Raw genomic sequence first — 230,686 nt, forward strand, 5'->3', positions numbered from 1 at the left:
ATATTTGTTCCATATGAAATAGGCTCTAATTTTACAAAATTAATATCACCCTCAAATGACGCAAAATATATTATTTATTACATCGCTCAATTGATTGAAGTTTTAATTCTGTTTTTTATTTCTCTTTCTCTCTTTATTGTTGGATCTTTTATAATTTTATTGCATGGTATTGAAAAGCCATATTTATTGAGCTTTATTGCGTCAATATTTTTCCTGACATTTTTTGGCTGGTTTAATTTATTGGTTCGTTGCGTAGGCTTTTTAAGTAGAGAGCATCATGACTTAATGAAAAAAATAAAAAGCGAACAGCCAAAAAGCTTTAAAGAATATCTTGAGCAATAGAATGCGTAACAAGCGACTGTGGTAAAAAATCGGTTGATTCGGCATCAAAATCATTCTTCTCTCTTGCTGGGCAATCTGCCGCCAAGGTCCGCAATTGGCCGAACTGCGAAGTTCGGTCATTTGCTTTACCGCTCTAATTGTCAATTTTAAAGTTATCGTTTTTTATAGATTGATCACATGAGGGTTTTAAATCGCAATCAGAAACAATGTCATGTTGCGGTTCGTTCCTCACCAGCAACCTACAGTAAGTGCCAACGTAGGCTCTTGACCAATATCTAACAATAAAAACCAAATCCAAAACACAGGATGTACTTATGCAAGACAACATTTACGCCGCACCAGAAGCAAACCTTGTCGATACTGAAGCAGGTGCAGTAAACCACGCTTTTTACGTGGTATCGCTGGTGAAATTTTTTACTTTGTTCTTTTTTACGCTGGGCTTGTATGGCGTGTATTGGCATTACAAGAACTGGACGCTATATAAGGCTGCGTACAATGACCACAAACCTATACCGGTTATGCGGGCGATATTTTCAGTGTTTTTTACCCACTCATTATTTTCCGCGATTGACAGGCGCATTACAGATACGGACAAGGATTTCAAATGGAATGCTAGTGCCTGGGCGGCGATAGGGGTAACTGCGCTTGTGGTTTCCAATATTATTGACCGGATTCCTGCAGCGGGCGCCATGGGGGAGCTCTTTGCATTTATGCCAATACCACTAACACTGGTTTATGGACTGGCGCTACTCAAAGCGCAGCGCGCTATTAACGTGAGCTGTAATGACACGCAGGGGAAATCCAACCGGGCGATTACCTGGGCAAATTGCATTTGGATATTTTTGGGCGCAATTCTTTTTACGCTGGCATTACTGGGCGTTTTTCTACCGGGAGATGAAGTTTGATTCTTGGCCGTTCGGGCGGCTCAGGCATTTACCAAGGACAGCAATTGGTGCATATGACACCGCAGCCCAGCCAAGTGGCGCGGCTTATGGAAAACCTGTTTCATTGGCTGGAAACCACCGAGGCGCATCCACTCATTGCATCCAGCGCGCTTCATTACGAGTTTGAATTTATCCACCCGTTTTCCGACGGCAACGGGCATATGGGGCGGCTGTGGCAAACACTGATTCTTAGCCGCTGGCAGCCCCTGCTGGCTTACTTACTGGTAGAAACGCGGATAGCAAAACGGATAAACACCGAAGCCAAAACTCTGGATTTGCTCCGCTCGCGTCCAGATCCAGGCTTGCCTGATGTGACAACCTCTATTGGAAAATCACTAGGTGCGGCAGCCAAGCTTAAAACTGAAGAGCGATTGATATACGGGATCAAAAAAGAATGGCAAATGTGGAGTTTTGCCCTGAAATAACTCGACCTTTACTCCTCCATCAGATCAAGCCAATGCAGCAATACTTAGGCTTTTTTGTTTGCGCTTTAGATAACAGGCTGTAATATTGGCGACGTCAAAAACAACATATCGCTTATTTATATGCGAGAAAAATACTCCAGATGCTAATTACTGGCTGTTAACGAATACAAATTCGGCAACAGTGTTTTGATTTTTCGGCTGTAGCCGTTTCATAAGTGTACCGCTCTATATGAAACTCAGAAAACCCATTAAAAAAAGCAGGCTGTCCTTGTTAATTGATATTTTAATAACCTCTACTCAAATTCGTAGCAACAAAGACATTCTTAACACCGATGCCGCATGGCATCAAGTGACAAAATCCCACTCAAAAATTAGCAAGGAAATACTATGAGTTATTTGAATTGGGCTCGGTATTGGCGCAATTCTCTAGCTGATGCTGATAGTGGTAAAGGTGCTCTGCATAAACGAGACTTAAGCGGATTTCATCTAACCAATCGTGGTATTTTTCCCGCTGGGGCATTGGATCCTGATAGCCCAGTAATGCAAAAATTATTTCAAGATGAAGACAGTAAGACTTTGGCAGTAAAGGTTCATTACCGGCCTGTCGTTTATTATGTAAATAAAGAACACAACAAAGACAATCATGGGTCAGTGCCGCAAGTGCTATCCCCAATATTGTGTCCAATATGGATTAGCCGCACAGGCTTGTTTTTCCCCGCTAACAACCCCTACATCCCAAGAGATGTTATGGATCCTCAAGCAGACGATAAATTTACCGTAGCACAAGTCGCTAAGTTAGATAAATTTCTTACCGCCAATAGCGTTCCCTGCATTTCCGAGGAAGATATTTTATCTGTAGTGCAGTCAAAAGATACAATTGCTACGCAGAGCAAATCCTGGCAGCAATACTATAAATTGGCGCAAGATATTTTTAAGAACATTTGCTCAATTGACAAAATATCAGAGCTATACACGCCATTAGAAAACGGCTTCATTGAAAAAGTGAATGATATAACTGGTGCAACTTTTCATATTTTGAAGCTTTACGATAGTTTGTCTAAATCAACTCACAACCTTTCACTGCTTGATTCATATGCCACAAAATCGGTTACGCAACATGAACCTTGCTTATTATCATCTGAAACCATTAGCGACCGACTCGCTCACTCAAATTCACAATTTCCACTAGCAGAAGCACAGCGCGATGCCTTATCACATGCATTAGCCATGAATGATTCAGACATTTTGGCTGTTAATGGCCCACCAGGAACAGGGAAAACGACTTTTGTTCTATCCGTTGTCGCATCGCTATGGGTTAAAGCTGCTCTTAAAGATGACGACCCACCATTGATAATTGCAGCATCAACAAACAATCAAGCTGTGACCAATGTAATTGATGCATTTGGAAAGGATTTTGATGAAGGTACTGACGAACTAAGTGGACGCTGGCTTCCCGAGGTAACAAGTTACGGTGGTTATTTTTCGTCACAAAAAAAAGAAGGTGATACGGCACAGCGATATCAGACGAGCAAGTTCTACTCAAACCTGGAAAAATTAAAATACCTGGAAGATGCCGAACTTTACTTTTTTGAGAAAGCCAAATCTTCATACGAAGATATCGACTTTAAGAATATTTCCGACGTTAAAGATCATTTACTACTAATGCTTAAGCAGGGCAAGGATACCCTTGACCTTATCCAGACTTGTTGGAGTGAATACTCCCATAAAAAGCATATTACAAAAGAGCTATTGGGAGAATATCCCGAAAAAGCATTAACAACATTAAAACAAAATATTGAGGATATTGAGAAACTACATTCAGTAACCAGTCATAGTTTACTTATGTGGCGAGATTATCTCGCGGAAGAATCTATTTGGCTTTCTATTTTTAGCTGGCTTCCTTTCGTATTAGCCAAAAGGGAGGCCAGGCGTAAAAACTTTATATCCAGTTCACTTTGCTCCACAGCTAATGACTTACAAGTTACGCCAAAAAAACTAGAAAGAGCATTGGAAAACGCTGTTCAATACCAGAAAAAACAGTTAAGCAAACTGAACAACACTTACACAGAATGGCTAGATTGCTATCAGAAACTAATGGAAGCTAAAGATAATTGGCTTTCAAGTATCGGCAGCTTTTTATCCGAACAAAATTCAGTTCCTTCTATTGATGATATCGACCCATGCCTTGATACATCTATACGCTTTAGGATGTTTAGGCTAGCTGTGCATTATTGGGAAGCCAGATGGCTTTTGGCATGCAGAAAAGAAGAGAGAATATTAGAAGAATCAGCAAACAAAACAGGGCTAACAACGGCACGCCCTCGCTGGAGAAGACGAATGATGCTAACGCCATGCATTGTCTCAACATTTCACTCTTTGCCTTCACACATGACATACACGTTGTATGCTGGAAATAGCGATTTTAAAACTGAATATTTAGTCAATGAGATTGATCTACTTATTGTCGATGAAGCGGGGCAAGTTTCACCTGATGTAGCCGGAGCCTCGTTTGCTTTGGCAAAAAAAGCATTAGTTATAGGAGACATTCATCAAATTGAACCAGTGAGGCAATTAAATGCAACCATTGATATTGGCAACCTAAAGCAAACTAAAATAATCACCCATCCTAACGAATATGAAGGGCTGCAAACATCAGGAAGAAGTGTAACGAAAGGAAGCGTTATGCACATCGCGCAAAAAGCAAGTCGTTATCACTACAAAACTGAAGCTGAGCCAGGCATGTTTTTGCAAGAACATCGCCGATGCTATGACGAACTCATCTCCTACTGTAACGAACTATGCTACAACGGCCTATTAATAGCAAAGAGAGGCAATGCAAACACGAGCTCACCCTACCCACCTTTTGGCTATCTTCATATCGATGGTTTTGCGGAATCATTTATGGGGAGCAGAAGAAACAAACTTGAAGCAGAAACTCTGGCATCTTGGCTGGCAAGCAATCGAAAACAAATCGAAAAATATTTTGGCGCCCCCTTAGAAAAAGCGGTGGGCGTTGTTACACCTTTTTCAGCACAAGTAGCAATGATTTCAGATGCCTGTAAAGCTTTTGGTATTGCTGTAGGTAAAGAAGATAGTCAGCTTACAGTAGGAACCATACATTCTTTACAAGGAGCAGAACGAAAGCTCATTATTTTTTCTCAGGTCTACACCAAGCATGCAGATAGTGGATTCATTGATGCGGATACCACTATGCTTAATGTGGCAGTATCAAGAGCCAAGGATAGCTTCCTGGTATTTGGCGATATGGATCTTATTGCTGCAACACATAAATCCAAACCTCGCGGCCTGTTAGGCAAATATCTGTTTTCTCAAGAATCAAATGAATTAAGGTTCAACATAGGAAAACGACCGGATTTATTACAACTCTGTGCTCAGCCAAGGCTACTTAATAATGCGGACGAGCACGATACATTTATGCGGCAACTTCTGGATCAAGTGACAGAGAAAGTCGATATCGTCTCGCCGTGGATCATTTACGATAAGCTAAATACAACAGGTATTCTCGCCAAGTTAAAAGATGCGATTGGCAGAGGAGTATCCGTTACAATCCATACAGACAAACACTTCAACACAACAATTTCTAATCAGCCGGACTCGCAGAAGAAAAAAATATTTGAAAACTGCTGTTTAAATCTAAAAGAACTTGGAGTTAACGTAAACGTAATAGATGGAATTCACAGCAAATTGATATTTGCAGATGATAAATACATGGCAGTCGGATCATTCAACTGGTTTAGCGCCGCAAGAGGAGGTAAATACGCCAACCTTGAAACCTCTTTGATCTATATTGGTGACCTAGCTAAAGAAACAAAAGCTCACCTTGACTTTTTAAACCATAGATCACATCAGAGATATGCTAAAAATCCATAGCAAGCCAAACTCCATACAGCAGGCCTATTGACTAACAAGCAAAGAGTAATATCAATTGACACACTATCAGGAATAACTCATGGGCCTCGATACGGTAGAAACGGTAATCTGGGCAGAACGAGAATTTGGAGTAGATATTCCTGATGTTGATGCTACTGAAATATTAAGCGCAGGGGAATTCTCATCCTACCTTCACGAGAAGCTTTTGCTGAAACAGGATTTCAAGGCTCCATCAGGAGATAAAGTTTTTGCGAGAATCAAAACTTTTTGGTAACGCATTTCGAGTTAATGCCAGAATGGATAACTTGTGATGCTGAGTTCGTTAAAGATCTTGGAATGGGCTAACCAGAGTTATTATGCTGTGTGCGGAGCTACTTGGTGCGCTCCCGCCAGTATCCCGGCTTACGATGGAGGTTCATGACAGCCACTACCACTAGTCGCTCAGCGTTGGCGGAGTAAATCAGCCCGTAGGGAAAGCGCCGGAACAGGGTTCGGCGTAGATTGGCGTCGAGCAATGCCCATGCTGTGGGATATTTCACCGCCCGCTCCAAGGCCAAATTAGCTTCCAGTGCAAACTCAAACCCCAAACCAGGCTCAGAACTTTCGTAATAATCAACTGCGGCCACCAGCTCAGCTTCCGCGTCGGGATGAAATTCAACCCTCATTTATCAAACCGATTCCACAGTTTGCCAAATACTTCTTGCGCGGGAACAACAGTGACCTTGCCTGATTTCAGATCCCGCAAACGCTGTTGCGCCAGTGCAAGCCACTGTTGATCCAGTTCCGCTGAAGGGCCGTTTAAGCTGTGCAGTAAGGAATCCACAAGCAGTGCCCGATCCTCCACTGGCAATTCATTGGCCTCGTCGATGAGTTGTTGCGCGTTCATAAATTCTCCGCCATTAAGTTCACAAGCCACGAAATTCACCGAACTACTATAGGTAGCGTGCCACAAGATAACAAGGTGGGACGTTCGCCTAAGCGGACGGCTGGGTTGTTTTTACCCGAACCTCACTTTTTTCGGTTCGAATAAATTTAGTCGGGCGCGGGGTTGGGCTGTGTGGGGAAGAATGCTTTCAACACCCATTTGGGTGCCAACAATAAGCATCAACAGAATAAGAGACAATGCTATGACTCAACAGAATCTATCCCCCCACGATACGACTGTCACAAACACAACCCGGTTTTCATCGGTCATTGCCCCTGCGTTTAAATTCAGCTTGCTCAGCGCGTGCCTGCTGGGTTTGGTGGCTTGTGGTGGTGGCAAGGGTGACCATGGTGTGCGGGCGGGCTTACCTTCCAACTCATCGGCAGCTTCGGTTGTGCCGTCATCCAGCGCGTCCAGCAGTAGCCTCGCGCCGGATACGGAAGGCCTGACTATGCTCAAAACCGATGGCACCAAATGGGTTAAAGCCAGCGGCAGACAGGTTCACCTTAAGGGAACAAACCTGGGAAACTGGCTGGTACAGGAATTTTGGATGATGGGACAGGGCGGCAATGGTGTGCATGACCAATGTACGCTGGAAGCCGAGCTGACCGACCGTTTTGGTTACGATGAAAAAGAGCGCTTGATTAAACTGTTCCGCGATAACTGGATCAAGGAGCGCGATTGGGATCAACTCAAGGCCTTTGGTTTTAATGTGGTACGCCTGCCGATTTTGTGGAGCGTGATCGAAGACGAGAAGAACCCCAAAACCTTGCGCGATGATGCCTGGCATTACATCGATTGGACGATTGCCGAGGCCAAGAAGCGCGGCATTTATGTGATTCTGGATCTGCACGGCGCACTCGGCGGCCAAACGCCGAATGATCACACCGGCTGCTCCGGTCAAAACCAATATTGGACTAACAGCGAATACCAGGATCGCACCAAGTGGCTGTGGGAGCAGATTGCTACCCGCTACAAAGATGAACCTGTCGTGGCGGCCTATGATCCGCTCAACGAACCCTGGGGTTCGACCCCTGAAGACATGGCCGAGCGAGTGCTGGAGCTGTACGACACCATCCGTGCCATCGACGATAAACACATCATTATGTTGCACAGCCATTACGGCAGCATCGATGTCTATGGCGACCCGGCTGAACAGGGTATGACCAACGTTGCCTTTCAACTCCACCCCTACCCCGGCTTGTTTGGCGATAGACCCAACGACAGCCATTATGATATTCACCGCGACTGGCTCAGATGCGGTCAGGACGGCAAAGGCGGCGTGTGTTTCTGGGATACCAAACTCGACGAACTGCAAACCCCCATGCTGATGGGCGAGTTCCAACCCTGGCAGGGCGCGGGCCTGGAATTGGGCGGCAAAATTGGTCGCGCCACCTACGATACTTTTGCGGGCTACGACTGGGCATCCACCAGTTGGTCCTACAAGCTGGTGACCATTGCCGGTGGGCAAGGCAATGGCCTGTGGGGCATGGTGACCAATGAGGTTAATACCAGCCTGGATACAGGTGTAGGCATGATTACCAAAGCCAGCACCTGGGATTGCAACAACTGGGACTCCAGTTTTGCCGATGCCTGTGCCAAAAAAGCCACCACCATCACTACCGGCGGCACTGAAGACAAAACCTATTATCTGGTGATTAAAACCGGCGCAAACGGCGGCGCCAGCCCGGATGTCACTTTCGATAGCATCAGCCTTAAAAACACCGCAACCAACGAAGAGCTGCTGGCCAACGGCACCTTTGGCGCTACTGGCGGCTGGTCTGAACTGTCCATCAGCGGTTCACTCCATTACAACTACGCCAGTACCGATGCGAGCAAAGCGCCCACCGGTAGCGACGGCGCCTTCTTGCACATTACTCGCCCGAGCGATGTGACAGGTGAAATCAACGGCGCGCTCTACCAGCAAATCACCCTGAAAGGCGGCCAAACCTACAGCTTCAGCGGCGTGTTTAAAGGCAATGGCAGTACCAATACCTGGGCGGAAATCTACCTGATTGAAGATGAACCCGTAGCCGGTAAGGATGTAGTGGACAACGCAGGTAAGGTGGATTTCACCACCGCGCCCATCGAGGACATTGAAGCCCTGTTCACCAGCTATGGCGAAGTCGATTATGACGTGCATGAAGGCCTGGCGCATTGGTTAGTGACCGATGAGCACAACGACGTGTTCGACTACCCGAATCGCCCCACTGGTCTGACGATTAGTGTCAACGGCAGCAATGCATCGCTGAGTTGGGCGGCAACACCGGGCACCGGCATTACCTATAACGTCTACCGCTCCACCTCGGCAGGCAGCAAAGGTACTTTAATCGCCGAAGACCTGACGGTTACCACCTATGCCGACAGCAACCTGAGTGAAGAGGTGACCTATTACTATTCAGTGACCGCGCGCAATAGCATCGCGGAAAGCTATACCAGTGATGCAGTCAATACCCCGGTGCTCTACACACCAGTGCCCGCCAAAATTGAAGCGGAAAACTACACCGCACAAAGTGGTACTCAAACCGAAAACGCGGGTGATACCGGCGGTGGTCAAAACGTGGGTCACTTTGAAGCGGGCGATTTTGTGGAATACAAAATCAAAGTAGCAACAGCGGGCAACTACATCATTGAGTATCGCCTCGCATCGCAAACTGGCAGCACAGGTTTCAATACACTGATTGACGGCGCAATTGTGGACACCCAAACCCTCGCGGCAACCGGCGGCTGGCAAACCTACGTCACCCAAAGTAGTCCTGCTATCGCCTTGCAGCCGGGCAACTACACAATCCGTTTACGTTCTATCGGTAAAGAGTGGAACCTCAACTGGATCAACATTAAAGCGCAATAACTCTCCCCTGCTATGCCCTCCACTGACAGTGAAATCCATCAGTGGAGGGCTTTTTTCACCTGCTCTATCGATTGTCATTTATTGGATGAGAAAACCCCATGAATAAACACCTTAAAAAATTGATCATCGCACTGGCCATTACCGGCGCGAGCAGTGCAGCACATGCTGCAGATAATGCATCCACAACAAAAACACTGAGTGTTTATACCACGGCCAAAGACACCAACCTGCGTTTAAGCCAAGGCGACAGCCTGACACTGCAACCGGCGCAACAAGCACCGGAAACAGACACCGCTATTTTTATCAACCCACAAAAACAGTACCAAACTTTTATGGGTATCGGCGGCGCCATTACTGATGCCAGCGCCGAGACCTACGCCAAACTCAGCAACAAGAAAAAAGCAGAATTACTCAAAGCCTATTACGACAAAAAAGACGGCATAGGCTACAGCCTGTTGCGCACCACCATTCACAGTTCCGACTTTGCCAGCCGCAGCCATACCTATATCAAAGAAGGCGATAAAACATTAAAAACCTTTGATATAGCGCCCGATAAAAAACATCGCATTCCCATGATTAAACAGACAATCAAAGCCGCTGGTGGCGCCATCACCACCTACGCCAGCCCCTGGAGTGCACCGGCGTTTATGAAAGACACCAACAACATGCTGCAAGGCGGAAAATTATTACCCGAATACCGCGACGCCTGGGCCAACTACTACGTGAAATTTATCCAGGCCTATGAAAAGGCCGGCATTCCTATCTGGGGCCTCACGGTACAAAACGAACCTATGGCAAAACAAATCTGGGAATCAATGATTTTTACCGCCGATGAAGAGCGCGACTTCTTAAAAAATTACCTCGGCCCCACACTCAAAAAAGCAGGCATGGGCGATAAAAAAATTATTGTGTGGGATCACAACCGCGACTTAATTGTGCACCGCGCCAACACCATCATGAGCGACCCGGAAGCCGCACAATATGTGTGGGGCATTGGCTTCCACTGGTATGAAACCTGGGCGGGCGGCAAACCTATGTACAACAATGTTGCCGAAGTTGCCAAAGCATATCCCAACGTAAATTTATTGCTCACTGAAGCCACGGTAGAAAAATTTAACGCCGAACGCTATCACTACTGGCCCAACGCCGAACGCTACGGCGATTCGATCATCAACGATTTTAATGCGGGCGCGGTTGCCTGGACGGATTGGAACATTCTGCTCGACCACACCGGCGGCCCCAACCACGTTGGCAATTTTTGTTTCGCACCGATTCATGCAGACACCAACGGCGAATTAATTTACACACCCACTTATTATTATCTGGGTCACTTCTCCAAATTTATCCGCCCGGACGCCAAACGCGTGAGCGCCGCCGCCAGCCGCAGCTCACTGCAAGTCACCGCCTTCATCAACACCGACAACACCCTCGCCACCGTAGTGATGAACAGCAACGACACCCCGGTGAACTACCGCCTCTACATTGGCGACAAGGAAACCAAAGTCACCATCCCTGCACATGCGATGCAGACGTTGGTGTATTAATTTTTACTGCAACACCATGCGCTATAAAAACCCGCTTCGGCGGGTTTTTTATTTGTCGCAAGCAAAGACGGAGCATCGTGAGACAGGCCAAGCCCCTGTGCTAAACTCACCACCAGTCAAGATTACACCCAGAGAATCACAAAGCAATGAAGAAAAAAATCACCGGTGCGCGGCTGAAAGTACAAGCGCGGATTATGTTGGATGATGAGATTGCCTTTGGGCCAGGCAAAGCAGATTTGCTGGATGCGATTGAGGCAACCGGTTCTATCTCGGCAGCGGGCAAGCAGTTGGCGATGAGTTATCGGCGCGCGTGGATGTTAGTGGATAGTATGAACCGCTGTTTTCAGCAGCCGCTGGTAGAAACAGCGACTGGTGGCAGCCATGGTGGTGGTACACGCTTAACGGAAGCCGGGCTTGATGTGCTGAAACGCTATAGACAATTGCAGCAGGACATACAGCAACTTAGCGATAAACATTTCCCGGAATTTCAACCGCGATTGCGTAAAAAACCACTGCCGCCTGCATAAATAATTACACACGACGAATCAGCTCACCATTTTCTACCCACAGGCATTCGTCGGTGAGTTGATGAATTTCACTCAGCGCATGGGTGACATAAATCATCGGGATATTGCACTCGCGATATATACGCAGGAAAAACGGCAATATTTGCTGCTTCAAGCGCTCATCCAACGCCGACAAGGGTTCATCCAACAATAATAATTGCGGCGAATAAAGTACCGCGCGACCCAACGCAACACGCTGCTTTTCACCACCGGATAATTCCACAGGGCGACGCGCTAGTAATGGTGCAATCTCCAACAGTTCAACAATAGTATCCAATGAAAAGCGACGTTGCGCCGGTGCGATATTGTTATAGCCGTAGAGTAAATTATGGCGCACCGATAAATGCGGCAGTAATTGACCATCCTGAAATACCAACCCTATATGCCGCTGGTGCGGCGGTATAAATTGTTTTGTACGGGTATCACACAGGACATTGTTGTTCAGTGTGATCACACCGTCTCGCGGTGTTAACAGGCCTGCAAACAACGCCAGCAATGTACTTTTGCCGCTGCCCGATGCGCCCATAATGCCGGTGATGGGTGCATCCAGTGTTTGATTAACGGCTAAAGAAAAATTGTCGCGCCGGTAGGAAAATTGTAATTCAAGCACGGCGCACTCCCAGCCAACGCTCGGTGCGACGGGTTAGGATATTGCTCAAGAGCAGCGAAAAAAATGCCAACGCCAGACAGATTACAATTAACCGCGCCGCAATCGCATCACCGCCGATTTGATGGGTGGCGGAATAAATCGCCAGCGGCAAAGTGCGGGTTTCACCGGCAATATTGCCTACAAAAGTAATCGTCGCACCAAATTCACCGAGTGAGCGACTGAACACCATCAGTGCGCCAATTAAAATACCGGGCAACATGAGCGGTAAGGTAACCGTAAACCACACCTTAAACGGACTGGAACCGAGTGTACTAGCCGCCTGCTCCAAGCGACGATCTATCATGTGCACCGATAATTTTGCGGCTTGTACCATCAATGGAAACGCAATCACCGCCGCCGCCAACACGGCGCCTTTCCAATTAAACGCAAATTCAATATTGAAATGGGTTTTCAACCACTGACCAACAGCGCCCTGACTACCAAAGGTGACCAACAATAAATAACCCGGCACCGTTGGCGGCAACACCATGGGCATAAATAGCACTGCCTCCAATGCGGGCTTGGCAAAAAAATCCTTGCGCGCTAATAGCCAGCCAAAAAACACGCCAGGCATTAGGCACAAGAGTGTTGCACACAAGCCCACTTGGGCCGAGAGCAACAACACCTCCCACTCTGCATCGGTCAACATAAAATAATTACATCCATACCCAAGACTCCCACCGGCATTTGTCTCTAGCAGTTATTTGCATGAGACTCATTATGGCGATGTTGAAAAACCGTAGCGATTAAAAACAGCGATTGCTTCCGGCGATTGCAAAAATTGCCAAAACGCGGCGGCATCATTGCCTGCAATTTTGGTCAGGGCACCAGGGTATACAATAGGCTGGTGAGCTTGCGCAGGGAATTGCGCAACAACACTGACCTTTTGACTCATTTGCGCATCCGTTTTATAGACTATGCCCAGCGCACACTCGCCGCGCTCCACAAAAGCCAAGGCGGTGCGCACGTCCTCCGTGCCCACCAAACGACTGGCGATAGAATTCCACCACCCATAATAGCCCAAGGCTTGCCTGGCATATTTACCCACCGGCACAGACGCAGGATCACCCGTACACAACTTGCCCTGGAATTGATCGACCAGTGTTTTGTCCGCCGTTAATTCGATAGGCACTGTCGCTGTGCGAGGTGCAATTAATACCAGGCTATTCACCAGCAACTCTTTGCGACTGTCGCTAGCCAATAATTTGCGCTGCGCCAAATAATCCGCCCACTCTTTATCGGCCGAAATAAACACGTCTGCCGGAGCACCATTCTCTATTTGCTTTGCCAGGGTGGATGAACCGGCAAATGCGGTTTTAATGGATATATTGTCGTGCTGCTTTTCGTAGCGCTGCGCCAGTTCAGTGACAACATCGGTCAGGCTGGCCGCGGCATAAACCCTGACCTCTGCACCTTGCACTGCACCAACAAAAAGCAACGCTATCCATAACAGGGTCCATAAGGTTGCCTTTGATGCCCATTGATTGCGAAGCCTGTGTTTACCCATCACCAGCTCACCTCTCACTTAAAAAGTCCTGCCTGATTCGCTATTCATAATTGAATATAACGGCATTTACTGTCAAGGAGGCGATGACAAATGCACAGGATTTATCAATAGAAAGAAAAACCCCGCCGGTTGGCGGGGTTTAGTGTGGAAAGCAACGTTTAGCGAGCAGGCCAGAAAATGGCATCCAGGAAGTGGATAATATCGTTTAAGGGCTCGGGTGCATCGCGATCAAAACAGACTTTCAAAAATTCATTACAGCCATTGTCCAAAAAGGCATGGTTGCGCCCTTCATAAATTTTAAATTCCACTGGCTGACCGGCCGCCTTGAGCGCATCAACATACTGCTGGGATGAAGCCGGTGGTGTTGTGGCATCGGTACTGCCAACATGCACAAATTGCGGCGGCAGTTGGTATTGCGCACGCGTAGGGATGTTATACATGGGCGATACGGCTTTATAAAATTCCGGATTTTTATCTACCGAAATACCATCGCCAAACAAACCGCGCGGTGTTGCATTACCTAACTTCCAGAAAATATTGGATGAGGTTTCAAAACCGTTTTGTGCCGCTTTGTATAAATCGAAAGCGGCGTAACTGATGACTGCCGCTTGCACGCGCAAGCCATCGCGCTTGGCAATTTTTTCAGCGGTTTTTCCTTTGGGTAAATAGGTGGGTTTAAAACCGAGTGTCTTGCCAGCAAAACCATCGGACTCCAGCTTGCGGCTATTTAGCAACACCATGGCACTTAATTGGCCGCCAGCACTATCGCCGGTAATGGCAACACGCGCCGGGTCACCTTTGTAGTTAGCAATATGTTCTTTCATCCACAACAGGCTGCCCATAGCATCTTCCACAATCTGGTTGATGTGAACGCTATTATTGTTATCGCCCAAGAGGCGATAATTCGTATTCACCACCACATATTCACTATTGCCAGCGATATATTCCGACATGGTATTCATGATGGAATTATTGTTAATCAACCAACCGCCGCCGTGGTAAATCACCAATACCGGATAATTTTTCTTGCCGGTTTTAGGAACATAAATATCCAGGGTAAGCGGCATATTATCGGGTTCAGCCCAGGTAATATTTTTATGGGTTTCAAATGCATGTTTCGGCTTCAATGCAGCCGCTTGCGACACCAGGGGTAACAACAGCGCAATAACCACTACACAATAGCGGAATACCGCTGATTTATTATTCGATAACAGACTGTTCATAATCGTTATGTCCATCCGGAAATGTTAAGTAAAAAAATCTCGCGCTACATAGCACAGAGATATTGAGTGTAGAACACTACTGTGGCAATAATCAGATGCAATTTGTCATAAAACCAGACTCTATGCACAATCGCAGCGCACCTTTACAAAAAATAATGATTTATCAACAAAAATAAGCGAATAATAAACCGCCAGATTGATAACAGATAAAAACCCATCCCTTAAAGGAGTTTCCCGATGAAGAAAATCGCCCTGCTCGCCACTGCACTGTTCTTGTCCAGTTGCGCAATAGACAACACAACCACACCTGACAAAAAACACCTCAGTGCCGCCGATAAACAACAATTAATTAATATCACCCAATCGCTGCCCGCCGAACATCAGGCCCGCTATGTGGCACGCAACCCGGTAGAAACGCTGGAATTTTTTGGGATTCGCCCCGGCGATGTGGTGCTGGAAGCACTGCCGGGCGATGGCTGGTACTCTAAAATCCTCATGCCGTATCTGGGTGAGAAAGGCCGCTTGATCGGTGTGGATTACAGCTTGTCCATGTGGCCGGAGTTTGGTGGCTTTGCTACGCCGGAGTTCATCAAGAAACGCGAACAATGGCCAGCACAATGGCGCACTGATGCAAAACGCTGGGGCAGTGCGCAGGTGGATGCCTATACCTTTGCAGATTTGCCCGCTGACCTGACCGGACAGGTTGATGCTGTGTTGTTTATCCGCGCACTGCATAATCTCGCGCGCTTTGATGCCAAGGGCCAGTACCTGCAACAAGCACTGGCAGAGACCTATCGGGTACTTAAACCCAATGGCACAGTGGGCGTTGTGCAACATGCCATGAGCGAATCCAAACCTGACGCCTGGGCCGATGGTAGCCGTGGTTATTTAAAAGAGTCAGATATAGTGTCGGCGATGTTAAAGGCGGGTTTTGAATTGGTAGACAGCAGTGATATCAACAAAAACCCCAAAGACAATCCGCAAGAGAATGACAATGTCTGGCGCCTGCCACCCAACCTGAACGGCACCGATGCACAAAAGCAGCAAAACCAACTGATCGGCGAATCCAACCGCGTGACATTACTCTTCCGGAAAAAATAACCACGATCACATAATATCTATCGCGGCGCGCAAAAAATAATTTTTTTGCGCGCCGCAGCAACTACATCACTGTTGGTAACTCACAATGAATAACAACCATAAAAATCCGTCGACTATATTTCAACATTACTTGCAGCAACTAAAAACGATTGTTCATAAGATAGATATCCATCAACAAGGCAACCCGCAGATACTGAAACACAGCCTACACCCCGATATGCTACCGCTCCTTGCCCAGCTGCGCACCGCGGCCAACTTTTCATTGCGCTGTTGTTGCCCGCTGAGTGGCCGTGAGCGCATCACGTTTGATAATAAGGATGAAACCTTCGCGGGTATTCAATTACAGCTGGATCAAACTATTCAGTACTTACAATCACTTCCGCTAAACGATGCGGCCAGCACAGCAAGTCTGATTGAGGACCAGGCCGGGTTTACTCCATTACAATTACCGGCAGAAGAATATGTTTATCACTATGCACTGCCCAATTTTTTCTTCCACCTGAACATGGCTTACGCCATTGGCCGTGCAGCGGGTGTGCCGCTTAGCAAAGGGGATTTTGATGGCTACCACCAATACCCCGATGGATTTTCATTTGTGTCGCAAGAAGATCAATAGCATAAAAAATCATCTACACAACTCGCACCTTGCGCTGTATCAAATAATTTTCAGTTAGGTTTTTATTTTTTACAGCGCTAAAACTAATTGATATATATCAATTTTTATAATGTGAAATTTCGTAACACTGCCTCTGTGATTTAACAATTGTGTTAACAACAGAGGAAATGCACATGCGTCAATTAGTAATGGCTCTGGTATTAGGTAGCAGTTGTGTAGCAGCGGCAACTCATGCTCACGAAGCAGGTGATTTTTTAGTGCGTGTTGGGGTTGCCCAAGTCGCGCCCGATGCAAGCAGTGGCAGCGTATTAGGTGGTGGCGTGGATGTAGAAGATGCAACCGGGCTGGGCTTTTCCGGCACCTGGTTTGCCACACCCCATATCGGCATTGAAGTGCTGGCCGCGCTGCCCTTTGAGCACGATATTGTGGGGAGCGGCGCACTCAGTGGTGTGGATATTGGCAGCACCAAACACCTGCCGCCCACTGTGTCCCTGCAATATTACCCGCTGGGTGAAGGCAAATTTCAACCCTATGCGGGCATAGGCCTGAACTACACCACCTTTTTTGATACCAAGAGCAGCGCTGCGTTGGATAGCGCGCTGGTAGGCGATACGGATATTTCACTCAAGGATTCAACCGGCGTCGCGCTGCAACTGGGTGCCGATTGGCAACTCAATGACAACTGGTATTTAAATGCCGCTGTGTGGAAAATTGATATAGAAACTACCGCGCGCATTTCAGTGGATGGAACTCAAGCAGCGCGCGTGGATGTCACAATTGATCCGCTGGTATTTATGCTGGGCGCGGCCTATTCGTTTTAAATTGGATATTCCATGGCGTCAGCGATTGACTGCTGACGCGCACTAAATCATTTTGAGCAATTCTTTTAAATCGCTCACGTGGCGACGGCTGATAATGGGCCGCGTCAGGGTATCGGCAAGGCGCACTTGATACTGCCCTTGCCCATTGCGCTCCAAGGCTTCGATATGTTTAATCGACACCAGCGAATTGCGATGTACACGCACAAAGCGCCCGTTAAATTCTTCTTCCAATTCTTTCAAGGTTTCATCGAGCAAATGTTCGCCGCCGCGATGATAGACGGTGACGTATTTTTGATCGGCAAGAAAATAGCGAATATCCTCCAGTGGAATTAATTCCACACCGCGCCGGGTTTTGGCCGTGATGTGGCTACGCTGGTTCTCCCGCGCTGCCGGTTGCTGCACCGCAAGGCGCTGGATTTTGTTGAGCTTTTGCGCCTTTTCCAGCACCTGCAATAATTGCTCGGCTTTGACCGGCTTGAGTAAATAGCCAACAGCATTAGTGCCAAATGCATCCAGCGCATACTGATCGTAAGCGGTGCAAAAAATAACGACCGGTGGATCTTCCAATTGGCTGATATCTTTTGCCAGGCTCAAACCATCGCGACCAGGCATGCGAATATCCAGCAGCACTATATCCGGGTCATGCTCGGTAATGGATGCCAGCGCGGCTTCCGCATTATCGGCCTCAGCCACGACATGAAAGCCATCAATTTTTTCCACCATGCGCAACAAACGCTGCCGCGCCAGGGTTTCATCATCAACAATAAGCAATTCCATACCAGTGATTCCGAATAATTGCGGGTTATCGCTATTGTGTTAACGGGCAAAAAATATAGGTGGTGAATACGCCATTTTCCGCACTGCTGGAAAGGCGTGCCGCTGCACCAAAGTGGGCGGTGAGGCGACGGCGAATATTATCCAATGCCATACGGTTATGACGTTGCGCGGGTTCGCTATTGTGCTGATTTTTTTTCACCAACAAATAGGGGTTGCTAATGACGATGCTTAATTGCTTATCGTTTTGCGAGACTTTAATCGTAATGTTTCCCCCGCGCGGCAGCGGTTCCACGCCGTGGAAAATGGCATTTTCTACCAGCGGCTGCAACATCAAGCTGGGGATTTTTAGCTGCGGGTTGCACTCGCTAATTTGCCAATCCACCTGCAAGCGTTTACCCAGGCGCAACTGCTCTATATCCAAATAGTGTTTGCACAGGCTCAGTTCGCGCTCCAGCGGGATCAAGCTTGGCTCGGCCAGGCTTGCGCGAAATAACTCCGATAAATCCTCCACCACTCGCTCGGCAGTATCCGGATCAGTCGCAATTAAACTGGCGATGGAATTCATACTGTTAAACAAAAAATGCGGGCGAATACGCGACTGTAACGCCTGAATACGCGCGTGCATTTCCGCCTGTTGCTGGTTGCGCAACTGCTGCTGCAAATACAAATAGCGCAATAAAATACCCGCTAAAATCGCAGCGATCACCATATTATTCAGCAGTTGCCAGCCGTTAAATTCAAAGTGATAGTCGTCCACCAGCGCGAGACCGCTGAAGCCATAAATAATCCATTGCCCGGCACTCGACAGCACCAGCGTAATCACCAGTACCAACGCATAACTGGTGCACCCGGCGCGCAGGTGGCTCTGTCGCCCCAACCAAAAACGCAGTCGGCACAAGGCAATCGCACTGAACAGCACCACCCACTGGATCTGCACCGAGATCAGCGCCAGCTTGTCCCAATTAAAATGCTGCAGGCCGGACGAGGCGCTGATCGTCAGCAGTACCGCCAGCAGCTCCGCCACCAGTACCAGTAAAAATACGGACTGGCTGCTGCATAAATCTGCCAGAAAGGGATTGGCAGGCTCGGCAGCGTCAGGTGCAGGCGGCTTGTCCCGGGTGGTCATCATAAATTCTCATTGCTCGACTGAAGAAATGCCTTACCGGCGCAGCGACTTATTTACAGGTCATCTTTTATGGGTCGTTGGGCTATAATGCCCGGCCTGCGGCGGCTTGCCTTGTTAAAGAAGGCCTAGAGGTGAATATAGCCTATGCGCGCCTGCCATCTCTTTCATTATTTCTAGTTTGTGGACACTTCCTCATGAGCCAAAACGATCAGCCCATCAAACCCTGGGGCGGCCGCTTCAGTGAAGCCACCGACGCCTTTGTTGAGCGTTTCACCGCCTCTATCGGTTTTGATTACCGCCTCTATCACCACGATATCAACGGCTCCATCGCCCACGCCACCATGCTCGCCAAAGTCGGTGTGCTGACCGAGGCCGAGCGCGACCAGATCATCACTGGCCTTGAAGAAATTCGTGCAGAGATTGTCGCCGGTAAATTTACCTGGTCCGTCAGCCTTGAAGATGTGCACATGAACATCGAAGCACTGCTCACCCAGCGCATCGGCATCACCGGCAAAAAGCTGCATACCGGACGCTCGCGCAACGATCAAGTGGCCACCGACATTCGCCTCTATTTGCGCGACGAAATCGATGCAATCGCAAAAGAATTGACTCGCTTGCAACAGGGCTTGCTGCAAGTCGCAGAAGCCAATGCCGATACCATCATGCCCGGCTTCACCCATTTGCAAACCGCCCAGCCAGTCACTTTTGGCCATCATTTATTGGCCTGGTTTGAAATGTTGCAGCGCGATTATGGCCGCCTGATGGATTGCCGTAAGCGTGTAAACCAATCGCCTTTGGGCGCCGCTGCACTCGCCGGCACCACCTACCCCATCGACCGCGCTTACACTGCGCAACTGCTGGGTTTTGATGCGCCGACCGAAAACTCACTCGACTCCGTGAGCGACCGCGACTTCGCCATCGAATTCGCTGCCTTCGCCAGTATATTGATGATGCACTTGTCGCGCGCGAGCGAAGAGCTGGTGCTCTGGACTTCATCGCAATTCAGCTTTATCGATTTACCGGATCGCTTCTGCACCGGCTCCTCGATCATGCCGCAAAAGAAAAACCCCGACGTGCCCGAACTGGTACGCGGTAAAACCGGGCGCGTGTATGGCCATTTGACGGCGCTGTTGACGCTGATGAAATCCCAACCTTTGGCCTACAACAAGGACAACCAGGAAGACAAAGAGCCAGTGTTTGATGCCATCGATACAGTGAAAGATTGCCTGCGCGCATTTGCCGATATGGTGCCCGCCATCCAGCCGCGCAAAGAGAAAATGTACGAAGCAGCCAAGCGCGGCTTCTCTACCGCAACGGATCTGGCCGATTATCTGGTTCGTCGCGGTGTGCCTTTCCGCGATGCGCACGAGATTGTCGGCAAGTCAGTCGCCTACGGAGTACAAACCGGTAAAGACCTGTCGGAAATGAGCCTGGCCGAACTGCAGCAGTTCTCCACAGTGATTGAGCAGGATGTGTTTGCAGTGTTGACGCTGGAAGGTTCAGTCGCCGCGCGCAATCACATCGGAGGCACAGCGCCGGCGCAGGTAAAAGCAGCGGTTGAGCGCGCCAAGCACAATATCGCTGCACGCTAAACTACCGCGCGATTATCGCCACACAAAAACGCCGCTTATCGATGATAGGCGGCGTTTTTTTATCCCCTCTCTTTGTCGCCTAAACCCGCTCTTTTTCCGGTATTTGCTGGTATTTGCACCAAAATGAACTAGGCTCTACATCTGGCAGTTTGTTTTTTGTCCAGATGATACCGAGGTGCAAGTTAGGGACATGAGTGAACATTCCCCCCATTCAGGAAGCGCTGAAGCCGCATTGGCAGCCAAGATTAAACTGCTTGAGGCAGAACTCGCCTCGTTGAAACAGCAACAGCAGCAAATGACCGACAGGGATACCCGCCATCAGTATGCGATGGAGGCCACCAACGACGGCTTGTGGGATTGGCACATTCCCAGCGGCAAAATCTATTTCAATCACAGTTACCTGCGCATGCTCGGTTACGACTACGGTGACCTGCCCGCTGACCTGTACACCCTGCGCGAGTATTTTGTCCACCCGGACGATGTGGACGATGTGCTCACCGAATACCAAACCGCGCTGGATAACCGCCGCGAATCGGTGCAATTGCAATACCGCCTGCTACACCGCGACGGCAATAGTATTTGGGTACACGCCAAGGCCAAGTTCTTTGAGCCGGACTCCCAAGGGCGCGCCACTCGCTGCGTGGGTATTAACAGCGACATCAGCGACTTTATTAAAGCGCGTGAAGACCTGCTCGGCGCCAAAGCCCAGGCCGATTTGGCCAATAAAACCAAAAGTGAATTCCTCGCCCGTGTCAGCCACGAAATTCGCACGCCCATGAATGCGATTATCGGCATAGGTTATTTGCTGCACGACACGCCCCTGGATGAACAACAACAGAGTTACCTCACCAGCATTAATTCAGCGGCAGATTCTTTATTACAAATCATCAACCAGTTGCTGGATTTCTCCAAAATTGAAGCGGGCCGCGTCATTCTGGAATACGCCCACTTTGATATTGAACAGCTGTTTGAAAAAATATCGCGCCTGTTTGAAATTAGTGCACTGCACCGCACCGTCAATATTGTGTATGACATCAAGCCTGATGTGCCGCGTTTTTTGCGCGGCGATGCATCGCGCTTGAGCCAAATTCTCGGGCATTTAATTAGCAATGCGTTTCAATATTCCCACACGGATCAAGTGATTGTGCGCGTAGCCAAAACACGTCAAACCCATAAAACCCTATTGCTGGATTTCACGGTGGAAGATAAGGGCGTGGGTATGTCGCCCAAACAACTGGCGACCATCAAAGAGCAACTGGTGTTTAACAAAAACCTGATCTCCACCGATAAAAACACCTACGGCCTGAGTATTTGCAGTCACCTGGTGCATTTAATGCAGGGCAGCTTTGCCATAGAGTCCAGCCCCAACAAGGGCTGCAAAGTCAGCTTCAGCGTGATGTTGGAGCACAGCCATCTGGGTGAAAAAACCCTGCTCAGCCAGCCGCGCTGCCTGAATAATATTCGCGTCCTGATTGTCGATGACAACACCATTGCGCGTACGATTCTTGCCAGCACAGCACGCAGTATTCGTCTGCAAGTGGATGAAGAGGACAACGCATTAGGCGCGATTGAGCGCATCCGCCACGCAGACCAATGCGGCAACCCCTATCATTTTGTATTGCTCGACTATCGCATGCCGAGCATGAACGGCCTGCAGCTCACCGGGCTAATCAAATCGGATTGCCACTTGCAGCAAAAACCCTGGGTATTTTTGATTTCTGCCTATCACCGCGATGAAATATCCAGTGCCGATCCCAACGCCTTGTTGGTTGATGAATTTTTAAGTAAACCGGTCAGCGAGTCGCGCCTGTTTGATGCCATAGGCCAAACAATTGCGCAGGTACAATCGCTGCAAGATATCAGCCCGCCCATGACCAGCGACGGTGACAATCGCGCACTGCTGGAACATACCCGCATTCTTATCGCGGAAGACAATCTGGTTAACCAACAAGTGCTGCGCGGTATTTTGAAAAAGAAAAATATCGCCAGTGTTATTGCAGCCAACGGCATTGAAGCGCTGCAAATACTCGATACAACCGAACAGCCATTTGATGCCATATTGATGGATTTGGAAATGCCGGAGATGGATGGCATAGAAGCCACACGGCAAATTCGCGCGGGTGCGGTAGGCGGTAAATACCCGGCAGCACAGATTCCGATTATTGCCGTTACCGCCCAGGCAATGCGCGGTGACCGCGAACGCTGTCTAGCGGCAGGCATGGATGGTTATTTATCCAAACCGGTAAACCCGGAATTACTTTACACAACACTGGCCGATATTTTACGCGCGCAGGCTGTGACCAATGACCATACACCACGCTGACACTTATGCTTTCTCGCCCCATAGACATTCACGATATAGATGACGGTGTTGACCGCAAACAACTCAGTCAACTCAAGCAGCGTTTTCTCGATTTAAACCAACAGCGTTACGCGCGAACTTGCGCCGCATTGTCCGAGCGCCAACAACAATTTTTACAATTATTGCCGCTGCTATTTCACGTCAATCACCCCATGCTGCCGGGCTATGTCTCTCACAGTACACCCGCCGGTGTTTATCAATTTTCCCCCGATGCCGACCAACTGCGCTACGCCAAAATCCTTGCACGCAGTTTTCATTACCAGCGCGACCTCACCGAAAAAACAAGCCATATCGATGCACTGTTTATTATGGGCAGTATGGGCACCATTGCGCAGAGTGAATCCAGCGATTTGGACGTATGGGTGTGTCACAGCCTGGAAAATACTCACACGCATGTGCATGAGCTGGAACGCAAATGCACCTTGATTAGCCAATGGGCGGCGCAGCAACTGCATTTTGAAGTGCACTTTTTTTTAATGCAGGCACAGGAGTTTGCCAGCCAACGCCATAGCGGGCTCAGCAGCGAAGCAAGTGGCTCGGCACAACACTATTTATTATTGGATGAATTTTATCGCACTGCACTGTGGTTGGCAGGCAAGGTGCCGCTCTGGTGGTTTGTCCCCGCCACGCAAGAGCAGGACTACAATAACTATCGCGACAAACTGCTTGGCCGGCGCTTCCTGAAAGCACAGGATGTAATTGATTTTGGTGGCCTGCCCGACATTCCCGCCAACGAATTTATTGGCGCTGGTGTGTGGCAGCTTTATAAGGCGATTGAATCGCCCTACAAATCGGTTCTGAAATTATTGTTGTTGGAAGTCTATGCCAGTGGCAGTAGCGCCGCGCTGCCGGAAGCGGGCACAACAGACACCAATGTTGATGCCTGTAGCGCAGCGGAACCACTAGCACTGAGTTTAAAGCGCGCTATCTACGCCGGGGAGCCCGACGCCGATTTACTTGACCCCTATGTCATGGTCTACCAGCGCATTGAATACTATTTGCAACAATACCAACAACTACAGCGGCTGGATTTGGTACGCCGCTGTTTTTATTTCAAAGTAAATAAAGCCTTATCGCGCACCAGCCGCCACGGCAAAAAATCCTGGCAGCGGCAATTGCTGGATAAAATGGTCGCAAATTGGAACTGGTCCAATCGCGATTTATTAATGCTGGACAACCGTGCCTATTGGAAAGCGCCGCATGTTATTACCGAACGCGCGCTATTGGTCAATGAGTTGAATCACAGCTATCGCTTATTAAACGCATTAAGCAAACAACATCGCGATGAAATTGCCATCACCAGTGATGAGCTGATGATTCTAGGGCGCAAATTGCACGCCGCCTTTGAGCGCAAAGCGGGCAAAGTGGAATTAATTAACCCCGGTATTTCCCGCGACATTAGTGAAGAGGCACTCTGTTTCCTGCGCGCCACCAAAGACGGCAATGAAACCAGCACAGATGAAAACCTACAGGGTGATGCAACACTCGAAGACCGCGCAACAGACACCAGTTGGCAACTTATTCGCGGCACCCAACAGGATGTGATGCTGCGCTATATTGATGTAGAACCCATTAAACGGTCACGCAGTTTGCTGGAATTATTGCTCTGGTGTCACGCCAACCAGATTCTGGAAAACCACACCAAAATCGACATAGTGGGCAGCGATGTAGAGATCACCCACAGCCAAAAACAGCAACTCATCCAGGCCTTACAGCAATGGTTACCCCTTCCACTCACCATTGGACACGAACAATTTACTCGCCCGGCGCAAATTGAACGGCTGCTGTTGATTATTAATACTGGCGTTGAACCCCAGGTAGAACTCTACAAAAAAGGCATGCAAATGCTGAGCAACCAACGCGACGCCTTGGGCTATAGCGGGCTGCGTGAAAATTTAATCATCAATGCCGATGTTATTCATATTAATTCCTGGGGCGAATTGGTATGCCGTCACTATGCCAAGGATGCACTGGTCAATTGCTTGTTGCATTACTTCCGCTTATTTTCACCGGGTAAACCCCTGAGCTTGCCCGAATTGAGCATTCGCTGTTTTAGCAGTAGCCAAGGCAATAATATTGCACACCGCCTCACCGAATTATGGCGCGACCTGATTGGCTGTTTTTATTCCGGCACTCGCCCGCGCACCAGTCGTTATGTTTTGGAAGTAGGCGATGAATATCTGCTCCTGCAATTTGTGCAACAGTTGCCGCAAATCCAGCGCTTTAAAAGTTATGAGAAATTACTGGAGCGTTTGGAGCAAGCACAGAGCGACTACAGCCCGATTGTGATTGACCGTCACGGGCTGCGCGATAAACCCTTGCGGATCATGTGTGAGACCGCCAAAAAGCGCGCGATTTACCTGTTTTATTATCTGGATGGCAGCGAAGCCAGAATCACAATTATTGATGAGCGAGGCTCTTTGTTTAGCATTAATACGCCTTACCACAACCAACAGACATTATTACGGCCGCTGGTGAATTTCATTAATGCCGCACTACAGCGCCAGTTATTGGATGGTCACCAACCGGTAACACCCAACGAGCCCAAAGATATTTTGATTTATGAACTCACAGGCAATATTAAACAGCATCAAGGCATTGCCGAGGTACGCCAGTTGCAAAAGGATTGGTCGCAATTGCATTTTATTAATATCAAAGCCATTGCCGAAATGGACGGTGAACATCAATTGCGTTACACCATTTTTTGCGATGAGCAGGAATTTTCTGCACTGCGCTATGGCGACAATTTATTTGCTGCGGTTGCCCAGTATATTGTGAGCCGCCGCCAGCGCGGTGAACGCTACCCTTGCTACATTACCGATCTGGACTTATCCCTCTGTCACGACACAATTGCCCAACAAACCGGTGTGCAACTCGGCCATTATTTGCGCTTAAAAGCAGAGCTGGAAACCAGGCTCAACCACGCCTTGGGCCAGATGTAAACCAGCAGCAGTATTACATCTGCAAGGTAAAATCCGTGCGCGCCACTTCTTTGCCGTTTACCTGAATCGCCAACTGATGGACGCCCGCATAATAGCGGCGTGTGGTGATGGGTTTAAAAGAATGCTGCTTGGTAATGGTCAAGACTTCCTTCGGCGCGAGAGTGATATTTTTTAATTTGAACACCTTGGGCGCGACTTTTCCGTTGGATTTCATAAAATAAATAAGGTAGTCCACCACCAAATTTTGCGACTGCTTACCGCCGGTAAGCTGGCAATTAAATGCGAGTGTATCGCCAACGGCGATTTTCTGTTTATCCAGAGTAATATCACTGACCGCCACACTGGGCTTGGGCGCGTATCCCAACAGCGGAAATACTCGCGTATCGCCTGCCTTTACCAAACTGCGCAACGCGTGTTTCACAATCCAATCTGTGTCTTCATGTTTGTCATCCAACCACTGGCGACACAGGGCAATCATCCAATCCGGGTTATCTTTGCTGATGTCATTGAGGTTATTCGCCACAGAGCGGCGCACGTAGAGGCTGTCGTCAGTTTTTAATTTTTCCAAAATAGCCGCGAGCGGTTCCGGGTCGCGAATAAATTGCGGCAGGCGCATGCCCCAAGGCAAACGCGGGCGAGAACCTTCCGATGCCAAACGGCGTACATGCTCGGACGGATGCTCGCACCATTTCAGCAAGGTCTTGTAGGTTAGCGCAGTGTGCTGCTGGATGAAGGGACGAATCGCAAATTCAGCACTGAATAAAGGGGTGAGTTTTTCCAAGGTTTGCAGTGCTTCTTTGGGATGTTGTAATCCGTGCACGGATACATAATCAATTACTGGCCAAGCGGCAAAACCGGCTTTGTTATCGGCGGCACTGCCTCTGTCCCACACTTCGGGCAGGGCCTGCAAATGTTTGCTGAGCGTTGTGAAAGGTAAATCGTAATGGCGATGCAACACCTCAATCAGGTGATGAACCCGCGCTTTTAATTCCAGCGCTTCCAATCCCCGCTCGGCGTCTTTTTGAAAGGCGCGCGCATTAAACTGCGGAATCACCTGCGCCACACTATTGCCTATGCGTTTAATCGCCGCGCGGCCCAAGCCGTCTTTCATTAAGGATTGTTCGGTCATTGCTTCCACCTGCACCTGTTAAATAAGGAACTATTGTTCCATAAAAAACCGGTGCAAGTGAGTTGGCTTTTGTCACCTTATTGCGCGACCCTCAGCCGCGCTGTAGGTGTGTGTTGTTCGCGCGCGGCAAAGGCGACCGGCCTTAATAAGGGCGCTGTCGCTACTGCAGGTTGCAACTCAAAACATTTGCCTTTTGTCGTGGTAAGTTTGACGGATTTTTCATACATCCAGGTTTCAGTAATTAATCCATCGCGCAGGACAAACAGCAACCGCGCACGCAGTGCCAGGCGGCACTGTGTTGCAGGCAAGCCCATAAATTCTTCGTGGTGAATTCCTTCAATACGCAAACACACGACCGCTTCTGATTCACTCGTATGGAGTTGCTCAATTGACCATTCAGGCTCAGCAAAAACATCCAGCAAAAAATTAAAAAAGGCCAGATACTCACCGCGATGGCGCGGGTCAAATTCAGGGAAGCCCCAGCAGCGCACATGCTCCGCCACATAGCGGTCAAAGTGCGGGGCAGAGCCGCTAAATGCCCCCTGCAAAAAATCGCGAATACCGGCATCAAGGTGTTGGTGGTCGGACATGGTGAACTCCTTCCCGCACGGGATGATCAGAAATACAGGCAATCAGAGCCTTACTATAAAGAGCAAGGTCGTCCCTCGATAGCAAATTACTCGTTGATTATTGCCTAAAACTCCAGACTCAAGCGCCGCCCCGTTCTACCGCCCAAGCCGACGCGCTACACTCGGTAGCAATGATTCAATCCGGGAGCGTAACAATGACCACGGCAGAGAAAAGAACGACATCGGGGCCGGATGTTGACGCCATATTGGCGGAAATGGTTGAGCGGACACTGGCCCTGACACCCGAAGAAGGCGTGAATGCCACCGCCTTTGGGCCATTGCAGATATACCGATCCAATCGCACCAGCGAGGCCATCCATGGGCGCTATGAACCCGCACTGTGCATTATTGCGCAGGGGCGCAAGCGTGCCATGCTCTGCGATGAAATTTTTAACTACAGCCCCAGCCACTATCTGGTGGCCGCTGTGGATTTGCCGGTCGTCGGCCAAGTGATTGAAGCGAGTGAAGATAAACCCTACCTGTGCGTGCGCCTGGATCTGACGCCGAAAAAAATCAGCGATCTATTAATGGAAATGGCACCAGCCAATCACCAGCCACCACAAGCGCGCGCGGAAAAAACTACCCGCACCTCGCAACGCGGGCTGTTTGTGAGCCAGGCAAACGGGCATTTATTGGATGCCGTTCTGCGCCTGTTGCGCCTGCTGGATAACCCTGCTGACCTGGCGATGCTCGGGCCGCTGCTTGAACGCGAAATCATCTATCGACTGCTGCAAGATGAGCAGGCCGATGCGCTGCACCAAATCGCACTGGCCGATAGCCATGCGCAAAAAATTGCGGCGGTTATTGCATTGTTGAAACGGGATTTTCAAAAAAGTTGGCGCATTGACGAGCTGGCACAAACGGCTTGCATGAGCAATTCATCGCTGCATACCCACTTTAAAAACATCACCAATATGACGCCGCTGCAATACCAAAAAAACCTGCGTCTGCAAGAAGCGCGACGCTTATTGTTTTCCGAAAACCTGGACGCCGCTACCGCCAGCCACAGGGTTGGTTATGAAAGCCCATCGCAGTTTAATCGCGAATACCACCGTTTATTTGGCTTGCCACCGGTGCGCGATTTGGCACAGCTGCGCGCCACCAAGCAACTGCTGGTAAATGCCTGATGCGTCATAAAAAAGGCTCCGTTGCGGACACTGCTGCCCCAGAGCATGTAGATAAAAGAAAATCCTATTTTTCGAGTTGATACAAAACGGATTTAACCACACCAAGGGGAAATGGCCCACAAGTAATTTTCGGGCCATTTTTATGGGTGCTCGCGAGGCGGCACTACAATTACAGTGCACCTGCCTCATACCTCAGCGCAAGCTCTTTTAATTTTTCCAACAAACCTCCTTCAAGCAACATATTCCTAGGAATATCCCATTGCTGCGGAGGAATTTCAGATATGTAACTCGCACGGCTAGCATTCCAGATATTAAAACCCGGTAAATTTTCTGCGCAGCAATGTGCCATTGCATTAATACCAATAAGCTCACCGTTAAATTCTTTTCGCAGACTACGCTCGAAATCAGAGGCACCTCCTTGATCCTGTGGTTTAAAAAAACCGCTTTCAAAACGATCCACTAACCAAGGAAGCACTTCCAGAGGAAATTCCTTCTGCTCCATATCCCAATGTTTTTTTAGCTTCCGCCAGAAAAGAAAATGAACGACCAGATAGTTACCTTTTATGAACAATCTTACTGTTTCATCAGGGAACATTTCATATTTAATTGAAAACAAAAACATCTCATCCTTCTTAAGATTATCCGGATCAATTAACCCAAGAGGGAACAAAACTGTTTTTTGATTCATTTAAACCACCTCTCTTAACGTTAGCGGTATTGTTTTTACATTTTTCATTTGAGATATGGGAGGTGGATTATTTTCCAATGTCAGTGTTTCCACTACTCCATATCGCGTACTTCCTTCACGGGATTGCGTTAATCCATTTCCAGTAAATTCACTGTTAGCACCAATTTCTGTACGGACATTATGTCTAGCCGAAAATCTTTTTTGATCCGCTAAAGACAGACTACTCTCATAGTCTTGCTGATCCCTCTCATTAAACTCCCTTAATCCAGCCGCATGATAAGCTTCCATATCCCTTGAATACTGCGTCTGATACTCAGGCGTCATCACATCCTTCAATACCGCAAAATCATGCTTACCGCCCAAATATTTTTGGGTCGGCTCCTGCATGTTATCCCATGTCGGGATCAGCGTATTTTGACCAAAAAGATCACCATTTTCACCTCGATCTATAATATGCAGCACATATTCTTTTTCGGGGTCGTAGGGTGTTCCCAAAATATCGGCAATCAACTGGGGATCAGTATCCGCATTTTCTAACTGATCAAAACTTGTTGCCCATACGGGCGCAAGACCACTGTCACGCTGGAAAGCGAGTTTCGCATTAGGGTCAGAATTATTAGTTTGGAAACTAACCAGAAACCGCTCCTGACTCACTTCGTTACTTTTTACTTTCGCCAGCTGTTGCTCGTCAGAGTATTTAGCTTGGTAGCCATTTGAAACCAGCCGCTCACGCGCCTCTTTCAAACCTTGCGCACACTCATCTAAGGTTTGCGGCGGGGCCTTTTTAACCGGAGGCTTTTCAGTATTGCTACCAGCAGAAGAACTATTACTCTCCGGTGCCAAAGGCACCGGCTTATCCGCTGCAGTTGCAGGCAGAAATTCCGTTGCTTTTGCCGGAGGTGCTTTGGGAGGCAGGGGAATTTTATACGCGAGCAATTCGCCTGTGGCGAGTAAATTCAATACTTCGGCCGACGGATTTTGTTTTTGATAGTCGTTATACAGACTTTCGCCTTTTAGATACCCTAAAAATACCTCGCTGCTAATGCCTAATTCATTTAATAATTGTTGGGCGGCATCAGTACTGTTAATCACTTCGGGCATCAGGTCCGTGGCGCAGTGCGGATTTGGTCCCTTGATGATACGCAAACCAATCCCGTGCTTACCTGGTAATGCTCCCACTGTCGTTAATGCCGGTAATTGATAGATCCGTAAATCGCCTCGCAAAACACACTGCGCGACCGCTTGATATATCTCACCCGGATGGCTGCCATGAAAGTAAGATGTCCCCTGCTGGACACTGCCAAGAATTTGCACCCACTGTTGCAGGCCTACCGGTAATCTGGCAACAAGACGAAAAATAGAATAGGAATCGCTGGAGTAGGCTTGTGCGGAAGAGGAGCGAGGTGAGCGTGTGCGACCGGTTAGTTCATAGGCTTGGCCGGTATAATCTTGAATAACAATATTGACCACATTGGCATCCTTGTGTTGTTGATCTTGAAAAACGGTGAACGTGCAGTGTAGGTATTTTGTCTGCTGTGTCCATAGTTAGCAGAATCCTGCACTAAAACTGTGACAGGCTTCCAGTCCAGATAAGCTGTCCCTCGATACCAATATGCTTCCCTAGGGCTCACATCACAATGATTATGCATCTATTGCTGGAATTTGCGTGTCACAGCGCTAAATCAAGTTGGACAGTGCTGCGGATCATAGGAGAGTGAAAAGAATTTTTTTGATAGTGGCGGCGTAAAAAAAGCGAACCTCAAATGAGGCTCGCTTTATAAATAAAACTATTCGGCACCTGTACTTTTACGGTGCCTTTTGATTATTGCGTTGTGACTATTAATGGGTTTTGTAATTAGCCCAGCGCTAATTGAATATTAAAACAGGTGCCGTTTTGCTCATCGGATGTCACCGCCATTTGGCCGCGATGGTGATGGGTAATAATAAAATAGGAATAGGATAAACGCTGTTCAACCGGGCAAGTTTCCGGGTGGCTGTTCATGGCAAAAAAGGGTTGGAAAATATCCAGCTGTTCATCTTCGCTCAGGCATTTGCCGTTGTGCGCCAGCTTGATCCATAGCGAATCATAAAACTCACCTATCTCGATATTAATCCAGGGTTTGTTGTCGTCGTCCCAGGATTTGGCGTTGAGCGCATAAAACGCGTTGCGCATCAGGCGCACAAACACCTGTGCCAGCTCGGCAGGGAAACAGGGAATGTTCGGCAGGTTGGCGGCGTAGTTGCGGCGAATATTAATTTGTTTAAAGGCTAAGCCATCGGCATCTTTAAACAACTGGCTCGCCAGTTCGATACTGTGATCCATAATGGGCGGAACCGCTTCCAGTTGTTTGGTTTCGCGGTGGCTGCTGGCCAGCTCCAATAAGTTTTGGGCGATGGCCGTTGCCTGTTGCGCACTTTGGCGCACTGCTTCCACTTCGCTTAATAAAAACCCTTTCACTTCACCCAAGTCTGCTGCTTCCAATTCCTGGCGGGCGCTGGATACCCGGGCAAAGATACTGTTAATCGGCAGGCTGATGTCGTACACCATGGCCGAGGCCAACTCGCCCATGGCCGATACCTTGTCGCGCTCGGCCAATTTGTTTTCCGCGTTGACTTGCTTGGTCACATCGGAAATCAAAATCACTATACCGGTATCATCTTGCTTATCGAGCGGATACAAGGTGATGTCAAAACTGTACTGACCGGGCTGGGCGTGTTTGATGATCATGGTCTCGCCGGATTCCAGCACCGACAAGACTTGCGCTTGCGTGAGGGTGATGGAGGAGTAGGCCTCCCACAAATTTTTGCCTACCACATCTTTCAAGGGGCGACCGGTCACCTCTTCGGCTTTTTTGTTCCACTGGGTTATTTGCAATTGCTGATTCAAGCCAATCAACATCACCGGCATGGAGTTCACAATGCTGGTGATATAGGCCTCCCGCTCCTGCAACTCCGCCGTACGGTGTGCAACGCGATCTTCCAGTGTGGCTTTGATATCGGTCAGTGCGCGGTTGGAACGCACAGCACGCCAGTGGGCGCGCACCATAAACACCAGCACTATCACCAGGGTCGGAATTAAGATACTGGCCGTTGTATTCGCCACGTATTGCCACTTGGTACTGCCATCTGCCTCGCGGAATACAGAAAAGATATCGGCATAGGTATTACAGCTAAGGCAGGCAAGAGCAACTAGGGCCAAGGGGTGTTTCATGAAATCAGTCTCGTGGAGGCGCGACGGCGACATAGCAGCAGAGAGCTGACTATATCGCCACAGGAAATAGGGAGGGAATTTTACAAGATAGCTCGGGGCAATAGCTATTTATTCGCGTCGTATACGACCAACCAGCCAATAGGCGCCGAATGCCGGAACAGCAAAACCGATCAACAACCAGTAAGCGGCATTACTGGCCCCTGCCACACCACCTACGTAAGATATTCCCGCCGCATTGGACACCAACCCCGCAAGCGCTGCGCCCACGGCCATTGCATAAAGCTGCACACTGGTAATCGCCGAGGACGCCAGATTTTCCTGGGCAGGGTTAGCCAATTGGAGAACGCGGGTTAACAAATGTGGCCAGCACAATCCCACACCAAAACCCGCACCGGTCAGGGCAAGAATGATCAACACTGTCTCCGTGATGGGAGGGAAGTTGCCATTCACCGGCATTAACCAGGCAAGTGCTGCCAGGGAGATAGCCACCAACAGCGGGCCAATTCGCACCAACCTGGCGGCGATTTGTGTATTGCAGCCCGAGCTAAACAGCGATGCCAAGCTCCAGCCCGCCGCCATGGTCGCCGTTATATAACCGGCAATTAAGGGTGAATGGCCGTGAATAATTTGCAGAAAATAAGGCACAAAAATTTCAGGCGAGAGCGCAATCATTAACAGGCCGATACAAATATAAATTTGCCCCAATGGCTGGCGAGCGGAATAGGCGCCATCCGGAAGCAACGGCGCAGACTCGCGCTTGTCGACCCACACCATGACCAATGCCAGACCGATGCCCAACAAAAGTGCAAGCGCTCGCCCACTATTGCTCTCCAATTGCCCCGCCATGGCAATGGCAAGCGCCGAGGCGGTGAGCAATATAATTTGTCGCACCGGGATAAGCTCCGCCGCGCCACTCTTGGGTTGCTCATCACTTAACTTTAGAACGACTACCAGGGTTTGAAACAACAAGACCGGCAACAGTGCCCAAAAGGCAAAACGCCAATGACCTGCCTCAGCAAATATCCCGCCCAGGGCGGGGCCCAGCAAGGTTGCTACACCCCACATACCGCACACCAGTGCAATGGCGCGCGCCCATAACCGCGGCTCAAATAAGGTGCGGATTAAGGCATAGCCCAAGGCGGCAAGAATACCGCCCCCCAAACCTTGCACTGTTCGCCCAAGCAACAGCCAAGGCATGTTGGATGCAGAGGCGCAGAGAATAGAACCCACCGCAAAAATCCCCAATGCCAGCAAATAGGCACGACGCGCGCTAAAGCTGGATAACAGTTTGCTGGTCAAAGCTGAACCGATAATCGATGCAACGATAAAGAGCGTGGTATTCCACGCGTAATAACCCAGCCCGCCAATATCGCTGACGACCGAAGGCAATATGGTCGTCACCAGATAAACATTCGTCGCATGAAGGGCAACGCCACCAGTCACCGCAATCGACTTCAGAAAATTACCATTACGCAGTAAATCGCCCCAGGATGCAGGCACAGTCAACTCAGTATGCAATTCACACCTCGACAAATCAGTACTTGAACCCTATTATCCAAGTATATTTTTGGATAATAGGGTAGCCAGATGAATTACACAACAAAAAACTTGGATAATAATCCTGGCTCAACGACTGAGCGGATTTTGTTCAGGCTCAAATCGAAGGGACCCGCCTCCACGGCTGTACTTGCGCAAGAACTGGAAATGACGGCGGAAGCAGGACGCTTGCAGATACAAAAGCTGCTGGCGGCAGGCTTGATTGAAGGCCAAACAGAATCAAGCAATGGCGCTGGCCGCCCAAAACAACTGTGGCAGCTCACCTCAGCCGGTTATTCCCGCTTCCCCGATTCCCATGCACAACTAGCCGTGCAGTTAATTGCCTCGGTAAATACCCTGTTTGGCACACAGGGCATGGAGCAACTTATCCAGCAGCGGGAAAACGCTATGCGGGCGACCTACATGGAAGCCTGTAACCCGCTGCCGGACATCGAACACAAACTAACCCGACTGGCAGAGCTACGCGAAAACGAAGGGTATATGGCTCGCGTAGAAACCGATGGCGAGGACTGGTTATTAATTGAAGATCATTGCCCGATTTGCGCAGCAGCGACCAGTTGCCAAGCGTTTTGCCGCTCGGAGTTGCAATTATTCCAAACGGTATTAGGGAGCAGGGTAAGCGTAGAACGCGAGGAATATTTACTGTCCATGGGGCGCCGCTGCGTGTATCGGATTCGCTTGATAGAAGAAAATAAAAAAGGGCAAATCAAATAATTTGCCCGTGAAAGCGACCATGAAGCAGTCGAAGAAGAAGGATACTCACAAGTAAAAACGGTGCCGCTAAAAACTCACGCTTGCACTTGCACCAAACCGTCATCCACCCGCACCGGAAATACCGTCAGGGTGTACTCAGGCTTTTCCAAACACTCGCCGGTGCGCAGGTTGTAGTGCTCTTTGTAGAGTGGCGATGCCACGACTACCTCATCACCAATCGAACCGATAATACCGCGCGACAATACATTCGCCTCGCCGATAGGATCGTAGTTACTGATGGCAAAAATTTCATTCAAGCGGCGCGAGCGGAAAATCGCGACCTGCTGATGATTTACAAGCGCACAGACGCCAGTATCCGGCATTAAGTCATCAATCTCGCACACGCTAATCCAGGGTTTTTCACTCATGATTTTTCTCACTAAAAATTGATTCGTAGCGCTATTAACTCCTCCCGTTGAAAAAGGGAGGTTGGGAGGGATTAGAAAAAAGCGAATCCCCCTAGCCCTCTTTTTCAAAGGGGGAGTTGATGCATTAATCCACCAACTCTACAAACTGAATAGAACTATTGCTGCGCTCTTCGGCGGTGGCCGGGCGAATTTGTTCGCGCTCGACGACATACGCCAAATGACTATCGGTAGCATTAGTATTAATAAAATGTTTAAAGCGTTTTTGCAGCGCTTCATTTTCGACAGTGGTTTTCCATTCGCATTGGTATTGGCTGATGTTGTAAGCCATTTGCGCTTCCAGTTCGGCACAGATTGACAACTTATCGTCAATCACCACTTTTTTCAGGTAGGCCAACCCACCCTCCAGATTTTCCAGCCATACGGATGTACGCTGCAAACGGTCAGCGGTGCGGATATAAAACATCATAATGCGGTCGATGTATTGAATGAGCGTGACATCATCCAAGCCAGTGGCAAATAAATCGGCGTGGCGCGGGCGCATGCCGCCATTGCCGCACACGTATAAACTCCAGCCGGTTTCGGTGGCAATCACACCAAAATCCTTGGATTGCGCTTCCGCACATTCGCGTGTGCAACCGGATACGCCAAATTTAATTTTGTGTGGCGCGCGCACGCCCTTGTAGCGATTCTCCAACTCAATGGCCATGCCCACAGAATCCAATACACCGTAGCGACACCAGGTGCTGCCCACGCAGGATTTCACCGTGCGCAGGGATTTACCGTAAGCGTGACCAGTTTCAAAACCGGCATCCACCAACACTTTCCAAATAGCGGGTAATTGATGCAACTGCGCGCCGAATAAATCGATGCGTTGGCCGCCGGTAATTTTGGTATAGAGTTTGTATTCTTTCGCAACCTGACCTAACACGATCAGTTTATCGGGCGTGATTTCACCACCGGCGATACGCGGCACAATGGAATAGGTTCCATCTTTTTGCATATTGCCCAGGAAAATATCGTTGGTGTCTTGCAGGCCGATGTGTTTTTCATCCAACACAAATTCATTCCAGAAAGCCGCCAGAATAGAAGCCACTGCGGGTTTGCAAATCTCGCAGCCCAGGCCATGGCCGTGTTCATCCAACAGATGGTCAAAGGTTTTGATTTTTTTGATGCGTACAATATCCGCCAATTCCTGCCGGGAGTGTGGGAAGTGTTCGCAAATATGATTGCTCACTTCAACGCCCAGTTTTTTCAATTCAGCATCCATGACTTGTTTGGTGAGCGCCGTGCAACCACCACAGCCGGTTGATGCTTTGGTGATGGTTTTGATATCGCCCATCGTGCGCGCACCGTTTTGTACCGAACAGCAAATTGCGCCTTTGCTAACATCGTAGCAGGAGCAAATCATCGCGGTTTCCGGCAGTGCATCCACACCAATCGCCATACCGCTACCATCGACATTTGGCAGAATTAAACTGTTGGGATCATCCGGTAAATCCATGCCATTCACACAGATTTGTTGCAGTGTGCCGTAGGCTTCTACATCGCCCACCAGTACCGCGCCCAATAATTTTTTCTTATCGGCCGATACCACAAGGCGTTTGTAAACTTCGTCCACATCATTGCTATAGGTGTAGCTGAGTGAACCGGGTGTTGCGCCCTGCGCATCGCCAATCGATGCCACATCAACACCGAGTAATTTTAATTTGGTGCTCATATCCGCACCGGTGAATTGTTCGCTGCCGCCAGTGATATGGGACAGCGCCACTTTTGCCATTTGGTAGCCGGGGGCAACCAATCCAAAAATGCGATTGTTCCACAGCGCGCATTCGCCAATGGCATAAATATCGTTTGCCGTGGTTTGGCAGTGGTTGTCCACAATAATGCCACCGCGCTCACCAACACCCAGGCCACATTTGCGTGCAAGTTCATCCTGTGGGCGAATGCCAGCGGAGAACAAAATCATATCGGTTTCCAAATGGCTGCCATCGGCAAAATTCATGCGATAGCGCGCATCTGTGCCTGCGACAATCTCAGTGGTCGCTTTTTGCGTGTGAACTTTTACGCCGATGGCTTCAATTTTACGACGCAATAATTTACCGCCGCCGTCATCCAGTTGCACCGCCATCAAGCGCGGTGCAAATTCCACCACATGGGTTTCAAGGCCTGCGGCTTTCAGTGCGGCGGCCGCTTCCAACCCCAGCAGTCCGCCACCCACCACAACTCCAATTTTACTGACGCTGGCGGAACGGGTAATAGCTTCCAGATCTTCAATGGTGCGATACACCAAACAGTGTTCGCCATTATTACCGGCGATAGGCGGAACAAAAGGGAAGGAGCCCGTCGCGAGAATTAATTTGTCATAGCCTTCGCGTCGCCCGGACGCGGTGATAACTTCTTTATTGTCGATATCCAGATCAACCACTTTATCTTTTAAAATAAATTCAACCTGATGGTCGCGGTAATACGCTTCGCTGGTCAGCATTAAATCATCTGCGGTTGAGCCGGAAAAATATTTGGAGAGCTGCACGCGATCATAAGCCAGGCGCGGCTCCTCCGAAAAAGTAACCACCTGGTATTGATCTGCATCCCCATGATTGACCAGATTGTCGATAAACTTGTGCCCCACCATGCCATTGCCAACGACAACAATACGCTTTTTCATATATGCCTCACGGTCGTGAATTTTTTTACTTGCTAATGTGTGATTCGGCTGCGCTATCAATCAAAAAGATCAAGCCAAAAGGTATTGCGCATCGGCCCCATGTAATTGCACCTGTGCCTGCAATTTTTCTTTCATGCGTACCACCTCGCCAACAATAATTAATGCCGGTGATTTCACCTGTGCGCGAATAACCTCTGCCGGAAAATCGCGGAGGTTGGAGATAATGTCGCGCTGGTCGCTACGGCACCCGTTTTCGATAATGGCAACGGGTGTATCGTCCGCCAAACCACCGGCCAATAATTGGCTGGCAATTTCGTCGGCGCGGGTCAGCCCCATGTAGAACACCAGAGTGTGATTCAGTTGTGCCAGTGCGTTCCAATTCACATCCAAACGTTTTTCGGCGTGCCCTGTTACAAAGGTGCAGCCTTGGGATAAACCGCGATGGGTCAAGGGGATGTCGGCATAGGTACTGCAACCCGATGCCGAGGTAATACCGGGAATAACCTCGGCAACGACACCCGCGCTGCGCAAGGCCAACAATTCTTCGCCGCCGCGACCAAAGACAAAGGGGTCACCACCTTTAAGGCGACAGACATTCAAACCGGCACGTGCTTGCGTCACCAACAATTGATTCAATTCTTCTTGCGGGATGCTGTGCTGGTTTTTTGCTTTGCCAACGTAATAGGCAGGAATATGGCTGGGAAATAGTGCGCGAATATCGGCGCTGACCAAATAGTCGTAAAAAATAATATCGGCAGTATTGATGGCGCGCAGGGCTTTCAGGGTTAGCAATTCCGCATCGCCCGGGCCAGCGCCCACCAACCACACTTTCCCCGCCGCTGATGCGCTGGCACGTCCGCGACTGTCGCCGATTTTTTGCGCGCGCGATGTTTTCAGCATCGCCGAGGGAAGGGTTTCTACACTGGCTTTGAAAAAATTGTTCATTGCACCACCTGCCTGTTGTTTACCAACAGGGAATTGCAAACGCGATGCCACAACCATTTTTTTCTAAAAAAAATTTATTTTCCTTTTTATTTCATGTGCTTATAAAAATCCTTGGCGCACACGCTGATATTTTCACAATCATTTCTCTGGGGAAAAATTTCGCTTTATGTTTTTTATTGGTGCAAATGCGCACCAGATAAATGCAAATTGGCAAAATTTATTTTTAAATAAATGCACCAATTAAAAACAAAGTGATGGTGCACTGCGCACCACAATCAGCCATTATTGGTTTTTTAGGCAAAGAACACCTGGTTTAATCCGTTGCAGCCAAACCAAGTCGGTTAAAAATATCTTCATCTATCGCGTTGCAGAGGTTTAGACTGTTGCTAATCCCCATTTTGGAACAGGGTTTGAATCGCTCAAGGGATAAACTCCTTGAGCAGGACAGGATTGCTCGTTAGAGTTGCAAGCCCATCAGGAACAGCATCTCCCTATGCCTTTAATCGATAGCTTCGGTCGAACCATCAATTACGTGCGCCTGTCAGTCACTGACCGCTGTGACCTGCGCTGCGTTTACTGCATGGCCGAGGAGATGCAATTCTTACCGCGCCGCGAGGTTCTCAGCATTGAGGAACTTGCGCTGCTGGGCGAAACCTTCGTAGCGCTGGGGGTCAGCAAATTGCGTATTACCGGCGGCGAGCCGCTGGTGCGTAAAGGCACCCTGGATTTACTGCAACGCCTCGGCCAATTGGACGGACTGCATGAGCTTTGCCTCACCACTAACGGCACCCACCTGCCGCAGTACGCCAAGGCGATCAGGGACGCTGGCGTCAACCGCATTAACATCAGCCTCGATAGCCTGAACCCCGCGCGCTTTCGCCAACTCACCCGCTTCGGCGATCTACAGCAAGTGCTGGACGGTATTAAAGCTGCACAGGATGCGGGCTTCGAGCGTATCAAACTCAACTGTGTTGCCCTGAAACACTACAACGCCGACGAAGTGCCAGCGCTGGTGCAATTTGCATTGAGTGAAGGGCTGGATATCAGTTTTATCGAAGAGATGCCGCTCGGGCGTATTGATGAACATGGGCGCGCCGCCGAGTTTGTCAGCAGCGATGAATTGCGTAGCGCCATCAGCCAGCATCATTTATTGCAGCCAGTACTCAACCGCAGCGATGCCGACGCAGGACCCGCACGTTACTGGCAAGCACAGGGCTACCAGTCGCGTATTGGTTTTATCTCGCCCCACTCCGACAACTTTTGTGGCAATTGCAACCGTGTGCGCGTCACTGCTACCGGTCGCTTATTGTTGTGTTTGGGACAAGAAAACAGCGTTGATTTACGCGAGGTATTGCGCGCAAGTGAAAATCCGCAGCAAGAAGTGCGCACGCGCATTATCAACGCCATGCAGCACAAACCGGAAAAACATACCTTTGATTTAAATGATGAACCGCAAATTGTGCGGTTCATGAATATGACTGGAGGCTAGTGTGTCATCCCAAAAAGAATTCGAACCCTTAAATATTTGTGTGCTCACCGTATCCGATACCCGCAACCTGGAGACCGATACCTCCGGCCAAAAATTGCAGGATTTGCTAAGCGCCGCCGGCCATCGATTGCATGACCGCAAGCTGGTGATTGACGATATTTACCAAATCCGCGCGGCGCTCTCCAACTGGATTGTCGACCCACTGGCGCAAGTGGTGCTGATTACTGGCGGCACCGGTTTTGCGGGGCGCGATTCTACGGTTGAAGCAGTCACACCGCTGTTTGATAAAACCGTGGTCGGGTTTGGCGAGTTGTTCCGCCAGGTCTCCTATGAAGAGATAGGCACTTCTACTATTCAATCTCGCGCTACCGCTGGCCTTGCCAATCGCACCCTGATTTTTTGCCTGCCCGGCTCCACCGGCGCTTGCACCACTGCCTGGACAAACATCATTGCCGACCAGCTTGATGCTCGCCACCGCCCCTGCAATTTCGTAGGGCAATTGCGCCTCGAAAACCCGTCACCCCAGAGTTAAACGCACCAAATCGCACCACTCTGTGCACCAGCGCGCCCAACCCTGCACCCAAACAGGGAGCGGCGTTGCGCGCGCCACCGGTTCTTTCAAAAAATCCGTCTTATATGGCGCCTGCACCGCCACTGGCAGCCGGTTAAACCAGCTAAATAAGATTAATTGGTTGCGACTGGCAAGCTAATTGCAATTTGTATAAGCCCGACTTGTTTTAGCGCGTTTTGATGTACCTACGAGCATGCATCCATGAAGAACTCCCTGTTGTTAGATACCGCTGTGCCATCGCTCTTGGCCACCATGGATGCCCTAACCCTCGAACCGGATTTCCAATTATTTTTCAAAAAAGCAGCCGCTGCCGTGCGCACCCTGCTGAACGCCGATGGCACCGCTCTGATTTTGCTGGATGAAGAGAGCCAGACCTTTGAATACAAATTGTTTGAAGGCGAACAGCAACATCTATTGAGCGCCTTCAAGGGCTTTCGCTTTACCGCTACCACCGGCGTGGCCGGGCGCGCACTCGCCACCAAGAGCAGTATTTTCACCCGCGACTACGCCAGCGCCCCTGAAGCCATTCCGGAAATGGTCAATGCCGGCCTGCAATCCAACCTGGTGATTCCCCTTATTTCTTCCGACAAGGTGCTGGGGGTTATCGCCTCCTCCTGGTTTAAGCACACCGAAAAAGTCGCCGATTTATCGCCCCAATTGCTCACCCTGGCCGAGCGCATTGCCAGCCAGATCGCCGTAGCCTGCCACCGCGAACAGTTGGAAGCACAACTGCGCTCGCTGGTGACTATCGACCCACTGACCAAGCTGCTCAATCGCCGTGGCATTCTGGATTGCCTTGACCACTGCCTGGAAAACCTGCAGCGCTACAACCGGGGTTTTGCCCTGTTTTTTATTGATGTGGACGGACTGAAAGCCGCCAACGATCACTGGGGCCACGAAACCGGCGATGTGCTGCTGCGCGATGTGGCCCAGCGCATGAGCGATGTGGTGCGCAAAGGTGATCAGATTGGCCGCTTGGGCGGCGATGAATTTTTGATTATTGCGGAGTGCGACGAGACCCATATAGAGCTGCTCGCCAAACGGTTTTTACAAGCCCTGCGCGTGCCCTACGGCATAGGGCGAAAGCGCGGGCGACTGAGCGGTAGCATCGGCGTGGTGCTGGCACCGCAAGACGGCAACGATGAAATCAATCTGATGCGCAAAGCCGATGCCGCCATGTACCTCGCCAAAAGCCAGGGCGGTGATCGTTTCCAGCGCGCCTCGGTGAAAGCCGCGCTGCCGCAGGAACAGCTAATCTCCATCGTGGATGTGGAAGGCGCGCTGGAGCGCAACGAATTGCAATTGTGGTATCAACCCATTTGCCACTTGCACGATTTGTCGCTGGTTGGCTTTGAAGCCTTGCTGCGCTGGTGCAAACCCGATGGCGAAGTCATCAGCGCCGGGCCATTAATTCAGGCCTTTGAATCCGCGCGTGGCGATTTGGAATACCGCATCGGCAATTGGGTATTGCAGGAAGCCGCGCGCCAGATGCTGCTGTGGAGTAAAAGCACCTTCAAGCCGGACATTCATATCAACATTTCGCCGCGCCATTTTTTGCATCCTTCTTTTTTAGTGGAGCTGCAAAACCTGTGCGAACAACAGCAGGGGTTTGGCCAATCGCTGATTATTGAAATTACCGAAACCGCCATGCTGGAAGACCTGGAACGCGCCAAGCGCATTATGCTGCGCTGCCGCGATTTGGGCGCGCGCATGGCGGTGGATGATTTTGGCACTGGCTATGCGTCGCTCACCTACATCAAGCGCCTGCCGCTGGACATCATCAAAATCGACAAGTCCTTTGTCGCCGATTTGCCCGGCAACAAAGTGGATTGGGATATCACCAAAGGCATAGTGTCCATCGCCCATGCACTGGGTTTGACCGTGGTGGCGGAAGGGGCGGAAACCTTTGAACAGATTGGCTGCTTGCGCGAATTGGGCTGCGATCAGGTGCAGGGTTACTTTATCCATCGCCCCATGCCATTTGCCGATGCCAATGGCTGGCTGCAGCACAAAAGCAAACGCTTGCCAGGTGCAGCAAACAGCAAGGTGACGCGCACGTCGGCGGACCATAAATCGGGCACAGCAGGATGCTTCTGCCAATTAAGCGGGTTACAGCAGGCGTTTTTTGACCCGCGCTTCACGCTGGGCAAACAGCAACCGCGCTCGGCCTGAGCCTGAATCCTGCCACCCAAGGGCGGGATTCAGCCAGACGAAAAGGGAGGGAATTAGTAGTGCACTGGCAGTCGCCGCAACATGTCCTGTCGCGCACTGATGAGGTCTTTGTAGGTTTGAATCATAGTGAAATCGACTTTATTGCCGTTCAGCTTTAACTCGGCTAATTGTCGCTCGTAATCGGAAATTTCGCGGATTAATTTATCGCGCATTAAATCAGTGCGATTCACATTGAAATCGGCTTTCAGGTTTTTGCTTTGTCTTCTCATGATTAACACTCCCTAAGCATTCACTCATATTGAGATTCATATCTGCAGCCATGCAGAGTCATTCCGCACGAATACCGCTGCGTTTACCTACCAACACTGCTGTTTGCACAGCAGCCCCACTGTTGAAGCCTAGCGCAGATGCCTTGGGCTAGGGCGACAAAACTTAGAATATTTTCTTCTCGGGTGCCTAGAACCTTGGTTATAAAAAGCCGGGCATAAGCCTGAAAAATACGTTTCAAAACCCTCTCTGTTCAGGGCGCGGCAAGCAGGTCGGCCCACTCAAATCGACTATCGCCCAAGGCGTAAAAATACGGGTTGAGAATATCGTCGCGGCTGTTGTAACGCAGCGGGTTCAATGCGGGTACAGCTTCAACCACGGCACCACCCGCCGCTTCCAATACCGCTTGTGCAGCGGCCGTATCCCATTCAGAGGTTGGCGCAAGGCGCGGATAAAAATCGGCCAGTCCTTCTGCGATTACACAAAACTTGAGCGAGCTGCCCGCATTGCAGGTTTCAATTGGCCCCGGCCAGCGGCGCTCCAGCAGATTGAGTAGTTCGCTGGTCGCCTGGGTGCCATGACGATGACTGAGCAACAGGGTGAGCGGCAACTGCGCGGCGGCGCGGGCCTCTAAGTCCCGCACCCGGATAGCTTGTGGCGAGTGACCCGCCGTATATTTCCAGGCACCGAGGGATTCCGGCTGTTGCGCGGCGAGTACGCCCAGGTAAGTTGTGTCACTGGTGGGCACATGAACCACACCCAATAGTGGCCGCCCCTGCTGTACCAGCGCAATATTGACGGTGAACTGACCATTGCGCGCGATAAACTCTTTGGTACCATCAAGCGGGTCTACCAGCCAGTAGTTGCTCCAGCCTTGGCGTACCGAAAAGTCCGGCAACGCTGCCTCCTCCGAAATAATCGGCACATCCAGCAAACCCGGCAACCCAGCGGCAATCACACGCTGCGCCGCTAAATCAGCAGCCGTCAGTGGCGATTCATCGCCCTTGTGGGTGATGTCATAACTGTCCTCTTGGGCGTAAATTGCCATGATGGCATCACCCGCATGGCGCGCCAGTGCGACCAACTCTGCAATCAGCGCCGGGCTAATGGGATTATTGTTCATCGACAGGTGCCTCCGGTGTCACCACAGGGGAGGTCAGCGGCAACCGTCCCGCCAGCCACTCGCGCGCCAAGAACAGCGCGGCAATACTGCGCCCTTCGCACACATCGGGGCGCATGACCAGAGAGAGCAAATCCGCCAGCGGGAAAGGCACCACCTCAATCGGCTCTGGCTCATCGCCTTCCAGCCGCTCGGCGTATAAATCCCACGCCAACACAATATTAATGCCGTGTTCCATGTAGGCGGGGGATAAATTGATCTTCTTCAGGAACTGCAACTTGCGCGCGCCATAGCCCACCTCCTCCTTAAGCTCACGGTTGGCGGCTTGCAGCAGGTCCTCGCCCGCATCGATCGCCCCTTTGGGCAGGGCGAGGTGGTAATCCTCAATTCCGACCGCATATTCACGCACCAAAAGCACCGTATTTTCATCGAGCAGAGGTACAATAAGCACCGCTCCCGGGCCGCCCGAACAGAGTTTTTCGTAGGTGCGCTGCTCGCCGTTACTAAAGCGCAACTGGATTTCATCGGCGCGGAATAAACGGCTGCGCGCTACAGTGGCGCGCTTGAAAATAGTGGGTTTTGTTGGCATAGGTTTTTTAGATGCAGTGGGTAAATTCGGCTAGAGACAATTTTATGATCAACTGGGACTTAATAGATACAGTCATGCTAGACATGGATGGTACCTTGTTGGATCTTCATTTCGACAATTATTTTTGGTTGGATCACCTGCCGCAACGCTACGCCGAGATCCACAAGGTGGATCTGGCCGAGGCCAACGCCAAGTTAAAAAACCATATCCAGCAATACGAAGGCACACTGCAATGGTATTGCCTGGAGTTTTGGTCCAAGGCGTTAGAAGTGGATATTCGCAGCTTGAAAGAAGAGGTGAAACACAAGATCCAGATCCGCCCCCACGTGGGCGAATTCCTCACCCGCTTGCGCGCACTGGGCAAAAAAGTGCTGCTGGTGACCAATGCACACCCGCAGAGTTTGTCGCTGAAACTGGAGGTCACCCAAATCGACCACTGGCTGGACGTGATTGTGTCCTCCCATCAGTTTAATGAACCCAAGGAATCGCAAAAATTTTGGCAGGAGCTGCAAGCCTTTGAGCATTTTGATCCGGCGCGCACCCTGTTCATCGATGACACTGTGCGCATTCTGGATTCAGCCAAAACCTTTGGCATTAAATATGTGCTGGGCATTCATCAACCGGACAGCAAAATTGCGCGGCGCATGGAACAATACCCGGCCATCCACCACTTTGATGAAATTATGCCGGTAGCGGTTTAATCCATGAGTAAACAAAAACACGATCATGACGACGATGACGATAAAATTCGCATCGATAAATGGCTGTGGGCCGCGCGTTTTTACAAAACCCGCAGCCTCGCCAAACAAGCGATTGACGGCGGCAAGATTCACTGCGATGGCCAGCGGGTAAAACCCAGCAAAGAAGCCGCGATAGGTTTGGAATTAACCATCCGTCAGGACTGGGATGAAAAAACCGTGGTTATCACCGCACTATCCGCACAGCGGCGCGGTGCCCCCGAAGCCATGTTGTTGTACACGGAAACGGAGGCAAGCAAAGCGCTGCGCGAAAAACGCGCGGCAGAACGCAAAGCAGGCCTCGGTAATTTTATTGTGAGTGACCATCGCCCCAACAAAAAAGAACGCCGCCATATTCACCGCTTTCAGCGCATTAATTTATTGGGCGCCGAGGATTAAATTTATATCAGGAGAGCACCATGCAAGGTCGCACATTGTTATTGATGATATTTCTGGGTTGCAGCGCGATGGGTAATGCGGAAGTGTATCGCTGGGTCGACAAGGACGGCAAAGTACACTTCACCGACAAACCGCCAGCAGCCAATGCGGAAGACATTACCAAACAGGTCAGCAAACAAAACCTGGATACCAGCCGCGAAGAATTGAACAAAGTTCAGCAGCTGCATATTCAGGAAACCGAAGCACAGCAGCAGCGCAATGCACAACAAGCGATGAGCGCGGGCGAAGCCTATGCACTGGCAACGCGCTGCGCCGCTGCCAAAAATCGCCTGCGACGCATTAGCGGCAATGTGATTTTTATCGATGACCAGGGCAAGGTTGTCAAAACGACGGAAAAAGAACGGCAAGCCATGGTTGCCGAGTTAACCACTTATATCGACAACCATTGTCCTTAACCATGGCAATGGTTTGTTGCACGCACACGAAAGGTTTTTTATGTCCAGTACAGATTTACTCCACCGCTTTTTATTTGATGACTGCGATATTCGCGGTGAAATCGTAACCCTGGGCGATAGCTATCGCGAAGTGCTTAGTCACAACCCGCAACTACCAGCCATTCATCGCCTGCTCGGTGAATTCCTTGCGGCGGTTAGCCTTTTATCCAGCACCTTGAAGTTCGACGGTAAAATTATTTTACAAGCGCGCGGCGATGGCGCGCTCTCAACCATCATGGCGGAATGCAATCACCACAACAGTGTGCGCGGCATAGTGCGCTTAAATCACGACATCACCTTGAGTGATGAACTGGCACTGCACGGCAACCTGCAACAGTTACTGGGCAATGGTGTGTTGGTGATTACCATTGAGCCGCAGCGCAATGAAAACTTTGGCGGTAAACTCGAACGCCACCAGGGCATAGTGCCGATGGATGCCGACAACCTTGCCGATTGCCTGGAGCGCTATTTTGAGCAGTCAGAACAACTGGGCACCAAAATCTGGTTTGCTGCCGATGAACATACCGTGAGTGGTTTGTTAATTCAGGCACTGCCACAGCAATTAATTACCAACGAAGAAGACAACCGCGATAAATGGGAAACCGTCATCGCACTTGCTGACACCATCAAAGCGGATGAATTGCTGGCACTGGATCACAGCACCGTACTCTACCGTTTATTCAACGAACACCCGCTGCGTTTGTTTGAACCCAAGGCCCTTCACTTTGCTTGCAGTTGCTCACGCGAGCGCAGCGCCAGTGCATTGTTGTCGCTAGGAAAAGAAGAAGTGGAAGAGCTGCTGGTGGAACGTGGCAGCATCGATATCGACTGTCAGTTCTGCAATCAGCACTACCATTTCGCAGCCGATGAAATACGCCAACTGTTAGGTGGTGACGTGCTGCATTAAGTTCATGTCATAAAAAAATCCCGCTGCCGGTGCCATAGGTTTCTCATGGCACCGGCAGCGGGATTTTTTATCTGCAGGCACAGATTTAAATAATCATATCCAACACCAGAACCCCCACTAATCCCACCACGCCGACAATCGTTTCCATTAGCGTCCAGGAACGGAAAGTATCTTTCACACTTAAATTGAAATATTCCTTGTACATCCAAAAACCGGAATCGTTAACGTGTGAACACATCAAACTGCCCGCACCAATCGCCAGCACCATTAAGTTGGGGTCAGCGCCGGTGAGCGGAATAATCGGAGCCACAATACCTGCCGCTGTAAGCCCGGCAACCGTTGCCGAACCCAGCGCAATACGAATCACCGTTGCAATCAACCAGGCCAGAATTAATGGATTGAGCGCGATATGCTTGAGCGACAGCGCCAGTTGTTCACTCACGCCGCTGTCAACCATCACCTGCTTGAGCGCACCGGCACCAGCGACAATTAATAAAATCACCGCAATATCTTTAATCGCATCGCCGTAAATGCCCATAATGCGGCTCATACTCATGCCGCGCCGGATACCCAGCGTATAGGTCGCCAGCGCCAGCGCAATCAGCAATACAATCATGGAGTTGCTGAGCAACTGCACCCAGGACGCCTGGGCAATTGCCGCGGGCAAGAGATAAATCGCCAAACTGGATAGCGCAATCATTAACACCGGTAAGAGCGACGTAAAAAAACTGTTGGCAATACCGGGTAATTCCGCTGTGGGTAAATCCGTCGGTTTAAATGTGGCTAGCGGTACGCTGTGAATATTTTTGAGTGTGGCGGAAAACAGCGGCCCGGCAATAATCATGGTGGGAATCGCCACCAAAATCCCATAGAACAGGGTGGTTCCCATATCAGCACCAAATTGCGGAATCAAGGCAACGGGCGACGGGTGCGGCGGTAAAAAACCGTGAGTCACCGAAAGCGCGGCCAGTAGCGGAATGCCCAAATACACCGCAGGCAATTTGGTTTGGTACATCACCGAAAATACCAAGGGTACCAACAGCACAAAACCCACGTTATAAAACAATGGCAGGCCCACAATAAAGCCGGTGAGCATCAGCGCCCAGGTGATGTATTTTTTTCCACACCAGCGCATCAAGCTGCTACTGATTTGCTGTGCCGCACCGGACTCGGCCACCAGTTTTCCAAACATTGCTCCCACACACAAAATAACCGCAAGGGAGCCAAGAACACCGCCAATGCCGGTTTCAATGGTGCCTGGAATTTTCTCCAACGGAATACCGAGCATAATCGCGGCGGCAATGGATGCCACCAGAAAAGCTAAAAAGGGATTGAGTTTGATGCCCGTGATTAATACCACCAGCAATAAAATCGCAATGACAACAGCAGCTATAGCCATGAGATGTCCTTTTATTGATTATTTTTAGATTTATATGACCGGTTTAAGCAAGCTTCGATAGAAGCTGCTTATTAAAATATCTTAGCTATTACAAACGACGTGCTCTGAATTTACGTCCTTTCAATTTGCCTTGGCTCAATTGCTCTAACGCCACACGAGCGATAGATTTATCCACCGCTACATAGGTTGCATAATCAAACACATCGATCTTGCCAATTTTTTCAAAAGGCAAACCAGCGTCTTTGGTTAAGGCACCAATAATATCGCCGGGGCGCAGTTTATCTTTTTTACCGCCATCGATATTCAATGTCACCATTGTGGTTTCTGGCAGCGATTTCTTATCTGTTGCGGGCAGTGATTCCAAGGTAATCGACTGTTTCATGTAATCTTCAAGGCGATTAATTTTGTGCACTTCTTTTTGCACGACCAAATTTAATGCCAAGCCAGACTCACCCGCACGACCCGTGCGACCAATGCGATGCACATGTACTTCGCTGTCGCGCGCTAAATCCACATTGATTACTGCATCCAAACCTTTTATATCAATACCGCGCGCCGCAACGTCGGTCGCAATTAACACGGAGCAACTTTTATTGGAGAAACGTACCAGAACCTGATCCCGCTCCTTCTGTTCCAAATCGCCGTGCAAGGCCAAGGCATTCACACCTTGCTTACGTAAATAATCGAGCAATTCATCGCAAGCTTGTTTGGTATTGCAAAACGCAATGGAGCTGGTTGGCTGAAATGTGGCAAGCAGGGTCAATACCGCCGGAAATACCTCGTCATCACCGCGCAACTCATAAAAATGTTGCTCAATGTGCGTTTCACTGTGAATGGATTCCACCGCAATCATTTGCGGATCGCGTTGGCAGCGCGCGCTGATTTTTTTGATATCATCCGGGTAAGTCGCCGAAAATAATAATGTCTGGCGCTCGGCATTACAGGCGGCAAGCACTGTATCAATATCCTCAGCAAACCCCATCTCCAACATGCGGTCAGCTTCATCCAGTACCAACTGGTTAATGCTATCGAGTTTTAATGTGCCCTTGGCGATGTGATCCGCAATACGCCCGGGTGTTCCCACCACAATATGCGCACCGCGCTCAAGGGAACCAATTTGCGGGCCAATAGAAACACCGCCGCAAAGCGTTAGCACTTTCACATTGTGAGTCAAGCGCGCGAGGCGGCGAATTTCTTTGGCAACCTGATCCGCTAATTCGCGCGTGGGGCATAACACCAATGCCTGCACGCCAAAAAATCGCACATTTAATTTTTCCAGCAACGCGATACCAAAGGCAGCGGTTTTCCCGCTGCCGGTTTTGGCTTTGGCGATCACATCGCGCCCTGCAAGCACCAGCGGCAAGCTTTGCGCTTGTATCGGCGTCATTTCGCTGTACCCGAGGGATTCAAGGTTAGCCAGCATGTCCGCACTCAGCGGTAAATTGGAAAAAGCAGTAGGATTCACAGAGCTCTCGTTCGGTTGGGCAAGAATGGATTAGTGCAGCAGAATACCAGTAAAATCGCAGCACGTCGCCCTTGGGCCAGTGGCTACTCCCTGGGTAAGCCTAGGGCTAACTCCTTACTATCACAGGATTTTTATGCGTTTTTCCCGGTTTTTTCGCCATACACTGAACAGCCTGTTTGCCTTTGGTGCATTCTTGATATTGCCGGCTCAGGCAGACGATACCCGCGAAACGCTGACGCAAAAAAAATGGGAGCTGGGCTTAGGGGTGGGCGCGGTTGCGGGACCTGACTATCGCGGCTCCGATGAATACCGCAGCTTTATCAGCCCTATTCCCTATTTTATTTATCGCGGCAATTTTATTCATTCGGATCGCGATGGTGTGCGCGGTAATTTTTTACGCACTAATCGCTACGAATTTACACTCAGTGCCAGCGCCGCCATCACCCCGGATACCGATAAAAATACATTGCGTGAGGGCATGCCGGAATTAGGCTCTACGCTGGAATTGGGGCCATCGTTTAACATCAACCTCAGCGGTAAGGATTTTAGCCAGGGCTGGCATTTGCAATTGCCCTGGCGCGCTGTCTTTGCGATTGGTGCCGATGACTCAGGTTATGTGGGTTCCATCATTCAACCACAACTGGTGTATCGCACCACCTTGTCGGATTGGACATTCAGTTATCGCGCGGGCATTACTTATGCCAGCGATGATTATCACGCATATTATTACAGCGTTGCACCGCAATACGTGACAGCAACACGCACAGTGTTTAGCGCCGACGCTGGCTACAGCGGCTGGAATAATAATCTTGCCCTCAGCCGCCGTTTTACTCACCAGGGTTTTACTACCCGCCTCGCATTTTTTATTCGCTACGACAATATTGAACACACCGATATTACCGCAAGCCCGCTAGTGGTGGACAAGCACAGTGTGCGCGGCGGCATTGCCCTTATTTGGGTAATTAAATAATTTTTACTGCCCTCTATAAACGACGCAAAATGCCCAGGGTTTTTAACAGTGGCATAGGTTCAAATAAACCGGATTGCTGCGCCAGTTGCCAAATGTCAAACGGTGGGCGACCACCATCGGCGGGATTGGGAAACACATCGTGAATTGCCAGCAAACCACCGCGCACTATGTGCGGTGCCCAGCAGCGATAATCAGTTAATGCCGCTGCCATGCTGTGTCCACCATCAATAAATACCATGCCCAGGGGCGTCGCCCAATGGCGCGCGGCCAAGGCAGAGGGCGCAACAATCGGCACCACCGTATCTTCCAATTCAGCAAGGGCCAGTGTGCGGCGAAATTCACGGAAGCTATCCATTTTTCCACATTGCGCATCGTACAACTGCGGGTCGTGATACGCCTCACCCAATTGATGCTCCTCCGAACCGCGATGGTGATCCACCGCATAGAGAATCCCATTCGCTTTCTGGCAGGCACGTCCCAAATACACCGTGGATTTTCCGCAATAACTGCCAATTTCCAAACAGGGTCCTAATGACGCGGTTTCAAGTGCGGCCGTGTACAGCGCTGCCCCTTCATCGGCATCCAAAAATCCTTTTACCTTATCGATATCAATGCCCAGCTCAGCGTTTACTTGAGGTTTAGCAATTGGCAGCATAATGTTTCTCACTCATAATCAAGGCTCGCATTCTAACAGACACTGATACACTCATCGACGACACCACTCATGCGCCGCAGCAACACACCTTATCTGATCAAAGCAATTTATAAGCGCATCAACCACTGGTACATCGCCCGTTTTATTGCGCCGCAATTTGATAGTGTGGGGACTATTCCGGAAATAGCCCACCCGCGCAGCCTGGTGATTTTTGGTCGCAATATTCATATCGGGCGCTACGCACAAATTATTTGCGCTAGCGACAACTGCATTCGTTTAACCACTTGGCCCAGCAAGCAGGCCGATGCTGAAATTCGCATTGGCGATTACTGTTTGATCTCGCCCGGTGTGCGCATTTCAGCCGCATACGCTATTCACATTGGCGACAACTGTATGCTGGCCGCAAATGTCACCATTAGCGATAGCGATTGGCACGGCATTTACAACCGTATTCGCCCGTTTCGCTGCACCAAACCGGTTGTGATTGAAAATAATGTCTGGCTGGGAGAACGAGTTACTATCACCAAAGGTGTACACATTGGCGAGAATGCTGTGATAGGTACAGGGGCCGTAGTGACAAAAGATATTCCTGCCAATACAGTCGCGGCAGGCAACCCGGCACGGGTGATTAAAACCATTAATCCCAATCGCCGCATGTTAAAGCGCGAATTATTATTTAAAGATCCCGAACATTATTTTTATAATCAGGATCAGCTGGATAAATTTATGCTGGGCAACAATGGTTGGCTGAATTGGTTGCGCAGTTTACTCAAACCCAATCGCAACGATTAATCACTGCCGGTGATTACCATCAAGGGAAGACGCATGTACAAGGTCATCGCCCCACTGGATACTACAAGCCCACCCAGCAATATATTGACGCATCTGGGCTTTCGCAGTTTTTTGCCTCACCCGCATTTGCAACGCTGGATCCAGTGTTATTGGACCATACAACACCCGCAATTACCGGCGCAGGGTTTTAGCGAAAAGCTGTACCCCGATGGCGGCACCAATATTAATTTTCGTTTTATTGCCAACCAGATTCCGCAAGTCACCTTTAATGCGATACAAACCCTGAATACCATGCACTTTGCAGGAACAATTGACCTGCTCGGTATTCGTTTTCACCCCGGTGGTGCCTTTCAATTGTTTGGGCTGGATATGCCCGGACTGGTTGGCCATTATCATGCAGCGGAAGACTTGGACAAGGATTTCAATAATGCACAGCTTGGCGAATTGCGCGAGCGGTTGGCCGCCACCCATCACATTTCCCTGCGCCTTGGGTTTATCGATGACTGGCTGTTGCAACAAGCAGCGCAGCAATTGGCAACGCTGGGGCCGGTGCAGCAATTGCTGCCGCAGCTATCCCACTCAAGTGACTCCATTGAAGACATGAGCGCGCGAGTCAATATCAGCCGCCGCCAACTGGAGCGACGATTCCAACAAGAAGTTGGCCTGACACTGGTTCACCTGAAGCAGTTACAGCGTGTGCGCCGTGCACGACAACTTATCAGCCTCAACCCGCACTTACCCTTGGTGGATATCGCACAGGAAGCCGGGTTTTACGATCAGGCGCACTTTATTCGCCAATTTCAAAAAGTGCATTTGCTGACGCCGGGCGAGTACCGGGATAAAAAACTGGAAAAAATCCGCAACCTACCATCACAGGAAAACACCACACAATAATTTTCTGAGCAACTATTTTCTGCTCCGGCAAACATGTCGCAAAAATACAATTCCTCGCCGCACCTACCCTTCATGATAACGCCAACACCCAACCTGAGGAGTTCATCATGCAAGAACGTATCGCTTATCAACATGTGTATAAACTGCAACCTGCATTGGCCCAATCGCTGATTGGCTTAGGCGAAGCAGCCGCGGGAAAACTGGAACACTCACTGATCCACTTGGTAAAAATACGTGCATCGCAATTAAATAGCTGTGCCTTTTGCCAACACATGCACGCCAACGAAGCACGCAAGGATGGTGAAAAACAAAGTCGTTTGGATGTACTGCCCGCCTGGAAGGAAGTTCCGATCTTTTCTGCGCGGGAACGGGCAGCCCTCAAATGGACAGAGCAGGTGACCTTGTTGGCGCAACACGAAATTCACGATCAGGATTTCAGCGAACTGAAAAATCACTTCAGTGATGAGGAAATCGTAAACCTCACCGCCGCCATAGTGACCATCAATGCCTGGAACCGTATTGCAGTGAGTTTTCATTTTTTACCGCAGATTAAAGACCTTTAATCCCTTTAGCGCCCATAAAAAACGCCGCGAGATGCGGCGTTTTACCAAACCGGTCGTTTTATTATTCAAGCGCCAGGCGCAGCAATGCAGCCACTGAAATTGCATCGGTAATTTCACCGCGCTTAACCATATCAATAGCTGTTTGCAGCGGCACTTTTTTGCACTCTATATCTTCGGTGGCTTCAAGTTGTTGCTGACCAGCAAATAAGTCGCGCGCTACAAATACCACACAATATTCATCGGTAACGGAATTGGATAAATGCATCGTCATTAATTCTTGCCAGTCGCGCGCTTGCATCCCAACTTCTTCTTCCAACTCGCGCTTGGCGGCAGCGAGTGGGCTTTCACCTTGCGGGCAACCGCCTTCCGGGATTTCCCATGTGTATTGGTTGAGACTGTAGCGACTTTGTTTTACCAGCCAGGTATTGCCGTCATTATCGATAGGCACCACACCGATAGCGATATTTTTAAAATGCACTACGCCATAAATACCATCGGTTCCTGTTGGGGTTATAACCTCGTTGTGTGACACACTGATCCAGGGATTTTCATAGGCGATCCGGGTGCTTTTGGTTTTCCACCCACCCACTTTTTCGTTAACCCAAGGCGCATTGTGTGGTGATTTATCAGATGTATTTTCACTCATAAAAATAACCGCTCATTATTTCAGTCGGGTTTGATGACAAGCTAAGGCCAAGATACGTTTAGTGCAATCGATGCGGATCCAGCTCCACCTGCGTAATACGCGAGCCAAGCATGATGACGCGGCCATAATAGCGATCACCACCAGTCACAGTGAACTCAAAATAGAAGGCGCGCCACAGCGACAACTTGCCCAAATCATTACGCTTGAACCACAGGCGACGCAAATAGACATTTTCATCCAGCAATTGCACCTGCATTTCATCACAGCGTTTTTGTGCAGCGGCGTAAGCACGATCCTTCACCAGCAAGGCGCCGCGCCAGTAATAGATCGCCAGAAAAATCAGAGTCAGCCAGAGAATGGATTGCAAATCAAACATGAACAACGCCGATAAGGGGAAAACAGGAATCCTGCTCACCCTTGAAGAAGAGGAGGGAGAATTACAAAAATACGCTGCCCGAAAGAGCAAGGGGTGATTGATTTCTCAATCACCCCTTTCGGAACTCACTCAACTTAGAGTGGCGTTACGTTTTCTGCTTGTGGACCTTTTTGACCTTGGGTCACTTCGAAAGTCACTTTTTGACCTTCTTTCAAGGTTTTACGGCCGTTGCCGTTAATTGCGCGGAAGTGTACGAATACATCGGCACCGCCTTCACGCTCAATAAAACCATAACCCTTGTCATCGTTGAACCACTTAACAACACCAGAGACTAGATCTGACATAGTTTCCTCATCTTGCATCTAAAACGTCAGCGTAGCTGACCGAACAAAAAAACCGACTTTACTAAAAGCCAGAGTGAAATAGCTTGAAATAAAGCTATTGCTCAGGTCGTGGTACGTCCAAGTGTCTTGAGCAAGCGGTTGTCTTACAAAAGCCTAGTCTTGGTGCGGATCTCAATCTGTAGCAATCCAAAATTAAAGCACTTGGATATGGCGAGTCAAGCGCTTATCGGCGAAATTAGCGATTATCGACACTTTTTGTAATGGTGTGTAACAGGCACACATTTAATCGGGCATTTTGCGATTTATATCGTTATTTTTGCCATTATTTTGTGCAGATTTAGACGCAGCTTTACCCAGGGTTTCGTGCAAAAACAGTGCAACGGGGATCAAACTAAAACCCAATATCATCACCTGCCGTTTAATCGCCTGGAATTCATAACCTTGTTTGGATAATTGATAACACGCAAGCGCCCATGCAGCAGCGGCAAAGTAGCCCCAACGCTGGTGCTTATAGACACCCCAAGCGATCGCCGCTGTTACCGCTGCTAAAAATAAACCATACACATTGCCGAAGGAAATAAAACCGGCAACCGATGCAATTAATACCAACAACAGAAAAACATTTAATACGTTTGCAACAATCAGTATTTTTGACATGAGTAGATCCACAATAGTGTTACTTTTTTACACCAATTAATCAGAACTGGCTTTACCTTTGCCGCGCCAGCTTTGATATTTTTTATGCACGCCGCGAGTAAATGACTGGGAATAATCTTCCAGGACATCTACACCGACTAACACGACAATCACTACCAACGACAATTTGATGGCCACCAGGTTGTAACCTATCGCAATCACAACACCAATGGATGCCAAGGCCCAAATGGTTGCTGCCGAGGTAACGCCCAGCACGAATCCATCTCGCGCCAACATCACACCAGCGCCCAAAAAGCCGATACCGGTAATGACCTGACCAATAATACGCGAGGGGTCGGTGACCACTTTTTCCGGACCGGAAAAATGCGATGCCGCAAATAAAGAGGCGGCAATAAAAATATAGGTGCCCAAGGTGATCAGCGATGAGGTGCGAATCCCCACAGGTTTACCGCGCAACTGGCGCTCCACGCCAATAATGGTGCCGCACAAAATCGCTGTGCCTATGGCGGCCCAATCAAATGGGGCCACCGATAAAATCAGTTCCAGATTCATAACTGCACTCCCTACCAGCGACTCAGGAAACGCCCAGCGCGGTATTAATAATGATTTTTTTGATGGCGCTGATCGAGTTTAGTCGGCGCATACCGGTATTACGCAGCCAATTTACCGCAAGGGAACGACTGCCAAACAGTCGCTTGAAGGCTTCCATCGCCGACATCATGCCGAGGTTGCTGGCAAGGCGCTGGCGCTGGTAACGGCGCAAAATGGAATAGTCCGCCAACGGAATACCACGCTGCAATGCGCGCTCAATTTCCTGCACAAGGGCGATCACATCCAATAAACCCAAATTCACACCCTGACCGGCCAAGGGGTGAATATTGTGTGCAGCATCGCCCACCAAGGCGATGCCCGGTTGAATATAACTGGTGGCGTGACGCTGGCGCAGGGGAATGGCATAACGCTTGTCGCACGCGGTGACGCGCCCAAGCCGCGATTCAAAAGCGGAAGTGATACGTGCACAAAATGCCGCGTCATCGAGCGCGATCAGTTCCTGAGCCAGTTCGTCATCTGCTGACCATACGATGGAACACTGGTGCGCATCGCCTTGGTGCTGCAAAGGTAGAAATGCCAGCGGACCGGTGTGCATAAACCGCTGCCAGGCGGTAAATTCGTGTGGTCGCTCTGTGCGCACGGTGGTGATAATTGCCTGCTGGTCGTAATCCCATTCGCGGGTTGCAAATGCCGCCAACTCGCGCACACGGGATGTCGCGCCATCCGCAGCCATCACTAAAGATGCAGTGATTTCAGCGCCATTATCCAAAGCAATACGCACGCGCGGAAACGCTGGCTCCGCCGGAACAACATCGACAACCGCTGCTGGTTGAATCAGATGAATATTGGGCAAGGCAGACATACGCGCGCGCAATTGATTCACAATCACCGAGTTTTCTACGATATGGCCGAGATGGCGTTGCTGCACATCGGCGCAATCAAATTCGATGGCCGCCGTGCCTTCACCATCCCACACTTTCATTTCGCGATAGGCGCACACACGCTGCGCAACAATCCCATCCCAGCAACCAATATTTGTTAATAAGGATTGCGACGCATGAGTCAGTGCAACAACACGCGGATCAAATTGCTCACCGCTGAACTGTTGTACATGATGATTGCTTTCAATCACAGCAATGCGCAAATGTTGCGCGGCATCGGTTTGTGCAATAGCACAGGCAAGCGATGCACCAACCAAACCGGCGCCGACGATCACCACATCATAATCCGTGTTATTAATTGCCTGATCGTCATTCCCATGCAAGTGGGAATCCATAACTGTATCGCCACCAGGGTTTACAGGATTCTCCTCCGGCAATTTCCAACGAAATTGGCGACCGGCAGTTCCCATGGTCTGGGCAATAAATTGGTTTTTAATAAACGGAATGGATTCCAGACTGAGTAGACCAAGATGACGCAGCGCAATCAAAGGCAGCTGATCATTGGAAAATAAGCGGACTAATTTATCGCTGAATTCAATGGTCAGCTGTTGATCCAACGCTTGTTTGCGAAGATAGGCTTGCAGTACCGATAAATCGCCAGGGGATTGATGCAAGGCAATGGCGTCGCGCAGGGTTTCCACCAGGCAGACACAATCGCGCAGCGCCAAATTAAAGCCCTGCCCCGCTACCGGGTGCAAAAAGTGCGCGGCATTTCCAAGCAATACAATGTGCGAACGAATTTGCTCTTCTGCCAGCACCAATTGCAAAGGGTAAGCAAACCGTTTGGCCACCCGCGTAAAATGGCCCACGCGAAAACCAAAACGCTCCTGCAAACGCACCAGAAATTCAGCATCGTGTAATTTAAGAATTTCATCGGCTTCCGCCGCAGGCAAGGTCCAGACTAAGGCGGATTGCTGCGCATTATTGGATTCACCCAGAGGTAGTAAGGCAACCGGGCCATCGGCAGTAAAACGCTCGTAGGCCACACCACAATGCGGCTCGGAGAATTCGACATTAGTAATAATGGCGGTTTGCCCATAAGCCCGTGTTTGCGTGCCTATGCCCAGCGCGGCACGCAGCGGTGAATCGCCACCATCCGCAATAACTGCCAATGAGGTTTTAATAAAAAAATGTTGCGCGTCGGTTTGAACATTCAACAGCGCACAATCTTGTTGCGGTGTCAGTGCCGTCACGGTGGATGACGTAAAACACTGAATATTCTTTTGTGCCTGTACATGCGCGAGCAACACATTGCCCAGCCACGCATTTTCAATCACATAACCGACAGCATCGAGATTATTTTCTTTTGCATCTATCACACCACCAAGAAAATGACCGCGATCCGATACATGCACCTGCGCAATTGGCGTGATGTGTTGCTGCAATGTTTCCCACAACCCCAACTCGCGCAAAATAGTCGCCGTGCCGTAAGATAAAGCCGTAGAGCGCGCATCAAAACTCGACTGAAAATGCAACTCATCTGCCTGCGCAAACGGCTGGGCTTCAATTAATGCAATGCGTAATTGCGGCTGGCTGGCAGCAAGCAAACTGGCGAGACTGGTGCCCACCATGCCGCCGCCGATAATGGCGACATCACAGTCAAGGGTGTGGGTCATGATATTGACCTGCGTTGAGCGCTCCCAAGCCAAGCCCGGGAGCGCGAGATGTTTTAGGTAACAGCTTACACAGCCATTAATGCTTCAATTTCTGCAACGGTTTTGGGTACGTCTTTGGTGAGCACCTCGTTGCCGTCTTTGGTGATGACAACATCATCTTCAATACGAATACCAATACCGCGCCATTTTTTGGCGACGCGCTCATTGTCGGGGGCGACATAAATACCTGGCTCTACTGTCATCACCATGCCCGGTTCCAGCAATCGCCATTCGCCGCCGACTTTGTAATCGCCTACGTCGTGTACATCCATACCTAACCAGTGCCCGGCGCGGTGCATATAAAATTCTTTGTAGGCTTCGCTTTTAATTAATTCGTTCACATCGCCTTCGAGCAAACCGATGTTTACCAAGCCTTGGGTAATGACACGCACAGTTGCTTCGTGTGGGTCATTCCAGTGATTGCCCGGCTTACATTGGGCAATCGCTTCCAACTGGGCTTGCAAGCAAATTTCATAAAGGGCTTTTTGTTCGGGCGAAAATTTGCCATTTACCGGAAAGGTGCGCGTGATATCTGCGGCGTAATAATCCAACTCACAGCCAGCGTCGATCAGCACCAGATCGCCATTTTTAAGCGGCGCAGAATTTTCAATGTAATGCAAAATGCAGCCATTTTTTCCGCCGCCCACAATAGTGTTGTACGCCGGAAAACGCGCACCGCTTATTTGGAATTCATGCAAAATTTCCGCTTCGAGTTGATATTCCATCACACCGGCTTTACTCGCCTTCATCGCACGCACATGGGCGCGCGCGGAAATCTCACCCGCTTCTTTCATCACCCGCAATTCAGCGGCACTTTTAAATAAACGCAGCTCATTGAGGAAGTGACTTAAATCCAAAAATTCGCCGGGCGGTGTAGCGCCAGAGCGTACTTTAGCGCGAATGGTATTCACCCAATCCATAACGTGCTTGTCAAAATCGGCATCTTTACCCATGGCGTAATACACACGCTGTTTGCCTTCCAATAACCCCGGCAAAATATCGTCGATATCATCGATGGGAAAAGCATCGTCCGCGTCAAATTCGCTGCAGGCACCTTCAGGCCCTGCGCGATAACCATCCCAAATTTCACGCTCGCGATTGCGCTCACGCACAAACAACACAAACTCGCCGTGCTCACGCCCGGGGATTAACACCAATACAGCACTCGGTTCTTCAAAACCGGACAAGTATAAAAAATCACTGTCCTGACGATAGTGGTATTCGGTGTCGCGACTGCGGGTGCGCTCAGGTGCAGCTGGCACTATGGCAATGGAGTTGGGCTCCATCATCGCCATTAGTTGTTTGCGGCGGCGGGCGAATTCGGTTTTGCTGATTCTCATGGACGTTCTCGCAACAATAAAAGTGTTCGCAAAAAATTAATGCAAGGTATCTGAGGCGGGCGCACTGGTAACGGGCGCCGCTAATTCCTTAGCGGCAAATTCCAGGTACAAACTGCTCGCTACAACACGCACATATTCAGTGACTTCCATATAGTCGGCTTCTGCACTCGGCTCATCCTCTTCATCGTCCACCTGGATTTGCACTATGTTGGCGATGTCTTGCAACATTTCGGCAGACTCTTCGCCAATTTCACGCTGCCCCTGATGATCCACGCTGCCAAAACCAGTGAGGAAACCGTGACACCACTCGCCGAGCGCACGGGCGCGCTCACCCAAGGGTGAGTCGTCGTCAGGTAACATCAGTTTGAGGCCAAATTCGCCCTGCAGTTGACCGCAGGTGTTGTGGTACAACTTGCTCAAGGCAATACGTACGGATTCGTCGGGCGCGGCAACAAAATCCAGAAATTCGACAGCATCCAGCAACCAGTTGATCTCGCTCAATTGCGCACCACCGGCCAATTTGCCGCACAACAGTCCATGCAATTCAGAGGGGCTATTCAGGGTTCCAAGGGGCGCCAGCAGGTTGGCAAGGTCGTCAAAATTCAGGGGGCTGAGCAGTTGTTCAGGGGAAGTGTGTTCGGTCATAGTGGCCTCTCGTCGACAGTGATGGAATGCTATCACGATTGCCTGTGGCGCCTCTGCAAACTTTTTATAGAGCAAATCCTGCTATTGATGCAGCTCAACTAAAACCTATTGGTTAATCATTTAATAACAACCAACTTCTCGAATTTACATTAACTTGCGCACCACGATTGACCCCATGCCGGACGCGCAATATAGTGGGCGACCTGCGCTATTTATTGGTTAATTATTATCATGTCTGACGATCTTTTACTCGCCCTTGAAACCAAGCTGGATAAGCTGATTCTGCAGTGCAATCGCCTGCAGCAAGAAAACGCCGAGCTTAAAGCGCGCGAAAACGAATGGCAGCGCGAGCGTGTTCGCTTGATCGAGAAGAATGAACTGGCCCGCAGCCGTGTGGAAGCCATGATCACCCATTTACGTAATCTGGACGCCGAATAAGCGGGGCCACCAATGAGCAACGAAACTGTTTTTGTAAAAATCCTCGATAAAGAATATCAAGTCGCCTGCCCGCGCGAAGAGCGCCAGGCGCTGGTAGAGTCCGCCCAATTGCTGGATGAGCGTATGAAAGCGATTCGTGGCACCGGTGCAGTGATTGGCCTTGAGCGTATTGCGGTGATGGCGGCACTCAACCTGAGTCACGAATTATTGCAAGCCAAAAATGCCAGCCATGCCGGTGGCAGTGCCGCCAGCCAAAGCGATTTGCTGCGGTTGAATGACAAATTGGATCGCGCCTTGAACCACAACGCCGGTTAAAAAACCAGTTTGTATTAAATCTGATCCGATGCTTATTTTCCTCACATTTACCAGCGGCGTTTAAGACGAATATTTCCTAACCGCCGCCACAACCCAAGCATAAATTCATTTGCGGAAGGCCAGTAACCTTGGGTTATACTGGCGCCACGCCCTGGAATGTTTGCAAACCGACAAGTCCTTGAGCCGATTTCCACAAAACTGGTGGTGTCTCGTTGTGTTTGGTGTGCATGTCCGCCTGACGGAAAGCCTTAAAAACCACAGGTACTACCTCCTTGAACCTATGGGTTCAAGGCCAGCTTGGTAGCGGCATTTCGGGGTCTCTTATTTCTTCCCTGCGGTAGTTGAACTGACCGCTCATTATCTAAGGCTGCTTATGGCCGATGCGTTAACTCCCACCGCTGCTGATCAACGCGACTACAAACAACAATTGCGCCATGAACTGCGCGCTCGCCGCCGTGCCTTGACGCCCGCACAACAGCAACACGCCGCCTTATTATTACTGCGCCACCTGATGAAACTGCCGCAATTTATGCGCGCGCACCACATTGCCCTCTATATTGCCAACGATGGCGAAATAGATCCGTCGGTGATTGCGCAGCAACTGTGGAAAATGGAAAAACACACCTATTTACCCACATTGCGCCCCGGTAAAAGTAAGGAATTGTGGTTTGTGGAATTTACGGCCAATACCCTGCTAAGCCCCAATCGCTATGGTATTGCCGAGCCGGATCATCGCCGCGAACACCGCTTGCCTGCGAATTTATTGGATGTGGTACTGATGCCACTGGTGGGGTTTGATAGCCGCGGTGCGCGCTTGGGAATGGGTGGTGGCTTTTACGATACAACCTTCGCGTTCAAGCACAAAAAGCCTGCGGGCAAACCCTATCTGATTGGCTTGGCCCATAGCTGCCAGCAGGTTGATGCGCTGCCTACCGACAGTTGGGATATTCCCCTGTTTGCTATAGCGACAGAGGCGGGTGTGTTGGCGATAGATACATAAATAGATAAAAAAACACCCGAGTTAGACAGTTTCCTGCAGCATTTTCAGCGCCCCAAAAACACAACTCCCGCCGAAGCGGGAGCAGTGGTTTAAAATCCTTCTCACCCAAACAGGGTTAAGCAATTACTCAGACACAGATTCGACAGCAGCTTCGGCAAAGGATACCAAAGCGCCTAGATCCAACAGGGTAATGCAAACTCCTACGCAAAAAATAATCGTTACGGCGGAGAGAACATCAACTTTCATGGTGGTAGCCTTGCGCATTATTGTCTTCAAAGGAACATGGAATTAAAACAGCAGTTTTTATGCCAACCACAATACAGCGATAACGCTGTGGCGCGATCAAATAATAGGCAATTTTTCCGAATAATCAAACAGCTTGAACCTTTAATTTCGCAATAAAGCGCACAAAATTGAGTTTTCACCCCCAAAATCACTACAAAATCGGCAAATGTGCTGGATATCGGTGATAGATCACTGCCCATTTGCAGGGAGCAAGCATCCTTGCTCGACCCAAGTATCAGCGATACACGACCGTTTTCACCTTAGGGGCTGACAGTCACCACACGACTGGTGGTATTGCCCAGGCGAGTCCGCACCATTACCGAGCTTGTTTCGACTATTTCTGCACCGGCGAAGGCCTTCCAGTTTTTGCCACCATCCACACTGTAATCAATGGCCAGGCCGGGTAGCGATGCATTTACCAACAACTGGCCCTTGTCGATAATGGCGCCCGGTGGCGGCAGATAGAAATCGCCACCCAATGCAGCCAGCTTCGGCAACTCCTTGGTGCTTAATTGCAGGGCAAACGCCGCCCATTCTGCTGCGCGAGCGCTGGTATTGGGTTTATCCCCTTCCCAACTGGCTTTGTGCCAGGCGCGCTCCGCCAAGGGAATCAAGCGGGGATAAATCATTTGCTCCAGTTGGGCGGCGGTGCGAATGGTTTCCGTCCAGACCTGCCCTTGCATACCGCGCAAATTCTCCGGTTTTTCCAGTGCAGGCAGGGCGCGACCAACTAGCGCCTCCAGATTTTCAATAGGTGCGCCATTGCGGGTTTTATCGGCATTGGCGTAGAGGTTATCCGGCATAAAACCAAATACCTTGGCAATATCGGTGTAGCGCGCCGCCCAGTAGTAGCCGCGCTCTTCCGGGTTGGCTTCGTGGGGATGGTCAAAATACAAATGGGTTGCGGGCGATAAAATCGGCTCATAACCCGCATTGGCCAGACGGTAGGCGCGATCGGCAACACCCCACTCCCAAATGTTATCCCAGGCATTGGCCAGTACGTGTTTGTTGGCGAACTGGCTGCGGTTGAAGGTGTTGTTCGGGTCGTACATCAAACCATCTTCCCAGCCCGCTATATCCAGGCCGCGCAGGGAGGTAATGGCGGACACTTTGCTCACAAAATAGGGCTTCAAATCCGCCGGGCCAGCAACACCTTGCTCACCTTTGGCAAACAGCGCATTACAAGCTGGCGATGCCGTCCAGGAACCTGCACCCACTTCATCGCCCCCCATGTGGAAGGTCACGAGTTTGGTGCCCGCTTTGCGATACATTTGCTGCAACTCGTAAATCACCTTATCGACAAACGCATAGGTCGATGACAAGCAGACGTTGATGGAGTTGTCGGTATAGTTTTGCACCGTCATGTATTGGGATTTATCCAGCGGATCGGATAACAAATACTGCTCAGCCTCGGCTTTTTTACCGGCCTTGAGCAGTTTGTGATAGCGCGCCTCCATGGATTTCACCGCTGCACGCGCATGGCCGGGCATATCAATTTCCGGCACTACTTCGATATGACGTGCGCTGGCAAATTTAATGATCTCGATAAAGTCGTCTGTAGAGTAATAGCCATTACCCGAACCGGATGCGTGCGGGCCGGTCCCCAATTGGGTGAGCAGGCAATTCTGCTCGGTGAGGTCGAAACAGCGCTTGGCACCAATCTCGGTCAGCTCGGGCAAGCCGGGGATTTCCAGACGCCAGCCTTCATCTTCCGTCAGATGCAAATGCAGCTTGTTAAGCTTGTAGCGCGCCATTTGTTCGATCAAACGCAAAGTCACCGCTTTGCCATGAAAGTTGCGCCCCATGTCGTAGTGCATACCGCGCCAGCTGTAGCGCGGTGCATCGTTTACGCTCAGTTGTGGCAGCGAGTGGCTGCTGGCCGGTTGCGCTGGCAGCAGGCTTAACACGCTTTGGATACCGTAAAACGCACCGGCATTGTCGCTGCCGATAATGGTGATTTTGTCCGCGGCGATGGCGAGGCTATAGGCTTCGGCGGTAGCCAATGAGGCATCCACACGCAATTCAATCACTTTACCGGTGGCTGCCACATGATCAGCGGCAGATGTCAGCGTAATACCGGCAGCTTTTAATTGTTCCACCAGATAATTGGCCTCGCCCGTCAGGCGCCCGGCATAGCGAACTTGCCAACTGCTATCGAGTGTCGCGTTGCCTTTGCGATATTTCACCTCGGCCGGTGTGGGGATAATTTTGGGGCTGGCATCCGCCTTGGCCGCCGCTTGATTCACCGCGAGATTATCCTCATAGCGTGTTGCGGCGGTGGCGATGGGGTAGAGATCAGGAGAGAAGCGCTGTTGCTGCTGCGCGCTGGCGATGGGCGTCACAAAGTTCTGCAGGTTTTCCGTGTCGGTATTGGAAAACACTTCCGGCCTCAAGCCCGGCTGGGTGATAAATGCGCGCGGCATAAAGTCGCTGTAGCTCACCATGCTCGCACTGGCGGTGTAAGGCACCTGGAAGCTGTCGCCACGGGCCAGCCCCTTGAAGTCAGCGGTTGGCGCCAGCTCATGCAAATCGCCTTGCACATGACGCAAGGTCAAGCCTTCGGGTGCAGCATCGAGCTTGCGCACAGAGTGAAAGTAAATGCGCCAATCGCCTTTGCCAGCAGGCAAGGCCACGCTGGAATCGTTACCCAGGGTTAACTGCAGTTCGGGCTTGGCTGCCAGGTTATTAACCACCGCAAAATTCAGTTGGGCCTTATCGGCAAATTCGCCCAGTTGCTGTTGGGTCAAGCCCGCTGCCAATGCGCTGTGAGAAACGCCCAGCGCCAGTGTCAATGCGCCAAAACGCGTCAATAAATGTCGACCTGCAGATTTCATTATGTATGCTCCAGCCTTTTTTAGGTTAGTTGATGGGCCTATGGATTTTTGTGTTAAACCGTACTGACAACGTTGTCCAGATTACACCAAAATTCCCCCGCTGCCAGCTTCTGAACATAAATTAACCCTTTGGAGGATTTATCATCCGTATCGCACCATGGCACAACTGCATGGGCAAGCGGAATTAACCAGGGCGGGACAGGCTGCCAGGCGGAGCTAAGGCCAACAGCCAAAAATGACAAAGGGCACCGCAGTGCCCTTTGTCATTAACCTATTGGAGAGCGGCGATCCGCCCTCAATACCGCTCATCAGCCCAAGAAGAACTTGTAGGCTTCGTTTTTGGTTTCATCCCAATAGGGATAATTCAACTCGTTCAAAAAGACCTTCAGCTCGGCGTATTCTTTTTTAGGCACTTGCATGCCTACCAGTACTCGCGCCGAAGCGGAACCGTGGTTGCGGTAGTGGAACAGGGAAATATTCCAGCGCCCGGCAACTTTGTTTAAGAAGGTCATCAAGGCGCCGGGGCGCTCAGGGAACTCAAAGCGATACAGCACTTCGTCCGTCGCCTGCGGAGCATGGCCGCCCACCAAGTGGCGGATGTGCAACTTGGCCAGCTCATTCTCGGTCATGTCCACCAGGTCATAACCCTGTGCTTTGAGTTCAGCGACCAGATCGGCGCGATCCTTTCCGCCTGCCGCAACCTGTACGCCCACAAAAATCTTGGCGTCCCGGGCATCGGCATAGCGATAGTTGAACTCGGTGATATTGCGTTTACCCAAGGCCTTGCAGAATTCCTTGTAGGCGCCCGGGCGCTCAGGAATGGTCACCGCCAGAATCGCTTCGCGCTGTTCACCAATTTCTGTGCGCTCGCTAATGTAGCGCAGGCGGTCAAAATTAATATTGGCACCGCAGTCAATGGCTACGAAGGTTTGCCCGGTAATGCCGTGCTCAGCCACGTATTTTTTCAACCCGGCAACACTGACCGCGCCCGCCGGTTCGGCAATAGAGCGGGTGTCTTCAAAAATATCTTTGATGCCAGCACAGATTTCGTCGTTAGTGACGGTCATGCATTCATCGACCACTTTACGCAGCACGCGGAAAGTTTCTTCACCAATCTGGGCCACGGCAATACCGTCGGCAAAAATGCCCACTTGCGGCAATACCACGCGCTTTTTCTTGTCCATCGCCGCCATCAGGCAAGCAGACTCTTCCGATTCCACCGCGATAATTTTGGTTTCCGGGCGCAGGTATTTCACGTAAGCGCCAATGCCCGCTGCCAAACCGCCACCGCCGACGGCAATAAATATTGCATCGATCTTACCGGGATACTGGCGCAGGATTTCCATGGCGATGGTGCCTTGGCCTGCGATCACATCCGGGTCATCAAACGGGTGGATGTAGGTCATGCCTTTTTCTTCGACCAGCTTTTTGGCATGGGCCGAGGCTTCGTCGTAGCTGTCGCCGTGCAACACCACTTTGGCACCGCGCGCTTTTACGGCATCGACCTTAATGGCTGGGGTGGTACGCGGCATCACGATGGTCGCCTTGATACCCAGGTGTTGCGACCCCAAGGCAACGCCTTGCGCATGGTTACCTGCCGAGGCGCAAATCACCCCGCGACTGCGCTCCTCTTCGGTGAGCTGCATTAGTTTGTTGTAGGCGCCGCGCAATTTGAATGAAAACACCGGCTGCAAATCTTCGCGCTTGAGTAGCACTTTATTGCCGGTACGGGCAGAGAGCAGGTGAGCTTCGTCGAGCGGCGTTTCTACCGCCAGATCGTAGATGCGGGCGTTGAGGATGCGTTTTATGTAAGTTTCAGGCATGGGAATTCTTGCGTTAGCGAGTGGATAGACGAATCAGAAGAATTAAAAAGTCACCGCAGTGTAAACAATTTAGCCGCTGCTGGCACGGCGAAAATCCGTATAATGCTGCAAGATTTTGACCTCTTTCCAGCAGAGACCACCATGACACAAGACCAACTCAAACAAGCCGTGGCGCGCGCCGCGATTGAATACATCAAACCCAAATTGTTTAGCGACTCCATTATCGGCGTCGGCACCGGTTCTACGGCGAACTTTTTTATCGATTACCTGGGCGAAATCAGCGATCGTTTTGCCGGTGCCGTGGCCAGTTCAGATGCCTCCGCTGCGCGCTTGAAAAAGCTTGGCATTGAGGTACTGGATTGCAATTCCGTGAGCGAGTTGGTGGTGTATGTGGATGGCGCCGATGAGAGCAATGCTTATCTGCACCTGATCAAAGGCGGTGGCGCCGCATTGACGCGCGAAAAAATCGTGCGCGCGGTTTCCAATGAATTTGTGTGTATCGCCGACGAAAGCAAATGGGTCGATGTGTTGGGCAAATTCCCGCTGCCGGTGGAAGTCATCCCCATGGCGCGCTCCTATGTCGCCCGCGAACTGGTCAAGCTGGGCGGCGCACCGGTCTATCGCGAAGGGGTTGTCACCGACAACGGCAATGTGATTCTGGATGTATATAACTTGCAGATTATTGACCCGGTCAACCTGGAGATCACCATCAACCAGATCACCGGCGTAGTCACCAACGGCCTGTTTGCGGCAAAGGGCGCAGATGTGCTGTTGCTGGGCACCAAAGACGGGGTTAAAACGATTTTCCCTCGCTAAACTATATCAAAGCGCGCGGCCACGCTGGCGCGTTTTGTCTCCTATACTTGAAGGACTCCAGTCATTTTGAAGGCCTTCTATCATGCTTAGTTTTTCCAGTATCCAGGGGCGCCTGCTGTTTGCCGTTGGCGCAGGCATCATCTTATTTGTGATGATCAGCGGCATCGCTATTTCACTACTCAGTAACACTATCACCGATTACAACCGCCTGATTGCAGGGTCGGTGGCGCAAGAGCGCAGCATCAACCACATGAACTTCCAATTTAAAACCCAGGTACAAGAGTGGAAAAATGTGCTGCTGCGCGGCAAAGACCCGCAAAAACTCACTCAATACTGGACCCAATTCGAAACACTGCATCGGGATATCCAACAACAAGGCGCCCGCCTGAAAGCAGATTTACAAGGCGAAAGCCGCGCTAAAGTGGAGGCCTTCCTTGCCGCACATGAAACTGCCTTTGGGCGCTACCAAATCGGATTGCAGGACTTCAAAAACGCCGGTTTTGACCCTGCGGCAGGAGACAAGGCTGTCGCAGGTATTGATCGTGAGCCGAGCAAATTACTGGAAGAATCTGCACAATTCATTAGCGCCCAGGTTGCCAGTGATACGGCAACCAATGTCGACGCCAGCAAAAGTGTCTCTTTTTGGGCCAGTGCGCTAATCCTTCTGGGCGGTATTCTGGTGGCTTTTCTGGTGCTGGTGATCCTGCGCAAAAGCCTTATTAGCCCCTTGGCAAATATCAATAATCACCTCGCTGTACTTGCCAGCGGAAACTTTCGCCAGAGCCTGCAGTTCAGTGATGGGGGAGAGTTGGGCAGCCTCGCTAAAAACATTAAGCAAGTGCAACACAGTATTGTGCAAGTCGTCACCACGGTACAAAACTCAATGCAGAAACTGGCCGATGCCTCCAACCAAATAACCCAGAGCGCGTCAGCTGTTGCGCGCTACACCGACCAGGCGCACCACTCTACCGATCAGGTGTCTGCCGCTATCACCGAGATGACCGCAACTGTGCAGGAAGTGGCAAGCAATGCCGGTGGCGCGGCTGATGCTGCACAACATGCCGACCACAATGCGCAGCAGGGCCTGAGCATCATGGGCGGCACACTCGACGCGATCAACCAGTTGAGCCAAGAGACCAATAAGGCTGGCAATGCCATGGCTCAACTTGAGGAGGATACCAACCGCATTGGCAGTGTCCTGGTGGTGATTAAAAATGTAGCCGAGCAAACCAACCTGCTCGCCCTCAACGCTGCGATTGAAGCTGCGCGCGCAGGAGAACAAGGGCGCGGTTTTGCGGTAGTGGCCGACGAGGTACGCTCACTTGCCAAACGCACGCAGGATTCCACAGCGGAGATCCAACAAATTATCGAAGCGGTACAAAAAGGCGCGCTGCATGCAGTAACCGCCATGAAATCCAGCCAAAGTAAAACAGCGGCAACACTGGAAATGGCAGGGCGTGCGGGGCAGTCGATCACCCAAATCACTCAGGCGATTACCGCGATATTAGGCATGAATATGCAAATTGCGACCGCCGCCGAGGAGCAAAGCTATACCGCCGAAGAGATCAACAAAAATATTATTCGCCTTGTAAATCTGATTGAGAGCCTGAATCAGGATGCACGCATGTCTGAGCAAATAGCACTACGATTGGATGACACCACCAAAGATCTGGAAAATCAAATCGCACACTTTGCCGTCTAGGAATCGTACCCATAAAAAAACCGACCGGGTTTGTAGCCCGGTCGGTTTTTTTATGGGCGGAATTTAGCGGCGACGCAGACGGCTTAAGCCGATCAACCCCAAACCACTCATCAGCAAAATAAGGATGGATGGCTCAGTTACCTCGGTGGTTGGCGGTGTGTAGCTCCAACTGCCTTTGTGGATTTCACCATTGCCCACATAAGACCTGGCCGCAACCGCGCCATCCAGATTGGATTTAGTGTCAATAGTGGCGTTCAGTGCAAGAATGGAACCATACCAGGAATCGCCAAAGTTCAAGGTGGTCGCCTCGTAGAAATTCCACAGCACATTGTTGAAGTTGTTGCGGAAGCTCTCGGTGCCATTCTTGGTATTACCGGCGGTAAAACTGGTGCCGGAAACATTAATGACAACATTCAGCGCCGTGGCAAAATCCATATCCAGGCTCCACTGGGGGCCAGCCAATTCATCAGCGGTGATGTTAAACACGACCAAATCAGTTGCGCTGCCGGTGTAGCTGAACTTCTTGTTGTTCATATCACCAATCAATGCCGTGTTATCCGATGTGCTCAACCCTTTGTAGTAAGCGGATTCCGCTTGCAACTGGGATAATAAAACTGCCCTTTCTGCCGTTAATGAATTATCGGTTACTTTTTTCACGCAGCCGTCAGGCGTCAACCCGGCGCCGTTACAAATATTGGTCGGACCGGAAAAGTTGCCTTGGTAGGCGAGATAACCGCGATCGATATGGGTGCCGTTATTGCTTTTAAAGTTACCGACAACCTTGACCGTATCGGCGGTGGAATTAGCCGGTTCCTTTTGCGCAAAAATAGAGGCGTTAACAACGTCGCCACCAATAAAGGCCTTGCCTTCAATGTGGCCGCTGCCGCCAGACACATTCAAATCGCCAAACAGAATCAGATTGTAGTCGTTCAATGGGCCAGCGCTGGCGAGCGATGAGAGGCTTCCAACAAGAGCGATAGCCAGAAATTTGGAGTAAAAAGCCATATAAAACCCTTTTGTAGTAATGTCGGACTCTAGAACTGACTCCGGTAAAGCACATTCCATGCCCGTTTTATTTTTCCCTTTAGCATCAATAATTCACCCATTTTTGTGTGATGCACCTCACAATAAGCTGTCAATTTTACCGACACCCATAAATTGACAGCGAAAGACAATATGTTGACGATAGCGCCACGCAATCACTTATCGCCCTGCGACCTATGCAGTAGAGCACCTGTCACCACCCACCTCGATTGCAAATAAAGGTTGAGCTGCCACGCACTTTTGCCTAGCCTTGGCAGCCTGTTTCACTCCCGCGCGATTCCGTTATGGATTTTTCCTTTCCCGCCATCGGCATAGTTCACTCCTGCTTTAAGGAGAAATTTGGCATACCGCGCCAACCGGGCTTGGCGCCACTGGCCAGGGCTGAAATAGAACTGCTGCCACCTTATGATGATCCGGACGCGTTTGATGGCCTGGAAGGCACCAGTCACCTGTGGATTCAGTTTGTGTTTCACGCCAACAAGTCCACCAATAAACGCGATAGCTGGAAACCCAAAGTCAAACCGCCACGTTTAGGCGGCAACAAAAGCCTGGGAGTTTTTGCCACCCGCTCCCCTACTCGTCCGGCGCCTATCGGCCTATCGGTAGTGCGTTATGAGGGACTGCAACAGCGCGACGGAAAATTGTTTGTTGCCATCAGCGGGGTGGATCTGCTGGAGGGCACGCCGGTATTGGATATCAAACCCTATGTGCCCTATGTGGATTGCGTAACCCATGCCCACAACCATTTTGCCGCCCAGCCACCGGCGGCGATTGCGGTGGAGATACCGGCAGACCTTGCAGCTATCTGTTGCGATTACCAGCAAACAACAGGCATTGATCTCGCGGGCTTAATCACCCAGGTATTGCAACAAGATCCACGCCCTCAGTACCAACAACCAGAGCCTGAGCGAGTGTATGGCATGAAACTGCTGGATCTGGATGTGCGTTGGCGCTACCGCACCGACTGCCACCCCCATCGAATTCACTTATCCGCCCTCTTACCGGGCGATATTGTTTAAACCACCGAGGAACACACTATGAACTTTGCTCGCACTTGCTTGTTATTAATGCCACTGAGCCTTGTCGCCTGTAACGCCACCCTGCCACAAATGGCCGAGACAGGTGCCGCAGTGGCCAGCGCTGCGGGTTATAACAACCAGGCACAACTCATTCGCGGCATCAAGGAAGCACTGGAGCTGGGCAGCAGCCGCGCCGCCAGCAGCCTGTCAGCCACGGGCGGCTATGCCAATAGTTCGCTCTATCGCATCGAGTTACCGGCAAACTTGCAGCCAATCGCTGGCACTTTGCGCCAAATGGGACTGGGTAGCCAACTGGATCGCGTAGAAGGATTAATGAACCAGGGCGCGGAAAAAGCTGCCGTGGAGGCTCAGGCAGTGTTTATCGATGCCGTACGCAATATGAGCGTCACCGACGCACTGGGCATTATTCGCGGCTCCAACACCGCCGCCACCGATTACTTCCGCACCCAAACCGAAGCCAGCTTGCGCCAGCGTTATCTGCCCATCATCAAGCAAAACTTGCAGCAAATCGGCTTCTATAACCAGTATCAGCAGTTGCTGGGCACTTACAACATGCTGCCACTGGCCAACAAGCCCAGCCTGGACCTTGAGCAGCATGTACTGACCATGGCGCTCGATGGCCTGTTCAAACAAGTCGCTGTGGAGGAGCAACTCATCCGCAAAGATCCGGTAGGGCGCGGCAGCCAGATTATTGGCTCGGTGTTTAACGCCACCAAATAATGGCAATCACTTCCGTATTGCCCTGAATATTCCCGTCAAAAACACCCGGTGGCCGCTGTGCCACCTTCGGTTTTAAGTGGCGCAGTGGTATGATGCGCGCCTTTTTCAGCCTGTCGGCACCTGCAACCGACCCTTTCGTCTCCCGTTTGATGCCCTAGCTCCGCGAGACGCGCTGCACGCCTTTCTCACTTTAAAACTTTAGGAGTTGTTCCCATGAGCAAGACCTCGTTAGACAAAAGCAAGATCAAGTTTCTGCTGCTGGAAGGCGTGCACCAATCGGCGGTGGATACCCTCAATGAGCAGGGCTACACCAATATCGAGTACCTGAAAACCGCGCTGGGCGAGGATGAGCTGATCGCGAAGATTCAGGATGCTCACTTCGTCGGCCTGCGTTCGCGCACCCAACTGACCCGCCGCGTATTTGAAAATGCGCCCAAGCTGATCGCCGCTGGCTGTTTCTGCATTGGCACCAATCAGGTGGATTTGAAAGCAGCGCAAGAACACGGCGTGGCAGTATTCAATGCGCCCTACTCCAACACTCGCTCGGTGGCCGAACTGGTTATCGCCGAAGCGATTTTGTTGCTGCGCAATATTCCACAAAAAAATGCGGTCTGCCATCGCGGCGGTTGGGATAAATCCGCTGTGGGTTCTTTTGAAATTCGCGGCAAAACCCTGGGCCTGATTGGCTACGGCTCCATCGGCAGCCAAACCTCGGTGCTGGCGGAATCGCTGGGCATGAACGTGCAGTTCTACGATGTCATCACCAAACTGCCACTGGGCAATGCCACCCAAATTCGCAACCTGGATGACCTGCTCGCCACGTCTGACATCATCAGCCTGCACGTACCTGAAACCCAATCCACACAAATGATGATTGGCGCACGCGAAATTGGCTTGATGAAAAAAGGCGCCATCCTGATCAACGCCTCACGCGGGACTGTTGTTAACATCGATGCTCTGGCCGATGCGATTAAAGCAGGCAACCTGTCCGGCGCTGCCATCGACGTATTCCCCGAAGAACCCAAGGCAAATGGCGATGAATTCATCAGCCCCTTGCGCGGCTTGGACAATGTCATCCTGACCCCGCACATCGGTGGTTCCACCATGGAAGCGCAGGCAAACATTGGTATCGAAGTGGCCGAAAAACTGATCAAATACTCAGACAACGGCACCACCACCAGCTCGGTCAACTTCCCCGAAGTTGCCTTGCCAGGTCACCCGGACGCACATCGCTTGTTGCACGTGCACGCCAACGTTCCCGGCGTGCTCTCCAAGATCAACAAGATTTTCTCCGACAACCACATCAATATCGCCTCGCAATATCTGCAAACTAACGACAAGGTTGGCTACGTAGTGGTGGATATCAACTCCCCCTACGACGAAGTGGCACTGGAGCAACTGAAAAATATTGAAGGCACCATCCGCTGCAGAGTACTGTTTTAATTGCAGCGCCGCGGTGATTGGATTAGGTAATCACCGCATAAAAAAACGCCGCCCCCATGGCAATGGGTGCGGCGTTTTTTTATGGCTTGAAATTATCAGGCGTTACGGCGTTTCAACCAAACCGCAGCGGCTTCAACACCCACCACGAGCAACACACCCGCCAATGCCCAGACTATGGCGAGCACAATAGTGGGCTCATTACCGGTAACTGCCATGTAATTCAGTGGATTTAAATTTTCCTGTTGCAATGCAACAGTGCGGCCATGACTGTCTTGTGTGGTTAATAAGGCGTGCTTCCAAGGCCAGGTAACACTCAGAGAGCCAATTAAAAAACCAATTAATACAGCAAGTGTCTGAGAGTGGTAACTGTTCAATAGCCAGAGCAAAAATCGTGAAAACACAATGAGACCTGTCACACAACCCGCCCCAAACCAGAGTAATTTACCAATTTCCAAGTGGTGGATTGCCTGTAGGAAAACAGGATACAAACCTACCAACAATAAAATAAAACTACCGGAGATACCGGGCAGAATCATCGCGCAAATAGCAACAAAGCCACCGAGAAATAAAATCCAGCCATGGCCCGGCAGTTGCGCTGGCGCCATGTAGGAAATGGCAAGAATAAATAACACACCCAACACCAAGCCAATAAACTCCACTACGCCCCAACCACGCTGTGCACGCACCAATAAATAAATAGATGCCGCCACCAAACCGGAGAAAAACGCCCAGACCAAAATCGGATAGCTATCCATTGCCAACAACACAATGGCGGCAAAGGTTTTCAAGCTAATTAAAATCCCGCCAAATAAAGCCACCAAAAAATTGCCGTTGATGTATTGCCAGGTTTTTACAATGCCATCGCGCTTTAGCATGAGCAATACGGCCGGAGTGCAGCGCTTCAATGAACTGAGCCATTCATCATAAATGCCAGTAATAAATGCAATAGTGCCGCCCGATACACCGGGCACAACGTCAGCAGCGCCCATACACAAGCCTTTAAGCAAAATCAGCAGGTAATCCTTGATGCTGCGATTCGGTTGATGCAGCGCTATTTCCTTGGGATCGGGAGTCGTCATGAGTGAATCTCGCGTCTATTAGGTGAAGTTGATAAATGAAAAGTGCCGCGAGTGTGCCTGAAAGGAATGGAGAGCGACAAGTTAATCATCAAAAAAATGACGCTGAATTTCCGTAAAAACCGCGATGCGGTAACAGGGCAATTCGTTGACCAGCTGATGCCCGGCCGCAGGAATAAATACCATTTGTGCACGCGGTAACTGACGCTGAATTAGCTGGGTGTTATAGCGCCACATTACTGTCTGGTCGTCGGTACCCTGTACCACCAAGAGCCGGGAATCACGCACCGGAAAGTGCAAAAATTGACTATGCCAAGCTTTCATCGCCCCCACCCAGCGCACGGACAAGCGCTTGGACTGCAAACAATCTTGCCCATCAATAAAACGAATGAATTGTGCATCGTGGGAACTGCGCGAGCGACCGCGCGGTAGGTGTTTTACCCATTTATGCAACAGCAGGTATAACCAGCGCCCCAAGCCCCAGCCTTTCGGCAAAATCAGCGGTGCACACAGGGCTGTGCGCTCAAATAACACCGGGTAGCGCCAGAGGTGATTGAGCAATACCGACCCACCCGTACTCTGCCCCAGCGCAAACAAGGGCGCAGGCAGCAGCGGATGCGCCGCTTCAAGCACCTGCTGCAATACATCGGCGTAGTGGTCAAATGAATCAATCGCGGCACGCTCACCGCTGCTCAGGCCATGACCAGGCAAATCAAAGGCCAATACCGCCAAGCCCTGCGCCAAACCAAAGGCAATAGCATGATTAAAAATGCCCAGATGATCGTAATAACCGTGCACAATCACCAGTGTTCCGCGTGGATTCGGCGGCAGCCAGTAATGTGTGGCAATAGCAAACCCGGCGGCTTGCACCCGGCCAAAACCGTGACAGAGTTGTGCATCCTGCGCGGCAAAATTAATGCGGTAGTAATTGAGATAATTTTGCACTGCCTCGCTTTTAGCCCACAGACCGTCGCTTGACGGCGCAAAGACCAGTGCGGGCATCTGTTGCATCAGAGCCTCAGCATCTGCCCAGGTAAACACAAGCTCGGCGGATAAACACTCACCGGCGTCATCAGGCGGGGAATTCTGTGGCATAGGTAAAGTCACTCGCAAAAAGGAAAAGCGGGTAAATGGCTGCGACACTGGCGCCAAAGTTCCACTATAATTCAGCTCCCGATGGGAAATAACCCCAATCAACTATTAAAAAACCTATAACAACGACAACCCCGGGCTAGAACTCTATGCAGAAATATATCTTTAACATCCACGATGTTGTGCTCTTTATGACCGTCGCGGAGTGTTTCCTGCTCGTTATTTTTCAGGCAATCCTTCCGGTCAAAAACCAGCTCGCTAACCGCTTGCTGAGTGTTTTCTTATTGTCCATCGCCGTCAGCTCCGCCTGCATTTTGGTGCTGTGGAATGAAAACGTCAGGCTATTTCCACTCTTTGACGAAACCTTGCTGCCCTATTTCCTGGTAATTACCCAGCTCCTGAAAGGGCCTATGTTATTGCTGTACGTGACGGCGCTCACACAAGATTCCTTCAGCCTGAATCGCCGCCATTGGCTACATGCCATTCCTATCGCGATTGCGCTGCTCTGGCTGCTGGTATTCCATATCAATGGTTCGGATTTAAGCTTTAAAACACTTCACCAGCAACAATTGGCCAATGCCGTGTGGCATTTCATCAAAGTGATGCCGTTCTTTTACGGGCTGATGGCCTTCAACAAAGTACGTTTGTATCTGATTAGCCTGCAGGATCAATACTCCACCTTTTCCTCAACCGAACCCAGTTGGCTCAAAACACTCAGCCTGGGTTTTTTAATCACCTGGACGTTTTCCATTCTGGTGCATGTGGTTGCCAACACCATTGATTCACCGCGCATTTCTGATGTGATCGGCATTACCGAAAACTACATTGTGTTTATTCTGATCAACGCCTTGTTTATCAACAGTGTGGTGCACACCCACAAATTGCTCACCACCAAACCGGAGTTGAGCAAGGATATTAAAGTGGATGAAAAACTCACTGATTCAGCGATTCAAAAAGTCCAACAAGGCATGGAAACCCAGAAGCTGTTTCTGAAGCAAAACCTGAATATTGAAGAATTTTCCAAGCGGATTAATTTGCCCGTGAAAGAAGTTTCTGCCGTTATCAACAAACATTACGGCACCAACTTTTTTGAATTTATGAACAGCTATCGCGTAGAGGAAGCCAAGCGTTTGTTGGGTGATAACCAACATGCCGAAATGACCGTGATGGATGTATTGCTGCATGCGGGTTTTAACAGCAAGTCGGCCTTCCATCGCTTTTTCAATCGATTGGTTGGCATGTCACCCACCGAATACCGCAAGCAACAACTGCAAAAAGAAAAAGCGGGCTGAGTGATGTCATCAGGGCAAGGCCTGTATGCGCCCCGAATCCAGTTCCAGTAAAAAATGATCGCTCGGCGCATCGCCAGAAAATTGCACAAGGATGTGCAGCAATTGCGCCAACTGCTGTTGATACTGATTGCGGTGCGGATCAACTGGCGAGCCCTCTGCCGCGCTCGCTTGGGTCGCCAACAAAAATTGTTGCGCGAGCAGTGCATAGTGAACCATGCGTTGCGAATTTATATCCCTTAATGCCAACTGATCGGCGCTCCACAGGCGATAAAAATCCACGCTCATGTCTTCCCCGCTCCATGCGGCAAAGTCTTTTAAACTCAGGCCGTTACGACGCGCAATCGCTGCAGCCCGCTCACGCGCCATACGCCATGCCTGTTGTTGCGCATAGCCCTGACTTTCTCCAAGGCTCTCCCCTTGAATGGCAGTACCCATTTGTTCAAGGCTGAATGTGGCGGGCAATTGCGACATCACCAATAACTGCTCACCATTGACTTGCATGAGTAAATCGCGAATCTCCGCTGGCCAGTCCTGAGGTAAAAATCGCAAGCGCGCCAATTCACGCAAATGCCATTCCGTAAATTGATGATAATTTCTCGCCTGCAAAATCTGTTTATTCCAAATATCCGGCGCATCATGGCGCTGCAAATATTCCCACTCTGCGCGGTAATGAGGGAACAGTTCGTCATACCGAGGAACATCCTTTAATACAATGGTTTCCACTTCAATTTTATTATCCGGTTTAACGCTGAGGATTTTGTAAGCGGGCATGTAAGCGGCTAACGAAGGCGCCTGAATATTAAATAGTACTTTGCCATTTTCTCCGCGATAAACACCGGTATCGTTGATGTGCATATGACCGGCAACATGGATTTGTAATCCTGTCTCCGCCAATAATCGACTGGTCTCTGTACGCGGGTTACGATTCAGTTGGAACTTTTGCTCGCCCATTAATTGCGCTATATCATCCGCCGCGCCATCGTAAAATTCCTGCATGGGAAAGTGCGAAAATGCAATCAGGGTTTTACCTTGTGCCCGCGCACGCTGCACAACATCCGTAATCCAGCTAAGCAAATGTGGCTTATGGGTAATGACCTTGTTGTAACCTGCATCGCTGGAACCTGAAAAATTATCTGCGTCCCACGACTGACCATTGCCGCCCTGTTTCGGCTGGTACACATTCGCATCAATTGCCAATAGCCACAGGCCTGGCGCAGGTTCTACTAAATAACTGGTGTCAGTCACCCAATAACAATCGCTGTAATGCGGCTGCTTGTATTTTCCGCCGGCGCCTTGATGACAAATTTCATACTGCCGCCGATCAAACGAAGCCGCTTGACGTGCAGTATAAAAATCATAAGTCGATGCGCCTCCGGATGAGAGCTGACGACTGTAAGGCGTTTCAAAATAGAGATAATTCGCCTTAGGGTAAAAACCGTGCTCGCCCAACAATTCCATCAGGGGTTGGTAACCCAACTCCTGCACCTCATCGCTGCAAATCACCGTTTTTCCTTGCCATTTTTTGGTCGATTTTGCTTTACATAAGGGATGCAGCAAACTGAACACCGGCTGCTCTTTTCCACCTTCGCCCAAATAATCCGGTTTACCCGCCGGGTGAGAAACCGGCTTGGTCGGGTCGTGATTACCGGGCGCTACAAAAAACTCTATGCCATGTTCGCGATGATATTTATCCAATATCTTTTTTAACCCCCGCACATGCAAAGGTTGGCCGTCATCACTAAAATCACCGGGCAATGCAACATATTTTATTTTCTTGCTAACCACATCATCCAAGGCAGCGAGCAATGCAAAATAGTTTTCATTAAACAAGCGCGTGGACTGTAACTGCGCACGCATAGAGCGAATGCTGGCGTATTGCATTCCTTGCGCTGTCGCTGTTGGCAAGCCGGTAAAGGCCTCGTCATCAAACTGACCGTAGATATCGTGAAAATGAATGTCCGGCATAAACGCAATGCGCATAGATTCCGGCGGTGCACTGCTGGGCATTAGCGATTGACAGCCAGATAACACACACAAAATAGCGATTGAGAGAAACCAGGGTAATAACTTCATAGAGATAACACACTAACCAGGCAGGGAAACTGCACAAAAATTCGTCGATATTTTATGCAATGGATAAAGATGTAAACCGGAAGCCTACAGAAAAGTGACTACAACTTGATGACATTTAGCTCACTGCAAAAAACCAATCGTTAATTACTGTTAATTTGACCTTTTGCCATAGAACCGCAATAAAAATGAAACGCACAGTGTTTACCGTGCCGTCGCGTTTCTAATTCCTGTTCAGGAAACAAAGATGGATTTTTCTCTTTTTATGAGAGCTAGAAATGGTTGACCGTTGTTTTTCTAACTGTGATAAATGAGAGGAAATCAAATATGAAAAACGGTAAAAAAATTCCGCTGCGCTCCAACAAAACCCTACTGAGCAGCGTCTTGGGGAAAATGATTGTAGGTGCCACATTAACCGCCGCTGCCACACATGGTATGGCACAGGACGCCAGCTTACTGGAAGAAGTCGTAGTAACCGGCAGCTATGCTAAAAGCCTGGAAAAAGCGATTGATATTAAACGCACTACCACCGGTTTTTCTGATTCTATCGTCGCTACCGACATTGCTGATTTCCCGGAACAAAACCTCGCGGAAGCGCTGCAACGTATGCCCGGCGTCACCATTGAACGCAATAAGGGTTTGGGCAGTAAAGTAAATGTACGCAGCCTGCCCAGCGAGTTCACCTATGTGTCTATTAATAATTTATCCACCGCATCTGGTAGCGGCGGGCGCGATGTTGAATTTGATATTTTCGCATCGGAAATTATTCAAAGCGTCACGGTAAAAAAATCGCCCACAGCAGCAGATGAAGAAGGTGGAATCGCCGGTTCTGTATTGATTTCAACGGCGCGCCCCTTTGATTATAACGAGGCAAAATTTGTAGTGTCTGCTGAAGGGGCACATAACTCTATCTCGGAAGAAATTGACCCTAAAGTATCCTTCCTTGCCAGCAATACTTTCGGTGATTTCGGCGCACTGGTTTCGGTATCGGTAGCAGAACGCACTAACAGAACCGACTCTAACTCCGGCATTAATTTCCGTCCGCTTTCACGCTGGACTGAAAAAACCGGATCATCCAAATGGCAGGCTGATCAAACCCTCGCCGTACTGGAACGCGATACCGGCATTGTGATTGATGATCGATTCGATAAAGACATCACCAATCGCATTGTATTTCATGACAAAATTGGTGATCGCGCCTACTTAAATGAGCAAGAAAAATGGGGCGCAACCGCAGCATTCCAATATCAACCAAGTGACACCTTTAGCCTGGCGTTTGATGCAATGTTGGGTGGCTACGACAATACCGAAGATGAATATGACGCAGCGGCTTACACCGCTTCCAGCATCAGTGCATTGGAAACGATTCACGACTACGACAGCACAACACTGGCCGAACACGGCATAGTGGTATTGCGCGATGTTTCCTACGCTGCCACACAACATGAATTTTTAAGCAAAGAAAATGTACATAAAACTGATTTCACCCAATACAGTTTAAATATGGATTGGGAACTGGAAGGCTGGTTTATTGAAGGCCTTGTCGGATATTCAGGTGCCGAAAAAACCTCCGACACCAGCAATTTGAAACACGTTGCCTACGCGCCCTCGCGCAGCCGTTACACCAGCACCGGTGGCGAAACTGTGGTGAGCGCAAACCCCGCTAGTTTTGATATGTATAATTCGCCGGATAAATATTTATTCGATTCCTATGAAGTCAATCTTGAAGAAATTCAGGATGACAAATACGCGGCACAACTGGATTTTATCAAGCCACTGGAATTGAACGCATTCAGCGCCCTGAATCAAGTGCAATTTGGCGCGCGCTATACCGACAAATCCAAAGAGCGCAATCGCGGCACCAATACCGTAAGAGGCCCTAAAGCAGGCGACAGCTCATGGCGTAATGTGCGTACATTGCAAGATAGCGAGCTGACGTTAATTTCGGATCTGGTTCCGGGTGGGGCCTATTTGTCGCAATCATCCAACAGCCCAACCTGGTCACAAGTTTCCAACAGCTACGCACGCAACACCTTCCGCTATGACGGTTTCAGTGTTGACTTTGCCGATAGTGAATATTATCGCGTCGATGAAGAAGTATTGAGCCTCTATGCCATGGCCGATTTCAAATTCGATGTAGCAACAATGCCTACAACAATTAATGCTGGTGTGCGCTCGGTAGATACCAGTGTTCTGTCATTTGGTTATCACCAAGTACAAAATTCCGATGGCTCTACTGGCTACACACCCACCCCCATCTCCAAAGAAGGTAATTACAGCGATGTATTGCCCAGCGTCAATATGAGCATGGAATTGCGCGACGGTTTGTTATTGCGCGCCGCCGCTTCTGAAACTTTAATTCGCCCGGCATTGGGCGACATAGCCTACAAGCGCACGGTAAGCCTCAACGATTTTAAATACCGCGATGGCAACCCTGACCTTAAACCCACTTATGCTGACCAATGGGAATTGGGCCTGGAATGGTATGTAGGTGATGGTGCACTCTTTGCCGCATCCTACTTTGAGAAAAAAATTGAAGGTGTTGTACGCGAATCGCTGACCGGTGTAGTAAAAGATGTGACCAAATACAATGCCAATGGCACTATCGATGGCGTGTATGATTTTGAAATTTATCAAAAGGTTAATGCGGAAGGGGATTACGATGTATCCGGTGTGGAATTAATTGCACAATTCCCGCTGAATATGGTGCACAAATCGCTGGATGGTTTTGGCATCAACGCCAACTTCACCATGCTCGACAATTCGCTCACCGGCGAATCGGATTTAGGTATTCCCACACCACCCGAAGGCCTCGCGGATGAAACCTATAACCTGACCTTCTATTACGAAAATGCAATATTCGATGCACGAATTTCCTATAACTACAAAGACAAGTACGTAGAATACATTTCAAGCGATATGTACCCGGTCTACCGCAAAGCTTATGGCCAAACCGATATCTCATTGGGCTACCAAGTGACTGATGCTATTAAAGTGGTACTGGAAGGAATTAATATTACCGACGAGGAAACCAGTGCTTACACTATAGATCCATCATTCCCATCCATGTACGAGTTTTCCGGTCGTCGCATTAGCTTGGGTGTAAGAGCAGATTTTTAATTGGTAAAAGCACTTATAGTAAACAGGTAAAAATAAAAAAGGATGCTCCGTGAGGGGCATCCTTTTTTATTAACACTTAATGCTTCACCGGAATTATCCACTGGTCGTTTTCCAGATCTACGCTGCCGCCCATGAGCTGTACCACAACCTTATCCACTATGGCGATACCCTTATCGGCCATATTATCGAAGGTATCTATTCCGTTGTTAGGAAAATTTTTGCGGGTGCGATGAATATTGAAGCGGTTGGAAAATGATTGATTGAATACTTTTTCGATCTGCTCCTTGCCCTGCATAAACCCTAATAAGCCACCCCAGGTAGCGGTTGGGTTGTCGGAGTCCCACCCAGTGAGCGCACCGATTTTAATCGTTTCTTTTAAATCACCTTCGCCATAAAACAAGCTGACCAAACTGGCCGCGAAATTAATGCCGGCAGCAAAACAACCATTGCAATATAAATTTCTGCCGGTGAGATCATAACCATCGCGTTGATGTTGTTGGTAACGAATATAAAGTGTATCGCGCGTTTTTTCCCAGGGCACATCGGCAAGGTACATATCCTTGACCAAATCGTACATAGCCGCTGGGTATTGCTGCGCGGGTAATTGTTGGCGCGCCTGTTCTGCCATCCACATAATTTGCGCTTTTAGCGGCAAGGTTTTATCGACAGCAGAGGCCAATGAATAAAGCGTGATGTAAAAATTGGCGATGTCGATTGCCTCTTTGTCGGCAACCGTTCGCACGGGTAAGTCACTCATCTTCAATGCAACATCCGGGCGTGCCGGTGCAAAAAAGCCAAATATTTCCGTGGTGAGCTGTGCATCAATCATATCGTAATGCGGATTTAAAGCTTTGCTTCCGGTCAAAGGCGGCAAAGTGCCCGCCTGCATTAAATCAAAGGCTTTTTGATTGGATACCCACAGAAAGTTTTCGTAATTGCCCTCAGGGTCACGACCGAATGGCGTCGGTTCCAAAGGGGAATAAATATGTTTGAGCCAACCATCGCGAATTTGCTCGGGTGTCAGCATAACCGACGGACTGTTTTTTAATAATTCCTGATAAATATATTCAATGTCGGTGTCATCGTCCGCGCCCCAGATGCCTTCTGGCCCAATAGTCACAAAATCAATAGTTGCCGACAAATCACTTGGGACACCTTGCCCCCAGATACTCGGTTGATCCGGCTTTCCCCAGTCATGACGGGTATAAAATTCGCCGGTTTTTAATTCGCCAATGTTACCGATCTTATCCATTTCCGTTACCAGTCCAGTCCAGTTGGCAATGCACTGTCCCAACCAAAAACCATAGAGTGAATCGCGATAGCTACTGCGCGACAAATAAATCACTTCACCTGACTGCTCCTTGCTCATATTTTTTTGTGAATTAGTCGTACTGCTGTGAACACTACAGCCCGATATAAAACCTTGCACCAAACATATGATCGTCACAATCAGATAACGCATAGACTTCGCTCTGTGTTGGAGTTTTAAATTGGTCTTAGCCATAAAAAAAATAAACTCCGGACCAGCCGGAGTTTATTTGCTTACCCGTTTACTTATTCAAGAACAATACGGACATTATCAAATGACACATCCATCGCAGCACCTTGCGGCTCAATAACAAACAGATTTAATAACTGCTGTGGATTGGCTTTATCGGCTTGCGACGTGTAGTGGTTGCCATTATTGATAAGATCAGCAACGCGGACACGGTACTCTTGCCAATCGGTATTAGCGCTCGGCGTGATTTCCACATCACTGACCTTGGGCCAACCACTATCCATTTTAATCAACAAATAGGCGCCCGTGTTATAACTGCTGATTTTATAATCAAATACTAACTCCGCATTTAACCAATCGCTAATGTCGCGAGCGCCAGCGGTATTGCTGAAAAACGCATTACCTTCGCCTCCGGCTGTTTTCACCACACGAAATACATTGCCGCGATCTGTTTCAGCGACGGATGATGTGCTGACCAAACCATTCGGATTGTAACTTTGAATATTCAATTCAGCATTCGGGGCATCGTCATAAATACTATAGTCCCCAGATGCGACGAAACGAATATTGTCAAACACTATGTCGATTGCACCCGTTGGTTCCATAACAAACATATTGGTAATTGCATTGAGTGCGGCAGCACCGGGACAACAGGAGTTGGAGTTGCCGTTGTCAATAAGATCGGCAATAGCAATACGGTATTCGGTCCAAACACCATCGGCTGGTAAGGGCACCTTAACATCACTCACATTTGGCCAACCGCTGTCCATTTTGATTAATAACTCGGTGTCTACCGCCTTGCTGTTCACTTTGAAATTGAATACCAACTCACCATTTGCGGACCAGTGACTCAAATCAACAGGGGCATTGACCACATTGAAAAAGACATTGCCTTGCGCGCCGGTTTTTACCACGTTAAATACTTTGCCGTGATCAACTTCATCGACTTCTGATGCCGTAATCTGCCCTGCAGGATTAAAGGATTGCACTTGTAAACCAGCAGCCAAGCTATTGTCATACAGTGTAAATGATGGCAATGAAGCAAACTCATCGACACCACTGCTGGCACTGCCCTCAATGCGAATGTTGTCAAAGGACACATCCATCGCATCGGTTGGATCAACGACAAAGGTGTTGACGATGGAGGCCAGTATTGCCTTGCCCGGCTCAATAGAATTGCCATCTGCAATCAAATCCGCCAGGGTGATGCGGAACTCTTTCCATTCACCATTGTTTGCTACCGGTACCACCACATCGCTCACTTTCGGCCAACCACTGTCAATTTTTACCAACAGATTAGCGCCGCTGGCTTTGCTGTTGACTTTGACATCGAATATTAATTCGCTGTCAGTAGACCAGTTACGCATGTCGGTTGGATCGCCCGCCACCTTGAAATAAACATTTCCAGTGGTGCCGGTTTTGACTATGTTGAGCACCTTACCGCGCCCGGCTTCATCCACTTCCGAGTAGCTGATTTGACCCGCAGCAGTCGTGTAGGAATCAAAACGTAAACCGGCTGCCAATTCATCGTCATACATTACAAACAATGGTGGACCGGGTAACTCTACGGCGCCGATGATGGGACGCTCGTTACCTTCGACAAGCGTGGCATCTTCGCCAATAGTGGCACAGCCCTTACCGTCTGCTGGCGATACACTGCATTGATACACACGCACATAATCCACTTGCAGGGTTTGTGGGAAGACCGATTCATCAACGCCTTTGTTGTTGACGTTACCTGCCCAATTACCACCAACAGCAAGGTTCATCAATAAATGGAACTGGGAAAAACGATCAAAGGGAGCTCCTAAGGGTGCATCAGTTAAAACGCCATCCACCTTATACTGGCCGTACCAGCCAGTGTCACGTTGGGTGGCAAAGTGGACACCATCAACATACCAACGAATTTCTCCCTCTTCCCATTCAACAGCGTATTCATGGAAATCATCCGCAGGGTTGGCATTGTTCGGCAATAAATACGCAGCACCAGATTGGACATTGTCCGGCCAGTTACGACCATAATGCAAAGTACCATGCACTGCGGCTTCCGGCGCACCACCATCAGTAACCGTTTTTAAATTGACCGCTTCCATAATGTCAATTTCACCGCTGGATGCCCAGGTGCCGTAAGGCGAATCAGTCGGCAGCATCCATATAGCAGGCCAGGTTCCCTGACCAAAGGGCAGTTTTGCGCGAATTTCAAAACGCCCGAAGGTCCACTCTTGGATATTTTTGGTGCGCAACCGCGCAGAGGTATAAGGCAAGGTCTTGGTGCTGGAACCATCGCCCTCGGGTGAATCAGGGCCAGTAAAATCTTCGCGTTTCGCGACGATATTTAACACACCATCCGCGACAAATGAGTTATCCGGGCGATTGGTGTAACACTGCTGCTCATTATTACCGCCACCCCAGCAATTTTGCTCATAGCTCCATTTACTGGTATCGATGCTAGTGCCATCGAACTCATCGCTCCACACCAGTTCCCAACCATTGCTACTCGCTGCAGATGAGCTTGCAGGCGCTGACGAACTGGCAGGTGTCGAACTGCTGGATTCGGTAACACTGCTAGAGGACTCCACCACTGCGCTGGTATCGCTGCTGGAGGCATCTGCTGAACTACTGCTGGACGATTCCACAACAGCACTCGTCGCCACACTGGACGATGAGCTGGCAGGCTTGCTGCCACCGCTGGAACCGCCACAACCAATCAGGCTCACCAGTGCCAGCGTCAGAGACGCTTGCACGAGTGGCCGGGCGAGCATTTTTTGATGAATTTTCATTTTCTACCTCGTTGTTATTGTTAGGTTTTATTATCTATAGCGCTGGATCAAACTCTGTTTTAACCGGTACTGCGCGCGTCTACAGCACCGGCAGGGACACTCGGGTTATTCGGGGCACGCGGGTGCTTTGGCATTTTTATCGATGCGCAGGTTGTACAGACTCATATCCAATGTGCCGCTGGTGCTCAGCGTGAAAGGAGTCAGTACCATGTCCAGCTTCACGCGTTTTTGCGCAAAGCACTCAAGGGCGATGGTGATGGACGTCCACTCACCCGGTGCTGCCGCGTTCAGGGATGGGGTCAGCGCAATATCACCGCCACAATCACTGCCGCAGAACATGCCGAGGCGAACATCGGCGCTGGGTTTGCTATCCACTTTCACATCGAATACCAAGGCTCCACCGGCATAGGCACTCAGGTCGTTGCGCTCGGTAGCTACAAAACTCACACTGGCATTGGCTGAACCGTCCCACTGCAAGCGGCGCGCATCTTCCTGCACCTTGTAGTCAAGAGAGGAAACCGTCACAGCGCCCAAGGTGCCGCTACTGGTAGTCACCGGAGCCATGTTGTTGAGGTGATCCAACAACACCAATTGCCAGGGATTCATAACCCGCTGATTGAAAATGGGCAGACTGTCGGGTGTGGCGCTCGCGGCAAGTTGACCAGCGGTTTCATCCAGCAGTGCGGTTTCGGTTTTATCGCCATAGCGCAGGCCAAAACCATAGGGGAATTGAGGCTGATAATCCGCATCGCCAACGTTGAGTGGAGTTTGGGTTGGGGACGATGGCCAGGAGAAGGGCAAGGTGCCTTTCAGGTCAATGTTCACCGAGCCATCGGCTTTTGCGAGTACCACATCGGCCACGCCCACGCCTTCAGAACCCGGAAGCCACACCACGGCAAAGGCATCGGAGGCATTGATAAACTCATTCGTCCACAGCGGACGACCGGTGATAAACAGCGAAACCACCTTGATGCCATCGGCTTTTAATTTTTTCAGCAGCGCCAGATTGGTTGAGTCTTTGTAAGCCAGTTGATTCACATCGCCCTGCATTTCCGCGTAAGGGTCTTCACCGAATACCACAAATGCTACGTCGGGTTTTTGCTGATAGGAACCATCCACACTCAGCGCAACCGAGCCACCCGCGGCGGTCACTGCATCAGCAATACCTTTATAGATAGAAGAGCCACCGGGGAAGTCCGCGTTGGTATTGCCTGTGCCCTGCCAGGTAATACTCCAGCCACCGGATTGTTTGCCAATATCGTCGGCACCATCGCCCGCCACCAAAATCTTAGCGCTGGGCTTAACCGGCAATACTTGCTGATTATTTTTCAGTAACACGATGGATTCACGCACCGCCTGACGGGCAATAGCGCGATGCTCAGGCGCACCTATCACTTCGCGCTTGCCGGCCAATTCACGGCTGGATGGCACACCTTTTTCAAACAAACCCGCACGCAACTTCACACGCAGAATACGCGCAACGGCGTCGTCCAATCGCGCCATGGAAATTTCGCCGCTTTTCACTTGCGCCAGGGTGTTGTGATACAACTCCTTCCAGTTGGCATCGGGCGCCATAAAAATATCCAGCCCGGCATTGATCGCCTCCGCACAACTTACCGGCGTGCAACCAGAGACAAACGCGTGACCATTCCAATCGCCAACCACAAAACCATCAAACCCCATAGTGTGTTTGAGCTGATCGGTCAGCAGATATTTGTGTCCGTGCAATTTCACATCCTGCCAACTATTGAACGACGCCATCACCGTTTGCGCGCCTGCTGCCAGTGCCGTTTCATAACCTGCATTGTGGATACGCACCAACTCTTCTTCGCTGATCGCTGCGTTACCGCGATCCACACCACCCAAGGTGCCGCCATCGGCTAAAAAGTGTTTTGCCGTTGCAACCACATGGCGCTCACTCAAAAAGCCATCGCCTGCGGCGCCCTGCAAACCTTTTACCATCACACCGCCATAGGCTCTGACGACAGCCGGATCTTCAGAATAGGATTCATAAGTGCGCCCCCAACGGTCATCGCGCACCACAGCAAGCGTCGGCGCAAAACTCCAATCAATCCCTGTCACCGCAATTTCAGCAGCGGTAGCGGCACCGATTTGCTGAATCAATTCCGGGTTACGCGCAGCCCCCAAACCAATATTGTGCGGGAACAGCGTCGCACCAATAATGTTGTTGTGACCATGAACCGCATCGGTTCCCCACATCACAGGGATAGCAATACGCCCACCTTCAGTGCTCATGGATGCCGTATAAAATGCATCCGCCAAGGCCAACCAATCCTCCACCGTCGCGTGCTTATTTTCATCAGGAAAAGAACCGCCGCCATTTAACACAGCGCCAACGGAATATTGCGTGACATCCTGTGGGGTCACATGGCGCAATTCGGGCTGAATCAACTGTCCCACTTTCTGTTCCAGCGACAACTGACTCAATAATTCGGTAATTTTTGCTTCGATTGCCGGGTCTTTTTTCACTGCGCTCTCAATGCGCGGCCACAGGGATTTCTCAGGAGACAACTGCGCCTCAACATTGCTTGCAGCCGCACTCGTTTCATGTGAAGGCTTTTCACAACCACTCAAAGCGACCAGAACCGCAAGGCTGCAAGCAACCGCCGTCAGCGGTTTATAGAAATTGGACATAGATGACCTCTCTGAAAAATCAATATTCTTGTAGTTATTACCACCGCTGATGGATGGCATGCTCAACAGTGTCGATAACGAAAAAAGCCCCCGTTTTCTGCAAGACTGGAGAATGCGGGGGCTAAGCAAGGAGAGTTAACAGGCGCAGGAATGAAGCATCACCCACCACACCGGTTAACACCCAAGGGGACCTGACATCACCCAGGGGTTCATAGCCAATGAGAAAACCATCAGCAAAACATTTACGAGGCTCAACCACGGGCACATCGCTCATGCTTACGGGATGAAGAGTGGCAGCTAAGAAAAAAACTGTCGTCCCACTTTCGCGTTGAGCGGAACGTGGTGCAAAAACAAACAATAGTGGGGCGTTCGCCTGCACACTCTTTTTTTGCACACTATTTACTCGCACTATCCCATCTTCATCGCACGTCAAAAGTGGGACAGCCACCACAGGAAAAGATCGTTAAGCTGTATTTCGCTTGGGAAAGTAAACAACACCCAGTAATCGCACTGATACAAGGAAATGCAGATCATGACGCGCCCCTACACACTGGCTTTATTGGCCGTAATCGCCCTTGTTGTTGGCATTCAGGTTATTCAATGGCCGGATTCCAAACCCCGCACAACAATTGCCACCTCACCTCAGGCGCTGCCAATCCATACCCTTGAGCAGCCCAGTGAAATCGCACAATTACAGCAACACATCCAACAACTCGAAACTGAAAACCTGCAGCTTAAGCAGCAAGTACGCAGGCTCTTATCCATGCAGCCCACGCCAGATGCAACTACCGCCAGCAATGCCACCAAGAGCACACAGCTAGCGCAACTGGAAAGCCTGGAAATGGAAAAACAACAGCGCAAAGCCAGGGACGTTATTAATTGGGTTATGCAATCCCAACATGCCGATAGCAACTTTGATTTAAATAATGCGCTGCTACGCCGTTTTGAACAGGAACACAGGGACCCCACTTGGGCCGAACAACAAGAAGGCTATTACCGACAACTTTTTAGTGAACGAACAGATCTGCAAGGTATTGCATTGCGCGATGCCCAATGCCGCAGCACCCAATGTGAAATCACTATTGGTATTGTCAACGTCGAACAGTCAGACCAATTTTTTCAAACAATCAGCAGCGCATTGGCGGCCAATGGTCAACCAGTCGCCATTATGATCGCGGCCGATGCGCGAAGTGGCACAAGTAAATTATATATAAGCAACAGCGAAAACAGCTTTGATTTCAACTAGGCATGCAGCCTTAAAAATCATTAAAGCTCTCGCGACTTTTTCATTGAAAAAGTCCAATAGCGGGCTTGGTAATAAATAAAGAAGGACGCTTTATTAAACAGGTGATGTGACGATCATCGCCGTGAACACCGGCAGGAGCCAGTGATTTCACACGAACTATAAATTTAAATAAATTGGAGCTTTTATGAAATTTTCTAAGGCATTAGCAGGTTTTAGTTTCTTGGTTTTAGGCTGTGTAGCAATCAATGCAAGCGCCCAAACACCAGCATGCACCTGGAGCGGTATTAGTGGAAATAGCCATGGCAACTACTCCTATGTAACATTCGGTTGTAAAACCAGTAGCAATGTTACTGTAGCAACACGTGTAGATACGCTTCTCTCCGGCCAAGTTCAAAGCTGTGGAGCTGTCAGTATTTCTGCCGGATACCAGAATACTAATATCAAACAAGGCTCCACTTACCCATCATTATGTAATGACATTATCATTGCATCGGGCACTCCACCGAGCTCATCAAGCACATCAAGCTCCTCATCAGCTTCAAATCAGTGCAACACTGGCTATTCTCAAGTTTTCCAAACTGGACCGGGTGTAATTCCAGCATTCAATCCGAGCTCTTGTGGCCCACAACCGCAATGCAAACATAGCGTAACGCCACTGGATCAACACTCTTATCCACGATTAAAATATACTTGTCTTTAATCAAGACACTGCCTCTCTGATGAGAGGCAGTTAAGCAATTCACAAGCATGTGCAGTCATTACATATTACTGGCTTTGCAATAGCTCTCAAGAAAATCGCTGTGGCTCGGCAACTGCTTAACCAGGTTCTGAGCAGACATTTTTATACCATATAAAAATGCTGCAAGCTCTTCATCACTCATCATGTCAACAATTTGATGGTACTGTTTCGGCATAATGCCTTGCCCCAACAAGACCTGAACCCAGTTATTTTCTCCAAAAAGCTCTCCGGGAACCTTAAAAATTTTCCCTGACTCTCTGAACAGTTCCAGCTTGTGTTTAAGAGAGTCCGGCACGGTCATATTGCGGCAATAGCGCCAAAAAGGTGTGTCCGTTCTTTGTGTTGTGTTGTAGTGCAGAATAATAAAATCCCTGACATTGTTAGTTTCAATTTTGGTTTGCGCATTGAATTCATCAATATCAAATTGCTGAATTCCACCAGAGGGGAACAAGCTCACTAAACGTAAAATACCTTGCTGGACAAGATGGATACTGGTTGATTCAAGAGGTTCAATAAAACCACTGGCAAGCCCCAATGCAACACAATTTTTATTCCAGTGTTTTAAGCGCTGGCCCGAACGGAATTTGATGACTCTCGGCTCAAAGAATGGATCGCCATCCACATTTTGTAATAATGTTTTCTTTGCATCATCATCACTTAAATAACGACTGCAATATACCAACCCTGATCCTTCCCGATGCTGCAAGGGGATACGCCATTGCCAACCAAAATCCCGTGCAATTGCACGGGTGTAGGGAACCGGCGGCCCAACCAGTGTGGTCTGAACTGCAACGGCCCTGTCGCAAGGAAGCCAATGCGACCAATCCTCATAACCTGTATGTAAAGTTTGCTCAATTAATAAAGCTGCAAAACCAGAACAATCAATAAATAAATCGCCCTCGATAAGCTGCCCGGATGCAAGGCTAACCGACTCGATAAATCCTGTATCCGCATTAGTCGTCACATGGGTTATCTTGCCTTCAGCGCGTTTGACGCCACTATTTTCAGCAATCTTTCGTAAAAACTTTGCATATAACGCAGCATCAAAATGGTACGCATAATTGACTTGGTAATTGTGACCATCCCTTGATCTGGGCAATATGGCAAATTTACCGGCTCTTGCGGCTAAATGCTCAACACAATAATCACCATAACCATCACCTATGCCATTGCGTAAGCCTTTAAGCCAGCAATGCCAAAAACCAGCGGCCCAATGATCCTTACCCGTTTTACCAAAAGCGTGGATGTATTTATCATCCTGCTCTTTCCAATGCTCAAAAGAGATTCCCAATTTAATCGTGCCCTGACAGGCCGACATAAATTCCTGCTCTTTTATACCTAACAAACCGTGAAAATTGATAAGTGGCGGCACGGTTGCTTCACCCACTCCGACAGTGCTAATTTCATCAGATTCAACGAGTGAGATATCCAGAGTCTTACCGAGGATTTTTGATAGGGCAGCTGCAGTCATCCAACCAGCAGTACCACCGCCGACAATAACAACCTTATGTATTGCATTGGCTTTCATATCTCCCCCTTCAACATCTGCCAGTCTGAAAACTCACGTGATAAAATGCACAACGCAACCATGGGCTGCAACAAAGCCGTCGTAATTATCCTGTCACCCTATCACTTATCTATCGATTGCAATCTCTTATTTTTTTCATCAATTAATGTACGAATGTTAGAGTGCGAGGCAACCACCATATAAATCGCTTGCAAATAACCCTGGTTATGCAGCCTTTCCAGCACATCCCCCTTCAGTGCACCAAGCTTATCTTCATTGATTGTATAGAAGCCTTGCAGTTGATTATTGGATCCGTCGTTCAACTGAATATCCAGTGAAAAAGATTCCAACAAATCAAACTCCAGCAGCATATTGATAAAACCTTCACTATGTTCATAACCATAATGAATGGCCTCCAACACAGAGGCGACACGCTCCAGATAGCTGGTATTTCCACCATGTGGCATAAATAGCAACTCACCCTCAGTTTCATTGACGCGAGGGTTATCCATGTCGATATGAATAACCATTTGCTTTTTTGCAACACCTTCTTCCTGAAATTGCTGGAAGCCAATAAGGAAAGGATGACGCTCGATGGTGAGAGGGATATAGCGTGCATCCCAACCTCTATCAGTCAAAAAAAGGTTTTCTTTTTCTTTAAAACCCAAAAGGGCAATTGGATAAAAGCTTCCTGTTTTATTGTTTTTATGAAAGAAAATGGGGTAATAAGATTGAATATTTCTAAACTCAAGCGGAAAAGTTGCAGCAAACATAACATTATCGCCATACTTTTCCGATCTATCGATTATTACCCGCACATTTTTATGGGCAATATTATTTAACAAGACATGGTTACTCATATTATTTCCAACATCAGGTTTTTTATTTTTTTAAGAGTAAAAAAGCCGCTGTAAAACAGCGGCTTCAACATACAAAAAAATATAGTGTTTTAATAACAACTTAGAAGCTATAACGAACACCAATATTGTAACGCGGACCTAACTGGGTCATGTTCATAAGCTGCAGTTTGGTACGAGCGTGCGAACGTGTATATTCATCCGTCACATTTATACCTTCAGCAAAAACTGTCAAGTTATCGTTAATATCATAACTTACGTTAATATCAACCTGACCGTAGTCTTCAACATAAACAGGGTTAGGATTTCCAGTACCATGTCCGGTGCCAGCCAGGAATGTATCGCGCCAGTTATAGGCGATACGAATCTGCAGACCATCTTTGTCGTAGAAACCAACCAAGTTAGCGGTATCACTGAGACCGAGAAGGGCGAATTGCTCATCCAAACTCAGGTTGTCATAGGCGATATCACCATCCACCATAGTGTAGTTAGCAATTGCACCAAAACCACTCTCACCAAACACATGCTGAACCGCAAATTCCCAACCATCAATTGATGCTTCTTTCTCGTTTGATTTAACGGTTACGTTAAATTCCAACAAATCATCTTCTGGTAAGGCGAGAATGTTAGTTCCATCAACACCTGGACCACCTTGTTGAATAATCCAGGCGCGGATGTCGCTCACGCTAGCACCACTACCCAAAGCTGCCACTGCTGCTCTGTAGCGAGGACCCGATGTCGGATTGCGCAAACCGTAGAAATTTTCGCGGATTTGACGAGTACCAATGAAGTTCTGTACATCCTTTTTAAAGTAACCAACAGACAAGTAGCTGGCATCATTGTAATACCACTCGGCAGACAGGTCGTAGTTGGTAGACTCATAAGGCAGCAGACCTGCATCGCCTCGGCTACCATTACCGCCATTAAAGCCAGCCTGACCGCCTAAACTGGCACCAGCTTGAATATCGTTGTAGCCTGGACGAGCAATAGTCTCACTCGCAGATGCACGCAAAATTACATCATCCACTACTTCAAAGCTAACATCCAAGCTCGGCAACATATGAGAGTATTTGCCTGTATCACTCACATACTCGCGATCAACAGAGGATTGCAGAGAAATCTCGTTGTCGGAAACCCACTTAACGATATCAAATGTATTTGCTGCCGATGTTGAAGTGACTTCAGTGGACTCATAACGAAAACCAAGAACTGTATTCAACGCACGACCGGCGATATCTACGCTCTTGTTAAACTGTATATAGGCGCTTTCACTTTCTTCTTTGGTGAAACGGTCAGTACCATTTTTATAATCGGTAGATGGGCAGAACCAATCGCCACAATCGCCAGGAGCAGTCGAGCCCGCATCAGCACCGTACAACTGCTGCGCACGCTTTCTCACATCTTCAAAATTGAACAAGTAAGTTTGGTTGACAGTGCGCGGATCATTACTACCGGGCAAATCAAATTCGCTTGCTACGCCCGATGAATGCCAGTAACTGCTGTCAAAATCACCTGCCTGCCCTACACCGCCCCACGTATCACGTTGGACATTGGCAAACCGACCCGTATTCTCCACCGTGGTAGAGGCAACGCCCAGATTGATAGTGAAGTCATTATCAAGTTCCAATGTACCTTTTAATTGATACTGATCGATTTCTGACAGGGTATAGCTATTGCGGAATGAGCTTCCAGAAATACGAATATCTTCAGGGTTAACAGAGGTTTCACCATTTGACAGCGCAATTTGAAGAACAGGGAACTTGTCAGTAAAAAAAGCTGACGACTTACCGCGAACAGCAGCAGTGGTGCCTATGACGTTGTGGCTGCCATTCTTGCCATCAGGACGGGACTCAGCTTCAGACTGGTGTGCATCAAACTCCAAGGTCAAACGGTCAGTAGCCGCCCACTCAACATTTAAACCAAGGGATTTATTTTCATTAATGCGGGAATAAGCACCAGCTCCCATTGCATAGTCACTAGCCACATTTTCTTCCGCATACATAAGCGGCGATGCTATAGGGCCGTCAGTCCATACAGTACTAATACCGGTAAAGTTGTTATTCCAGCCAAACCATGCTGACAAGTCGTTGTACTGCTGGGAGAAGTCCTGCTTTGAATAGGTGTAATCCAATGTGGTGGTTACCGTTTCAACAGGGCGATATTGTAGAGCCAACTGACCATTGGTACGGGTACGTTGCACTTCGTTGAAATCGTATTTCAACTGCTGCGGAATAGAATAAATTTCATCTGCACTGGTAGGTCTATTGACTTGGTTGGCATTAGTTGGGATGGCACCCCATGCAGCGCCAGCTTGACCCCAGTCACCGTCATAAAGAGCATTGCCGGGGCTGGAATACCAACCCGCACCTGTGCTTGCGGTTTTACTACCACTTTCACGCTCTTGATAAGAGGCAGACAAAGACACACCAAAGGTGTCATCGGCAAAGGTATTGGAGTAAATACCCGACAATTCAGGCGTAATGTCTTCGCCCTTGTCAGTAGATTGATCCATTACACCTTTTACACCAAAACTGGCTTTCAGGCCCGGATTGTCAAAAGGACGACTGGTCAACACGTTAATAGTCGCACCAATACCGCCACTGGTAACGCTGGCACGACCGGTTTTGTAGACTTCTACTCCGCTGATACCTTCAGAGGCGATGTTAGAGAAATCAAAAGAGCGCGAAGCAGCTGCAGTCGTATCCTCAATGCCGGATGCCGGCATTTGACGACCATTCAGGGTCACCAGGTTGTAGTCCGGGCCAAAACCACGCACTGTTACACGGGCACCTTCACCGTTGGCGCGATCGATAGATACACCTGTAATACGCTGCAGGGATTCTGCCAAGTTGGTATCGGGGAACTTACCTATGTCTTCTGCGGAGATGGCATCAACAACACCTTGCGCTTCACGCTTGATATCCATCGAACGCTGCAAGCTGCCCTTAATGCCGGTAACAACCACTTCTTCCATCACACCTTCTTGTGCGAAGGCGAATCCGCTGACACCCATCATTGCCGATGCAACGGCCGTAGCAACCAACTTTTTCTTAAAACTGACCGATTGATTCGTCGTTAGTGTTTTACTCATGGAGAACTCCATCTATTTTATTGGTATCGATTGGCTGTGCAGTCCAGACGGCGCCTCTCAACGCCGGGTTGATGCCTGGGTCACAACTCGTTTTCTAGCCAGTTCATCATCATGATTAGGCGCCAAGGTGTCGTCCCACCTTCAAAAAAGGTAAAACCTGACGCAGTTCACTTTCAATTAAACTCAATGAGACGCCATAAAATCTTTTAATTTCATAAACTTAAGTCAAAAAGCATCGCAAAAGAATGCTGTGTACTTTCTTCCCAAGGCCAAAAGTGGAACGCGAAAAAACAGAAGTGAGATGCCAAAAAGACATAAGTGAGAAGGTAAAACGCAAAAAGCGGCACACTAAAATGATGTTTTTATCGGCAAAGCGGGCAAAAACAACCCAAGTGAACGCCTGCTGGATAATGTAACTGGCGCCATAGAAGGCCAGAACACCCCAAAAAGACCATCAAGATGGCAGCAAAATTTGTATATCAGAGAAAAGTGGGGCGCCGACCAGAATTCATGCCCATAAAAAAAGCGACCCGCAGGTCGCTTTTTTTATGGGCAAAGTGCGCTGGATTAACCCTTGGCACGCTCTTCCAGAATCGCTACCGCGGGCAGTACTTTGCCTTCCACAAACTCGAGGAACGCACCGCCACCGGTTGATACGTAGGAGATTTTATCGGCCAAATGCCACTTGTCGATCGCCGCCAGGGTATCGCCACCACCGGCGACAGAGAAGGCATCGCTCTCGGCAATGGCACGGGAAATGGTTTCCGTACCCTGGGCGAAGGCATCAAACTCAAACACGCCACAAGGGCCGTTCCAGAGAACGGTTTTGGCGTTTTTGATGATCTCGGCTACACGCGCTGCGGTTTCCGGGCCGTAGTCGATAATCTCTTCATCGGCTTCAATTTCATTGGCTTTCTTGGCCACGGCTACAGAGTTGTGGTTCCACTCTTTAAAGCCTTCTTTGGTGACGCGCACATCGGTGGCGTAAACCACTTCGGTTGTTTTGCACAGACGCTGGGCTTCAGGAATCAGGTCTTTCTCGTAGAGTGAGTTGCCCACTTCATTGCCAGCCGCGGCGACGAAAGTGTTGGAGATACCGCCACCCACCACCAGAATATCGGCGATTTTGGACAGTGCATCCAGTACGCTCAACTTGGTGGATACTTTGGAACCGCCAACAATAGCCACTAATGGGCGCGCAGGCTTATCCAATACTTTTGCCAGTGCCTCCAATTCAGCAGCCAGCAAGGGGCCAGCACAGGCGATAGGGGCAAACTTGGCTACGCCGTGGGTTGAGGCTTGCGCGCGGTGCGCGGTGCCGAATGCATCCATCACGAATACATCGCACAGGGCCGCCATTTTTTTGGACAGTTCGTCGGTATTTTTGCCTTCGCCCACATTGAAGCGTACGTTTTCCAACAACACCAAATCGCCTTGGTCAGAAAAGCCATCCACCCAATCTTTTACCAGTGGCACAGCGCGGCCGAGCTTTTCGCTCAGGTATTTGGCTACAGGCGCCAGCGAGGCGGCCTCGTCATACACACCTTCATCCGGGCGACCAAGGTGCGACATCACCATGACTTTAGCGCCAGCCGCCAGTGCTGCTTGAATAGTAGGGATAGAAGCATCAATACGCACGGCGCTGGTAATGCGTCCATCTTCCAGTGGCACGTTCAGATCCTGACGAATCAATACACGTTTGCCAGCGAGATCCTGATCTTTCATCAATTTAACAGTCATGCTTTTACTCCAGAGTAATTAGGATAATAAATTCAAATATCTAAAATTTGAGTTTTAAAGTATATCTAGTCCAATTTTATCGGCAATTTTGTACGCTAATGTTTCAAAATCTCTTTTCGCATCTTGCACAGCCCCAGCATGGCTGCCAATTGCTCCATCAGCTGAAGTTAATTTAAAAATTGGTTTGCGCCTTTCTTGAGCCATGGGGATTAAGCTGCGATAGTGTTTTATTGTACCCAAACAATATGGATCATCTTCTTGTTTAATCTTTTCATGGTCTGATAGATTAAGTATAAACTCCCGATACACACTTGGAATTCTATTAACCCATTTATCATAAGCCTGTACTGGTCGATCAAGACGGACGCTGTGTTGCTGACAGAGATAACCAACAGACTCCATCTTGCCTTGTGGCAAATTAAATTTCGGATGTTGACTAGAGTCAGCAGACTCATGCCAATTAACTAACCTTTTGTTCCATTGTTTTTTCCAAGTTCTCAAAGTAGGCCCAAGGTTTTTCAAACCCTGAAGAGAAAACAAGTCAGCCCCCAGAGGAATAACGACATAATCGGTAGCCAATAATACCGAGCGATTTATAGCTCCAAGATTTGGGCCTATATCTACTAATATTATTTCTGCATCTACTTTTTTTGCAGCCATTTGCATTACTTGCCAAAACGAACTTAGGATCCTCATTGGGCGATATAAATTATTATCTCCCAGACTATCTGGCCACTGGCTCGAAAGAGCATCTTCATAACTGGATAGATTTATATCGCCAGGAATTAAATATAAGTTAGTACTGATTTTTTTTAATATTGGGTCAAGTATATCCCCTACCGCAGTTAGAGGTTTTACACACTCATAAATTGAGCTTCCCGGCTCTTTTCGCTCCCACAAATCCTCTATTGTACTTTCATCTAAGAAAGCGGCGGTTAAATTCGACTGGGGATCCAAATCAGCAGCAACAACGCGAACACCAAGTAAAGAATATATCCACGCCAAATGATATATCAGTGAAGTTTTTCCAACTCCCCCCTTGTTATTAAAGAAAGTTAAAACTGGAGTAGTCATGACTTACCTCTAATCACGCAAGATACGAAACCTTGATTAACTTCATATGCGAGCTCTGGATTTCCATTTTTTTGAAGCTCACGTGTGGCTGTAGCTATACCTCGCCCAAATGCCTGGATAAAACCAAATGTTTTCAGGGCATCACCAATATTAGGATTGCGATAATCCGTAACACCTGGACGCCCAAAATTATCTACAGTGACATTTCCGTATGGACCACCAGGGCTAGTAATTTCGATACGATCATTAAACCAATAAAATCTCACGGGCGAGTTGGTGCTTTCATAGGTACGATGCAAGACCGCGTTATAAAGGATTTGCTGAATTGATGCTGGCGGATATGGCAAAGTGGCTATATGTGTTGCTGCCGACACTATATCTATCGCTACTCTGTTGTGTGCATTCAACTTTTCTTCAGCTTTGCGCAACATATCAACGAAGGCCCCACCAATCTCTTCAGCATCAATCACTGGATCAGCAAGTTCAACACCATCAATGCGTAAAAACTGAATATAAGCACCAGGCAAAAAATCTTGCGGTGTTTTCCCTAATGCTAGAACCCCCATTACAGTTGGCGTTGTATCATCAGGAGATACAATCATTTTGCAAGATGCCAATCGCTCCTCATAGGTTCTGCCATTAGCTTCCAATATGTCTTCGGCAAATGCTGCAGGTAAATATTCGTTCAAAAAAATATTTTTTGAAAGATCGGTAATTTTTGCAGTGGGAACCGGATAAAGGTCAAAAGGTAAATTTTTATACCGCCTTTTTTCGTTAAGGATACGCTCCTCCTGTTCATTTGCTATTGAACGCCTAGGTCCAGTACGAATCCAGATTCGTCCTTCATATTTTACTGGGGGCATATCTGATGGCATCACCGTAACGACAGCCATATCAGCACCGTTAAGATTACGCTTTTCAACCGACATAACAGGCATCGGCAAAATATTTCCATCCGACTTAATATCAGACAATGATAGTAAGAGTTGATCAGTTATTTCGATGCCTGATGGTTCGCCATTATCTTTCGCACCAATAAATAAAACCCCTACATCACGATGATCAGGTAAATCATTAGCAAAGGCACAGATAGCTTGACGGGCTTTTTTTGGGACATCGCCTTTAAAAGATTCCTTACGCTCAACATTATCAGCCTCCAATGAGACCAATAAAGCCAACAGTTCCTGATCAGAAAGTCTTTTCATAAGGCAAAATATATCCAGTTAAAAGAGAACACCACAAATTAAACACAGCCTGACCATAGCAAAAGCAGTAAAAAATAAAAAGCCAAAACAAAACACCCGACTCGCGCCGGGTGTTTGTGTTGCATTTACCTGCTTAGTCTTCCAACAACTCTTCAACCGTACTGACGATATTGTCGACAGTGAAGCCGAAGTGTTCGAGCAGTTTGTTGCCTGGAGCTGATTCACCGAAGGTGGTCATGCCCACAATACGGCCATCAAAACCAACGTACTTGTACCAGAAGTCTACATGGGCCGTTTCTACCGCCACACGCGCCGATACACTGCTCGGCAATACCGACTCTTTATAAGCCGCATCTTGCTGATCAAACACACTCGTGGATGGCATAGATACCACACGCACATTTTTACCTTTGGCTTTCAGCGCTTCAGCCGCTTTCACGGTCACGCCAACTTCCGAACCGGTAGAGATCAGGATTGCATCCGGCTCGCCCACGGAATCAACCAACACATAACCGCCTTTGGCGATGTTGGCGACTTGCTCAGGGGTACGCGCGAAGAAATCCAGGTTCTGACGGCTGAATACCAGTGCGGCTGGGCCATCTTTACGCTCAACAGCCGCTTTCCAGGCAACCACAGATTCGGTGCTGTCCGCCGGGCGCCAGGTTTCCAGGTTTGGCGTCAGACGCAGGCTGCCCAACACTTCGATGGGTTGGTGAGTCGGGCCGTCTTCGCCTTGGCCGATGGAATCGTGGGTGTACACAAACACATTGCGCAATTTCATCAGCGCCGACATACGCACCGCGTTAGCCGCGTATTGCTGGAACATCAGGAAGGTAGCGCCGTAGGGAATAAAACCACCGTGGGCTGACACGCCGTTCATGATCGCGCTCATACCAAATTCGCGCACACCGTAATACACATAGTTACCGCTCGCATCGCCTGCTTCTACGCCTTTGGATTTTTTAACCAGGGTCAGGTTAGAACCGGCCAAGTCAGCGGAACCACCGAGGATTTCTGGCAACCACTCAACAAATGCCGCGATAGTATTTTGTGAGGCTTTACGGCTGGCGATTTTCTCGCCTTTGGTTTGGGTTTCAGCGATCAGCGCTTCGGCTTTTGCGGCGAAGTCGGCAGGCAAGTCGCCCTTGATTACACGACGCTCAAATTCAGCGGCCAATTCAGGATGAGCCGCTTTATAAGCAGCAAATTTTTCGCCCCAGGATTTCTCTGCCGCTGCGCCTTTGGCTTTTGCATCCCAACCTTCGTAAACATCGGCAGGAACCACAAATGGCTCGTATTCCCAGTTCAGGGTTTTACGCACCAATGCCACTTCTTCCAAACCGAGTGGTGAGCCGTGGCAATCGTGTGAGGCTTGTTTGTTCGGTGAACCGAAACCAATGATGGTTTTGGTAACGATGAGAGTTGGCTTGCTAGTTTCAGCGCGCGCCGCTTCGATAGCTGCTTTAATAGCTGCCGCATCGTGGCCATCAACCGCTGGGATTACATGCCAGCCGTAGGCTTCAAAACGCTTGGGCGTATCATCGGTAAACCAACCTTCAACATGGCCGTCGATAGAAATACCGTTGTCATCGTAGAAGGCGATGAGTTTGCCGAGACCCAAGGTGCCCGCCAGTGAACAAGCTTCATGGGAAACGCCTTCCATCATGCAGCCATCGCCCAGGAAGCAGTAGGTGAAGTGATCAACTACGTCATGGCCGTCGCGATTAAATTGTGCCGCGAGTACTTTTTCCGCCAGCGCAAAACCAACGGCGTTAGCAATACCCTGACCCAATGGACCAGTGGTGGTTTCAACACCCGGGGTGTAACCGCGCTCAGGGTGACCGGGGGTATTGGAGTGCAATTGACGGAATTGTTGCAGGTCTTCAATAGAAACCGCGTAGCCGCTCAGGTGCAACAAGGAATAAATCAGCATGGAGCCGTGGCCGTTGGACAATACAAAACGGTCGCGATCAGCCCATTCAGGGTTCTGTGGGTTGTGTTTTAAAAAGTCATTCCAGAGAACTTCGGCGATATCCGCCATGCCCATAGGGGCGCCCGGGTGGCCTGAGTTGGCTTTTTGTACCGCATCCATCGAGAGGACACGGATTGCATTGGCAAGATGTTGGCGAGTTGGCATGAAACTCAAGGCTCCTTACGTTATAAGTTGATTGCTGTTGTAGGTGGGCGCCGCTGCCTGAGCCGACAAGTTCGAGTCAGGCACGCCCTGGGGTTGCAAAGCACTAATGGGCAAATGCCACTTATTTACAGGCCTCTGATGGGCTTTTGTGTCGTTGGGTTCCAGCCGCCGTCGCTGGGAGCAAGCTCTTAGGGAGAAAACAAAAGCCCGCTGACAAAATGGGGGAGCATTTTCGCCCAGCACGGGCTGCCCGTAAAGGAATAACCGAGTCCATAGGCATAATTAATCGATAAAAACCGCGTCAAAGATCGAAAAAGCCACTGATTCGATCAAATCGAACTAAAATCGACTAAAACCTATATCAAAATATTTTGATATAGGTTTTTCGGGCTGCTAGACTGCATAGCACTTATCCCCTACTGGTCAAACCATGAACCAATCCCTGCACAACACGGCGGATGCACTGCCAGTGCTGACCGATGTGGTCGAACTGGATACACCGCTCAGCCCGCTCGCCAACCTGCTCAAAGCAGCGGGCGACCCATTGCGCCTGGAGATTCTACGTGTATTGAGCCAGGACTCCTTCGGGGTATTGGAACTGTGCCGGATTTTTGCGATTAAACAGTCAGGCATGAGCCATCACCTGAAAGTGCTCACCAACGCAGGGCTACTCAGTTCGCGCCGCGAGGCCAATTCGATTTTTTATCGCCGCGCCTATTTAGCACCGGATCACGCCCTCGCCGCGCTACAACAACAGCTATTTGCGACGGTGGATACCCTCCCGATTGCCGAACATTTACGCGCCCCCATCCGCGAGTTGCAGCAGGAACGCAGTTTGGCCGCACAAGCTTTTTTTAGCGAAAACGCCGATAAATTTCGCGCCCAGCAGGATTTGATTGCCAGCTACCCCGTCTACGCCGAACAGATGACACAACTGCTCAATAACACTCCGCTGCGCGACAAAAACCTCGCACTGGAAGTTGGCCCGGGTGAGGGTGAATTTCTGGCAGTACTCGCACAGCAATTCAATCACGTCATCGCCCTGGATAACGCCGCCAATATGCTCGACAAAGCGCGCGCCTATGCCAGCGAAAACCAACTGCGCAATATTGAATTTATTCATGGCGATACGCGCAGCTTGCCCCACCACAAGGTGCTCGCCGATTGCATACTGGTGAATATGGTGCTGCACCACACCCCATCGCCCGCCGATATTTTTCAGGATTTAAGCAATGCACTCGCCCCCGGCGGCGCACTGCTGATCTGCGATCTCTGTCGCCACGAACAAGCCTGGGCACGTGAGGCTTGCGGCGATTTATGGCAGGGCTTTGAACCGCAGGATTTTTCACGCTGGGCGCAGGCAGCCACACTCGATGAAGGCCAGAGTGTGTATTTTGCGTTGCGCAACGGCTTCCAGATTCAATTGCGCCAATTTTTTAAACCGACTAATTACTGATTTTTATTTGCAAGGAAAAAACCATGTCCGAATATTCTGTTTTTACCTCTGAATCTGTTTCCGAAGGTCATCCTGATAAATTAGCGGATCAGATTTCTGATGCCGTGCTCGATGCCATTTTAAAAGACGATCCCAATGCGCGCGTGGCGGTAGAGACGCTGGTAAAAACCGGCATGGCTATTGTCGCCGGTGAAGTGCGTACCTCCACCTATGTCGATCTGGAAGATTTGATTCGCCAAGTCATTCTGGATATTGGCTACAACTCCAGCGATGTCGGTTTTGATGGCGCCAGCTGTGCGGTATTAAATGCAATTGGCAAACAATCTGCGGACATCGCCATGGGTGTAGATGAAGCCGACGATAAAGATTTGGGCGCAGGCGACCAAGGCTTGATGTTTGGTTATGCCACCAATGAAACAGCGGTATTAATGCCTGCTCCGATTTTTTATGCGCACCGTTTGGTAGAAAAACAAGCACAGTTGCGCAAGAGCGGCGAATTACCCTGGCTGCGCCCCGATGCAAAAAGTCAGGTAACGCTGCGCTATGAAAACGGCAAACCAGTAGCCATCGACGCGGTGGTTTTGTCTACCCAACACAGCCCTAGCGTAAAACAAACAGAAATCCGTGAAGCAGTGCGCGAATTAATTATCAAAAACGTATTGCCTGCTGAGTGGCTGCACAAAGATACGCAATACCACATCAATCCCACCGGCCAATTTATTATTGGCGGCCCGGTTGGCGACTGTGGATTGACTGGCCGCAAAATTATTGTCGACACCTACGGTGGTATGGCTCGTCACGGCGGTGGCGCCTTCTCCGGTAAAGACCCATCAAAAGTAGACCGCTCGGCAGCTTATGCTGGCCGCTATGTAGCAAAAAATATTGTTGCTGCCGGCTTGGCAGATCGACTGGAAATTCAAGTGAGTTACGCCATTGGTGTTGCTGAACCCACCTCCATTTCAATCAACACCTTTGGTACCGGAAAAATTTCCGACGCCGAGATTATCAATTTAATTCGCGAACATTTTGATCTGCGCCCTCGCGGCCTGATCCAAATGCTGGATTTAAAACGCCCGATTTATCGCCAGACGGCTGCCTATGGTCACTTCGGTCGCGAACTGCCGGATTTCACTTGGGAGAAAACCGATAAAGCAGATGCACTAAAGAAAGCGCTTTAACACATTTTTAAATCCCCCAGCCCCCTTTTGCAAAGGGAGGGTTGGGGAGGGATTAAAACTTCAAAATAGGAAACCAAATTATGAGCTTCACCGACTACAAAGTTGCCGATATGTCCCTCGCGAACTGGGGCCGCAAAGAAATTGAAATCGCCGAAGGTGAAATGCCCGCATTGATGGCACTGCGTCGTAAATATGCCGCGAGTAAACCACTGGCCGATGCAAAAATTATCGGCTGTATTCACATGACCATTCAAACCGCTGTATTGATTGAAACCCTGGTAGATTTGGGTGCAGAAGTGCGCTGGTCATCGTGCAATATTTTCTCGACGCAAGATCACGCTGCAGCGGCTATCGCAGCGGCAGGTATTCCAGTATTCGCGTGGAAAGGCGAAACCGAAGAGGAATTCTGGTGGTGTATCGAGCAAACTATTAACAAAGATGGTAAGCCTTGGGATGCCAACATGATTCTCGATGACGGTGGCGATGTTACCCAAGTCGTGCACGAGAAATATCCGCACATGCTCGACAAAATCCACGGCATTTCGGAAGAGACCACCACCGGTGTTCACCGCTTGCTCGATATGTTGAAAAAAGGCCAATTAAAAGTGCCCGCCATTAACGTGAACGACGCGGTTACCAAAAGCAAAAACGACAACAAATACGGTTGCCGTCACAGTTTGAGCGATGCCATCAAACGCGGCACCGACCATTTGCTGATGGGCAAAAAAGCATTGGTTGTCGGTTACGGCGATGTAGGTAAAGGCTCGGCCGCGTCACTGCGCCAGGAAGGAATGATTGTAAAAATTACTGAAATCGATCCTATCTGTGCAATGCAAGCCTGCATGGATGGATTCGAGGTCGTATCTCCTTACAATAACGGCATCAATACCGGTAAATTTGAAGACATCAACCACGCCGTACTTGGTACTACCGATTTGGTTGTCACCACCACCGGCAACGTTAACGTGTGCGACTCAGCCATGCTGCGCGCGTTAAAACGCAATGCCGTTGTGTGTAATATCGGCCACTTTGACAGCGAAATTGACACCGCGTTTATGCGCAAAAACTGGGAGTGGGAAGAGATCAAACCCCAGGTACATAAAGTGTATCGCGACAAAGCCACCAATGATCATTTGATCATCTTGTCGGAAGGTCGCCTGGTGAATTTAGGTAACGCCACCGGCCACCCATCACGCATTATGGATGGCTCTTTTGCCAACCAGGTGCTGGCACAGATCTATTTGTACGAACGCAAATTTGCCGACCTGCCTGCCGAGCAAAAAGCCGAACACTTGTACGTACGTGTACTGCCGAAAAAACTCGACGAAGAAGTGGCTAAAGACATGGTGGAAGGTTTTGGTGGCGTTATTACCAAACTCACCGCGCAACAAGCTGAATATATCGGTGTAGACGTAGACGGCCCATTTAAGCCGGAAGCTTATAAGTATTAATTTATTAACTGCATTAATCCCTGCCGCCTCCCTTTTTAGAAGGGAGCACTGCAGGCGGGGATTAACGCTTTTTGAGAAGTGAACATGAACGACTCACAACCGCGCTTAAGTTTTGAATTCTTTCCGCCTAAAACGCCGGAAGGCAAAGAAAAACTGATTAAAGTACGCGATCAATTAAATGAATTTGCCCCTGACTTTTTTTCTGTCACTTATGGCGCTGGCGGCTCAACCCGCGACAATACCAAAGGCATAGTCACACAATTTAAAGCGGATGGCATAAGCATTGCTCCGCACTTGTCATTTGGTGGCGACGATGAAGTTACCATCAAATCATTAATTCAAGAATACAAAGATGCCGGCGTTGATCGTATTGTGGCCCTGCGCGGCGACATGCCCTCCGGTGTCGGCGGCGCTTATCAGTTGGTTTACGCCAATGAGCTGGTAGCTTTTATCCGCAACCACTTTGGCGAACATTTCCATTTGGAAGTAGCGGCCTATCCGGAAATCCATCCGCAAGCCAAAAGCTACAGCGACGATGTTCGCTACCTGAAAGGCAAGTTTGATGCGGGTGCCAACAGCGCCATCACCCAATACTTTTTTAACCCTGATTCGTATTTTTATTTTATCGATCAGTGTCAAAAAGCAGGAATTACCCAGCCGATTTACCCCGGCATTATGCCCATCATCAACTACAAAAATCTGACTCGCTTTTCTGATGTATGCGGCGCAGACATTCCACGCTGGTTGCGTAAAGCGCTGGAAAATTACGGCGATGATGAAGCGAGCTTAAAAGCCTTTGGGGTAGAGTTAGTCACAGACCTGTGCGATACATTACTGGAAAACGGCGCGCCGGGTTTGCATTTTTACACCATGAACCAAACCGAACCCACGGCAGAAATTGTGCGCAACCTGGGTTTAATCCCCACCGATGACTAAATAGCTGGCATATAGAAAACCATCGCAATAAAAAAGGGCGCATCACCTGCGCCCTTTTTTATTGAAGCAATTTTACGGCGATCAGTTTAATGATCCCTTGTCATCGTCAAAAGGTAAGGCTTCCGTCACAGGGGGAGTTTCAACCGGCGCCGGTGCGATCACCTCGGGCGCAATCGTCTCTACCACTGGCGCAGCAACCTCACGCTGTGGCGCAGGCTCTTCAACGACGACCGGTGCTGGTACTACGTCCGTTTTCACTGGCGCAACCTCTGCTTTTTTAGCGGCTGGCTTTTTGGGTGCTGCTTTTGCTTTTTTTACAGCAGGTGCTTTTGCGGCTTTTTCTTCGGTTTTCGCTTCAGCAACAACTGGCGCTACTTTCGCGGCTTTGGCAGGTTTAGCTGGTTTTTCTGCTGGGGCCGCTTTTTTTGCCTTGGCCGATTTGTCGGCTTTAGCGGCTTTTACCTCAGCAACCGGCGCCTCTTTTACGGCTTTCACTTTTTTTGCTTTGGCAGCTGGTTTGGCATCAGTTTTTGCTGCCTTTTTCTCTTTTTTGGCCTTGCCCTTACCTTTGGTTGCGGCAGCCAGTTCTTTGGCAACTTCTTTTGCCGCGGCCTGTGCTGCACTCAACCCAGCCAATGCATCCTGCGCCACCGCCAATGTTTTGCCTGCATCAGCCTGATCTTTTTTGGCTTGCGCCAAACGCGCCTTGGCTGCAGCCGTCGCTACACCTTTTGCTGAAATATCAGCAATTTTTTTCTTGGCGCTTGCCAGTGCTTTTTGTCCAGCAGCAACAGCCTTTTGCGCCGCAGCCAGTTCTTGCGCACGCGCTTTATCCAATGCTGCACTGATTTTAGCGATCTGTTGTTCCAAGTCGGCAACGGAAATTTTGGTTTTTGAAGAGGCGGCCATAAACAATACCTGTGTGAAAAAAGCGTTGGGAATATGCAGTGAGGGTGCATCATAGACTAGCGGATGCAATGGAGCGAATTGTAGCTGTGCCCCGGCAAAAAGTGTATGCCCCTCCTTAGGATAAGCATCAACTCCCAGCCCGGAACTTTACTGAAACACTGCAGTCAGAGCTGACTCGGCAAAGCCCGGTAGATACGCTTCCTGCGCAAATGTGTAGTAGCTCAGGGTTTAAGGCTATTGGCCGTCGCAAACCGCGCTAAAAACGCGCACATTTGGCCAAACTTGGTATACCATTGGCGCCTGTTCTGGTGCTGCACAGGCTGTCGGCTAGGAAGAAATGGGCAACGCCCATCTCATACAGACAACAAATACAAATCAATGATTACAAAATAAGGTGCATTATGTTTAACAAACGTTTATTGGTTGTTGGCTTGATGGCTGCTACTGCAGGCTTGATTGGCTGTAATAAAGAAGAGACAAAATCGGTTGATGACAGCGCCAAGCTGACTACCTTGGAACAAAAAGCCAACTACATTATTGGCCAAAACCTGGGTAAGAATCTGCAGAACGGTGGTTTGGCAATCGAGCCGGACTCATTGGCATTGGCATTGGCTGATGTGCGTGATGGCAAAGAATCTCGTATCAGCGAAGAAGACATGCAAAAGATCATGCAAGAAGTTCAGCAAAAAGCCATGGCTAAGCAAGAAGAAGAACAAAAGAAGCTGAGCGAAAAAAATATTGCTGAAGGCAAAAAATTCCTCGATGAAAACAAAGCGAAGGAAGGTGTAACCACCACCGAAAGCGGCTTGCAATACAAAGTGATCAGCGAAGGCAAAGGTGCCAAGCCAAAAGCCACTGACATTGTGACTGTTCACTACACCGGCAAACTGATCGATGGCACAGAATTCGACAGCTCAGTAAAAAATGGCCAACCCGCTACTTTCCCATTGGATGGCGTAATTCCTGGCTGGACCGAAGCGCTGCAATTGATGCCACAAGGTTCCAAGTGGGAAATCGTTATCCCTTCAGAATTGGCTTATGGTGCTGGTGGTCAAGGTCCAATCCCACCATCGTCTACGCTGATTTTCGAAGTTGAACTGCTTGAGATCAAAGCACCTGAAGCAGCTGCAGAATAAGGTCGACGGGAGCAATCCCGTCACCCATAAAAAAACCCGCTATTGCGGGTTTTTTTATGGGTAAACGAAACGCAAACGCTGCTTAGTTCACCAGATCTTTATGCGATGTGTGCAGTACCGAAATAAGGCGGTCTTCTGCACTGAAACGCACTTCCAGAGCTTCGCCCAGCAGCGATAAATCGTTGGTCAATGAACTCAGGTCATCGGTTTCCAGGTACTTGTCATTGAAGTCGAGCAGTTTTTCTGTGGTTGTATCAACAACATCATAGAGTTTGCCCGCTTCCTGCAGCGCGTCTGCATCATCAAACTCGCGCCCTTCTTTGATCAACTGATCGTAAACTTCAAAGTGGCCAGCAGATACATAATCCACCAGAATCTGGCAAAAACTGCGCAATTTCTCACCGCGCTGCAAGTCGCTCAGGTCTTGATCCAACCCACTTAATGCACAGTATTGCACCAACATTTGCTGACGCTCTTCCAACCAGCGGTCAATAATTTCACTCACACCGCCCCAGCGTTCTTTGGCACTTTTGCAATTTTCTAACATCAGTTATTCCTATCTATTTTCGAAGGCGGTTTGCTTGACGCGGGATACGCCAAACAGCCTGCCGGTTCAAGCACACGACGGTAAATTCCGTTGGTCACAATAGGCGATCTCACGCATCAGGGCAAGACTATGCACGGCTTTATGCCCATGCACGGCGCGTAGAGCGCAGCGTCTGGTATAAATTGACGCCAGCGAGGGCGATAAATGCCATCAATGTCCAGGCGGCGAGGCTCAGGCCAAGAATCTTATCCACATGAGCACAGTTCCCATCACCCTGTAACAGCAATTTCAGGGCATCCATAAAGGGGAAAACTTCAAACATATAGGCAAGGCCGGGGCCGCAGGCTGGCACCTGATCTTCTGGCAGGCTCTGTAACCATAATTGGCGACCGGCAAAACAAGCGCCCAAAATGGCACTCAGGATACCGGCAATCGCATAGGCGCGACGCCCGCGATCCGCCGGGTTATGGATAGCCGCAATCAATGCCAATAACCCCGTTAACACAACAAACCCGCGCTGGGTGATACAGAGTGAACAGGGCACCATTTTCATCACATGCTCCATATAGGCAGCAGCCAGCATCATGGCAGTACAAATAATAAATATCAGCAGATTGGTTTGACGCACACTGGGAGACATGAACAATCCTTAGGTAACGAAGTTAACGGGATGGTAGCCGTATTATTGATATAGAAATAATGATGGCTATGGTAAGCAATTATGCGCGCACAGAGCCAGTCATTTAGCCAAGTGGAGGGATTATTCCACGCAGGCTTGATACAGTTGGGCAACTGAATAGACTATGCTTTGAGGCAATTGCCACCCATGCCGGTGTGGCACCCTGATTTGAGCAACGCCCGTTGCGAAAGTTCACCATGGGAGACTGTATGAAACGCGGTAAGTTTGAACCGGTGCGCAACCTGATTCGCCGAACGCTGCCAAGCCGTTGGGCTGTAGCACTGTGCGCTACGCTGGCACTGCCTGCACTGGCGTCAGGCGGTGGTCATAAAGGCGCCGCAGAGGGTATTAACTATATTCCCATTACCCCACCGCTGGTGGTGAACTACGGTGGCCCGGGCAAGTCGCGCTATATTAAAGCGGAATTGTCGATTCGCAGTGAAAATGCGACGGATGCCAATACAGTGACCCATCACCTGCCGCTGATCCGCGACAAGCTGGTCAGTATTTTAAGCGCACAGACAGATGAAATAGTCAGTAGCGCCGAGGGTAAAGAGTATTTGCGAACCTATGCCTTGGCGGAAATTAACAAAGCGCTGCTGCAAGTCCAAGGACTAGCAACGGCAGAGACCTCCGCTACGACCAGCGCAACCGCCTCGACCACACCGGCAGCCGAACCAGCACCAACCGTCACAACTACGGCCACAGCGACCGCGCTGCCGGTTGTAACCCCCGTAAAAGGCCCGGCGTCTGATCTGTATTTCAATAACTTTGTGGTGCAAAAGTAGTCATGACCACAGATTGCCGCGCAGCGGCCCAGATTATGTCGAACAGCCGCAACCGCGATACTGGGCGTAATAGTTTTCCAGATACTGATCAAAACTGAGTTGTTGATCTGCCTCCAGCAGAGCCTGCGCTTGCAGGGATGAGGCACTCATTTGCGCAAACACCGCCTGTTGGTCTGCAGCCAGCGGGCGATCAGCGAAATAGGCACGCTGTTGTTCGGCCAGCGCCAGGGTATGGGCGTAAAAGCTCTGGCCTGCCGCCGTCATATCGCGCAATACCCGCGCGGAAGGCGTTAATTCCGGATCGGCGAGTTTAGCCTGTTGCAGCGCCAGCGCTTGCTGGTGTGCTGAGCCGCCTTTGGCCTGATCCAACAAGTCGGCGGCCGCCATACTGCCCTGCAGGATTTCCGCCGCCCACTCACGCATCGACACCTCCTGATCGCCCCGCTGCAAACACAAGGCAGGATCGCGCCCGCTATTCACTATGCGCTTCTGGTTCTCCTGCCCCTGATAAAACTCGCGCTCGTCAGTCTGCGGGCTATCGCTCAGCAAGCAATAGAGCAGGAACGCGTCCATCACTTGCATTTGTGTTTTGGTGATACCCAAGGGCTCATAAGGATTCAAATCCACGCAGCGTACTTCTACATATTCCACACCGCGCAAACGCAGTGCCTGCAACGCCGTTTCGCCACGCCCCGTGGTGCGCTTGGGGCGAATACTGGAGTAAAACTCGTTTTCGATTTGCAGCAAGCTGGAGTTGAGCTGCTGGTAATTGCCCTGCCCATCCTTCACGCCAATCTGCTCATAGGCGTGATAACTCTGGGTGATGCCACCACAGAGGGTAGCCAGGTAATCATTCAGGTTGTTGTAATTCACCACCAGACTTTTTTGTGCATCGCTCTGATACCCCAAGTCGCCCATGCGCAGCGAGGTGGCATAGGGCAGATACATGGTTTGCTCTGCCGCGGGAAAAGGCTGTAGCTTGTGCGCACGATTTTTCACAAAGCAGGAACAGACTGCGGGCGAGGCGCCAAACAAATAAATCAGCAGCCAGAAGTTGCGGCGAAAATTGCGGATCAACCCAAAGTAGCGCTCGGTTTTAAAATCCTGCAGCGATTGTTGATTGCCAGCTTGCTGTTGCAGTGCACGCCAAAAATCATCGGGCAAACTGAAGTTGTAGTGAATACCCGCAATAGTTTGCATGGAGCGGCCATAGCGATGCCCTAACCCCACACGATACACGGTTTTCATCCGCCCGGAATTGGAAGTGCCGTAACGGGCCACTGGGATCTCTTCATCCTTCCCTAAAGTGCAAGGCATGCTCGCAGGCCAGAGTCGTTCGCCACTGGCTGCCAGATGTTGGTAAGTAAAGCGATGAATATCATCCAACTGCGCCAGCAAGGGATCGACATCATCAAACGGCTCGGTGATAAATTCCAGCAGTGCTTCGCTGTAATCAGTTGTGACATGCGGGTGGGTTAAGGCTGAGCCCAGCGCAAGCGGATGGTCAGTCTGCGCCAAGGTCCCCTGTGGCGTAACACGCAGACTCTCTTTTTCCAAACCGCGCAAAATACCACGCAAGCTGGCATTGGCCGAGGGCTCGGCAAAAGCGCGGAGCAGTTCACTGGATAAACCATGACGTTGTGACAATTCGAAATCCTTGGGCGACAAGCGCAAGCACAGATAAGAAAACCGCCGCAGCGGTAGGTTATGGAAGTTTAGAACACGCAGACGCTGTCAACACAGCATCTAACCAGACGAGTTACCCTTGGGATGGCTCCACAGGCGCCGTTACAGACTGATCAGCATGCACTTCCGCCGATTCGGCCTCAAGCGTGGCCAACAGATCTTTACCTACCTTCGGTAGGGGTTCCGGCAGTATTTCCGGGTCAATCAGCGGCAGCCCCTTCTCGTTCACCGAACAAGTCACCACCTTGATGCGCTGGGTATAGTCTTTGGAGCTGGCCTCTACCATCTGGTTAATCGCTTCATCTTTGTGCGGCGTTTTGTACAGAGCGTTCAAATCGCGACCATCCAACCAGTTGTTTTGTTTGCCGAGAAAGAGTTTTTCCTGATTTTGCAGAATAAATATTTCGCTCATAACCTGGGGCCATCCGAAAGAGGTGAAGGCAGAATAAGTCGCGAATGTTGGGGTGATGAGGGAGAAGTTCAAGGGTTGGATGCAGCAATAGGCTCACAGGGATACGCTTAAAAAAAAGCAGCCACCCTTGTGAGGTGACTGCCAGCGGGAGAAATCAGGATGAAAGGGGTAGTTTTATCCTGATTTGGTTCAGAGACTTAAGCTTCGTTACTTGGCTTACCAATAGTGGCAAGAATACCGCCATCCACATACACGATTTGACCGGTAACGAAATCGCTCGCCTTGGAGGCCAGGAAAATAGTCGCGCCCTGCAAATCGTCGGGGTCACCCCATTTGCCTGCCGGGGTACGGCTGATAATAAAATCGTTGAACGGATGACCATCGACGCGAATTGGTTCAGTCTGGCTGGTGGCAAAATAACCTGGGCCAATACCATTTACTTGAACATTGTATTTCGCCCATTCGGTCGCCATGTTTTTGGTGAGCATTTTCAAACCACCTTTGGCCGCCGCGTAGGCACCCACTGAATTGCGACCCAGCTCGCTCATCATTGAACAGATGTTGATAATTTTTCCCTGACGGCGCTCAACCATTTTGCGCGCAACCGGGCGAGTCATGGTAAACACGCCGGTCAAATCAATTTTGATGACTTCTTCAAAGTCTTCCAGCGTCATTTCCAGCAATGGAGTGCGTTTAATAATGCCGGCATTGTTAATCAGAATATCAATCGGGCCGTGATCCTTTTCGATTTGATCAACAGCGGCGACGACTTGAGCCTCATCAGTTACATTAAATTTGTAACCATAAGCCTTAAAACCTTTTGCGCGATATTCATTCACCGCGTTGTCGATTTTTTCCTGCGATGAGTTGCCATTGATAATCAAGGTGGCGCCGGCACTTGCCAAGCCGCTTGCCATGGCCATACCCAAACCGTGAGTTGCACCGGTAACTACCGCAACTTTTCCGGTTAAATCAAATAGTGGATGAGTCATAGTTAATCTCTGTCGATAGCAGTTGAAGCTAATAGCAATTCTTGTCGCTAGAAAACCCCGCAGTCACCCCTGGCGCTACGGGAGTACACATTATTTCAGGTCGCTGGGCTTGTGGAAGTCCATATCGGTGTAGTCCATATTTTCACCAGCCATTCCCCAGATAAAGGTGTAGTTAGCGGTACCAACACCAGAGTGCATTGACCAAGGTGGCGACACCACCGCCTGCTCATTACCCACCCAAATATGACGGGTCTCTTCCGCTGGCCCCATGAAATGGCAAACAGCGTGAGTGTCTGGAATGTTGAAATAAAAATAAGCTTCCATCCGACGGCTATGGGTGTGCATTGGCATAGTGTTCCAAATGCTGCCGGGTTTTAATTCAGTCATGCCCATTTGCAATTGGCAGGTATCCAATACAGTGCTGATCATCAACTGATAAATATCGCGCTCGTTGCAGGTATCACCTGCTCCCATGTGCAACACCTTACTGTTTTCCTTGTTCACTTTTTTAGTGGGATAGGTTTGGTGCGCCGGAGTGGAGTTCAAATAAAATTTTGCAGGGTTATTGCTGTCATCACTGCTGAAAATAACCTCTTTTGCACCGCGACCGATGTACAGCGCCTCTTTGGTACCTATCTCAAATATTTCACCGTCAACCGAGACTTTACCGCTGCCGCCGATATTAATTGCGCCCAATTCGCGGCGCGCCAAAAAGAATTCGGACTTAAGCTGGTCATAGGTCTCCAAGACTACGGGCGTGCTAACCGGCATAACACCGCCCACCATCAAACGCTCATAATGGGTATAGGTGAACTCCACTTGATCCGCCGTAAAAATAGTCTGAACCAAAAAATGCTTGCGCAGTTTTTCAGTATCGTAATGCTTGTAGTCGTCCAGATGGACGGCAAAACGTTCTTCTAACACTTTCATAATAAAACCTTTTGTCTCTCAGCTGCTGCGCTATGCACAACACAGGTTGATGGTAATCCACTCTATAGAAGCAAGGCGCTTACCCGTAGTAAATGCATACAAGCAAGCGCAGATGATTATTATTGTTTGAGTAATTTATACATTTCGACACCGGCAAAAATAAACGGTCCATTGCCTTTGGCATCGTTGGAAAAAATACGCTCGGTCATGTAGTAATCGTAACTGCCGTCACGTCCAAATCCCAAACCAGCCACCAAACACTGATCTGTCATACTGATCTTGCCATCTTTATGAACCGTGACAAACTCGTTGATCAACCCTTGATAAGCCTTGATCGCCACATCGCGATAGGACTCAGGCAAATAGCCTTTATTGACCGCTTTTGCATAGAAATAAGTAAACATCGCGCTGCCACTGGATTCGCGATAGTTGGCTATAGCGCCCGGCTTATCCAGAATTTGCCACCAGGTACCCGTCTCGGCATCCTGATAGCGTACTAAATCAGCCGCTAATTCCTGTGCGATATCAATCATTGTCTTGCGCAATTCAGTTTCTGACTCCGGCAGATAATCCAACACATCCACCAAGGCCATAGCGTACCAGCCTAAACCACGCAGCCAGTATTGCGAGGCCTGACCAGTTTCTTTATTTGCCCAAGGTGCTTTTTTGGATTCGTCCCACGCGTGGTAATACAAACCGGTATCGGGATTACGCAATTGCTCGCGAGCGATAACAAATTCATGAACGGCCTCTTTGAAACTTTCATGCTGCTGTTCACCAGTTTCATACAATGCGGCGTATTGTGCGAGGAACGGCATCCCCATATAAACGCCATCCAACCACAACTGATTGGGGTAAGTAGAACGATGCCAAAAGGCACCACCGCTAGTGCGTGGATGACGCTTTAAATTTTCACGCAAAAAATCAACCGCTTTGCGGTATTTTTCTTCACCGGTGCGCTGCTCCAACACCATTACAACATCACCCGGCTTGGTCAGGTCGATGCTAAACAATTCCGGCTCAAAGGTATGGATGTGTCCGTCGTCGGCAATAAAACTGCCCGTTACCTTTTCTGCTGCATCAACATAACGTGCGTCGGGACTCACCTCGTTCAGCGCCTGCAATGCCATGATTTGCAAGCCCACTACATCGTACTCAAATTTGGATGGACGGCGACGATTTTCATCCCAACCCTGGTAATGATAATTGAGGGTTTTACGATCAAGCTCGGAGTCAGCCAATGCCTTGGTCCAGTTCAAGGCAACATCAGCGGTCAGCGGTTTCTTTTTCGCTTCTGCACTCAATGTGGATTCAAAACGCACACGCGGCTCTTTGGTTAAGCGCAGCACTTCGCGATCAAGGTAGGCCTTAAACTCTGCTTCCGTTTTAACACCATCCAACTCATGTTCCCATGCTGCCAGAAAGTAATACTCCAACTGACCGCCCTTATCCTTCATCACAGACACATAAGAGGTTTCATCTTCAGTTTGCTGGGCACGATCATCGCGGCGGAAAATAATTGCCATTCCCAAATGATCGTTTTCACCGCTCAAACTTTGCTTGCCCCAACTGGCAACATAAGTCCACGCGTAACCACTGATGTCTTGATTACCTTGCAGTAAACTAGTGCCGGGATGCTTGACCAAGCCAATTGCCATATTGGGCAGGCGCTCGGTTTTACTCAGGTTCACTTTCACTAAACGGCTTCCCGCATTCATCGCAAAATGCGCGGTCATATCAAGCTTTTGATTGTTCACTTGCCAGCCGTTGTAATTAATTTTAAAGCCGGAATAAATATCGCCATTATTGGTGAGGGTGGCGGAGCGACTTTCGGTTTGGGATACCAGCTCAACACTTTTACCATTCCAAAAACCAAAGCCGCCCATGCCGAGCGACTTGCCCACTTTTAATACATCCACACCCCAATCTTCATTGTGATGATAGGATTCATAACCATCCAAGCCAACATTTTGTAAAACTACATCGCTGACTCTTTTACCAAAAATATCAAAACCGTTACGCCAATCCAGATAAATGCGATACGCGACTTTATCGGACTCTATACCCGGGCCTTCATAGCGAATCCAATAGGAGTGATCGGTATATTGTGGCGGTGGATTTACGCTATCCACATTTTTAAACGTACCACCTTCATAAACCTTGCCGTTCCACTCCCCACCTTCTTTGATGGAAATTTCAGCCTGGGTTTGTTTTTTCAGCGCAGGCTTTACGATTGCAGGATCGGTTGAGATAACAAAATTTTTACGCTCTGCAGGAGCGAAATCAGAAACAAATAACAAGCCATCCAGTGCACCATCGCCATCGGTATCGACACTTTGCGATGCTTGAACTTGATCACCTACCAATACAGCCAGTTTGGCTGCATCGTTTGAATCTATGCCTAAATCATAAAACGAAAAATAAACAGGTTCTTGCTGCAAGGAAAAATCATTGGCATTGCTGATTTCAGCAGTAGCCACCTGATATTGACCCTGGGTAGCGGGTGCAGGGGCTGCGGCACTGGTTTGTTGTTCACTGGCTTTTTCGGGGGAGCAACCGGTGATTGCTACCAAAAGAAGTCCGCCGTAAATAAGCTTGCGGGATGCGATGCTGTTTAACAATAAACTCACGTGTTTCACCTCTTAATCGCTTAAGACCCAATCACAGATTGAGCATTACCTCTGCGCACAAACGCGCTGTAAAAAAATCGCACATCCTAAATAATCAAATAGGGATGCCAGCAAGCTGGCATCCCTGTTGGCTTTAACAACAACTACATATTAAAACTTATATTGCGCACCAACGTAGTACTGGCGGCCAGTTTGGTGATAGTAAGACAGGCGCTCATTGCTACCCATGTTACCAACCCACTGATCATCAGCTTCGTCAGTTAAATTCAAAGCTTCGAAAGTCACCTTCCAATTATCATTGATGGTGTAGTTGATCGTAGCATCGATATTCAAAGTGCCGTTTGTGCCCTCTTCATAGTTTCCATTTCGGCCAACTGCGGTAGTGAGATAATCACTTCTGCTAACAAGCGATACACGCCCACCAAAGTTGTCTTGCTCATAATAGAGAGTTGCGGCATAAGTCTCGTCAGACAGGTTAACCAATGGGCTAGTACGCTCAACTAAGCGAGTTGTCGCATTTAAATAATCAAGATCAGAATCTACGGAAGTATAGGAAACAATCGCACCAAAGTTAGACCAAAAACCAGGCAAGAAAGTAAATGGTTGCTGGTAACTCACTTCATAACCAGTTAAATCGCCGCCTGGGCTATTCACTTGAGTACTGTAACCCCAATCAGCATCAGCAGTACAACTTGTATTGCTGCCACATGCAGCAATCATTGTATCCAGAGACAAACCTAACTCAGCCATCAGATTGGTGTAGGTAGTACTCAAGCGAGCAGTCTGAGCAAAACTTTCTATCTCTTTTTGGAATAGAGTTACACCGATGCTTGCACCTTCAGCAAAGTACCACTCAAAACCCAAGTCATAGCTTTTTGCTTTCGTTGGCTCAAGATAAGGGTTACCACTACTTACAGTGAACGCATTACCCGAAACAGATACGTTTGTACTTGGAGCTAATGCCCCCAAACCTGCACGAGCAATACCTTCTGATGCCGCAAAGCGAACAAGAAAATCTTCTATGGGCTCTACAACAATATTAAGAGATGGCAAAGTGTCTGAGTAACTATGATCAACAGACAATCGAGTGCCAGCATTATCATAGCCAGCGGCGGTCTGGTCAGTTTCAAAACGTCTTACACCTATATCACCACGAACAGGTACGCCGGCTAATTCAAAATTGAAATCAGCTTGAACGTAAACACCAGTGGTTGTTTCATTGATGTCATAGATAGCGGCATACTGTTTCGTTAATGGCGCATCAAAAAGATTATTCGCTGACATGATTAATGCTCTATTTGGGATAAGCCAGTTACGACCATCACCCAGACCTGAATCATATTCAACAATATAATCGGCATTCGATTGAATATTTACACCTTGAGTACCTTCGTTGATTCGACTTTCAGTTGTACTGAAATTGAAGTCCTTATAATCAACACCGGCTTTGAGCTTAATGGACTCTGTGGCATCAAACTCGAATGCAAGAGTACCTGCATCGTTTTCATTGATTGTTGCCTGTGGACGCTGTCTGATACTGCTGGTAACCCATGAAGATTTGTTGTATGCACTATCACCAAAGGTCAACACAGGACTATCGTAATCACGATAGTCATAAGTAAAGTCCTGACCATTTGCGATCATAATAACGGTATTTTGAATAGGATTATCATAATCAGATTTGGTTGTGCCAATCATTGCTTTAGCACGGAAACGATCAGTAAAGTCTTGTTTCAATGTTACTGTTGTTTGCGAGAAGTCAGTTGACATCTCATCAAAACGATTTTCGGACCACAAACGAGCGTTATCAATGTCAGCATAGACAAGATTACCATTAGCGATTTCATAATCTCTAACGATCATATTCATCGTTGGATTTGCCGCATTACTGCCAATAGTACCGTTAAGAACGGTTGAGAAAAATGTCTCTTCGCGAGTTGCATCGAATTTTGCAAACAAGGAGTCAACACTAATCTCCGTAGAATCAGTTGGCCTGAACTGTAATGACAGGCTTGCACCTAGGCGCTCCAGCTCATGTTTGTATGAATCGTAACGAGGAAGACGTGGGTGAAATGCAGTGTTAATTTCATCGCTCGCAGCAATAACCACTGGAGTTGCATCACTGCTTAATTGGCGACGATTAAAACGATCACCCGCCGCATTTGACCAGCGCCCGGTACTTGTACCATCATCTTGAACTTGGCGCTCAGAGTAAGATAAAGAAAACAGTGCGCCAAACTTTCCATCAGCAAAAATGTTGCTTACCAGAAATGCAGCACTGGGATCTGTTTTTTCTGAAAGATCGTTATAGCCTAACGAACTAGAAGCTGTTAACACAAAGCCATCATAATCAAAAGGCTGCGCTGCTTTCAGATCAACAGTTGCTCCCAAAGACCCCTCTTGCACTTCAGCGCTATTTGTTTTGCGTACAGTCAAAGAGCTAAACAAATCAGAAGAAAAGGTATTAAAGTCAAAACCGCGCCCACGATTATTACCACCTACCGCATCTGTACCACCAGTAGTGGCAACAGTTTCCATACCATTCAAACGAACAGTCGTAAAGGTTGGACCTAAGCCACGAACGGTAATACCACGCCCTTCACCACCAGAGCGCTGAATAGCAACACCCGGAACACGCTGCAACGATTCCGCAAGGTTGTTATCTGGAAACTCAGCAATATCTGATGCGACAATTGCATCAACAAAACCAGATGAGTTCTTTTTGATATTAAGCGCGTTATTCAAACTCTCACGGAAGCTGCCAGTTACAACAACCTCTTCCAACGTACTGTCATCTTGCGCATAGGTAGACACAGGCACCACACAAGCTGCCATGGCCAACACAAGTGGATTAAACGTAAACTTTCTCATAGCTATTCCCCATCTTTTATTGTGATTAAATACATTGAGCTAGCGGAGCTGTGTCAACGCATTTTTATGGTTTCTGCGCTGACGGTTTTCACAAACATCACAGACCGTTACGCCATAAAAGCAATACATCTGTTTTTATTTGTAATTCTTTCATCAACTGGATTAACCCTAGTTGATACAAGGCCACTTTGATTAATTCAGTTAAAAAAAGTGGCCATTTAGTTGTTTATAGTTAATTTTGTTGTATCAAAAACAATACAAATTACTTCACGCTGTAAAAGCGCTATCACACTTTAAACGGAACGCCTTTAATCGTGACATTAGTGGCTGAGAAGTCTTCCAGCTGCTCCAACAATCCAACATCCTGCACTTGTTTAAAGTGACAATTGGTAAGGTGCAGGTTTTGAATCGGCGAGCGTTTGTAACCACGCACCTGAAAGACATGTTTGGCGTTTTCGCAGTGCAAATCACGAATATCGATATTGCGCACCGTGGGTGTAAACTTACCGGCATCGCCCTCTTCGTAGTCAAAGTCGATAACAATGGCGGTTGTCACTTCACCAATCGTGATATCACGCAAGAAGAAATTTTCGATCACACCGCCACGCACGGAATTGGTTTTAATGCGAATGCCGCGATCCAGATCCGGGCTGCTCATTTCACAATGCTCGACAAAAACATTGCGCACACCGCCAGAAATTTCGCTGCCAATCACCACACCACCGTGACCTTCACGCATTTTGCAGTGACTGATCACTACATTTTCCGTTGGTACATTCAAACGACGACCATCGGCATTGCGCCCGGATTTAATAGCGATGCAGTCATCACCCGTGTCAAACAGACAATTTTTGATCACAACGTTTTTGCAGGATTCAGGGTCACAACCATCGGAGTTGGGGCCATGGCTAACACAGCTAACACCATCAACAGTGACGTTTTCACACAGCACCGGATTGAGTAGCCAGAAAGGCGCGTTGGTAATGGTCACGCCTTCAATCAATACATTTTTACAGGCGTAGGGCTGGATGAAGGGTGGACGTAAATTGGCGCCATCGGCATAGATACGCTCGGCAACCGGCACACCATTTTCCATATCCGCCATCAACTTATCGCGTGCGGCATCCTGGGTTGGAAAACCAGGCACACTCCAGTCGGTGCCGCCCTTCCAGGCGCCACCTTTCCAGGGCCACCAGGTAGTGCGATTTGCCTGACCATCCAACACACCTTTACCCGTAATGGCGATATTGGTTTGGCCGTAGGCATAAATGAGCGGCGAATAACCCATTAACTCCATGCCTTCCCAGCGGGTAAACACCGCAGGTAAGTAGGCATTAGGGTCTGTAATGAAGAGAACCCGCGCACCTTCAGCAATGTGCAGGTTGATGTTGGACAAGAGGTGAATGGGACCGGTCAGGTAGTCACCATCGGCGATGAGCACTTTGCCGCCACCGGCATCGTGGCACGCCTGAATGGCGGCCGCAAACGCCTTGCTATTGTCGTGCTTACCATCGGCTTTGGCGCCAAAGCGACGAACATCGAAGGTACGCTCAGGGAATTCGGGAACCTGCACTTGCTGGCGAATCTCTTCCGCCTTGCGCCAGGCGTCGGCAGAGAAAGCGGCGGGAGCCTTGCGGCTGCTGCAAGCAGATAAACTGGTTAAGGTCGCTGATCCGGCCAAACCTGCGAGGGTTAAACCGAGAAACGTGCGACGATTAGGCTGTTGAAGGCAATAGTCAGTCACTGATGTTGGCTCTCGTGTTGTCTGCCACTGCTGTAGCTTTTTATGAATGTTCGGTGCATTTATCCAGCACAGAGGTGCCAAAGAGATACACATCCTCATATAGAGTGAAAAACATTCTGGATGTCATGTTGGATAAATGCAACCTGCGCTCCCAAAAAATTCCCCAAAAATCCTTTTTTGAGTATTTTTTTCCCACCTTGCCATATGTATACGTTTACATTTAATAAGCAATTGATTTGTAAACGTATACATACAAACATCGATAAAAATAATTTAAGAAAATTTTAATTTCCCAAAAAGATAAATCATCCTAATTTTTTGAAATTTAGTGACAAATTGTCACTTATTAAACAAGTGCATTTTGTGTAACAGGCTAAAATGACCTTTGCCTCCAAATGAAATCGGTTACATTGCGGTTTTTTGCCATTTTCGATGGGTTGTGGAGTGAATTTTTCCAGCGTAGATTTGATCCCGGTATTGACCGAATACCATTGCCGATTTTGAGGCGCCGCAAGGCGCCTTTTTTTTCAGGGCTGAAAAAGTGAGGCGACGCAAGCTGCCAATACGCGAGAAGTTCAGGTGCGAACTACACTTCTATAAGGCATAGCAGACCAAGGCTCGCCCGCACTGCCACAGGTAGTGAATATAATCAGCGCACTTACCCTGGGTGCACATCCCGTGTATCCGTCTGAGTGCACCACCTTCCATCGGTTAACCCATTTAGAGAGAGATCAGCGTGAATAGCATTATTGTGTTGCATGACAGTGATAACGTCGGAATTTGCAAGGTAGCGCTGCCCGCTGGTGTTTTGTTCGTAGAGAAGGATGTCACATTGCTTAATGACATCCCCGCCATGCACAAAGTGGCAATACGCCCTATTACCCAAGGTGAGGCCATCCTGAAATATGGCCAGACCATCGGCTTTGCCAGCCGCGACATAGCCGCTGGCGAGCATGTCCATGTACACAATTGTGTAATGGGCGAGTGGGAAAAAGATTACGGCTTCAGCAAAGAAGCCAAAGCCACCAACTTTGTTCCCCTTGAACAGCGCGCGACCTTTCAGGGCTACAAACGCCCCAATGGCAAGGTCGGTACACGCAATTATGTGGGCATTCTCACCACGGTTAACTGCTCGGCCACTGTCGCTAAAGCGATTGCCCAGCATTTCACCTTCTCCGGCGAGCTGGATAAGTACCCAAACATCGATGGCGTAGTAGCCATGACTCACGACAGCGGCTGTGGCATGCGCTCCGACGGTGAAGGCTACGAGACACTGCGTCGCACATTTAACGGCTATGCGCGTCACCCGAACTTTGGTGGCGTCATGATGGTTGGCCTGGGCTGCGAAACCATGCAAATCCAGCGCGTAATGGAAGAGTGCGGCCTGGCCGATTCCAAAACCTTTACCGCCTTTACTATCCAGGATGTTGGCGGCACTCGCATTGCTATTGAAAAAGGCATTGAAACGCTGCGCGCCATGCTGCCACTGGTCAATGAGTGCCAGCGCGAAACCGTACCAGCCAGCGAATTGGTGATTGGCCTGCAATGTGGCGGGTCAGACGCACTGTCCGGCGTAACCGCTAACCCATCGCTTGGTATTGCGGGCGATATTCTGGTGCGCCATGGCGGCACAGTGATTTTGTCGGAGACGCCGGAAATTTTTGGCGCCGAGCATTTATTGACTCGCCGCGCGCAATCACCGGAAATCGCGCAAAAGTTGTTGGATCGTATTGAGTGGTGGAAAGATTACACTGCACGCAATGATTTTGAATTGAATAACAATCCATCTCCCGGTAACAAAGCGGGTGGATTGACCACCATTATTGAAAAATCCCTCGGTGCTCAAGCCAAGAGTGGCTCCACCAATTTAACGGATGTTTTCCTCTACGGCGAAGAAATTACTACCAAGGGTTTTGTGTTTATGGATAGCCCGGGTTACGACCCGGTATCCGCTACAGGTCAGGTTGCATCCGGCGCACAAATTTTGTGTTTCACCACCGGTCGCGGCTCGGCATTTGGTTGCAAACCTGCCCCCAGTATCAAGCTGGCCACCAACAGTAAAATCTATACCCATATGAATGAGGATATGGATTTGAACTGCGGCAAAGTGATTGATGGTGAATTGACGCTGGAGCAATCCGGACAAGAAATTTTTGAAGAAATTCTCGCGGTTGCCTCCGGCAAAAAAACCAAAAGCGAATTGCTTGGCTATGGCGACAATGAATTTATCCCCTGGAAAATCGGGGCGGTGGTTTAAAGAATACATTCCCCCTTTGCAAAAAGGGGGGATTCCCGCCCTTAAAAAAACAATAACCGGAAACATCCGGCCACTACTAGAAAGCAAATGACGGTGCCTGCAAAGGCGTTACCACAAAACAGGCACATCAATAACCCATTGATGGATTCTGTGCTGCCAAACATTTGCCATCACCAACGAGACGACAACAATGAAAATAGTCATCACCAAAGAGAGACGCGCGCACGAACGCCGTGTTGCCGCAACCCCTGACACCGTAAAAAAATTTATCGCCCTGGGTTTTGATGTGGCAGTTGAACAGGATGCAGGTATTAACAGCCGCATCAGCAACCAAGCCTATCAAGACGCAGGCGCCACCATCAGTGCAGATATTGTCAGCCTGCTTGGCAGCGCCGATATCCTCTTAAAAGTACAGCGCCCACTGCTTGCCGGTGAAGGCGAGATTAACGAACTCGCCTTGATGAAACGCGGCGCACTGCTGATCGCCATGCTCTCGCCCTACGCCGAACCCAGCGCGATTCAGCAATATGCCGATGCCGGTATCACTGCGCTCACGCTGGAATTTGTACCGCGCATTACCCGTGCGCAATCCATGGACGTACTCAGCTCACAATCCAACCTCGCCGGTTATCGCGCGGTATTGGAAGCCATCAATGTCTATGACCGCGCTATGCCAATGATGATGACCGCGGCGGGAACTATTGCACCGGCGCGCGTGATGGTACTCGGTGCCGGTGTTGCCGGTTTGCAGGCCATCGCCACGGCCAAACGCCTGGGCGCTATTGTGTCAGCGACCGATGTGCGCGCCGCTTCCAAAGAACAAGTGGAAAGCCTCGGCGGAAAATTTGTGATGGTGGAGAGCGACGAAGTAAAAAATGCGGAAACCGCCGGTGGTTACGCCAAAGAAATGAGCGATGACTACAAACGTCGCCAAGCTGAATTGGTTGCCGAGACCTTAAAAAAACAAGACATCGCCATTTGCACCGCATTAATTCCCGGTCGTAAAGCACCGACACTGATTAATGATGAGATGGTACACAGCATGCGCCCGGGCTCAGTCATTGTCGATCTCGCCGCAGAACAAGGCGGCAACTGCACCCTGACCAAACCGGGTGAAGTGGTAGAAATTAACGGCGTGACAATTATCGGCCTATTTAATATTCCCAGCCGCTTATCGGCTGATGCCAGTGCGCTCTACGCCAAAAATATTTTGAATTTTGTAACCCCCATGATCGACGCGGATAAACAATTCACCGTGAATTGGCAGGATGAAATTATTGCCGCCACTGTGCTCACGCGCGACGGAAATATTGTTCACCCCAACTTCAAACCAACCAGTGCGGCGTAACGGGAGATCATCATGGAAGCCAATTTTGTTTCGCAGTTATCGATTTTTGTGCTCGCTATTTTTGTCGGCTACTACGTGGTGTGGAGTGTGACTCCTGCCCTGCACACCCCGCTCATGGCAGTGACCAATGCCATTTCCAGCGTGATTATTGTAGGTGCATTAATTGCTGTGGGGCCGGAAGGCATGAGCCTGTCAAAAGTGTTGGGCTTTTGCGCCATGGTATTAGCAGCTATTAATATTTTTGGTGGATTTACCGTCACCCACCGCATGCTCGCTATGTATAAAAAGAAAAATAAAGCAGGGGAGAAATAATTATGTCGAACATCAATGAGAACCTGACATCACTCGCTTATCTGGTTGCTGCCGTGCTGTTTATTATGGCACTGCGCGGTTTGTCCTCGCCGGAAACATCGCGTAAGGGCAACCTGTTTGGCATGCTGGGTATGCTAATCGCCGTAGTCACTACCGTACTCAGCCCTGCAGTTACTTCCTATGGCTGGATTATTATTGCACTCGCTATTGGTGCGGTCATTGGTATTTTTATCGCGCGCAAGATTGCCATGACGGCCATGCCACAACTGGTCGCTGCATTTCACAGCCTGGTGGGTATGGCGGCGGTATTGGTTGCTGGTGCAGCGTTTAGCAACCCGGAAGCCTTTGGTATTGTGAATACAGCAGGCGAGATTTTTATCGCTAGCAAAATTGAAATGGGCTTGGGTGTAGTCATTGGTGCAATCACTTTTTCCGGCTCAGTGATTGCTTTTACCAAGCTGCAAGGTTTGGTATCAGGCAAGCCCATTGTATTTGCCGGCCAACATTTTATTAATGCGATTCTCGGTGCAGCCATTCTCGGTTTGATCGGTTATTTCTGCGTTGATCAATCCCCCTGGGTATTCTGGGGCATGACGGCGCTGGCCTTTGTGATTGGTGTATTGCTGATTATTCCTATCGGCGGAGCGGATATGCCCGTGGTCGTGTCCATGCTTAACTCCTACTCCGGCTGGGCCGCTGCAGGCATTGGTTTTACTCTGCACAACGATGCATTAATTGTCACTGGTGCACTAGTCGGCTCGTCAGGCGCCATTCTCTCCTATATCATGTGCAAAGGCATGAACCGCTCGTTCTTTAATGTGATTCTTGGTGGTTTTGGTGCAGATACCTCTGCAGCAGCTGGCGCCGATAGCGCAGAAGAGCGCCCGGTAAAACGAGGCAGTGCCGAAGATGCTGCCTTTATCATGAAAAATGCAGGGTCAGTGATTATTGTTCCCGGTTACGGCATGGCAGTTGCCCAGGCACAGCATGCGCTACGTGAAATGTGTGAGGAATTGAAAAAAGCCGGTGTCAAAATCAGTTACGCCATTCATCCGGTTGCAGGGCGTATGCCCGGCCACATGAACGTGTTACTGGCGGAAGCCAATGTCCCTTATGACGAAGTATTTGAGCTGGAAGACATCAACAATGAGTTCCAGACAGCCGATGTTGCTTTTGTTATTGGCGCGAACGATGTTACCAACCCTGCCGCCAAAACCAATCCGCAAAGCCCAATTTTTGGTATGCCGATTTTGGAAGTGGAAAAAGCGCGCACGGTATTGTTTGTGAAGCGCTCCATGGCCTCCGGTTATTCAGGTGTAGAAAACGAATTATTCCACCGCGACAACACCATGATGTTGTTTGGTGATGCCAAGAAAATGGTAGAAACGATTGTTAAAAATATTGTGTAAGCCCTTGCTGAGTGCCCTTGTGGCACTCTTTTTTATGCAGCGCTAAGCAGATAGTTGATTATGAAAATTGAACACTTTGCACTGAACGTAAAAGACCCTATCGCCATGGCGGCCTGGTATGTAGCGCATATGGGCTTGAACATTGTGCGCAAACAGGATGGCGGCGCCAACACCCATTTTTTGGGCGATGACAGTGGCGATGTAATGTTGGAAATTTACAACAACCCGCCCGATCAAGTGCCTGATTATGCCAACATGAGTCCACTACTGGTGCACTTGGCATTTGTGTGCGACAACCCGGAAGAAAAACGTGCGGAACTGGAAGCGGTAGGTGCGAGCTTTGCAGAAGAAGTTCGCATTCAAGATGGATCACATTTGGTGATGATGCGCGACCCTTGGGGTCTGTCGATCCAATTGTGTAAGCGCGGCAAAAAAATGTTGCGCTGCCAGCAGTAAAAAAGTGTGATGTTTATACCTGCGTTGCGCGAGATTTACTCGCGCAACGCAACAGGGCCTAAGCGCCAAGTTCTTTATCAAAAATAGCCTTATCTATAATTGCACCGCGATGGCGAATAATAATGCCGGCACAGCGAATACCTTGCTTGGCAGAATCCACCAGCGATTTACCTTGCAAGCGCCCTGCTAAATAGCCAGCGTTAAACGTATCGCCTGCTCCTGTCGTATCAATGACACCCTGCACCGGTGGAACCGGTACGCGCAATTCCTCGTCAGGGGTAATGATGATCGCATCATCAGCACCGCGCTTTAGCACCAGCTCGCTGAGCTTGTAAGCGGCATAACGTTTTTTGCAGCCCTCAACAGAATCGTCCCCCCAAAGCAATTGCTCGTCATCAAGCGTCAAGAGTGCGATATCGGTGTACTGCATGATGGACAACATCGCTTGCTGTGCTTCAGCTTTATCGCGCCACAAGCGCGGACGGTAGTTGCTGTCAAATGCCACTATCACATCTTGCTGACGCAACTTATGCAAACTGTTGTACAAAAACTCGCGCGACTTTTCACCGATAATCGCCAGGGTAATACCACTCAGGTAAACGCAATTGCAATGCACTAACTTTTGGCAGAGTTGATCGGCAGCCTCTTGGGAGGAAAACAATTCACGCGCGGGCGCTTCTTTACGCCAGTAAAAAAATTCGCGTTCGCCATCGGGAGTGTTGCGAATAATGTATAAACCCGGCGAGCGACCCGGCAGTTGTTTAATCAACCCGGTGCCAATATTTTCGCCCGCCATGCGCTGCATGATTTGCGTACTGTAGGGGTCTTCTCCCAACTGGGTAACGTAATCGGTGGTTAACCCCAAGCGCGCCATATACACCGACGTGTTGTAGGTATCACCCGCAAAAGATAAGGCCATGATTTCGCGGCCATTACTGTCGGCAGTAGGAAATGGAGCCAGCTCCACCATGACTTCGCCAATTGCTGCTATGTGTGCCATTTTGATAATTCCAGAGTTATTGGAGACGAATGAAAAACGGTAGCGTTAAATTTTTTACGCAATAATATTCAGAAAAAGAATATTTTTATCGAAACAGAATGAGTTCAAAATATATCACTCTTACTCGCGTAAAAACACACATTTATTTGCCAGCGATTTTGCGCGGCGAAGATGATTAACATTTCTATTACATCAACTGATTGGATTTTCACAATGAATCGTTTGAACAAAAACCTGATTACCGAATTGCCTGCCGATGTTGCACTGCCGCGTTATAACCGCGATCAATTAACAGCAGGTATAGTGCACTTGGGAATAGGCGCATTTCATCGCGCACACCAGGCATTTTATACCGAGGCGGTGCTCAATCAATTTGGCGGTAACTGGGGCATTGTGGGAAGCAGCCTGCGCTCTGCCAGCGTGCGCGATCAATTGGTTCCGCAAGACTGCCTCTACACATTGGTAGAGCGCTCTGGTGAAGGTGAAAAACTGCAATTGATTGGCGCGGTACTGGATACATTGGTTGGCCCGGAAAATCCGGCAGCATTGGTCGCACAAATGGCCGACACCAATATTAAAATTGTTTCGCTCACCATTACTGAAAAAGGTTATTGCCACGACCCCGCCACCGGTAATTTGAATCTCAATCACCCGGATATTATTCACGACTTACAAAATCTGGATAAACCCGTATCTGCAATTGGTTTTTTAGTCGCCGCCCTGCAACAACGTTTTAACAATAACCAAAAAGCCTTTACTTTATTAAGCTGCGACAACCTGCCAAATAATGGTGAAGTATTGGAAAAAGTGGTTTCGCAATTTGCAGAAAAAGTATCTCCCGAATTTGCGCAGTGGATTAAAGCAAATGCTACCTTTCCCTGCACTATGATTGACCGTATTGTACCTGCCACTACCGATGATGATCGCCGCGATATAGAAGCGCGCCTCGGCTTGCGCGATGAAGGCATGGTTGTGTGCGAACCCTTTTCACAATGGGTAGTGGAAGATAAATTTGCCGATGGCCGCCCTGAATGGGACAAGGTTGGCGTGCTTCTGGTAGAAGACGTACGTGTGTTTGAAAAAATCAAATTGCGTTTACTAAACGGCGCGCACTCCACCATGGCTTACACCGGATACCTCTCCGGTTTTGATTATATTAGCGAAGTCATGGAGCAACCTGCATTTGTCAATTTGGTAAAAACTTACATGGCACGCGAAGCAGGTGAAACGGTTACTGCTCCTGCCGGTTTTGATATTGAAGCTTATAAGCAACAATTGCGTGATCGTTTCTCTAACAAAGCACTTAAACACCGCACTTGGCAAATCGCGATGGATGGCTCACAAAAATTACCGCAACGCTTATTGGAAACCTTGCGCGAGCAATTAGCAGGCAATGGTCATATCGATATTTTATGTTTGGGCGTTGCCGCCTGGATTCGTTATGTCTCGGGCGTAGATGAAAAAGGCAATGCAATTGAAGTGTCTGACCCGCTGGCATCTGAACTGCGCGCCGCTTGCGATGCAAACCAGGGCAACCCTGCAGCGATGGTGAAAGCCGTAGTCAGCATCCAAAAAGTATTTGGTACGGATTTAATTGATGAAAGCCGCTTTATTGCCACCACCACGCAATGGCTGGAGCGTTTTTATGCCAAAGGTGTACTGGCCTCGGTACAAGAGTATTTTCAGTAAATCCTGCAGTCATTCACTCCCGTTGCGATCAGTCATGCAGCGGGAGTGACATGATTATTTTTCTAATCGGCATTATCAGGATCTCACATGCTGTTGCGTGCACAATTACTATTACTGTTGTCGTTATTCATCGCCGGTTGCGCTACTCCCCTCTCATCAACCTATGACGCCCGGGTTGATCCTGCAGTAAAGATGAATGCGCATAATTTTCCTACGATTCAAGCTGCCCTCAACGCCGCACCGGTTAATGCCCAAAAACCCTATCGCATTTTTATTGCGCCAGGCGACTATTACGAAAAACTGATCATCGACAAACCCAACATTCATTTGTACGGTGCCGGCGCAACTAAAACCCGCATCCATTACGATGCCTATGCCGGGCAAGAGTACTCTGCCGGAAAAATCTGGGGCACCGCAGGCTCGGCCACACTGACACTACGTGCGCCCGGCATCGCATTGCATCAATTAACCGTAGAAAATTCATTTGATTTTTTGCATAACGATTCACTGCAACCCGATGCTACTGAGCGAGTCGGTAACACCCAAGCAGTCGCCTTGCTGTTAGATAGTGGCAGCGATACTTTTTTTGCACGCGATATAGCACTGCTCGGCTATCAAGACACCTTATATGTAAATAGTGGACGCAGCTGGTTTGATCGCAGCCTGATTGCTGGCAATGTGGATTATATTTTTGGTAAGGGTAATGCGTTGTTTACCCATTCAGAAATTAAAACACTGGAACGCGGCCGTGCCAATTTTCCCCACGGTTATATCACTGCGCCCTCGACTCAGATAAGTGATGAGTACGGGCTAACGTTTATTCATTGCAAGCTCACTCGCGCTGAATCGGTTCCCGACAATTCCGTCCCCCTCGGCCGCCCCTGGCACCCTACCACTCAGTTTGCTGATGGTCGCTACGCCGATCCCAATGCAATGGGCAAAGCCGTATTCATTAATACCTGGATGGACGCACACATCACCCGTGACGGTTGGTATTCCATGAATGGCACCGCAAAAGACGGAACCAAAATTGCTTTCTTACCAGAGGATGCACGCTTTTTTGAATACAGCAGCCGTGGGCCTGGTGCGGTGATTAATAGCAGTCGTCGTCAGTTAACCAGTGATGATGTAAAAAAATATACACGCGAAACCATTCTAGGTGATTGGGCGATTAAGTAATCAACTCATTTTTCGTAGTGTTTTCATTTTTATATAACCGGATATTTTTACCTGTCACAAAAAAAATATCCGGCAAGCCTTATGTAATCAAATCGTCATAATCACTACCTAGATTGCGAAGTGTATTCACCAATCTGTATTTGCTTATGAAAATCTCCTCCCGTTTGATGCTCGGCGCCATGTTATTAACGGGCCTGGCCGTGCTACTTGCCGCGGGAACCACGGGCTGGCTCGCATTAACAGAATCCAACCGTGCGCTCTCGCAAAACCTTGAACATCAATTCCAATCGCTGGCTACCAGCCGCGCGCAAGCTATTACCACCCAGTTTTCCAATTACCGTGAATTGCTGTTATCACTCTCCCATGGACGCATGACCCAGGAAGCAGTCTATGGTTTTGTGCGGCCTTTTGCATCTTATCGCTATGAAGTCACGGCGCGTACTACGGAAGAATTGCGCAGCGAATTGGCCGACTGGTATGAAAATACTTATGCGCCCTATCACCTGCAACAGAGTAAAGGAGATGCGCTGGATACGCGCCCATGGCTGGAGAAATTCTCTCAGGAAGCGCTGTTAATCCAGCATTATTATTTGCAAAAAAATACCCAGTCGTTAGCGCAACTGGCACTCATGGAGGATGCTAATGACGCAACGATTTACGGGCAGCAACATCGTCGTTATCACAGCAGTTTTCGCGATTTAAGCCAGCGTTTTGGTTTCAGCGATTTATTACTGATTGATGCACAAAGCCAAACGGTTATTTATTCAGTACAAAAAAGTCCACTGCTCGGCAGCTCGCTCAACGATGGCCCGTTTAGCCAATCGTCACTGGCAGAGCTGAGCGCGCAATTGCGCACTGCACCTCGCGATAAGGTATTGTTCTCGCGTTTTTATACCAACCCGGCGCGTTTTAATCAGCAAGTGGCCTACATGGGCTTGCCGGTTTTTCACGATGTGCAAAGCCCGAACAGCGCGGTAGGTTTTTTAGTGGTTGAAATTCCGTCGACTACACTGACTGACATAGTGAACGCCGGACAGCACTGGCAAGCATTGGGCTTGGGTTTGAGTGGCGATGTGTACCTGACTGATCAGGACGGGCAATTGCTCACCGAACTGCGCCCCATGCTGGAAGAACCGGCCGTATTTTTACCGCAATTAAAAACACTTATCGACAGCAATCAATTTGACACCATCAATCGCTTGCAACAAACCCGTGGAATTTTTTCACCCAAGACCCAAGCAGTAACCCGTGCACTGGCGGGCGAGACCGGTAGCGGTATGACGGAGGATTATCTGGCGCGCCGGGTGCTGAGCAGTTGGCAACCTGTGATGGTAGGAGATCAGCATTTTGCACTCGTGGCGCAACAAAATCCCGATGAAGTATTTGCCCCTCTGGCGAACCTGCGCAATACACTTTGGCGCAGTATTGCCCTGGCCATTTTTCTTTTAACGGCAATCGCCGCGTTGGTTGCCTATGCATTTGCCCAACATATTGGCAAACCACTGGAGCAATTAGCGCGTGCGATTCAACAGTCAGCACAGGAAAAAAACCTTGCTGTCGAATTTCCTGATCAACGCAAGGATGAGCTGGGCGATATTGGCCGCTCGCTGAATTTTTTATTTCACGAATTAAACAACGCACTGGTTCAAGTCAACAGCTCCAGCCAGCAAAGCTTGCAAGGCGCACTGGATAATGTTGCTACGGCACGCCAGTGCCGCGATGAGGCTAGGCGCCAACGTCAGGATATGAATCATGTCGGCGCTGAAACCGATGTGGTGGTGCAATCGCTCGCACAGATGACAGAGCAGTTACAACTCGTCAGTCACAAGGTGGATCACGCTTCTACCCTGGCGAGCGAAGGCAGGCTGCGCGTGCAATCAGCCACACAGCAAATGCAAACACTTGCCGAGCAGGTAACACACTCCTGCTCCACCCTGACGGAGTTGCGTAGCGCAACCGACAATATAGGTTCCGTGCTGGACACCATTCAAAGCGTAGCGGAACAGACCAATTTACTGGCCTTGAATGCGGCGATTGAAGCGGCACGCGCAGGAGAACAGGGACGCGGTTTTGCAGTGGTGGCAGAAGAGGTGCGACGCTTGTCATTTGATACACAAACAGCAACCGGTGAAATTAAAAAAATGATTGATCAGTTGCGCAACTCTGTCACCCACATTTCCAATGGGCTCACTGCCGAACAGGAAACAGCACAACGCTGTTTATTGGAAACCCGTGCGACGCAATCTTCGCTGCTGGATATAGAAGGCGCTGTGGCCGATGCAAGGGGGATTGCCCAGACCATCAACAACAGCGCACAAGAAGAAAGCCAGCGCGCACAGGCTATGCGCGGCCGCTTGATTCATCTCATTACGGGGATTAACGAAACCGATATTGCCATCACCCGTTTGGCGGAAAGTGCGGAACAACAAAATGCACTGGCCAATCGCGTGATGGCGGCGACAAACGTCGTACGCTTTGAACTGCGTCGCTAATCAGCGACGCAAATAACTCAGGCACTCATCCACTTCATCAGCAGAACCAAGAATCACCGCGACCCGTTCATGTAACTGTTGCGGTTGGATATCCAAAATTCGCTGACTTTCGCTCCAGGCTTTACCGCCTGCATTTTCAATCAGCAACGCCATGGGATTGGCTTCATACAGCAAACGCAATTTGGCGGGTTGCTTAGGGTTGCGCGAATCTGATGGGTATAAAAATATACCGCTGCGCGTTAACACGCGATGCACATCGCCCACCATGGCCGCGTTCCAGCGCATGTTAAAACGCTTTTGTCGTGGGCCAGTTTCACCGAGCACCAAATCATCAATATAAGCGCGCATGTCTTCGCTCCAGAAGCGCGCATTGCTGGTATTAATAGCAAATTCTTGCGTCTGTGGAGCGAGCTGGATCAGATCAGCGGTGAGCAAAAAATTGCCCTGGGTGGAATCCAGCGTAAAGCAACGAGTACCTTTACCTGTGGTAATGGCGAGCAAAGTGGATGGTCCATAGAGCACATAACCGGCGCACACTTGTTGGCTGCCTGCTTGCTGGAACTGCAATTCACTGCCGTGCGGAATTAAATCCTGCGAGCGATAAATACTGAAAATAGTACCTATTTGCCCGTTGATATCGATATTCGATGAGCCATCGAGAGGATCAAAAGCAACCAGGTATTGACCGGTGCTGGTGCCCGCAACAACAGTGTCCTCCTCTTCCGAGGCGATAGCTGCTACTGCCGGACACGCCAGCAATAAATCTTTTAGCAATTGATTGGAAATAATATCCAGATGTTTTTGGGTCTCGCCCTGGATGTTTTCATCCTGGGTTGAACCCAATACACCAGCCAATGCGCCCTGGCGCACACGGAATGCAATTTCTTTACTCGCATCGACGATGGTTCCAATGACCTGGATCAGGTCATCGGCCACCTGGTCGCTGCGCAATACACTGAATAAATTTTTCATGCTGTGACTCGTTAATAAACGGTGTGCATTTATCGATAGCGATTGATGCAATTTAAATCGGCAAAGGATTGCTCCAACCGCTTTACCATTACCTCTTCGCTTTGACGCAGCCAAACGCGCGGATCATAGAATTTTTTGTTGGGCTTATCGTCGCCTTCCGGGTTGCCAATCTGGCCCTGCAAATAGGCTTCATTGGTTTTGTAATAATCCATAGTACCTTGCCAGAAAGCCCATTGGGTATCTGTGTCTATGTTCATTTTGATTACGCCATAACTAATTGCTTCGGCAATCTCACTGGCAGCAGAACCCGAGCCACCGTGGAATACAAAATTCAAACTGTTATGCGGCAAACCAAATTTTTCGCTCACGTAAGTTTGTGAGTTTTTCAAAATGGAAGGCGTGAGCTGCACGTTGCCGGGCTTGTATACGCCGTGCACATTGCCAAAGGAGGCGGCAATGGTAAATTTTTCGCTGATAGCGCTGAGTTTTTCGTAGGCATAGGCCACATCTTCCGGCTGGGTATAGAGCGCGGAATTGTCCAGGTTGGTATTGTCTACGCCGTCTTCCTCACCACCGGTACAGCCCAACTCAATTTCCAGGGTGACATCGATTTTTTTCATGCGCGCCAGATACTCGGCTGAAATTTCAATGTTTTCCTGCAGCGATTCTTCCGACAGGTCGATCATGTGCGAACTGAATAAGGGCTTACCGGTTTGTGCAAAGTGGGCTTCACTCGCCGCTAACAAACCATCGATCCAGGGCAATAATTTTTTAGCCGCGTGATCGGTGTGCAAAATAACGGGCACACCATAGGCTTCCGCAACCGCGTGAATATATTTGGCGGCGGCGATGGAGCCTAAAATAGAACTGCCCTGTCCATCGAGCTTGATGCTTTTACCCAGGAAAAATGCTGATCCACCTTGGGACAACTGCACAATCACCGGCGAATTCACATTACGCGCAGCTTCCAGTGTGGCGTTAATCGTATTGGTGTTGCAGACGTTGACCGCCGGGTAGGCAAAACCGCCCGCTTTGGCGACAGCAAATAATTGATTGAGAGCATCGCCGGTAGCGACGCCGGGAGCAACAAGACTGGCAAGATTGTTCATCACAAATTCCCGAAATTAGCCCGCGAGGGGTGTGGTTGATTGTGGATGACCGAAACTGCCGCCGATTCTATTTTCTTGTTTTTCTTCTGAATGTTTTTGTTAAACAATTTTTAGTATGTTGCCCGGGCTTATTGTCGGCCCGGGGTAAAACTTTTCTGCTTTAGTGCGTTTCCGCTAATTCCGATGCCTGCTCACAGATGGCCACAAAGTGGCCTGGGTCCAGGCTTGCGCCGCCCACTAACAGGCCGTCGATGTCCGGTTGTTGCAGCAGCTCGCTGGCATTGGCTTTGGTCACGCTGCCGCCGTACAAAATGCGTACACGGTTGGCGGTGTCCTGATCGAACAGGCGCGTGACTTCAGCGCGAATGTATTGATGCACCTGTTGCGCAATGGCTGGCGTAGCGGCCAGGCCGGTGCCAATCGCCCACACAGGTTCATAGGCGATGCACAAATCCTTACCGGCCAGATCCAACCCACCCAGACCTTCGCTGAGCTGCTTGTAGAGCACTTGCTCGGTGATATTGGCTTCGCGCTCTTCACGATTCTCGCCCACACACAACACCGGCAACAAACCGTGATTGAGTGCAGTGTTCACTTTGATTTTGCAGCCTTCGTTGTTCTCTGCAAACATGGCGCGGCGTTCAGAGTGGCCGATCAGGCAGAGCGAACAGCCCGCTTGTTTCAGCATCTGTGCCGAGGTCTCACCGGTGTAGGCACCCGATTCGTAGCGGCTGACGTTCTGGCTGCCGATTTGCAATTCGGAGTACTGCAAGAAAGTCATCATGTCGCGCATGTACAGATAGGGTGGGCAGATCGCAATTTGTGCTGCAAAGTGTTTGCCAATAAAAGACGCGACCGACGTGCAGATAAGATCGAGGCCGCCATTGAGCTTCCAATTGGCGATCACGATTGGTTTACGTTGTTTCATAGTGGTAATCCGGAAAAAGACCAGTGCCCGGCTGAGGGCGATACGGCGCGATAGCGACCTGACACTATCAGGCGCTATCCATAAGGAAAATGCTACACAGCGGAATGAAATCGAGCAAGCCGAGAAAGGAGATATTTTGTTCAAAAAGCCATTTATTTGGACTTTTAATCCTAAATAAATGCAATTTTTGTGTGTAAACGTTTCAAATCATTACCATTAAAAAATGTAACCGTTTACATTTTGTCGTATTTATTCACCTTCGCCAGCAGGTTCAGCATGGTCGGGATCGTAAATCGCAAAACGGTTTTTGCCGCTGCGCTTCACCTGGTACATCGCCTGGTCGGCGTGTTTGCGCAGGCTCAAGGGATTGTCGCCATGTTCGGGGTAGAGGGCGATGCCAATACTCATTCCCACTATCTCCAGCACGCCAGGCTGGACTTCGATGGGCACTTGTTGGGCATCGAGGATTTTTTGGGCGATGCGCTGCACCATCTGCAAGTTGCCTGCGTGATTGAGCAGCAGCAAAAACTCGTCGCCGCCAATGCGCGCCACTACATCGGAGTCACGCACCAGCTTGCGCAACCGCTGGGCGATGGCAATAAGCACCTTGTCGCCCGCATCATGGCCATAGGTATCGTTGATAAATTTGAAGCGATCCAGATCGATCAACAACACCGCAAAACGGTTTTCCCCCGGGCCGCGCTGCCGGATCAGCTCCATGAATGCATTTTCTACCGACTGGCGATTACTCAGGCCGGTCAGTACATCAGTCTCCGCCAGCTCACGCGAGCGCTGCTCGGCGTATTTACGCTCGGTCACATCGTACATCACCCCTTCCACGGTCGCCGACTGCTCTGTGTTGCCGGCGGGCGAAAAAATACAGTGTACCCAGCGTTCGCGCCCTGCCTCCCCTCGCTGCAGGAGGCGCAGGTCAGTTGAGTGCGGACGTCCGGTCACTCGCGCCAGTTGGATTAAGGAGGCGGCGGCGATAGCATCCAGAAACACGGCGTTGATCAGGTCGGTGTGCGGTTCGTCGAGTCCGGGTTCACTCAAGCCGGTCAGGCGGAAGAAGGCGGCATTGGCGGTGATTAACTGGCTGCCATCGCGCACCAGAAAAATACCCGCACTACTGTCCTCAAAAATGCCGCGAAAGCGCGTCTCCAACTGTTCAACACGGCGGCGCAACTGTCGCTCCTCTTCCAGCATGACTTCAACGGTATGCAAGAGTGCGTTGATATCGCCAGTCAGCTGGCCAATTTCATCGCCGTTATGCCGGCCAGCCACCTGGATGCGCCCACCATCGCCGGGGGTGATGCAATGCAAACGGCCAGAGAGCTGCGCCAGCGGGCGAGTCATCAACCAATAGACCAGAATCAACACCAGCAGCGCCACCACTGCCGCCTGGGCGGCAAGGCCTATCGCAGTCGCCATGGCGGAGTCCCGCGCGCGCAATTCAATCAGCGCGTTGTTGGGCATAACCACCAGCTCGCCAACAACCTCCTGCTCGTCAAAGGGGTCAATTAACGTCAAAGTAACTGGCGTACGACGTGCGGTTTTAGTCAATGCTCCCTGCTGCCCAATTACGTCCTTACCTGCTGTAATTATGGCGCTGGTCACTATGTCATTTTGGGCAAGGCCATCCACCACTTGCTGGGCCAGTTCGCGATTGCCGACATAGGCAGCGATGCCTGCGGTGGTACGCACCGTTTCCAACAGCTGATGTACCGAGCGCTCACTGTCGCGAAATGACTGCAGGTAGCTGCGCTGGTAAAAATACTGGGAGGACAAAACCACCACCAGCAGCGCCGCCAGCGCCACACTCAGGGAGACTTTGATGTGCAAACTCTTGATATTCATCAGCCGCCAGGTAGCTCCATAACCGCCTTGACTGTTGTCGGTAAGGCTTGGGTTTTCACATAGGCAATTGCCGTGGGGTCCTGGGCCACAGCAGCAATAATGGATTGGGCATCGGGGAATTGTTTGGGTGGCGACATGCGCCCGGCGAACACCAGGGTCGCCCAGTAGGCATCTACCTGCGCTTCATTTTTACCGGTGAGGGATTTATAAAATGCAGCGCGCAAGGGCACACCAGCCACCCAATCAAAGGTGCGCGCCGGGGCACCATCGGGAAAGGCGGAAACACGCCCCATGAATAAGTCGACCACCTGCTTTTGCTGCAGTTGGGCGTTGGGATTACTGGCATGCACAATCACCAGAATCTCTGCTCGCAGTGCCGGGCCAGTCAGCAACAGCACCATTATCAGGGCGAGTTTGGCCATTAGAACAAGATATCCCAGGTAAGGCTGGTCACTCTGGCCTGCTGGCGAGTGGTAATAGGTACCCTCGGATCAGTCCGCAGCCATAAGTTAGTGCCGTTAACATCAATGCGAAACTCCTCAACCTGCAACTTGAGCGCCATTTTGGCCGCAAAATCCCAGCGCACACCGGCCCCAACACTGGATTGGTTAATGCGAACACCGTTCAAGCTCGCCTCGGTGATTTGCGCCAACTGCGCCGCATACGCAGTCCAAGGATCGGGCAAGCCGGTAGGCACTTCTACCTCCACCTGCCGACTGCGCGGTGTCGCGCGCCCCGTCAAGGCATAGAGGGAAAACTGATCAAACCGACGACCAATGCTGAGGTAGGCACGATCACTTTGGGGAACAACACCTATCTCGCTGTGCACACTGCTGTATTCCGCCTGCACCCACCAGGTGTTGTTGTCATAGCTGATGCCAAAATCGTGATAGCTGAAATGCCGTTTGTAGGTAGCTGCCATATCGGCCAACGCGGCGGCCTCGGGCCAATAGGGCGCAAAGGAATCCAGCCCTATTACCAGACTTCCGGTCGCATCGTTGTTGATCTTGAGATCGGCATAGGTGTAGCGTAGTTTCCAGTGGTCGCGCTCGGCAATCAGGCTGAGGCCACCGGCGTTAAAGTCGAGGCGGCTGTGAGCCTCGGAACGCACCCCCACGGGAAATTTCTGATCGTGATTGCCATAAAACCCGCGCAGGGTCAGGGTTGTGCCGTTCAAGTCGATGCGTTTGGCGAGATCCACCCCATCGATATGAAAAATGGATAACAAGCCATAAAAGTCATGGGGCGGGCGAGCCCAAGGATAGGCGTAACCCACCTGGCGATAGTCGGAGAGCATAAAAATATCGGCGCCCATACGCCCCAAGCGCAAATCGACACCATCAAATGGCCGGTAGCGAACAAAAGCCCACTCTAACGACTCTTCAATACCGCTATTGAAGCGCTCCTTGGCAACCAGTTGTACCGTAGTCTCTATTTGATGGTTCCAGCGTCCATCCCATTGGGCACCGATCAGGCTGTCATTTTTCCATTCGATGGAGCCGTCGTAGGAACCATCGTCCTGGGAGACGTCGCGGCGAAATACCAGCGCCTCATTGGTGTTGGCGACCAATCCCAGCGTAGCAAAACCGGAAAAGCGGTGTTCGACGTTGGCGCAGGCCAGCGCCGGAGCCAGCAACCCACAGACGGATACAAACGAGAGCAGGGCGAGACGGAACATGACCAGAACCTGTTAGGCCATTACTGGCAAATGCAGAGAGAATGACCTGAGTATAGCCAGCCAAACGCTGGCTGCATGATTGCAATGCGAGGGTTACATCTGGGCGATATATTTGGATAGCGCTTCAAATTTCTCGGCATCATTGTCCACAAAACGGATAACGATTTTCACCACATTGGTATCCGGGCGACTCTCGCCCGCCTGAATGCTGTGCACATAGCCGTTCACCCGCGCCAGGCTGCTGCCATCGCCGGTTTCGATATCCACCACAGCCTGCTCGAACAAGCCGGGCAAATTATCGGCGCGCTGCATTAAACCACTCATTAATTGCAGCGACATTTCACGAATCACCACGCCAAAAAGACGATTGTTCGCAAAACGCAATTGCGCTTTACCCTTGACCGTTTTGGCCGGAGCAGGGGCAGGCGCGGCTGTCGGTTTGGCACCCAGTGCACTGGCACTGCTATTGGCAAAGGGGTTGGCCACTGGCGCGGCCGCCGGCTTGGCACCACCGGTGAGTACATCCACCGAGGCAAAGGCAATGCCCTGAGTGGTCGCGCTGCGGGCGCTGGCCTCGGGGGCTTTGCCTGCCAGTTTGAGTTGTTTGAAGACCTTTTTAAGCAGCTCCTCGGCAGAAAAGGGTTTGGAGAGATAATCCGACACCCCCAACTGGATCGCTTTGACTATGTGACTGCGGTCGCCGCGACTGGAAATCATAATAAAGGGCACCGCGCCTGCATTGGGCATGGCACGCACCGCCGTCAGCAGTTCAGCGCCCGTCATGTTGGGCATTTCCCAATCCGAGAGAATCAGGTCTACCGATTGATTTTTCAGTTGTGCCAAGGCGCGAGTGCCGTCTGGTGCATCCAGAATTTCCACTCCGGGGATCTTATCCCGCAACTGTTTCTTGATCATGTCGCGAATAAAGGTGGCATCGTCCACCACCAAAATACGTATTGCCATTGCCCTCTCCCAAGCGATATGTCACTAGAGACTAGACTATGTTTGGCGGGGCTGCTGACAAAAAGAGGTATGCAGGACAACGACTTAAGCGCGAGCGCGGCGCGGCATCAGGGGGATAATGCTGGGGTCTTCTTCGGGGGAATAGTTGGCACTGGAGGCATCGATGGCAATACGCACCCAGTGGCGCAATTCATCGGGCTCATCGAGCAGGCTGTCGTGCAGTTGGTAAAAGTCGGATTGCACTGTCACGCCGCGCGGCTGCAGCGAGTGCATCCCCTGCTGCTCATAGAGCGAGCGGGAGCAATCATCGGCGCGGAAATAGAGGCGATCATTCACGATCAGCGCAAATTGAACCCCATGATGGTAAACCGCCGCCCCATTAAAAATGCGGCGATAAGCTACCTCTGCCACGCGCGACAGGCTGGCAATGACATGGTCAAGGTAGGCGTTACTCAGGCTCATGGAGACGATGTCCTATCGTGTTTTTTGGCAGCATCCAGCGGTAAAGTGATGCCAAGTTCCACAGGTTTTTGGCATCGGCAGAGCATAGTTTAATTTTTGACGCCAGAAAACGCTTAATTGCTCAAAATCGTATAAAAATCGTGCGCCCCCGCCAGCGCAGGCTATAGCAGCTCGGCGCGGGTAAACACCCACTCTGTGGGCGAGGACATCGCCTTGTTGTAGGCATAGCCTGCCGTATCAAACCCTTTGATCTGCTCCACCTGGGTCAACTGGTTTTGCACTATATACGCACTCATCATGCCGCGCGCTTTTTTGGCAAAAAAGCTGATGATTTTGTATTTGCCGTTTTTCTGATCCTTGAACACTGGCGTAATCACGTCGGCATGCAGTTTTTTGGGATTCACCGCGCTCCAGTATTCGGTGGAGGCGAGGTTCACCAGCACTCGCTCGCGCTGACGTTCCAACTCGGCATTGAGCTGATCGGTGATGATATCGCCCCAAAAGTGATAGAGGTTTTTACCGCGCGGGTTGGCAAAACCGGTGCCCATTTCCAGGCGATACGGCTGGATCAAATCCAGCGGGCGCAGCAAGCCATAGAGACCACTGAGGATTCGCAGGTGCTGCTGGGCAAACTCAAAGTCACTGGCGCTGTAGGTCTCTGCAGCCATGCCGGTGTAAACATCGCCCTTGAACGCAACAACGGCCTGTTTGGCATTGTGCGGGGTAAAGGGCGGTTGCCACTCCAGAAACCGCTGGGCGTTGAGCTGGCCCAGTTTTTCGCTGATGGACATGAGCTGGGACACCTGCGCAGGCGGCAGGCGACGCAGGTCGTTAATCAGCAGTTGAGCCTGATCCAGAAATTGTGGCTGGGTATGGATGGCCGTGGGTGATGGGGTTTCAAAATCCAGGGTTTTCGCCGGGGATATGACATGCAGCATAGAGTGAACTCGTAACAACTAAAGACGCAGCAAAAGGCTATTCGGGTTTGAGCAGATCCAGCCACCAGTTAAGCGGTGTCTGACCGTCGGTGGGGTCATAGACATTGCCGTACATCCACGCGCTTTGGCCGTCGCGCCCGACAAACTCGTTGAGGATATTTTCAATCGCACTGAACCCGCAGCTCACATGAATGGAGTAGACCAGCATACGCGGGGTTTCGCGATCCAGTTCACCGCCCAGTTTTTCCAGCTCGGGGGTGAGGAGGTCGGCGATGGCTTGGATATCGCTGCGGCTAAATACCCGGATACTCAGGTTGCCGCTGCGCTGTACCAGGTCGAATTCCCGTGTATCGCTGAGCATTTTCACCACATCACCACTGGCGAGGCCTTTGGCAAACGCGGGTGACTGTACCAGTTGGAAATTGCCATCTTCCAGCTCACGCACATGGAGTTGCTCGACGATGGGCTTGCCATCCGCGCCCACTCCTGCAAAAAGTTCTATCACTTGTAACGCTTTCATCGACACCTGTTCACCTTGCATTTAGATCTTATCGTCAAAATAGTTGTGGCATTATACTCACCTCTGTCACAAGGAGTCCCACTATGAAACTGTTCTCGCACTTACTCGGCCTGATCGCCTTCACCACGCTCTTAACGGGCTGTGTGGTCAATCCGGTCACAGGCAAAAGCCAACTGTCGATTATGTCTCCCGAACAGGAGATCGCCACCGGCACCCAAAACTACGGCCCCGGCCAACAGGCACAGGGTGGCCAATACGTCGTAGATCCGGGACTGACAGCCTATGTACAGCAAGTAGGCAAGAAATTGGCCGCCGTGAGCGACCGCCCCAACCTGCCCTATGAATTCGTGGTACTGAATAATGATGTGCCCAACGCTTGGGCTATGCCCGGCGGCAAATTGGCCATTAACCGCGGCCTGCTGGTGTATCTGGAAGATGAAGCCCAATTAGCGGCCGTACTGGGCCACGAAATTGTGCACGCCGCCGCGCGCCACGGTGCACAACAACAAACCCAGAATGTATTGATGGGCGCCGGGGTATTGCTCGCGGGTGTGGCCATCGCCGAGAAAAAACCGGAATACGGCGTGCTCGGCATGGGTGCTCTGGCCGTGGGTTCCCAGGCATGGCAAGCCAAATATGGCCGCAGCCACGAGCTGGAATCTGATGAAGTCGGCATGAAGTACATGGCCAAAGCCGGATACGACGCGCAAGCGGCCGTGGAATTGCAGGAGATTTTTGTGAAGCTCTCCGAGGGTCGCAACAGCGGCTTCATTGAAGGCCTGTTTGCCAGTCACCCGCCGTCACAAGCGCGGGTAGAAGCCAATCGCAAACACGCTGCCCAATACCCTGGCGGTGTGCGCAACAAAGCACAATTCCAGCGCGCCATGGCGCAGGTAAACAAAGACAAAAAAGCCTACGAGAATTACCAAAAAGCGCAAAAGCTGGCCGGCGAGAAAAAATACATCGACGCCATGAGCTATGTTGAGCAATCCATCCAACAACAGCCCAAGGAAAACCTGTTCTGGGAGATGAAAGGCCAGCTGTTATTGCAACAGAAAAAAGACAACGACGCCGTGGTTGCGTTGGATCGCGCCATTCAGGCCAACCCGCAATATTTCAAACCCTATGTGTTCCGTGGCATCGCCTACAAGCAACTGGGTAAAAACGATATGGCGGAAAAAGACCTGACCACCAGCCAGCGTTATTTGCCAACCCAAATAGCAACTTACTATCTGGGTGAAGTGGCACTCGCCAAAGGCAACCGCACCCAAGCCGCGCAGTATTTCCAGCAGGCAGCCGAAGGCGGCGGTGAAATTGGCGAAGCGGCAAAAGGGCAGCTGGGGAAATTGCAATAATTTGTTGAATCCTTGCAGATAATGTCTGCAAAAAATGACGGCGGCGATAACGGCTTTGCGTATAATCGCCGCCTCATTATTCCAATAACGATAACCACCACACCATGAACCACTCAGCTACCGCTGCCACCCCGCACAGAATTGTCACCCTGCTCGACACCATCGCCGAGATTACCGGCACCACAACGGCTTGGCTCACTGGCCTGATGGTCATCATCGCTTCCGTCGTCGTGGGTTTGCGCCATCTGTTTAATATTGGCTCCATTGGTCTGCAAGAGTCGGTGACTTATATGCACGCCGCCGTCTTTATGCTGGGTGCGGCCTATACCCTGAAAAACGATGGCCATGTGCGCGTGGATATACTGCACAAGAAAATGTCGCCATCAACTCGCGCCTGGGTCGAGGTACTGGGCAGTTTATTGTTCACCTTGCCGGTGATGGTATTGATTGGCTGGGGCAGCCTGGAATTCGTGCGCGAGAGTTGGCGCATCCATGAAGGCTCGACCGATTCTGGCGGTATCGGTGGCGTCTATTTACTTAAAACCTTGCTGCCAGTGATGGCGGTGAGCCTGAGCTTGCAGGCGATTGCCGAACTGCTGCGCAATCTGCTGGCGCTGATGAACCTGGCTCCTTTCCCGTCAGCATCCGCCGCGGAGGATTCATCATGCTGATCGAATTAATCCCGCTGCTGATGTTTGCCGCCATCTGCCTCTTTTTAATGTTCGGCTACCCGGTTGCCTTCACCCTCGCGGGCGTTGCCCTGGCATTTGCCGGGCTGGGTATTCTGGGCGGCGTGTTTGATCCCAATTTATTAAAAAGTTTTCCCGCGCGCCTCTACGGCATCATGAATAACTACACCCTGGTGGCGGTGCCGCTGTTTGTGTTTATGGGCGGCATTTTGGAAAAGTCGCGCCTCGCTGAAGACCTGCTGGCCAATATGTCCAAAGCCTGCGGGCGCCTGCCCGGCGGTCTGGGCATTTCGGTAGTGCTGGTTGGCTCCATGCTCGCGGCCAGCACCGGCATTGTGGGCGCCACTGTGGTGACCATGGGGCTGATGTCGCTGCCGCTCATGCTCAAGCGCGGCTATGCCCCCAGTTTTGCCTGCGGCACCATTTGCGCGACCGGCACGCTGGGGCAAATTATCCCGCCCTCCATCGTGCTGGTATTGCTCGGCGATGTACTTTCCAGCGCCTATCAACAAGCGCAATTAAAAATGGGCATCTTCAACCCCAAAACCATTTCCGTGGGCGATTTATTTATCGCCGCCATGCTGCCCGGTTTGGCGCTGGTGTTGCTGTATATCCTCTATGTATTTTTCACCGCGTGGCTGCGTCCCAACATTATTCCGCGCGTTGAAATTAACGATGATGACAAGGTATCTCTCTGGCGCTTATTCGCCAGCTTGCTACCGGTGTTGCTGTTAATCAGCCTGCTGCTCGGCTCGATTTTAATTGGCGCTGCCACCCCCACCGAAGCGGCCGGTGTCGGCGCACTCGGAGCCTGTATTCTGGCATTGTGTAAAAAACAATTGAGCTGGGCGCGCCTGCGCGATGTCTCTCGCTCCACCACACAAATCAGCGCCATGATTTTTATGATCCTGATCGGCGCCTCTTTATTTTCACTGGTGTTTCGCGGCTTTGGCGGCGAAGAGTTGGTGCATCAGTTTTTCAGCAGTTTGCCCGGCGGCGTTTACACCGCCATTGCGCTGGTGATGCTGGCGATGTTTATCCTCGGTTTTATTCTCGACTTTATTGAAATTATTTTTGTAGTAGTGCCGATTGTGGCACCGGTACTGCTCGCTATGGGTGTCGATCCCATTTGGCTCGGCATTATGATCGCCGTCAATTTGCAAACCTCATTCCTCACACCGCCTTTTGGTTTTGCTTTGTTTTACCTGCGCGGCGTGGCCCCTGCCAGCATTAAAACCAGCGAAATCTATCGCGGCGTACTGCCCTTTATCGGCCTGCAACTCGCCTTGCTCTGCATCATGGCGCTCTGGCCCAGCCTCGTAACCTGGCTACCGTCACAGCTTTAATAACCCTCACATTTTTTAACAGCTCCCGCCACATTCCCTGTGCCACTATAAGGTTTCACAGGGAGTGTGACCCGCCTCCCAGAGCTATCAATCCAATAAGTGTTTTAAGCGCCAAGCCGCTAGAATTCACCGCGTTTCCCGCCATCAGATTTAGTCGCCGTTGCTGCACTAAACAGGGATTTTTTACATCCATTACAAGGAGATTTTTATGTTATCGATTATTCGTTTAACCGCTGCCATGGCAGCACTCAGCCTCGCAGCCTGCGGTGGCGGAGGCGGTAGCGACAAGCCCGCCAGTAGCTCGTCCGCAACCAGCCAAGCGCTATCCAGCAGCTCATCCTCCCCTCAGGCCTCGTCCAGTTCGACTACTTCAAGCGCACTGTCATCATCCAGCAGTTCATCTGCCGCGAATCTGGTCACGGTAAAAATCAACGGCACCATCAATGGTTTTGATGAATCGGGCCAGAGCACCACTTTGGATAAATCACAGGTCAACGTCGAATTGGTGCTGCTCGATGCCAATGAGCAACCGCTAGCCAACGCTGCCCCTATCGCCAGCGACTACAACAACTCCACCGAACTGCGTTTCAGTGCCGACCTGAGCGCCACTGGTGCCACCAGCCTTGCGCTGTATATCAGTGCCCCGGGGCACACCAGTTATGCACGCAAGTTGCCACCGGAAAGCAAAATCAATGTGGATGCAAAACTGCAAGCCGTACCGGTACAAACCGTTGTTCCCGGCACGGCGACCACCGCCTCCGGCGTCAGCCTGGATGGCTTTAACATTCAGGTCAGCGGCAACGATGAACAGCAAAGTAACGGTCTGTTGATCAACATCCCGCAATCGCTATTGCCCGAGGATACCAGCTCACTGGAAGTGGCCGTGCGCACCTTTGACCCCAACGAACCCAACGATGCCGAGTTTTTCCCCGGCGCCTATGCGGACTCGGATGGCAATGAACTCGCCTCCGTCGGTTTTAACTTTGCCGAGATCAAAACCAGCGCCAACGAACCTGTCGCCGTCGCCATGCGCAAGGCGCGCCAACAAAAGCTGGCCAAACTGGGCGGCGCCCAAAAGACCCTTGCGGAAGAGCCTGTCACTATCAATTACCAAATCCCGCCGCAGAGCTGCAGACTGCTCGAAAGCCTCGGTGACAGCGCGCCAGACATGGCAGGTTTCCAGGTGCCGGTTTACACCTACAACAGCAGTGCAGGCCTGTGGGATTTGATCGGTCAGGGCACCCTGTACAACGCAGCAGGCCAGCAAGTGCCCGCCACCCAAACCCTATTTAATTGCGATAGCGCCACCTTCACCCTGGAAATTCTGGTAACCAATGAAATCTTCCAGCGCGAGTGGTGGAACCTGGATTACCCACTGGCCTTTAACCAACCCACTGATTATTGCGCCCGGGTGCAGCTGAAAAATACCGAGGGACAAGTGCTCAGCGGTATTAACGGTTATGTCATGGACAACGACGACACCTTTAACTTCGCCTCCACCCTGTTCACCAGCGGCGAGGATGGCACCGCCCATATCCGCATCGCCCAATCGAGCCTGAACCCGGACCTGGACGCCGAGGTCTTTTTCTTCAGCAATAGCGATTTTGGCTATGTCACCCACCCGATCACCCTGTCGAGCAACTGCATCAACCCGCCGCTACAAGTTATCGAATTGAGCCGCCCGCAGCTTTGTGAGGTCAGTGGCAAGTTCCTCTACGAAAACGGCCAGCCAGTCACCCGCAACCTGGTTTATGGCCTTAGCAGCCAGACAGCAAACGCGGTCTATGGGTTTGATTTCACCTACAGCAATGCACAGGGCAATTACCGCCTGAATTTACCCTGTGGTGGCCACTACGACATCTACAACTTCGCCTCCATCCTCTCCAACACTCAGGCGCAATGGCAGCAGACACGTATCGACGGCAACCTTGATGCCGATGAGCAGAGTGACGATGGTGCACAGGTGGTGATGAAAACCCAAACCATCAAGCACAGTGCACCACTGATCATGGGCAGCTATGACCCTGCCAGCAAGCAACTGATCCTGATGGCTTACGGCAACTACGACGCCTTCCCCATGGATGCCACCATCACCATCAAACGTCTGGAGAGCGGCGCGGTAGTGGATACCATCACCACCCGCATTAATGTCGATGCCCAATCAGACGACGAGGAACGGCCTTTCTACTTCATGGGCACCCAAACCTTCACCCGGGACTTGCCGGCAGATAGCTACCTTCCCGTGAGCGTCAACCTGGTCGATGGTTTGGGTAAAACCTGGAACGATGTCAACGGCATGATTTACATCATCACCGAACCGGACTAACTCTCTCTTATCACCAACGGCTCCTTCGGGAGCCGTTTTTGTGTGGAGACTGGCTATACTGCAAGCTCCAAGCCGGAGAAAAATGCGATGCAGTCCTTTGCCAGTGAGCCCAGCGGCACACTCACCCTACAAACCATTACCATGCCCGCCGATACCAATCCTTTTGGCGATATTTTTGGCGGCTGGGTAATGGCGCAAATGGATATCGCCGGTGCCATCCACGCCAATGAAATCTCCCACGGCCGCGTGGCGACTGTCGCCGTTGGCAGCATGGTGTTTATGCGCCCGGTGCCCGTTGGCGCCATCATCAGTTGCTACACCAGCACCCTGCGTATCGGCAACACCTCCATCCGCGTCAAGGTGGAGGTCTGGATCAAGGATTTCCTCACCCACCAGATACTGCAAGTCACCCAAGGTGAATATGTGTATGTGGCAATCGACCAGCAGGGACACAAACGCCCGGTGCTACAACACACGCAGAAATCCGATTAAATATCCCGAAATTTGAATGATAAAGAACTAAAAATCTGATCTATTGTCCTAACAGGAATAGGCTCCATCATCACCAAAGCATCATAACCAGTTGATGTATATAGACTTTTATATGTAAACCCGAATTTACACAGCGCTATAGCCAATAGTTAGCGCAGCAGAGCTAGACTAGGCATTACTGTAATTATTCAGGCTTACTGTTATCTTGGTAAAAAGCACACCCCAGAGGCAATTATGCTCAAGGATTCTTCTGCCGGTTACGGCCTTATTTCAATCATCATTCACTGGTTCAGCGCCCTGCTGATCCTGTTTTTGTTTGGCCTGGGTATTTACATGACCGGGCTGGGTTACTACGACGACTGGTATCACAAAGGCCCGGCACTGCACATCAGCTTGGGGCTCATAGTGCTGCTGTTGATGCTAGTGCGCGTCACCTGGCGCATCCTCAACCCCACACCGACCGCATTGGGCAATCAACGCGTGCAACTCCTCGGTGCCACGCTGGTCAAATGGGGACTTTATCTGGCCATTTTTGTGGTGCTGGTCAGCGGTTACCTGATCACTACTGCCGAGGGAAAACCGGCGAGCCTCTTCGATTGGATTTATTTCCCCTCATTTGCCACCCTCAGTGCCCAGCAGGTCGACCTCGCCGGTGAATTACATGAATATGTGGCCTGGGGCATTATTGGTCTGGTGGTACTGCATGTTGCCGGCGCACTGGTGCATCACTTTGTTGTGCGCGACCGCACGCTGGTGCGCATGCTCAAGCCGGTGAAAAAATAATGTTATGCAATACTCTGTACCTAAACTGTTTATCCATTATTGTTCGACAATCGTTTAACCCTAAAGGAGTTTCACAATGTTAAAAAAATCTCTGCTCGCCCTCGCTGTTTCCAGCATTGGCATTATGAGTTTGCCGACTCTGGCAAACACCTATGAAATTGATACCAAAGGCGCCCACGCCTCTATCAATTTTGCCGTTAAACACCTGGGCTACAGCTGGCTGACCGGTCGCTTCGACACCTTCTCCGGCCAGTTCACCTACGACCCAGCCAAACCGGAAGCCAGCACCGTGAATGTCACCATCGACACCACCAGTGTGAACTCCAACCACGCCGAGCGCGACAAACACCTGCGCAGCCCCGATTTCCTCAACGTAGAAAAATTCCCCAAAGCGACGTTTGTGAGCACCAAAATTGTATTGGACGATGACAATGACGAGTTCAATATTGTGGGCGACCTGACCCTCAATGGCGTGACCAAAAGCATCACCATTGAAGTGGATAAAGTAGGCGAAGGCAAAGATCCATGGGGCGGCTACCGCGCAGGCTTTGAAGGCGAAACCGAAATCAATATGAAAGATTTCAACATCAAAATGGATTTAGGCCCAGCTTCACAAACCGTAAAACTGGAACTGCATGTAGAAGGGATTAAAAAATAATTTAACGCAAATTATTTTTTCCTTTCGTGCGTCAAACGCACCATAAAAAAGAGGCCATAGCGGCCTCTTTTTTATGGCATCCGGTTCAGAGAGTATTACTCCTCCACACATCCCTTCTCGCCATCCGGCAACTTTTCCAACCGAATATTGGTGATGCTCAGGGTAAGCTTACCATCAGTAGCAATGCTGAAAGGACCGCTGATTTTGCTTAGGTCAAAGTTATCCCCTTTAAAGCAGTTCAAAGGTAGCGGCAGGCTGAACCATTCACCTTTGGGCATTTTTTTGATCAAGCCATTAATAGGCAAATCGGCGCGGCAAGGGTAGCCACAATCCAAACCGATGGTGACATTTTTGTCTGGCTTCACATCCACACGCATATCAATAGTAAGTGAGGCTGCGTCTTTGAATTTGGATAAATCAATCGGCCTGCCGGACAATGAGAAATTGCCTTGCAGTTTTTTACGCGATGCCCAAGTAATTTGAATCGCATCGCCCTTGCCTTTGAAATTTGTGGGTGCGACAATGACTTTCCCACCCGCCGACTGCCCTTCGCGCCCCTGCAAAGGCGTGTACCAATTAGTGGCGTCACCCACGGCGATACTGCGGCTAATCAGTTCACCTTTCACCAGATAAAAATAATTAGGATTCAGTTCTTGCGCCTGTGCAGCTGCCGATAACAACCCAGTGCCGGACAGCAGAAGCAAGCATTTTATAATGCGGGAGTAACCCATGATTGAGGCCTCGTTAGAAAATTATTATGGGGGCAAACAGCGGCTCAATAGCCAAGCAACCGCTGCGCACAATATTTATCCGCCGGGGAATTATGTCAATGGTTGCGCATGATTCTTGTGCTTCAATCTGACAGCCGCTGTTGGCCCAGCATCGCCCAAGTCTGTCATGACATGGCGGGTAGCACTTGTGAAGCCGGTGGATATAAAAACCCGTGCCTCGTGCTAAGCTTTTGCACCATCGATACACATTGGTCGCGCCAACGGACAGGAAAAACTACGCCTGCTCTTGCCCGATCATGAACAACATAAATGAGGGTGCATTGCACAAATGTTATGAAGCTTAATCTGTTGCTTGGCGTCCTGGCGCTCTCACTGAGTTTGGTATCTTGCGGCGGCTCGTCAGCAGGCGATGAAGCTGTATCCAGCAACGGAAGTAGCAACTCGACTAAGTCGAGCACATCGACGCTCAGTACCTCATCTGTCAGCAGTTCATCCATTGCCAGCAGTGATGCACAATCAAGCGCACTTCCCCTCAGCTCATCCTTTGCTTTATCCAGCAGCATTTCATCCGCGATATCAAGCACATCAATGGCGAACAGCAGCGAAGGCAATTCAAACAATCATTTTGTTGCTGTGCATTTACGCAGTGAAATAAACCGTGTGCAGCCCATGACCGGGATCGTATTCTGGAGCGATAATCTCAGCGCGTTAACCGCATTGGGCAATAGCGTGCAGTTGGAATTTTCCTACCTGCGTTATCGCGATGTAGTTACCACCCTTGGCACTTACAACTGGAATCTGGTTGACCAAAAACTGGCTCAAGCAGCAGCGCGCGGACGGCAAATGATTTTTCGTTTCCGCGATACCTATCCGGGAGTCACCGCCAGCTCTATCCCCAATAATCTGCCGTCCACTATCAGCAAGGTAGAAGGCAAAAACACCTTTATTCCCGATTGGTCATCAACAGAACTACAGGCATTTCTTCTCGATTTTTTTACCCGTTTCGCGGAGCGCTACGACCATGATCCGCGCCTTGCCTTTATACAGCTCGGCTTTGGCTCCTATGCCGAATATCACCTTTATGATGGTAACCCGACTCTCGGTCAAAACTTCCCCGGCAAACCGTTTCAAACAACATTCCTCAATCATGTCGCCAGCTTATTCTCACTCACACCATGGTCCATATCGATAGATGCTGCCAGCCCGGACTATTCTCCCTTTTCATCCTCAACGACATTAAAGAATCTGGCATTCGGATTGTTTGATGACTCCTTCATGCATGAAAATCACTCGCGAAATGACAGCGAATATAATCGTGCCTCCTGGATTTTTTTCGGTGCAAACCGCTACCAACAAAGCCCAGCAGGCGGTGAATTCAGCTACTACACCGACTATGACCAAGCCCATGTACTTGATCCTGATGGAGCACACAATAAATCGTTTGAAGCATTTGCCTGGCAGTATCACATCACTTACATGATCGGGAACGATCAATTCAATTATCAGCCCCAAACACGAATCAAAACCGCCGCCATGGCAACAGGCTACGCCTTTCGCGTGAGCAGCCTGGAAAGCAACGGCAAAACGGTGCGCCTCAGTATTCGCAACGAAGGCATAGCCCCTTTGTACTACGATGCTTACCCCACCATTAACAACCAACGCGCCACGCAAAGCCTGAAAGGTTTATTACCCGATAGCACTCGCGATATAGAAATCACCCTTGATGAACACAACCCGCAAGATATTGAATTAACAATTGAAAGCGATCGATTAGTACCAGGGCAAATTATTCAGTTTAATGTGGATTTATAATCTTCCAACATCGAAAAGCATTTATTTTGGATAAGAAAAAGCCCTGACATGCAGGGCTTTTTCAACGCGATGAAGCAAGCAAAAAACTATTTGATGTTTTGAATCTGTTTTGCAAGTAATTTTAAAAAATCATTAAAAATCAAAAGAGTATGAATGCTTCCCTTTGTCAAAAAGGTTTAGTGTCACCGACTATGTCACCATGAGGCCTATGCCTTACTCCTTCGCTGCAATAAAAATCTTATGTTTTTTCTGCTTCAAAAATATCTTTTATTTGGGAGTTTTTTTCGGATTTATCTTCAATTCTCTTTGGCCAGATTATTGAGTTTAGTAACATTTTTTTGAATAAAATATGGCACACAGTTTAGTAATCCTTTTAAATCAATGGTTTGCATTTTACTTTGCTGTTGTTGCGTGATTTGCAATTCTGTCTCTGTCGCCTCTCAAACAAATTAATGATCAGAATATTCGCGTAGGTGCTTATCCATTGTTTTGATAAGCGCCCAAGAGTCAGAGCAGGAGTGTAGTGGGACTATCGGTAGTGATCTAGTAACTAACGGCTAAACGTGGCGCATAAATTTTAATTTAGATAAATGCGCCTTCCAAGGAGAGATTTGGTAATCCGTATGCGGTGTGTAACTGTGCGCCAGTTACTGGACAAAAATAGGTTCCTGAGTATAGTTGCCGCCGTTTTTAGTTAGTCCTCAAAAGTTCATTTTAGCTTGTCTGGGATTTTGTACTTCTATCTCTGAAAAGGAAACAACATGGGATCGTTATTCATTTCCAGGAAAATGCTGTCTGCATTTTTCTTTCTTGTTATTTATCTTATTTCATCAGTTGCTATCGCCTCAGTGGATACTGGTGTTGCCTGGCTCAAATCCAAGCAAGGTGCCCAAGGTGAATTTTATTCACCACAAACCCAATCCAACCCCCAACTTTCCACATTGGAAAGCCTTTCAACGCTGGTCTTTTTAAATAAAACGACGGGTGTCAATTTGGTCGCGGCAAATGAGTTCGTTGCTCCATCGCCCATCAATTACAGCACAGAGCATTTGGCAAAAACCATTCTCATAAAGCATGGGTTGGGTGCAGCATATGCCCCGGAATTATCGTCGTTGGCACAGCGCCAAATGCCTTACTCCGGCTTTGGCTACGGCGTGGGTTATGAAGCTGATCCGCTAAGTACAGCACTTGCACTTGAAGTTGTAGCAAAAGTGGGTTCTGAGAATCCTGGAATTGGTTATGCCATTCAATATTTGCTGGAGACTCAAAAATCCGACGGTAGTTGGTCGCTGGAAAACAATACCTCCAACATCACTCTGACTGCGCAAGTCATGAAAGCGGTATGGGGATTCAGAAATACTTATGCCGTTAGCAGTGCGTTACAGAAAGCCAATAATTATTTGTTAGCGCAACGTGTTTCAGGTGGGCTTTGGCCTGAACTCAATACCAGTGCCCATGCATTAATTGTGTTATTAAATTACACCAATGATCGTTCGGGATTGACTGCCAGTGTTAATGCATTGGCCTCTGCCCAATTAAACGATGGCAGTTTTAACGGGGATGTTTATACAACGGCACTCGCATTGTATGCGTTGCATCTGGCCTCATTACCGGCACCTGATGAAATCACATTGTCGGGTAAATTAATTGATGGACAAAGTGGCAATCCTTTGGTGGGTGCCACTGTAGAAATCACGGGTGTTTCTTCAGAATCCCAATTGACGAATTCAGCAGGTGTATTTGCTTTCAAAAACCTGGCGGCGGGCAGTTATTTTATTAAAGCAACTTCACAAGGTTATGGTTCCATAACCTTAACGACATTGGTTTTCAAAGGTTCCAAGCCAGATTTGGGAGTATTGAAATTAACAAAGCTGGCTGTCGATCCTGTGACGGGCACTCCTGTCACTACAGGTACAGTACGTGGTGTTGTGACGGATCGTCGAACAAGCTCACCCGTTTCCGGTGCTGTGGTGGGTATTCCTTCACTGGGATTAACTGCTACGACAGATGCCAATGGTGCTTACCAAATAAGTAATGTCGCCGCAGGTAATCTATCGCTGATTGTTGCCAAGTCAGGTTATGCTGATGTGTCTACTACAGCAAAATTAACAGCACAACAAACATTGTTATTTTCTCCATCCTTGCAAGAGTCTGTCGCGTTGGGTGTGAGTGTTAACGGTGTAATTTCTGAATATGGTACAGACACACCTCTTGTCGGAGCCAAAATAGATATTTTAAAAGAGGGGGTGGTGGTTGCTTCAGCACTCAGTGATGCTGCGGGTCAGTATGTAATACAAGGGATAACAGCAGCGGATATTGAAATTGAAGTTGCCTTAACTGAATATCATCCCGTTTCAGCGTCTGCCAAACCGAAAGATGGTAACAGGCTTGAATTCTCACCCAAGCTAACACTAATTTCCCAGCCACCTGTGCTCACGACTGGCGGAATCATCGGCACGGTAGTTGATTCTGTAACTGGTCGAGGTATTGAATCTGTTGCTGTTGCCGTGACTTATGATACCGGTGCAGCCATCAATCTCGTTACAGGTATCGATGGCGAGTTCTCGATAAGTGATATGGAATCGGGAAGGATTACTATTGAATTGATCAAGGCCGGTTATCAATCCATGCAAGCACAATTCAATACCGAAAGTGGCTTGATTCAGGATCTTGGCAGCATCCAATTTAATCCGGTATCGGCTGTAACATCCGGCAAACTTTTTGGATATGTAACGGATGTACGTACCTCACAGCCAATAAGTGCAGCTATCGTTTCAGTTAAAAACACAGTAACCAACCAGTTGCTTGAAGTTGTCAGCGGTAGTGATGGGACATTTAATTTCCCTGTCGTACCTGCGGGGACGCAGGCCATCACGGTTAAAGCAACCGGATACACACAAGTTGATTTCGCCTCCATTATTTCAGCGGGTGATGAAATTGATTTGGGTAATGTATTGATGCGCAAACTGGGCATTGATGCTTTGATTCCGGATGTTGCCGTACTCGCTATTGATAGCTCGGCGTTGGTGTCTGATGTCGCCAGTTTTACCGCATCAGGTACTATCGGTGTAACCCTCATTAACAGGGGTAATGCGAGTGTTGAAATTCCTTTCACCATTTATGCGTTTGAAGATTTAAATAACAATGGTACTTACGATGCCGCTGATACATTGTTGGGGCAGGTATCACCTGTAATTAACCAGTCATCGCCGTTGGCTGTTGATGGGACGATCAGCACATCAATTACTGTGTCAGGCACACTTTCTTTCCGTGATGCACCGATCAGTATTTTGCTGGATGCAACCAATGTGCTGGTTGAGTTATCCGAAGCGAATAATTTAAGTTCCACCGCCGGTTTGTGTAGCAATCAGCAAAAGCCCAATGTGGATTTGGCATTGTGTATGGACTCATCGGGAAGCGTCAGTGCCGCTGATTTCAAATTGCAATTGGAGGGGACTGCGCAAGCGATTGAAAATGTAGTTCCGCGTGATGGTACTGTGCGTATTTCCGCTTTGCAGTTTGACAGTTCTGCAAAAGTTGAGCTGAACCCAACGATTATTGAAGAAGATAATGTTCAGGTGATTGCCGATAAAATCCGGGCGATCAGAAAAAGCGGTGGTGGCACATCCATTCATGCCTGTATTGATAGTGCAACAACCTTAATAACCAAAGCATTACCGGCGAGTTCCATGCAAATCATCGATGTGTCCACTGATGGTCAATCGACTCAAACCCTTGCTGTTGCAGCATCGAATCGTGCCAAAACAGCAGGCGTCGATGTATTGAATTCGATTGGTGTAGGAACGGGAATCAGTACTGCATTGTTGAATGCGATTGTATTTCCACAGCCGGTTGGTGGTGACCGTGGATTTGTGTTGACGGTAAAAAATTACCAGGAATACATGAATGGAATCACCAACAAAATTCAACGCGAAACCAAAATTGCTGATCTTACCTTAGGTGGAGCTAAGCTGATTGATCATGGCTTTGGTGCTAATCCCGATGCAACAGTGAAAATCGGTAACGCAGGGGCAACGACGATTACGGAATCGATTACGGTGAGTGTTTATGATGCACAACCTGAGTCCGGCGGCCAATTGATTGCCTCTCAAGTGATCGAGGCTGATTTACCCTCTGGTGGTCATCTGGATGTGACTTTCACCACTATTGATCCTGCGAAATTCGCCACAGGAAAAATGGTGGTTGTCGCTAAATTATCGGGTGATTTCCCCGAGTGTAATAGCAACAATAATCGTCAGGAAATTCCTGTCGCGTCCAAGCGTGGCGATATTGAATTATCGCTCAATGCCAATACGTTTGGCCCGAATGTGGGTGTTCACTTCTCAAACGTTGTCACCAACGTAGGAGCGCTGAATGGTCATTACTCGGTGTCTTTAGTGATTAAAGATAATGCAGGTATTGAAGTTCATTCGTTTGCTGTGAGTGATATCAACAATTTACAGCCTAATACTTCCGTTAATCTGCCTAATCAATGGAACACGAGCTTAACGGCTGCCGGGCATTATTCAGCTACAGCATCCTTGTTTGATGCGCAGGGTGTATTGCTGGATAGCGATACAGAAGCGTTTGTTATTTCCGAGTTGGATGGCAATGGTGATCCGTTGGGTCGTGTTTCGCCCTTCACCGATAAACTCCAATACCATATCGATGATCGGGTTGTAGTGGGTTATTCCATTGAGAATATCACCAGAACTCACACAATCAATAATCCAATCGTGTCATTAATCGTAAGCTCACCAACCGGTGCAACGGTTTATGAAAATACCATTCCCTATTCATCGTTACTGCCAGAGCAATTGTTGCAATGGCAACAAAGTTTTGATTTGAGCAGAGCAGCGGTTGGTACCTATCAGGTTATTGCAACACTCAAGGACGCCAGTGATGTTGTGTATGGTGTAGGTGTCAGCACATTTATTGTGGATAGCAATCCTGAGTTAGCGTTGCGTGGTAACGTCACTGTGACGTTTGCAGAAATTGATTCTGGTGGTGAGCAGCAATGTGATTTCACCGTGATTAATGCCAGCAGTTCATTGCTTCAAAACCAGAATATTCGCTACAGCGTTGTTAATGTGGATAGTCAGTTGGTTAAATCCGATGAAACAAGCGTGTTGAATTTTGGTGTAGAAGAGCAAATACCACACAGTAAAAACTTCGCAACACCTGGTTTCTCGGCTGGTACTTATGCGTGTGTGCTCGAAGTCCTCCGTGGCTCTGAGGCTATTGTTTTGGCTACGGCAACTTTCACAGTTAAAGAATCATCCATTCAATTAGCCGGTGATATTGATGTGGGTGAAAAAGCTCGCCTGCTGGTCTTGATGGATGCTTCATCAACTGAGCGTACTTATCTGGAAAACTTGCTCACCCAAGCCGGTTGGTTCTACACCATCGTTGATAACGCCGCTGCGTTTGCAACGGAATTAAATCAAGGTGGTTATGGCGTTTACGCATTGCTCAGCGAAAAAGTCACGCTGGATCAGGCCACACAACACCTGCTGGATATTAACGTGGCAGCCGGTGATGGTTTAATCGTGGCAGGTGCAACAGATCGTCACCAAATGCTTGAACAAGCACTGGGCATTAAAGCTCGCGCTAATGAAGCCTATGCAAAAGGTATCACCGTCCAGGAAGGTGCTCTGGGTTATCCATGGGAGCGTGCATTCAATAAATCAGCGCGTGTGCTGAACTTCACTGCGAATGGCGCAACGGTAATCGGTGAGTATCGCAACAACTTACCGGGTGCTGATACCCAAACGGTTCTCGGTGCTTTAGGTGCGGCGGGTCGTTACGGTAATTTCGCGTGGGACAACTTCACGTCATTGTCATCGACCATAGAAGGTCGCATCGCTGTTGGCGGTAGCCTCAGCCTGCAAAATTTCAGTGTGGGCGATAAGCTTGATCTGAATAAACTGCATGATGTTGTTACTGTCGGTGGTAGTGTCACCTTCCCATCAGGTCGCATTTATTACGGTAATTTAATTGCCGGTGGCAGCGTAGCCGGTGTGGGTGATGCAGTGCGTTTTGGTATGGCGCAGGGTGCTGTCATCCAGGGTAATGCAACCATGCCAATTAATTTCACTGGTGAGCGTGAATACCTGCAAGAACTTTCAACCAATCTTGCGAATTTGCCAGCGAATGGCACTGTGCAAATGCAATGGGGTGGATTGGAATTGAAAGGCGATTGCAGCAGCAATTCACAAGTGTTCAATGTGAACGGTGCAGACCTCGGTATTGCTCACACCTTTGCCGTGAGTTGTATTCCTGCTGGTGCTACTGTGGTATTCAACGTGTCTGGTCAGAATGTCAGCATTAAGAGTATGGGAATGCAATCGCTCAGCACCATTCGCAATAAAGTGCTGTTCAACTTCCCGCAAGCGACTTCATTGAAAATGACATCGGTTGGAATTGAAGGCAGCATCCTCGCACCATTTGCCCAGGTTGATCAGCCTGCCGGTCGTATCGATGGTCAAGTGATTGTGAAATCCTGGTATTCCACTACCAACGGCTATATGTCGATTCATAACCGTTTCTTTGGTGGTGATTTGTCGGCAGCCGTTGGGCAAGCCAGTAAAAATGCGTTGTCGATCCATCAGTACGAGCAAGGCAAATCGGTATTTGCTGGTTTCGATCTGTTAGCACAAGCGCTAGCGTTGGGCGCAGGTAATGAAAATCCATTTGCCCAGTTGTTGTTGTCGGCATTGGAGCATGTAAACCCTGTACCGATAACCGCCAGAGCTGGAAAAACCATTCCGGTTGCTGTGACCTACGAAAACATCGGCGCTCAGGCAGTAACAGGCCAGGTGAAGTTATCACTGAGTAATAACATCAGTGTTATCAATGCCGGTAATTTCAGCCCTGTTGCCAACAGCACTGACTGGGTATTGCCGCTCAATCTGGGCACGAGTGCAAGCCAACACCAGCTTATCTATGTGAAGTTGCCTGCAAGCGGCAGCAGTGGCATCCAGTTGCAATTACAAACTGGCACCGCACCTGATTGGGCGACCCGGCTTGAAAAAACGCTGGCGTTATCCCCGCAGTAAATCTCACTTCACCAGCTCTGTTAAGCAGGGCTGGTGAATAACGTATTTTCTTTTTTTGAATATTGTTAACAGCAGGATCAAAGGTAAGCACTATGACCCAAGGAAATTTCATAACATCAGGAACTGATGCCATCACTATGGACAGTTTTCGTGGTGGCTTTTTTGCACGCGCAATTGCGTTACTGACTTTATTCTTTTTTACGTTTGTGTTTTACGCGAACCCGGCCGCCGCAGCGGTTGCCAACGAACTCAATAAGGAAGACCAGCGCGAAGCAGCATTGGAAGCGGCGATAGAAACTACGCCGGAGAAAAAATTGAGCAATCGTTTGGCAAAACTACGCGATAAAATCGTATTGGAATTGCCACAAGCCATTGAACAGCGCGATGCAGAACAGAATTGGTTCCAAAAAGCCTTTGCCAGTGTTTTTGGTGATGGCCCGGTGACTGCCGATGAACTCGCTGAATTACAAACATTGAGTGCGAGCATTGATGCAGCCTACCAAGAAGCCATTACTGATTTTGAAAACGAAGCGGCACAATTTGAACAAGATGTAGTAGCCGCAGGCAATACTCTTTCACCAGAGGTAAAACAATTAATCCAGTCACGTCATGCCGAAGCACTGGAACACATCAAAAGCCTCTACGTGCAAACCCAACAACAATTAACAGCCTTGATCAACGCCCAATCTGCCAGCGCACAAGAACAAGCATTGGAGCAATTAAACCAATCCCTGGAGCAAGAGCAATTCAAACCGACGCACACACCGGCGACACCCGACAGTTTGCCGTGGAAAGCACCTGATGAATCGGTACGTGAGCCGGTTGATAATCCGCATGATTTACAAGCCAACCTGGGCATTAACCCCTACGCTAAATACGCACAGCTTGCACAAGCAGGGGACACCGATCCAGGTCTGATTGCACAGGCAATGGCGAATGCGGCCAATGCAGAATTACAAGCGGCGCTAACCGGAAATATCGAAATCCAATTAACACCGGAAATCAAAGCGCTCGCGGCTGAGCTCAATAACAATAGCATCGAAATTTACACCTGGGTTCATAACAACATTCGTTACATACCCAGCCACGGTTCTATCCAGGGTGCTCAACATACCCTTGAAACTAAACAAGGTAACGCGATTGATACCGCGAGCTTATTGATTGCATTACTGCGTGCAGCGAACATCCCTGCGCGTTATGCCTACGGCACGGTAGAAATCCCCGCAGAAAAAGTCATGAACTGGGTTGGTGGTGCGCAAACGCCAGAAGCGGCGCAAGCGATTCTCGGTATGGGTGGCGTACCCACTATCGGATTGCTGGAAGGTGGAAAGATTGCCCAATTCAAACTGGAGCATGTTTGGGTAGAGGCTTATGTCGATTATTTCCCCAGCCGAGGGATGAAAGAACAGGTCGGTGATAGCTGGATTCCAATGGATGCGAGTTTCAAACAATATGATTTCACTGAAGGCATGGACTTAAAAGATCAAGTGCCATTCGATGTAGAAACATTAGCCAATACCATCCAGACCAAATCGATTGTGAATGAAACCGAAGGTTGGGTACAAAATGTGCCGCAAGCCGATATCGAGGCTCAACTTGAGAATTTTCAAAATCAATTGAAAACCTACATTGAAAACCAGAACCCCGATTCAACGGTTGGTGAAGTATTAGGTTTGCAAAAAATTAAAATCCTGCCTGCGCGCCCATTAGCCGCTGGCTTGCCTTACAACCGCATTATCACCAGCCAAACTTTCAATGAAGTACCGAATAACCTTCGCCATAAATTCAAATACACCTTGGCAACAGAAAATTATGGCTATGCGGATATAGCGTTTATTTCTATTACAGAACCGATAGCTAAACTTGCAGGTAAAACCCTTGCGTTAAGTTTCAAGCCAGCAACAAAAGCCGATGAAGATATTATTGCCAGCCGTTTGCCCGCACCGGAAGCAGACGGTTCTATCGACCCTGCCAAACTTCCTAAAACTTTACCGGGTTATTTAATCAGCTTGACGGCAGAATTCACGATTAATGGTGAAACCATCAAAGCTGGTGCCGCAGGAAAAATGGGCGGCGAGCTTTACGAAGAGATGGGCGTGTGGAGTCCTAAGGATGGCTGGGAAACCAGCATCAATCATCCAGTAGCAGGAAGCTACCGAGCTATTGGTCTTAATTTACAAGGAATTAACCCTGAACAAGCTGCGCGAATGCAGCTAGAGGTTAATCAAACTGCAATCAAGTTAGGCAGTGCGGACTCCGTACAACTGGCATCACTTACGAAGCATCAAACGTCAGGTAGCTTGCTGCAAGCAACTGTACTGTCCTATTTTGCAATGAACGACATGCTGGATCGTGTGAACGGTGATAGTTCAAACATGCTGATCTATCGCTTACCAAGTTATGGCACATTTAGCACCGCAATTAATACACAATACTGGTTCGGCTTGCCTCGAAATGTAGAGTTTGGAGGGATGAGTATGGACATTGATCATTTGAAGCAGCACCATGTTGCAAAAAATAATGATAAAAAAGCATCTTCGAGTTTTAGTCAAAGTATTGGTGCTCGCATGAGTGCTCTTGAGCATTGGGTTCCAGAGCAAATGTTTTCCACAGAGAACGAAACTGCTCACGGCATTAGCGCAGCAAAGGCATTGGCTATTGCAAATAGTCAAGGACAAAAAATATGGACTATCACAAAGGATAATGTTTCATTGGCGCTAAGTAGAATTAATCTGGGGGCTGACGCAGAAGCAGATATACGTAATGCTGTGAATGCTGGAAAAATTGCGACCGCACATGAATCCAGATTGAACTTTAATGGATGGATCGGTGAAGGTTACACGCTTATTGATCCTGACACTGGCGCCGGAGCATACATGATTTCTGGCGGTGGAAATGGTAGTGCGCTAACCATAACATTAGGGGCCGCCAGTGCATATTTGGACGGTTTAACAAGATTTAAGGATCACTGGTTTAACGCCGGGAATGCCCCGTTATACGCCAAAGTTAGTGGTATATTGACTTTTGTTAGTGCAATTTATTCAGTAGTGGATACATTGGCCAATCCAAACTTATCTGTGGGTGAAAAAATTCGCGATATTATTATTAATATCGGCTCTGCCATCGCTATGATAGGAATTTCACAAGCCGTAATGGCCAATTTAGCTTTGGCTGCCGCAAACCCAATTCTTCTAGGCATTTTTCTTGCGACAATTGCGATTACTCTGTCCTTATTAATTTTGAATCTTCAAGCTGAGATGGCGTCCAATGTAAGAAGAAATAATCTTGTCAGAATGAGCAGGTACGTATAAATGCAAATGATATCAAAAGGATACTTTTTTCTAAGTAGTATTCTTGTTCTTGTGGGGGGGGTGATTGGGTGGTATTTAGCTAAATATTCACTGCCTCTTCTATTTCCTGAGGGTATTGACTCGGTAAATTTTCTGTACATATTTTTTGGCTATGGGATTCCCTTAGCACTATTAAATATTGCGGAAGTAAAATATCTTTGGCGAAGGCTATTGAGTGCCAACATTGATATTCTCGGTGTCTCAGTCGGAATTATCATCGGCGTCTTATTTTTTTACAGGCTAGAAGGCTGGTAAGTATCTTGCCTGAGCTTGATGATATTTTTTGTCGCTGAATCATAATGGTAATTGAGTGGATAAATCTGCTTCTTTTGTTTTTGGTTTGGTGGCTCTTATTTTGGGAGCTACTGAGTTTTTTGGGGTTCGGCTTTTACTTTGAGTTTGAAAAATCCCGCTAATTTAATCGATAAGGTTAAATCGAAGACTGGCAAAGAGACAGGCAAATGTGGCATTTATTTCAGGATTATCAAAATACACCGCCGCACATTGAATCCTTGTATTTGGGAGCTGCTATAATTTCGTCGTATTTACTTGCGCTTTATTCGTGCAAACGACGCCATTTAGATACAAAAAAGTGGCCGATAGTGGCAACTTGCTTTGGTGTCATGGTGGCATTCTTGTTTGGAATGATTAAATTTACATTCGCTTCTACAGTCGCTATTTCTTTCATATCAACATGGTTAATGGTTGGAAAAATAGACAAAATGGGACTTTAATCCGATTGCTTTTATCAGAAAAACCACAGTTCACAATACTGTGGTTTTTTATTGTATGGTTGGCGACCTTAATATGTGCTTTCAAATCTTTAGTTTTGGGTTATATAGAAGATCGACTAGCATCGTATGTAGTAAGTAAAGGATGTTAAAAATGAAAAAATGTTGGAATTGTGGTGCTTCAATAAGTTTGATTACTAGGATAAAACTCAATCCTGATGCGAGTGTACTGATGCCTTGCAAATCATGTGGGGTTGAGCTGCTAGAAAAGGATAAATTCTATAGTCATGTTATTGTTACTGGCATTATTTCGGCATCCTGTTATTAACTAAAGACTTCATGCTAGAGGGGGAAGTCGAAAAGATTGTCCTGGTATTTACAATTACGCTCGCATATTACTATTTTCGATTACCTTTACGTCGGTAATATTTATTGCTGTTTAGTGCTACGCTTACGCTGATAATTGTTATTTGGCCAGTCACGGCTGCGGGATTAGTGATTCCGGCAGCTGTTTTTAAGTAAGCGCCTAATCAATTCCATATTTATAATTTGTAAGATCAAATTGCCGCACAAAGCTCAAGAATGCTGAGCTATCGTTTACCGAGTTACAGTACTTTCAGTACCAATATACAAACACAATATTGGTTTGGACTACCAATAAATGTGAATTTTGGTGGTTTATCAATGGATATTGGCCACATGAAGCGGCATCGTGTGAGTAAAACTAATAATAAAGAAGAATCGATTCTGTTTAGTCAAGGTATTTGAATGAGTGTTATGGAACATTTTGTTCCAGAGAAAATGTTTTCTACAGAAACTGAAAGAGCGCAAGGTATTAGTGCGGTAAAAGCGTTAGCTATTGCAAGCCAGCAAGGCCAGAAAATTTGGACAATTAGCAAATCCAATGTGAATCTTGCATTAAGTAGAATTAACATTAGCGCAGATGCAAAAAATGATATTCGTAATGCAGTAAATGCTGTAAAAATTGCTACTGTCCACGAAGCTCGGATTAATTTTAATGGATGGGTTGGCGAAGGATATACGTTAATTGATCCAAAAACAGGCGCTGGCGTCTACATGATTTCTGGTGGGAAAAATGGTGGATTTGTTGATGATTTGCTATTTTGGGGGAATTTATTAGCATTTGGAGCCTTAATAGCTGCTGCATTGTTCTTTTTGAGTGGATGGCTTTTGGTCGCAGTGTTAATAGGAGAGGCAATAAATTTCGCAAGTTGGGTCTATGGAATGTCTACGGCAACAACGCAGACTGAGTATAGGAATAACTCATTTTTAGGTTTTGTTAGTGCCTTCATCTCATATTTCCCTTGGGTGGCATGGATGGGATACGAGGGGATTGCTTGGGCATTTCTGGTAAGTGTAATTGCAGGTGCTGCGGGGTTTTTATAAGTGAAGAAATATACTGCTATATTATCAGTGTTGCCCTTTATATATTTTATTTATGCAGCGCATATATTTTCTAATAATATTCTTGGTATTGAAAATTTATGGGTCGTTTGGGCATTTATTTACTATCTGATCTTTTCGGCAGGTATTAATTTTACCGCTAATATATCTAGCGATAATTTTAAAGGTCTGAATCATGGAGCTGTCGGTGTTCAATTGTTTATTGCTATAACCTTTGTGCTTTGGGAAATGGACTTTAAATCAATCATTACTCCATGGTTATTTTTTCTTGTTTTGTTTTTTTACAAAAAAGAGTTTTTTATCATATGGAGAGTGATTGGTTTTCCATCTCACAAGGGGTTCCAGAAAGGTCTGGAAGAAAAAACGATCAGTTCTGACCAAGGCGTTAATATAGCCATATTTTACATTATTGTGTTTGTTGCATCTTACTTGTCTCATGTTGTGCCCCGGCTTTTTATGGGGCATTAACATCCAAATGACCTCCGTGCAAATTAAATAATTTACACGGAGGGGAATAAGAAAAATTATTTACTCATCTGCAAGTGTTTTTGATGATGGCCCGGTGACTGCCGATGAACTCGCTAAAGCAAATCATCCACTTACTTTAGCTGTGGCGTTCCGTTCTGATCTAATGATTTTAGCTGCTGATCGTTCATCAAAGAGTCTCCGAAAAATGGTGTGCTCTTTGAATATGGGTAAATTCTTTGTTTCGTCAATAGTTCTTATGTAAACATCCATGTCATCAATTGTGTCACTTCCAAAATGAAACTCAGCGATACAATGTAAAACTGAGCTTATATAGAATTTTGCATAACTGACTGAATTATAAAATATTTATATATTTTTGAGTCTTCGCGAAATTTTGAGAAACATCATTCAATATTCTGAATTTGCTCTCTCATCTGCTCAATCAATACCTTCAATTCCACCGCCGCTTGCGTCGTATCGCTTACGATGCTTTTGGAAGAGAGGGTATTCGCTTCGCGATTCAATTCCTGCATTAAAAAATCCAGACGGCGACCCAGTGAATCGGTTTGTTTGAGGCTGCGTTTGACCTCAATAACGTGAGTGTCCAGGCGATCCAATTCTTCATCCACATCTGCTTTTTGCGCAAGCAGGACAATTTCCTGTTCCAAGCGCTCAGGGTCTAATTCCACTTGCAGGGCGGCGAGTTTGGCTTGCAGTTTTTCGCGCTGCGCGGCGAGGATTTCCGGCATGCGCGCGCGCACTTTTACCACCTGTGCTGAGACGCTATCCAAACGGCTCAGGATCAATTGCTCCAGCTCAGCACCTTCACGCGAGCGGTGTTCGATCAGCCCCTCTAATGCGCTGTCGAATAATGCCAGCGCGGCAGTGTGCATCGCATCGCGATCCAACTCTTGTTTTTGGATAACCCCTGGCCAGCGCAAAATTTCCAGCGCATTGACCGGTGCGGCAACAGCACCCAGTAAACCGTTAATTTGCTGGGCAGCCGTGGTGAGCTGGGCGACTTTGGCGAGGTTCACCCCCAATTCGTTTTCACCTTCCTGCTCCCAATGGACATTCAGGCTCGCCTCCACTTTGCCCCGCTGCAGGGCTTTGCGCATGGCGTCGCGCAGGTGCGGCTCTATTTCGCGGAAATCCTCCGGCAGGCGAAAATTCGGCTCCAGGTAGCGATGGTTAACGCTGCGGATTTCCCAAACCAGGGTTCCCCAGGCAAATTTGGCTTCGCGACGTGCGAACCCGGTCATACTGCGTGGCATAGTCATTCCTCAGAAGGCGCGGGTCGGGCGATCAATGCTGGTCTTGTCGGCCCTTGAGCTGGTAGAGTTCCCGCGTAAATTAATTGTCATAACCGATGCAGGATCTTATCACAGCTCCCTGCTTTACCTTTTAAGTTCCCTTTCGCAGTAAGGATCAAGCCATGCAACGCCCCAGCGGTCGCTCACCCGACCAATTACGCCCTGTTCGTATCACCCGCCATTACACCAAACATGCCGAAGGCTCAGTGCTAGTGGAATTTGGCGATACCAAAGTGATTTGTACCGCCAGCGTGGTCAATTCGGTTCCTCCCTTTTTACGTGGCCAGGGGCAAGGGTGGCTCACTGCTGAATATGGCATGTTGCCACGCTCTACCGGCACCCGGATGGATCGCGAAGCAGCACGTGGCAAGCAGCAAGGGCGCACCGTGGAAATCCAGCGTTTGATTGGCCGCTCATTGCGCGCAGCGGTGGATTTAACCGCCCTGGGTGAGAACACCATCCATATCGATTGCGACGTTATTCAAGCCGATGGCGGCACCCGCACAGCATCCATTACCGGCGCCTGGGTCGCATTGGCCGATGCCATCAATCATTTGAAAGCAACCGGCAAAGTGAATGGCGAACCGCTCAAGCGCGGCATAGCCTCTATTTCGGTCGGGATTTACCAAGGCGTACCCGTAGTGGATTTGGATTACCCTGAGGACTCCTCTGCCGATACCGATATGAACCTGGTGCTTGGCGATGACGGCGGCATTATTGAAATCCAGGGCACCGCCGAAGCCGAGCCATTCAGCGAGGCTGAATTTGCAGCTATGTTAAGTTTGGGCAAAAAAGCCATTGCCGAGCTACATAAGCTGCAAAAACAAGCACTTGGCGAAGGCTGATCGCCACTCATCAAAAGGGGCGCTCTGTGCGCTCCTTTTTTTATGAAAAAACAATTGAACATTCCCCTGAAAGGAGTTTCATACTTGAAGGGATATAACACGGAGGATCTTTTATGAATCAACAACCCATGGGCATGCCGGAACTCTTCTCCCAACTGGGCTTGGATAACGACTACGCGGATATCGCACAGTTTATTCAACACCACCCCTTGCCTGACAACATACGCCTCGCCGACGCGAGTTTTTGGACGCCCTCACAGCGCGCTTTTTTACGCGAAAGCTGGCAGCAGGATTCAGACTGGTGCGACCTGGTTGACCAGTTGGATCAAATGTTGCGCAAAACGCCTGTAAAGCACTGAACCACAGTATCAATTGCGCCGCGATTGACGCCCGCTTGGTCCAGATAGCGGCGCAGGTTCTCGCCTCTACATCCGCCAGCCATCGCGGCGGATGTAGTTGCGTTGCCCTGTTCCAGCCACTGCTGCGTCACCCGTTGCAAGCGCATTTGTAATTCTCTCTCGGCTGCCAATTCCGCTTGCTGGATATGCTTGCGCACCGCCTCGACAGCAGCGTCCTGTGTGCCAAATTCGGCTTTCATCCGCCGCCGCAGGTGGCGCAGCGGCACTACATAATGCTGGTCCCAGCCGCGAATACGGCGTTGAGCTTCGTGCAGATGAGCATCGTCCAGCGCCAGCCCTTTGCATTCCAGCCATACACACCAAAGCAATAAATTCACATTGATGCCCTGCTCATCCTGCAAGCGTAGGCAAGTGTCGGCCACCTCAGGTTGGGCATAGAGTGCGAGGGAAAAATCCCACAGGGAATCGAGTTGGTTTGGCGAGAGCATTGCAGAATCCGCTAGCAGGGGTTTAGGGCAAGTCTGCTAGAATGCGCGCCATGATTCAATTACAAAACGTCTCCGTTCAGCGCGGCACCAAATTCCTGTTGGATGGTGCTGACCTCACTATCTACCCTGGCCAGAAAGTCGGTTTAATCGGCGCCAATGGCACAGGCAAATCCACCTTATTCCAACTTTTGTTGGGCCAACTGCAAAGTGATACCGGTTCGCTGGATATTCCCAAGCAGTGGCGCGTCGCCCATATGGCACAGGAAGTTGGCCATACCAGCCGAAGCGCGCTGGATTACGTGCTTGATGGCGACAGCGAACTGCGCCGTCTGGAGCGCGCCATCGCCACTGCCCTGCAAGACCCGGAACACAATGGCGAGCAGTTGGCGCATTTGTATAGCGATATGGAAAATATCCATGCCTATACCGCACCATCGCGCGCGCAGCAGTTGCTCAATGGTTTGGGATTTGCCCCCGGTGATGACCAGCGCCCGGTGAGTGATTTTTCCGGTGGTTGGCGCATCCGTTTAAACCTTGCGCAAGCGCTGATGTGCCCGTCTGATTTGTTGTTGCTGGATGAACCAACGAACCACTTGGACCTTGACGCCACCCTGTGGTTGGAAGAGTGGCTCAAACGCTACGCCGGTACTTTGATTATCATTTCGCACGACCGCGATTTTCTCGACAATATTGTCGATCGCATTGTGAATATCGAAAAACAAAAGCTCGATAACTACAGTGGTAACTATTCTGCGTTTGAACGTCAGCGTGCGGAAAAACTCGCACAGCAACAAGCGAGTTTTGAGAAGCAGCAAGAGCGCATCGCCCACGTCGAAAGTTATATTCGCCGCTTCCGTGCCCAAGCGACCAAAGCCCGTCAAGCGCAGAGCCGGATCAAAGAATTGGAGCGCATGGAAAAAATTGCGCCCGCCCATATCGATTCGCCGTTTACTTTCACGTTTAAATGCCACGACAAAATGTCAGTGCCGCTGGTGCATATCGCACGCGCCGACATAGGTTATAAAAGCGGTGATCAGGGCAACAAAGTTATTCTGAATAAAGTCGAGCTGAGCATTCGCGCCGAAACGCGAATTGGTTTGCTCGGCCCTAACGGCGCGGGTAAATCCAGTTTGGTAAAAACCCTCGCCGGTTCGCTGCCGCTGCTGAGCGGCGATCGCACTAACGGCGAGCATTTCAAGCTGGGTTATTTTGCCCAGCATCAACTGGAAGCATTGGATATTAATGCCTCCGCCGCGCTGCATATCCAGCGGTTAGCACCTATGGCGCGCGAGCAGGAAATTCGTGATTTCCTCGGCAGTTTTGATTTTCATGGCGACCGCGCGTTTGAGCCTATCACCCATTTTTCTGGCGGTGAAAAGGCGCGTTTGGCGCTGGCGATTATCGCCTGGGAAAAACCTAATGTCTTATTGCTCGACGAACCCACCAACCATTTGGATTTGGAAATGCGCCACGCACTCACCATGGCGCTGCAGGAATTTGAAGGCGCCGTGATTGTGGTCTCCCATGATCGTCATTTACTGCGCAACACCGTCAATGAATTCTGGCTGGTTGCCGATGGCAAAGTCGAAGAGTTTGACGGTGATCTGGAGGATTATTACCAGTGGATGCAACAGCAAAAAACCACGGCAGCTTCCGCCGACAAAGAAAAAATAATCACTGCTGATAGTGGCGACAAGGTTGATAAAAAAGCCCAACGCCAACAATCAGCGGCGCAGCGCGCGCAGCTAAAACCGCTCACCAATAAATTAAAAAATCTGGAAAGCCAGTTGGAAAAGCTGCAAAAACGCTTGGGCGACATTGAAACCCAATTAAGCGATAGCAGCATTTATGAAGAGAAAAACAAAACCACAATGCAGGAGCTGATTGCCGAGCAGGGCAAACTGCAGAGCCAATTGGAAGAGACGGAAGAAAACTGGCTGATGATCAGCGAAGAGCTGGAAGCCGCCAATCAGTGATAGGAATGAATACCGGTGTGAACTAGCGGCCTAGAAAAAATCTAGGCCGCGCGGTACTGCTTTAGCACATCGGAGACCTTCGGCTCGGATGCTTGAATAAATTCAATAAATTCACCAACACCCACTTCGGCATCAGTGCGGCTATCAAATGGGCCTATGTCCACACCTTCGCGGGTGGTGTAGTACCAATAGCCCTCTTTCTGTACATATCGACCGTGGCGGGTAGGGACGCTGCCCTGTTCGCCTGCTCTATTTGCGGTAGCCATATTGATTCCTCGCTGCGCTTCCACTCTATGATTTCCTTGTTGCGGGCTGAACATTAATCACCCAAGGTGATTATAGACAGCAACAGGAACAGATCGCTAGATTTAGTTGCTCTGCCAGAATGCTGTTTTTAGAAGATTCCGGTGTTAATCCTTTGACGTTTTACTCATCAATTTCCGCCAATTCCGGCCTATAACCAAAGGGGTCAACCGGCGCCCAAGTCGACGGCCATAGACTCGCGGGTGGTGCCAGACAATAAGTTGTAGATACCACCTTGACGGCACGAGGCGTGGCAGAAGTCATCAGCCGGGATGCCTTTACCAGTGTGACCTTGTAGCGAGAGAGCAATTCGGGCAGTTGCTCCAATACCTGTAGCGTTTCCGGATAGGGATGGCCAATCGCGAGGGCAGAACCCTGCTGCTGGGCCTTTTTCAATGCAACAACCAATTGCTGGTAGATGACTGTAGTGTCTCTTTTATCGTCCAGAAATACATCCCGTTTGCGGCTGGGCAGGCCGATGTGTTGAGCCTGGATTAATGCCTGGGTTTGGGCACTGGTGCGACTATCTACAAAATAAAGTTGGCGCTGCTGCAATTCGGCCATCAACCACCCCATAGGCGCAGACTCTTCCGTGAGCTGACTACCCATATGGTTATTTACCCCTTTGACATGGGGAACATTGGCCAGATTCTGGCGTAACACCCGGAGAAATTCTGCTTTTGACATACCACTGCGCAAGCCGCCACGCCCCAGAGGGTAGTCATGGTGGTTGCTCATCGGCGCGTGCAACATAACTTCCTTGCCTTGCTGATAAGCATATTCGGCCAGCTCTTGACCATGAGGCGTAAAGGGGAGCACAGCGACGGTAATATCACCCGCTAAATTCAGGGTTCGCTGACCCAGGCGCAAGTTGTAGCCCAGATCGTCGATGATGATTGCCAGCTGCGCCATCTCATGGGATGGCTTGGCGGCGGGTGAAGCGGGGTGAAAATCACTGGCGCTGCACAAGGCTGCCAGCGCGCTGAGCGCACCCACTAGCCAGCGGCACAGGACTATGGCCTTTGGCTTATCCATGGGAGCAATTAATGTGGTGACTGATCGTCAAGGTTGGGCTGCAACACTATGTCCGGGGCGATTTCCGGCGTCGGCTCCTGGCTGCTGGCCAAGGGCGAACTTTGCAGGAAAATATTCAAACCTTTTAACAGGTTGAGCGCTTCGTGGAGTTGGTTGTCCTCCTGCAACAGCTCGGCACTGGTGATGCGACGGGTAGCGCGATCTTTACTGGTGCTCTCTTTACCGCCTTTGGTATTGCCCAAATGACGCGCCAGATCAGCTTCGGTAACCCCTGGGTTTTGGGCGATAGCCGCGACTTGCACACGCTCGACCTCCACATCCGGCTCAATGCCCTGAGCCTGGATCGAGCGGCCATTGGGTGTGTAATAGAGCGCCGTGGTGAGCTTTACCGCACGGTCATTGCTGATCGGAATCACCGATTGCACCGAGCCTTTGCCAAAACTGCGAGTTCCCATAATGATGGCGCGTTTGTGATCCTGCAGAGCACCCGCCACAATTTCCGAGGCAGAGGCGGAACCGTCATTAATCAGCACCACCAGTGGCAAGCCGTTGGTAATGTCGCCCGCATCCGCGTTATAGCTGATGTTGCTGTTTTCGAGGCGCCCCTGGGTATAGACCACCTGGCCACCATCGAGGAAGGCATCCACCACCTCGACAGACGCTTGCAACACGCCGCCAGGGTTGTTGCGCAAATCGAGTATGACACCGCGGGTTTCCGGGTTCTTTTTTAACTGGTCACGGATTTTCTTGCTCATTTCCTTGCCCGTATCTATTTGGAATTGGGCGATACGGATATAGAAGTAATCCTGCTCCAGCAGGCGGGTGCGCACACTCTGCACCTTGATAATGTCGCGCAGCAGTTTGAAGTCGATGGGTTGATCAACGCCATCGCGCATCACGGTAATTTTGATCGGGCTATTTTTGGGGCCGCGCATCAGGTTTACGGCCTTGTTCAGATCCATGCCTTTTACCGGCTTGTCATCGATGCGCACCACAACATCGCCCGCCATAATGCCGGCATTGGCCGAGGGGCTGCCATCGATAGGGGTAACGACTTTGACGTAGCCGTCATCAATACTCACTTCCAAACCAACACCGCCAAATTCACCGGATGTACTGGCCTGCAGGTCGGCAAAGGCTTCTTTGTCCAGGTAGGCGGAGTGAGGATCGAGCTCGGCAATCATGCCTTTTATGGCGTATTCAAGCAGTTGCGCGTCGCTGATCTCATCGACATAGCCACTGCGCACATGATCGTACACACGGGTGAAGGTGCGCAGTTCTTCCAGAGGCAGTAGGCCACTTTCTTTGGTGGTAGGTTTTTCATCCGCCAGCGCCACGGCAGGAAGCAGGACCAACAAGCCGATAAGGGACGAGCGGAGGTTACCGTGAAACTGGAAAAAAGCCGCGCAAAACATGAGATCTCCGATGGCTGAACAAGCCAAAATCTATCCTGAATCGGGGTGCACACTAAGCCAAAACTGCCGGAAATGACAGCCACCCGCTAAAAAATAACACTGCAGCGCTAACCGCGCGCCAGCCACGCTCCGGGGTCAATGGGGCGCCCCTGATGGCGAATTTCAAAATACAAACCGGTTGTGGCCTGACCGCCGGAATTGCCGACATTGGCGATGGCCTCACCGGCGCGCACCGGTTCACCGGCTTTTTTTAGCAGGCTTTGGTTGTGCGCATAAAGGCTGAGGTAACCCTCGCCATGATCGACAATAACCAGCAACCCATGCCCACCAAAATAATCGGCAAACACCACGCGCCCATGATGGACGGCAATCACCTGATTGCCCATAGGCGCGGCAATATAAGCGCCGCTCCAGTTAATCTGCCCGGCAATACGCGGGCTGCCAAAGCGATGAATCAGGCTACCTTGGGTTGGCCAGGGCAAACGGCCTTTGCGTTGGGAAAACTTTTCGCCGCCCGCCGGCAAGGGCACATAGGCTGGCGAATTCATCGCACCGCTCGTCGCCACTCGCTGGGTTACTCGCTCCAACAAGGCCTGTAGGCGGCGGCGATCCTCACTCAGTTGTTTGAGTTGTTGGTTTTTGTCTTTGAATTGATCATTGACCTTGGCCAGAGCTTGCTGGCGCTCGTTCTGGCGACTTTTCATCTGTTGGCGCTGCTCGTCCAACTGCGCTTGCATAGCACCTAATTCAAGCGTTTTTTTTTCTATCTCCGGTGTTAGTGCATCAATACGGGTGATAGTTTCCATAAAGCGCTGCATTTTGCCATTGTGCGCTTCCATAAAATAACTGTGGTATTTCATGATGCGCGAGAGCTGATCGGGCGATTCCTGATTGAGCAAGACTTTAACCTCGCTCTGCTCACCCAATTTATGGGCGGCGCGCATCTGCTCAGCGATTTGTCCCTGCTGCTTTTTTTTTGCCTGCTCCAGTTGGCTGCGCTCATTTTTTAGCTGATTCAATTCATTGTTTTGCTGTTTGAGTTCTTTGTTGATCTCATTGGCTTTTTGCTGCAGCTTGTTAATTTCCTCTTCGGATTTTTGCAGCTCTTTTTGCAGTGTGGAACGTGTACCTTGCACCTGCTGCAATTCTTTTTGCAGGGCTTCTATCTCTTTTTGCAGCTTGGCCATCTCGGCCTTTTCATCCGCATAAGCCGTGGCCGCAAACAGGACAACCGAACAAAGCAAGCTGTTGAGTGCGAGAGTTTTGGTGAATGCAAAAAATCGACTCATGGTAGTGATATCAATAAAGGTGAAAAAGAAAACGGCCGGTGCAGGGCACCAGCCGCTTTGTGCCGCCCGATTACGCCAGGGTAATCAAATTGCGGCCAGTCATTTCTTGGGGTTGCGGCAAGCCCATCAAGTACAGCATGGTAGGTGCAACATCCGCCAGTGAGCCGCCAGGAGCAATGGTGCCTTTGCGGTAGCTGTGGAAAATAAACGGCACCGGCAGAGTGGAGTGCTGGGTGTGGGGCTGCCCCGTTTCCTCGTCGAACATTTCCTCCACGTTGCCGTGGTCGGCAGTAATCAGCGCTTCGCCGCCCACCTTGTCTACCGCTTCCAGTACACGACCAACACAAGCATCTACTGCTTCAACGGCTTTGGTTGCCGCTTCCATAATGCCCGAGTGACCAACCATATCGCAGTTGGCGTAGTTGCAAATAATCGCGTCATATTTGCCGGATTCAATCGCCTCCACCAATTTATCAGTCACTATGGGCGCATTCATTTCCGGTTGCAGGTCATAGGTAGCCACTTGGGGTGATGGCACCAGAATACGGTCTTCCCCTTCGTAAACCACTTCGTTGCCGCTGTTGAAGAAGAAGGTTACGTGGGCATATTTTTCTGTTTCGGCGATGCGCAATTGGGTTTTTCCCAACTGGGCGATGTAATCGCCAAATGAATTGGTCAGGTCTTCCGGCGGGAAGGCGATGGGTGCCTTGATGCTGGAGGCGTATTCGGTGGTTTGCACAAAATGCGCAATGGCCGGGTGCAATTCACGTTCAAAACCGGTGAAGTCTTCGCTGATCAGGGCATTGGTAATTTCGCGCGCGCGGTCCGGGCGGAAGTTCATGAAAATTACCGAGTCGCCATCATTGATAGTCGCCACTTCTTCATCTTCGCCGCAGATCACGGTCGCCTTCACAAATTCGTCGTTTTCACCGCGCTCGTAGGCCGCTTTCAGGCCATCGACTGCCGTGAGTGCATCAAATTCTGCATCGCCAGTGACCATCACATCGTAAGCAGCTTTCACGCGATCCCAGCGGTTGTCGCGGTCGAGCGCAAAGTAACGGCCAACAATAGAGGCGACACGCCCGGCACCCAATGCCTTGAACAAATCCTGCGCCTTTTGCAGGGATTTTTCGGCGCTGCGTGGCGCGGTATCGCGACCATCGAGGAAGGCGTGCAGGTAAACCTGTTTTGCGCCGCGCTCTACGGCCATTTTCATCATGGCGTAGATGTGGTCTTCGTGGCTGTGTACGCCGCCTTCCGAGAGCAGGCCGAGAATATGCACGGCCTTGCCACTTTCGATTGCGGAATCAATCGCCTTGACGTACACCGGGTTGGTAAAGAAATCGCCATCGCTAATGGCCTTGTTGATGCGAGTGAAGTTTTGGTAGACCACGCGGCCAGCGCCGAGGGTCATGTGGCCCACTTCGCTGTTACCCATTTGGCCCTCAGGCAAACCCACCGCCATACCCGAGGTCTCGATCAGGCTTTTGGGATCATTGGCCCAAAGTTTATCGAACACCGGTTTGTGCGCTGCCGCAATCGCGTTGTATTTGGTTTTTTCGGAATAGCCAAAGCCATCGAGGATTAACAGAACTACAGGTTTTTTAGCGCTCATAAATCGTTTCCAGGGTCGGATGAACATGAATCGGGACAAATCGCTATAGCCGTTGGGGCCACAGCGGCGAATCAGGTGCGCAGGTTGCCGGGCGGCAAGCGCGATAATGGCTCGTATTCTAACGGGTTGAGCGCGCTAACTCTATGTAAAAAGGTGCTATTAACCGCTTACAATCTGGCTATAGGCGGCATAAACCCTCATTCCGGGCCTGAATGCCGCCGTCAATCGCGGCGACCAATCGTGTATACTCCGGCGCCTTGTTGTCGCCAACCATAAAACTGCTGGCGGCGCGTATTGAAAACCCCTTTATACGCCCCCACCTATCGGGTCGGACCCAACCAAAAGAAGGCAAAGTACCGTGGATTTTTTTGTATTTGTTTCACATGAGTGGCTTCTGGTCACCACCCTGATTGTATTGATTTACATCTATGTATGGCGCGATCGCATCAAAAGTGGACGCCCGGTGTCACCCCATGAAGTAACCCGTTTGGTCAATGAGGGCAATGCGGTACTGGTCGACCTGCGCGATAGCGCCGAGTTCAAAGCGGGCCACATTGTGGGAGCGATCAATGTTCCCTACGCCAAGCTCACCAAAGAATCTACCGAGGTGGCGAGCTACAAGGATAAAACCATTATCCTCATCGACAAACTGGGTCAACACGCCGGTGCTGTTGGCCGCTTTCTGGGCAAGGAAGGGTTTGACGTACGCCGTTTGGGCGGCGGTATTGCCGAATGGCAAGCGCAAAATTTACCGCTGGTAAAAGGCAAGTAATGCCTGTGCCATTGGCCGTTTGATTTAGCTGAATTTTTGGAGTTTTTATGGCCCACGTGATTATGTATACCACCGCTGTCTGCCCCTATTGCGTTAATGCAAAAAAGCTACTGGCGCAAAAAGGCGTGGCAGTGGAAGAAATTCGCGTGGACACCCAGCCGCAATTGCGTCAGGAAATGATGGACAAAAGCGGTCAGCGCACAGTGCCGCAGATCTGGATCGGCGAACATCACGTCGGCGGTTTTACCGATCTCTGGGCGCTGGATAAAGCGGGCAAATTAGACGCACTGCTGGCGCAACCCTGATTCGCCAGCGGTCGCTGCTGTACCAACAATCACTCATCTATTTAATACCACCAAGTCGAGTTCATTATGTCTGAAAATAATCAACAAACTGCTGCAGCAGAAGGTGCCAAGGGCCCGGTATTCGCTATTCAACGTATCTACTTGAAAGATATTTCGTTTGAAACGCCCATGGGCCCGGAAGCGTTTACCAAGGCTTACAAGCCTAATATCCAACAGGATTTAAACATCCAGGCCAATCCGGTGGAAGACGGCCTGTATGAAGTGGTTCTGCTGCTCACCATTACTGCACGCCTGGAAGACCGCGCAGTATTCCTGGTGGAAGTAAAACAAGCGGGCTTGTTCGCTATTTCCGGTATCGAAGGCCCTGCTGTCACGCAATTGATTAACACCGCCTGCCCGCAAATTTTGTTCCCCTACGCACGCGAAGCGGTAGATGGCATTCTCGGTCGCGGCAGCTTCCCCCCCTTAATGCTGCCTCCTATCAATTTTGATGCAGTATTCGTACAAGCCATCAGCGCCGCGCAACAACAGGCGCAGCAAGCTCAACAAGCCAAGGGCGAAACAACAGAAACCCTGAACTAATCAGGCATCCGGTTTTGCGCTGAAAGGCAATCACGTCGGTGATTGCCTTTTTTATTGCGCCGCGTTTTAGCTATCACCTTGTTTTGTCGCTTTGTGAGTGTAATCTACGTCAAGTCTCGCATAATCACTGCAGTTGATGATGAACGGTAAATCGCTATGTTTAACTTATCCTCAAGCCCCGACGCGGGTGCCAGCCATATCGCCGCACTGGATTTAGGCTCCAACAGTTTTCACATGATTGTCGCGCGCTGGGATAACGGCCAACTCACGCTGCTTGATCGTTTGCGCGAGCCAGTGCGCCTCGGTTTTGGTTTGCAAGCCGATGGCAGCTTAAGCAAAGACGCGCGTGAACGTGCACTCGCCTGCCTTGAGCGTTTTGGCGAATGCCTGCGCGCTTATCCCTCGCGCAGTGTGCGCATTGTGGGCACTAAAACCTTGCGCAGCATTAGCGATGCCGGTGAGTTTCTCGCCGCCGCCGAAGCGCGCTTGGGGCACCCGGTGGAAATTATTTCCGGCGATGAAGAAGCGCGATTAATTTATCTGGGCGTAGCCCATTGCATTGCGCCGGATAAAGGCAATCGCATTGTGATGGACATTGGCGGCGGTAGCACCGAAGTCATTCTGGGTTCCGGCATGACGCCTTCGCTGAAAGAAAGTTTAAACATGGGTTGTGTCGCTATCACCAAACAATTTTTTAATGATGGCAAGGTCACAGAGAAATCCATCACCAAAGCACTCATTGCTTGCTTGCAAGAATTACAGCCAGTGAAAGATGAATTTATCGAACGCGGCTGGCAAGAAGTATTGGGCGCGTCGGGCAGCATCAAAGCCGTTGCCAAAGTGTGTGAGACTAACGGCTGGAGTGACGGTGCTATTAGCGCCACATCACTTGATAAAATTATTGCGCGCTATTTGGATGCCGGCAAACTCGATATCGACATGCCCGGATTATCCGATGATCGCAAGCCGGTTTTTTTAGGCGGCGCCATTGTGTTGCGTGCGTTGTTTGAAGCGCTGCAACTAAAAAGCATGATCGCCGCCGACTGGGCGCTGCGCGAAGGTTTATTGTTCGACCAAAAAGGCAGACTGGAAAATCACGATATTCGCCAAGCCAGCGTAGATGCACTCGCGCTGCGTTTTCATGTGAATATGGAAAAGGCAACAGCGGTAGAAAAAACTGCACTCAACTTATTAACGCAGGTCGCACAAAAATGGCAGCTCACGGCGCGCGATGCCAGAAAATTATTGGGCTGGGCGGCGCGCCTATACCAAGTGGGATTGGATATTGCGCACAATGATTATCACAAACACTCCGCTTACATTGTGCAACATGTTGATCTCGCTGGTTGCTCACGGGCGGAGCAAACTCAACTCTCCGCCTTAGTCCTCGCACATCGCAAACGATTTCCGGCTAAAAATTTCCCGCTCGACAATACTGACCTGGTGCGCCTCGCCATTTTATTGCGCCTCGCCGCCATTTTTCATCGCGGCCGCATAAAAGATGGCTTGCCCAACATTTCACTCACCGCCGATGGCAAAAAAATTAAATTATCACTGCCTCATCACTGGATTCAAAGCCACCCCTTAACCCAAGCGGACCTGGACACTGAACAGCGGCATTTGGGGGATATTGGTTATGAATTGATGGTGAGCGGCAATTAGCATGCAAACATCCCCTTCCAACAGCGGTTATTTTTTTGCCGCTGGCGCTGTGTTGATTTGGTCTGGTTTTGTGTTGGTGGCCCGGATGGGTGGAACCAGTGAATTGAATGCGTTTGATATTACCGCGTTGCGTTTTGGTGTTGCCTCATTGGTGTTACTGCCTTTGTGGCTATTCTGGAAACGCGTTCCACTTTTTAATAAAACCATGTTGTCGTTAGCACTAACCGGTGGCATAGGTTATTCAACAGTTGTGTATTTTGCGTTTAAGCATGCACCCGCCGCCCATGGTGCCGTGCTTATTTCAGGGCTACTGCCGTTTTTTGTGCCCTTGATGGCATTTATATTGTTACACGAACCACTGCGACGCAATTTGCGTATAGCGCTGCCAATTATTGCGCTGGGTATTATTTGCCTTGGTGTGGATATTTTTTCGCGCAGCGAAAATACCTTGCCCGGCGATCTGTTGTTAATTACGTCATCGCTTATTTGGGCGCTCTATACCATTCTGGCCAAACGCTCCGGTTTTGGGGCGTGGGAAACAGCCATTGGCAGTGCGCTTTTATCTGCGCTGATATTTTTGCCGGTTTATATTTTATGGCTACCCAAAGCGATTCTCTTGGCACCGGTTAAGGATATTGTGCTGCAAGGAATTTATCAGGGGCTGATAGTGGCGGTGATTGCGATGCTGTTTTATATGGCGGCAATGACGCGGCTTGGACCAGCCAGAACCGGCGCGTGCATGGCGTTGGTTCCGGCGCTGGCAGGCATTGGCGCATCACTGGTATTAGGTGAAGATTTAAATGGATGGTTGGTGTCCGGTTTATTGGCAACCAGTACCGGTGCATGGTTAGGCGCGAGATAGCCACCTATAAAAAAACCGGCAGCGCCGGTTTTTTTTATGGTGCAGGTGCTGCCTATGAATTAAAAATTCAGGCGCAAACCCAAACCAATTTCTGAGGCTTCTGTTCCCAAACCAACATCTGCTGTTGCTGCAACATTGCGTGCAAACCAGTAGGCAATGCCGCCACTTAATACAGTGTTGCCATCAAATGCGGTGTGATGCGCGAGTTGCACTTTGGCTTCTACTTGTTGGTTGATAAAACCACGCAGACCTACAGCCGCAATTAAACCTGAATCGCTGTCGCCGTGATCGATATCAATATTTTCCACACTCAGTGCGCCGTACAAACTGGAATCTGCACCAAACAAGGTGTGGTAACCAATACCAACACTGATCGCGTTGGAGCCACAGCGATCATCACTTAAATCACTGTAGGAACCCAGCGCAAAAAAATCGCTGTTCAATTCCAGACTGCCGCTCAAACGCAGACCATCGGCATTGCTACTGCAGTTATCTACATCCTGATTAACAAATTGAATACCGGCGTAGTTGTAACTGATCGGTGAATTTGCCAATGCATTTACGGCTGAATAAACCGGCAGCGGCGATAACCATGCTCATCTTTTTCAGTGATGATTTCATAAAAAACTCTCCAGTAAGGTCTTCAAGGGTGATACTAATCTGCGCAAATGAACAATTGCTGAATGTGTATTTACCGACATTTTGTGGTGACATTATCTGATGGTTTTTTTAACCGGACAGTGCGCTGGGTCTCGTAAGATGACACATTTTTCATCTTATTAAGTCCATGCGCACGCAGTGACGTTTTTTTGCTCAATAACCGATTTGCGGAGTACCCAGATCTTCAGTCAATGGTGTAGCGCACACTTGTAAAATGCGGCGACCTTCCATGCTTTTAATTTGAAATTCATAACCCGCGAGCAGGATTTGCTCATCCACCACAGGCACATGTTGCAATTGCTCCAGCAATAATCCGGCGAGAGTAAAATAATCGCCGTCGCCGCGTTCCAATTTAATCTGCAACAACTCTTCCACTTGATCGAGTGAAATACTGCCATCCAGCCACCAGCGGTTGTCGCGGGCGACAGCGAGCGGCTGGTCGTTGGTATCAGCCAATTCACCGGCAATGGCGGCGAGCAGGTCGCCGGTGGTGACCAGGCCTTTAATACTGCCGTATTCGTCTATCACAATGGCCAGAGGCAAAGGCTCCTGTCGCAGCATTTCCAGCACTTTAAGTGCGCTGGTGCCTTCGGGCACCGCGAGTGGCGAGAGCGCGAGCTTGGCCAGATCGAGTGGTTGGTTGTCGAGCGCGGCGGTGAGCAGGTCGCGGCTTTGTACAACGCCGAGCAGGTTGTCCAGTTCATCGCGCGCCACCAGCAGCCGGGTTTGCGGAGTGGTTTTCAGGGTCTCCAACAATTCGGTGGGACTGGCATTGGCATCAACCCAGACAATATCAGGGCGCGGGGTCATCAGTGATTGCACCGGGCGATCAGACAACTGCAGCACACTGCGAATCATGTTGCGCTCACTGTGCTCAAAGGCTTCATCTTCACCGCGATGGGCAGTCATACCGGCAATGTCATCGCCCACTTCGTCAGCGTCACCACGACCACCCAGCAACTTGAGAACGGCCTCGGCCGTGCGATCGCGCAGTGGGCGCTCACCAATCAGGTGACGGGTGCGGTTGGAGCGCGCCAATTGATTGAATACTTCAATGAGCACCGAGAAGGCGATAGCGCCGTAGAGGTAGCCTTTGGGGATATGGAAACCGGCGCCTTCGGCCACCAGGCTGAAACCAATCATCAGCAGGAAGCCCAGGCAGAGCATGACCACCGTAGGGTGGCGGTTGACGAAGTCGGTGAGCGCCTTGCTCGCCACGATCATAATCATCATGGCGATAATGACCGCAATCATCATGACTTCCACATGCTCCACCATGCCGACGGCGGTGATGACTGCATCGAGCGAGAAGACAGCATCCAATACGATAATTTGCGCTACCACCGCCCAGAAGGCGGCGTGTACCTGGCTTTTGCGCTGGGTGATCACCTTGCCTTCAAGGCGTTCGTGGATTTCGACCGTGGCTTTAAACAGTAGGAATATACCGCCCAGCAGCAAAATCAAATCGCGCCCGGAGAGGGATTTATCAAAAATACTGAACAGCGGCTCGGTAAGGGTCACCAGCCAGGAAATGCCCAGCAATAGCAGCAAGCGCATAATCAGCGCCAACCCAAGGCCGATAACCCGCGCCTTATCCCGCTGATGCGGCGGCAGCTTGTTGGCGAGAATCGCAATGAAGATCAGGTTGTCGATCCCCAGTACAATTTCCAAAATGACCAGTGTTAAGAGTCCCAGCCAGGCGCCGGGATCAGCCATCCATTCCACGTTTAGAACCTCAGAATTAAAACATTCGCTCAATGACCAGCAGGGCGGTTTTAAAAATCACCCAGGCCAAGCCACCCAGCAACACCCAACTTGCAATACCGATACCAATACCGGCCAATACACAAACACCATCGCTCTCAATCAATCCCAGGGCTATAAACAATATGCCCAATGCGGGCATCAGGTTTCCCAAGGGAATGGGCAGCACCAGCAAGAATGCCAACAGCGCACAGAAGGCTCCCAACCATCGTTCGGCATTGCCGGCCGAGAGGAAGGCTATGCGCGGTTTCATCAGCCGCTCTATGCGGCGCAACCAGGGCACCACTTTATTAATCAGGGCATTGAAATCGGCGGTGGTGAGTGAACTGTCGGCAATCCAGCGAGGTAAATACACACGTTGGTGCCCCATGGCCATTTGCACCGCCACAAACAACATGGGTAAGCCGGTAATGGTGGAAACGCCGGGAATACCCAAAATGGGCAGCGAATTGGGAAGGGCAAAAATCAGCAGGATGAAACCAAAGGAGCGCTGACCAAGCGACTCGGTGATATCGCGAACCCGTACGCGCTCAGCGTTGAAATTCGCAGCAAAGTCCAATAACAAGGAGGATAAACTGACACTTGAATGACGCGGGGCAGGCAACCCAGGGTCGGGTTCAGGCAAAGACATTGAGTGACCAATAGTAACTAAAGTGGGCCGATTCTACTGTAGTCGCGTGACACTGACTAGCGAGCATATTTGTCGTTGCGTAACTTTACCGATAAGGTTGATGATGCGCGCCCTATTACCCCTTAAGGCCCGTCGTGCTGACGTTTGGAGAGCCACGTGGAGAGACCGGTGGAAAGCCCTGTACAGATTCGTTTTATCAGCACCATTCATGATCTGGATGCCACTCGCTGGAACCAGCTCTGCCCGGCCGATTACCCCTTTGTACGCCATGAGTTTCTGGCGGCGCTGGAAGACAGCGGCTGTATTACTGCCCGCACTGGCTGGCAAGCCCATCACCTGGTGATAGAGCAGGCGGGGACAGTAATCGCAGCGATGCCGGGGTATATCAAAACCCATTCCTATGGTGAGTATGTGTTCGACTGGGCCTGGGCGGATGCCTATCGTCGCCACGGGTTGGATTACTATCCCAAGTGGATCAATGCCATCCCCTTTACCCCCTGCCGGGGGCCACGCCTGCTGGTATCAGCCGACCATAATCCGGCGGACTTGCTGCCCGCCATATTGACCGCATTGGGCGCAGAATCCACAAAGCAGGGTTATTCCGGCTGGCATTGCCTGTTTCCCGATGAACCGCTCAGTAAGCAGTTACACACCTTGGGGGCCATGCAGCGCCTTGGTTGCCAGTTTCATTGGTTTAATCACGGCTATGCGTGCTTCGAGGATTTTGTCGCCGCCATGAGTTCGCGCAAGCGCAAGAATATCCTCAAGGAGCGCCGACAGGTACATGAACAGGGGTTTGTATTTCAGGTGAAAACCGGCCATCAACTCACGGCGGATGATTGGGCGATATTTTATGCGCTCTATCGCACTACCTACCTGAAACGCAGCGGCCACAACGGCTATTTATCGGCCGCATTTTTCCAGCAAATAGGGGCGACGCTGCCTGAAAACCTGGTGCTGATTTGCGCCAGTAAACGCGATGACGGGGATGAGCGAGTGATTGCCGCTTCGCTCTTTGTGCGCGATGACACCACACTCTACGGCCGCTACTGGGGCTGCTTTGAGGAATACCAATTCCTGCATTTTGAAACCTGCTATTACCAAGGCATTGATTTTGCGATCGCCAATGGGTTGCAGCGTTTTGATGGTGGTGCCCAAGGGGAGCACAAAATTGCACGCGGTTTTGAGCCGGTATTGACCTACTCCAACCACTGGATTCAAGAACCCGGTTTTCGGGCGGCGATCCAGCAATTTCTGGTACAGGAAGCAGAAGGCGTGCGCCAGTACGCAAATGAAGCGGCCAGCCTGCTGCCGTTTAAAACCATAGTGAGCGAGTAATATGTTTCTACTGCCGGCTATGGCAGTAGAAACACAATGAAATCTTTCGCAGTTAATGCAGCAGCATTCATTCGCCAGCGCATCTAGGCAACTGATATAACTACAGTTTTTTGCACGCCATCTTCTGTAACCTCAATCGAGGAAGAATAGGCAGTGCCCAGTTTTTGGGCGCTGAGAATAGCGTCAATGTCTATGCCACGGCCGGCCAGCTCGCTAATTGCAGATGCAGGTAACAGTTGGGTGAGTACACTTACCGCGAATGCGGGAACACCAAAACTGCTTTCCAGCGTTCCGGCAACGAATTTCTCGATTTTGATTTTTGACATGACATACACCTCTATCAACAGCTGGCCTTACCCACTGCAAAGTGGATACCCTGGAGAAAAATTTGCGGATTTACCAAGAGACCAGAGTTTGTAAGTTGTTGTTTTACAGCGCAAACAATTATCCGTAAAAAAAACAACTCACAAACTGCTGCTGAGCGAGTGAATTACACTTTAAAACTATCAATCTGCTTTTTCAGTTCGCCAGTTTCATTAATTAACTGACTGCCACTGTGGTTCACCACTTGCGCGTTCTCTACCACATTTTCTGACAAACCGTGGATAGCGGTAATGTTTTTACTCACCTCGTTGGCGACAGAACTCTGCTGATGGGAGGCGCTGGCGATTTGGTGGTTCATGTCATTAATGGTGCCGATATTGGCGCGGATCTTATCCAGGGCTTCACCCACTTTTGAAGCAGTATCGATGGTTTCACGCGCAGAGACAGTGCTGGTATTCATGGCCTGATGGGCTTCGTCGGCGGCGCGCTGTAACTGCACAATAATCGATTCAATTTCCTCGGTGGATGAGCGTGTTTTTTGCGCCAGCGAGCGCACCTCATCGGCCACTACCGCAAACCCGCGCCCCTGCTCACCAGCCCGCGCCGCTTCAATCGCAGCATTCAACGCAAGCAGGTTGGTTTGTTCGGCGATAGTGCGAATCACCTCCATCACAGAGCCAATATTCACGGAGTTATTTTTTAACACCTGGATTTTCTGCGCCGTGGATTCGATTTGTCCGGTCAGGCGATTCACATTTTCCAGCGACAGGCTAACAATAGCATTGCCTTCTTCTGCCAAAATACTGGTGGCATTGGTGTGCTCGGCAGTTTCACCGGCGTGGCGGGCAATCTCAGTGGCCGATGCCGACAGCTCCTCCACCGCCGTGGCCACCAATTCAATTTCACGCAGCTGTTGCGAGGTAGAGTTCACCGTGCTTTCAGTAGCGCGGCTCATGGTATTGACGTTGACCCGCACCTTGTCATTTACCTGTACCACGTTGCGGATAATGTCGGCGATGTGCTCCATCACCCGGTTAAAGTTGTGCGCCAAGGCGGCGATTTCATTGCCGCTGTCAGTAGGCAAGCGGCGGGTCAGGTCGCCACCACCGTCGGCGATAGTGGACAGCGAGCGGGTGACTTCATCCACCGGCGCCAGCACCAGGCTGCGAATCAGCACATACACCGTAATCAAACTGGCGGCGAGCAACGCCAGCACCGTCAATAAGCTGGTTTTACGCTGATCGCTCAGGGCATCGGTCATAGATTGGGTGCTGAAAGCAATGTCATAACTGCCAATAGTATTGCCGCCATACACAATGGGAATGGCTTGGCGGACGATTTGGCCTTCGCCGCGATCTTCATCAGCAGCCGCGGCCAAGGCTTTGCCGCGATGATCCACAACATTCACCGAGGTGATCAGGGAGGTATTTACCAGCGATTTGGCAATGGCCTCAATTTGCTGGAAGTCGTAGGCAAACACGGCCTCCAGAATCGAGCTGTTGGCCAGCTCTACCATGGCAGCGGTTTCGGCATCCAGCTTGTGCCGGAGCTCGTTAGCTGCAATCTGATAATTGGTAAAGGCGACCAATGAGGCAATAGCGGTCATAACCAAAAACAGGAATGTCATTAATTTTGTCAGTAAGGATTTTTGAACCATGGTTCCCCCTGGAGCACCACACACATCGTAGTTATTGTTTAGCAATTATTGTTGTAACAGCATATTCACTATGGCGGCCAGTGGGCACCAATCTTGAGCACTAATCACACAGACAAGATTGCGCTCGGCAAGCCATAGATTTGCATTGCCTTGTGAGTATAGACACAGCCCATGGAAGCTGCGCAAGGGGAAAGGGTTAAATCCAGAAAATGATTAAGGCGCCAAGGGGATGGCGCCTGCGGAAAGGATCATACGCGATGTAGATCAGTCGTCGCCGTCGCCATCCGGGTCATTACCACCGGCCATGCCCAGCTCTTTGAGCTTGCGGGTCAGGGTGTTGCGCCCCCAACCGAGCAGGTTAGCGGCATCGCGCTTACGCCCAGCGGTGTATTTGAGCGCTGTTTCTATCAAGGCACGCTCAAAGGTTGGTACAGCTTCGCTGAGCAGTTGGTGCTGGCCGCGCGCCAGTGCCTGATCAGCCCAGTGACGCAAGGCTTTTTCCCAGTCATCCGCCGGTGTAGAGACTTCTTTGTTATCGAGCAATTCTGGCGGCAAGTCCTCGATGTGCACTTCACGCCCAGAGGCCATGACCGTAATCCAGCGGCAGGTGTTTTCCAACTGGCGCACGTTACCCGGCCATTGCAGGGTGCAGAAATATTCTTCGGTTTCCGGCAGCAACACTTTCGGGTCGACATTCAATTCGGTCGCCGCTTTGTGCAGGAAGAAACGCGCCAGCTTGGGAATGTCTTCGCGACGGTTGGCGAGTTTGGGGATATGGATGCGGATCACGTTGAGGCGATGGAACAAGTCCTCGCGGAAGCGATTGTCCGCCACCAGCGTTTCCAGATTCTGGTGGGTAGCGGCGATGATACGCACATCCACCTTCACCGGCGTATGGCCGCCCACGCGATAAAACTCACCATCAGCCAATACGCGCAATAAGCGGGTTTGGGTTTCCGCGGGCATATCACCAATTTCATCGAGGAACAGCGAGCCACCGTTGGCCTGCTCAAAACGCCCCTGGCGCTGTGCGGCAGCGCCGGTAAATGCCCCTTTTTCATGGCCAAACAGCTCGGATTCCATCAAATCCTTGGGAATCGCCGCCATGTTCAAGGCGATAAAAGGCGCATTGCGGCGCGGACTGTGGCGATGCAGCGCGCGCGCCACCAGCTCTTTACCGGTACCTGACTGACCGTTGATCAACACCGTAATGTTGGATTGCGACAAGCGGCCAATTGCGCGAAATACTTCCTGCATGGCCGGCGCTTCGCCGATGATTTCGGTATTGGTATCCAGCGCCGCCTCGGCACCGTGATCGGTTTTTTGCTCCTGGGCGTGAGCCAGCGCGCGCTGGGTTACAGCGACTGCATCGTCCACATCAAAGGGTTTGGGCAAGTACTCAAAAGCACCGCCCTGATAGGCCGCCACCGCACTGTCCAGGTCTGAGTGGGCAGTCATGATGATGATGGGAATCTGCGGATGAGTCGCATGCAGGTTGCCCAGCAGCGTCAGGCCGTCGGTACCGGGCATGCGAATATCGCTGATGATGGCATCAGGCGCATCGCGATTGAGTTGGCTCATGGCGCTATCGACCGACTCGAACAGGCGCGTCTCTATATGCGCCTGCTGCAGGGCTTTTTCCAGCACCCAGCGAATCGAGCGATCGTCATCGATAATCCAGACTTTATTAGACTTCTGCATGGTGTGTTTCCATTGGTAAGTAGAGCGAGAAGCGGGTATTGCCCGGCTCGCTATGGCACTCGATGAGGCCATGGTGCTGATGAATGAGATGTTGCGAAATGGTCAACCCCAAACCTGTACCCTCGGCACGGCCGGAGATCATGGGGTAGAAAATGTTCTCGATCATGTGCTCGGGAATTCCCGGGCCGTTGTCGATAATATCGATGCGGCAGATCAAGCCGTGGTGCTTGCGGCCAATGGTGTACTGGCGTTGGATACGGGTGCGCAGTTGAATCACACCGTTATCCACCTGCGCCTCGGTCAACGCCTGCATGGCGTTGCGCACTATGTTGAGCAGCGCCTGAATCAGCATTTCCTTGTCGCCCAGCAACTCGGGAATACTGGGGTCATAGTCGCGCACTATATTAATGGCATCGCGACCTTCGGCTTTGATGATGGTGGCTACCCGCTCAATCGCCTCGTGGATATTGAGCGATTGCCACTGCGGCAACTGGTTGGGGCCGAGCATGCGATCCACCAGATTGCGCAGGCGATCAGCCTCATCGATGATGATGCTGGTGTATTCGGTCAAACCGCTGTTTGGCAGTTCGCGCGCCAATAATTGCGCCGCGCCGCGAATCCCGCCCAGCGGGTTTTTAATTTCGTGGGCCATACCGCGAATCAGGTTGCGGCTGGTCTCGTGGGACGAGGTGAGCATCTCCTCGCGACTGATACGCAACAGGCGATCAATGGGCTGGATCTCGATAATCAAGCCATCGTGATTGCCAAAGGGAGTCACTGTGTAGTCCACCGTTACCGAGCCGCCGCTCAGCAAGCGCCATTCGGCATGGCGCTTGGTGTAATGGTTGGCTTGGGTCGCCGCCATTTTGAGCTGGCGATCTGTCTCGTCGGACTCGTAAAAGAAATAGGTGATAGGTTCGCCGGTGTTGCTTTCGCAACTCATGGCCAGCAGCGCCTCGGCGGCCGGATTCATATGGCAAATCAACAAATCCACATCCACCAAAATAATGGCGGTACTGAGGCTATCCAAAATGGGTTTGTAGACGTTGTGCGAGTTCACCAGCGCTTGCTCTCCTGAACGCCCTGACAATGGGCACCTTGGCTACTGCAAAAACCAAACCAAGTTAGCAATCGGCGTGATCCCGCGAATTTAGCCCCAAAAACTATCCATTATGGTGAATAGTGGGGCAAGCATAGCACCAAAATAGTGCATCTATTTTGGCGTGGGCTTTGGCGGGGCATTCTTTTTAACAACGGTGCGAATTACATTAACAATCACCGGGGGAGAGATGCCCAATGATTGCCCATTCGCATCAATTGCCTCAACCACCAGGGTGTGTGTGCCACGAGGCACATCCTTCACAATAATATTGCTCATGGTGGTCTCTTCCAGCAGCTCGCCGTTCATGAAATACACCAGCAAATGCCCCTCCTCCAGAGAAGGCTGCAACACTGCGGCAATGGCCAAATCGCGCTGACCTACGGGAATAGTGACATCGGAGCGGGGGCTGATAATGTCAATTTTGTACTCGACCCGAGCCGGGCGCGAGTCAAACGACGAGGCGGGAGAGGAATCAGGCAACGGCTGGGCACCGGGCACTGTATTTAGCCCGCGCAGCTCCACTTTTTCGGCATTTTCCGTTTTGGGCTTATCGGTATAAACCGTTCGCCCATCTTTATCGACGGTTTTGTAAATCTCCGCCACGGCCAGCGGGGCAAGCAGTAGTAACAAAAGCCAGAAGGCGCGCATTGCTCTCTCCCTTTCGATTGATTTGCCCTAGGTTACTCGCGCAGCGCCCAAAGAAAAAGCCCGCCCCCTTGCGGGTGCGGGCTTTTTCACAGATTGCCAGCGCCGGGCGCCAGCAGATCCAGGTGACTTACACGCAGCTCTTAAACACTGTAATAGAGTTCGAATTCTACTGGGTGCGGAGTCATGTTGATGCGTTGGATCTCTTCTTTCTTCAAAGTGATGTAAGCATCGATGAAGTCTTTAGAGAATACACCGCCAGCCAACAGGAACTCATGGTCAGCTTCCAGAGATGCCAAAGCCTCTTCCAGAGATGAACACACTTGTGGGATTTCTGCTTCTTCTTCCGGCTCCAGATCGTACAGATCTTTGGTCGCTGCTTCACCTGGGTGAATCTTGTTCAGAACACCGTCGATACCGGCCATCAGCAATGACGCGAAGCACAGGTATGGGTTAGCAGTTGGATCAGGGAAACGGGTTTCGATACGCTTGGCTTTTTCACCAACAGTGTAAGGAATACGGATAGAAGCAGAACGGTTACGTGCAGAGTAAGCCAGCATTACTGGCGCTTCGAAGCCTGGAACCAAACGCTTGTAAGAGTTGGTAGACGCGTTACAGAAAGCGTTCAATGCTTTAGCGTGCTTGATGATACCGCCAACGTAGTACAGAGCGGTTTCGCTCAGACCAGCGTAAGCGTCGCCAGCGAATTGGTTTTTGCCGTTCTTGGAGAAAGACTGGTGAACGTGCATACCTGAACCGTTATCACCGATCAAAGGCTTCGGCATAAAGGTAGCGGTTTTACCGTATTGGTGAGCCACGTTGTGTACACAGTACTTGAGGATCTGCACTTCGTCCGCTTTCTTAACCAGAGTGTTAGCGCCTACGCCGATTTCACATTGGCCAGCGTTAGCAACTTCGTGGTGATGGATTTCGATTTCCAGGCCCATAGCTTCCATGGCGTTACACATAGCGCCACGGATGTCGTGCAGTGAGTCCACCGGCGCAACGGGGAAGTAACCGCCTTTTACGCGTGGAGCGTGGCCGTGTTTACCTTCAACGTCGTCACCTGATGACCATGCTGCTTCTTCAGATTTGATTTTGTAGAAAGCGCCGCCCATTGAGCTGTGGAAGTGAACGCTGTCGAAGATGAAGAATTCTGGCTCTGGACCAAACAATGCTACGTCGCCCAGACCGGTAGACTTCAGGTACTCTTCAGCGCGCAGGCCGATAGAGCGTGGGTCGCGGTCGTAACCTTGCATGGTAGCTGGTTCAACGATGTTACAACGAACGTTGATGGTTGCTTCGTCGTAGAAAGGATCCAGAACAGCCGTTGAATCGTCTGGCATCAGGATCATGTCTGAGTCGTTAATGCCTTTCCAACCCGCGATAGAAGAACCGTCGAACATTTTACCGTCAACGAAGAAACTGTCGTTTACAACGTGTGAAGGGAAAGTTACGTGCTGCTCTTTACCTTTGAAGTCGGTGAAGCGCAAATCAATCCAGCGAGCTTCGTGTTCTTTGATCAGGTCTAAAGTCTTAGACATTGAATGCCTCCAAGTGTTATAGCCCGAAGGCTACGGATTATGAAAAGTTATAACTACCAGGGTAACCGGCCAGAGACCATTTACCTGAAAATTTTCCCCACTTCATCCGACTCGCGACTCATTTAGGGGAGCGTGGCAAGACTAGGGTGTCAGAAAAGGGGCAAAATATATGCCATTTAAATAAAATAGCAACAGACCTTTAAAAATAAGGCTCTCGGGGCGATTACGCACTACAAATAAGCTGCAAATGCACCAAAATGGGACTCAATTTTTAAATTATGCACCATTAAAATGCACAAGAAGGACGCTCGGGGCTGTGCGCGCATCTTAGCACCAAGAATGCCTCTTGGCTTGCCACTGAACCGGCTTTATGTTGCACCAAATCGTGTCGCCTAACACCGCACCTGCACCAGTCACGTCGCCCGGTAGAGTGCGTGTTTTTGTGCGCCAAAATGCGATAGTGAATATTTATGGACTTTATCTCGCCGCGCGAAATGATCCGCTGTAGGCTGCGCCGCGTTTGAACCTGGGTTCAGCTTCAAGGGTTCGTTGCTTCCAACAAGACCTGAAACAATATCCAAAACAATAAAAGGGCAGTTATGCACACAATGACAACGACAGAAATCTTCCTGATTGCCATGGTAATCATTTTTACGGTGCCTTATTTGATTTGGCGCCTGGGCCGTACGGACTATTGGGCACCGCTGGTCGTGGTGCAAATTATTATGGGCATAGTGCTGGGGCCGGGGGTTTTGGGCAAAGCCTTCCCCGAGTACTACACCTTTGTGTTCACACCTGATGTCATCAAGTCGCTCAACGGTATCGCCTGGTGGGCGGTGATGATTTTTGTGTGGATCGCCGGTATCGAGCTCGACCTGAAAAAAGCCTGGGCCTACAAGCGCGAAAGCAGTATCACCGCCGGACTGGCGCTGGGCACACCACTGCTATTTGGCTGCGGCGCGGCGGTGGCGATGATGGCCTTTAGCGATGGCTGGATTGGCGCCCAGGGGATGACCTGGCAATTTGTTTTGGGCGTAGGCATGGCCTGTGCAGTAACAGCCTTACCCATTCTGATTCTTTTTATGGAGAAGATGGAAATCCTGCGCCAGCCCATTGGCCAGCGTATTTTGCGCTATGCGAGCCTTGATGACATCGCCATTTGGGGCGTATTGGCGTTAATCCTGCTGGATTGGGAGCGAGTGGGTCGCCAGGGCATGTTCCTGCTGGGCTTTGCCTTACTCGCTTATGTGTTCCGCAAACTGATGGTCGCCATTCAGGAGAAGGATCGCTGGTATGCCGGGTTCATCTGGCTCGCGGCCTGCGGCTTGGCGGCGGATTGGGCAGGGTTGCACTACATGGTGGGCGCCTTCCTGGCCGGCGCGGTGATGGATGCGGAGTGGTTTAACCAAGAGAATATGGACAAGCTGCGCCACTTTGTCCTGATGATTATTATGCCGGTATTCTTCCTCAGTACCGGTCTGCGCACCAACTGGGATGTAGGCGGTACCGCCGTGTTTGTCGCCGCCGCCATACTGCTGGTGGCCTCAGTGGCGGGTAAGCTGGCAGGTGTTCATGCCGCCGGTAAAATCCTCAAATGGGAAAAAGGCGAGGCTTCCATTATTGGCTGGTTGCTGCAAACCAAGGCGCTGATCATGATCATATTCGCCAATGTGTTGCTCGATAAGCAAATTATCACCAACGAAACCTTCACCGCCCTGCTCATTATGGCCGTCGCCAGTACCATGCTGACGGTGCCGGTAGTGTCGCCCAAACTGCAAAAGATGAAAGCGATGATCCTGCGTTCCAAATAGCGCACCGCGCACCTGTAAACTCACCTGCGTAAAAAAGCCCCCGCCACTGCACAGTGACGGGGGCTTTTTGTAGGCACTCAACACGCCTGGATGCTAAATCACAAAGCGCGCAACCAAGGTATTGAGATCCGTTGCCAAACGCGCCAGTTCGTAAGTCGCTGCGCTGGTTTGATTTGCCCCGGCGGCCGATTGGGTAGAGAGGTCGCTGATGTTCACAATGTTGCGATCCACCTCCCGCGCCACCGCTGCCTGCTCTTCTGAAGCACTGGCGATTAACAGGTTGCGCTCGCCGATTTGCCCGGCTTTCTGGTAAATCTGCTCCAGCGCGCCACCCGCCTGCTCGGCCACCGTGAGGGTTTTTCCGGCGTGTTCGACACTGCCTTTCATGGATTCCACCGCCGCTGCCGTACCGCCTTGCACCTTGCTAATCATCTGTTCAATTTCCTGGGTGGATACCTGGGTGCGATGTGCCAGTGCGCGCACTTCATCCGCTACCACCGCAAACCCGCGACCAGCTTCACCGGCACGCGCCGCTTCAATCGCTGCGTTCAAGGCGAGTAAATTGGTCTGCTCGGCGATGGCGCGAATCACATCCAACACCTTGCCGATATCTTTGGATTGTTCAGCCAAACCACCAATCAATGCCGAGGTACGGCCAAACTCTTCGGTCATGGATTTCAATGCCGCTACCGTATGATTCACCTTATCCCGACCATCATGTGCCAGGCGGGACGACTCATTCGATTCTTCCGCTGTACTCACGGCGTTGCGCGCCACTTCATCCACCGCCGCGCTCATTTCTGTCACGGCCGATGCCGCTTGCTGGATTTCATCGTTCTGCCGCTGCAGGTTGCGTGAGGACTCTTCGGCGACTGAACTCAACTCTTCACCTGCCGACGCCAGTTGCACCGAGGAATTGCCAATCTGGGTGATAGTAGAACGTAGGTTGTCTTGCATTAACGCCAGTGACGCGAGCAAGCGCGCGGGTTCATCATTACCTTCAAAGCGAATTTTCTGGGTGAGGTTGCCACTGGCAATAGTCTCGGTCGCGGTTACTGCTTCGTTTAAAGGGCTGACAATACTGCGCGAGACAATTATCGCTAAACCCGCTGCAATCACCAGAGCAACGCCGAGAGCAATGAGTACCAGTAATTTACTGCTCGCATAAGCCGCCTCGGATTGTTGTGCAGCGTTACTCGCCCCTTGCTCGTTAAAGTCATTAAGACTCAAGAGTAGTTTGGCTATTTCATCAGCCAGAGGCAGTTGCTCCTCATCCAAAATAGTTTTGGCACCATCAATGTCTCCGCTTTTGACTGCATCACCAATGCGCCCAGAAACGACCATATAACGATCTTTGGTATCTCTCATACGAGAGAACAGTTCACGCTCTTCACTACTTGAAATCAGGCTCTCATACCTTGCTTGATGCTGTTCAATTTCCACCTTCAACTCATTCAACTTGGCCTGAGTACGCGCCAACGCCTCAGGCTCGGGACTTAACACCTGGCGCAACGAAAAGACCCGATAGCGCATAATATTCAGATTCATAGCCGCCAGGGCTTCGATTGAGGGCAACCAATTATCGATAATGGCTTTGTTGTCGCTGTCCATGGCTGCCATTTGCTTCAGCGAAAACCCGCCCAACAGCATGATAAGCAACGCCAGCAGGCCAAACCCTAATGCCAAACGGGGGCCAATTTTCATATTCCTGAACATATTTTCATTCTCCAGAGAGCGGTGTTTTATTTAGGCGAAAAAGGCTAACTAAAAAAGTATCGACCAGAATGCTGAAAGGTAAAGAAAGAAAACTGACAAATGACATTGATCGTTGAGATAAAAGAAAGCCCCACGCGCACAGGCGCGGGGGCTTAACAAGAGTAGAACGTACGACCGCGCCGTTTAGATCACAAAGCGAGTAACCAAGCTGTTGAGATCAATAGCCAAACGCGCCAACTCATTGGTCGCCGCGCTGGTCTGGTTAGCACCGGCTGCCGACTGGGTAGAGAGGTCGCTGATATTCACAATATTGCGATCCACCTCCCGCGCTACTGCGGCCTGCTCTTCGGACGCACTGGCGATCAGCAAATTACTTTCGCTGATTTCGCCAGCTTTGGTGTAGATGCCATCCAATGCCTGACCAGCCTCCTCAGCGACAGTCAGCGCTTGCTGGGCCTGCTCCACACTGCTGCGCATAGAGCCGACGGCCGCATTGGTTCCGCCCTGGATTGTGCTGATCATCTGCTCGATTTCCTGGGTCGAGACCTGGGTGCGATGCGCCAGGGCTCGCACTTCATCCGCCACTACCGCAAAACCGCGCCCGGCCTCGCCGGCGCGCGCCGCTTCAATCGCCGCATTCAGGGCAAGCAGATTAGTCTGTTCGGCAATGGCACGAATCACATCCAGCACTTTGCCAATATCTTTGGATTGCTCCGCCAACCCGACAATTTGTTGCGAGGTGCGTGTGAATTCCTCGGTCATAGTGCGCAGCGAACTGACCGTGTGCTTCACCCGGTCACGCCCTTCATGGGCCAAGCGCGCCGAGGCATTGGAGGCTTCCGCCGTCGCGGACGCATTGCGCGCAACCTCATCCACAGCCGCACTCATCTCGGTGATGGCAGAAGCCGCCTGCTGGATTTCACCATTCTGGCGCTGAAGCGTGCGCGATGAGTCCTCGGCCACCGAACTCATCTCCTCACTGGCCGAGGCAAGCTGCACGGAGGAATTGCTGATTTGGGTGATAGCGCTGCGCAGGTTGTCCTGCATCATCGCCAGGGAAGAGAGTAACTGCGCCGGTTCGTCGCGGCCTTCCAGGTGGATCTCCTGGGTGAGATTACCGGCGGCGATGGTTTCCGTGGATTGCACCGCTTCGGCAAGCGGAGTAGTAATACTGCGCGTCACGACCAGCGCCAAACCTGTAGTCAACGCCAATGCCAGGACTATGGCTGCAATCACCATGTTCTTACTGCGGTCAAATGTCGCTTCTGCGGCCAATGATGCAGTAGTGGCACCTTTTTCAAGCTCATTCCCCAACTCTACTAGCTGCTGGGATATGGCATCAGATAAAGGACGCTGCTGCTGTTCCAAAATGGTCTTGGCTCGCTCAATATCATCCGTTTTTACAGCATCAAGAATTTGCCGTGTTAACGCGACATATTGCTTATTATCAACCAACAAAGCTTCAACAAGCTCTCGCATCTTACCTTGGGGAATATGCTGAAGTACGCGCGCCTGATCCTTTTCTATATCAGCCAGCAACTCATTCAACTTAAGCTCGGTATTGTTGATTGCTGTGGGATTTGTATAAATCACCAAGCGAAGGGTATTTACCCTATAACGCATAATGCTCAAATTTAAACTGCCAATGGCATCCAGGGCAGGCACCCAGGTACCAGCAATTTCTTCCGCTTTTTTATTCATGACTCCCATTGTGGTGCTGGAAAACAAACCTAACCCGAGCACAATCAGCGCGAGCAAACCAAAACCACAGGACAAGCGTGTACTGATCCTCATATTTCTTAACATAGCGTCATAACTCCATATTTAATTGAATGCCGAGCACAAAGGCTTCGACGTACGTATTGACCGCTGTTGCAGACTTGAGGGGGTTCGATACAGCCGGAGCCAGATCCAAACCAGGCATCTCACGGAGTGTGGATAGCTCTATTTTTAGGTAAATGGTGTTGGTAATTCGGATGCGCCTTGGCACAAAAATCATCAACGCCCAAAAAAACCTTAGTGCAAATAGTTATCATCAAACCTAAAAAGTTATTAAAAGTTCTAAAAATCGCACATGAAAAATATATTTGGTTATTAATAATTCAGTAGAAGGGTGTAAATCCCTCTATCCGGGGCTGATCGAGAAGAAGAACGCGTGACAGATAGGGAAGGAATGGCGAAAACCGTCATTTTTTTGCGATACGCAAGCGATGGGGGAATTCCTTGCTTTATAATCGCCGCCTTTTTATCCAACCCGCTTCTGCTGCACGGCATTTACCGGCGGCGGCTGAATTTCCTTAGGCGCGCTCATGCATTTTGTTGTCAAAGTTTTCCCTGAAATCACTATCAAAAGTCCACCGGTGCGCAAGCGCTTTATCAAACAGTTGCGCGATAACCTGCGCCTGCTGTTGGCGAATATCGGGGTGGTGATTGATGTACAGCGTGATTGGGAAAAAATCGAGATTCGCAGCCCCGGCGCCGATGCCAAAGTCACCGCGCAAGTGGCCGATGTGCTGGCGCGCACGCCGGGTATCGCTAACTTTGTGTTGATCCACGAGTACCCGCTGGGCGATCTGGAATCGATTTTCCAGCACACCCTGCGCCATTGGCGTGAGCCGCTGGCCGGTAAGACCTTCTGTGTGCGTATCAGGCGAGTAGGTCAACACAGCTTCAGTTCGGTGGAGGCGGAGAAGTACGTGGGCGGCGGCCTGTTGCAACACTCAGACGCCAAAGGTGTGGTGCTGCAAAAGCCGGAAATCACCGTCTCGCTGGAAATCAAAGGCGAGCGCTTATGGGTGGTCGCCAGTAAAACCCAGGGGTTGGGCGGCTATCCCCTCGGTGCACAGGATCCGGTGCTGTCGCTCATTTCCGGCGGTTTTGATTCCACCGTGTCCACCTATCTCTGTATCAAACGCGGCCTGCGCGCCCACTACTGCTTTTTTAACCTTGGCGGCCGCGCCCATGAAATCGGCGTGAAGGAAGTGGCCTACTATCTGTGGAATAAATACGGCGCCTCGCACCGGGTCAAGTTTGTCACTGTGCCGTTTGAAGAGGTGCTGAAGGAGATCCTGGAAAAGGTCGATAACGCCTACATGGGTGTGGTACTCAAGCGCATGATGTTGCGCGCTGCCGAAAAGGTGGCGGAATCACTGGAAATCCCCGCGCTCGTGACCGGCGAAAGCGTAGCCCAGGTAGCCAGCCAGACCCTGATTAACCTCAACGTGATTGATCGCGCTATAGAGACGGTGGTGCTGCGCCCGCTGGTGACTATGGACAAGGGCGATATCATCGACCTGTCGCGCAAAATCGGCACCGAGAGCTTTGCCGCCAGCATGCCGGAATACTGCGGGGTGATTTCGGTCAACCCGACCATCAAAGCCAAGCTGCCACGGGTGGTGCATGAGGAAGGCAAGTTTGATATGGCGATTCTGGAGCGCGCGATTGACGAGCGCCGCGCGCAGAATATCGACGAAATTGTCGAAGAGCTGGATGCCGACCTGAGCGTGCCCCTGGTGGGTGAAGTTATCGCCGGACAGGTGGTGATTGATATTCGCCACCCGGACGAACAGGAAGCCAATCCCCTTGCACTTGAAGGCGTGGAAGTCCGCGTCATTCCCTTCTATTCACTGAATAACCAATTCCCGCAGTTGGATAGCAGCGTCCAGTATTTCCTCTACTGCCAGAAAGGGGTGATGAGTCAATTACACGCCGCCAACCTCAAGGATGCAGGCCATTTGAATGTGGGTGTTTATCGCCCCGAACCGCGTAGTGCCTGCGCTATTTCATGATGGACGCGCTCCCCACAGCGCGAAGGGAACGAATCGTCGAGTTTGATTATCTGCGCGGCATTTCCATCGCGCTGATTGCGCTCTTTATGCACAGGCCAGAATCCAATACCAACTTTTTGCAGTGTCTCATTTATTTCACGCCGTTTTACTTATTGGGTATTTTATTTTCACAGTACAGGATTCAACTTCAGCAGTGGCATTGGCCATTATTGATAATCAGCCTTTGCGTTTTTATTGTGGTATTTTTGGTGCAGCTTTACGGGTCGGCAATAATCGCTAGCGTACTTCGCAAACACCTAACTTCAACCAACCGTCTTTTAATTGACTAACAATTAACATCCATTAACTGAGAATAATTTATGAAATGGACTTGGTTATATAAATATGGAGCTCCCGCCGGTTTTTACCGTTTGGCATCCGCATGGCTTCCTTATATGTACGCAGTGTCATTCGTTTTATTGTTCATTGGAACCGTCTGGGGATTAGGCTTTTCGCCCGTCGATTCCAAACAAGGGAACAGTTACCGGATTTTATATATTCACGCCCCAGTCGCACATATTGCAGAAGTCGCTTACGTGTTAATGGCACTGATGGGCGCCACAGGATTAATTTGGAAAACAAAACTTTCTTTTATGATGATGAAAGTCTCAGCATCTTTAGGTGCTGCTTTTACTTTCGCCGCATTAGTGACAGGTTCAATTTGGGGAAAACCAACATGGGGGACTTGGTGGGTGTGGGATGCAAGAATTACATCTATGCTGATATTGCTGTTTCTTTTTTTAGGTGTTTACGCATTGCAGAATGCCTACAAAAATAGCGATTCCGGCAACAAAGCCGCAGCCATTTTAGCTCTGGTAGGTGTGATCAATGTGATCATCATCAAAAAGTCTGTTGAATGGTGGAACACCTTGCACCAACCTGCATCCATCATGAAAGGCGCGATCGATCCATCAATGCTAGTGCCTTTACTCATCAATATCTTGGGCATGTATATTTTGTACTTGAGCCTGTTGTTTGCTTGGACACAAATAGAAATTTTACGTCAGGAACGTAAAAAGCAATGGGTGAAAGAATTATCACTCGATAAATAAAAACCAGGATATAGATTGCACTTAGACCCAATTCTCCACGCGCAGTCCATCTACTCGCACAAATTCTTTTTCATTATTGGTTACCAGCACCCAATCTTGAGAGCGGGCATGGGCTGCAAGCCACAAGTCATTATTGCCGATGATCTGGCCAGACTTTTGTAGCCGTGCACGGATGTCTCCATAGTGCTCGGTCACGCCGTCACCAAGCTCTTCAACATTCATCAGGCTGGCTAGTTCATCAATAACAGCCATAGCCTGATCTTTTGTATGACTTTTCTCAGCACCGAAGCGCAACTCGCCCAAAGTGATAACTGACATCGCCAATTCATTTGCAGAATGCTGTGCGAAGCGTGCACGTACAGAGGCGGGATTATATTTAGCGATATAAATACAGATATTCGTATCGAGCAGATAGCGTATTGTCATAATGAGTCCCTTTTAAAAATCGTCCCTTTCCTGAGGAGGCAAATCATCCCGACCTTGTGCCATAAAATCGGTTGGGAGTCGGGTAAGTGTGTCAAAGATAACGCCGGCATTGGGGTTCACCGCACGCAAGATAATTTCATCGCCACGCCGGAAAATTTCAACCTGGTCAACATCAAAACGAAACTCTTTGGGGAGCCTTACTGCCTGGCTATTACCGGATTGAAAAACACGAGCAAGTGTCATGACTATTCCTCCATTGTGTAATCACATGAAGTATATACATGAAGTATTTATGTCGCCAGCTTAAATTTTCACCAATTAGCCACTCTTAGTCATATCCGTGTAATGACAACCTAGGTATAATGCGCGCCCTTTTTACGCTTTCATTTTGCCTTCCATCAGGCGCCCACCCAAGAGTATTTCCATAGTGACAGACAATTCAGCAATCGAAAAACTGCGTAACATCGCTATTATCGCCCACGTTGACCACGGTAAAACCTCTATGGTTGACCAGTTGTTGCGTCAATCCGGCACCCTGGATCGCCGCGATGACAGCGCCGATTTGATCATGGACAGCAACGATCAGGAACGCGAACGCGGTATTACCATCCTGGCAAAAAACACCGCGATCAAGTGGAATGACTACCGTATCAATATCGTGGATACCCCCGGCCACGCCGACTTCGGCGGTGAAGTAGAACGTGTGTTGTCGATGGTTGACTCGGTATTGCTGATTGTGGACGCCGTTGGCGGCCCTATGCCACAAACCCGCTTTGTAACCTCTAAAGCGTTTGAACAAGGCTTGAATCCGATTGTGGTGATCAACAAGATCGACCGTCCGGGCGCACGCCCTGAGTGGGTGGTGGATCAAGTGTTCGACCTGTTCGACCGTTTGGGCGCGACTGAAGAGCAACTCGACTTCCCGATCATTTACGCCTCAGCCTTGAATGGTGTTGCAGGTCTGGATCCGGACAATATCGCGGAAGACATGACTCCGCTGTTCCAAATGATCGTGGACAAAGTAAAGCCGCCTAAAGTTGACCTCGACGGCCCTTTCCAAATGCAAATTTCAGCGCTGGACTACAGCAGCTACGTGGGCGTTATCGGTATTGGCCGTATCACTCGCGGCAGCCTGTCGCCCAACCAGCAAATCGTTGTGGTTGACCACGAAGGCAATACCCGTAAAGCCAAAGTATTGCAGGTGATGGGTTACCACGGTTTGCAACGTATCGAAACAGACAAAGCCTACGCGGGCGACATAGTATGTATTACCGGTGTTGATAAGCTTGGCATTTCTGACACCCTGTGCAGCCCGGATTGCATCGAAGCCCTGCCAGCCCTGTCGATTGACGAGCCAACCGTAAGCATGACCTTCCAGGTAAACGACTCGCCCTTCGCCGGTAAAGAAGGCAAGTACGTTACCAGCCGTAATATCAAAGACCGCTTGGAACAAGAGCTGATTGCCAACGTGGCACTGCGCGTGCAACAAGGCGATTCACCGGATAAGTTTATTGTGTCCGGTCGCGGTGAATTGCACCTGTCGGTACTGATTGAAAACATGCGCCGCGAAGGCTATGAGTTGGGCGTATCGCGCCCCGAAGTGGTCCAGAAAATCGTTGACGGTGTAATACACGAGCCCTTCGAGCAAGTGGTCATTGACGTAGAAGAACATCACCAGGGTTCTGTGATGGAAGAGCTTGGCCTGCGCAAAGGCGAGTTGACCAACATGGAGCCGGATGGCAAAGGCCGTATCAAGCTGGAATTCCTCTGCCCATCGCGCGGGTTGATCGGTTTCCGTGGCCAGTTCCTGACCATGACTTCCGGTTCCGGCATCATGACCTCCATTTTTGACCATTACGGTCCAGTCAAAGAAGGTGAAGTGGCCAAGCGTCAAAACGGCGTGCTGGTATCCATGGTGAAAGGTAAAACCCTCGCCTATGGTTTGCACCCACTGCAAGACCGCGGTCGTTTGTTCCTCGGTGCCGGTGTAGAAGTTTACGAAGGTCAGATCGTGGGTATTCACTCGCGCTCCAACGACTTGGTAGTAAACCCAACCAAAGCCAAACAATTAACCAACGTTCGTGCGTCCGGTACTGACGATGCGCTGACCCTGTCACCGCCAATCCGTCACACCCTGGAGCAAGCGCTGGAATTTATTGAAGATGACGAGCTGGTAGAAGTAACGCCACAAAGCATCCGCGTGCGCAAAAAACTGCTCACCGAAAACGAGCGTAAGCGCGGCAAAAAAGCCTAACAATTACTACTCTGTATAATCGTTAAATAAAAAAATCCCCAGAGTGAAAACGATGGGGATTTTTTTTTTGATTCAACGCACAAACTCTCAGGGTGCTCCGGTAGAAGGCTTCTGCCGGAGTGCCCAAGCACCAACGACATTTTCACAATGGATATTTATTTTATTATTTCCCTGCTCGCACTCGGTGCCTTCACCGGTTTTTTTGCGGGCTTATTTGGCATAGGCGGCGGGGGCATTATGGTACCGATGCTAACGCTGTTATTTGCACAGCAACAATTTCCCGCTGAACATGTGGTACATATGGCGCTGGCAACTTCCATGGCCGCGATTGTGCCAACCGCGATTGCCAGCTTGCGCGCGCATCACAAACACAAAGCAGTGCGGTGGGCGGTCGTAATAAAAATTACGCCAGGAATTTTACTTGGCACTTTTGCCGGTACATTTTTGGCGAGTTATTTATCGGCCACACCGCTGGCCATTTTCTTCTCGTGTTTTATGGCCCTGGTTGCCCTGCAGATGGTGTTTAATCGCAAACCACCGGCAACAGGCACGCTGCCGGGCACCATTGCGCTCAGTGCGACGGGTTCGGGAATCGGCGCGATTTCGGCGCTGGTCGCCATTGGCGGCGGCACACTCACCGTGCCATTTTTAGTCTGGTGCAATGTGGCCTTGCCGGTGGCAATTGGCACCTCTGCAGCGGTGGGTTTGCCTATCGCCCTCTCAGGTGCAGTGGGTTATGCGATCAATGGATTGCACGTCGCCAACTTACCGGCGCACAGCCTCGGTTATATTTTTTGGCCCGCCGTGCTCGCGATGGCGGCAGTCAGTTTTCTCACGGCGCCGCTGGGCGCAAAACTCGCCCATCGCTTGCCGGTTGCACTGCTTAAAAAATTATTTGCGCTGTTGCTGGTAGGCTTATCGCTGCAAATGTTGGTGAGCGTTCTGGGGTGATGCTGATGCGCGCGCAAACTGCCGCGCGCATCAGTGAATAGGCAGGTTTAGTGCTTTGACTTTATTAATTCCACCAGCGCATGGATGTGATCGGTGCGATCATTTAATGCGGGAATATAGGCGTACTTTTCGCCGCCCGCTTCCATAAAGGCATGGCGATTTTCCACCGCCAATTCCTCCAGGGTTTCCAGACAATCGGCGCTAAAGGCGGGCGATATAATTGCAATATTGTTGATGCCGTCTTTAGGCAATTGCTCCAGTGTTTCATCGGTATAAGGCTTTAGCCACTCTTCGCGACCAAAGCGCGATTGGAAACTGGTGAGACAAGTATTTTTATCCAACCCCAAGCGTTCCTGTACCAGGCGCGTGGTTTTTTGGCACAGGCAAAAATAGGGATCGCCCGAGGTTAAATAACGCTTGGGCATGCCGTGATAGGAAAAAATAATTTTTTGCGGCAATCCGTTTTGGTCGATGTGCTCGCGCACCGAATTGGCCAGCGCTTCAATGTACAGCGGCTCATCGCAATAGTTATTAATAAAATGCAACTCAGGCACCCAGCGCCAGGTTTTTAATTCCTTGGCGACAGCATCGAAGGTAGAACCGGTGGTAGGGCCAGCGTATTGGGGGTACAAGGGCAGCACAATAATCTGGCGCACGCCTTCCTGCTGTAATTCGCGCAGCGCGCCAGCAATAGAGGGATTGCCGTAGCGCATACCGAGTTTCACGCTGTAACCATCGCCCAGTTGCTCCTGAATCGCTGCCTGCTGCTGTTTGCTAATCGCCATGAGCGGCGAGCCTTCACTGGTCCACACACTTTTATAAAGCGCGGCCGATTTTCGGGGGCGCACGCGCAAAATAATGCCGTGCAAAATCAGCAGCCAAATGACACGCGGCACTTCAATCACACGCGGGTCAGCCAGAAACTCGGCGAGGTAGCGCCGCAGTGCCGGGGTGGTTGGTGCATCGGGCGTGCCTAAATTGGCCAGCAGCACACCCACTTTTGCTCGGGGTTTATTGGCTGCGTGAAAAACCGGGTCTATGTCGTAATGCAGAGCGGTATATCGGCTCATTGGGTATCTCCGTAAGGCTTGTGCTGCCTGAAAGCGGCACAACATACTCGCTCGTGGGCGGGAAATCCAGCGAGGTAATGGTTGATCGCAGCGGGATTGGCTGACGTAATTACAGGTGTTACAACAAGGTGCGATCCGGAAATACGCACGCCATACACCACCACTGATTGAGGTTTGCCATTTATGTCATTGCCCCTGCCCACGGCTAGCGCCCAGCTTTTTTACGATGGCCGCTGCCCCTTGTGCGCAAGGGAGATGGCGTTTTTACGTAAGCACGCACGCGCTGGATTAACGCTGGTGGATATTCATTCCCTGGGCTGCATTAACGATGCAGAGCGCGAACAGCTACTGCGCGATTTGCATTTGTTGCAGCCGGATGGCCGCTGGCAATTGGGTGTGGAGGCTAATGTTACCGCCTGGTCATTCACGCCCGTGGGTTTCTTGTGGAAACCGCTGCGCTGGAAAATCTGGTCGGGTGTGGTGGATCGTATGTATCGCCGTTGGGCCGATAAGCGTTATTGTAAAAACTACGCCTGTGCCCTCGATAATCCCCATTGAACCATTGAGTTATTGAATCGAGAGCTATTGTGATGAGCAGCGAACGCGCATTAATTTTCAGTTTCAGCGATTGCACCCACTACGTTGCCGGCATTACACAAGAGCCGGAAGGTTCAAGTAATGCGGCGCAATTGCTTAAAAATACAGATGGAAAAGTGGCCAAATTTCCCAGCGTTTTTCGCGCCCAACAGGCGCTGAAACAACTGGGTTACACCAAGGGCTGGCTGGTGATGCAATCGCCCTACGATGAAATGATCGGCAATGAAGCGGCACAGAAAACAGAATTGCCCATGCCTTTTGATCTGCAAGATTAACAGCGCTGTGCAGTGACTCAAGGATTCAAAAAATCGCCGCTGTCAATCACCGCCAAACCGTCACTGGCGCGCTGGTAGGCATAGACCCATGCCGATACCACATTACCCGAGTGAGTAATAACGTCAATTTTGATGCGCTGGTATTCCTGTTCCGGCAGGGCGGGATAGGTACATTCTTCGTAGGCATCCAACCGCGCTAATTGCTCCGCCGAAGCCAGTCGGTATATTTCCCCCAGCACCTTACCGGCCTGCGCATCCAATACCAGCGCGGGGTAATAGCTGACCCGGAATAGAGTGCCGTTGATGGTTGCTTTATCAATAAATTCGGCGTCGGCCAGATAGGTTTGATGTGCGCCCGTGGAACAGCCGCGCCGCAAGGTACCATAGACAAAAATCATTTCACCCGGCATAGCAATCTTCGCGTGTCATCACTCAGCCCCGATAAAAAAACACCCGCCGTAGCGGGAGTTTTTGGTAAAAACGAAAAACATTATTTAGGCGAGAGCTGATAAATTTTTGCTTTACTTTCATCGCTCACCACATAGATCAAACCATCCGGCCCCTGCACTACCGAGCGGAAACGCTGGCCGAGTTCTTTTTTCAGCAAGCGCTCTTCGCCAGTGATCTTGTCGCCATCCAGCGTCAAGCGCACCAGGGTTTGCTCACGCAGGCTGGCGAGCAGAATATTATTTTTCCACTGGGGGAATTTATCGCCGGTGTAAAAAATAAAACCGGCAGTCGCGATAGAGGGAACCCATTTATAAACAGGCTGCTCCATCCCCTCTTTGTGTGTGCCTTCGCCAATCTTGCCGCCGCCGTAGTTTTCACCGTAGGTGATCACCGGCCAGCCGTAATTTTTACCCGCTTCATCAATATTTAATTCATCGCCACCCTGAGGGCCGTGCTCGCCAGTCCACAACTTTTTGGTGATGGGATTTATTGCAGCGCCTTGCATATTGCGATGCCCGTAAGACCAAATTTCTGGCAGCGCGCCAGCGGTTTTTACATAGGGGTTATCGGTGGGCACAGTGCCATCGGCATTGATGCGCACCACTTTGCCTTGATGGTTATCCAATGTTTGCGCCTTGTCTTTTTGGCTGTAGCGATCACCCAAGGTAATAAACAAGGTGCCGTCCGGCGCCCACACTAGGCGCGAACCAAAGTGCGCACTGGAATCGATTTTGGGTTGCTGGCTGAACACGCGGGTGACCTTTTCCAACTTATCGCCGGCGAGGGTTGCATAGCTCACCGCCGTGCTGTTACCGCCCGTGCCCGGTTCGGAATAGCTGAAATAAATGCGCTTGCTGGTGGCAAAATCAGGAGCCAGAACCACATCCAGCAAACCGCCCTGACCATGGGCATAAATGTCAGGCAAACCCGCCAACGGAGCGCCCACCGTGCCGTCCGCACCCACAATACGCATGCGCCCGGCACGCTCGGTAACCAGCATGCGGCTATCGGGCAGGAACGCCATGCCCCACAGGTTTTGCAAACCTTCCGCCACGGTTTTCACTTGAATCGTTCCGGTTTCGGTCTTGACTTCCAGGGTTTTGGCGTCGACCAGTGGGCTTAAGGCCAGGCAGGCCAGTAAGCTGAGCTTACGCAGTGGGGTAAGTAATGTCATAGCAGTCTCCTGAATCAATTTGAGTCAGGGTAACAAGCGGGGTGGTGGGCAGCAAATCAAGCTTTGTTAAGCCCCGTGAACTAGACCCGGCGCACAGAAAAGATTCGGGTTTAACAGGGGGATGTGCTACCTTTATGAAAATCTAATCCCGGTGTGAATGCCCCGAACACTGACCCGAACAAGGCGAGTTTATGCAGATTTTTTATCCCGAGATCAAACCCTACCAACGTCACCAGATCGCTGTAGAAGCCCCCCACGAATTGTATGTCGATGAATCCGGCAACCCCGATGGTATCCCCGTATTGTTTGTGCACGGCGGCCCGGGCGCCGGTTGCGGAAAATATGATCGCCGTTTTTTTGATCCGGAAGTTTATCGCATTGTCTTGTTTGATCAGCGCGGTGCGGGCCGCTCGCGCCCACACGCCGAATTGAACAACAACACCACGCAAAAACTGGTGGAAGATATCGAAGTCATTCGCACCACCCTGGGAATTGATAAATGGGTGTTATTTGGTGGTTCCTGGGGCTCAACACTCAGCTTGGTCTATGCCCAAACCTATCCTGAGCGGGTGATGGGGCTCATTTTGCGCGGGATTTTCCTCTGCCGCCGCGAGGATTTACTCTGGTTTTACCAGGAGGGCGCAAGCCGTTTATTCCCCGATTTCTGGGACGATTTTATCGCGCAAATTCCCGAGGCAGAGCGCGGCGATATGATCTCCGCTTACTATCGCCAACTGATTGGCGAGAACCAGATTCAACAAATGTCTGCCGCCAAAACCTGGGCCGGCTGGGAAGGGCGCACCGCCACACTCAAACCCTGCCAGGACGTAGTCGACTCCTTCACCGAACCGCACCGCGCGCTGTCGCTCGCGCGCATTGAAGCGCATTATTTCATGAATAATGCCTTTTTGGAGGACAACCAGATTCTGCGCGATGCCCATAAACTCGCCGGCATTCCCGGCATGATTGTGCATGGCCGCTACGATGTGATTTGCCCGCTGGACAACGCCTATGCGCTGCACAAAGCCTGGCCGGGTTCAGAGTTGCAAATTATCCGCGAAGCGGGCCACGCGTCACGGGAGCCGGGCATTGTGGATGCACTGATCCGCGCGACCGATGATCTCGCCAAAAAAATCCTGCAAACCAGCGATCGCCTCGCATGATTGTGGCGCTTGCCGCTTCACCGCTAACGGAGCCTCATGGCTCCGTTATTTTTAGTGGCTCATCCATGTTATCCAACACCGATTCACCCCAGTTACAGATGGACACTGCATGTTAGGTTTATTGCAACGAGTCAGCACAGCATCCGTCACCGTCGACAATGCGATTGTCGGCAAGATAGATCAGGGAATATTGCTGCTGCTCGGCATTCAAAAAAATGACACGACGGAAACAGCCGATAAACTTATCGATAAAATCCTCGCCTATCGCCTGTTTTCCGATGAAAACCACAAAATGAATTACAACCTGCAGCAAATCGCGGGTGGCATTTTAGTGGTATCGCAATTTACCCTCGCGGCAGATACCAACAAAGGCCTGCGCCCCAGTTTTTCCTCGGCGGCGCCACCAGCACAGGCCAAGGAACTTTATGATTATCTTGTCGAACAGCTGCGCCGCAAGCATCCGATTGTTGAAACAGGAATATTTGCTGCCGATATGAAAGTCGCCCTCGTTAACGATGGCCCGGTCACTTTTATGTTAGAAATGCAGTAGCGCAGCATCACCCCACTCTTATTAACCACTGATTACTCACTTTTACTGGAGAAGACTATGGAATTTCCTAATGATGACGATGGCGGTCTGTTGCAAATGTTGCATGAACACGGCATCGATTTAACCGCGCCGATGGATTTGGAATTTGGCGTGCACTGCCCCGATGAAGCCACCGCTTTGCAAATAGAAACGGCACTACAAGCAGCAGGCTACAAAGCTCATGCGCTCTACGATGAAGGTGACCTGGAAGAAGGTGAAGTCATGACCGCAGAGAACGAAGAGTCATGGCCTTTCTGGGCGGTAGTGGTGTTTATTAATATGGTGCCGGAATACCATGAAATACAACGCATCCAGGCACACTTGAATGAATTAGCTGGCCCGCTCGGTGGTAAATCTGATGGTTGGGGCGCGGTGATTGAATAAACGCTGTTTAGTCATTTGCTAGCCACTGTTTAATCAGCATTTCCACTCGTTCCAAATCGTACTGGCGCAACGCCGTTGACAAGTGTTGATGGCGCTGTTTTCCCAGTTGTTCAAGCGTCAACTCCGCCATGATTCGTTTGCAACTTCCCATATCACCACTGGCCGCTGCGGCAGCAAAATCCTGCAGCCGGGAATGAATGGGCAATAAATCCGGCGGCGGGAATTCCGTCAACGCATGTGATGATGGTGCCGCCTGATGATTGTCGCCCTCAAAACGCGCAGCCGTAAATTGACGCAATGCATTAAAAATATCATCGAAGGCATAGGGCTTGCCGATAAATTCCTGAAAGCCTTGCGCCAAATAATAAGTGCGTTCATGTTCAAGGCTGGAAGCGGAGACGGCTACAATCGGAGTGGTTTGATAATTCGGGCGTTGGCGTAACTGGCGAAACATTTCCAACCCATTCATGCCCGGCATGCGAATGTCGGTAAAAATAATATCGAAATGGTGTGCATGACACATGGCCAAACCTTCTCGACCATCGTGAGCGGCGTAAGTATCGCAGCCAATTTGTTGCAGTAAATCCACCAAAATTTCACAGCTGGCAAAATCGTCTTCCACCACCAATGCGGTTATATGACAGTCTTCCGCCATACGCGTCACCTGAGCACCGGTATCGCGCAGGTCTATGGCAATATTTTCACTCAACAGTGGCAGGCGCAAATGTGCGAGGGTGCCTTGGCCCAGCACGCTGGAAAGTTGCAAGCTGCCACCCATGCCCTGTGCCAAATGGCGCGATAGGGTTAGCCCCAAACCGGTACCGCCAACATCTTCGCCCGCTTGCCCTTGTTTAAACGCGGCAAATAATTCTGCCAACTCCGCTTCGGAAATTCCCGGGCCAGTATCGCCAATCACAAATTCCACTTCGCCTTGCAAATTGGCCACATACAAACTGACACTGCCTTGCGGCGTAAATTTAATGGCGTTACCCAATAAATTTAATAATATCTGCCCGATTTTTTGGCGATCCCCTTTGACTATATAGGGGTTGGGCAAATCCACCTGGGTAATGAGTTGCAAACCTTTGGTTGCAGCGCGCTCGGCCATAATGGTTTGGATGTCGGCCACTTCCTGATGCAAATCAAAATACTCTTTGCGCAGGTTGAGCACACCGGATTCAATTTTGGAAAGATCCAATACATCGTTAATCAGCCCCAGCAATCGTTGGCTGGATACCAAAATCAATTGCAATCGTTCGCGCTGACTGCCAGTGAAATGTTCGTCGCGCATTAACAGTTGGGTGTAACCCAACACCGCATTGAGCGGCGTGCGAATTTCATGGCTCATATTGGCGAGGAAACGGCTCTTGGCGCGCGTCGCTTCCTCCGCCGCTTCTTTCGCGAATGAGAGTTGGCGCTCGGCATCTTTTTGCGCTGAAATATCGCGCCCAATACCCAGAATGCCCACTACCTCACCCGCATCATCGTGCAGGGCAACTTTGATGGTATCGAGTAAATAGCGGTGTTCATTATTGATGGTAATCAGTTGTTCGTAACGGTGAGCCGAGTCGCTGCTGAGCGTGGCCTGATCATTTTGTTGAAAGAGCGCCGCCAATTCCGGGCTGACCAATTGCTCTTCACTTTTACCGATAATTTCCTGCTCCGTTAATGCCAGCATCTCTGCAAATGCTTTGTTGCAACTGATGTAGACACCTTGCAAATTTTTGAACCACACCGGGTCGGGAATATTATCGAGCAGGCTGCGCAAGTGTTGTTCGCGCGCGCGCAGTGCTTGTTGCGATTCCTGTAATTGCTCCTGCGCCTGCTGCCGCTGCACCACTTCATTGAGCAACCAATCATTCGCCTTGCGCAACGCCTGAGTGTGCGAAAGCACTTCCTCTTCCAGTTTGCGTTGATTTTGGCTGAGCAAATCATCGTGCTTTTGGCGCGTGCGAATATAGGCCGACAACAAACCAATCATGGTCAGGCCAATAGCCAGTGCGGAGAATTGCAACCAACTGGGTTGATACCAGGGCCGCTCACTGAGTTTTGCCCCCAGCGTCATTTCGTGCGCGGCCTTGGCCAGTCGTTGCGCTTCCGAGTGCTCGATATAACCGAGCGCCGAGACCAGGAAAAATACCAGCCCCACACCCACACACAGCAATAAAAACGCCTGCGCCTGGGCATTGTGTCGCACACGGGGAATGACCAGCCACGCAAAGAGTGCAGTAAAGGTGAGCATGCCAATGCTGTCACCCATCCACCAAAAGGCCCAGGCTTTGCCCAGTTCATCATCGGGCACTAGCCCGATGTAGGAAAAGGTAGAAACACCCACCGAGGGTGCAATCAACGCGCATAGAAACACACTGACAATAAACACCAGCGTGCGCGGTAAATTGACCAACAGGTTGCGATTCAAAATCCCGTCGTTAATGCGCGCGATGATGATGGCTTGCAGCAACATGGCACCGCTGACCAGCGTACCGGCGAGAAAGGTAGTGAAGCTGATACCAAAGGCAGGGTATAGATGGATACTGAAGTTGGTTGCAAACGCGCCGATAAATAACCCCGGGGCGATACGCAACCCGAAGATCAACAAACCAAACAGCGCAAAGCCCGCAGCAGGCCAAATCAGCGACACTTGCGAGTTCAGTGAGCTCCACACCAAACCGCATTGGGCAAGCGCCAGATAACCCACAGCAAACAACAGGTTTAACACGGGCAATTTCGCCAGCAGATAGATTTTTTTACGGTCACTCATAACCACGGGCGGCATTCCCTGCGTGAATTAGGTGGTTTGCTGAACCGGGCTCAGCAGCAATTTTTGCAGCGACTGGTAATTCAGGGCTTGGGGGCGATGGTGATGGTAGCCCTGTCCCCAACGCACACCCAGCGCATACAATTTTTGGGCGACGGCCTCGGTTTCCACAAATTCGGCAATCACTTCTTTATTGAGTGAGGCCGCCATTTCCACAATTGATTTCACCATTGCATAGTGCGAGGCATCGCTGTCCATATCGCGTACAAAAATACCGTCGATTTTAATTTTGTCGAACGCCATTTGGTGCAGATACGCGTAGGAAGCAAAGCCGCTGCCAAAATCATCCAGCGCAAAATGTGCGCCGAATTCACGCAGCTGCTGCATAAATTGACGGGCGGATTCCACATTCACAATGGCTTGGGTTTCAGTGATTTCAAAACAGAATTTTTGCGGCGGTAAATTGAATTGCTGGAAGCTATTGATAATGAATTGTGCAAACTGGGTTTCGCGAATCGAAAAGGCGGAGATATTGATCGACACCATATCGATTTGATCCAGCAAATCCGGATGCTGGGCAAACAGCGAGAGCGTGGCCTGGAGCATCCACTTGTCCAGCTCGGGAATTAAATGCAAGCGCTCGGCGGGGCCAATAAATTCACCCGGCGAAATCATGCGCTGGTGCTCCGCATCCCACAAGCGCATTAATACTTCCAACCTATAGCGCGGCGCTTCGTCATCGCGCGTTGCGGGAAAGTATTCGATCATCTGAAAATAAGCGCGGAAGGATTGGTTGTGAATCGCATCCACCAGACGCGAAGCCCAATTGATATTTTCCTTGTGTAAATTACTGCGCTTGGCCGCTTCTTCGTAACTGAAAATACCACCGCGCGCTTCTTGTTTGGCTACAAAAATCACTTCATCGGCCGCGAGCATCACTTGATCGTAGCTCACCATGGTGCGCGTCAACGGCACAGTGGCGATGGACGCAGCCAATTTGAATTGGCGATCCTCCCACTGGAAATTAAATTCCTGCAACTGCGCCAAAATTGATCGCGCAAGCGCATCCCCTTTGTCGCCTTCATCGCAGTAGGTAACCACCGCAAAACGATCGCCACCAAGACGGGCAAAAAAATCATCGCGTCGTAACAAGCCGCTGATAGCATCGGCAAATTGGCGCAGCAGTTCATCGCCGGCAATGCAACCGCAGCTTTGATTGATCAAGCGAAAACGATCTATGTCGATCATTAAAAAGCTGGCGTTGATATTCTGAACCTGGATACGTGCCAGCAGTTCGGAGACAAAGGATTCAAGGGCGTTGCGGTTGTGGAGGCGGGTAACAAAATCGTGGGTGGCGAGGTAATTGAGGCGGTCTTGCATGTAGCGCCGTTCATTTATTTCCTCGCGTAGCTGACGGTTGGCGATGGTCAGTTCGGAGGTCCGTTCGCGCACCTTGGTTTCCAGCTCGCGATTAAAGGACTTTAACTCGGCGAGCATTGCCTGCCGCTCCAGTTGATGGCGCACTCGTGCGCGCACTTCGTCGGCATTGATGGGTTTGGTAATGTAGTCGGCACCACCTACGCGAAAGCCCTGACTGATATCGTCGGTGCGCGCGGTGACAAAAATAATGGGGATTTCGGTGGTGGTGATATCGCCTTTCAGGCGAGTGCAGACATCAAAGCCATTGATGTCGGGCATCATGACATCGAGCAGGATCAAATCGGGCAAGCGGCGCGCGGCCAGTTCCAATGCGCGCTCACCGGAGGTGGCGACAATCAGTTGGCAATCCAAATCCTCCAGAATGCCACTGAGGACATCCAGATTCTCGGGAGTATCATCCACTAACAGAATACGCGTCGCGCTCGACATAACAATGAAATCCTTCGCTATCGCTATTGTTGATATTTGATAATAACAGAAGGAATCAGAATAGCTACGCGGTGATTATGAAGTTTTGTTTAGCATTCCAGACTTGGCGCCGAAGGATGTTATATAGGCGCGAGCCTGCGTGTGCACAGCAAATGCGTGTCTGCCATACAGGTTATACCTTGATACGAGTTAAGGCTGGGACTGGATCTGTGTGACGCTATTTTCTAAACCACAGCGCCAACAAACCAATCGCGATCAATGCCACACCGGCGGGCGAGAGATCCGTCGCCAGCCAATCCCGCAATACCGCAGAGCCTTGGGTATCGCGATAAAGGAAATAACCCGCCGCACCAAATGCCACTAGCGCAATCAGCTTACGGCGTCCGCGATGCTGTTGCACATTACGCCGGCTTACATCCTGTTCGAGTGCATCGAGCTTCTGGCTGATCAGCGGCAGTTGTTGCAAGCTGTTGAAAATCAAATCCGGTACTTGTGGGAATTTTTCCATCCATTCCGGTGCGTAACGTTTGAGTTCGCCCCACAGGGATTTGGGATGAAAGCGATTTTTTAACCAGCGCTCCAAAAATGGATGGGCGGTAACCCATAAATCCAGGTCCGGGTACAACTGGCGGCCAAGGCCTTCTATATTGAGCAAGGTTTTTTGTAGCAACACCAATTGCGGCTGCACTTCCATATCAAAGCGGCGCGCTGTGCGGAATAAACTGAGCAACACATTGGCAAAGGAAATTTCCTTGAGCGGTTTTTCAAAAATAGGCTCACACACGGTGCGAATTGCTGCTTCCAACTCTTCCACCCGCACAGTCTTTGGCACCCAGCCGCTTTGTACGTGCAGCTCGGCCACCAAACGATAATCGCGGCGAAACATGGCAAGCAGGTTACGCGCCAGATAATACTGATCTTCACGGGTGAGCGAGCCGACAATCGCCATATCCACCGCAATATATTGCGGAAGTTGCGGATTTTTCGTGGCGACAAAAATATTGCCGGGGTGCATGTCCGCATGGAAAAAATTGTGCTCGAACACCTGGGTGAAGAAAATCTCCACGCCGCGCTCGGCAAGTTTTTTCATGTCGGTATGTTGCGCGGCCAGGGCATTGATATCCGTCACGGGAATACCGTAGATGCGTTCCATGACCAACACATTGCTGCGGGTGTAATCCCAATAAATTTCCGGCACATACAGCAGGGGGGAATGTAAAAAGTTGCGGCGCAATTGCGATGCATTGGCGGCCTCGCGCTGCAGATCCAGCTCATCAAAAATGGTAGTGCGGTAGTCCTCTACAATTTCCACCGGGTGCAAGCGTTTGCCATCGAGGGTATTTTTTTCCACCCAGCGGGCGACCAATAACAGCAACTCGATGTCCTGATCAATCACCCGTTCAATACCGGGGCGCACCACTTTGATCACCACCTCGCGCCCATCCTTTAAGACCGCCGTGTGTACCTGGGCAACCGATGCAGAGGCCAAGGGGGCTTTGTCATAACTGGCAAAAATAGTATCGACACTGGCACCGAGTGAGGTTTCTACAATGCGCTGGAATTCCTCATTGGCAAAGGGGACCACATTGTCTTGCAGGTGGTTGAGTTCGAGCACTATGTCGCTGGGCACCAAATCCGGCCGGGTCGATAACAACTGGCCAAATTTTACAAAAATCGGACCCAGATCTTCGCAGGCGCGGCGCAGGCATTCGCCGCGTGTCATTTTGGGTACTGGAAAGAACTTGAACAACGCCAGCAGCACGCGCGCGCCAAAAGGGATATTGGCGGGCAGCAATTGATCCAGACGATAACGCGCAAATACGCGCAGGATTTTTAATAAACGCAGAAAGACCATTACAAGCACAATTCTCTTTTTGTTCTACCGTAGGTTGGGGTGAGGAACGAACCCCAACATGACTTATTCGCACAACACGACGAATTCCTTTCGTAAAGGCGAATGGGATTGGATTTTTTAGCAATTTTTCGGCGTTACTCTGTTGGGGTTCGTTCCTCACCCCAACCTACGGTTTTCGCTCCGTAATGAGTTTTTCAACACGCGCCGCCGCGCGATCCACCGCCAAGCGCAGGTCATCTACTTGCTGGTAAAAGTCGTCCAATTCGGGCTTGGCGGGCAGGGCTTTTAATTCTTCGGTGAGGAATTCGCTGGTCAGGCGTCGGGCGCTGCTGGCACGCTCATTCACCCAGCCGACTTGGGCGCGAATCAGTTGCGCGGTTTGGTGGCCAATCAGATCACCGGTGAATTGACTGAGCATTTCCTCCCAGTCGATATCGAGGTTTTTTACCAGCCGCTGCCATTCGGCGAGCAGGCTTAAATCGCCCATCACCGTGACGCCGCTGTGTTTGAGGTTATGGATTTCGGTGCGGCTCAATTGCGCCAGCGCGAGCAGTGAACCGCTGATGCGGGTATCGACATCGCCGTCCCAGTTACCCATCAAGCGCAACTCGTCGTCCATCGGCATGACAAATACCGTCAGCACAGGGGCAGTGATGTGCACTGCCAGTATTTTGCCTTCCAGAGGGGCAAGGCCAAGGCGCGTGGCGGGGTCATAGCGCAGCGTGGCGTTGAGCATTTTCTCGGCGCTGGCGAGTGCGGCGGTACCCAGCATGCCGGCCATCAGGGTTTGATTCCCTTGTGCAACGCAACAATTCCGCCGGTCATATTGTGGAATTCGGTGCGTACAAAACCGGCATTGTCCATCATGTCTTTCAAGGTTTGCTGATCCGGGTGCATGCGGATGGATTCGGCGAGGTAGCGATAGCTTTCGGCATCGTTAGTCACCAGCTTGCCCATGAACGGCAGGACTTTAAATGAATAGGTGTCGTAAATTTTGCTGAGGATTTCACTTTGCGGCTTGGAGAACTCCAGCACCAGCAGGCGCCCACCCGGCTTAAGTACCCGCTGCATGGAGCGCAGGGCGAGGTCTTTGTCAGTCACATTGCGCAGACCAAAAGCGATAGTGATGCAATCGAAGGTGTTATCGGGAAATGGCAGGTATTGCGCGTCGCATTGGGCGAAGTTGATATTGCCCGCAATACCGCGATCCGTCAGGCGGTCGCGGCCCACACCGAGCATTGAAGCGTTGATGTCAGCGAGGATCACCTGCCCGCTGGCGCCCACTAACTTGGCAAACTGGTAGCTTAAATCGCCGGTGCCACCGGCAATATCCAACACTTTGTGACCAGCACGCACGCCCGATGCTTCAATGGTGAAGCGCTTCCACAGCCGGTGGATGCCGCCGGACATCAGGTCGTTCATGACATCGTACTTAGCCGCGACCGAGTGGAATACCTCGGCGACGCGCTCCGCCTTTTCTTCGACGGGAACTTGTTGAAAGCCAAAGTGAGTGGTTTTTTTCTCGTTCATAGCGGGTTCCAAAACGGTCGCCCCAGCGGGCGGGATGGCTGCATTGTACTGGCATTAAGCGCGGTGGGCGAGGCCATATCGCGCGGGAAAAAAGTGATAGTGTTTCTGTCATCCCTGCGTAAAATTGCCCCCTGCATCCATTCTGCAACGATTTACCAGAAGCAAGGATTACCCCATGCGCATGTTTTTATCTGCGGCATTCTTTATGAGCGCCATTGCCCTCAGCGCCAGCTTGCCCAGCCCGGCGGCGGCCAATAGCCTCAAGCCATTTACTACTGACGGCTGCTCCCTGTGGATTGATGGCACGCCCGAACAGCCCCACCTCTGGCGCCACTGTTGCGTTGCCCATGACCTCGCCTACTGGCAAGGCGGCACCAAGGCCGACCGCCAACAGGCCGATGCCGATATTCTCGCCTGTGTAAAACAAGCCCAGGGGCCGGGCATGGCCCAGTATATGTACGCCAACGTGCGCTGGGGCGGCAGCCCTTATTGGATGTCCAGCTACCGCTGGGGTTATGGCTGGAATTATCTCGATGGCATTTGGCCGCGCGGTTACAAACTCCCCACAGCAGAAGAGCAGGCACAGATTGCTGCACAACTGCCCGCCGCACAGGCACTCATGGCGCGCGATATCGAACTTTATCCAGCCAGCAAGGACAAAGAGCCTACACCTGCACCGGCGAATTAATTGGATTCGATTAGCCTTGCTAACGATTTATGGGTGTTTGAATCCATTCAAGTGCTTTACAATTGCCGGCGCAGTTGTACCGGGTCAACCCAGGTGTAAACCGGGCAATGCGCGGCCAAATGGCTCCAACTCCTTTCCGGTTTTCCTCGGTCTCCCCTCAAGCAGACTGGCCGGACGGTGCGCCACGCAACCAGCCTTATGTCATGACGCTGTGTTATGACATAAACAAGCACCACCCAGAGGCGTCTCGCCAGCAAGTGAAATTCCAGCCTTATACCTTTTTATGGAGACTCCATGAAATTTCGCTTTCCCATCGTCATCATCGACGAAGACTTTCGCTCCGAGAACACCTCGGGTTTAGGCATACGCGCACTCGCGGAGGCCATTCAAAATGAAAGCTGGGAGGTAGTTGGTGTTACCAGCTACGGTGACCTGTCGCAATTTGCGCAGCAGCAATCGCGCGCCTCTGCATTTATTTTGTCCATTGATGACGAAGAATTTGGCGCAGGCTCTCTGGAAGAGACCGACCACGCGCTCAAATCCCTGCGCGCCTTTGTGCAGGAGATTCGCAACAAAAACGCCGACATCCCGATTTATCTCTACGGCGAAACCCGCACCTCACGCCATATCCCCAACGATATTTTGCGCGAGCTGCACGGCTTCATTCACATGTTTGAAGACACCCCGGAATTTGTGGCACGCCACATTATCCGCGAAGCCAAATCCTACCTTGATGGTTTGGCACCACCGTTTTTCCGCGCACTGGTACATTACGCGCAGGACGGCTCCTATTCCTGGCACTGCCCTGGCCACTCCGGCGGCGTGGCCTTTTTGAAATCACCCATCGGCCAAATGTTCCACCAATTCTTTGGTGAAAATATGCTGCGCGCCGACGTGTGCAACGCGGTAGAAGAACTCGGCCAATTGCTCGACCACACCGGTCCTATCGCCGCGTCCGAGCGCAATGCCGCACGCATCTTTAATGCAGATCACTGCTACTTCGTCACTAACGGTACGTCCACCTCCAACAAAATGGTGTGGCACTCAACCGTAGCGCCGGGCGATATAGTTGTTGTTGACCGTAACTGCCATAAATCGATTTTGCACTCGATTATTATGTGCGGCGCAATCCCCGTATTCCTGATGCCAACGCGCAATAACCTCGGCATTATCGGACCGATTCCGCTGGAAGAATTCACGCCTGAAAGCATCGCCCGCAAGATCGAAGCAAACCCCTTTGCGCGCGAAGCCGTAAACAAGAAACCGCGCATTCTCACCATTACCCAATCGACTTACGATGGTGTGCTCTACAACGTAGAGACGCTGAAAAATATGCTCGACGGTAAAATCGATACGCTGCATTTCGACGAAGCCTGGCTGCCGCATGCGACTTTCCATGAGTTCTACAAAGATATGCACGCGATTGGCAAAGATCGTCCGCGCGCAAAAGAGTCGATGATTTTCTCTACTCAATCCACACACAAATTGCTCGCCGGTTTATCACAAGCGTCGCAAGTGTTGGTGCGCGAATCCGAGAAAGTAAAACTCGATCAGGATGCATTCAATGAAGCCTATTTGATGCACACTTCCACCTCACCGCAATATTCGATCATCGCGTCATGCGATATCGCCGCTGCGATGATGGAAGCACCCGGCGGTCACGCACTGGTAGAAGAATCGATTTTTGAAGCGCTGGATTTCCGCCGCGCCATGAAAAAAGTGGACGAAGAGTGGGGCCAGGATTGGTGGTTCCAGGTGTGGGGGCCAGAAGAATTTGCCGAAGAAGGCATTGGCACCCGCGAAGACTGGGTACTGCGTAGCGACGACAATTGGCACGGCTTCGGCAAACTCGCGCCGAATTTCAACATGCTCGACCCGATCAAAGCCACCATCGTCAACCCGGGTTTGTCGGTGAATGGTCAATTCAGCGATACCGGCATCCCTGCATCGATCGTCACTAAATATCTGGCAGAGAACGGCGTAATCATCGAGAAGTGCGGCCTCTACTCCTTCTTTATTATGTTCACCATCGGCATCACCAAAGGCCGCTGGAATACTCTCGTAGCCGCGCTGCAACAATTTAAAGACGACTACGACAAGAACCAGCCAATGTGGCGCATCATGCCGGAATTTGCGCAAGCCAATCCACGCTACGAGCGCATGGGTCTGCGCGATCTTTGCCAGCAAATTCACGACTTCTACAAAGCCTACGACGTTGCACGCTTGACCACCGAAATGTATTTGTCCGATATGCAACCGGCGATGAAGCCATCTGATGCCTTTGCAAAAATGGCGCACCGCGAAATCGAACGCGTGCCTATCAACGAATTGGAAGGCCGCATCACCTCGATTTTGTTAACACCCTATCCGCCAGGAATTCCGCTGTTGATTCCAGGCGAGCGTTTTAATAAAACCATCGTCGATTATTTGAAATTCGCGCGCGACTTCAACGAGAAGTTCCCCGGCTTTGAAACTGATGTACACGGTTTGGTAAAACGCGAAGTGGATGGCAAAAAAGATTATTTTGTTGATTGCGTAAAACAATAAAGCTGCCGTTCATGCACCAGATGTTATAAATTCAAAAGCCACCTCATGCGAATGCGGTGGCTTTTTTGTAGCCATTTTTTCAATTAATTTCAACGTAAGCTGTTCCAAAAATTAGTAAATAACAATCTGAACGTAAACCACCATGCATAAATGGCATAGGCAGATTGACTGCCTCTGTCATCAAGTAATCCGTGAGCGACTTCGTTACGAAGATTCGGGCCTAGCGGGTCACAAAATAATGCCTTTAGCTCAAACACCAAATCTTCGTCAAATAATTGTTTTACATCAGGAATATTTTTGCGCGCGTTGTTTTATTTTCGTTATTGGCTTTTTCGGCTGCCTTGCGGAAATATTCAGCCATTAATGGATAGTCAGTTGCGGCTAACCCTTCCAGCAGAATTGTGTCGGCGCATTCAGAAAAGTCTTGAATCGTAAAAACCTGATCTCCATCATTTGAATTAATATTATCCACCGTAACTCCTTATTATTTCAGGTAAGATGTAATTAGCACGATCACATATTGAACTCCGATTCAATCTGCTGTCCATTTAGTTTTTGTTTTAGCTCCGTGAACAATCCCGTAACTGTATTTATCAAAAATCCTTCAAATTTTTCTTTTCCCAACGTGCGATCATAAACATCCGTCGGGAGGAAGCGCTTCATTTCATTTTTAAAATCGCTGCCTGTGACAATGCCCGGAAGTTTATTAATCATCAGCTCGAGCATGCCTGAATAATCAGTCAAACGATAATCGGCAATTTTTCGCTGAACTAATTCCTGTTGAACAACAGCACCTTGCTGCTTCAGCCATGACAAATCCCAAATATCCCGGTGGCGCACGTATCTTTGTGTGGCGGGCAGCGAAATCAATTTATCGGCCATCACTTCATCCAGAGTTTCTGTAAAAATCAGAGTGTCTTCATAGCCGTCAGGTAGAAAGTTGTAATTAACTCTGAGCGGCACAGCTTCTTTTGTGTAAGCGGGAATATTGGCAACTTCAAGCTTGATGCGCTGCCTTGGTACATCTTTGCGATCTGGTGCAGTGATTACGGATATCTGCCACTTATCGATGTTCAGCTCGGCGTATTCCGCATCTTCTTTTAAACTTGCCGGTTCTTTAACCCTGACCTCAAGGCCGTATCGTTTGCCGATGTAATCCTGCAGGCAGTCTTTCATCTCAATGAGCCTGGCGGATGAAAAATCCTTGCCGCCAGCGAAATCCAGATCCTCACTAAAGCGGTTACCACCACGACACAGGCGCAGCGAGGTACCGCCCTGAAATACCAGGTTGTCCAAAAGTCCTTTTTCTTCCAGACAAAACAAAATGTCATAGTGCAGCAATTCTTTTTCAATGACGGGACGCATGTGCGTGACCTTATTGTCCTGCATGGCTTTGTTTACCAGTTGGGCAAAATCATCTTCAGTGATTTTCATAAACTACTTGCTCCTCAACTAAATGCGTATTGCGACCAACCCGCTTTAGGTCCCGATAGGCTGCGACCTTATTCGCCAGTTTCAGCGGGCGACCTACGTCGAACCGATTATTGATGATATCGACAACCGGCCGTTTGGTATGGGTAAACTCGATAGTACCAAAGGGGGTGTTGTATTCACCTTTGCGCCCAGTAGTCATCACGGTCAATCGGTCAATCGGGATTTGGGATATTGCCCCATATTCAGAGAGAGCCGACTCCAGGCTGATGTAGTTATATTCACCACGACGAATGGTCTTGGCGATTTGTTCGAGGGTATTGCTGCCCTTATGTTGGGAAAATGCATACAGATAAATGCCTTTTGCAACATTCATTAAAAGTCCTTGCTGCACAAGTCGCTTTAATCCGGCCTGCAAAGCGCGAGGACTGTCCTCTGGAAAGACCTTGGTTAAATCCCTATAGGTAAAAATGTACCGACCCTCTTTGTCGCAGGCTGCAAAGCGTTGAATGGCGGCTGTTTGGTTCATAAACACTCGCTAAGTAGACAAATAAACAACATATAAATGACGTTTTTGTCTATATAATAAGCCCAACAAGTAGACATAAACAACACACATAAGTGACATATTCGCATACTTAAGCGTCAACTGCTTGATGCAGTCAAATAAGTGTCTGATGGCGCAATTATGCCGACCACGCCATAATCGCCAAACTTTTCCAAAGTACTTGTAACAGAAAAACATAGGCAGAAATGATTGCGAATGACTCAAGCATATAAATGACTGTCGTTTATACACATTAATCACAACCAAACAGGGAATTATTATGCGCGCTCATTGGTATTCATGGTGTGCCATCGCATTGTTGGGGCTATTGCTTAGTGCCTGCGATAACTCGACCACAGAAGAAAAAACACCGCCCGCGGCGACAGCTCAGGCTATAGCGCCAGAATGGGAAGCGCATATCGCGGATTACCCCAAGCGCTGGATTGCGGCTGAAGCGCCCATGTACATTCGTTTCACCCATCCGGTGATTAGCGAAGCGGAAGTGAACACCGCGTTTAACCCCAAACAAATATCACTGGACACCAAAACGCCAGTGAACCTCAGCTTCACCTCTACCACCGAATTGCGCATTCAACCCGTTGAGCGGTTGCCAAACGATACGAAAATCCGCATCCGCTTGAGTGCTAATGGCCTTGAAGGTATTGAGCAGTCGCTCGACGATTTTGAATTTACCGTGCGCACTATCAAGCAGGATTTTGATTTGCGTGTAAACAGCTTAAGCGCGGAAAAAAACGATGGAGAGCTGATGCGGCTCAGTGGTGTGATTACCACTGCTGATACCATTGCGCTGAATGATGTGAAAAAAATCCTGCGCATTCAGGTGAATGACCAACTTATTACCGATGCAATCTGGACCCAGGAGCTGGATAACAAAACCCATTCGTTTTTGATTACCGGCATCATGCGCGGTGAAACCACCGGAACCATTCATCTGGAATGGGATGGCAAAGCAATTGGTTCGGAGGATAAGGGTTCGCGTGATTTGGAAATTCCTGCGCAAAAAACCTTTCAAATTACCGGCGTACAGGTGATTCGCGAACCCAATACCGCCGTTGAAATACAATTTTCCGAGGAACTCGACAGCACCCAAAATCTCAGCGGTTTAGTGACACTCGCCGGTAAAACAGTCAATGCCGTGATTGATGGCAGCGTATTGCGTTATACACCGGAAAAACTCGATTCAGGCGAATTGGATTTGGTGGTCAGCGGCAGCGTCAATAGCATAAATGCCAAAAGCCTCGGCAGTGATTATCAACAAAAAATTGTATTTGAACTGGTTAAACCGCTGGTGCGCTTTGTGGGCAACAGCAGTATTTTGCCACCGGCCAGCCAAATTTCCGTTCCCTTTGAAGCGGCGGGTGTGGATTCTGTGCAAGTCATTGCGTTTAAAGTCTTCGCCAATAACATCGGCCAGTACTTACAAGACTACCAACTCACGGCAGCGGCAGCCGCAACCGATACTGGCCGTTATTTATGGCGCAAAACCTACCAGCTGCCAGAAATTCCCCGCGCCGGTGCCCAGCGTTTTAATCTGGACTTATCCGAATTGATGGCGCAACACCCCGATGGTTTGATTCGCCTGGAATTGCGTATTGATCGCAGCAATTCCATTTACACCTGTGAACAGGCGCGTCCTACGGAACCCGTGAGTAAAATGCCGGAGGATTCCGATGGTGAAAATTATTACGATCGCGTGGAAGAGCCGGCTTGGTATCAGCAATATTATCAATCACAGGGTTATTACAATTACAGCGAGCGCAATAATCCCTGTGACGACACTTACTATTATTACGGCGATGATATTTCATCAGCGCGCAATTTTATTGTGTCCAATATCGGCCTGCTCGCCAAACGCGGTAGCGACAACCAGTTACACATTGTCAGCACCGAATTAAATTCCGCCAAACCACTGAGCGGCACAGAGATTACCGCTTACAACTATCAGCAACAGCCCATTGGCAGCGGCACCACCGACAATTACGGCATGCTGCAATTAACCACCGATGGCGTACCCTTTTATATTCAAGCCGCGCACAATAAACAGCGCGGTTATTTGCGCCTGCGCAGCAGTGAAGCACTGCCCACCAATCAGTTTGATGTGAGTGGCGAACATATCAAAGGCGGTTTAAAAGGTTTTCTCTACGGCGAGCGCGATGTATGGCGCCCGGGCGATGATATTTTCCTCAGCTTTATACTGGAAGATAAAACACAACAGCTTCCACCCAAGCATCCGGTAACGCTGGATTTATTTGATCCCAGCGGTAAAAAAGTGTTGAGCCAAACCAACGTACAACCCGTCAATAATTTTTATACCTTTGCATTAAAAACCGAGGAGACAGATCCTACCGGCAATTACCGTGCAGTGGTGCATGTGGGCAATCGTTATTTTGACAAAATTATCAAAGTCGAAATGGTGGTGCCCAATCGCCTGAAAGTGGACTTAACACCCGCCGAAACGCCGTTGCGCTTGCACAATATGCCTACGCAAGTGTCGCTCTTTGCCCAGTGGTTACAGGGTGCTACCGCCAAAAATTTAAAAGCCGATTCGGAATTAAAACTCACTACACGGGAATCGGTATTTGCAGGGTTTGAACAATTCACCTTTGATGACCCGGTGCGCAGTTTTGCTGGCAGCGCCCAAAAAGTGTTTGATGACAAAGTGGATGACAGCGGTCACGCCAGCTTTCCGGTTAATGTCAGTTTGTCCGCACCACCGCCCGGCAAACTCACCGCGACATTTGTGACCCGCGTGTTTGAAGAGAGCGGTAATTTCAGCACGATTTTACGCCCCTATGAATTACTGCCGTTTGATCATTGGGTAGGTATTAATATTCCCAAAGGCAATGGCTATATGGATGCAATCAGCCGCGATGCCGATCATCCGGTATTAATTCAAACCCTGAATGCACAAGGCAAAGCGGAGGCCGCGCGCAAAGTGGATTTACAGGTGTATGAAATCGGCTGGCGCTGGTGGTGGGATGAAAACAATGAAAACCTCGCCGAATATTTTGCTAATAGCAGTCATCGCCCAGTGCACAGTGAAACCTTGGTGAGCGATGCCAATGGTCGTATTAATTGGACTTTGGCAAAAAATAAATATGAATGGGGCCGTCATATTATTCGCGTATGCGATAGCAGCACACCAGACGCACAAGCACATTGTGCGGGCAAGGTGGTGTATTTGGGCTGGAGCTATGATTCATCAGCCAGTGCGGATTCCGCTACCCAATTAATGCTCTCCGCCGATAAAGAAAAATATAAACCGGGTGATGTTGCCAAAATACGTTTGCCTAACGCGCGCGAAGGCCGCGTATTGCTCAGTATTGAAAATGGTACACGCGTATTGGAATCGCGCTGGCTGGATTTGCAAGCCGGTCAAACTGAGATAGAGATTCCCATTACCTCGGCCATGGCGCCAAACGTCTATGCGCAGGTCGCGCTCTTGTTGCCACATCAGGAACGTGTTGCTGATGCGCCTATGCGTTTGTACGGCATAGTGCCACTGCTGGTGGAAGACCCAGCAACCCGCTTGCAACCGCAATTGGATGTCGCTGAAAAAGTTCGCCCTGAAACCGAATTTAGTATCAAGGTCAGCGAACAACATCAGCGCGCTATGACTTATACCTTAGCAATGGTGGATGAAGGTTTACTCGGCCTCACCAATTTCCACGCACCGGATGCGCACGATTATTTTTACAAACGCGAAGCCTTGGGCGTGCGCACCTGGGATTTATTCGATCAAGTCGTCGGTGGTTATGGTGCATCGCTGGAGCGCGTGTTGGCGATTGGTGGTTCGGATGCCGCGCTGGAAGCCGAGCGCAA

At 49.9% G+C, this 230,686-nt stretch carries 190 protein-coding genes and 1 other RNA gene (2 of these 191 only partly in view); 89 read left to right on the forward strand and 102 right to left on the reverse strand.

The annotated features are described in order from the left end of the window. From B0D95_RS12525 to B0D95_RS12545, 5 genes are all read left to right on the forward strand, one after another. Positions 1-342, forward strand: the 3' portion of a protein-coding gene (locus B0D95_RS12525; RefSeq protein ID WP_078044202.1) for a hypothetical protein. The gene continues 174 nt to the left of window position 1, outside the view; 342 of the gene's 516 nt are visible here — the last part of the coding sequence; the start codon falls outside the window, past its left edge; its stop codon occupies positions 340-342. 314 nt (positions 343-656) lie between these two features. Beyond that, on the forward strand, positions 657-1,247 hold the full coding sequence (locus B0D95_RS12530; protein ID WP_078044203.1) for a hypothetical protein: 591 nt from the start codon (positions 657-659) through the stop codon (positions 1,245-1,247). Next, on the forward strand, positions 1,244-1,711 hold the full coding sequence (locus B0D95_RS12535) for a Fic family protein (protein ID WP_246841598.1): 468 nt from the start codon (positions 1,244-1,246) through the stop codon (positions 1,709-1,711). Before B0D95_RS12530 ends, B0D95_RS12535 begins: the two co-directional genes overlap by 4 nt. Positions 1,712-2,098: 387 nt before the next feature. Further along, positions 2,099-5,602 carry an AAA domain-containing protein gene (locus B0D95_RS12540; RefSeq protein WP_078044204.1) on the forward strand — a complete coding sequence of 1,168 codons (3,504 nt, stop codon included), beginning with the start codon at positions 2,099-2,101 and terminating at the stop codon, positions 5,600-5,602. Between the two features lie 79 nt (positions 5,603-5,681). Continuing rightward, the gene (locus B0D95_RS12545; RefSeq protein WP_078044205.1) at positions 5,682-5,876 is read left to right on the forward strand and encodes a hypothetical protein; all 195 of its coding nucleotides are present in this window, start codon (positions 5,682-5,684) and stop codon (positions 5,874-5,876) included. 97 nt (positions 5,877-5,973) lie between these two features. On the opposite strand, the gene B0D95_RS20850 is transcribed toward B0D95_RS12545, so the two are convergent. Next, positions 5,974-6,267, reverse strand: a complete 294-nt coding sequence (locus tag B0D95_RS20850) for a plasmid stabilization protein (RefSeq protein WP_078044206.1) — start codon at positions 6,265-6,267, stop codon at positions 5,974-5,976. After that, positions 6,264-6,488 carry an addiction module protein gene (locus B0D95_RS12555; RefSeq protein WP_078044207.1) on the reverse strand — a complete coding sequence of 75 codons (225 nt, stop codon included), beginning with the start codon at positions 6,486-6,488 and terminating at the stop codon, positions 6,264-6,266. Before B0D95_RS12555 ends, B0D95_RS20850 begins: the two co-directional genes overlap by 4 nt. 241 nt (positions 6,489-6,729) lie before the next feature. Between B0D95_RS12555 and B0D95_RS12560 the strand changes: the two genes are divergently transcribed. The 3 genes from B0D95_RS12560 to B0D95_RS12570 all read left to right on the forward strand — a co-directional run bounded on the left by B0D95_RS12560 (position 6,730) and on the right by B0D95_RS12570 (position 11,449). Further along, positions 6,730-9,378 carry a cellulase family glycosylhydrolase gene (locus B0D95_RS12560; RefSeq protein WP_246841599.1) on the forward strand — a complete coding sequence of 883 codons (2,649 nt, stop codon included), beginning with the start codon at positions 6,730-6,732 and terminating at the stop codon, positions 9,376-9,378. A gap of 98 nt (positions 9,379-9,476) precedes the next feature. Then, on the forward strand, positions 9,477-10,922 hold the full coding sequence (locus tag B0D95_RS12565) for a glycoside hydrolase family 30 beta sandwich domain-containing protein (protein ID WP_078044208.1): 1,446 nt from the start codon (positions 9,477-9,479) through the stop codon (positions 10,920-10,922). 146 nt (positions 10,923-11,068) lie between these two features. Beyond that, positions 11,069-11,449 carry a winged helix-turn-helix domain-containing protein gene (locus B0D95_RS12570; RefSeq protein WP_078044209.1) on the forward strand — a complete coding sequence of 127 codons (381 nt, stop codon included), beginning with the start codon at positions 11,069-11,071 and terminating at the stop codon, positions 11,447-11,449. A 4-nt stretch (positions 11,450-11,453) separates the two neighbouring features. Here B0D95_RS12570 and B0D95_RS12575 read toward each other — a convergent pair whose 3' ends face one another. From B0D95_RS12575 to B0D95_RS12590, 4 genes are all read right to left on the reverse strand, one after another. Further along, positions 11,454-12,098, reverse strand: a complete 645-nt coding sequence (locus B0D95_RS12575) for an ATP-binding cassette domain-containing protein (RefSeq protein ID WP_078044210.1) — start codon at positions 12,096-12,098, stop codon at positions 11,454-11,456. Further along, positions 12,091-12,786 carry a molybdate ABC transporter permease subunit gene (modB, locus tag B0D95_RS12580; protein ID WP_078044211.1) on the reverse strand — a complete coding sequence of 232 codons (696 nt, stop codon included), beginning with the start codon at positions 12,784-12,786 and terminating at the stop codon, positions 12,091-12,093. Before modB ends, B0D95_RS12575 begins: the two co-directional genes overlap by 8 nt. Before the next feature lie 69 nt (positions 12,787-12,855). Continuing rightward, positions 12,856-13,644, reverse strand: a complete 789-nt coding sequence (modA, locus tag B0D95_RS12585; RefSeq protein WP_078044212.1) for a molybdate ABC transporter substrate-binding protein — start codon at positions 13,642-13,644, stop codon at positions 12,856-12,858. A gap of 158 nt (positions 13,645-13,802) precedes the next feature. Further along, positions 13,803-14,867 carry an alpha/beta hydrolase gene (locus B0D95_RS12590; RefSeq protein ID WP_078044213.1) on the reverse strand — a complete coding sequence of 355 codons (1,065 nt, stop codon included), beginning with the start codon at positions 14,865-14,867 and terminating at the stop codon, positions 13,803-13,805. A gap of 237 nt (positions 14,868-15,104) precedes the next feature. Here B0D95_RS12590 and B0D95_RS12595 point away from each other — a divergent pair, with 237 nt between their 5' ends. The 3 genes from B0D95_RS12595 (at position 15,105) to B0D95_RS12605 (ending at position 17,405) form a co-directional block, all read left to right on the forward strand. Next, positions 15,105-15,968, forward strand: coding sequence for a class I SAM-dependent methyltransferase (locus B0D95_RS12595; protein WP_078044214.1), 864 nt, complete (start codon positions 15,105-15,107; stop codon positions 15,966-15,968). Positions 15,969-16,053: 85 nt separating this feature from the next. Further along, positions 16,054-16,584 carry a DUF1993 domain-containing protein gene (locus B0D95_RS12600; protein WP_078044215.1) on the forward strand — a complete coding sequence of 177 codons (531 nt, stop codon included), beginning with the start codon at positions 16,054-16,056 and terminating at the stop codon, positions 16,582-16,584. Between the two features lie 173 nt (positions 16,585-16,757). Continuing rightward, positions 16,758-17,405, forward strand: a complete 648-nt coding sequence (locus B0D95_RS12605; protein WP_078044216.1) for an OmpW family protein — start codon at positions 16,758-16,760, stop codon at positions 17,403-17,405. A gap of 42 nt (positions 17,406-17,447) precedes the next feature. Here the strand turns inward: B0D95_RS12605 and B0D95_RS12610 are convergent, their stop codons facing one another. Together B0D95_RS12610 and B0D95_RS12615 are read right to left on the reverse strand one after the other, a co-directional pair. Next, positions 17,448-18,182, reverse strand: coding sequence for a LytTR family DNA-binding domain-containing protein (locus B0D95_RS12610; RefSeq protein ID WP_078044217.1), 735 nt, complete (start codon positions 18,180-18,182; stop codon positions 17,448-17,450). A gap of 31 nt (positions 18,183-18,213) precedes the next feature. After that, positions 18,214-19,311 carry a sensor histidine kinase gene (locus tag B0D95_RS12615; RefSeq protein WP_078044218.1) on the reverse strand — a complete coding sequence of 366 codons (1,098 nt, stop codon included), beginning with the start codon at positions 19,309-19,311 and terminating at the stop codon, positions 18,214-18,216. A 191-nt stretch (positions 19,312-19,502) separates the two neighbouring features. Here B0D95_RS12615 and argH point away from each other — a divergent pair, with 191 nt between their 5' ends. The 3 genes from argH to B0D95_RS12630 all read left to right on the forward strand — a co-directional run bounded on the left by argH (position 19,503) and on the right by B0D95_RS12630 (position 26,204). Then, a complete protein-coding gene (gene argH, locus B0D95_RS12620; RefSeq protein ID WP_078044219.1) occupies positions 19,503-20,900 on the forward strand; it encodes an argininosuccinate lyase in 1,398 nt (465 codons plus the stop codon). 190 nt (positions 20,901-21,090) lie between these two features. Further along, positions 21,091-23,223: a PAS domain-containing hybrid sensor histidine kinase/response regulator gene (locus tag B0D95_RS12625; protein WP_078044220.1), complete on the forward strand. Its 2,133-nt coding sequence runs from the start codon at positions 21,091-21,093 to the stop codon at positions 23,221-23,223. A gap of 5 nt (positions 23,224-23,228) precedes the next feature. Next, on the forward strand, positions 23,229-26,204 hold the full coding sequence (locus B0D95_RS12630) for a class I adenylate cyclase (protein WP_078044221.1): 2,976 nt from the start codon (positions 23,229-23,231) through the stop codon (positions 26,202-26,204). Positions 26,205-26,217: 13 nt separating this feature from the next. Here B0D95_RS12630 and B0D95_RS12635 read toward each other — a convergent pair whose 3' ends face one another. Together B0D95_RS12635 and B0D95_RS12640 are read right to left on the reverse strand one after the other, a co-directional pair. After that, positions 26,218-27,333 carry a hypothetical protein gene (locus tag B0D95_RS12635; RefSeq protein WP_078044222.1) on the reverse strand — a complete coding sequence of 372 codons (1,116 nt, stop codon included), beginning with the start codon at positions 27,331-27,333 and terminating at the stop codon, positions 26,218-26,220. 77 nt (positions 27,334-27,410) lie between these two features. After that, positions 27,411-27,923 carry an ester cyclase gene (locus tag B0D95_RS12640; RefSeq protein WP_078044223.1) on the reverse strand — a complete coding sequence of 171 codons (513 nt, stop codon included), beginning with the start codon at positions 27,921-27,923 and terminating at the stop codon, positions 27,411-27,413. 194 nt (positions 27,924-28,117) lie between these two features. On the opposite strand from B0D95_RS12640, the gene B0D95_RS12645 reads away from it, so the two are divergent. Then, the gene (locus tag B0D95_RS12645) at positions 28,118-29,089 is read left to right on the forward strand and encodes an AraC family transcriptional regulator (RefSeq protein WP_078044224.1); all 972 of its coding nucleotides are present in this window, start codon (positions 28,118-28,120) and stop codon (positions 29,087-29,089) included. Positions 29,090-29,258: 169 nt separating this feature from the next. Here B0D95_RS12645 and B0D95_RS12650 read toward each other — a convergent pair whose 3' ends face one another. From B0D95_RS12650 to B0D95_RS12665, 4 genes are all read right to left on the reverse strand, one after another. After that, positions 29,259-29,777, reverse strand: a complete 519-nt coding sequence (locus B0D95_RS12650) for a hypothetical protein (RefSeq protein ID WP_078044225.1) — start codon at positions 29,775-29,777, stop codon at positions 29,259-29,261. Continuing rightward, positions 29,778-31,247: a hypothetical protein gene (locus B0D95_RS20655; protein WP_210403621.1), complete on the reverse strand. Its 1,470-nt coding sequence runs from the start codon at positions 31,245-31,247 to the stop codon at positions 29,778-29,780. A gap of 385 nt (positions 31,248-31,632) precedes the next feature. Continuing rightward, positions 31,633-32,988 (reverse strand): PAS domain S-box protein, encoded by a 1,356-nt coding sequence (locus B0D95_RS12660; RefSeq protein ID WP_078044226.1) that lies wholly within the window; start codon positions 32,986-32,988, stop codon positions 31,633-31,635. 108 nt (positions 32,989-33,096) lie between these two features. Further along, entirely contained in the window at positions 33,097-34,506 is a 1,410-nt protein-coding gene (locus B0D95_RS12665) for an MFS transporter (protein ID WP_149867910.1), read from the reverse strand. Between the two features lie 69 nt (positions 34,507-34,575). On the opposite strand from B0D95_RS12665, the gene B0D95_RS12670 reads away from it, so the two are divergent. Then, positions 34,576-35,259 (forward strand): metalloregulator ArsR/SmtB family transcription factor, encoded by a 684-nt coding sequence (locus B0D95_RS12670; RefSeq protein ID WP_078044228.1) that lies wholly within the window; start codon positions 34,576-34,578, stop codon positions 35,257-35,259. Between the two features lie 74 nt (positions 35,260-35,333). On the opposite strand, the gene nirD is transcribed toward B0D95_RS12670, so the two are convergent. The 3 genes from nirD to cobA form a co-directional block, all read right to left on the reverse strand. After that, positions 35,334-35,666: a nitrite reductase small subunit NirD gene (gene nirD, locus B0D95_RS12675; protein ID WP_078044229.1), complete on the reverse strand. Its 333-nt coding sequence runs from the start codon at positions 35,664-35,666 to the stop codon at positions 35,334-35,336. 124 nt (positions 35,667-35,790) lie between these two features. After that, entirely contained in the window at positions 35,791-38,331 is a 2,541-nt protein-coding gene (gene nirB, locus B0D95_RS12680) for a nitrite reductase large subunit NirB (RefSeq protein WP_078044230.1), read from the reverse strand. A gap of 69 nt (positions 38,332-38,400) precedes the next feature. Further along, positions 38,401-39,276, reverse strand: a complete 876-nt coding sequence (gene cobA / locus B0D95_RS12685) for a uroporphyrinogen-III C-methyltransferase (RefSeq protein WP_246841600.1) — start codon at positions 39,274-39,276, stop codon at positions 38,401-38,403. 493 nt (positions 39,277-39,769) lie between these two features. On the opposite strand from cobA, the gene moaA reads away from it, so the two are divergent. From moaA to B0D95_RS12700, 3 genes are all read left to right on the forward strand, one after another. Beyond that, entirely contained in the window at positions 39,770-40,765 is a 996-nt protein-coding gene (gene moaA / locus B0D95_RS12690; protein ID WP_078044232.1) for a GTP 3',8-cyclase MoaA, read from the forward strand. A 1-nt stretch (position 40,766) separates the two neighbouring features. Then, positions 40,767-41,297: a molybdenum cofactor biosynthesis protein B gene (gene moaB / locus B0D95_RS12695; RefSeq protein ID WP_078044233.1), complete on the forward strand. Its 531-nt coding sequence runs from the start codon at positions 40,767-40,769 to the stop codon at positions 41,295-41,297. Between the two features lie 240 nt (positions 41,298-41,537). Then, the gene (locus B0D95_RS12700; RefSeq protein ID WP_168172449.1) at positions 41,538-43,508 is read left to right on the forward strand and encodes a bifunctional diguanylate cyclase/phosphodiesterase; all 1,971 of its coding nucleotides are present in this window, start codon (positions 41,538-41,540) and stop codon (positions 43,506-43,508) included. 53 nt (positions 43,509-43,561) lie between these two features. Here B0D95_RS12700 and B0D95_RS12705 read toward each other — a convergent pair whose 3' ends face one another. The 3 genes from B0D95_RS12705 to nudE form a co-directional block, all read right to left on the reverse strand. Further along, complete coding sequence (locus tag B0D95_RS12705) at positions 43,562-43,777, reverse strand: hypothetical protein (RefSeq protein WP_168172450.1); 216 nt, start codon at positions 43,775-43,777, stop codon at positions 43,562-43,564. Between the two features lie 251 nt (positions 43,778-44,028). Next, a complete protein-coding gene (gene cysQ, locus B0D95_RS12710) occupies positions 44,029-44,898 on the reverse strand; it encodes a 3'(2'),5'-bisphosphate nucleotidase CysQ (protein ID WP_078044234.1) in 870 nt (289 codons plus the stop codon). Next, the gene (gene nudE / locus B0D95_RS12715; RefSeq protein ID WP_078044235.1) at positions 44,888-45,484 is read right to left on the reverse strand and encodes an ADP compounds hydrolase NudE; all 597 of its coding nucleotides are present in this window, start codon (positions 45,482-45,484) and stop codon (positions 44,888-44,890) included. Before nudE ends, cysQ begins: the two co-directional genes overlap by 11 nt. 44 nt (positions 45,485-45,528) lie before the next feature. Between nudE and yrfG the strand changes: the two genes are divergently transcribed. From yrfG to hslO, 4 genes are read left to right on the forward strand one after another with little or no spacing between them, the layout of a single operon-like run. Next, positions 45,529-46,185 (forward strand): GMP/IMP nucleotidase, encoded by a 657-nt coding sequence (gene yrfG / locus B0D95_RS12720; RefSeq protein ID WP_078044236.1) that lies wholly within the window; start codon positions 45,529-45,531, stop codon positions 46,183-46,185. 3 nt (positions 46,186-46,188) lie between these two features. Further along, positions 46,189-46,620: an RNA-binding S4 domain-containing protein gene (locus tag B0D95_RS12725; protein ID WP_078044237.1), complete on the forward strand. Its 432-nt coding sequence runs from the start codon at positions 46,189-46,191 to the stop codon at positions 46,618-46,620. 20 nt (positions 46,621-46,640) lie between these two features. Next, a complete protein-coding gene (locus tag B0D95_RS12730) occupies positions 46,641-47,075 on the forward strand; it encodes a DUF4124 domain-containing protein (protein WP_078044238.1) in 435 nt (144 codons plus the stop codon). 40 nt (positions 47,076-47,115) lie between these two features. After that, positions 47,116-48,021 carry an Hsp33 family molecular chaperone HslO gene (gene hslO, locus B0D95_RS12735; RefSeq protein ID WP_078044239.1) on the forward strand — a complete coding sequence of 302 codons (906 nt, stop codon included), beginning with the start codon at positions 47,116-47,118 and terminating at the stop codon, positions 48,019-48,021. An 85-nt stretch (positions 48,022-48,106) separates the two neighbouring features. Here the strand turns inward: hslO and B0D95_RS12740 are convergent, their stop codons facing one another. After that, positions 48,107-49,420, reverse strand: coding sequence for a gluconate:H+ symporter (locus B0D95_RS12740; RefSeq protein WP_078044240.1), 1,314 nt, complete (start codon positions 49,418-49,420; stop codon positions 48,107-48,109). 88 nt (positions 49,421-49,508) lie between these two features. Further along, positions 49,509-50,885, reverse strand: a complete 1,377-nt coding sequence (gene dbpA, locus B0D95_RS12745; protein WP_078044241.1) for an ATP-dependent RNA helicase DbpA — start codon at positions 50,883-50,885, stop codon at positions 49,509-49,511. 133 nt (positions 50,886-51,018) lie between these two features. Here dbpA and B0D95_RS12750 point away from each other — a divergent pair, with 133 nt between their 5' ends. Further along, positions 51,019-51,855, forward strand: a complete 837-nt coding sequence (locus B0D95_RS12750) for a MipA/OmpV family protein (protein ID WP_078044242.1) — start codon at positions 51,019-51,021, stop codon at positions 51,853-51,855. A gap of 13 nt (positions 51,856-51,868) precedes the next feature. Here B0D95_RS12750 and B0D95_RS12755 read toward each other — a convergent pair whose 3' ends face one another. Further along, positions 51,869-52,510, reverse strand: coding sequence for a class I SAM-dependent methyltransferase (locus B0D95_RS12755; RefSeq protein ID WP_078044243.1), 642 nt, complete (start codon positions 52,508-52,510; stop codon positions 51,869-51,871). A gap of 69 nt (positions 52,511-52,579) precedes the next feature. Here B0D95_RS12755 and B0D95_RS12760 point away from each other — a divergent pair, with 69 nt between their 5' ends. The 3 genes from B0D95_RS12760 (at position 52,580) to B0D95_RS12770 (ending at position 54,759) form a co-directional block, all read left to right on the forward strand. Beyond that, on the forward strand, positions 52,580-53,302 hold the full coding sequence (locus B0D95_RS12760) for an acyltransferase (protein ID WP_078044244.1): 723 nt from the start codon (positions 52,580-52,582) through the stop codon (positions 53,300-53,302). 33 nt (positions 53,303-53,335) lie between these two features. Next, entirely contained in the window at positions 53,336-54,196 is an 861-nt protein-coding gene (locus B0D95_RS12765) for a helix-turn-helix domain-containing protein (RefSeq protein WP_078044245.1), read from the forward strand. Between the two features lie 107 nt (positions 54,197-54,303). Next, positions 54,304-54,759, forward strand: coding sequence for a carboxymuconolactone decarboxylase family protein (locus B0D95_RS12770; RefSeq protein ID WP_078044246.1), 456 nt, complete (start codon positions 54,304-54,306; stop codon positions 54,757-54,759). A gap of 61 nt (positions 54,760-54,820) precedes the next feature. Here the strand turns inward: B0D95_RS12770 and B0D95_RS12775 are convergent, their stop codons facing one another. The 8 genes from B0D95_RS12775 to B0D95_RS12810 all read right to left on the reverse strand — a co-directional run bounded on the left by B0D95_RS12775 (position 54,821) and on the right by B0D95_RS12810 (position 61,915). Continuing rightward, positions 54,821-55,405 carry an NUDIX hydrolase gene (locus B0D95_RS12775; RefSeq protein ID WP_078044247.1) on the reverse strand — a complete coding sequence of 195 codons (585 nt, stop codon included), beginning with the start codon at positions 55,403-55,405 and terminating at the stop codon, positions 54,821-54,823. Positions 55,406-55,463: 58 nt separating this feature from the next. Continuing rightward, a complete protein-coding gene (locus B0D95_RS12780; RefSeq protein WP_078044248.1) occupies positions 55,464-55,781 on the reverse strand; it encodes a DUF3301 domain-containing protein in 318 nt (105 codons plus the stop codon). Positions 55,782-55,915: 134 nt separating this feature from the next. Beyond that, positions 55,916-56,125, reverse strand: a complete 210-nt coding sequence (locus tag B0D95_RS12785) for a cold-shock protein (RefSeq protein WP_039912329.1) — start codon at positions 56,123-56,125, stop codon at positions 55,916-55,918. Positions 56,126-56,407: 282 nt separating this feature from the next. Beyond that, positions 56,408-56,782: a hypothetical protein gene (locus B0D95_RS12790; RefSeq protein WP_078044249.1), complete on the reverse strand. Its 375-nt coding sequence runs from the start codon at positions 56,780-56,782 to the stop codon at positions 56,408-56,410. Between the two features lie 36 nt (positions 56,783-56,818). Next, a complete protein-coding gene (locus tag B0D95_RS12795) occupies positions 56,819-57,334 on the reverse strand; it encodes an MgtC/SapB family protein (protein WP_078044250.1) in 516 nt (171 codons plus the stop codon). Positions 57,335-57,356: 22 nt separating this feature from the next. Continuing rightward, positions 57,357-59,891 carry a 2-octaprenyl-6-methoxyphenyl hydroxylase gene (gene ubiH / locus B0D95_RS12800; RefSeq protein ID WP_078044251.1) on the reverse strand — a complete coding sequence of 845 codons (2,535 nt, stop codon included), beginning with the start codon at positions 59,889-59,891 and terminating at the stop codon, positions 57,357-57,359. A 65-nt stretch (positions 59,892-59,956) separates the two neighbouring features. Further along, positions 59,957-61,270, reverse strand: a complete 1,314-nt coding sequence (gene pepP / locus B0D95_RS12805; protein WP_078044252.1) for a Xaa-Pro aminopeptidase — start codon at positions 61,268-61,270, stop codon at positions 59,957-59,959. Between the two features lie 36 nt (positions 61,271-61,306). Continuing rightward, complete coding sequence (locus B0D95_RS12810; protein ID WP_078044253.1) at positions 61,307-61,915, reverse strand: UPF0149 family protein; 609 nt, start codon at positions 61,913-61,915, stop codon at positions 61,307-61,309. Positions 61,916-62,146: 231 nt separating this feature from the next. Here B0D95_RS12810 and B0D95_RS12815 point away from each other — a divergent pair, with 231 nt between their 5' ends. The 4 genes from B0D95_RS12815 (at position 62,147) to B0D95_RS12830 (ending at position 63,668) form a co-directional block, all read left to right on the forward strand. Continuing rightward, positions 62,147-62,353 carry a TIGR02449 family protein gene (locus B0D95_RS12815; protein WP_078044255.1) on the forward strand — a complete coding sequence of 69 codons (207 nt, stop codon included), beginning with the start codon at positions 62,147-62,149 and terminating at the stop codon, positions 62,351-62,353. A 12-nt stretch (positions 62,354-62,365) separates the two neighbouring features. After that, positions 62,366-62,668, forward strand: a complete 303-nt coding sequence (locus tag B0D95_RS12820; RefSeq protein ID WP_078044256.1) for a cell division protein ZapA — start codon at positions 62,366-62,368, stop codon at positions 62,666-62,668. Positions 62,669-62,813: 145 nt separating this feature from the next. After that, positions 62,814-62,990, forward strand: a non-coding RNA gene (gene ssrS / locus B0D95_RS12825) — 6S RNA. Positions 62,991-63,041: 51 nt separating this feature from the next. After that, entirely contained in the window at positions 63,042-63,668 is a 627-nt protein-coding gene (locus B0D95_RS12830; RefSeq protein ID WP_078044257.1) for a 5-formyltetrahydrofolate cyclo-ligase, read from the forward strand. Positions 63,669-63,791: 123 nt separating this feature from the next. Here B0D95_RS12830 and B0D95_RS21005 read toward each other — a convergent pair whose 3' ends face one another. The 3 genes from B0D95_RS21005 to ilvA form a co-directional block, all read right to left on the reverse strand. Continuing rightward, positions 63,792-63,914 carry a hypothetical protein gene (locus B0D95_RS21005; RefSeq protein ID WP_256386829.1) on the reverse strand — a complete coding sequence of 41 codons (123 nt, stop codon included), beginning with the start codon at positions 63,912-63,914 and terminating at the stop codon, positions 63,792-63,794. Between the two features lie 299 nt (positions 63,915-64,213). Then, complete coding sequence (locus B0D95_RS12840) at positions 64,214-66,787, reverse strand: family 20 glycosylhydrolase (RefSeq protein WP_078044259.1); 2,574 nt, start codon at positions 66,785-66,787, stop codon at positions 64,214-64,216. 308 nt (positions 66,788-67,095) lie between these two features. After that, the gene (gene ilvA / locus B0D95_RS12845; protein ID WP_078044260.1) at positions 67,096-68,610 is read right to left on the reverse strand and encodes a threonine ammonia-lyase, biosynthetic; all 1,515 of its coding nucleotides are present in this window, start codon (positions 68,608-68,610) and stop codon (positions 67,096-67,098) included. Between the two features lie 141 nt (positions 68,611-68,751). On the opposite strand from ilvA, the gene rpiA reads away from it, so the two are divergent. Next, complete coding sequence (gene rpiA / locus B0D95_RS12850; RefSeq protein WP_078045754.1) at positions 68,752-69,426, forward strand: ribose-5-phosphate isomerase RpiA; 675 nt, start codon at positions 68,752-68,754, stop codon at positions 69,424-69,426. 82 nt (positions 69,427-69,508) lie between these two features. Further along, a complete protein-coding gene (locus B0D95_RS12855) occupies positions 69,509-71,128 on the forward strand; it encodes a methyl-accepting chemotaxis protein (RefSeq protein WP_078044261.1) in 1,620 nt (539 codons plus the stop codon). 63 nt (positions 71,129-71,191) lie between these two features. Here the strand turns inward: B0D95_RS12855 and B0D95_RS12860 are convergent, their stop codons facing one another. Next, complete coding sequence (locus B0D95_RS12860) at positions 71,192-72,133, reverse strand: choice-of-anchor A family protein (RefSeq protein ID WP_168172451.1); 942 nt, start codon at positions 72,131-72,133, stop codon at positions 71,192-71,194. Positions 72,134-72,456: 323 nt separating this feature from the next. Here B0D95_RS12860 and tsaA point away from each other — a divergent pair, with 323 nt between their 5' ends. The 3 genes from tsaA (at position 72,457) to serA (ending at position 75,375) form a co-directional block, all read left to right on the forward strand. Then, the gene (gene tsaA / locus B0D95_RS12865) at positions 72,457-73,191 is read left to right on the forward strand and encodes a tRNA (N6-threonylcarbamoyladenosine(37)-N6)-methyltransferase TrmO (RefSeq protein WP_078044263.1); all 735 of its coding nucleotides are present in this window, start codon (positions 72,457-72,459) and stop codon (positions 73,189-73,191) included. Positions 73,192-73,209: 18 nt separating this feature from the next. Further along, positions 73,210-73,932, forward strand: coding sequence for a DUF4197 domain-containing protein (locus tag B0D95_RS12870; RefSeq protein ID WP_078044264.1), 723 nt, complete (start codon positions 73,210-73,212; stop codon positions 73,930-73,932). Positions 73,933-74,145: 213 nt separating this feature from the next. Continuing rightward, positions 74,146-75,375 (forward strand): phosphoglycerate dehydrogenase, encoded by a 1,230-nt coding sequence (serA, locus tag B0D95_RS12875; protein ID WP_078044265.1) that lies wholly within the window; start codon positions 74,146-74,148, stop codon positions 75,373-75,375. 95 nt (positions 75,376-75,470) lie between these two features. On the opposite strand, the gene B0D95_RS12880 is transcribed toward serA, so the two are convergent. After that, positions 75,471-76,454, reverse strand: coding sequence for a DUF368 domain-containing protein (locus tag B0D95_RS12880; protein WP_078044266.1), 984 nt, complete (start codon positions 76,452-76,454; stop codon positions 75,471-75,473). Between the two features lie 81 nt (positions 76,455-76,535). Next, on the reverse strand, positions 76,536-77,546 hold the full coding sequence (locus B0D95_RS12885; protein ID WP_078045755.1) for an alpha/beta hydrolase: 1,011 nt from the start codon (positions 77,544-77,546) through the stop codon (positions 76,536-76,538). Positions 77,547-77,692: 146 nt separating this feature from the next. On the opposite strand from B0D95_RS12885, the gene B0D95_RS12890 reads away from it, so the two are divergent. Then, the gene (locus tag B0D95_RS12890) at positions 77,693-78,835 is read left to right on the forward strand and encodes an AraC family transcriptional regulator (protein WP_078044267.1); all 1,143 of its coding nucleotides are present in this window, start codon (positions 77,693-77,695) and stop codon (positions 78,833-78,835) included. 9 nt (positions 78,836-78,844) lie between these two features. On the opposite strand, the gene B0D95_RS12895 is transcribed toward B0D95_RS12890, so the two are convergent. Further along, positions 78,845-80,908 (reverse strand): metallophosphoesterase, encoded by a 2,064-nt coding sequence (locus B0D95_RS12895; RefSeq protein ID WP_149867911.1) that lies wholly within the window; start codon positions 80,906-80,908, stop codon positions 78,845-78,847. A 324-nt stretch (positions 80,909-81,232) separates the two neighbouring features. On the opposite strand from B0D95_RS12895, the gene B0D95_RS12900 reads away from it, so the two are divergent. Next, entirely contained in the window at positions 81,233-84,025 is a 2,793-nt protein-coding gene (locus tag B0D95_RS12900; protein WP_078044269.1) for a TonB-dependent receptor, read from the forward strand. Between the two features lie 76 nt (positions 84,026-84,101). Here the strand turns inward: B0D95_RS12900 and B0D95_RS12905 are convergent, their stop codons facing one another. The 3 genes from B0D95_RS12905 to B0D95_RS12915 all read right to left on the reverse strand — a co-directional run bounded on the left by B0D95_RS12905 (position 84,102) and on the right by B0D95_RS12915 (position 90,958). After that, positions 84,102-85,487, reverse strand: a complete 1,386-nt coding sequence (locus B0D95_RS12905) for an ADP-ribosylglycohydrolase family protein (RefSeq protein ID WP_078044270.1) — start codon at positions 85,485-85,487, stop codon at positions 84,102-84,104. 92 nt (positions 85,488-85,579) lie between these two features. Next, on the reverse strand, positions 85,580-88,303 hold the full coding sequence (locus tag B0D95_RS12910) for a glycoside hydrolase family 16 protein (protein WP_210403622.1): 2,724 nt from the start codon (positions 88,301-88,303) through the stop codon (positions 85,580-85,582). 105 nt (positions 88,304-88,408) lie between these two features. Further along, positions 88,409-90,958 (reverse strand): exo 1,3/1,4-beta-D-glucan glucohydrolase, encoded by a 2,550-nt coding sequence (locus tag B0D95_RS12915; RefSeq protein ID WP_078044271.1) that lies wholly within the window; start codon positions 90,956-90,958, stop codon positions 88,409-88,411. A gap of 532 nt (positions 90,959-91,490) precedes the next feature. Here B0D95_RS12915 and B0D95_RS12925 point away from each other — a divergent pair. Further along, on the forward strand, positions 91,491-92,204 hold the full coding sequence (locus tag B0D95_RS12925) for a hypothetical protein (RefSeq protein WP_078044273.1): 714 nt from the start codon (positions 91,491-91,493) through the stop codon (positions 92,202-92,204). 184 nt (positions 92,205-92,388) lie between these two features. Then, on the forward strand, positions 92,389-92,904 hold the full coding sequence (locus tag B0D95_RS20445; RefSeq protein WP_149867912.1) for a hypothetical protein: 516 nt from the start codon (positions 92,389-92,391) through the stop codon (positions 92,902-92,904). Positions 92,905-92,962: 58 nt separating this feature from the next. Here the strand turns inward: B0D95_RS20445 and B0D95_RS12930 are convergent, their stop codons facing one another. The 7 genes from B0D95_RS12930 to tkt form a co-directional block, all read right to left on the reverse strand. Beyond that, positions 92,963-94,471, reverse strand: a complete 1,509-nt coding sequence (locus B0D95_RS12930) for a tryptophan halogenase family protein (protein ID WP_078044274.1) — start codon at positions 94,469-94,471, stop codon at positions 92,963-92,965. Positions 94,472-94,572: 101 nt separating this feature from the next. Then, positions 94,573-95,310 carry a SapC family protein gene (locus B0D95_RS12935; protein WP_078044275.1) on the reverse strand — a complete coding sequence of 246 codons (738 nt, stop codon included), beginning with the start codon at positions 95,308-95,310 and terminating at the stop codon, positions 94,573-94,575. A gap of 100 nt (positions 95,311-95,410) precedes the next feature. After that, complete coding sequence (locus tag B0D95_RS12940) at positions 95,411-98,398, reverse strand: TonB-dependent receptor (protein ID WP_246841601.1); 2,988 nt, start codon at positions 98,396-98,398, stop codon at positions 95,411-95,413. Positions 98,399-98,965: 567 nt separating this feature from the next. Then, on the reverse strand, positions 98,966-100,138 hold the full coding sequence (locus B0D95_RS12945) for a phosphoglycerate kinase (RefSeq protein ID WP_078044277.1): 1,173 nt from the start codon (positions 100,136-100,138) through the stop codon (positions 98,966-98,968). Between the two features lie 54 nt (positions 100,139-100,192). Then, entirely contained in the window at positions 100,193-101,212 is a 1,020-nt protein-coding gene (locus tag B0D95_RS12950; RefSeq protein WP_078044278.1) for a ParA family protein, read from the reverse strand. Further along, complete coding sequence (locus B0D95_RS12955) at positions 101,209-102,417, reverse strand: ATP-binding protein (protein ID WP_078044279.1); 1,209 nt, start codon at positions 102,415-102,417, stop codon at positions 101,209-101,211. Before B0D95_RS12955 ends, B0D95_RS12950 begins: the two co-directional genes overlap by 4 nt. A gap of 133 nt (positions 102,418-102,550) precedes the next feature. Further along, positions 102,551-104,554, reverse strand: coding sequence for a transketolase (gene tkt, locus B0D95_RS12960; RefSeq protein ID WP_078044280.1), 2,004 nt, complete (start codon positions 104,552-104,554; stop codon positions 102,551-102,553). Positions 104,555-104,984: 430 nt separating this feature from the next. On the opposite strand from tkt, the gene B0D95_RS12965 reads away from it, so the two are divergent. The 4 genes from B0D95_RS12965 (at position 104,985) to metF (ending at position 109,575) form a co-directional block, all read left to right on the forward strand. Further along, positions 104,985-106,010: a metalloregulator ArsR/SmtB family transcription factor gene (locus B0D95_RS12965; protein ID WP_078044281.1), complete on the forward strand. Its 1,026-nt coding sequence runs from the start codon at positions 104,985-104,987 to the stop codon at positions 106,008-106,010. Positions 106,011-106,033: 23 nt separating this feature from the next. After that, entirely contained in the window at positions 106,034-107,188 is a 1,155-nt protein-coding gene (metK, locus tag B0D95_RS12970; protein WP_078044282.1) for a methionine adenosyltransferase, read from the forward strand. Positions 107,189-107,268: 80 nt separating this feature from the next. Then, positions 107,269-108,639, forward strand: a complete 1,371-nt coding sequence (ahcY, locus tag B0D95_RS12975; protein ID WP_078044283.1) for an adenosylhomocysteinase — start codon at positions 107,269-107,271, stop codon at positions 108,637-108,639. 84 nt (positions 108,640-108,723) lie between these two features. Then, positions 108,724-109,575 carry a methylenetetrahydrofolate reductase [NAD(P)H] gene (gene metF, locus B0D95_RS12980; RefSeq protein ID WP_078044284.1) on the forward strand — a complete coding sequence of 284 codons (852 nt, stop codon included), beginning with the start codon at positions 108,724-108,726 and terminating at the stop codon, positions 109,573-109,575. Positions 109,576-109,656: 81 nt separating this feature from the next. Here the strand turns inward: metF and B0D95_RS12985 are convergent, their stop codons facing one another. Beyond that, positions 109,657-110,484, reverse strand: coding sequence for a hypothetical protein (locus B0D95_RS12985; protein ID WP_210403623.1), 828 nt, complete (start codon positions 110,482-110,484; stop codon positions 109,657-109,659). A gap of 401 nt (positions 110,485-110,885) precedes the next feature. On the opposite strand from B0D95_RS12985, the gene B0D95_RS12990 reads away from it, so the two are divergent. Continuing rightward, positions 110,886-111,620, forward strand: coding sequence for an FKBP-type peptidyl-prolyl cis-trans isomerase (locus B0D95_RS12990; protein WP_078044285.1), 735 nt, complete (start codon positions 110,886-110,888; stop codon positions 111,618-111,620). Positions 111,621-111,702: 82 nt separating this feature from the next. Here B0D95_RS12990 and B0D95_RS12995 read toward each other — a convergent pair whose 3' ends face one another. After that, on the reverse strand, positions 111,703-112,167 hold the full coding sequence (locus B0D95_RS12995; protein ID WP_078044286.1) for an Rsd/AlgQ family anti-sigma factor: 465 nt from the start codon (positions 112,165-112,167) through the stop codon (positions 111,703-111,705). 139 nt (positions 112,168-112,306) lie between these two features. After that, positions 112,307-112,807: a disulfide bond formation protein B gene (locus B0D95_RS13000; protein ID WP_078044287.1), complete on the reverse strand. Its 501-nt coding sequence runs from the start codon at positions 112,805-112,807 to the stop codon at positions 112,307-112,309. A 248-nt stretch (positions 112,808-113,055) separates the two neighbouring features. Here B0D95_RS13000 and B0D95_RS13005 point away from each other — a divergent pair, with 248 nt between their 5' ends. Continuing rightward, positions 113,056-113,634, forward strand: coding sequence for a flagellar basal body-associated FliL family protein (locus tag B0D95_RS13005; protein ID WP_078044288.1), 579 nt, complete (start codon positions 113,056-113,058; stop codon positions 113,632-113,634). A gap of 33 nt (positions 113,635-113,667) precedes the next feature. On the opposite strand, the gene gshA is transcribed toward B0D95_RS13005, so the two are convergent. The 7 genes from gshA to B0D95_RS13040 form a co-directional block, all read right to left on the reverse strand. Continuing rightward, positions 113,668-115,281 (reverse strand): glutamate--cysteine ligase, encoded by a 1,614-nt coding sequence (gshA, locus tag B0D95_RS13010; protein ID WP_246841602.1) that lies wholly within the window; start codon positions 115,279-115,281, stop codon positions 113,668-113,670. 112 nt (positions 115,282-115,393) lie between these two features. After that, complete coding sequence (locus B0D95_RS13015; RefSeq protein ID WP_078044289.1) at positions 115,394-115,732, reverse strand: hypothetical protein; 339 nt, start codon at positions 115,730-115,732, stop codon at positions 115,394-115,396. 197 nt (positions 115,733-115,929) lie between these two features. Continuing rightward, complete coding sequence (locus B0D95_RS13020) at positions 115,930-116,724, reverse strand: gluconate 5-dehydrogenase (protein WP_078044290.1); 795 nt, start codon at positions 116,722-116,724, stop codon at positions 115,930-115,932. Between the two features lie 90 nt (positions 116,725-116,814). Next, positions 116,815-117,654, reverse strand: coding sequence for a 5-dehydro-4-deoxy-D-glucuronate isomerase (kduI, locus tag B0D95_RS13025; protein WP_078044291.1), 840 nt, complete (start codon positions 117,652-117,654; stop codon positions 116,815-116,817). Positions 117,655-117,773: 119 nt separating this feature from the next. Then, entirely contained in the window at positions 117,774-120,284 is a 2,511-nt protein-coding gene (locus tag B0D95_RS13030; RefSeq protein ID WP_246841603.1) for a glycoside hydrolase family 88 protein, read from the reverse strand. 150 nt (positions 120,285-120,434) lie between these two features. Continuing rightward, positions 120,435-123,155 (reverse strand): TonB-dependent receptor, encoded by a 2,721-nt coding sequence (locus tag B0D95_RS13035; protein WP_078044293.1) that lies wholly within the window; start codon positions 123,153-123,155, stop codon positions 120,435-120,437. A gap of 286 nt (positions 123,156-123,441) precedes the next feature. After that, on the reverse strand, positions 123,442-124,992 hold the full coding sequence (locus tag B0D95_RS13040) for a glycoside hydrolase family 28 protein (RefSeq protein WP_078044294.1): 1,551 nt from the start codon (positions 124,990-124,992) through the stop codon (positions 123,442-123,444). A 643-nt stretch (positions 124,993-125,635) separates the two neighbouring features. Here B0D95_RS13040 and B0D95_RS13045 point away from each other — a divergent pair. The 5 genes from B0D95_RS13045 (at position 125,636) to B0D95_RS13065 (ending at position 130,681) form a co-directional block, all read left to right on the forward strand. Further along, positions 125,636-127,156, forward strand: a complete 1,521-nt coding sequence (locus B0D95_RS13045; protein WP_078044295.1) for a UxaA family hydrolase — start codon at positions 125,636-125,638, stop codon at positions 127,154-127,156. Positions 127,157-127,346: 190 nt separating this feature from the next. Beyond that, complete coding sequence (locus B0D95_RS13050; protein ID WP_078044296.1) at positions 127,347-128,504, forward strand: Re/Si-specific NAD(P)(+) transhydrogenase subunit alpha; 1,158 nt, start codon at positions 127,347-127,349, stop codon at positions 128,502-128,504. Between the two features lie 12 nt (positions 128,505-128,516). Continuing rightward, a complete protein-coding gene (locus B0D95_RS13055; protein ID WP_078044297.1) occupies positions 128,517-128,816 on the forward strand; it encodes an NAD(P) transhydrogenase subunit alpha in 300 nt (99 codons plus the stop codon). 2 nt (positions 128,817-128,818) lie between these two features. Continuing rightward, on the forward strand, positions 128,819-130,225 hold the full coding sequence (locus B0D95_RS13060; protein ID WP_078044298.1) for an NAD(P)(+) transhydrogenase (Re/Si-specific) subunit beta: 1,407 nt from the start codon (positions 128,819-128,821) through the stop codon (positions 130,223-130,225). 60 nt (positions 130,226-130,285) lie between these two features. Continuing rightward, a complete protein-coding gene (locus tag B0D95_RS13065) occupies positions 130,286-130,681 on the forward strand; it encodes a VOC family protein (protein ID WP_078044299.1) in 396 nt (131 codons plus the stop codon). 58 nt (positions 130,682-130,739) lie between these two features. On the opposite strand, the gene B0D95_RS13070 is transcribed toward B0D95_RS13065, so the two are convergent. Then, the gene (locus tag B0D95_RS13070) at positions 130,740-131,681 is read right to left on the reverse strand and encodes a sugar kinase (protein WP_078044300.1); all 942 of its coding nucleotides are present in this window, start codon (positions 131,679-131,681) and stop codon (positions 130,740-130,742) included. A gap of 213 nt (positions 131,682-131,894) precedes the next feature. On the opposite strand from B0D95_RS13070, the gene B0D95_RS13075 reads away from it, so the two are divergent. From B0D95_RS13075 to B0D95_RS13085, 3 genes are all read left to right on the forward strand, one after another. After that, positions 131,895-133,370, forward strand: a complete 1,476-nt coding sequence (locus B0D95_RS13075; RefSeq protein ID WP_078044301.1) for a mannitol dehydrogenase family protein — start codon at positions 131,895-131,897, stop codon at positions 133,368-133,370. A gap of 87 nt (positions 133,371-133,457) precedes the next feature. After that, entirely contained in the window at positions 133,458-134,549 is a 1,092-nt protein-coding gene (locus tag B0D95_RS13080; RefSeq protein ID WP_078044302.1) for a pectinesterase family protein, read from the forward strand. Between the two features lie 146 nt (positions 134,550-134,695). Further along, the gene (locus B0D95_RS13085; RefSeq protein WP_078044303.1) at positions 134,696-137,041 is read left to right on the forward strand and encodes a methyl-accepting chemotaxis protein; all 2,346 of its coding nucleotides are present in this window, start codon (positions 134,696-134,698) and stop codon (positions 137,039-137,041) included. Here the strand turns inward: B0D95_RS13085 and B0D95_RS13090 are convergent, their stop codons facing one another. The 10 genes from B0D95_RS13090 to B0D95_RS13135 form a co-directional block, all read right to left on the reverse strand. Continuing rightward, entirely contained in the window at positions 137,042-138,013 is a 972-nt protein-coding gene (locus tag B0D95_RS13090; RefSeq protein ID WP_078044304.1) for a class 1 fructose-bisphosphatase, read from the reverse strand. It abuts the gene before it with no gap. A gap of 29 nt (positions 138,014-138,042) precedes the next feature. Beyond that, positions 138,043-139,122: a class II fructose-bisphosphate aldolase gene (fbaA, locus tag B0D95_RS13095; protein WP_078044305.1), complete on the reverse strand. Its 1,080-nt coding sequence runs from the start codon at positions 139,120-139,122 to the stop codon at positions 138,043-138,045. Between the two features lie 160 nt (positions 139,123-139,282). Continuing rightward, on the reverse strand, positions 139,283-140,050 hold the full coding sequence (gene tpiA, locus B0D95_RS13100; RefSeq protein ID WP_078044306.1) for a triose-phosphate isomerase: 768 nt from the start codon (positions 140,048-140,050) through the stop codon (positions 139,283-139,285). Positions 140,051-140,299: 249 nt separating this feature from the next. Continuing rightward, complete coding sequence (locus tag B0D95_RS13105; RefSeq protein WP_078044307.1) at positions 140,300-141,907, reverse strand: sensor domain-containing diguanylate cyclase; 1,608 nt, start codon at positions 141,905-141,907, stop codon at positions 140,300-140,302. After that, entirely contained in the window at positions 141,907-142,329 is a 423-nt protein-coding gene (locus tag B0D95_RS13110; RefSeq protein ID WP_078044308.1) for a hypothetical protein, read from the reverse strand. Before B0D95_RS13110 ends, B0D95_RS13105 begins: the two co-directional genes overlap by 1 nt. Beyond that, positions 142,329-143,585, reverse strand: a complete 1,257-nt coding sequence (locus B0D95_RS13115; protein WP_246841604.1) for a hypothetical protein — start codon at positions 143,583-143,585, stop codon at positions 142,329-142,331. Before B0D95_RS13115 ends, B0D95_RS13110 begins: the two co-directional genes overlap by 1 nt. Positions 143,586-143,678: 93 nt before the next feature. Continuing rightward, positions 143,679-144,548, reverse strand: coding sequence for a response regulator (locus B0D95_RS13120; RefSeq protein ID WP_078044309.1), 870 nt, complete (start codon positions 144,546-144,548; stop codon positions 143,679-143,681). Between the two features lie 84 nt (positions 144,549-144,632). After that, positions 144,633-145,010, reverse strand: a complete 378-nt coding sequence (locus B0D95_RS13125; RefSeq protein ID WP_078044310.1) for a TfoX/Sxy family protein — start codon at positions 145,008-145,010, stop codon at positions 144,633-144,635. Positions 145,011-145,171: 161 nt separating this feature from the next. Continuing rightward, complete coding sequence (yaaA, locus tag B0D95_RS13130; protein ID WP_078044311.1) at positions 145,172-145,948, reverse strand: peroxide stress protein YaaA; 777 nt, start codon at positions 145,946-145,948, stop codon at positions 145,172-145,174. A 37-nt stretch (positions 145,949-145,985) separates the two neighbouring features. Then, positions 145,986-146,474 (reverse strand): DUF4265 domain-containing protein, encoded by a 489-nt coding sequence (locus B0D95_RS13135; protein ID WP_078045759.1) that lies wholly within the window; start codon positions 146,472-146,474, stop codon positions 145,986-145,988. Positions 146,475-146,551: 77 nt separating this feature from the next. Here B0D95_RS13135 and B0D95_RS13140 point away from each other — a divergent pair, with 77 nt between their 5' ends. The 7 genes from B0D95_RS13140 to B0D95_RS13170 all read left to right on the forward strand — a co-directional run bounded on the left by B0D95_RS13140 (position 146,552) and on the right by B0D95_RS13170 (position 154,117). Then, positions 146,552-147,823, forward strand: coding sequence for a M48 family metalloprotease (locus tag B0D95_RS13140; RefSeq protein ID WP_078044312.1), 1,272 nt, complete (start codon positions 146,552-146,554; stop codon positions 147,821-147,823). Between the two features lie 104 nt (positions 147,824-147,927). Continuing rightward, a complete protein-coding gene (locus B0D95_RS13145) occupies positions 147,928-148,494 on the forward strand; it encodes a TRAP transporter small permease subunit (RefSeq protein ID WP_078044313.1) in 567 nt (188 codons plus the stop codon). Next, positions 148,488-149,858: a TRAP transporter large permease subunit gene (locus B0D95_RS13150; protein WP_170941650.1), complete on the forward strand. Its 1,371-nt coding sequence runs from the start codon at positions 148,488-148,490 to the stop codon at positions 149,856-149,858. The genes B0D95_RS13145 and B0D95_RS13150 overlap by 7 nt, the downstream gene beginning before the upstream one ends. A gap of 208 nt (positions 149,859-150,066) precedes the next feature. Next, complete coding sequence (locus B0D95_RS13155) at positions 150,067-152,184, forward strand: hypothetical protein (protein ID WP_078044314.1); 2,118 nt, start codon at positions 150,067-150,069, stop codon at positions 152,182-152,184. Positions 152,185-152,271: 87 nt separating this feature from the next. Next, positions 152,272-152,676: an acyl-CoA thioesterase gene (locus B0D95_RS13160; RefSeq protein WP_078044315.1), complete on the forward strand. Its 405-nt coding sequence runs from the start codon at positions 152,272-152,274 to the stop codon at positions 152,674-152,676. A gap of 234 nt (positions 152,677-152,910) precedes the next feature. Further along, positions 152,911-153,459, forward strand: coding sequence for a cytochrome b (locus tag B0D95_RS13165; protein ID WP_078044316.1), 549 nt, complete (start codon positions 152,911-152,913; stop codon positions 153,457-153,459). Between the two features lie 76 nt (positions 153,460-153,535). Then, positions 153,536-154,117 carry a YceI family protein gene (locus B0D95_RS13170; RefSeq protein ID WP_078044317.1) on the forward strand — a complete coding sequence of 194 codons (582 nt, stop codon included), beginning with the start codon at positions 153,536-153,538 and terminating at the stop codon, positions 154,115-154,117. 95 nt (positions 154,118-154,212) lie between these two features. On the opposite strand, the gene B0D95_RS13175 is transcribed toward B0D95_RS13170, so the two are convergent. After that, entirely contained in the window at positions 154,213-154,848 is a 636-nt protein-coding gene (locus B0D95_RS13175; RefSeq protein WP_078044318.1) for a putative glycoside hydrolase, read from the reverse strand. A 333-nt stretch (positions 154,849-155,181) separates the two neighbouring features. Here B0D95_RS13175 and B0D95_RS13185 point away from each other — a divergent pair, with 333 nt between their 5' ends. The 6 genes from B0D95_RS13185 to B0D95_RS13220 all read left to right on the forward strand — a co-directional run bounded on the left by B0D95_RS13185 (position 155,182) and on the right by B0D95_RS13220 (position 169,692). After that, positions 155,182-156,660 (forward strand): DUF4832 domain-containing protein, encoded by a 1,479-nt coding sequence (locus B0D95_RS13185; protein ID WP_149867913.1) that lies wholly within the window; start codon positions 155,182-155,184, stop codon positions 156,658-156,660. 761 nt (positions 156,661-157,421) lie between these two features. Continuing rightward, a complete protein-coding gene (locus B0D95_RS13190) occupies positions 157,422-163,718 on the forward strand; it encodes a choice-of-anchor A family protein (protein ID WP_078044321.1) in 6,297 nt (2,098 codons plus the stop codon). Between the two features lie 92 nt (positions 163,719-163,810). Further along, on the forward strand, positions 163,811-167,029 hold the full coding sequence (locus B0D95_RS13195) for a transglutaminase family protein (RefSeq protein ID WP_149867914.1): 3,219 nt from the start codon (positions 163,811-163,813) through the stop codon (positions 167,027-167,029). Further along, entirely contained in the window at positions 167,030-167,323 is a 294-nt protein-coding gene (locus B0D95_RS13200) for a hypothetical protein (protein ID WP_078044323.1), read from the forward strand. 1,244 nt (positions 167,324-168,567) lie between these two features. Continuing rightward, positions 168,568-169,206: a hypothetical protein gene (locus B0D95_RS13215; protein WP_078044326.1), complete on the forward strand. Its 639-nt coding sequence runs from the start codon at positions 168,568-168,570 to the stop codon at positions 169,204-169,206. Then, a complete protein-coding gene (locus B0D95_RS13220; RefSeq protein WP_078044327.1) occupies positions 169,207-169,692 on the forward strand; it encodes a hypothetical protein in 486 nt (161 codons plus the stop codon). Between the two features lie 404 nt (positions 169,693-170,096). On the opposite strand, the gene B0D95_RS13225 is transcribed toward B0D95_RS13220, so the two are convergent. Further along, positions 170,097-170,966, reverse strand: a complete 870-nt coding sequence (locus B0D95_RS13225; RefSeq protein ID WP_078044328.1) for a YicC/YloC family endoribonuclease — start codon at positions 170,964-170,966, stop codon at positions 170,097-170,099. A 161-nt stretch (positions 170,967-171,127) separates the two neighbouring features. Between B0D95_RS13225 and rph the strand changes: the two genes are divergently transcribed. Together rph and B0D95_RS13235 are read left to right on the forward strand one after the other, a co-directional pair. Beyond that, positions 171,128-171,850 (forward strand): ribonuclease PH, encoded by a 723-nt coding sequence (gene rph / locus B0D95_RS13230; protein ID WP_078044329.1) that lies wholly within the window; start codon positions 171,128-171,130, stop codon positions 171,848-171,850. A 113-nt stretch (positions 171,851-171,963) separates the two neighbouring features. Next, positions 171,964-172,209 (forward strand): DUF2789 domain-containing protein, encoded by a 246-nt coding sequence (locus tag B0D95_RS13235; protein WP_078044330.1) that lies wholly within the window; start codon positions 171,964-171,966, stop codon positions 172,207-172,209. Here B0D95_RS13235 and B0D95_RS13240 read toward each other — a convergent pair. Further along, entirely contained in the window at positions 172,176-172,697 is a 522-nt protein-coding gene (locus B0D95_RS13240) for a TIGR02444 family protein (RefSeq protein WP_078044331.1), read from the reverse strand. The two genes, B0D95_RS13235 and B0D95_RS13240, sit on opposite strands and share 34 nt — an antisense overlap. 50 nt (positions 172,698-172,747) lie before the next feature. On the opposite strand from B0D95_RS13240, the gene B0D95_RS13245 reads away from it, so the two are divergent. Next, entirely contained in the window at positions 172,748-174,673 is a 1,926-nt protein-coding gene (locus B0D95_RS13245; RefSeq protein ID WP_078045761.1) for an ATP-binding cassette domain-containing protein, read from the forward strand. Between the two features lie 41 nt (positions 174,674-174,714). Here B0D95_RS13245 and B0D95_RS13250 read toward each other — a convergent pair whose 3' ends face one another. The 5 genes from B0D95_RS13250 to gpmI form a co-directional block, all read right to left on the reverse strand. Then, complete coding sequence (locus B0D95_RS13250; RefSeq protein WP_078044332.1) at positions 174,715-174,939, reverse strand: DUF6316 family protein; 225 nt, start codon at positions 174,937-174,939, stop codon at positions 174,715-174,717. 160 nt (positions 174,940-175,099) lie between these two features. After that, positions 175,100-176,011 carry a divergent polysaccharide deacetylase family protein gene (locus B0D95_RS13255; protein WP_078044333.1) on the reverse strand — a complete coding sequence of 304 codons (912 nt, stop codon included), beginning with the start codon at positions 176,009-176,011 and terminating at the stop codon, positions 175,100-175,102. 8 nt (positions 176,012-176,019) lie between these two features. Then, positions 176,020-177,426, reverse strand: a complete 1,407-nt coding sequence (locus B0D95_RS13260) for a S41 family peptidase (protein ID WP_078044334.1) — start codon at positions 177,424-177,426, stop codon at positions 176,020-176,022. A gap of 107 nt (positions 177,427-177,533) precedes the next feature. Continuing rightward, complete coding sequence (locus B0D95_RS13265) at positions 177,534-178,715, reverse strand: murein hydrolase activator EnvC (RefSeq protein ID WP_246841605.1); 1,182 nt, start codon at positions 178,713-178,715, stop codon at positions 177,534-177,536. Positions 178,716-178,785: 70 nt separating this feature from the next. Then, positions 178,786-180,330: a 2,3-bisphosphoglycerate-independent phosphoglycerate mutase gene (gene gpmI, locus B0D95_RS13270; protein WP_078044336.1), complete on the reverse strand. Its 1,545-nt coding sequence runs from the start codon at positions 180,328-180,330 to the stop codon at positions 178,786-178,788. 358 nt (positions 180,331-180,688) lie between these two features. Between gpmI and B0D95_RS13275 the strand changes: the two genes are divergently transcribed. The 5 genes from B0D95_RS13275 (at position 180,689) to B0D95_RS13295 (ending at position 184,513) form a co-directional block, all read left to right on the forward strand. Further along, positions 180,689-181,102 (forward strand): rhodanese-like domain-containing protein, encoded by a 414-nt coding sequence (locus tag B0D95_RS13275; RefSeq protein ID WP_078044337.1) that lies wholly within the window; start codon positions 180,689-180,691, stop codon positions 181,100-181,102. Between the two features lie 47 nt (positions 181,103-181,149). Then, positions 181,150-181,407, forward strand: coding sequence for a glutaredoxin 3 (grxC, locus tag B0D95_RS13280; RefSeq protein ID WP_078044338.1), 258 nt, complete (start codon positions 181,150-181,152; stop codon positions 181,405-181,407). Between the two features lie 66 nt (positions 181,408-181,473). Then, a complete protein-coding gene (gene secB, locus B0D95_RS13285; protein WP_078044339.1) occupies positions 181,474-181,989 on the forward strand; it encodes a protein-export chaperone SecB in 516 nt (171 codons plus the stop codon). 156 nt (positions 181,990-182,145) lie between these two features. Then, entirely contained in the window at positions 182,146-183,651 is a 1,506-nt protein-coding gene (locus B0D95_RS13290; protein WP_078044340.1) for a Ppx/GppA phosphatase family protein, read from the forward strand. Position 183,652: 1 nt separating this feature from the next. Further along, positions 183,653-184,513, forward strand: coding sequence for a DMT family transporter (locus tag B0D95_RS13295; RefSeq protein WP_078044341.1), 861 nt, complete (start codon positions 183,653-183,655; stop codon positions 184,511-184,513). A 59-nt stretch (positions 184,514-184,572) separates the two neighbouring features. On the opposite strand, the gene B0D95_RS13300 is transcribed toward B0D95_RS13295, so the two are convergent. The 3 genes from B0D95_RS13300 to B0D95_RS13310 form a co-directional block, all read right to left on the reverse strand. Then, positions 184,573-185,067: a hypothetical protein gene (locus B0D95_RS13300; RefSeq protein WP_078044342.1), complete on the reverse strand. Its 495-nt coding sequence runs from the start codon at positions 185,065-185,067 to the stop codon at positions 184,573-184,575. Positions 185,068-185,326: 259 nt separating this feature from the next. Then, positions 185,327-186,889, reverse strand: a complete 1,563-nt coding sequence (locus B0D95_RS13305) for a TerC family protein (RefSeq protein ID WP_246841606.1) — start codon at positions 186,887-186,889, stop codon at positions 185,327-185,329. A 25-nt stretch (positions 186,890-186,914) separates the two neighbouring features. Further along, positions 186,915-187,568 (reverse strand): exopolysaccharide biosynthesis protein, encoded by a 654-nt coding sequence (locus tag B0D95_RS13310; RefSeq protein ID WP_244904572.1) that lies wholly within the window; start codon positions 187,566-187,568, stop codon positions 186,915-186,917. A gap of 168 nt (positions 187,569-187,736) precedes the next feature. Here B0D95_RS13310 and B0D95_RS13315 point away from each other — a divergent pair, with 168 nt between their 5' ends. Next, the gene (locus B0D95_RS13315; RefSeq protein WP_168172452.1) at positions 187,737-188,906 is read left to right on the forward strand and encodes a GNAT family N-acetyltransferase; all 1,170 of its coding nucleotides are present in this window, start codon (positions 187,737-187,739) and stop codon (positions 188,904-188,906) included. A gap of 83 nt (positions 188,907-188,989) precedes the next feature. Here the strand turns inward: B0D95_RS13315 and B0D95_RS13320 are convergent, their stop codons facing one another. The 6 genes from B0D95_RS13320 to glnA all read right to left on the reverse strand — a co-directional run bounded on the left by B0D95_RS13320 (position 188,990) and on the right by glnA (position 195,879). After that, positions 188,990-189,232: a hypothetical protein gene (locus B0D95_RS13320; RefSeq protein WP_078044345.1), complete on the reverse strand. Its 243-nt coding sequence runs from the start codon at positions 189,230-189,232 to the stop codon at positions 188,990-188,992. Positions 189,233-189,396: 164 nt separating this feature from the next. Beyond that, on the reverse strand, positions 189,397-190,887 hold the full coding sequence (locus tag B0D95_RS13325; protein WP_078044346.1) for a methyl-accepting chemotaxis protein: 1,491 nt from the start codon (positions 190,885-190,887) through the stop codon (positions 189,397-189,399). 264 nt (positions 190,888-191,151) lie between these two features. After that, a complete protein-coding gene (gene ntrC / locus B0D95_RS13330) occupies positions 191,152-192,588 on the reverse strand; it encodes a nitrogen regulation protein NR(I) (protein WP_078044347.1) in 1,437 nt (478 codons plus the stop codon). Beyond that, entirely contained in the window at positions 192,575-193,648 is a 1,074-nt protein-coding gene (glnL, locus tag B0D95_RS13335) for a nitrogen regulation protein NR(II) (protein WP_078044348.1), read from the reverse strand. Before glnL ends, ntrC begins: the two co-directional genes overlap by 14 nt. A 153-nt stretch (positions 193,649-193,801) precedes the next feature. Next, a complete protein-coding gene (locus B0D95_RS13340; protein ID WP_078044349.1) occupies positions 193,802-194,338 on the reverse strand; it encodes a DUF4124 domain-containing protein in 537 nt (178 codons plus the stop codon). Between the two features lie 140 nt (positions 194,339-194,478). After that, the gene (gene glnA / locus B0D95_RS13345) at positions 194,479-195,879 is read right to left on the reverse strand and encodes a type I glutamate--ammonia ligase (protein ID WP_078044350.1); all 1,401 of its coding nucleotides are present in this window, start codon (positions 195,877-195,879) and stop codon (positions 194,479-194,481) included. Positions 195,880-196,478: 599 nt separating this feature from the next. On the opposite strand from glnA, the gene B0D95_RS13350 reads away from it, so the two are divergent. Then, positions 196,479-197,690: a cation:proton antiporter gene (locus B0D95_RS13350; protein WP_078044351.1), complete on the forward strand. Its 1,212-nt coding sequence runs from the start codon at positions 196,479-196,481 to the stop codon at positions 197,688-197,690. Positions 197,691-197,783: 93 nt separating this feature from the next. Here the strand turns inward: B0D95_RS13350 and B0D95_RS13355 are convergent, their stop codons facing one another. Beyond that, complete coding sequence (locus B0D95_RS13355; RefSeq protein ID WP_141229402.1) at positions 197,784-199,394, reverse strand: methyl-accepting chemotaxis protein; 1,611 nt, start codon at positions 199,392-199,394, stop codon at positions 197,784-197,786. 195 nt (positions 199,395-199,589) lie between these two features. Next, the gene (locus B0D95_RS13360; RefSeq protein WP_078044353.1) at positions 199,590-201,212 is read right to left on the reverse strand and encodes a methyl-accepting chemotaxis protein; all 1,623 of its coding nucleotides are present in this window, start codon (positions 201,210-201,212) and stop codon (positions 199,590-199,592) included. Positions 201,213-201,715: 503 nt separating this feature from the next. Between B0D95_RS13360 and thiI the strand changes: the two genes are divergently transcribed. Both thiI and ccmC read left to right on the forward strand, forming a co-directional pair. After that, on the forward strand, positions 201,716-203,194 hold the full coding sequence (gene thiI, locus B0D95_RS13370; RefSeq protein WP_078044355.1) for a tRNA uracil 4-sulfurtransferase ThiI: 1,479 nt from the start codon (positions 201,716-201,718) through the stop codon (positions 203,192-203,194). Between the two features lie 359 nt (positions 203,195-203,553). Further along, positions 203,554-204,285: a heme ABC transporter permease CcmC gene (gene ccmC, locus B0D95_RS13380; RefSeq protein WP_078044357.1), complete on the forward strand. Its 732-nt coding sequence runs from the start codon at positions 203,554-203,556 to the stop codon at positions 204,283-204,285. 21 nt (positions 204,286-204,306) lie between these two features. Here the strand turns inward: ccmC and B0D95_RS13385 are convergent, their stop codons facing one another. Continuing rightward, positions 204,307-204,711: a type II toxin-antitoxin system VapC family toxin gene (locus B0D95_RS13385; RefSeq protein WP_078044358.1), complete on the reverse strand. Its 405-nt coding sequence runs from the start codon at positions 204,709-204,711 to the stop codon at positions 204,307-204,309. 12 nt (positions 204,712-204,723) lie between these two features. Beyond that, positions 204,724-204,954: an antitoxin gene (locus B0D95_RS13390; protein ID WP_078044359.1), complete on the reverse strand. Its 231-nt coding sequence runs from the start codon at positions 204,952-204,954 to the stop codon at positions 204,724-204,726. A gap of 259 nt (positions 204,955-205,213) precedes the next feature. Between B0D95_RS13390 and typA the strand changes: the two genes are divergently transcribed. Together typA and B0D95_RS13400 are read left to right on the forward strand one after the other, a co-directional pair. Next, the gene (typA, locus tag B0D95_RS13395) at positions 205,214-206,965 is read left to right on the forward strand and encodes a translational GTPase TypA (protein ID WP_244904622.1); all 1,752 of its coding nucleotides are present in this window, start codon (positions 205,214-205,216) and stop codon (positions 206,963-206,965) included. A gap of 147 nt (positions 206,966-207,112) precedes the next feature. Then, the gene (locus B0D95_RS13400) at positions 207,113-207,916 is read left to right on the forward strand and encodes a sulfite exporter TauE/SafE family protein (RefSeq protein ID WP_078044361.1); all 804 of its coding nucleotides are present in this window, start codon (positions 207,113-207,115) and stop codon (positions 207,914-207,916) included. 47 nt (positions 207,917-207,963) lie between these two features. Here B0D95_RS13400 and hemH read toward each other — a convergent pair whose 3' ends face one another. Next, entirely contained in the window at positions 207,964-208,986 is a 1,023-nt protein-coding gene (gene hemH / locus B0D95_RS13405) for a ferrochelatase (RefSeq protein WP_078044362.1), read from the reverse strand. Between the two features lie 183 nt (positions 208,987-209,169). Between hemH and B0D95_RS13410 the strand changes: the two genes are divergently transcribed. Beyond that, complete coding sequence (locus tag B0D95_RS13410) at positions 209,170-209,544, forward strand: thiol-disulfide oxidoreductase DCC family protein (RefSeq protein WP_078044363.1); 375 nt, start codon at positions 209,170-209,172, stop codon at positions 209,542-209,544. Positions 209,545-209,576: 32 nt separating this feature from the next. After that, positions 209,577-209,858: a DUF6482 family protein gene (locus B0D95_RS13415; protein ID WP_078044364.1), complete on the forward strand. Its 282-nt coding sequence runs from the start codon at positions 209,577-209,579 to the stop codon at positions 209,856-209,858. 17 nt (positions 209,859-209,875) lie between these two features. Here the strand turns inward: B0D95_RS13415 and B0D95_RS13420 are convergent, their stop codons facing one another. Both B0D95_RS13420 and B0D95_RS13425 read right to left on the reverse strand, forming a co-directional pair. Next, positions 209,876-210,256 carry a gamma-glutamylcyclotransferase gene (locus B0D95_RS13420; protein WP_168172453.1) on the reverse strand — a complete coding sequence of 127 codons (381 nt, stop codon included), beginning with the start codon at positions 210,254-210,256 and terminating at the stop codon, positions 209,876-209,878. 92 nt (positions 210,257-210,348) lie between these two features. Beyond that, the gene (locus B0D95_RS13425; RefSeq protein WP_078044366.1) at positions 210,349-211,482 is read right to left on the reverse strand and encodes a PQQ-dependent sugar dehydrogenase; all 1,134 of its coding nucleotides are present in this window, start codon (positions 211,480-211,482) and stop codon (positions 210,349-210,351) included. 191 nt (positions 211,483-211,673) lie between these two features. Between B0D95_RS13425 and pip the strand changes: the two genes are divergently transcribed. From pip to B0D95_RS13440, 3 genes are all read left to right on the forward strand, one after another. Then, complete coding sequence (gene pip / locus B0D95_RS13430) at positions 211,674-212,645, forward strand: prolyl aminopeptidase (RefSeq protein WP_078044367.1); 972 nt, start codon at positions 211,674-211,676, stop codon at positions 212,643-212,645. 109 nt (positions 212,646-212,754) lie between these two features. Beyond that, the gene (dtd, locus tag B0D95_RS13435) at positions 212,755-213,195 is read left to right on the forward strand and encodes a D-aminoacyl-tRNA deacylase (protein ID WP_078044368.1); all 441 of its coding nucleotides are present in this window, start codon (positions 212,755-212,757) and stop codon (positions 213,193-213,195) included. Positions 213,196-213,252: 57 nt separating this feature from the next. Continuing rightward, positions 213,253-213,618 (forward strand): ribonuclease E inhibitor RraB, encoded by a 366-nt coding sequence (locus B0D95_RS13440; RefSeq protein ID WP_078044369.1) that lies wholly within the window; start codon positions 213,253-213,255, stop codon positions 213,616-213,618. 7 nt (positions 213,619-213,625) lie between these two features. Here the strand turns inward: B0D95_RS13440 and B0D95_RS13445 are convergent, their stop codons facing one another. The 5 genes from B0D95_RS13445 to ubiE all read right to left on the reverse strand — a co-directional run bounded on the left by B0D95_RS13445 (position 213,626) and on the right by ubiE (position 221,630). After that, positions 213,626-216,379: a response regulator gene (locus B0D95_RS13445; RefSeq protein ID WP_168172454.1), complete on the reverse strand. Its 2,754-nt coding sequence runs from the start codon at positions 216,377-216,379 to the stop codon at positions 213,626-213,628. Positions 216,380-216,406: 27 nt separating this feature from the next. Then, positions 216,407-218,245, reverse strand: coding sequence for a bifunctional diguanylate cyclase/phosphodiesterase (locus B0D95_RS13450; RefSeq protein ID WP_078044371.1), 1,839 nt, complete (start codon positions 218,243-218,245; stop codon positions 216,407-216,409). Between the two features lie 217 nt (positions 218,246-218,462). Beyond that, on the reverse strand, positions 218,463-220,100 hold the full coding sequence (gene ubiB, locus B0D95_RS13455; RefSeq protein ID WP_078044372.1) for a ubiquinone biosynthesis regulatory protein kinase UbiB: 1,638 nt from the start codon (positions 220,098-220,100) through the stop codon (positions 218,463-218,465). 166 nt (positions 220,101-220,266) lie between these two features. Next, a complete protein-coding gene (locus tag B0D95_RS13460) occupies positions 220,267-220,881 on the reverse strand; it encodes an SCP2 domain-containing protein (RefSeq protein ID WP_078044373.1) in 615 nt (204 codons plus the stop codon). Continuing rightward, positions 220,881-221,630 carry a bifunctional demethylmenaquinone methyltransferase/2-methoxy-6-polyprenyl-1,4-benzoquinol methylase UbiE gene (ubiE, locus tag B0D95_RS13465; protein ID WP_078044374.1) on the reverse strand — a complete coding sequence of 250 codons (750 nt, stop codon included), beginning with the start codon at positions 221,628-221,630 and terminating at the stop codon, positions 220,881-220,883. Before ubiE ends, B0D95_RS13460 begins: the two co-directional genes overlap by 1 nt. A gap of 175 nt (positions 221,631-221,805) precedes the next feature. On the opposite strand from ubiE, the gene B0D95_RS13470 reads away from it, so the two are divergent. Further along, the gene (locus B0D95_RS13470) at positions 221,806-222,318 is read left to right on the forward strand and encodes a helicase (protein WP_149867915.1); all 513 of its coding nucleotides are present in this window, start codon (positions 221,806-221,808) and stop codon (positions 222,316-222,318) included. A 294-nt stretch (positions 222,319-222,612) separates the two neighbouring features. Then, on the forward strand, positions 222,613-224,865 hold the full coding sequence (locus B0D95_RS13475) for an arginine/lysine/ornithine decarboxylase (RefSeq protein ID WP_078044375.1): 2,253 nt from the start codon (positions 222,613-222,615) through the stop codon (positions 224,863-224,865). Between the two features lie 89 nt (positions 224,866-224,954). Here B0D95_RS13475 and B0D95_RS21130 read toward each other — a convergent pair whose 3' ends face one another. The 4 genes from B0D95_RS21130 to abiEi are packed head-to-tail and all read right to left on the reverse strand — an operon-like array spanning position 224,955 to position 226,825. Continuing rightward, complete coding sequence (locus B0D95_RS21130) at positions 224,955-225,122, reverse strand: DUF4209 domain-containing protein (RefSeq protein WP_210403624.1); 168 nt, start codon at positions 225,120-225,122, stop codon at positions 224,955-224,957. A gap of 23 nt (positions 225,123-225,145) precedes the next feature. Then, positions 225,146-225,337: a hypothetical protein gene (locus tag B0D95_RS13485; RefSeq protein ID WP_078044377.1), complete on the reverse strand. Its 192-nt coding sequence runs from the start codon at positions 225,335-225,337 to the stop codon at positions 225,146-225,148. 41 nt (positions 225,338-225,378) lie between these two features. Continuing rightward, complete coding sequence (locus B0D95_RS13490) at positions 225,379-226,299, reverse strand: nucleotidyl transferase AbiEii/AbiGii toxin family protein (protein ID WP_078044378.1); 921 nt, start codon at positions 226,297-226,299, stop codon at positions 225,379-225,381. Then, positions 226,286-226,825, reverse strand: a complete 540-nt coding sequence (gene abiEi, locus B0D95_RS13495; protein WP_078044379.1) for a type IV toxin-antitoxin system AbiEi family antitoxin — start codon at positions 226,823-226,825, stop codon at positions 226,286-226,288. Before abiEi ends, B0D95_RS13490 begins: the two co-directional genes overlap by 14 nt. 298 nt (positions 226,826-227,123) lie before the next feature. Between abiEi and B0D95_RS13500 the strand changes: the two genes are divergently transcribed. Then, positions 227,124-230,686: the 5' portion of an alpha-2-macroglobulin gene (locus B0D95_RS13500; protein WP_078044380.1), read on the forward strand. The gene runs 2,098 nt beyond the window's last position; only the first 3,563 of its 5,661 coding nucleotides appear in the window; it begins with the start codon at positions 227,124-227,126; the stop codon falls past the right edge of the window.

It is taken from the genome of Cellvibrio sp. PSBB023, assembly GCF_002007605.1.
Classification (GTDB): Bacteria; Pseudomonadota; Gammaproteobacteria; order Pseudomonadales; family Cellvibrionaceae; genus Cellvibrio.

Excerpts from the sequence above, each read along its gene's own strand:
- B0D95_RS13425 (WP_078044366.1), bottom strand. The coding sequence starts at position 211,482 with ATGACATTACTTACCCCACTGCGTAAGCTCAGCTTACTGGCCTGCCTG.
- B0D95_RS12775 (WP_078044247.1), bottom strand. The coding sequence starts at position 55,405 with ATGAGTGAAAATACATCTGATAAATCACCACACAATGCGCCTTGGGTT.
- tkt (WP_078044280.1), bottom strand. The coding sequence starts at position 104,554 with ATGCCAACTCGCCAACATCTTGCCAATGCAATCCGTGTCCTCTCGATG.
- B0D95_RS13070 (WP_078044300.1), bottom strand. The coding sequence starts at position 131,681 with ATGGCACACATAGCAGCAATTGGCGAAGTCATGGTGGAGCTGGCTCCA.
- B0D95_RS12785 (WP_039912329.1), bottom strand. The coding sequence starts at position 56,125 with ATGTCAGATCTAGTCTCTGGTGTTGTTAAGTGGTTCAACGATGACAAG.
- B0D95_RS12990 (WP_078044285.1), top strand. The coding sequence starts at position 110,886 with ATGTTTAACAAACGTTTATTGGTTGTTGGCTTGATGGCTGCTACTGCA.
- B0D95_RS13460 (WP_078044373.1), bottom strand. The coding sequence starts at position 220,881 with ATGGCCGGCATGCTGGGTACCGCCGCACTCGCCAGCGCCGAGAAAATG.
- B0D95_RS12935 (WP_078044275.1), bottom strand. The coding sequence starts at position 95,310 with ATGAGTAACCATGTCTTGTTAAATAATATTGCCCATAAAAATGTGCGG.
- B0D95_RS12755 (WP_078044243.1), bottom strand. The coding sequence starts at position 52,510 with ATGCTGCCAATTGCTAAACCTCAAGTAAACGCTGAGCTGGGCATTGAT.
- B0D95_RS12625 (WP_078044220.1), top strand. The coding sequence starts at position 21,091 with ATGAGTGAACATTCCCCCCATTCAGGAAGCGCTGAAGCCGCATTGGCA.
- B0D95_RS12660 (WP_078044226.1), bottom strand. The coding sequence starts at position 32,988 with ATGAAACACCCCTTGGCCCTAGTTGCTCTTGCCTGCCTTAGCTGTAAT.
- B0D95_RS12635 (WP_078044222.1), bottom strand. The coding sequence starts at position 27,333 with ATGACCGAACAATCCTTAATGAAAGACGGCTTGGGCCGCGCGGCGATT.
- abiEi (WP_078044379.1), bottom strand. The coding sequence starts at position 226,825 with ATGAACCAAACAGCCGCCATTCAACGCTTTGCAGCCTGCGACAAAGAG.
- B0D95_RS13245 (WP_078045761.1), top strand. The coding sequence starts at position 172,748 with ATGATTCAATTACAAAACGTCTCCGTTCAGCGCGGCACCAAATTCCTG.
- glnA (WP_078044350.1), bottom strand. The coding sequence starts at position 195,879 with ATGTCTAAGACTTTAGACCTGATCAAAGAACACGAAGCTCGCTGGATT.
- B0D95_RS13400 (WP_078044361.1), top strand. The coding sequence starts at position 207,113 with ATGGATATTTATTTTATTATTTCCCTGCTCGCACTCGGTGCCTTCACC.
- B0D95_RS13085 (WP_078044303.1), top strand. The coding sequence starts at position 134,696 with ATGAAAATCTCCTCCCGTTTGATGCTCGGCGCCATGTTATTAACGGGC.
- yrfG (WP_078044236.1), top strand. The coding sequence starts at position 45,529 with ATGATCAACTGGGACTTAATAGATACAGTCATGCTAGACATGGATGGT.
- B0D95_RS20850 (WP_078044206.1), bottom strand. The coding sequence starts at position 6,267 with ATGAGGGTTGAATTTCATCCCGACGCGGAAGCTGAGCTGGTGGCCGCA.
- B0D95_RS13195 (WP_149867914.1), top strand. The coding sequence starts at position 163,811 with ATGACCCAAGGAAATTTCATAACATCAGGAACTGATGCCATCACTATG.
- hslO (WP_078044239.1), top strand. The coding sequence starts at position 47,116 with ATGTCCAGTACAGATTTACTCCACCGCTTTTTATTTGATGACTGCGAT.
- B0D95_RS13000 (WP_078044287.1), bottom strand. The coding sequence starts at position 112,807 with ATGTCTCCCAGTGTGCGTCAAACCAATCTGCTGATATTTATTATTTGT.
- B0D95_RS13290 (WP_078044340.1), top strand. The coding sequence starts at position 182,146 with ATGTTTAACTTATCCTCAAGCCCCGACGCGGGTGCCAGCCATATCGCC.
- yaaA (WP_078044311.1), bottom strand. The coding sequence starts at position 145,948 with ATGCTGCATGTCATATCCCCGGCGAAAACCCTGGATTTTGAAACCCCA.
- typA (WP_244904622.1), top strand. The coding sequence starts at position 205,214 with ATGGTTGACCAGTTGTTGCGTCAATCCGGCACCCTGGATCGCCGCGAT.
- B0D95_RS13320 (WP_078044345.1), bottom strand. The coding sequence starts at position 189,232 with ATGTCAAAAATCAAAATCGAGAAATTCGTTGCCGGAACGCTGGAAAGC.
- B0D95_RS13340 (WP_078044349.1), bottom strand. The coding sequence starts at position 194,338 with ATGCGCGCCTTCTGGCTTTTGTTACTACTGCTTGCCCCGCTGGCCGTG.
- B0D95_RS12545 (WP_078044205.1), top strand. The coding sequence starts at position 5,682 with ATGGGCCTCGATACGGTAGAAACGGTAATCTGGGCAGAACGAGAATTT.
- ntrC (WP_078044347.1), bottom strand. The coding sequence starts at position 192,588 with ATGCAGAAGTCTAATAAAGTCTGGATTATCGATGACGATCGCTCGATT.
- B0D95_RS12940 (WP_246841601.1), bottom strand. The coding sequence starts at position 98,398 with ATGAGTAAAACACTAACGACGAATCAATCGGTCAGTTTTAAGAAAAAG.
- B0D95_RS12860 (WP_168172451.1), bottom strand. The coding sequence starts at position 72,133 with ATGGCTTTTTACTCCAAATTTCTGGCTATCGCTCTTGTTGGAAGCCTC.
- B0D95_RS13200 (WP_078044323.1), top strand. The coding sequence starts at position 167,030 with ATGCAAATGATATCAAAAGGATACTTTTTTCTAAGTAGTATTCTTGTT.
- B0D95_RS13020 (WP_078044290.1), bottom strand. The coding sequence starts at position 116,724 with ATGACTCATCCACTATTTGATTTAACCGGAAAAGTTGCGGTAGTTACC.
- B0D95_RS13310 (WP_244904572.1), bottom strand. The coding sequence starts at position 187,568 with ATGTCTTTGCCTGAACCCGACCCTGGGTTGCCTGCCCCGCGTCATTCA.
- B0D95_RS12645 (WP_078044224.1), top strand. The coding sequence starts at position 28,118 with ATGACCACGGCAGAGAAAAGAACGACATCGGGGCCGGATGTTGACGCC.
- B0D95_RS12700 (WP_168172449.1), top strand. The coding sequence starts at position 41,538 with ATGAAGAACTCCCTGTTGTTAGATACCGCTGTGCCATCGCTCTTGGCC.
- B0D95_RS12730 (WP_078044238.1), top strand. The coding sequence starts at position 46,641 with ATGCAAGGTCGCACATTGTTATTGATGATATTTCTGGGTTGCAGCGCG.
- B0D95_RS13415 (WP_078044364.1), top strand. The coding sequence starts at position 209,577 with ATGAGCAGCGAACGCGCATTAATTTTCAGTTTCAGCGATTGCACCCAC.
- B0D95_RS12750 (WP_078044242.1), top strand. The coding sequence starts at position 51,019 with ATGCGTTTTTCCCGGTTTTTTCGCCATACACTGAACAGCCTGTTTGCC.
- B0D95_RS13115 (WP_246841604.1), bottom strand. The coding sequence starts at position 143,585 with ATGTTCCGTCTCGCCCTGCTCTCGTTTGTATCCGTCTGTGGGTTGCTG.
- B0D95_RS12600 (WP_078044215.1), top strand. The coding sequence starts at position 16,054 with ATGAATAACAACCATAAAAATCCGTCGACTATATTTCAACATTACTTG.
- B0D95_RS13450 (WP_078044371.1), bottom strand. The coding sequence starts at position 218,245 with ATGTCGAGCGCGACGCGTATTCTGTTAGTGGATGATACTCCCGAGAAT.
- B0D95_RS13410 (WP_078044363.1), top strand. The coding sequence starts at position 209,170 with ATGTCATTGCCCCTGCCCACGGCTAGCGCCCAGCTTTTTTACGATGGC.
- B0D95_RS12725 (WP_078044237.1), top strand. The coding sequence starts at position 46,189 with ATGAGTAAACAAAAACACGATCATGACGACGATGACGATAAAATTCGC.
- B0D95_RS13445 (WP_168172454.1), bottom strand. The coding sequence starts at position 216,379 with ATGAGTGACCGTAAAAAAATCTATCTGCTGGCGAAATTGCCCGTGTTA.
- B0D95_RS13250 (WP_078044332.1), bottom strand. The coding sequence starts at position 174,939 with ATGGCTACCGCAAATAGAGCAGGCGAACAGGGCAGCGTCCCTACCCGC.
- ubiB (WP_078044372.1), bottom strand. The coding sequence starts at position 220,100 with ATGGTCTTTCTGCGTTTATTAAAAATCCTGCGCGTATTTGCGCGTTAT.
- B0D95_RS12905 (WP_078044270.1), bottom strand. The coding sequence starts at position 85,487 with ATGCGTTATCTGATTGTGACGATCATATGTTTGGTGCAAGGTTTTATA.
- B0D95_RS13470 (WP_149867915.1), top strand. The coding sequence starts at position 221,806 with ATGCGCATGTTTTTATCTGCGGCATTCTTTATGAGCGCCATTGCCCTC.
- B0D95_RS13050 (WP_078044296.1), top strand. The coding sequence starts at position 127,347 with ATGAAAATAGTCATCACCAAAGAGAGACGCGCGCACGAACGCCGTGTT.
- hemH (WP_078044362.1), bottom strand. The coding sequence starts at position 208,986 with ATGAGCCGATATACCGCTCTGCATTACGACATAGACCCGGTTTTTCAC.
- B0D95_RS13305 (WP_246841606.1), bottom strand. The coding sequence starts at position 186,889 with ATGGCTGATCCCGGCGCCTGGCTGGGACTCTTAACACTGGTCATTTTG.
- B0D95_RS13125 (WP_078044310.1), bottom strand. The coding sequence starts at position 145,010 with ATGAGCCTGAGTAACGCCTACCTTGACCATGTCATTGCCAGCCTGTCG.
- B0D95_RS13175 (WP_078044318.1), bottom strand. The coding sequence starts at position 154,848 with ATGGGTTACTCCCGCATTATAAAATGCTTGCTTCTGCTGTCCGGCACT.
- B0D95_RS13035 (WP_078044293.1), bottom strand. The coding sequence starts at position 123,155 with ATGAGAAAGTTTACGTTTAATCCACTTGTGTTGGCCATGGCAGCTTGT.
- B0D95_RS12955 (WP_078044279.1), bottom strand. The coding sequence starts at position 102,417 with ATGAAAAGACTTTCTGATCAGGAACTGTTGGCTTTATTGGTCTCATTG.
- tsaA (WP_078044263.1), top strand. The coding sequence starts at position 72,457 with ATGGATTTTTCCTTTCCCGCCATCGGCATAGTTCACTCCTGCTTTAAG.
- B0D95_RS12790 (WP_078044249.1), bottom strand. The coding sequence starts at position 56,782 with ATGTCAAAAATACTGATTGTTGCAAACGTATTAAATGTTTTTCTGTTG.
- B0D95_RS13145 (WP_078044313.1), top strand. The coding sequence starts at position 147,928 with ATGAACCACTCAGCTACCGCTGCCACCCCGCACAGAATTGTCACCCTG.
- B0D95_RS12985 (WP_210403623.1), bottom strand. The coding sequence starts at position 110,484 with ATGGCCGCCTCTTCAAAAACCAAAATTTCCGTTGCCGACTTGGAACAA.
- B0D95_RS12705 (WP_168172450.1), bottom strand. The coding sequence starts at position 43,777 with ATGAGAAGACAAAGCAAAAACCTGAAAGCCGATTTCAATGTGAATCGC.
- B0D95_RS13325 (WP_078044346.1), bottom strand. The coding sequence starts at position 190,887 with ATGGTTCAAAAATCCTTACTGACAAAATTAATGACATTCCTGTTTTTG.
- cysQ (WP_078044234.1), bottom strand. The coding sequence starts at position 44,898 with ATGAACAATAATCCCATTAGCCCGGCGCTGATTGCAGAGTTGGTCGCA.
- ubiE (WP_078044374.1), bottom strand. The coding sequence starts at position 221,630 with ATGAACGAGAAAAAAACCACTCACTTTGGCTTTCAACAAGTTCCCGTC.
- B0D95_RS12840 (WP_078044259.1), bottom strand. The coding sequence starts at position 66,787 with ATGAAATCTGCAGGTCGACATTTATTGACGCGTTTTGGCGCATTGACA.
- B0D95_RS13385 (WP_078044358.1), bottom strand. The coding sequence starts at position 204,711 with ATGACAATACGCTATCTGCTCGATACGAATATCTGTATTTATATCGCT.
- moaA (WP_078044232.1), top strand. The coding sequence starts at position 39,770 with ATGCCTTTAATCGATAGCTTCGGTCGAACCATCAATTACGTGCGCCTG.
- nirD (WP_078044229.1), bottom strand. The coding sequence starts at position 35,666 with ATGAGTGAAAAACCCTGGATTAGCGTGTGCGAGATTGATGACTTAATG.
- metF (WP_078044284.1), top strand. The coding sequence starts at position 108,724 with ATGAACGACTCACAACCGCGCTTAAGTTTTGAATTCTTTCCGCCTAAA.
- B0D95_RS12765 (WP_078044245.1), top strand. The coding sequence starts at position 53,336 with ATGTACAAGGTCATCGCCCCACTGGATACTACAAGCCCACCCAGCAAT.
- B0D95_RS12605 (WP_078044216.1), top strand. The coding sequence starts at position 16,758 with ATGCGTCAATTAGTAATGGCTCTGGTATTAGGTAGCAGTTGTGTAGCA.
- B0D95_RS13240 (WP_078044331.1), bottom strand. The coding sequence starts at position 172,697 with ATGCTCTCGCCAAACCAACTCGATTCCCTGTGGGATTTTTCCCTCGCA.
- B0D95_RS12565 (WP_078044208.1), top strand. The coding sequence starts at position 9,477 with ATGAATAAACACCTTAAAAAATTGATCATCGCACTGGCCATTACCGGC.
- B0D95_RS12650 (WP_078044225.1), bottom strand. The coding sequence starts at position 29,777 with ATGAATCAAAAAACAGTTTTGTTCCCTCTTGGGTTAATTGATCCGGAT.
- B0D95_RS12900 (WP_078044269.1), top strand. The coding sequence starts at position 81,233 with ATGAAAAACGGTAAAAAAATTCCGCTGCGCTCCAACAAAACCCTACTG.
- B0D95_RS12590 (WP_078044213.1), bottom strand. The coding sequence starts at position 14,867 with ATGAACAGTCTGTTATCGAATAATAAATCAGCGGTATTCCGCTATTGT.
- metK (WP_078044282.1), top strand. The coding sequence starts at position 106,034 with ATGTCCGAATATTCTGTTTTTACCTCTGAATCTGTTTCCGAAGGTCAT.
- kduI (WP_078044291.1), bottom strand. The coding sequence starts at position 117,654 with ATGAAAGTGTTAGAAGAACGTTTTGCCGTCCATCTGGACGACTACAAG.
- B0D95_RS13490 (WP_078044378.1), bottom strand. The coding sequence starts at position 226,299 with ATGAAAATCACTGAAGATGATTTTGCCCAACTGGTAAACAAAGCCATG.
- B0D95_RS12740 (WP_078044240.1), bottom strand. The coding sequence starts at position 49,420 with ATGGCTATAGCTGCTGTTGTCATTGCGATTTTATTGCTGGTGGTATTA.
- B0D95_RS13225 (WP_078044328.1), bottom strand. The coding sequence starts at position 170,966 with ATGCCACGCAGTATGACCGGGTTCGCACGTCGCGAAGCCAAATTTGCC.
- ilvA (WP_078044260.1), bottom strand. The coding sequence starts at position 68,610 with ATGCCTGAAACTTACATAAAACGCATCCTCAACGCCCGCATCTACGAT.
- B0D95_RS13160 (WP_078044315.1), top strand. The coding sequence starts at position 152,272 with ATGCAGTCCTTTGCCAGTGAGCCCAGCGGCACACTCACCCTACAAACC.
- B0D95_RS13105 (WP_078044307.1), bottom strand. The coding sequence starts at position 141,907 with ATGAATATCAAGAGTTTGCACATCAAAGTCTCCCTGAGTGTGGCGCTG.
- B0D95_RS21005 (WP_256386829.1), bottom strand. The coding sequence starts at position 63,914 with ATGAAAGTTGATGTTCTCTCCGCCGTAACGATTATTTTTTGCGTAGGA.
- B0D95_RS12895 (WP_149867911.1), bottom strand. The coding sequence starts at position 80,908 with ATGAAGTTATTACCCTGGTTTCTCTCAATCGCTATTTTGTGTGTGTTA.
- grxC (WP_078044338.1), top strand. The coding sequence starts at position 181,150 with ATGGCCCACGTGATTATGTATACCACCGCTGTCTGCCCCTATTGCGTT.
- pip (WP_078044367.1), top strand. The coding sequence starts at position 211,674 with ATGCAGATTTTTTATCCCGAGATCAAACCCTACCAACGTCACCAGATC.
- B0D95_RS12560 (WP_246841599.1), top strand. The coding sequence starts at position 6,730 with ATGACTCAACAGAATCTATCCCCCCACGATACGACTGTCACAAACACA.
- ahcY (WP_078044283.1), top strand. The coding sequence starts at position 107,269 with ATGAGCTTCACCGACTACAAAGTTGCCGATATGTCCCTCGCGAACTGG.
- B0D95_RS12530 (WP_078044203.1), top strand. The coding sequence starts at position 657 with ATGCAAGACAACATTTACGCCGCACCAGAAGCAAACCTTGTCGATACT.
- B0D95_RS13075 (WP_078044301.1), top strand. The coding sequence starts at position 131,895 with ATGAATCGTTTGAACAAAAACCTGATTACCGAATTGCCTGCCGATGTT.
- secB (WP_078044339.1), top strand. The coding sequence starts at position 181,474 with ATGTCTGAAAATAATCAACAAACTGCTGCAGCAGAAGGTGCCAAGGGC.
- B0D95_RS12915 (WP_078044271.1), bottom strand. The coding sequence starts at position 90,958 with ATGTCCAATTTCTATAAACCGCTGACGGCGGTTGCTTGCAGCCTTGCG.
- B0D95_RS12760 (WP_078044244.1), top strand. The coding sequence starts at position 52,580 with ATGCGCCGCAGCAACACACCTTATCTGATCAAAGCAATTTATAAGCGC.
- B0D95_RS12810 (WP_078044253.1), bottom strand. The coding sequence starts at position 61,915 with ATGACCGAACACACTTCCCCTGAACAACTGCTCAGCCCCCTGAATTTT.
- gpmI (WP_078044336.1), bottom strand. The coding sequence starts at position 180,330 with ATGAGCGCTAAAAAACCTGTAGTTCTGTTAATCCTCGATGGCTTTGGC.
- B0D95_RS13350 (WP_078044351.1), top strand. The coding sequence starts at position 196,479 with ATGCACACAATGACAACGACAGAAATCTTCCTGATTGCCATGGTAATC.
- cobA (WP_246841600.1), bottom strand. The coding sequence starts at position 39,276 with ATGAACAATTTTTTCAAAGCCAGTGTAGAAACCCTTCCCTCGGCGATG.
- B0D95_RS12615 (WP_078044218.1), bottom strand. The coding sequence starts at position 19,311 with ATGATGACCACCCGGGACAAGCCGCCTGCACCTGACGCTGCCGAGCCT.
- argH (WP_078044219.1), top strand. The coding sequence starts at position 19,503 with ATGAGCCAAAACGATCAGCCCATCAAACCCTGGGGCGGCCGCTTCAGT.
- B0D95_RS12950 (WP_078044278.1), bottom strand. The coding sequence starts at position 101,212 with ATGACTACTCCAGTTTTAACTTTCTTTAATAACAAGGGGGGAGTTGGA.
- B0D95_RS12595 (WP_078044214.1), top strand. The coding sequence starts at position 15,105 with ATGAAGAAAATCGCCCTGCTCGCCACTGCACTGTTCTTGTCCAGTTGC.
- B0D95_RS13015 (WP_078044289.1), bottom strand. The coding sequence starts at position 115,732 with ATGAGCGAAATATTTATTCTGCAAAATCAGGAAAAACTCTTTCTCGGC.
- B0D95_RS13420 (WP_168172453.1), bottom strand. The coding sequence starts at position 210,256 with ATGATTTTTGTCTATGGTACCTTGCGGCGCGGCTGTTCCACGGGCGCA.
- B0D95_RS13140 (WP_078044312.1), top strand. The coding sequence starts at position 146,552 with ATGAAACTGTTCTCGCACTTACTCGGCCTGATCGCCTTCACCACGCTC.
- dtd (WP_078044368.1), top strand. The coding sequence starts at position 212,755 with ATGTTAGGTTTATTGCAACGAGTCAGCACAGCATCCGTCACCGTCGAC.
- ccmC (WP_078044357.1), top strand. The coding sequence starts at position 203,554 with ATGAAATGGACTTGGTTATATAAATATGGAGCTCCCGCCGGTTTTTAC.
- B0D95_RS13170 (WP_078044317.1), top strand. The coding sequence starts at position 153,536 with ATGTTAAAAAAATCTCTGCTCGCCCTCGCTGTTTCCAGCATTGGCATT.
- B0D95_RS12795 (WP_078044250.1), bottom strand. The coding sequence starts at position 57,334 with ATGAATCTGGAACTGATTTTATCGGTGGCCCCATTTGATTGGGCCGCC.
- B0D95_RS13060 (WP_078044298.1), top strand. The coding sequence starts at position 128,819 with ATGTCGAACATCAATGAGAACCTGACATCACTCGCTTATCTGGTTGCT.
- B0D95_RS13260 (WP_078044334.1), bottom strand. The coding sequence starts at position 177,426 with ATGTTTTGCGCGGCTTTTTTCCAGTTTCACGGTAACCTCCGCTCGTCC.
- B0D95_RS13065 (WP_078044299.1), top strand. The coding sequence starts at position 130,286 with ATGAAAATTGAACACTTTGCACTGAACGTAAAAGACCCTATCGCCATG.
- B0D95_RS12890 (WP_078044267.1), top strand. The coding sequence starts at position 77,693 with ATGCAGAAATATATCTTTAACATCCACGATGTTGTGCTCTTTATGACC.
- B0D95_RS12770 (WP_078044246.1), top strand. The coding sequence starts at position 54,304 with ATGCAAGAACGTATCGCTTATCAACATGTGTATAAACTGCAACCTGCA.
- nirB (WP_078044230.1), bottom strand. The coding sequence starts at position 38,331 with ATGAAAAAGCGTATTGTTGTCGTTGGCAATGGCATGGTGGGGCACAAG.
- tpiA (WP_078044306.1), bottom strand. The coding sequence starts at position 140,050 with ATGAAACAACGTAAACCAATCGTGATCGCCAATTGGAAGCTCAATGGC.
- B0D95_RS12925 (WP_078044273.1), top strand. The coding sequence starts at position 91,491 with ATGACGCGCCCCTACACACTGGCTTTATTGGCCGTAATCGCCCTTGTT.
- B0D95_RS13440 (WP_078044369.1), top strand. The coding sequence starts at position 213,253 with ATGGAATTTCCTAATGATGACGATGGCGGTCTGTTGCAAATGTTGCAT.
- B0D95_RS12540 (WP_078044204.1), top strand. The coding sequence starts at position 2,099 with ATGAGTTATTTGAATTGGGCTCGGTATTGGCGCAATTCTCTAGCTGAT.
- B0D95_RS13165 (WP_078044316.1), top strand. The coding sequence starts at position 152,911 with ATGCTCAAGGATTCTTCTGCCGGTTACGGCCTTATTTCAATCATCATT.
- B0D95_RS13235 (WP_078044330.1), top strand. The coding sequence starts at position 171,964 with ATGAATCAACAACCCATGGGCATGCCGGAACTCTTCTCCCAACTGGGC.
- B0D95_RS12885 (WP_078045755.1), bottom strand. The coding sequence starts at position 77,546 with ATGCCACAGAATTCCCCGCCTGATGACGCCGGTGAGTGTTTATCCGCC.
- B0D95_RS12910 (WP_210403622.1), bottom strand. The coding sequence starts at position 88,303 with ATGAAAATTCATCAAAAAATGCTCGCCCGGCCACTCGTGCAAGCGTCT.
- serA (WP_078044265.1), top strand. The coding sequence starts at position 74,146 with ATGAGCAAGACCTCGTTAGACAAAAGCAAGATCAAGTTTCTGCTGCTG.
- B0D95_RS12830 (WP_078044257.1), top strand. The coding sequence starts at position 63,042 with ATGGCCGATGCGTTAACTCCCACCGCTGCTGATCAACGCGACTACAAA.
- modB (WP_078044211.1), bottom strand. The coding sequence starts at position 12,786 with ATGTTGACCGATGCAGAGTGGGAGGTGTTGTTGCTCTCGGCCCAAGTG.
- B0D95_RS13005 (WP_078044288.1), top strand. The coding sequence starts at position 113,056 with ATGAAACGCGGTAAGTTTGAACCGGTGCGCAACCTGATTCGCCGAACG.
- B0D95_RS12870 (WP_078044264.1), top strand. The coding sequence starts at position 73,210 with ATGAACTTTGCTCGCACTTGCTTGTTATTAATGCCACTGAGCCTTGTC.
- B0D95_RS13255 (WP_078044333.1), bottom strand. The coding sequence starts at position 176,011 with ATGGATAAGCCAAAGGCCATAGTCCTGTGCCGCTGGCTAGTGGGTGCG.
- B0D95_RS12965 (WP_078044281.1), top strand. The coding sequence starts at position 104,985 with ATGAACCAATCCCTGCACAACACGGCGGATGCACTGCCAGTGCTGACC.
- B0D95_RS12995 (WP_078044286.1), bottom strand. The coding sequence starts at position 112,167 with ATGTTAGAAAATTGCAAAAGTGCCAAAGAACGCTGGGGCGGTGTGAGT.
- B0D95_RS12555 (WP_078044207.1), bottom strand. The coding sequence starts at position 6,488 with ATGAACGCGCAACAACTCATCGACGAGGCCAATGAATTGCCAGTGGAG.
- ubiH (WP_078044251.1), bottom strand. The coding sequence starts at position 59,891 with ATGACCCACACCCTTGACTGTGATGTCGCCATTATCGGCGGCGGCATG.
- pepP (WP_078044252.1), bottom strand. The coding sequence starts at position 61,270 with ATGAGAATCAGCAAAACCGAATTCGCCCGCCGCCGCAAACAACTAATG.
- B0D95_RS12815 (WP_078044255.1), top strand. The coding sequence starts at position 62,147 with ATGTCTGACGATCTTTTACTCGCCCTTGAAACCAAGCTGGATAAGCTG.
- B0D95_RS13215 (WP_078044326.1), top strand. The coding sequence starts at position 168,568 with ATGAGTGTTATGGAACATTTTGTTCCAGAGAAAATGTTTTCTACAGAA.
- B0D95_RS13295 (WP_078044341.1), top strand. The coding sequence starts at position 183,653 with ATGCAAACATCCCCTTCCAACAGCGGTTATTTTTTTGCCGCTGGCGCT.
- B0D95_RS13120 (WP_078044309.1), bottom strand. The coding sequence starts at position 144,548 with ATGGCAATACGTATTTTGGTGGTGGACGATGCCACCTTTATTCGCGAC.
- B0D95_RS13355 (WP_141229402.1), bottom strand. The coding sequence starts at position 199,394 with ATGAAAATTGGCCCCCGTTTGGCATTAGGGTTTGGCCTGCTGGCGTTG.
- modA (WP_078044212.1), bottom strand. The coding sequence starts at position 13,644 with ATGGGTAAACACAGGCTTCGCAATCAATGGGCATCAAAGGCAACCTTA.
- B0D95_RS13055 (WP_078044297.1), top strand. The coding sequence starts at position 128,517 with ATGGAAGCCAATTTTGTTTCGCAGTTATCGATTTTTGTGCTCGCTATT.
- B0D95_RS12670 (WP_078044228.1), top strand. The coding sequence starts at position 34,576 with ATGAATTACACAACAAAAAACTTGGATAATAATCCTGGCTCAACGACT.
- nudE (WP_078044235.1), bottom strand. The coding sequence starts at position 45,484 with ATGCCAACAAAACCCACTATTTTCAAGCGCGCCACTGTAGCGCGCAGC.
- B0D95_RS13390 (WP_078044359.1), bottom strand. The coding sequence starts at position 204,954 with ATGACACTTGCTCGTGTTTTTCAATCCGGTAATAGCCAGGCAGTAAGG.
- B0D95_RS12880 (WP_078044266.1), bottom strand. The coding sequence starts at position 76,454 with ATGACGACTCCCGATCCCAAGGAAATAGCGCTGCATCAACCGAATCGC.
- rpiA (WP_078045754.1), top strand. The coding sequence starts at position 68,752 with ATGACACAAGACCAACTCAAACAAGCCGTGGCGCGCGCCGCGATTGAA.
- fbaA (WP_078044305.1), bottom strand. The coding sequence starts at position 139,122 with ATGAACAATCTTGCCAGTCTTGTTGCTCCCGGCGTCGCTACCGGCGAT.
- B0D95_RS13110 (WP_078044308.1), bottom strand. The coding sequence starts at position 142,329 with ATGGCCAAACTCGCCCTGATAATGGTGCTGTTGCTGACTGGCCCGGCA.
- B0D95_RS13475 (WP_078044375.1), top strand. The coding sequence starts at position 222,613 with ATGAAATTTCGCTTTCCCATCGTCATCATCGACGAAGACTTTCGCTCC.
- B0D95_RS20445 (WP_149867912.1), top strand. The coding sequence starts at position 92,389 with ATGAAATTTTCTAAGGCATTAGCAGGTTTTAGTTTCTTGGTTTTAGGC.
- B0D95_RS12820 (WP_078044256.1), top strand. The coding sequence starts at position 62,366 with ATGAGCAACGAAACTGTTTTTGTAAAAATCCTCGATAAAGAATATCAA.
- B0D95_RS13040 (WP_078044294.1), bottom strand. The coding sequence starts at position 124,992 with ATGTGTATCTCTTTGGCACCTCTGTGCTGGATAAATGCACCGAACATT.
- B0D95_RS13190 (WP_078044321.1), top strand. The coding sequence starts at position 157,422 with ATGGGATCGTTATTCATTTCCAGGAAAATGCTGTCTGCATTTTTCTTT.
- B0D95_RS12945 (WP_078044277.1), bottom strand. The coding sequence starts at position 100,138 with ATGACTGTTAAATTGATGAAAGATCAGGATCTCGCTGGCAAACGTGTA.
- B0D95_RS13265 (WP_246841605.1), bottom strand. The coding sequence starts at position 178,715 with ATGAGTCGATTTTTTGCATTCACCAAAACTCTCGCACTCAACAGCTTG.
- B0D95_RS13360 (WP_078044353.1), bottom strand. The coding sequence starts at position 201,212 with ATGTTAAGAAATATGAGGATCAGTACACGCTTGTCCTGTGGTTTTGGT.
- B0D95_RS12640 (WP_078044223.1), bottom strand. The coding sequence starts at position 27,923 with ATGTCCGACCACCAACACCTTGATGCCGGTATTCGCGATTTTTTGCAG.
- B0D95_RS12570 (WP_078044209.1), top strand. The coding sequence starts at position 11,069 with ATGAAGAAAAAAATCACCGGTGCGCGGCTGAAAGTACAAGCGCGGATT.
- B0D95_RS12610 (WP_078044217.1), bottom strand. The coding sequence starts at position 18,182 with ATGGAATTGCTTATTGTTGATGATGAAACCCTGGCGCGGCAGCGTTTG.
- B0D95_RS12930 (WP_078044274.1), bottom strand. The coding sequence starts at position 94,471 with ATGAAAGCCAATGCAATACATAAGGTTGTTATTGTCGGCGGTGGTACT.
- B0D95_RS13150 (WP_170941650.1), top strand. The coding sequence starts at position 148,488 with ATGCTGATCGAATTAATCCCGCTGCTGATGTTTGCCGCCATCTGCCTC.
- thiI (WP_078044355.1), top strand. The coding sequence starts at position 201,716 with ATGCATTTTGTTGTCAAAGTTTTCCCTGAAATCACTATCAAAAGTCCA.
- B0D95_RS12855 (WP_078044261.1), top strand. The coding sequence starts at position 69,509 with ATGCTTAGTTTTTCCAGTATCCAGGGGCGCCTGCTGTTTGCCGTTGGC.
- B0D95_RS13155 (WP_078044314.1), top strand. The coding sequence starts at position 150,067 with ATGTTATCGATTATTCGTTTAACCGCTGCCATGGCAGCACTCAGCCTC.
- B0D95_RS13090 (WP_078044304.1), bottom strand. The coding sequence starts at position 138,013 with ATGAAAAATTTATTCAGTGTATTGCGCAGCGACCAGGTGGCCGATGAC.
- B0D95_RS12630 (WP_078044221.1), top strand. The coding sequence starts at position 23,229 with ATGCTTTCTCGCCCCATAGACATTCACGATATAGATGACGGTGTTGAC.
- B0D95_RS13185 (WP_149867913.1), top strand. The coding sequence starts at position 155,182 with ATGAAGCTTAATCTGTTGCTTGGCGTCCTGGCGCTCTCACTGAGTTTG.
- B0D95_RS13080 (WP_078044302.1), top strand. The coding sequence starts at position 133,458 with ATGCTGTTGCGTGCACAATTACTATTACTGTTGTCGTTATTCATCGCC.
- B0D95_RS12780 (WP_078044248.1), bottom strand. The coding sequence starts at position 55,781 with ATGTTTGATTTGCAATCCATTCTCTGGCTGACTCTGATTTTTCTGGCG.
- rph (WP_078044329.1), top strand. The coding sequence starts at position 171,128 with ATGCAACGCCCCAGCGGTCGCTCACCCGACCAATTACGCCCTGTTCGT.